Raw genomic sequence first — 230686 nt, 5'->3', positions numbered from 1 at the left:
ATTGCGCAATCCGGCATCGCGGCATCGACGGCGGTCATCGCCCGGGGCGCAGGGGTTGCAGAGGGAACGTTGTTTCGCTATTTCGCGACAAAAGATGACTTAATCAACGCGCTTTATCTCCATCTGAAACAGAATCTCTGCCAGTCCATGATGGCGGAACTGGATCGTTCGATTACCGATGACAAGACCCTGACCCACTTCATCTGGAAGAGCTACATCAACTGGGGTCTGAACAACACTACCGGGCATCGCACCATTCGCCAGCTCGCGGTCAGTGAAAAGATCACCAAAGAGACAGAGCAGCAGGCGGATGACATGTTCCCCGAACTGCGCGATCTCTGCCATCGCTCCGTGCTGCCGGTTTTCATGTCTGAGGAATACCGCGCGTTTGGCGATGCGCTGTTTCTTTCACTGGCGGAAACGACCATCGAGTTCGCCGCCCGCGATCCCGCCCGCGCCGATGCGCTCATCTCGCTGGGTTTTGAAGCGATGTGGCGCGCCCTGACCCGTGAGGAAAAATGATGGATGGGCAAACCCTGCATGAATGCGCGAAACGCATCGCGCTTGAACTGCCCTTTACCGAGCTTTGCTGGCCATTCGGTCCGGAATACGATGTCTTTAAAGTGGGCGGCAAGATTTTCATGATTGCCTTAGCGCATCAAAGCCGCCCACTCATTAATCTGAAGTCCGATCCACAAAAATCACTGCTTAATCAGCAAATTTATCCCAGCATTAAGCCTGGCTATCACATGAACAAAAAACACTGGATCTCCGTGTATCCGGGCGACGATATCAGCGAGTCACTGCTTCACGATCTGCTGAATGATTCCTGGAACCGGGTGGTCGATGGCCTGGCGAAAAAAGATCAGAAACGGCTGCGCCCCACCTGATTTATCGTTGGCGCGGATAAGTGTTTTTGCATTTTTCTCTCTTATCTTTTCTGCGCCAACCCTGTACCCTGCTGGCAGATAACACACCCGCAGAGGGTGCCAAAACACTCAGGAGTATTTATGGATATCGTTTCTGTCGCCTTAAAACGCTACTCCACTAAGGCGTTCGACCCCAGCAAAAAGCTGACCGCAGAGGAAGCTGAAAAGCTGAAAACGCTGCTGCAATTCAGCCCGTCCAGCACCAACTCTCAGCCGTGGCATTTCATCGTGGCCAGCACTGATGAAGGTAAAGCGCGCGTTGCGAAATCTGCCGCCGGGAGTTTTGTGTTTAACGAACGCAAAATGCTCGACGCGTCCCACGTGGTGGTCTTCTGTGCCAAAACGGCTATGGATGACGCCTGGCTTACGCGCGTCGTGGATCAGGAAGAGATCGATGGCCGCTTCGCCACGCCAGAAGCCAAAGCCGCTAACCACAAAGGCCGTACGTTCTTCGCCGATATGCACCGTAAAGAACTCAAAGACGACAACCACTGGATGGCAAAACAGGTTTACCTCAACGTGGGTAACTTCCTGTTGGGCGTGGCGGCAATGGGCCTTGACGCTGTTCCCATCGAAGGTTTTGCTGCCGACATTCTCGACGCAGAGTTTGGTTTGACGGAAAAAGGCTACACCAGCCTGGTCGTCGTTCCTGTCGGACATCACAGTATCGAAGATTTTAACGCTGCCCTACCGAAATCGCGTCTGCCTCAGGAAACTACCCTGACGGAAGTCTAAAACGCACTCTCCGTGCCGGATCACGGCGTTGCCTGAGATCCGGCCGATCAATGATCTGCGCATTGTCTCCCCTGCCCGCATTTGCATATTTTCTCTACAACCTTCATCATAGGTCTCTGTTTATTAAGGAGACATTATGCAGGAATTGATATCTCAGGTAGAGGAGTTAGGCATTGAAATGAATCACACCACCTCGCTGGTGATGATTTTTGGCATTATTTTTCTGACTGCCATTATTGTGCATATTATTTTGCACTGGGGAGTGCTGCGTACCTTTGAGAGACGTGCGAAGGCCAGTTCCCACCTGTGGCTGCAAATTATTACTCAGAACAAGCTGTTCCACCGACTGGCGTTTACCTTGCAAGGTATTATCGTCAACATCCAGGCCGTGCTGTGGTTACACAAAGGCAGCGAAGCGGCAGGCATTCTGACCACCTGTGCGCAGCTGTGGATCATGATGTATTCCCTGCTGTCGATGTTCTCCCTGTTGGATGTGATCCTAAACCTGGCGCAAAAATTCCCCACTGCGTCTCAGCTTCCGCTGAAGGGGATCTTCCAGGGCATTAAGCTTATCGGCGCGATTCTGGTCGGTATTCTGATGATTTCGCTGTTAATTGGTCAATCGCCCGCGATTCTCATCAGCGGTCTTGGTGCAATGGCCGCCGTGTTGATGTTGGTGTTCAAAGACCCCATTCTCGGGCTGGTCGCCGGGATCCAGCTCTCTGCCAACGATATGCTCAAACTGGGCGACTGGCTGGAGATGCCGAAATATGGCGCTGACGGCGCGGTGATCGATATTGGCTTAACCACCGTGAAAGTGAGTAACTGGGATAATACCATCACCACCATCCCGACCTGGTCGCTGGTGTCCGACTCGTTTAAAAACTGGAGTGGCATGTCCGCGTCCGGTGGCCGTCGAATCAAACGCAGTATCAATATTGACGCGACCAGCATTCATTTTCTCAGTGAAGAGGAGCTGCAAAAGCTGAATAAAGCGCACCTGTTAGCGCCTTATCTAACCTCGCGTCATCAGGAAATTAATGAATGGAATCAACAATTATCGGCTCCGGAGTCGGTCCTCAATCACCGTCAGATGACCAATATTGGTACCTTTCGCGCCTATCTGAATGAATACATACGTCATCACCCGCGGATTCGCAAAGATATGACTATGATGGTGCGCCAGCTGGCGCCGGACGATCACGGCTTACCGATCGAAATTTATGCGTTCACCAATACCGTCGTCTGGCTGGAATACGAGAGCATTCAGGCCGATATTTTCGATCACATTTTTGCGGTCATCGAAGAGTTCGGCTTGCGCATCCACCAGTCGCCAACCGGCAATGATATTCGGTCGTTATCGGGCGCGATTCAGCGCTAATTAGACGTCCAGGGATGATGCCGATCTCATCAACAGGATGAGATCGGCGATTCGTTAGCGGGCTTTACGGCGCAGCAATTTGAAGGTCACAAACAGGAACAGAACCCACACGGGCAGTAACATCGCCGACAGACGCATATCGTCGATCGTACACATCAGAACCAGAATCATCGCCAGAAACGCGATGCACAGGTAGTTCCCGGCAGGATAGAGAAGCGCCTTGAACTGCGTGTCACGTCCCTTACGACGCATTGCAGCACGAAAACGCAGGTGCGCAAGGCAAATCATTACCCAGTTCAGCAGCAGGGTCGCCACCACCAACGCCATTAACAGGCCAAACGCCTTTTGCGGCAGCAGGTAGTTGATCAAGACCACCAGCGAGGTGACCGCCCCGGAAAGCAGCAACGAGTTCACCGGCACGCCACGACGGCTGACACGGGTTAAGAATTTCGGTGCATTGCCCTGAACGGACAGCCCAAACAGCATCCGGCTATTGGAATAGACGCCGCTGTTATAGACCGACAGCGAGGCCACCAGAATGACAAAATTCAGCGCTGAGGCCACCGCATTGCTGTCCAGATTGTGGAAAATCATCACAAACGGGCTGCTGTTAGATTTCACCTCGACCCACGGATAAAGCGCTAACAGCACCACCAGAGAACCGATATAAAACAGCAAAATACGGTAAACCACCTGATTCACCGCTTTCGGGATGCTTTTTTGCGGATCGCACGCTTCCGCCGCGGTAATACCAATCAATTCCAGCCCGCCGAAGGAGAACATGATCACCGCCAGCGAGAGAATTAAACCGTTCCAGCCGGTGGCAAAAAAGCCGTTATAACGCCAAAGGTTCTCAATGCTTGCGTGCTCGCCGCCGCTGCCGGAAAAGAGCATCCACAGCCCGAAACCGATCATACCGATGATTGCCAGCACTTTAATTAACGCAAACCAAAACTCCGTCTCGCCATACAGACGCACGTTCACCAGGTTTACCGCATTAATAATAACGAAAAAGACGGCGGCCCAGATCCAGGTCGGGACATCGGGCAACCAGTATTGCATGTAAATACCGGCCGCTGTCAGCTCCGCCATACCCACCAGCACAAACATCACCCAGTAGTTCCAGCCGGAAAGGAAGCCTGCGAACGGTCCCCAATACTTGTACGCAAAATGGGCAAAAGAGCCAGAAACCGGTTCTTCAACGACCATTTCGCCCAACTGACGCATGATTAAAAAGGCAATGATCCCGGCGACACCGTAACCCAGCAAAACGGCCGGACCGGCCATCTGAATGGCAGGGCCAATTCCCAGAAAAAGACCCGTACCAATAGCGCCCCCGAGGGCAATCAATTGAATATGACGGTTTTGTAACCCTCGATGAAGCGTCGGTTCACTGTTCGACGCGGCATCTGACACACTGGTGTCAGATGCAGTTGACGCGTTTTTCACGCCCTACCCCTGTGTCGTTTTTATTGAGGCGCTCCTTTTAACATTTCGACTTCGTTGTCGCAAGGCACAATCCGAGGGAACGGAGAACGCGAAAACCGGCGTTTAAAGCGCCAGAGAAGCCCTAATATTGTGGGAAACAGATAATTTTCATGAATTCCGGTGGACGAAAAGGCGTCGCAGACCACAGAATGCGTTTTAATATTTTTTCTGTATTTTCAAACGGGTGTCTCAGAACTATTCTCTGTCACTCATTTTTAAGCCATGCCAGGCAACAGTTTTCATGAATAAGATCATTAAACGGCTAGAGATCGTCAAAAGCGCCATCGAACTTGAAGATGAAGAGATCATCTGGCAGCAGCTCGTTTACCTGAAAGACGACGCTCTGGATGCCGCCATTGGGTCGATTGCCCACACCCTTGAAGAGAGACGCTTCAGCGACGCCCTGGCTGAGATTACCGCCTGGCTGGACGCTCAGCGCGCGGTATCAACATGGCAGGATCCGGCTATCGCGGCCGCCAAACTGGAACTGAAAGCGCTCGAGTCCCAGTTACACGCGCTGATCGACAAGCGTAATACCCGTCTTCAGATCCTCGATGACTTTAATGATTTGTACCACCTCCGTCTTGGCCCATTAATGAGCCGCATTTTGGAATTACGCCAGCAACTGGCCGCCAGCGCGCAACGCAAACAAGAAGCCGAGCTCAGGCGCAGAGAAAAGGACTACCAATCCTGCCAGCAGTACATTTCACAGGCGATCGATCAACTGGCGACGCTCAAGCGGCACTGGGTGAGCCTCAGTTCAACGTCCCGGGAAGCGGCGGAGGTTCGAAAACGTGTTCAGCAACAGACCGAACTTATCACTGCCCTGCTGGCTGAGATTCGCGAACTGGAAAATGATTTTACCCGTCAGGAGGAGAGCGCCACTCGCCAGGCGCGCGAAAATGCAGATAACGAATATGCACAATACCGCGAACAGCAGCAGGATGCGCTGCATCGCCATGACCGGGACCAACAGCTCTCTGCGGATGAGCGCAACGAGCTTAAGCGCCTGTGGCGTCAGGCAAGCCGACTCTGTCACCCGGATGTCGTCGCCGACGCGTTGAAGGAAAAAGCGCATCAGATGATGGTTCAGCTTAACCAGGCCCGCCAGAATGCGGATCTGGCGACCATTCGCGCGCTACTCACCCAGCTTCATCGTGGTCTGGAACCCATGATGGCAAGCGACAGGCTGAACAATTCCGAACACCTGCATGCCAGGATAGAACAGCTCAGAACACAGATTAACGCCCTGCAAAAAGAGATTACTGAACTGGAGTCTGAAAACGCCTGGCGTCTTGCAACATCCGTCCAGGATAAAGAAGCCTGGTTATCTGAGCAGGAACGCTCCCTGGCGGGCATCCGCGACACGCTGGAAGAACAAATGAAACAGGCTGAGCAGGAGATCCAGGCAGGCTAAACCGCGAAAATCCGCTACCTGCCAAAACGTTTCTTAGCAAGTTACATTTTGTTATTTAGCACCAATTGCAAAATTAAAATCAAAACACTAAATAATTTAGATAATCTAGCACAAAACACCACGTGGATGATAAATCTAAAAATTTAAACCCAATAACATCTTTTCACCCTCCATTTTTCTCTTTTCTCTGCCCTTTCCCCCTCAGCATGCCAGGAATTTTCTTAGCCATCTTCCCCCTCCAGAAAACGTGACGAGCATCACGCTGAAATATAAGAACTCTTAATAAATTTCATCATGACAACTTCGGATTTGGCTGTCTTTCGCCGATGAGTCACCAGACGTTACAGGCCATCCATAAGTGAAATCTATCAATCATACCCAGTGTACTGAAATAAACGATTTATCATACATTTTGGCTAAGAGTAATATTCACCGTAAGAATAGTTACAAATTCAAATAAAGACAGCGAATATCGAATAAATCAGGATGCCTGAACAGCGTTCAGTACGCGCACGAATATACGCCTGTATCTAACCGTATTTATAAAGTGAGACAGACCCTTTTTTAATGGTTGAAAAAAGGGGCGGTACGCTGTACCCAAATTCAAGGAGATCGTGATGTCAAAAGCTATTTTTTTAGGTGAGTCATTTTACACCTGGCTTGGCATGCGAGATATCTTGCGCGGTACGACGTTATTTGTCGATATGGAATTTCATTCTTCCCGGACACTTTTGACGGGAAAAGAAATATCACAGAACGCTGATTATCTCATCATTAACCCGAGTGAAAGTGAGGCTTTGAAATACGCCGGAATTATCCGCGCGATGTCATTGCGCCCTTCTGCGACGATCATCGTTTTAGCCGATGAAAACACGTTCTCACTCTTCCAGACCGTTTGCGGGATGCGCCTGGAATTTCTGGATGATCGTGGTTCTCTCGATGCAATCCTGCAAAAAATGACCAGTATTATCAATGGTAAAAAGCCATGTGCGCCTAAACCATTAGCGAACCCAATGACGGTCAATGAGTTTAACGTGATGATGCTGTTTACCCGCGGCTGGTCGCTGTCCCAAATCGCCGGGGCATCGCACAAAAGCGAGAAAACCATCAGCGCCTATAAAAGCAATATTGCCAAAAAACTGGGACACAATAATACCCGACTGAAATATATGATTTCTCAGTATAGCCAACTGTAGCTCACTGGCTTAAGGAATTAACCACCAGATATTTTAATATCGCGTCTTATCTTCACCATTTTAATTCTGCTTCGTTCGGAAGGGCTTTCTATTTTTCAAAAATCGACACTCAGGCAGCACTCCGCGAGCCAAACACAGCCAACAACTCAACGTATTAACACATGCAAAACAGAAATGCAGATGAGGGTTATATATGAATAAGGTTTACAGCATTATTTGGAACGCGGCGCTCGGTCTCTGGGTCGTCGTTTCCGAATTATCCCGCGGGAAGAAAAAAAGCAGCACGCGTAAATCTGTGAGCATCATCGCGGCGACCGCATTAACCGGCGTATCTATGGTCGCCACCGCAACGCCAATGAACACCTACGGCGATCATGTTATTTCCAAAGACTTCGACAAACCGATCTCCGCAGGCGTACACAGCGGGACTTTTGACTACGGTTTCTTATATGAAAACGAGAACGCGTCCCAACAGCTGAACATCAAAGGTAAACTCCCGACCATTGAGTACGGTCAGAGCGGCGTCGTCGATTCCACCACCATCAAGGAACTGTTGGAAGCGGGCAAAATTACCCTGACGGCCACCAGCGCCGATGGTCAGACCACCTCGAAGATCACCACCGTCGACCAACTGTCTGGCTACCTGTTCCATTATCAATCCTCCACGCCTTCGCAAAATGTTGATTTCGGTATTTCCGATCCTGCCGACCCGGAAAACACAGCGTCGATCAAAGTGTTCGACACCCAAGATCTAGAGAATTTTCTTAGCGTTATGGATCTAGGCTCCGTCGTTTTAAATACCTACGACGCCAATCAGACAAAAATTTATAAGCAGTTTGGCTTTGCCCTTGCCGATAAGGGCGCGACGGCCAACCTGAACATTGGCGATGATACGCAGAATGCCAGCGCGAAGGCCAATACCATTGAGTTAATGGCCAAAGACTCCTCGCTGCTGGAAGCACAAAACGCGGGTAGTAAGGTCAACTGGCAATCGGATAACTACGTCAAGTTTGGCGCAGCGCCGGTCGTTCCGGGTAAAGAATTTCAGAGCGGCACAACAACCGATACCTTCGGCCACGACGTCACCATCATGACCTACGGCTATGACAAAGACGGAAAAGTGGTCGAGACCGGCAACAAGACCTTTTCGATCAGCGATGTCACAGGTTTAGCCCAGTTCAATGACTGGTTGCTGGGCAACAGCAGCGATGCCGCCACCTCTCCTGATGGCAAAAAAGTCAGCCAAATTCAGCTGTGGCTGGATGCGGGCGTGGTCACAAAAGTCTCTGACGCACAGGCCAAATATGCCTCGCTTATCGACGACCTGCTGAAGTCCGACAAGGCCGCCGATAGCGTCAACTGGGATTACGACGTCTGGACCGACGGCCTTGCGCATAACAACAATGCGACTGCGGGTAGCGGCGAGCTACATGCTGTCTACGCCAACGGCCAGGGAACCACCGGGACTATCCAGAAGGGTTCCATTCTGGCGGTTGACGGCAGTATTAATGGCGTCATGAAAGCGACGGACGGTGGCACCCTCAATAACGAGGGTGAACTTAACGCCTTACGTACCTCTGGCGGACTGAGTCTGGCTGTCGGTATGCTGGCCGATAATTCGACCGCCACCAACAACGGCATCATCAACTCCGGGCTGTTTATCGACAAGAACGGCAACCAGAACGTCAACAGCTACGGCGCGTACGGGATGCAGGGACAAGGCTCCAGTACCGTCACCAACAATGGCACCATCAACCAGGCCATTACCACGGATGACTACGGTACCGCCTCTGCCGCCGATCCCTGGAACAACACCAGACCTAACACCTCTCTGACACTGGCTATCGGGATGCAGCTGTCCGGCGAAACGACCGGGGTTAACAAAGGGCAAATCAATGTCGTGGACGGGCGCAAAGATGGCCAGTCCTTTGGCAAAGGCACCGCCTATGGTGTTGAAGTGGATGGCAAATCCACGTTCGTCAACGAAAAAGGCGCCTCCATTTCTCTGGGACGCAATGCCAACGATACGACCCAGGATGTGTTAATGCCTGGCGGCTCCAGCCAGAGCGCCGGGATCCTGACCAAAAGCGCGGGCGATGTCACCAACAACGGTACTATCACCCTCGGCACCGGTGTGCGTAATGCCTCTGGTATTCTGGTAGGCAACGCCACCGGTAATGTGATTAACACCGGCACCATCACGGTGAACGGTGACAAATCAGCCGGCAACAGCCAAAACCACGGGATCTCTGTCCGTGACAGCGGCGCTGAGAACAACCAGGTCATCCGCAATGATGGCCAAATTAACGTCAACGGCACTGATAACGTCGGTATTCACATCAGCGCGAGTAACAAAGCGGCAGAAGCCTCCACCAGCGCCACTGGCACGATTACCGTCGCGGGCACCGGCGGAACCACCGACCGCAACTATGCCGTTTGGGTTGAAGGGAACGATGCGAATCGCGCCACCGCCAATGTGAATTCTCACATTACGCTGCAGCAGGTCGGTAATATCGGCGTGCATGTGCGTGACAACGCCGTAGCCAACGTCGACAGCATCAGTAGCCCTACCTTCAATAATACTGACCAGATTGGCTACTATCTGTTTGGTAAGGGTGCGACGGCCAATATCGGCAAAGCGGTGATGGATGACAACGGCCAGGCGCGGACGACCATTTTCCGTATCGCCAATGGCGCGGAGTTTAATGGGAACACCAAAAACCCGATCACCGGCACCAGCTCCAATCTTGAACTGACCTTAAAGGGTGAGAATTCAACGGGTGTTCTGGCGACCGGCGTAGGCAGTACGGTCGATACCGGCGAGGCCAGGTTCACCGTAGAAGGCACTGGCGCCGCCGCCCTGCTCATCGAAGGCGGAGCCACCGGGAGCATCAGCGATAAAACGACCATTAATTTGACCGGTACCGACACCACCGCCGGGATTGTCGACGGCCAGGCGCATAAGCTAAATGGCAAGCCCGACGGCAATGCTCAGAACACCACACTCACGTCCAGTGCTAATATCACCTCTGCCGCTGGCGGCAATAACGTGATTGCCTACGTGACGAAGAATCTGGGCAACCTGATCCTCGATGGCAAAGCCCTTATCGATCTCGCCAGCAAAAACAGCATCGGGGTGGACGTACAACAGGGCGGGCGCTTTACCAACAATTCCACGTCTGCCCTGCACGTCGCCGATGGCATTGGCGTTCGCGCCTCCGGTAACGATGCGCAGATTAAAAAGCTGGGCACCATTTTGGTGGATGACGGCACGGCCGGTGTTCTGTTAGCCAAAGACGCGCGTCTGAGCATCTCCTCTGCCACGGGCGGTCAACCCGACAAGATCACCACCAACGGCACCGCCGACGGCATCCGTCTGGAAGCGGGTGCAGGTTCGCTGAACGCACAGGGCGTCACCATCAGCGCACTGGGCAGCGGTGCGGGGATCCAGAACAATGCGGAACGGTCAGACATTACGCTTAACGATGTCACCATCAACGCCAACGACGGTCCGGGCATCCGCACCAGCGTTGAGCTGAACGTGAAAGACGGCGACAACAATAAACTGAACGTAACAGGCGCAGGCACCGGTTTTGCTTTTGAAAAACAAGATGGTAGCGACGCCACTGGCAATCTGAACATCGGCACGGGCTACACCGTACGGGTGCATAACGACACCAACAACGCCACGGGTAGCGGTATCCTCGCCAAAACCAACGGCAATCTCACGACTAAGGCCAACATCACCGTTGAGGATACGACCGGGGATTCCGCCATTATTGCTAAAAATGTCTCGGCATTGAGCAACAGCGGAATCATTATCTCCAACAGCACCAGCGGCAAAGCCGTGATTGATGCCAGCGGCGATAACGGTAAATCGATCACCAACAGCGGAACCGTACAGGCAGCCAGCGATCGGGCGATTGCCATCCAGTCTGGTCTCGGAAATGACACCATCAATATCAGCGGCAAAACCGTCGGGATCATCAATACCGGTCGCGGCAGCGATAGCTTTACCTGGAACAACGGCACCTTTGCCGGTGAAGTGAATTTCGATGGCACTAACGGGAACAACAAAGCGAACATCGGCAACGTCTCTCTGAAAGAGACTCGCCATATCACTACCCAGGCGGGAGGCGGTAACGCCCTCACCTTCACCAATACACACGGCGATGCGGCCAAAATTGGCAGCCTGACGGCGGATAACCTCAGCTCCGGCACCAATATTGGCGATGGCTGGGATTCGTTGACCCTCACCGGCGCGCAGGCAGACATGCGTATCGTTGAAGATCTGAAGCTGAAAAGTGAAACCATTGCCGTTAACGATGGCGCGACGCTGCGCACGGGCGATCACCGTGAGGCAAGCAGCAGCGCGGCAACGATCAACAATTACGCGGTGAAAACCAGCGGTACCGGCAGTCGGGTGATCTTTGATACTCAGGGCGACGGCGTCGGCGCACAGCAAGTGTATTCCGGGATTATCAGCGGCGACGGTCGCTTTGAACGCGCGGCTGGCGGCACCACTATTTTTACCGCCAATAACAGCTATACCGGCTCCACCACCATTGATAATACCGGGACGCTTCAGTTAGGCGTTGGCGGCACCAGTGGCGGAATTGCTGAAGTTTCCACTATTCTCGATAACGGCCTGCTGGCGATTAACCGTTCTGACGATGTGCGGTTAAATGGGGTCATTTCCGGGACTGGCGCATTGCAGCAGATTGGCGACGGTACGACGCGTCTGACGGGTGATAACACCTATACAGGGCAGACAACGGTAAAAACCGGGACATTGCTGATCAATGGCAATCAGAGTGCAGCGACCGGCGCGACGGACGTCAACGGGAGTGCCACGCTGGGCGGGGTTGGCGTGATTGGCGGCGACGTTGCCATGAATAACAGCACGACCATTAGCGCAGGCGATGGCGGCGCGGGTACGCTGACCATTAAAGGCGATCTGAAACTGGGCAACCAGACCACCTCCGACTTCCAGCTTGGACAAGCCTTTGTGCCAGGCGGCGCGCGTAACGATTTAATCGATGTTGCAGGCGACCTGAAACTGGACGGTACGCTGAACGTCACCGAAAGCGCTGGCGGGCAGTTCGGCCCTGGCGTCTACCGCATTTATAACTACGGCGGCAACCTGGACAACCAAACGCTGGATCTGGGAAGCGTGCCGAGCGGACAGGATAAGAGCAATATTTTTGTTCAGACTATCCTGAAAAATCAGGTGAACCTGGTCAACGCCAACGGTGTCACCCTGCAATTCTGGGACGGACAAACGTCAGGCAGCAATCACGGTAAATCCGGTATTGAAGGCAATGGTGCGATCGACGGCGGCGACGGCAAATGGATGGCTATCGGCGACAACGGCGACAACAACTGGACGCAGCAAGACGGCAATGGCAACGCACCGTGGGCGCAAAAGGCCTTCGCCATCTTTACCGGCAAAGCAGGCACCGTTGAGGTGGATGACGCCGCAGGAAAAGTTGCGTTCTCCGGCGCGCAGTTTGGCACCGAAGGTTACGTGGTCAAAGGCGATGCGCTGAACGGTTATGCCACTACCGCAGGCGGCAACGAACTGATGCTGCGTGTCGGCGAAGGTGCCGCAGGGGCTGACGTTACCGCAACCATCGAGTCGCGTATTCTCGAAGGCGACAGCGCCGATAAACTGACGCTGGTGAAAACGGATTTGGGTCGTCTGATCTTAACCGGCGAGAACGAATACCGTGGCGGAACGCGCATTGACGGCGGTACGCTGCAAATCTCCAGCGACAAAAACCTGGGTCAGGCCGGAACGGGGCTCGCCATTAACAATGCCTCAACGCTGCAACTGGGCGCCGATCTGAGCACCGACCGGACCATCACCCTGGGCGCGAATAAAGATGCCGAGGTCTTTGATCTGAACTCGCATCACTTCACCCCAACCGGCGATATCACGGGTACGGGTAAACTGAAGATCACCAGCAGCTCCAGCACGGCGGGCAGCACCCTGACGTTTGACCGAGCCAACAGCTACCAGGGCGCAACCGAAATTGCCGGGACAGGTAAAGCCAACAACGTCACGGTAAACGTCAGTAAAACCGGCGCATTCGGCAGCAACGCGAGCAGCACGGTGGATGTGAACAAAGGCGCTACGCTCAACGTCAGCGGCGCAGATACCAGCCTGCAATCGCTCACCATGAACATTGCAGACAGTCTGTTAACGCTGGCCGATACGGTCACCGCTGCCGGTTCAACCCTGAATTTGACCGAGAAAGCGAAAGCCATCTTCTCGCAACAGGCGACTGCGGAAAACGCCAAAATCAACCTGAACAGCGGTTCAACCGCGGTGTTTACCGACAACACCACCGCAGGAAATTCACGCATTGCGGTGTCCAGCGACAGCACCCTGGCGCTGCAGGATGACGCCAGCGGCGGCACCGCGATAGTGACCAACAACGGGCTGATGACCTTTGCCGATAACGCCATGGCGGAAATGGCTCAGGTGAAAAACCAGGCAGGCGGCAACGTCGATATTCGCGGCGTCAATAGCGCGACCTCTATCGGTTCACTTTCCGGTGCCGGTAACGTTGAGCTGGGCGATAAGCGTTTGTCACTGGGCAATCTGAGTCTTGATGACACCATCAGCGGCATCATCAGCGGCACTGACGGCAGCCTGGTGAAAATCGGCGACGGTACACTGACCTTAACCGGCGATAACACCTATACCGGCACCACGGATGTCGACCAGGGCGTCCTGCTGGTGAACGGGAATCAGTCGGCGGCAACGGGTCTGGTGACGGTGAAATCCGGCGCTACGCTCGGCGGCGACGGAATTATCGGCGGTACCGTTAATGTGGACGACAATGGTCACATCACGGCGGGCGCCGCGCTGAATAGCGTCGGTAAACTCACCACCGGTTCCCTGAACCTGAGCGACAATTCACAACTGGATTATCAGTTCGGCCAGGCCAACACGCCGGGGGGCGCATTTAACGATCTGATCAACGTGAATGGCGATCTCACCCTCGACGGTAAGCTGAATATTGAAACCACACCAGGCGGAAGTTTTGACGTTGGGGTTTACCGCGTCATCAATTACACCGGCACATTGACCAACAATGTGATGGATATTGCCGATGCGCCAGAAGCGGCAGACAGTCTGTACGTGCAGACCTCGGTCAAAAACCAGGTCAACCTGGTCAATCACGCCGGACTCACCCTGCGCTTCTGGGACGGTACCGGGGGTGAAAACGGCGAGCTGAAAAACAATGGCGTGATCAACGGCGGCGACGGCATCTGGCAGTCCAGCAAAGGCAACGACAACTGGACCACCGACGAATCCACACCGGAAGGTATTCTCAACGCGCCGTTCACCGACGCCGCATTTGCCGTCTTCGAAGGTGAAGCGGGCAATGTGACCGTCGATAACAGCAAAGGTGATGTCATCATCAGCGGGGCGCAGTTCGCCACTGATGGTTATCACGTAGGCGGCGAAGCGATTACGACCAACACGGCGAATACGCTGATTCGTGTCGGCGACGGCACCGTGGATGGCGCGAAATACACCGCCACCATCGACAGCCAGATTCGCGGCACCGGCGGTCTGAATAAGGGCGATTTGGGGACGCTGATCCTCAATGGCGACAACACCTACAGCGGCGGTACCACCATTACGGCCGGTACGCTGCAGGTTTCCGGTGATAAGAATCTGGGTGCGCCAGAAACAGGCATCACCTTTAACGGCGGTACGCTGAAGTATGGCGAAGCGTTCAACACGGCGCGTCAGATCACGCTGGAATATGGTGGCGGCACCTTCGACACCAACAATCACAATGTGGCACTGCTGACGGACGTTGAAGGTAACGGTCATCTCACCAAAACCGGCAAAGGGTCATTGACGTTAACCCAGGACAACAGCTACACCGGTGGCACCACCATCGCACAGGGCACATTGCAACTGGGCACTGGCGGCAATATCGGCAGCATCCAGGGCGACATCGTTGATAACGGCGCGTTAAATATCAACCGTGCCAATACCTATGCCATCAGCGGCAATATCAGCGGTACAGGCATGTTGCTGCAAACCGGTAGCGGTACGACGGTACTGGAAGGTTCCAACAGCTACAGCGGCGTCACGCTGATCGCCAATGGCGAACTGCATGCCGGTGGCGAAAACACCCTGAGCGCGGCATCACAGCACTATGTTCTGGAAGGTACGACCCTGAACACCCAGGGTTATAACCAGACGGTAGCAGGACTGGATAACAGCGGTGATGTTTCACTCCTCGGTCAACAGGTCGGTTCGACCTTAACCGTTAAAGGTGATTACAACGCGGAAGGCGGCACGCTGAAAATCGCGGCGGCGCAGGATGCGAGCGGTAAAGGTACTGCAGACCGTTTGGTCATCGACGGCGGTAAAGCGAGCGGAAGTACACTGCTGGATGTGGACGGTTCCGGACTGGGTGCGCCGACCGTCGGCGATGGTATCGAAGTTGTTACCGCGCTGAATGGCGCCACCACCACTGCGCAAAGCACGCAGGATGCCTTCCATCTGGCCTCTGACCGTATGGCGGCCGGTGCCTTTGAATATCAACTGCACGCCGGTAACGCACAGGGTCAGGGAGAAAACTGGTATCTCAGAAGTGAATACCGTCCAGAAACGATGCTGATCAACGGCCTCGCGAGTGTAGTACGCCAGGGCGATCTCAGCCTGCTGGGTAACATGCACCAGCGTATGGGGGATGATATCAAGCCAGGCATCGATGAAGACAACCGCGCCTGGGCACGGATGATCGGTTACTCCGGAAAAACCAAACTGGATGATGCAACGGGGACTGAAACCAGCAGCCATACCACCGGGATTCAGGTCGGTGCCGATCTCTACGGCGGCGCGAACTGGAAAGCCGGGGTTTACGCCAGCGTTCTGGATATCGACAGCAGCGTGAATGGCACCAACGTTGGCAGCGCCGGTAAAGGCGGCAATATCGACGACAATGGTTTCTACATTGGCGGTTATGCCACCTGGTTCTCTGAAACCGGCATGTACGTTGATAACGTTCTGCAGTACGGCAACCATGATTCCCGCCTGGCGGCATCGGGTAATAGCGATTCGTTCACCGTGAAAGGCAACACGCTGACGGCGTCAACAGAAGTGGGCAAACCGTTCCGCTTAGGCGCCAGCGCCTGGAGTCTGGAACCGCAAGCTCAGTTGATCTATCAGTACAGTGACTTTGACGACAGCACACTGAATGGCTCAACCAAAACGAAGGTGAAAATGGATACTGCAGATTCGTTCACTGCCCGCCTCGGCGTTCGCCTGGTGGGGGATTACGACACGAATCACGGCAAAATCCAGCCTTACGGTCGTGTAAACCTGTGGCAGGGTCTGGGTTCAAAAGACAAAACGCACTTCAGCAACGCCGTGACGACCACGACACTGGAATCGTCTCAGCAGTATTCCAGTACCGAAGTGGCGGCCGGTATGACCTGGACAATTGACAGAGATTTGCAGGTCTACGGTGAATTGGGCACTCAATTCAGTAATGGTGGAAGTAAATCGCAGGTTGAAGCGCCGATTAATGCCTCAATTGGCTTTAAAAAGATGTTTTAATCAAAAGTAAAAATAACTGTTCACCACCTCAAATAGAGGGGGTGAACAATTAAAATCAAAAGCCTTCTGTTTTAACAGAAGGCTTTTTTATGGTCTGGATTTAGGGGGATGTGGTCGTTGCAGAAGTGAACGATTAAGAGCCTATCCCAGTAGGCGTAATTGGCGTAGTCAGTTTGGACACGGACAGCGCGGAAAAACCGGAGCGTACACGTAGTACGTGAGGATTTGATTCGCTACGCTCACCCTTACGGGCCGCCCAGGGGCGTTCAAAGGTAAACCTTTGTGAGCACTGCCCAGGGCCAAAATGACAAGTAAAATAGCCTAATGGGATAGGCTCTAATAATTGAATTGTGTTAACAGTGCGGGAATGTTTTCTGCCGGGACAGGATGCGAAATATAATAGCCCTGCGCTTTATCGCAACCAATACGCATCAACCGGTCTAACTGTTCCTTACTTTCTACACCCTCAGCCAGAACTTCAATACCAAAATCATGGGCTAATACGATAATACCTTCCACGATCTTTGACGATTTTGTATCAGGCTCAATCTCTGCGACAAACGCTTTGTCGATTTTTAAGGTATCGAACGGATATTTCAGCAGATAATCAAGATTGGCATGTCCGGTACCAAAGTCGTCAAGGGACAATTTTACCCCCATGGCTTTAAGCGCGGACATATTCGCTGAGGCGACCAGGCTGTCACGAATCGGTGCGGTTTCGGTGACTTCAATTTCGCAGCGACTGGCGGCAAGTCCTGAGAATGCCAGATTTCGCCTGACACGTTCAGGTAACTCGGGATCGCTGAGTTCCAGCGCGGAAAAATTGATTGAGAGCGAAATATTTTCTGGCCACCGGACCGCGACATCCCAGGGGGGATTCGAAACCATCTCTTCGACTGACGCAATACTGCCGCTTTTTTCCAGCAGCGTAATAAAGATATCAGGGGAAATCATTCCCATGTCGGGGCTATTCCAGCGCATTAATGCCTCAAACCCACAAATCTTTTGAGTATGTAAATTCAAAATGGGCTGATAGACCATATAAAGTTGACTGGTATTCAACGCTCCCTGTAGAGCTCTGAGAACATCATTGGAATTAAACACCCTCCTCCTCCTTAAAAATACAGCTAAAACGGCGACTCCCGCCAAATAAAAATGACTACACGCTCAGCCCCTGTGAGTATTATATACTCTACATAATTCGAGTTGCAGAAAGGAGGTAAGCCCCAGGAGCTTACTAAAGTAAATGACTGGAGTGAGCGAACGTAACCACAGCACATGCAACTTGAAGTATGAAGAGTATAATTCAAAATTTTCTGACCCAATATGATTCAGGGTAAAAAAGATAAACAATGATTAAATCTGACGATCAATTTATTCAGATCTGAAGTGTTCGTTAATCCAAGCTTGAGGACAATCTTCATCTTATGAGTTTGAATTGTTTTATAATTCAGGTTGACTAACTCGGAGATTTCTTTAGCACTGTAGCCGCCGACCAATAAACTCAGTATTTGTTGTTCCCGGTCGGTAAGTTTTTTTTGTGAGCGGAAGGTGCGGGAATGACCTGGCCCCTGTGACAATGACGCGATTTGATTAAAATCGCGTAAGGGTGACTTTTCAGTCAATACGATTGCTTTATCAACATAGAGTAACTCAACACACAGTTTCGCCACCAGACTGTCGGTGATGATGACAATGTTGTTGTCATAGACCTTGAATCTATTTTTATTTAAAAAATCAACAAAATCAGCACAAGACTGCCCGTTATCAATGATATTGAAGAGCATCGTATGATGCCGATACAATGATGACTGACTGATCATCTCTTCGCGCCTGAAGGTTTTAATCGGCACATCTTTACTTTTCAGGAACTCAGAGACGCCACGCCCTACAAAATTATCATTGCCACACATCAACATCCAGTTCACCTTCCTTATAAACTTCTAATTTTATTGCTCATCAAAAAGTTGATAATGATTTTTTCAACTTCAGACTCCTCACGGTGATTTTTAAACTCAAACTTGCACGAAATTTGATGGCAGGAATACAGGTGGTTGTCATCATCAAACTCATTGATCTCCACAACATCGATAACTTGCATATCGAGTTGCAGGTTGCCGAACTGTTCGAACTCCAGCGATGAGCCTTTGATTACCGTATCTTTATGCAAAAAGCGCGGATTCACCTCTTCGGCAATAAGCGCACAACCGCCACGCGAAATGTTTTTAATTTTAAATAAGTAATTTTCGCCGTTTTTGTAGCGCCCAAAGCAGGTAAAACTAAATCCCTTTAGAAACGAGAAACGCTGATGCTGCCTGCGTTGAACAAAAAAAATCATGTCAGGGATAAAATAAACTAATCCACCCGCGTTATCATCTGAGGACTCGCGATCGAACCGGGCGTTGAATTTAATAATTCCGGCTTCACTGTGCAGAATAAAGCATTGAATCTTTTCAGTGACGATATCTTCATGGTGGGAGATGGCGAAGTGTTCGAAGTCGACCTTTTCCAGTTGCGTTACTATGCTGTTGTTTTTATAAACTATTTCAAGTTTCGTCTTCTTGAGAAGCTCTTCACGAATGATGGCAATAATTTCAAATCTATCATCCTTCGCCATACCAAAACTCATCATTAAATCCTTATTATTGTATTTGAGAAACTTCTCATTCTCGTTTGAGATAAACACGAGACAGGCTTCCACTCCTGGTTTCGGATAACCATAATGGATCTCATGTCGATTATTTTGAGCAAAATTAAGTTTTTAGCTATTTTTACTGTTTTATTGATATGTAAAAACATTCATATGTGATGGGTCCTGGCGTAAGTTGTGCCTTAAACCCGTCAAACTTAACCAAAACTTTATAACAAAATTGAATAAAATGGCCCGTACCATCGCGATTTTGAAATAAAAAAGGGCAGATTGCAATATAAACAGTGTAGCGGGTATCCGTGGTTTCTTTTCGTTTACAATCGTTTTTTTAATGTAGCATTTAGTTTAAATCAAAAAAGACAAACAAACATAAGTGCAACCTGAAATAGAGAATCAAGCTACCTGAATTAAGGGTAACATTTTAGTTAAGGCGAGCATCTGTCAATCAACACGTACTTTATAGGGGTATTTCGCATATTTTCTGTGCTTTGAAATATACCCCTTTTACAAGCATGGTTTAATGCAGGAACACAGGAAAAAAGACCAGCATTACCTATGCTGGTCTTAAATAGTTTTGTGAGATGATTATATAATTATTGAAAAACAATCATCTCAGACATTACGTTTGCTGATTCCGGTGCCTGCGCAGCCACATCAATTTATACGCTGCCGGAATGATAAACAGCGACAGCAGCGGCGCGGTAATCATCCCCCCAATCATTGGCGCAGCAATGCGGCTCATGACTTCTGACCCGGCGCCTGCTCCCCACAAAATGGGCAACAAGCCAGCGATAATAACCGCGACAGTCATGGCCTTCGGTCTGACACGCAGAACCGCCCCGTGGTATAGCGCCTCATCCAGTTTCTCGGGCGTGAAGGTCTGTGGGTTTTCCAGCGAAGGTTCGGCTTCAATGGCATGACGAAGGTACATCAGCATCACCACCCCAAACTCCGCCGCGACGCCCGCCAGCGCAATAAACCCGGTTCCGGTCGCCACCGATAAATGGAATCCCATCCAGTACAGGAACCAGATTCCCCCCACTAGCGCGAACGGCACGCTGGTAATGATCAACAGCGCTTCGCCCACCCGACGGAAAGCCAGATACAGCAGCACAAAAATAATCATCAGCGTCGTCGGCACCATCAGTTTCAGCTTGTGGTTCGCCCGCTCAAGGAGCTCAAACTGGCCGGAGAACGCCACGCTGGTGCCGGGCTTCAGCTTCACTTTCTCCGCTATCGCTTTTTTGAGATCGTTAACCACCGACACCATGTCACGATCGCGGGCATCAATGTAGATCCAACTGGCGGGGCGAGCATTTTCCGTTTTCAGCATCGACGGCCCCGCAACCACCTTCACTTCAGCCACATCCGCCAGCGTAATTTGTTGCTTCATCGGCGTCAGAATCGGTAACTGACGCAGCGTTTCCGGGCTGTCACGATAACTTTGCGGATAACGCAGGTTGATCGGGTATCGTGCGATCCCTTCCACCGTTTCACCGACCATCGCGCCGCCCACCGCCGAGGTGATGAACAGCTGCACATCGCCGACCGTCATACCGTAGCGCGCGGCTTTTTCACGCTGAATATCAATATTGATATAGCGCCCGCCTTCCAGACGTTCCGCCAGCGCAGAGGCAACCCCCGGCACGGTTCGCGCTACTTCTTCGATTTGCTCTGCGGTAGCATCGATATCGGCCAGCACAGTGCCGGACACTTTAATCCCGATAGGGCTTTTTATCCCCGTGGACAACATATCAATTCGGTTACGGATTGGCGGCACCCACAAATTTGCCAGACCCGGCAAACGTACCGTTTTATCCAGTTCCTCGACTATCTTGTCCATCGTCATTCCCGGACGCCACTGGTCTTGCGGTTTGAGCTGAATGGTCGTTTCCACCATCTCCAGCGGCGCAGAATCCGTTGCCGTTTCTGCTTTCCCTGTTTTGCCAAACACCCGCGCCACTTCCGGGACGGTCATGATTAGTTTGTCGGTTTTTTGCAGCATGTCTGCCGCCTGCGCCGCGGAGATCCCCGGTAATGTAGAAGGCATGTACAGCAGATCGCCCTCGTTAATTTGTGGCAAAAACTCGCCGCCGATATTTTTGAGCGGCCACAGCACGGTCAGGATAGAGAACACCGCCACCAACAGTGTGGTCTTTGGCCAGTGTAATACTTTCAACAATAACGGATGGTAAACGCGAATCAAAAAGCGGTTGAGCGGGTTGCTGTTTTCTGCGGGGATCTTCCCGCGGATCCAGAAGCCCATCAGAACCGGCGTCACCACAATCGCCAAAAATGCCGCCCCCGCCATCGCCCAGGTTTTGGTGAACGCCAGCGGTCCGAACAACCGCCCTTCCTGACCTTCGAGGGTAAAAATGGGGATAAAAGAGAGCGTGATAATCAACAGACTGATAAACAACGCCGGTCCCACTTCCACCGCCGCATGGGTGATAACGTTCCAGCGGGTGTCGTTATCCAGTTTTTCGCCAGGGTGCAGGTGCCCCCACTCTTCCAGCCGTTTATGGGCGTTTTCGATCATCACAATGGCGGCATCTACCATCGCCCCGACCGCAATGGCGATGCCCCCTAGCGACATAATGTTGGCGTTAATCCCCTGAAAATGCATCACGATGAAGGCGATACACAGTCCCAGCGGCAACGAAATAATCGCCACCAGCGCCGAGCGGATGTGCCACAAAAAGAGCGCACAGACCAGCGCCACAACAATAAACTCTTCCAGCAATTTATAGCTGAGATTGTCAATCGCCCGGTCAATCAGCTGACTACGATCGTAGGTTGTCACCACTTCGACACCTGCGGGTAAACTGCTTTTCAGCGTCGCCAGTTTTTCTTTTACCGCCGAAATCACCTCTCGCGCATTTTTGCCGGAACGCAGGATAACCACCCCGCCCGCGACTTCGCCTTCACCATTCAACTCGGCAATGCCCCGGCGCATTTCCGGCCCGATTTGCACACGGGCGACATCCCGCAAATAGACCGGGACACCGTTTTCAGCGGATTTCAATACGATGTTGTTGAAGTCATCAAGGGTTTGCAGATAACCGCTGGCGCGAACCATGTACTCCGCTTCAGAGAGTTCAACGGATGAACCTCCCGCTTCCTGATTCGAGGAATCCAGCGCCGATTTCACCTCTGACAGGCTGATACCGTACTGCGTCAGTTTCATCGGATCGATAACGACCTGATACTCTTTCACTACGCCCCCCACCGAGGCGACTTCCGCCACGTTAGGGATCGTTTTCAACTCATACTTCAAAAACCAGTCCTGCAAGGAGCGCAGTTCCGCCAGATCATGTTTGCCGCTCCTGTCCACCAGCGCATATTCAAAGATCCAGCCGACGCCCGTGGCGTCCGGACCCATCTCGGCGCTCACGCCCTGGGGTAATTTCCCCTGCACCTGGTTGAGGTACTCCAGGACGCGCGAACGCGCCCAGTACGGGTCGGTACCGTCTTCAAAAATCACGTACACATAGGAGTCGCCAAACTGCGAGAAACCGCGCACGGTTTTCGCACCGGGCACGGAGAGCATGGTGGTCGTCAGCGGGTAGGTCACCTGGTTTTCAACAATTTGCGGTGCCTGACCGGGATAGCTTGTTTTGACGATGACCTGCACATCCGAGAGATCGGGCAGTGCGTCAACCGGGGTATTGATAATGGTCCAGGTTCCCCAGACGCTGAGGAACAACGCCCCCATCATCACCAAAAAACGGTTCGCCACGGACCGGCGAATAATCCATTCAATCATTTACGATTCCCTCAGTGTGAATGGGTCGCCGGAGCGGAGGTGTCGGCTGGCGTGTGCGCCCGCATGCGATCCAGAGCACCGGAAATATTCGCCTCGGAGTCGATCAGGAACAGACCGCTGGAAACAACCTTTTCACCTTCGGTCAGCCCGGAACGAATGGCCGTCATCCCTTGCGATTCGTGAAATACCGAGACGCGCTTCGGCACAAAACGCCCGTCGCTATCGACGGTGATCACCCGCTGCTCTTTGCCGGTATCAATCAGCGCTTTTGACGGAATCAGCAGCATCGGCTCGCTTTCGGTATTCAGTTTCAGATACGCATTCATGCCCGGTTTCAGCGCTTCATCGGGGTTATCCACCAGCAAGCGCACCTGAAGCGTTCGGGTGGTGGCGTCGAGGCTTGGCAGGATGCTCCACTTGCGAATGGTGAACGGTTTATTCGGCCAGGCCGGGACGGCAAGCGCAAACTGGGAGGCATCTTTTATCAGCCAGGCGACAGATTCCGGAACGGCAGCGGCAACCCACACTGGGTCCATCCCCTGGATTTTCGCCACCACGTTATCTTTGGCAATGTTCATGCCGGTGCGTAAGTCAAAGGCGGTAATCACCCCATCAATCGGCGCTTTGAGCGTAAATCGCGTCTGAATTTTACGGGTCGCTGTTAAACGGCGGATATCCTCTTCCGGCATACCGGCCAGCCGTAGCCGCTCCAGAATCCCCTCTACCTGGGTTGCCGTGCCGCCCGTCTCCCGCAGGAGCAAGTATTCACTTTGCGCTTCCACCCAGTCAGGGATCGTCAGTTCGATCAGCGGCGTGCCTTTCTTGATTTTGTCGCCGACCGTCAGCGGGTAGACCTTGTCAATAAATCCGGCGGAACGCGCCTGCACAATCACAAACTGATATTCGTTAAAACTGACATTCGCCGGAAACGTCTGCGCATAATTCAACGCCCCACGGCGTACGGTTTCGGTTTTCAGTCCCAAATTCTGGGTCTGGACAGGATCGATACGCACGCCCGTCGTTGAGGCATCGCCCGCCTCTTCGTCGGCATATTTTGCGACCAGATCCATATCCATAAACGGAGATTTCCCCGGTTTATCAAAACGGGTATTCGGGTACATCGGGTCATACCAGAACAGAACTTTCCGCGCCTCTTTTTCCGGCGCGGGTGTCATTTCAGCAGTTCCGTGCGTTGCAGAATAATATGCATACCCCCCGACAGAAATAATACCGCCGACAAGCATGCTGGCAAAAATAAGCGCGAGATTATTGAGTTTATAAGACGCCATTGTGTTTTCCATTTCTTCATCTACGCTTACCCGCGTTCGGCTGAACGCAGGCAAGAATATAGGCGGCGAGCCCTATGCATTACTGACTGACGTTAATATCCAGCAGCTGCGACAGGTTTCCCTGCTGCACAAAATTAAACGCCACTTTGTCACCGACCTTAATATCACCGAGCTGCGTTTGCGGCGTCAGCGTAAAGCGCATGGTCATTGCCGGCCAGTTCACGGAAGGAATAGGATCGTGGTTAATCGTGATTTTTTTATTTTCCATATCGATGGCTTTCACGATACCCGTCGCGCTGATGGCTTGCGTCTGTTCAGCGGCTGGGGTCGCGTTCATCATCCCTTCGTGTTGATGTTCATTGGCCTGCGCATTCGCTGCGACGAGTGTAAAAAGACCAAAAACAGCAGCTTTAAACGTTGTGGTCATCATATTGTCTCCTGAGTGTGTATCCTGGTGTTATTCCGCCCAACCGCCGCCCAGTGCAGTGAACAGCCTAATTTCATTCACCTGTCGGGCATAATTGAGATCAAGTAAGGTTTGTTGCGTGGTAAACAGCGAACGTTCTGCATCCAGCACGTTGATGTAACTCACCGCGCCGTTTTGATAGAGCGCTCTGGCACGTTGCAAAGTAATGTTCAGGGAATCCAGATAGCGTTGTTGCGCGGTCATTTGATCCGCCAGGCTTTGGCGTAATGCCAGTGCATCCACCACCTCTTTAAAAGCGTTCTGGATCTTTTGCTCGTAATTCACCACCGACTGCTGCTGGCGAATTTCGGCTAAATCAAGATTGGCCTGGTTACGACCGGCATTAAAAATCGGCAACTCCACTTTAGGGATAAATTTCCACATCCCATTACCGGGATTAAATAAACTGGAAAGATCGCTGCTACTGCCTGAAAGCGAACCGGTCAGCGTAATGGAGGGGAAAAATGCCGCACGCGCTGCGCCAATATTGGCATTGGCCGCCATTAATGCGTGTTCAGCTTCCATAATATCCGGACGCTGTAATAAGATTTGCGAGGAGAGCGAAGGCGGTAATTTGACGCCGTTGATATCTCCGGCGTTCCCCACGTTCTCATTGGGTAACGTTGTGTAGCTCCCCAACAGCAGTTGTAAGGCATGCGTGGCCTGCGCCAGCTCTCCCTGCCGTTTTGCGATGTCAGCCCGCGTACTTTCAATGACGCCCCGCGCCTGCTCCAGCGCCAACACGTTGGTGCTGCCGGTCAGCAGCTGTTTTTCGACAAACGCGTAGGAGCGTTGATAGTTTTGCAATGTTTCCCGCGCGACCTGCAGTTGCGCATAGGCCAGGCGCTGGTTGAAATAACTTTGCGAGACGTTCGAGATTAATAAAATATGCACCGCGCGACGGGCTTCTTCACTGGCGAAAAAGTTCTGTCGGTCAGCTTCGCTCATATTCTTCAACCGGCCAAAGAAGTCCAGATCGAAACTCAAATTTAACCCGGCTTCATATTCGCGGGTCGTACGGGAGTCCCCTTCGACTTTACCACTCCAGCTACCGCTCGAGTCTGCGTTGAGCTGCGGATATCGGTCGGCATCCGTCACCTGATATTGCGCTCGCGCTTCCTGCACCTTCAGCGTTGCCATGCGCAAGTCCCGGTTGTTGCGCAGCGCCTCGCCAATCAGCGTCTTCACCTGCTCGTCCACGAAAAAAGTCCGCCAGCCGGTCTCCTGATACCCCGTTGTCGCGGGGACCATCGCATTTTGCGAGAGGGAAAATTGTTGCGGTACGGGGGATTCCGGGCGCTGGTAGTCCGGCGCCAGTGAACATCCTGTCAGGACAAATAAAGCACTGAGGGTAAGACGCTTAAATGTGTACATAATCCTTTTCGCCCGCCGTGGACCCGTAACCCTAATGTGAAAATGAACTCATACCCCGTACCTTACCGAAATGACTCTGGCTAACCCGTGACAGCAAAATGACAAAACTGTCATTTTCCGAATAACCGATTGCTATCCGATCCGGCTTCTCTAGAATTGAGAGCCCGCACAGTCAATGCGTGAAGGAATAAGTGATGAAGATTTTGATAGTCGAAGATGAAAACAAGACCGGCGAATATCTGACCAAAGGTCTGACAGAAGCCGGATTTGTGGTGGATCTGACCGATAACGGACTGAACGGTTATCACCTCGCGATGACCAGTGATTACGATCTGCTCATCCTCGACATCATGCTGCCAGACGTGAACGGCTGGGATATCGTGCGTATGCTGCGTGCCGCCAACAAAGGGATGCCGATCCTCCTGCTCACGGCGCTGGGCACCATTGAACATCGGGTTAAAGGTCTGGAACTGGGCGCGGATGATTATCTGGTGAAACCGTTCGCCTTCGCCGAATTGCTGGCCCGCGTCAGAACCCTGTTGCGCCGTGGCGCGACGGTGATAGTGGAGAGTCAATTTCAGGTGGCTGACTTAACCGTGGATCTGGTCAGCAGAAAAGTCACCCGCAACGGAACGCGGATCACCTTAACCAGTAAAGAATTCACCTTGCTGGAGTTTTTCCTGCGCCATCAAGGGGAAGTGTTACCACGTTCGCTGATTGCCTCCCAGGTATGGGACATGAATTTTGACAGCGACACCAACGCCATCGATGTGGCGGTCAAACGCCTGCGCGCCAAAATAGACAATGAATTTGAGCCGAAACTCATTCAGACCGTTCGTGGCGTTGGCTATATGCTTGAGGTGCCGGATGGCCACTAAGCGGTTTCGCCGCCCTTTCTCGCTGGCGACCCGACTGACATTTTTTATCAGCCTGGCGACCATCGCCGCCTTTTTCGCCTTTGCCTGGGTCATGATCCACTCGGTAAAAGTCCACTTTGCCGAACAGGATATTAATGACTTAAAAGAGATAAGCACGACGCTGGAGCGAATTCTCAACCAACCCGAAGAGCCGGAATCCCGCCGTCTGGAAACCCTGCGAAATGTGGTTTCGGGCTACTCAAACGTGATGATTTCTCTCGAAGATGCCAATAAAAAGGCCATTTTTCATTCACCTGGCGCTCCTGACCTGCGCGAGTTTATCGGTCGTGCAACGCCGGATAAAAATGCCGGTAACGGCGACGTCTTTTTACTTTCCGGCCCGACCCTGAACATGCAGGGGCACAATCAGGGACACGGCGCTCACTCTACCTGGCGGATGATCCGTCTGCCGGTGGGGCAATTACCTGACGGCAAACCCGCCTGGACGCTGTATATGGCGTTATCGATAGATTTTCATCTGCACTATATTAACGACCTGAAAAACAAGCTGATTATGACAGCCTCGTTGGTCAGCATACTGATTATTTTTATCGTCCTGCTTGCCGTGTATAAAGGCCACGAACCGATCCGCAGCGTGAGCCGACGCATTCAAAATATGACCTCAAAAGATCTTGATGTCCGCTTAGATCCGCAGGCCGTGCCGATCGAGCTGGAACGTCTGGTTATCTCGTTTAATCACATGATTGAGCGTATTGAGGATGTTTTTACTCGCCAGTCCAACTTCTCCGCCGATATCGCCCATGAAATCCGAACCCCGATCACCAATCTGGTGACGCAAACCGAGATTGCGCTCAGCCAACCCCGCAGCCAGAAAGAGCTGGAGGATGTGCTGTATTCCAATCTCGAAGAGTTTGGCCGTATGTCGAAGATGGTGAGCGATATGCTGTTCCTCGCACAGGCAGACAACAATCAGCTCATTCCGGAGAAAAAAGCGCTGAACCTGGCGGATGAAGTAGGCAAAGTCTTCGACTTTTTCGAAGCCTGGGCTGAAGAGCGCGAGGTGAATTTGCGCTTTGAAGGCCGCGCATGCTGGGTATCCGGCGACCCCATTATGTTACGCCGGGCGTTAAGTAATTTACTCTCCAATGCGATGCGTTACACCCCGAAGGGAGAATCCGTCACCGTGCGGCTTTTTGAGACGCAGAATCAGGTGCAGATTATTGTTGAGAACCCTGGAACCCCTATTTCCCCGGAGCATTTACCGCGGCTGTTTGACCGGTTCTACCGTGTAGACCCCTCCCGTCAACGTAAAGGCGAAGGCAGCGGCATTGGGCTGGCGATTGTGAAATCGATCGTCATCGCCCATCAGGGAACCGTCGCCGTCACCTCTGATTTACGCGCCACCCGTTTTATTCTGACGCTGCCAAAACATGCTGCGTTTTAATATCGCGTTGTCATGATGCCGGAGAGTTCAGAGCCATCCCACTCAGATGGCTCTGACCGTAAGCGAAACCTTACCAGAAGCGTTTTCTCAGCGCGGTTTCAATCTCAATATCCACCCGATAGAACTGCAAAATGACCCAAACCGCATCGACCAGTGCTTCGGTCAGTGCCGGATAATCATCCTCAATGAGAGTGTTGATCTGCCCGACGGTTTCATCGATATATTCCTGAACGCCTTCTTCAAATTCCTCTTTGGTGGCCTGATTGCGAAAAAAGCTGAAGTTATCCAGTTGTTCAATTAACAGGTCTACCTGTTCTTCAATACTGTTTAACTGGGCAGCCGTAACATCGGGATCGCTGGCTACCGGTTTAAAAAAACTTTTCACTTTGGCTTTCAGTTCGATAATCGTCGGAATTTGGCTTCTCTGCGAGGCCGCACTGCTGGCCTCTGGGCGGGCTTTTATTACCCGCGGTTGTGGTTCCATTGCCTTAATGACGGGTTTATCTTCGCCTGCAGGCAAGACAGGTTGCTCTGGTTCGCTTTCTGCTTTGGTGGGAATGGGCGCAGTTTCCCCCTTGATCTGCTGCTGTAGACGGCGGTGGAAATAGCTCTCTGGCTCAGGGATGGCGAGCGCGTGTTCAAGCTGCGCGTGGCTATACGGCACCATCTGGAGAAGTGCCTCAAATATCTCTTTATAATTCAACTGGATTACGACCACGAGCGGACTGTTGCCATGGCAATCCTCCACCGTTAAATCAGCACCATACTGCTGTAACAGCTTCAGGATCCGCACAGCCGTGGATTCAAAACGAGGAAACTCATTTGAGCCACCGCCGGTGATGGCACACAGGGCAGGCGTGGTGCCCTCACCATTACGCGCATTAGGGTTGGCCCCCTGCTCCAACAGAACGTCGACGCAGGATTGGGCACCGTAGTAGCAGGCGCACATCAACGGCGTAAATTGTTCATCGACTGAAAACTCTTCGAGTTTCGCGCCATGTTGTAACAGAAGCTGAACGGTCTGACGACGTATGGGTCCGGTTATTTCAGCTAACGAGTAGGTCGAAATGGCTTTATGTAAGATAGGGGAGTTATCGTGACCACAATGGGTATGAATATCGCCCCCCTGGTGAATCAACCATTCAAGCAGTTGAGTACGACAAGAAATAGCGGCGGCTGAGACAAAGTTTGTGTCGTAAATATTGGTGAGGCTTAAATCAAGTCCCAATGGCTGCAAATACTCCATCACCTTAATGATCGTTTCCTGGTCTTCTTTCCATGAACCGCGCTGAGTGATGGTCAGTAAGGTCGGTTCTTCTACGGAGCCAAATTTCTTATTGATATCCAGACCATACTGCAAAAAGAGATCGAGAAACTGGGGTAAGAACGTTCTTTTTTCTACCATTGGGTAAATGAGTAATCGTAGATTTGACCAGTTCAACATCTCATACGGTTTACCGTTGTTGACGAACTCACTGTTGGGATCAGCGCCATATTTGAGTAACAGTTCAAGAGCCTGATAGATGTAATCGCGCTTATTGGGATCGGTAAAATGAGGATTATTCAGATACTGGCTAATCAACGGTGCCTGATAAGCGTCTGGTGGCGTCATCTTATAGATGCGATTGATATCGACAGTGACTTTAAGCAGTTTTTCGACTATTCGCAAATCAAACTCTGAGGTCAGCGCCGTGTAGACCAGACTTTTGGCGCGAGAGTCTGCTTTCAGTTCTGGATAATTGTCGAGCAAATATTCGCAATAGTCCGCTGCTTTTTCGTAAACACACAATTCCAGCAGATTGGCGTCATCCCAAAAGCTGCTATCATTGGCCATAATGTAGCGCTCTTTTTTATAATCCGGATAGCGTTTCACCAACGGTGCAAATGCCTCAAGCCCCCAAAATTGGTTTGATCGAATAATATCTTCAATCAGCGTGGTCTCTTCAATATTGAGAGTGATATTTTTATTTATGATATGTACAAACAGCTCTTTACTTTGTTCTGAATATAATATTTCCAATGGGTGATTTAGCTCGCCATTAGTCCAAAAACTCACCGGTTTATTGATATCCAGGTGAGACTCAAGCAGAAGATCTATCATGTCTTTACGTTGACTTTCCTGATAGACATACTGTGGATCAGGATGAAAAAGGTAGTTGAGCCAACAATTATTAAATTTATTCTGATAATAAAGATCTGCGCCAGCGCTGAGATAAAGCGTCACTAGCTGTGTATTATTGAACTCGATAGCCGAATGAAACGCGCTGAAACCATTACACTCGATGTGTGCCCCTTTATCGAGCAGGTATTGCACCAGAGAGACATCTGACTCTGGGTTACGCGTCAGGGGAACCAGCACGTTACACGGAGAAATTTCGGGGTCAATAAAATTAATATCACCACCATTCGCCAGGTACTTATCGATTTTCTGTATTTTTTTAGCTGTCGATAGTTTGCTGTCTAAGCAAATTTGCCGTAGCGTGAGTTTATTATCATTAAAAATCCAGTTTAGCATAGAATTCCTTATAACCTGTTAATAATAAAGAGTTTTCATACATTCAGGTAAATCGTAACTTTGCTTATTATTGCGGGTCTGAAACATCCGCATAAACCAGCGCCATTAATAACGGTCCCGCCGTTTCCAGTCCTTTTAATCCGTCCTTAATCCAGATCCCTTTCCCGCTCCAGTCTAGCCGTGCTGCATGATCAAACTGGTCATAATCCACCGGATACACCAGCGCCGGAATATTCTTCTCCAGGCAATGCCACATAATCCCGGCACCACCGTGGTGAATGACCGCATCATAGCGCGTCAGCCAGTTGTCATAATTCACCCAGGACAGGCGGTAAACATTGTCCTGTTGCTGCTGTCCCGCAACGGTCTGATGCCCATCGGTGAAATGGAATACCCAGTCCGGCAGGGTGCTCGCCAGCGCAATAACCGCGTTCATCACCGCATCTTTATGCCAGTCCAGATGTGTACCGAGCGTCACCAGTACGTGGCGCTTATTGGCTTCGAATGGCGGTGCCACGCACTGGGTTGGCGGCGTGTAGAGTGCCGGGCCGATAAAACTGACAGCTGCAGGCCAGCTGCGCGGGAATTCGAATGTTTCTTCGCTGAGCGCCAGAATGCGCAGCGGCGAGTAAGCGCTTTCGCTGCCATCCTGCCGATACAGGCTTTCGATACCTGTCTGGCGAATAACGTCGCGAAACAGCCAGAATACGGCGTGTTTAAACAGCCGCACTTTTTTTCGTTGCAAGGCGTGCCACAAACGCTGATACCCGTTCTGCGCAGGCATTAACCCGCCGCAGTACGCAGGCGCGCCATCGGGAGTGTCAAGCACGCAGGGTGACGGCAAACTGCTCCACCACAGAACGTCACGCCGGCGACAAACTTCACCGACAATCGGCAGTGTAAAATCAGCGATCGCCAGATCGGGCGCACCTTCACGCAGCCACAACTGTTCCAGTTCATCGCCGAAGCTTTTCAATAACCCCACAACCCGGCGAAACTGCCGATACAACCGCAGCGGATGGGAGCCTACCGCATATTTCGGATTCACGACCGACAACAGCGGCGTATCGTAATCGCCAGGCAGCGACAGCCCCATCAGCCCCGCCGCCGCGACAGAAGACGCAACACCTCGGGTGCTGATAATGCGTACCTGATAACGTTCCGACAGCACGCGCCCCATCGCCAGCACGGGATGTAGATGGCCGGAAAACGGCGGCGCCAGCAAATCAATACGGGTAACCCCCGCAGGAATCAGATCGAATAAACGCTGCATCTACGCTCCCTGTCTGCCTGGTTCATCAATAAACTGGCGACACAGCGCCGCCAGTTGCGGCTGTTCAAGATAATTCATATGACCGCAGGCAATGCGTCTGTCCGCGTGTCGAAACCAGCAGCGCGAAATCCAGTCCTGCTCTCCTTGTACCAGCAAATGGCGGCAGTCCGGTCGGCGACGGGCAACCGGACCAAAGGCAAAAACACTGATACGCGCCAGCCACTCAGGCGGTAAGCGCAACTGATTAAACAACTCCAGTCCACAACTGCCACAGAGCAGTACCGTATGGTTTGCTGACGCCAGCATCTCCAGCGCCTGTTGCTGGTAGCGCAGGGCAAAGCCAGCTTGTCGCGCACCAAGATATTCCCGTGCATTATTGACGCTGGCGCGCAGCAGGCCGGTTGCCAGCCACGGCTCGGGTTGAGCACTCCACGGAAAATTCACCGCAACCGGCTGATGATGGCCGACAACCCGCTGTATAAATGCCGACTGCAAAGGACTGAGCGACGCGTTATCCGGACGGCTACGGCCGGTAATAAATGCAATCTGCAGATCAGGTTTTTTCATAGCGACGTAAAACAATCGTTGCTGAAAATACGGTAGCGACGCGAACGCCAGTAAATGGTGCGATTAACCAGCGCATGCAGCAGATGGAAAGGCTGGAGTAATTCGGACAACAATGACAACAACGGATGCGCGGGAATTTCCGGTGCGACGGCGCGCTGGACACCACGCAGCGCCAGATGGCGTATCACAACGATTCCCACCAGCAGAGCGCCGTGTGCCGCGCTGCCGAACGCCAGAACCAGCAACGCCCAAAGCAGCAGCGGGTGCAGTCCCTGCAGCAGAAAAATCGACAGATTAACTGCCGCGCTTTTTTCACGCATCAGCAGCGTGGCAAACAGGAACCAGCGATGCATCTGGCGGAAATAGCGTGTACCGTCGGCCACGCTGGTCTGCACACGCACCGCCGCAGTCGACTGCACAATGCGTACACCATGACGCGTTAACAGCGTCGCCATCGCCAGATCGTCCGTCAGGTGACGCAACACTGGCGCAAAGCCGCCAGCGCGCTCCAGCGTTTCACCGCGGATGGCATAACACATCCCATTCAGCGTCAGCGGCGGTGCGAACGTTAACAGCGGCAAATAGGTCAGTGCAGAATTATCGTTTACAAACTGCGCCAGCATACGAGAAGGCAGGTTGTCCGCCGCGCGATACCAGGGAAGCGCAGTCACCAAAGTATTATCCGTCAGCTCGCCCAGCATGCGGCGCAATGACGCCGCGCTCAATACCGCATCATCGTCCAGCACCAGAATAACGTCGCGGGCGACCTGCGCCCTCGCCTGCTCCAGCTTAAACAGCTTGGGATTAACACCTTCCGGCGCCTGAGGAAAGGAGAAAACCGTAATATGCTGCTGTGGATAGCGCTGTTGCAAACGATGCGTCACCCGCGCGGCTTCTGCATCGTCATCATCGATAAGCCAGAAAAATGCCGTGCCGCTTAACTGCTCAACGGTTGACGCCAGGACGCTTTCCAGCGCCGGATCGCCGCTGAGGATCGGTTGTATCACCGTCACCTCTTCCCGTTCGCCATGACAACCACGATCTGCTGTACGTAATATCCTGAGCGCAAAAAAGAGCTTAAAGAGCAGGATAAGCAGCCAGAGGAGAGCAATCAGCAGCATGCGTTCACCGTCCGATAATGTTGTAAAAAATCCTGCACACTTTGCGAAAGAGTGCCGTCTGGCGCGCCAAAGTCTTCGCGCATTGCGGTGATATCCAGCGTAGCGGCATAACTAAACACCCCGACGCCAAAACGGGTGATCGGCGGTTCACCCGCCAGAGGAAGCCAGCGCCATAGCCACTCCAGCGCCCCCGCAACGCGCAACGCGGTGTCAGGACGTACTGTTTTTACCGGCAACGGCAGATCCAGTTGTCGCAACACATCATCCAAAAAGGCAGCCGTCTCAACGGGTTGTCCCGCCGAAATGTTATAGCAGCTTCTCAACTGCGGGTGGCGAGCCGCCCGCAGCAGATAATCACACAGCATCCCCACCGGCATAATATCGGCCTGCGCTGGCGTGACATCGTTTCGCAGCCTGACAAGCTGCCCTTTTTTGGCCGCGCTCAGCAATGGCGGGAACAGCAATCGATCGCCCGCACCGAACACCGCGCAGGGGCGAAAAATTGTTTTCTCACCACGGTAGGCCTTCACTAACGCTTCAGCCTGATACTTACTGCGGCCATACTCACTGGTGAACTGCGGCCCGATTTCCGCGTTTTCACGCACGTTGAATTGATGGGCAAAGCGCGAATAGACCGCTGAACTCGACAGCAGTATCAAGCGGGGAAAACCGCGCTGAATGCAAAAGTCGATCACCTGCCGGGTCGTTTCAACATTATCGCGTTCATAGTCCTGTGGCGTTCCCCAGGGCGAGGTTCTGCCTGCGGCGTGGATAACCACATCCGGCATAACGTTGAGTTCTGCAAGCCTCTCCAACGGCAACGCGTGATAACGCACGGTGGGCGGGAAATCGTTTACCGCTCGCCGTCCAACACCACAGAGTTCAAGATCGGCACGGTCAGCAAAGCGGCGCAGAAACGTGCTGCCAATAAACCCCGATGCGCCGGTCAGCAATATCTTCACCCTCACACTCCTGACGTGCGCAACCGCGCTTCACGACAACCGGGCAAACACCGTGCAGTCAGTCTCATTCCCGTCTCCACTGGCAAATAATTCGTCGACGTTTACTGTCAAATTGCGTCGGGGGTGTTTGCGATATTAACGACCAGCTCAGACGTGAAGTGTCGATGCCCTGACGGACAAACAGTTGCTCCAGCGCACGACGGCACTGTTCCAGACGTGGCAGGTCGCAATCGGCCATCAACCGGAGATGATCGGCTGCGGTTTGCACCAGCCGATAATCCGCCGTCAACGGTAACACCTGCGCCAGCACACGGCTGCACGGGTCGGCAAACACCGTATGCGCGCCGCCACCGTCACCCGGCATTAAGAGTTGGTCATCCTGCCGCCCTTCAATCCGTTCAAGAGTCCGCGTCACGCTGCCGCACGCGCAAGGCGTATCGCTGGCAACCAATACATCATCCAGTCGGTAACGGACAATCGGCTGCGTGGTGCGGGTAAAGTCGGTAATAATCGGTACAAAACGCCGCTCATCAAGCCATTCAGGCTCGATATACATAAACTCTTCATTCAGATGCAGCGTGCCACAGCGACAGGTTGTAGCCAGAAAACCTTCAGTGGCCTGATAGATTTCCCCTACGTCGCCAAACACTTGCTGCAACAGCTCACGATCTTGCGCTTCCAGCACTTCCGCCACGGAAATAACCTTTTTGACGTTCAGCGACAATTCCCCCGCCATCACCGCCAGCGCCAGCGCACGCAACACCTGGGCGGGCGCGACAAGCAACGTCGGCGATTGCTGCTCTAGCTGTGACCACTGCTGGCGAAACGGCGCAAACAGATCGTAGAACATCAGGCTTAACCAACGGTTGTTGACGCTATGATAGAGATGGTTGTCTGCACGCAGAAATAGCGCGACGCGCTCTCCGGCAAACAGGCCGTCTGGCAGCACTTTCGCCAGCATGCCCGCCGCCCAAATTTGTTGCTCCTGCGGGCTGACGACAAACAAGCCGCGCCTGCCGGAACTGCCTGACGATAACCCGACGCTGAATCGGCCCACCTTCGGCGTAAAATCGCGGCTGCGCTCACTGCTCAGCGCACAGTCCATCAACGCCTGCTGGCGCAAACCGGCCGTATTCATCTCGTCAAAGTGCGTCATCATTAGCGCTTTATCCATCAGCGGCCATTGCTCAAACGGCAGCGAGAGCCAGCGCCGGAACCACGGACTGTTTTTCAGCACCCGACGCCGAAATGCACGCAGTTTTTTTTCCTGCCACGCCTCCAGCTGTTCGCGTCGGGTAAAGCGTAGCTGGCGAAAACGAAAATATCGCCACAGCGTCATCAGCGGGATCACAGATCCCCCTCGTGACACAGACGAATGGTTACAGCGCCTGCACGCCACAACTGGTTCATTTTCTCGAGGGTGCGCCCGTAAACGGCAGAATCGGCCAGCACCAGCCTGGCCAGTCGCGACGGGCCGCGAAGTTCCTGATAGTTAGCGGGTGCCCATGCGGCATCGCCTGCCAGCAATGTCCAGCCCTCATCCGTCAACACAAACGCGCCGATGTGGCCCACCGCATGCCCGGGGAGATCGACTAATATGATTTGCCCATCGCTATCGGGCAGCAAGTAACCCCGTTCAAACGGCGCCAACGCTGCGGGGAGCGTCAGGGTGTCGAAGCTTTCGATAAAGCGTAATGACGTTTCAAAGTCAGGGGGGATCAACCCCGGAATAAACGCTTCGCGTAACGCCGCCAGACCCCGTAACGGGCGTACATGGTGCCATCCCTCACCGGAACAGACACAGGCAACATCCGGGAAATCACGCAGCCCGGCAATATGATCGGCATGAAAGTGCGAAAGAATAATGCCGTCGATATCGTTGCCAGCCAGCCCGAGCGCATCCAGTTGATTGACTAACGACAGTTTCTCGTCGAAATAGACCGGGGTAAGGTGGCGGTAGACACGAAAAATACCGGTGCGAGTGTAGCGATCAAACCAGGACGAATAGCCCGTATCCCATAGCCAGCGGCGATCGCCGACTTCCAGCAGCCAGACTCGTGCAGGAAATTTACACACCCGAAATCCGGCGCCTTTCACCGCCATACAACCGATGTGTGTACAGTACCCTATTTCAAATTCGCTGATTTTTGCCATGTGTCCTTAGCCACTCACCGGTTAGGGCTACCCCTTCTTCCATTGAAAATCGGGGCCGGTATCCCAGCTCATTCATTGCGTTTTCCGCGCTCAGCGTCATATCAAAACTAAGGGTTCCCGCACTATAGCGGGTGACCGGCGGTTCCCTGTCGAGACATTTCCCGACCAGTTCCATGCCACGCGCCACCAGCGACAGCAACGGCCAGGGCACGGTTTTGATCTGATAATTCAGCTGCAGTTGCTGATGCAGTAGCGCGTCCAGCATCGCGTTAAGCCGCTGCGGCTGATGATTCGTCACGTTATACACACCGCCGGAACGCAGCGCCGGTTTGCGCGTCGCCAGTTCCATGGCATACACCACGTTTTGAACAAAGGTTAAATCCAGCAACGTCTCACCGCCGCGCGGCAAACGCAGCACCCCGCCATCACGCTGCAGTTGCTGCAATAAGCGCGGGATGATGACGTTATCGTGCGGGCCAAACAGACCACGTGGGCGCAGCCGTACAAAGGTGGTTGCAGGGAAACGCGTTACGGCGGCGCTAATCTCCTGCTCCGCCAGCCATTTGCTGTGGGCATAATGGCTGGAAAAAGATCGCGCGCGGTAGCTTTCCGTAAGATTGTGATGATGCTGAAAATCAAAGTAGACTGCGGGGGTCGAAATATGGATAAAACGCGGTGTCTGAGCGTGCCCGGCGGCCTGTGCCAACATGCGCGAAGCGTGAACGTTCGCCATGAAAAATTCGGACTGTTTCCCCCACGGTGACGATTTAGCAGCACAGTGCCACACCGCGTCGCAGTCCGCCATCAACCGGATGCAGTCATTCTGATGCGCCTGCGTCAGATCCAGCGGAGTAAAATGCGCACCCGCTTGTGCCAGCTGTTTCCCCACCTCCCGGTTACGTCCTGTCGCCACGACATGATGACCGTTTTCCAGCAAATATTGCGCCGCATTGCGCCCGAGGCCGCTGGTTGCGCCAGTCACCAGTATTTTCATGGCAGTATAACCATACCAGCCAGCGTAAGACCCGCGGCAGTGCCAATCAGCATCACTGGATTACCCGGCGTAAACCGACCGCTGTTAACGGCTTCATGCAGCGCTGTTGGGATTGAGGCGGCAACCTGATTGCCATAGTAACGATAAATATCCACCAGCGCTGTAGCGGGCACATGCAGGCGTTTGCGCATATGTTCGAGGGAAAGGTGGCTCGCCTGGTGGGGCACCACGGTGGCTATATCCGCCAGTGTCAGCCCGCTTTTTTGCAGCAGCCGGGCGAAATAGCCCTCAATCAGCGAGGAGGCATAACGAAACAACGGCTTGCCCTGCATTTGAAAGAGAAAATCGCTTTCAGTCATACCGACGCGCGGATTACACCGGGTGCCACCCGCACGGATTTCGCAAAACTCGCTGCCGTCGGGATACATTTCAATCAGGCTGGCGACAATACCGCTGCGCCCGTTGCCGCGTTCGACAATCGCGCATGCCGCGCCATCACCAAAAATGAGTGAGGATTCTTCGTGATTCCAGTCGATACCGCGCGAGGCCAGATCCGCAGAGACAATCGCTACCCGTCGGTAAGCACCGCTGTTCAGTAATCCGGCGGCCACTTCCAGCGCCGAAATAAAGCTGACGCAGCTGCTATTAATATCAAATCCCGCTACACCGGGCGGCATACCCGCCGCTTTCAGAATATGAATAGCACTGCACGGCAGCGCCTGAACAGCCACCGCAGAGGCGCAAATCAACAGATCAATAGAGGAAGGTGCAAGGCTACCTGCTTTTAGCGCCTGATGTAGCGCCTCTGCCGCCAGCCCTGCCTGGCTGTCATGATGCGCGGCGTGATAACGGTGGACAATCCCACAACGTTTTTCCACATAACCCGCCGCTTTGCCGAGTCGGCTATCCAGTTCGGCAGACGTGACGCACGTCGACGGTAAGGCAATCCCTGTCGCAACAATTTTACACATTGTGACCGGCGAGTCTGAGTGTGTTTTTTCCATTAAACCAACCGTCGCCTTATTCTGTTCAATCAGTAAAAAAATCAATTCTGTCAGGCAGTTATTCTCGCCAAGGCAGAATAAGCACTATACCGTCAGAAGGCTTAAAAGCAACTATGAAACATGATGATTGCCGTGCGTAAATATTTTTTATATACCGTGATTATTGAATCAACTACAAACTATCCTGGGCTGACTTTCACCGCTAATCGTGCCCTGCTGCAATACCGTATTTACCGGGATATCCATTGCTCTCTAATTTATTTAGCACGTCATAGATGTGGACAATAGAAAATAGCATCATTGCGCATCACCCTGTAATGGCTCAGAGAGTCTAGCCAGCTCACAACTCTGCTTTCGCCTGATTACGCCCTGCATTGGAGCATGGTAGGCTCCGCGGATGTCTCTTTTTTGTATTCCTGCCGCAGGTCGTATGAAACGCAGACTCCCTTTTCAGGTGAAACTTTTTTTGTCTCTGGTGGCCTTTTCCTGCCTGTTATTAATTCTGCTGGGCGCGATCCTGTTTCATTTTATTGACCGGCAACTGCACCACGATCTCGGGCAGCGAGCGCGCGTTCAGGCCAGCGAAATTGCGCTAATGCCGGGGCTTGCAGAAAAAATCGCCGCCCGGGATATCGCCGGCATTGCCCGCTTAATTCAGCCGCTGCGCGCGCAAAGCGACGCCAGTTATATTGTCATTGGCGACGTCAACGAACAGCATCTCTACCATTCAGAGTCCCCGGAGCGTCTTAATTTACCCATGATCGGTGGGGATAATGCGGAAGTTTTACAGGGGAAAACCATTATTTCGGTGCGTAAAGGTGGGATAGGCGTTTCATTGCGCAGCAAATCCCCGGTCTTCAATGCCGATCATCAGGTCATCGGTATCGTCTCGGTAGGCTATCTCACGTCATATATCGCTAATATTAATGCCCGCATTCTCTGGCAGGCGGGATTATATGGCATCGCCCTTTTGCTTCTGTTGTTTCTCTTTTCCTGGATGTTTACCCGCAATCTCAAAAAACAGATGTTCCGGCTCGAGCCCAAAGACATTGCCCTGTTGGTCCGCCAACAAAAAGCGTTGCTTGAAGCTATGTATGAAGGCGTATTTGCGGTTAACGGCGAACGGCAGCTGATATTAATCAACCGTGCCGCCAGAGAATTACTGGATATTCACCAGTCGGAAAAAGAGCTCATCGGTAAACCGCTGGAGAATGTATTACAGACCTCTCCGGACTTTTTTTCTCAGCCTCCAGCCTCAAAAAGCAGCGACCGCCACGACCACATTGCCGTGCTCAATCAGCGCCAGGTGATCGTCAATCGCGTCGCCATTGAACTGGAACCCGGCATTGAAAGCGGCTGGGTATTTAGTTTCCGCGATAAAAACGACATTAACACCCTCAGCAGTCAGTTAAGCCAGGTAAAACGCTACGCCGACAACTTGCGCATCATGCGCCATGAACAGCTGAACTGGACCGCGACGCTGGTAGGCCTGTTGCAGATGCAACATTATGACGAAGCTATTCGCTATATTCAGGCGCAGTCAGAAGGAGCGCAGAAAGTGCTGGATTTTGTCTCGGCCCATTTCGCGTCTCCGGCGCTGTGCGGACTGCTGTTGGGAAAATACGTCAGCGCGCGGGAGAAAGGCATCGAACTCCAGTTTGACCCCGCCTGCCAGTTGACCCGCCCTCCGGCCATGCTCAGTGAAACAGAACTGATGTCTGTCATTGGCAACCTGCTGGACAATGCCGTCGATGCTACGCTAAAAGCCGCCAATCCCGCCGCACCCGTGGAGCTGTATATTTCGGACAGAAATCAGGAACTGCTGATCGAGGTCGCCGACAGGGGCTGCGGCGTGGATGATGCGGCAAAACCCCATCTCTTCAGGCAGGGGTTCAGCAGTAAACCCGCAAACGACGATGACATCATAGGATCAGAACACGGTATCGGCCTGTATCTGGCGGCAGGCTATATTAATAAGGCGGGCGGCAGCATCGAAATCACCAACAACATACCGCAAGGCACTATTTTTTCGGTGTTTATTCCCTACACACATTCCAGTTCGACAGGGCTAAAGCATGACAAATTCGCGGGCGCTTGATGTCGTCATTGTTGAGGACGAACCCCATCTCGCCGAACTCCATCGCGAGTATATCGAACAGCATTTTCATTTACGCGTTGTGGGTATCGCCACCACTCTCGAAGAGGCCCGCACTTTGATTAGCCGACATCGGCCGCGTCTGGTCCTGTTGGATAACTATTTGCCGGATGGTCAGGGCGTCGAACTCATCGACAGCCCATTGCTGAAAAGTTTTGAGTGTTCAGTGATTTTCATTACCGCGGCAAGCGACATGCAAACCTGCAGTCATGCGATGCGCAGTGGCGCGTTTGATTACCTCATTAAACCGGTATTCTTCCAGCGTCTGCGCGCATCACTGGAACGTTTTATGCTGCTGGTCAACGCCATGCGTCAGGTGAAGGTAGTCGATCAGCATGCCCTGGATCGGTTGTTCAACCTGCCCACTGGCGAGGTATCCCCCACTCCGTCCACCAAAGGGATTGAATCCAATACGCTGGAGCGCATTAAGCGCTTTTTTACCGACAACCCGGAAAACAACTGGTCGGTGGAAGAGGTGGTGGAAAACGTGGGGATCAGCAAAACCACCGGCCGTCGCTACCTGGAATATTGCGTGGAGGTGGGGTTTATCCGCGTCGAAATGCTGTATGGCAACATCGGCCATCCGAGGCGGCTGTATCTTAAAGCGCCTGGCACAGAATAAACGGCGACACAACGCGTCAGTCTGCCGATGATTTTTCGTGGTTTTAATGGTGTTAATTGTCTAAACAATGCCCATAATCACACTTCAGAAACGGAACCCTTGCCCCCCTATTGTCTGACTGACGACATACGCTATGTTGACCATTAGTTCCTCAAATGTAACTAAAAGGTTAATTATAATGTCGAACACATTCCGTATCTCTCTGATCGCTACTGCTGTGCTGATCTCTACTTCTGCAATGTCTGCATTACCGCAAGGCTACCCGGCTGACTATCAAAACGTCGTCGATGCTGCGACCAAAGAAGGCAAATTGGTGGTCTACTCCACTACCGATACCAAATCCGCCGACCCGCTGATTAAGGGTTTCGAAGCCACTTATCCCGGCATTAAAGTTGAATACAACGATATGAACAGTACCGAACTGTACAACCGTTTTATCAGCGAACAGGCTTCCGGTAGCAGTAGCGGTGACGTGGTCTGGAGTTCATCGATGGATACCGCATTGAAGCTCGCCGCCGATTACGCGCAGGAATACACCTCCCCCGAGCAAAGCCAGTTGCCGAAATGGTCCATCTGGAATAATAAGGCGTATGGCACCACCTACGAGCCGGTGGTTTTCATCTATAACAAACGCCTGATCCCGGCAAATGAAGTTCCCGACTCCCACGCTGCGCTGGCGAAACTTGTCGCCAGCCAGGCAGACAAATTCAAAAGCAAAGTGACCACCTACGATGTTGAGAAATCCGGTGTTGGCTTTATGCTCTCTGTTCAGGATTCCAAAGCCGATCCGAACTACTTCAAAACGCTGGCAGAGGTCGCCAAAGGTGGCTTAGCGGTGCAGTCTTCCACCGGTACCATGATGGAAAGGGTCTCCTCGGGCGAAAACCTGATTGGTTACAATATCCTGGGTTCCTACTCTGAAGCGCGTGCTAAGACGGATCCCTCGTTAGGTATCTCGTATCCAAAGGATTACACCCTGGTCCTGTCACGCGTTTCCTTTATCAGTCAGCAGGCGCAAAACAGCAATGCCGCCAAACTGTGGCTGGACTATGTGTTGTCTGAAAAAGGGCAAAGTATTCTGGCGAATCAGGCTGATATCCCGTCAATTCGTAACGATATCGAAGGGGATAATGACATCAACGGGATGACCAAAATGCTCGGCCAGGCCCTGAAACCGATCCCGGTGGATGAAAGCCTGCTGGAATACCTGCAGCCGAAAAAACGTCTGGAATACATCAAATTGTGGCGCGAAGCCGCCGCCAAATAAGACCAACCTTCACAGAAGCGCGGCCCACCCGGCGCGCTTCGCTTCGCTTTCCTGATGTCGTTATTCTGGGTTTCGGAACCAGGGATACACTATGAATGCAATACACAGAAAGTGGCAAAGTCTGCCGCGTGGCGCGGTGGTACTGATAACGGCATTGGTTATCTATATTCCACTGTCGTTCATTATGATACAGAGTTTCTTGTCGGCCCCCTTCTTTTCCCCGACAAAAGCCTGGAGCCTTGAATCCTTTGGCTTCATTTTCACCGATCCTGATTTCTATAAAGCCCTCAAAAGCGGCTTTATTCTCGCCTTCGGCCTGGTGGCCATCGCTATTCCGCTCGGCGGCGTGCTGGCCTTTCTGATGGTACGCACCGATTTGCCCGGTCGACGTCTCATTGAACCGCTGATTCTGGTACCGATTTTTGTTTCTCCTATGGTGCTGGGATTTGGTTATGTGGTGGCGGCCGGACCGGTGGGATTCCTCTCTTTATGGGCGCAGTCGCTGATTGGCTTTGTGCCGTGGAATATCTACGACATGTCGAGCATCGTGGTGATTGCGGGTCTGACGCATGTCCCCCACGCCTATCTTTATATCTCCTCGGCATTGCGCAGCGTGGGTTCCGATGTTGAGGAAGCCGCGCGTATTACAGGCGCATCGCCGCTTCAGGTGATGACGTCAGTCAGTCTGCCGATGGTTCGCCCGTCGATTCTGTACGCGACCGTGCTACTGTTTTTCCTCGGGCTGGAAGTGTTTGGTCTGATGCTGGTGCTGGGCGATCCGGAAGGCAATATGGTGCTGGCGACCTATTTGTATCAATTGACCAATAAACTCGGCACGCCGTCTTATCACCTGATGGCCGCCGTGGCGGTGGTGTTGATTTGCATTACTGTTCCGTTGGTCATGCTACAGCGTCGCCTGATGCGCACCGCCAACCGCTTTGTCACCATGAAAGGCAAAGCCTCCCAGGCGCGCGCGTTACCCCTGGGGAAATGGCGCTGGGTTGCCGGTGGCGTCGTGGCGTTCTGGCTGACCGTGACCATCGGCGTTCCGTTGCTGGGGGTCGTGCTGCGCGCCTTTATCTCCAACTGGGGCGTTGGGGTATCCCTGTGGGATGAACTCTCACTCAGCACCTTCCGCACTATCTGGTCACAGCCCAACCTGCTGCGCGCCATTGTGAACTCCATGTCCATCGGCGTGGTTGGCGGCGCGCTGGCGGTTGCCTGTTATCTGTTTGTCGGCATCGCCATGCACCGTAAACCCGACAGCACCACCCGATTTTTGGATTACAGCGTACTGGTGCCACGCGCAGTACCCGGTCTTCTCGCGGGCCTGGCATTTCTGTGGGTGTTTCTGTTCCTGCCGATGTGGCTCGATAACGCCCTGAAATCCGGCTGGCTTTCCGGTATGCCGTGGTCGCAGTGGCTGCGCGATAACCTGATTGTCTGGCTTCGTGGGATTCGCAGTACCATTTTCAGCGTTTGGCTGGCGTATACCGTGGTGTGGATGGCATACGGGCTTCGACTGATCTCCTCAACCCTACTGCAAGTGGGGCCAGAGCTTGAAGAGGCCGCACGCAGCACCGGCGCCACACGCGGGCAAATTACCCGTCATGTGACGATCCCATTATCGCGCTACGGTCTTATCGGCTCGTGGCTACTGATGTTCCTGATCTTCGAGCGTGAATATTCAACCGGTGTATACCTGCTTTCGCCAGGCACGGAAACCATTGGCTCAATGCTGGTTTCCCTGTGGGCGGCAGGCGCGATTGATATCGTGGCGGCGCTCTCCTTTATTAACATCCTGCTGGTGGTGGTAGGTCTGGGTATTGCCCTTCGTTTTGGAGTCAAATTACATGATTGAATTATCGGTCGAAAACCTGCACTTAACCTACGGCGACAATCCGGTGTTAAAAGGGGTGTCCATGAACCTGAAGCGCGGCGAGGTTGTCTCTTTGCTCGGTCCTTCAGGCAGCGGTAAAACGACGTTGCTGCGGGCGGTCGCCGGGCTGGAAAAACCCACCCAGGGATCCATTGTCATCGGCAAAAGCAAAGTTTACGACGGCACACCTCGCAGCGAGATCCCGGCTGAAGAACGTAATCTTGGGCTGGTATTCCAGTCCTATGCGCTGTGGCCCCATAAGACCGTTTTTGAGAACGTGGCATATCCGTTGAAGCTTCGCAAAGTTGCCGCAAAAGAGATCACCCAACGGGTTCAGGATGTCCTGGATCAACTGGGTCTCGGTCATCTGGGTAAACGTCATCCGCATCAACTTTCCGGTGGTCAACAGCAGCGCGTCGCCATTGGCCGGGCACTGGTCTATAACCCACCCGTCATCCTGCTCGATGAACCGCTGTCGAATCTGGATGCCAAACTACGGGAAGAGGCCCGCGTATTCCTGCGTGAACTGATCATCAATCTGGGCTTATCCGCGCTGATGGTGACGCACGACCAAAACGAAGCGATGTCCATTTCTGACCGGATCCTGCTGCTGAATAACGGCAAGATTGAACAACAGGGTACGCCGCAGGAGATGTACGGTAACCCGAAAACGTTATTTACGGCGGAATTCATGGGCAGCAATAACCGCCTGCACGGCAAAGTCACTGAACTTCGTGATGGCAGAGCGCGTATCGAAGGGTCCGGCTGGACATTATGGGGGCACGCGGGTGAAGGTGTGCAAGTGGGTCAACCAGGTACGGCGGTGATTCGTGTAGAGCGTGTCGCGTTAGTCGACGGTCCTGGCGAAAATCAGCTTGAGCTGCCTCTGCTCACCAGCATGTACCTTGGCGATCGCTGGGAATATCTTTTCCGCACCTCCGGGGATGATTTTGTCATCCGGGCTTATGGTAATGACGTTCGCGATCCTCAGCACTGCCACCTGGCGTTGCCGGAAAAACATGTCTGGATCTTCCCTAAATCCTGATACCGCAAGGGAGCGGTATTTGCCGCTCCCTGACATTGCTGGCGATGGGGCACGTTTTTATTGAACGGGGATGTACCCGCACATAGACCAACAGGTACGACTTGATGCGGGTAGAGGCAGGTATGTAAATTGACCCATTTTAGCGCCATGCACTTTTTGAGATCACGACCACACAGCACACGGGTATTTATCGGCATTAATTTGCCGGAAGACGAGATCAGAGCGGCGTTTGCGCCGCCATCCGGCACGGTAATCCCCTCATCACTCGGTAATCACAAAGCGTGTCGCCGCAAGGCAATTCAAAATCCGGTGCACCAGAAACACCATCGTTAATGTTGCCACTAACGCGACGGTCACCGAGGTGATGCGGTACAGATCGCTGAACACCAGGTCCTGATCCGGGTGCAGGTTCTGACCGAACATAATGCCGATAGTGGTGATGCTGGCAAAGCCAACGCCTGCGCCGACTTTCTCCATCACATGCAGTCGGGCACTGAAGGCCAGCCCAAGACCGATAAGCGGCATCATCAGCACCATATGGTTACTGAAATCATAAATAAGCAACTGCACCAGCAGAATATAAAAGCAGGCCAGCACCACACCGACCACGCGCCAGACTGAGCTTATCACTGCGCCGCGATAGTGCATCGGAAAGAGGATCAAAATTCCCGCCATCAGCGCCGACAGGGAATCGCTCAGATCGCAAATCTGGAAAATCACAAAGATCATGGTTGCCACCGTACCAGAGAGCAGCGACTCATGACGAACCCGGGCGGCATCTTTCTCAATACGCGGCGGTGGCTGTCGCGGCTCTACATCCGGAATCAAATAGTGCAACAGCGCGCTCAGCGCCACCGCCATCACGCAAGCTTCCATATTGGAGAACACCAGCGTATGCCAGTTCGTGGTGGGATAGCTCATAAAATTGAGCATCGTGCTTTGACACACCACGCCCATCGAGCCGAGCAGAAACAGCGGTCCTTTACTCATAAAACGAAAACGCATCACATACAGTCCAAACACCACCAGCGTCATAATCAGCGGCCACTGTGAAAGATAGCCGACGATTAGTACCATTTCGACGCAGTTCACCGCTGCGCTGAAAACAAACTGTCTTGCGACATGGCGGTTGAATACCGGCACCAGCGACAGCAGCATCAGCGGATAAACCACAAAGAACACGCCGTACTGGACGTTGTAGAACGTCGAGATGCTCAGTGCTATCGTCCCGGCAACGGAGATGCGCAGGGTCTGGCGAAAATCATTGGGGGTGTAGACAATGTTCCCATGCGGGGTAAATGCATGGGCCAGCGTATTAATAGACATAGTGAAGCCAGCTTACCAGGTGGATCTGTGCCCCGGCAAAGGTGCGGGCAAACATCCCTTCGCTGTTGTAAAGCTGCACAGTAGCACGCGCGCCGGTCGGGAGCGGTGTATCGAGCGGTTCGTTCAGCGCTACGTGAATACGCATACGCTGAGCATCGCGCACCCAGCGGGTGGACTGTTCCGGCTGCGACAGCTGGCCGTTGACCTGTTCCTGGCCGGCCAGAATACCGGCATCCCTGCTGGCCACCCGCGCGGAGAAAACCTTGCCCGGCATGGCGTCAAAGACCACGTCTGCATCGGTATCTACGCGGGTATGGCGCAAGCTTTTCTCGCGAAAATCAGCCACTATATCCGTCTGGTGGCTGACCAGCGCTAACACCGGCGTAGCGGCGGTGGCGTAAAGTCCGGGGCTAAGCTGGAGGTTACTCACCGTACCGTCGGTCTCCGCATGCACTTTGCTCCAGTTGAGATTCAACTGAGCTTCTTCCAGCGCGTTACGATATTTTTGCAGCGTTACGTTGCGGTTGTTGTCGCGCTCACCACGCTGAATCAGCAGATTCTGGATACTGGCATTGAGTGCCGCAACCGACTGCTCGCTGGTCTGCCAGGTGGTGCGCACCTTGTCGAGATCCGACTGCGACACATTCTGCATGGTGCTTAATCGCTGATAGCGATCAAAGGTCGTCTTATCATTTCGGGCGGTGAATTGCGCAGTGCGCAGGTTGGCACGTGCAGAAGCGAGCTGCGCATCCAGCTGTTGGTTGCTCAGCTTCGCCTGCTCAAAAGCAATCTGCGCAGCCTCAACCTTATTGATAAACGGCGCTGGATCCAGCTCGTACAGCAGGTCACCCTTCTTCACCTGGCTATTGTTGTGCACATAAACCTGTGAGACATAGCCGGAAACGCGCGAGGAGACAGGCGTTACCACTCGCATCACCGTAGAGTCCGGCGTCAGCGGGATCCAGATATCGGCAACGATAAACCAGGCGAATATTACCAGGAAAGCGGCAATACTCACCCTTACCCAACGGGCAAATTTTTGTTCTGGGGTCATCATAGTTGATTGTCTTCTTCGCGGATTGTCCGCAAATTGGAGGCGATTTGATTTAACGTTGCGCTGAACGAAGCGAGCTCTACCTCAGGAATGGTGCAGGTGACACTATGTTGACAGGCCTCAATCACCCGGTTTAGTTCTTCCAGCTTTGAGCGACCTTGCGTGGTAAGCGTCAGCTGACGGATGCGTTTGTCATAAGGCGATGTTGAACGCACCAGATAGCCCTGTTTTTCCAGTTGCGTGAGGGTACGCATCAGCGGCGGCAGTTCAATACCCTGCGCTTCCGCCAGCTCACTGACCGAGACGTTGTCCCCCAACTGATGCAGTTGCATTAGAACCGTCCAGCTTGACTGTGTCAGGCCGGTACCGGTGATAGCACCATCAATAATGGCACGCCACTGGCGCACCACCATTGCCATGCGCATCCCCATCGGGCGGCGGGCAAAAAGTTCATCTTCAGTCATATTTCTTCCCCCTGATAGCAGGTTAGAAAATAATACTTATCAAGATAAGTATCAAGAAACAAAGTATCCCTAAGCATGAATCGATAAATTTAGTGAATACAAAAGAGGCTGGATGCGCTATCGCCCGGCCTCTGTAAATTGACAACGCATCACGCCACCTGAACGCGTCGCAGCCCCGGCAGGGAGCCGGGGTTTATCACGTCATAGCTGTGACGCAGCATCACCCAACTGGCGGAGGCAATCGTCTCTGGCCGATGGGCCACAAATATTTACGAAGAGGGGTTCTTTAGCATTCGTGACTTTCAGAAGGGGACAGCACACTTAACTTTTAAACGTCCGGAACTGATTGAGAAGATGAACGATATGATCGCTAAACACTATCCGGGAATGCTGGCTAATCCACGCTATCGTTGATTGGCGTTGAGAAAATTGACTTACACCAGCCGTTACATAAACTTTTTGGATATGTGGCTTTTAGTGAAGGGATTTACGTAATTCATTGAGTTTAATGGTGCGCCCTGCAGGATTCGAACCTGCGACCCACGGCTTAGAAGGCCGTTGCTCTATCCGACTGAGCTAAGGGCGCATTGTGAAGTTGTGACTTCATGCGGGTGAAACGCGTGAATTATACGGTCAGCACCTGCCGAGTCAATGGCTTTCGTTCTGGTTGCTGATGAAGTGTACGAATGTCTCTACTTTCTTGTCATTTCCAGGGTTCCAGGAAATCACCTGGTAAGATCTCAGCCCCTGTAAAGAGGGATTTAAGGATATAAAGTATTTTAAAATTAATAAATTTAATTAATATTTGGCCTACCCTCTCTGCTGTTTTGGATGTTTTCTATGCTGAGTGTCGCTATCAAGGAACAAAATAGTCACTTCGAACATGGTCTGAAAATCATTATTACCCGTCTGGCTGAACAGTGGCATCAGGAAATTCAGTTTCTCCCTGTCGGCTTTCTGGATACTGCGGAAATCGCCTTCGTATCACTTGATGAAGACTGGTTTAGTGCAGGTTGCTATCAGGTTCCGGTGCATACACGACATCAGCAAAGGATCATTATTTGCAACAAAAATGAAAAAGAAAAATTGATGTTCAGGCCCTGTCTCTACATGCTTCCGCATATTTATCGTGAAGATGATGTGGAGGAGATCACCCGCAAAATGGTCCTTATTCTGCAAAAACGCGCGCTCCGTCATCGTGTTCCCCCGGCAATCTGTCATTACTGTACTACTCGCCACTTTTCTATTTTAGAACGCCAGTTATTAAAACTTCTCGCTCAAGGCTATCCCTTAGCAGAAAGCGCAGAACGCCTCTCGCTGAGCGAACATCAAGCCAAATCTATTCGCCATCGCATTATGAAAAAACTGCATCTTAAAAACGACCAACAATTTCTGCACTACATTAGAGTCAATTTAGATTTTCTGCAGGAGTAGACACCTGGCCGTTTTTCTTAGCATGTTGCGAAATGTCTCATCAATAATTAAGTAGTCTCGCCTACAGATGCGCTTTTGATGCTGCCACACTAACGCACTGGAAATATTTCAATGTACTGAAATATTCAGGAGCCGGAGATATCCAGCGGCGTTGACTCTGTTTACAGGAGCTGCTTTGTGGCAAAGAGCCCGTCAATACAGGACAGTAATTTCGGCTATACTGCTTTTCCCACCAATACAGGTCGTGCCCTTCACTCCGAATTTAGGTTAAAGCTAGAACCGATTGTTAATCTGTCTTCTGCACAAACGTTCGGCTATGAAGTGTTAACACAACTTCACCCCCCCGGGAATGCTGAACATTTTTTTGGCGAACTTCCGCCTGAACGTCTGCTGGCGCATTTTTTCCAGCAACTCACCGCTATTGCGCATTATCCCCAGGACCGTTGGTATTTCCTTAACCTCCCGATGAATGCGCTGCTGCATTGGGATTTGTTTAATTTGGCAATGGCACTCTACCCGCCGAATGTGATTATTGAAATCCAGGACCCGGAGGCATTTTTTGCCCTCAATTTGTCACAACGATCTCTGCTATATGAAAAAGTTCAGCATATTGAAGCAAATGGTATCCCGGTGTGGCTGGATGATGTCGATGAGTCATTAATCGCAACATTTGCTGCCGCAAACTGGCGTCTGAGCGGCATAAAACTGGATAAGAATGCGTTCTGGGCGTTGAGCGCATCCCCTCATAAACTGCATCAGGTTGTCCTTATGGGGTATAACATTGCAACGGCTGTACTGATTGAAGGTATTGAAAATCATCAGCAAAAGGAAATTGCCTATCGCTCTGGCGCAGACCTGGGTCAGGGATATTTATGGCCAGCGCTTTTGCCGGATAGAAAGTAAAAAACGGAAAAAGAAAGGATGCGCAGAGAACGGCATCGTCGTTTAAGGAACGCCAGTTGCACACGCAATCCCTCCCGGACAACACAACAGGTCGTTGACCAGATTGAATATCTGGATCAAAGACTCAATTATGCGTTGCCGGACAGCGCCTTCTCACAAGCGATTGTGACGACCGATCGCTATCTGGGCTATACGCTCAACCGCTATCTCTTTTCCGGTAAACGCACTGCAGTATTCAGCACGCTCGATTCCCCTTCGCTTAGACCTGAAGGATCACACCTTCGCCAACTGGTGATCGATATGGAAGGGCTGGCGATTTCCTGCTATGAAACGCTCGAGCGTTTACGCCTGCTTATTCGCGAGCGAAACGAGATTCACATCTATCTTCTGGTTTCTGGTAAAGACGCCAGCCTGGTTCAGTTTATGCGAATGGCCGGGAATTTCCATATCCTGTCCCGCCGTCAGGATCTCCCCTCTCTGCGCAAGGCATTATTATCCCCGCCAGAAGGTTCTCTCCAGCCAGACATCTTCAGCCACACCGACTGGGCGATAATTTCGGCCTTATCGCAAGGTGTTACATTAAAGACAATCGCCCGTTTGCAAAATACGCCATACCATCGGGTAATCTATCGAATTAATCGCCTGACGGCACGGCTAGAACTTCCCCATCGCCAAAGTTTACTGCATCTGATTCATCGTCTCAGCATTACTTCTCTTCACTTAATTTAACACCCTAAGCCACTATGCCGTAAGAATTTTTAAGAAATTACTTATTTTACATACGGACTAAATGTAAATTTTTCACAAAAAATTAATATTTACAACTATTCCTGGTATTCTCCTACGCCAGCAATATTCGAAAAACGCTTAATTTATAGGGGTTTTTTATTTTACCTTCTGAAAAAACAGCATAATCACACATAACACACGTTAAACAATTGGTTTTTTGTTTTGTTTTTTACATTTAAAAAAACACTTTAACCCACGATAAGGCAAACCTTAAGACAATAATTCCAGCGACTGTTAAGCTGCCTAAATCGTGCAGAATATTGTAACTGACTGGGGCGATGACCGTTCTATAAGCCTTTTCCGAAAAAACAGACCAGGTATAATCATTCCTGTTCTTTGGTTAAAAATTAAATTTCTTTTGTTGGTGCGAAATGGATATTCCACACACTCATTGCTCTTACGCAAAATAGCCAGCTAACAGGGATGTCATTGCATTTGCCATGATCTTATTTCATGGGGAGAGTTTCTGGCTATTTGACAATATCTACGACGTCCCATTTACCTACAAATGCAAGACGCACGAACAGTCTGAGGCATACAACAATGAAACCAGCATCCGTTATTATTATGGACGAGCACCCTATTGTCAGAATGTCGATAGAAGTGCTTCTCGAAAAAAATAACAATATCCAGGTTGTCCTGAAAACCGATGACAATCGCACAGCGATCGATTATCTGCGCACTTACCCCGTGGATCTCGTTATTCTGGACATCGAACTGCCTGGTACGGACGGCTTTACGCTGCTAAAGAGGATCAAATCGATACAGGAAAACACGCGGGTTTTGTTTTTATCGTCAAAATCGGAGTCTTTTTATGCAGGTCGGGCAATCCGGGCTGGCGCGAATGGTTTTGTCAGCAAAAGAAAAGATCTGAACGACATTTATAATGCGGTAAAAATGATCCTCGCGGGATATTCCTTTTTCCCTTCGGATACGCTTAATTTCATCAGCAATATTAACATGCGAAAAGGAGAGCTAAATGATATGCCGCTCTCAAACCGCGAGGTCACGGTTTTACGTTATCTGGCAAACGGATTATCAAATAAAGAAATCGCAGAGCAGCTCTTACTCAGCAACAAAACCATCAGCGCTCACAAAGCCAACATTTTTTCTAAGCTCGGTCTGAACACAATAGTGGAGCTTATTGATTACGCCAAAGTACACGAACTCTTGTAATAACACTCCCGGCGAGACATCGTTCGGGAGTGCTGAGAACGCGTTACCTCAGTTGTAGTTAATCATAAATGTCGCATCTGCCTTTGCACTGCCAGGCTGAACGCCGTCGGCTAATGCGATGTAATTGGCAAAAAAGGTCAGCGTCGCATTGCCGTTTTCATCAATACTGACCGGCGGACTGGCTTGCTCAAGCGGCAACCGGGTTTTACCGCTGTCGCGAATTTCAATCGCCACCTTCTGCGCCATCACCGCATCGTCCAGTGCCAACAGCGACGTTCCCGGCGCGGGCGTTCCAGAAAACGTCATTGAGGCGGAACCGGGCGGACAACCTTCCAGTTTTAAGCTAAAGGGGACCGGCTGTGTCGTGTCCCCCGTTGTGCGCAGCTGTTTCGTCGGCCAGCTGCCGAGCTCAACCGTTTTATTGCTGTCACCGGCAATGACCGCGCAGGTAAAATCCACCACATTCCCGCGCAGTTCAATGTTGATCTCCCCCAGCGATGACTCTGCCAGGCAAAACGGACTGATCAGCGCGCTACACACCATGACACAAAAGAGCCGGATCATCATGCGTTCTCCTTAGTCATAATCCACGCGCAGATACCCTCGCGCGGTGAAGGGACCTTCCGTGGGCTTACTTCCGGTCACGCTCACTGGCCACGCGCGGATCCCGACATTCGCCTGAGCATTATCATCAAGGCGAAACGGAATTTTGCTCGCCAGATCGTTGGGGGTCAGCGGTACGCCGCTGCCATCCGACACGATAAACCCTAAGTCAGGATTATCAGAGACCATCGCTTTCCCCGACACTTTCTCCGCTTCCAGGCGCATGGATAAATAGGCTTGCGCCGCCACATTGGTGCATTTAATGGCGATCGTTTTCGTTTGCGGCGTGATCCCCTCCGGACGATTCCCCGCACCCGCTTTGCTAAACAACGCCGCGCCAATATCGCCGAAATCAAACTCCACCACTTCTCCGGCATTCACTTTGCAGCTTTGCGGCACTTCCACTTTGCCGCTGTAGCTGATGGTGTAAACCGGCGTACTCAGCGCATCGCCGTTGCTGGTCGTCACATAGACCGTGAACATGGTCTGACGGGGAATCGGCACCATATTGATAAAGGGACGAATCACCTTCAGTTTGAAGATAAGCTTTGAATCCATCACCCCAAAAGGTTTCTGTTTTGAAACGTTGGGATGCGTCCCCATACGGATATAGCTGCGGGGCGGATAAAACAGCCCCGCATAGCTGTCCGTAATACTCATGGCCCCCAGCAGATAGTCATTGAGTTTCAGATACTGAAACCCGCCTTCCGTGCTTTGTACGGGGAGTTCGCTCACATAGCTGCGGTAGGTATAGTTCACCGTGGTCCCGGCAGGACAGGTGGCATTCACGCCAACCCAACCTGACTTTTCCGGTAGCGTCACGACTTGCCCCACCTGGTTATTACTGCTGGTAAAGACATTCGACAGATCGTAAAAAACATCTGTCGGCGTACCGTTTGAGTTATAACAAACCGTCGCCAATGCCGGGTGTGCCAGCAACAACGCAGCGCCACCCAGCAATAATCCTGTATGTCGTTTCATCTTCTTTTTCCTTTCATGGCGACGGGCGTTCACAGGTCGCATTGCTCAGCGTGACCGCTTGTTTCAGGCTCTCTTCCGGTAAGGCGTAGTGCGCCACGCAGCGTGAGTTCGCCCCCTCCCCCCATTGAATAAGCAGGTCACCGCTCAGCGGTAATCCACTCAGGTAGATTTGCCCGTCGTCGCCGACCATGCTGGTAACGCCACTGGCGGTCTCACGGACAACGGAGCCAAACGGAACAGGCCGGTCCCCCTGTTTCACCGTGATCATCGCGCGTACGCCAATGCGCGTTTCAAACGCCGCACGGACCAGCGCCCCTTGCGTCGGCACCACGCTGCTGACGTTGTTTTCCACGTCGGTGTGGTTATTCATGGAGTTGGTATCCAGCGCCACACGGTTATAGCGGTACACCGTGGCATAGGGCATCACCGCGTAGCCACGCCAGTCGGTCTGTATCCCGGTCTGGTTTTCGATGTGCACCCCTTCAGCCCCTGGCGCTTTAATCAATACGTTGGTGTCGCCCAGTGGCTGGCTGAGGGTAATGCCGTCGGCATGCCCGACCATGCCGCCAGAAAGCTGCCAGTTGTAATCATGCTGGTCGCGATCGTAGTTGTAGCCCACCCCGAGCGTGCCATAAGCGGCTTGCCAGTTCGCACTGGCGCTACCGCTGTAACCGTTGGTGCTGCTGCGTCCCTGGTTCACGCTGTAGCTCAGGTTGCGTCCCTCCAGCAACGTACCGCCGACACCGGTTTGCCAGCTGTTCTGCCCATCGCTGTTGCGACTGCCGTTGAAGGTGGCGTAGGTACGATCCAGCGCGTTATCACGCGAGTAACGCCGTCCGGTCAGGACGCTAAACGGAACAGACATATTGAACGCCAGAATACGGTCGGTGCCGGAAATGCCGACGGATTCGTTCCACGACCACGAGAGGGAATAGCTAATGCCCTGCCAGCCGCTGGCATAGCCAAGCTGATACCAGCTGTTGGCTTCCGACGTATTCCAGTAAGTTTGCTGGCTGCCAGAAACATACAGCGAGCCGTAATCCCCCAGATTCTGTGAAATATTGACCTGGAAACGCCCTTTTTTGCTGTAGCTCAGATTGTGATAGCTCTGCACCACCGGCACTTCATGGCGATTGCCTTCACTGTCATATTCATATTCGTAACCTTCCATGCTGCGGTACGCCACATCATCAAGGGTGTAAAACCCCCGGGTGGAATAGCGATAGCCCAGAAGCTGGAAGTTCGTGCCGAAATTATTGAGCGATTTGGCGTACAGAAAACGCAGCGACTGCCCTTCGTGCGTACTGTCATCCGCCAGTTGGCTGCGCGCATGGGTGACGTCGACAGACACTGCCCCCCAGTCGCCCAGATTTCGTCCGGCGCCCAGCACCATAGCGCTATAACGCGACGCCAGCTGCGTCCCGCCATAGGCGGTGTAGCCTTGTGGCAGCCCGGCGATGACGGTGCCCTGAAAAAAGAACGGCGACGATTGCTGGCTATTGCCACTACGGTAATCCCCGGCCACCAAATCATATTTGATTCGCCCTTCACGCTGCAGAAGCGGCACGGTGGAATACGGCACGGTGTAGCGCTGCTGACTGCCGTCTTTTTCATCTACCGTCACCTCAAGGTCGCCGCTTGAAGAGGTCGGGTTAAGGTCGGTAATGGCAAACGCGCCTGGCGAAACATAACTCTGATAAATCACGTACCCATTCTGGCGAATGGTCAGTTTTGCGGGCGTGCGGGCGATCCCTCTGACAGTCGGGGCGTAACCTTGCAGGCTATCGGGATACATATTGTCGGAAGAGTAGAGCCGCGCCCCGCGAAAGCCCACGCTGTCGAACACGTCGTTGCCCGTATTGCTGTCGCCCATCACCAGTTCTCCCTTGAGGGGAATGATGGCGCGTTGCAGCCAGGTGCCGATGTTTTTCCAGCTCTGTGAGTGGTATCCGTCGCCTTTGTTGTAACTCCATGCGCCGTTATTGCGCAGCCGCCAGGGACCGTAATTGAGACCGCTCATCAGGCTTAAAAAATAGCTGTCGCTGTCGTTTCCGCGGCTGCCGGTAAAGCTGTAGTTGATCAACGCCGCGGGGATACCCTCATCCCACTCTTCCGGTGGGATGTATCCGCGCGCGCTATTGAGCATTGATGCCTGTGGCAGGCTCACGTTGAGCCGCAGGGTAGCAAAATCGAAGGCGATTTCCGTGCCCGGTATCGCCTCCGGTAAATTGATGCAGGTGTTGTCCTTTTCCTGACTCAAAGCAGGAAAGGCAGCGGTGTTAATCCCCAGCCGCTTAACCCACTCCAGGTTAAAGCAGGGCATTAACCCTCCCGACTTTTCACCGGTCTTCACCGTTGTCGTTTCAAAGCGAATATCCTGGGTGGCGACAAATTCATCGTTGCGCCAGATATCGACACGGTAAACGCCGGGAGGCTGATGATTGCCTTTCTCAAAGCGTGACAAATCCGCCACGGATGCCGCATCTGATGATAAAAAAGCCGGGTTAAAGTAACTTTCCCCCTGACTTAAGGAGGGATAGAGTGCCGCCAGCGTCGACAGCGCCACCCCCGTCAGATGTGGCGTAAACCCCGGAAGCAGGCCGGGAAAATACGTTGTCTTCTTCATCATTTTCTCACGGTTCAGCGCAGGCTAACCGTTTTGGCCGGGGTCACTGCGCCATAATCATTGACCGTCTGGAACGTCACGTTTCCCTGCGCGCCGCCAGGCAACAGGATCTGGGTGTCACTTTTCGGCGCCACCATGACGTTATCCACTTTTTGGCTTCCCACTTTCAGGTTGACCAGCGTGAGGTAATAGGCAGATGGGTTGGCGATTTTCAGGTGGTTGCCGCTACGGGAGAATTGCAGCAGACCTGGCGCTTCTTCTGAGATCTGCGGCAGATTGCCCGGGCGAACAAACAGCTTAATGCGCGACAAAATCGCCAGTTGCAGGACGTTCTTCCCTTCGAGGTTGTTTTTATCCACCGACGGTATCGCTTTCACATTCATCCAGAACAGCGATTCGCGGTCCGTCGGCAGCGGTTGTCCGGCGTAAATGATACGCAGCGTGTTTTCGCTTTTGGGTTCGCTGACAAAAAGGGGCGGCGTGACGATAAACGCTTTTTCTTTGACACCCGCGCTGTTCTCAACCCAGGAATTGACCAGATAACGTTCTTTGCTGTCGCTATTGCTAATGGCTAACGACGTTTGTTTCGCATCCGCCGGATAAATAACGCGAGTCGCACCTAATGCGATGCCTCCCGCTGCCTGTGCGCTAAACGAAGAAATTAAGGCAATAAAAATAATAAGGCCTGATTTAATGAATGTAAGCATGGCAAAAAATACCTTTTGCGTTTTATTAGCGTCGCGGAAATAAATCAGGGGTAAACCAGCGTAAACCACACATCTGAATGAATACTTCCCGGCGTCATATTTTCCGAGATTGCCCGATAGCGAGCAGTGAAATGGAAAGTCATCTCTTGCGTTAAAATAGGGGCGTAATGGAGCGGCAATGCGTTCGGTATAATTTGCCGTTGTTGCTCATCAAATAAGGCAAGGCCGATTCCGGATGCAGAACCGGCGTCGCTGCTGGCAAGGAATACCTGCGGGTCTTCCACTGGCGTTACGCCTGAAAACGCAATGCCGACGTGGTCATAAACATCTGAACTGCATGACGTTAAGCGTAACGAGAAAGGCACACTGACAGGGGCGAAACTGCCGGGGCCCGCAAACGCATTCGTACGGTATTGCCCCATTTGCACGCGTAAATCCTCACTTTCTGAGGCTACCGTGCAGGCACCGTTCACCAGTTTTCCGCGCAAATGGAGACGTCCGCTCTCCAGTATTACCGTATGCGCACTGACAGACATCGCGCAGAGCACTCCCGCCAACGCCATGCCTTTCCTCATCATCAACCACATCCCTTATCATCCCCGGTGTTGCCTCATCCATTGAGGCACGCGTCATCCTTGCTCAAACCTGAACGCTTACTCGTACTTCATGATGAAGGTGGCATCAGCATTAGCCTGACCCGGCGTTGCGCTTGCTGCGGTGGCTTTATAGCGTGCAGAGAAACGCAGGGTGTTCGTGCCTTCTACCAGCGCCTGAGCCGTTGAGAACGTCGCGCCATCCGGCTTCAATGCAGACGATTTGCTGTCCAGAATTTCGATACCCACACCGCCTGCCGTTGTGCTGTTATCGGAGGAAGAGACCGCCAGCAGGGCATCGTTGCTCAGGTCGCTTTGACCGGAGAACGCAACCGCAGCGGTCGCCGCTACGCTGGGATCACAGTCATTCAGGACAATGCTGAACGGGATCTGTGCCGTGGTGTCACCCACTGCGGCAAAGCTGGCTGTACGGTACTGGCCCAGCGTCACTACCTGATCCGCAGACTGGGTGCTAACGGCACATGCCGCATTGACCAGTTCACCTTCAAAGTGAACGGTGCCGCCGCTGACACTCACCGGATCTGCCGCAACAGCGGAGCCCGCAACGAGCATCAGGCCAGCAATAACAGAAGAGGTCATTAATTTAAGTTTCATGGGTTTCCCTTGCATTACACACATTCGGTTCCGGCTTCCTGCGGGATCCGTTTGAATCAATATCGACATAAAATGTCAGGCAAATTATCTCTGCATCCTGTAAAGATATATTCCGAAAGAGAATTAGCTAATCTTTCCTCCAACTCTCCTGAGTAGCAGATTCACTAATTAATCTTTACGAATATGACAATTCGTCACAGCGATAAATTAAACATTTCAATAAATGAAAAATACCCGTAAACCCTTTTATTGACCTAAGCCAATTCTTATTGGGATATAGGACGGTTCCAGGATGTTTTTATATAAAAAAGGGTTCTGGTGAAGATAACAGTCTGGTTTTTGGGGGATTCATTCGCAAAATGCCAGGGTGATGAATTGTTTCGACCAGGTTAAATTTAATTAGCCTGCGTACAAAAATGCACCGCCATTTACCCTGAAACTGGGCCACAACGTGAAGGTCACACCGCCACGATCGCATCTAAATACGCAAACGAAAACTGACAGCGCGCCCCGCTTCTGACAAAATAGTCACATCCCCTTTGACTTAACGTAACAGATGGAATCTTCTCTCTGATGGTAGCAAAGATTATTGACGGTAAAACGATTGCGCAGCAGGTGCGCTCTGAGGTTGCTCAAAAAGTTCAGGCACGTTTAGCGGCCGGACTTCGCGCCCCAGGACTGGCTGTTGTGCTGGTAGGTAGCAACCCGGCTTCGCAAATTTATGTCGCAAGCAAGCGTAAAGCCTGTGATGAGGTGGGGTTCGTCTCCCGCTCTTATGACCTGCCTGAAACCACCAGCGAGGCGGAACTGCTTGAGCTTATCGATACGCTTAATGCAGACAACACCATCGACGGTATTCTGGTGCAACTGCCGTTACCGGCGGGCATCGACAACGTCAAAGTGCTCGAGCGCATCGCGCCAGACAAAGACGTGGATGGCTTTCATCCATACAACGTAGGTCGTTTGTGCCAGCGCGCGCCACGTCTGCGTCCGTGTACTCCGCGCGGTATTGTTACCCTGCTTGAGCGTTACAATATCGATACCTACGGGCTGAATGCCGTGGTGATTGGCGCCTCCAACATCGTCGGTCGCCCGATGAGCATGGAACTGCTGCTGGCAGGCTGCACCACCACCGTCACTCACCGCTTTACCAAAAACCTGCGTCATCACGTCGAAAATGCCGACCTGTTGATCGTGGCCGTCGGCAAACCCGGATTTATTCCCGGCGAGTGGATAAAAGAAGGCGCCATCGTAATCGATGTCGGCATTAACCGTCTGGAAAATGGTAAAGTTGTCGGCGACGTCGTCTTTGACGATGCGGCGGCACGTGCGTCATACATCACGCCAGTGCCGGGCGGAGTCGGTCCGATGACCGTCGCAACACTTATCGAAAACACGCTGCAGGCGTGTGTTGAATATCACGATCCACAAGGTAATTAATATGGCGAATTTTTCTTTAGGCAAGCATCCGCACGTGGAGCTGTGCGATTTGCTCAAACTGGAAGGCTGGTGTGAAAGCGGCGCCCAGGCGAAAATAGCCATTGCTGAAGGTTTAGTTAAGGTCGATGGCGCGGTGGAAACCCGTAAACGCTGCAAAATCGTCGCGGGACACACCGTGAGCTATGAAGGTCACAACATTAACGTCGTCGCGTGATCTCAGCTGCCGGATAACGGTTAACCCCTTATCCGGCCAGTTCCCCCATATTTCAGATAATTAACTTCATCGTCCCTTCACAGTAAACAGTAAACTGTTAGCATGTTGTTTTTCATACGAAGCGAACCTCATGCCAACCATTGTTACCCACGCCGCCGTTCCTCTTTGTCTTGGATTAGGCCTCGGCCTCAAGGTTATTCCCCCTCGCCTGCTGTTTGCCGGGATCGTGCTGGCGATGCTGCCCGATGCCGACGTACTGGCGTTTAAGTTTGGGATTGCCTACGGCAACGTATTTGGCCATCGTGGTTTTACCCACTCACTGTTATTTGCCTTTGTCATACCCTTTTTATGTGTACTGATCGGGCGACGATGGTTTAGGGCGGGGCTGGTTCGCTGTTGGCTGTTCCTGACGGTTTCACTGCTGTCGCACAGTTTGCTGGATTCAGTCACCTCCGGTGGAAAAGGCGTCGGCTGGTTGTGGCCGTGGTCTGACGAACGCTTCTTTGCCCCCTGGCAGGTGATCAAAGTCGCACCGTTTGCACTCTCACGCTATGCCACGCCGTACGGGCATCAGGTGATGCTGTCTGAGTTGATGTGGGTGTGGTTGCCGGGTGTGGTGGTGATGGGAATGTTGTGGTGGCGTAGACGTTAAAAAGCCGGGTGGCGGCTTCGCCTTACCCGGCCTACGAGCGGATCATACTTTGTAGGCCGGGCACGCATCAGCGCATCCGGCAATAGACGATTATTTACGACGCCAGGTGGTCCCTTGCGGGCCATCTTCCAGCACGATCCCCATCTCGTTCAGACGGTCACGCGCCGCATCTGCCGCCGCCCAGTCTTTCGCTTTACGGGCATCGAGACGCTGTTGAATCAACGCTTCAATCTCAGCAACTTCGCCATCGTCCGCCTGCGCGCCGCTTTGCAAGAACGCTTCTGGATCTTGTTCCAGCAGACCCAGCACGCCAGAGAGCTTACGCAGATGCGAGGCCATCGCGTTCGCCGCCGCCATATCTTCACCCTTCAGGCGATTCACTTCACGCGCCATATCAAACAATACCGAGTAGGCTTCCGGCGTGTTGAAATCGTCGTTCATCGCCTCAACAAAACGCGCTTCAAACGCTTCGCCACCCGCAGGAGCAACGGATTTGTCCGTTCCGCGCAGCGCAGTGTAAAGACGTTCCAGCGCCGAACGCGCCTGTTTCAGGTTCTCTTCGCTGTAGTTCAGCTGGCTACGATAGTGGCCGGACATCAGGAAGTAGCGAATGGTTTCGGCGTCGTAGTATTTCAGGACGTCGCGCACGGTGAAGAAATTGCCCAGGGATTTAGACATTTTCTCGCGGTCAATCATCACCATGCCGGAGTGCATCCAGTAGTTCACGTACTCGCCGTCATGCGCGCAGGTGGACTGGGCGATTTCGTTTTCATGGTGCGGGAACATCAGGTCAGAACCGCCGCCGTGAATATCAAAATGGTTGCCTAACTGTTTGCAGTTCATCGCCGAACATTCGATATGCCAGCCCGGACGCCCTGCGCCCCACGGTGACGGCCAGCTCGGCTCGCCCTCTTTGGACATCTTCCACAACACGAAATCCATCGGGTTGCGTTTCACGTCAACGACGTCCACACGAGCCCCGGCCTGGAGCTGGTCGAGATCCTGGCGTGACAGCAGGCCATAGTTCGGGTCCGTCGGGACATCAAACATCACATCGCCGTTATCTGCCACGTAGGCGTGACCTTTGGCAATCAACTGTTCAGTAATTTCAATGATTTCGTGGATATGGTGCGTTGCGCGCGGTTCGAGGTCCGGGCGCAAAATGTTCAACGCATCGAAATCGTTGTGCATCTCGGCAATCATGCGATCGACCAGCGCCACAAAGTTTTCGCCGTTTTCGTTGGCGCGTTTGATGATTTTGTCATCGATATCGGTAATGTTACGCACGTATTTCAGTTTGTAGCCGAGGAAACGCAGGTAGCGCGCCACCACATCGAAGGCAACAAATGTACGTCCGTGACCAATATGACAGAGATCGTAAACGGTAATACCACACACGTACATGCCGACTTCCCCGGCATGAATAGGCTTAAATTCCTCTTTCTGGCGCGTCAGTGTATTAAAGATTTTTAACATCGAAGATTCCGTATAGACGTGTGTGGATAATAAAGTCTGTATAATACCCATAATTCAGACTGGAATCAGCACACATTGCAAGATGATCCCGTCTTACGGTTATGCTATAACACCCCACTATCTGTGACCCAGCGTTGGGTCGAAGCACCACTATATCGGAACAGGATGCAAAAATGGTTACTTTCCACACTAATCACGGCGATATCGTAATCAAAACCTTTGATGACAAAGCGCCTGAAACAGTTAAAAACTTCCTGGACTACTGCCGCGAAGGTTTTTACAACAACACCATTTTCCACCGTGTCATTAACGGTTTTATGATTCAGGGCGGCGGTTTTGAACCGGGCATGAAGCAAAAAGACACCAAAGAGGCGATCAAAAACGAAGCCAACAACGGTCTGAAAAACACCCGTGGTACGCTGGCAATGGCGCGTACTCAGGCTCCGCACTCCGCAACTGCCCAGTTCTTTATTAACGTTGTCGACAACGACTTCCTGAACTTCTCTGCTGAAAGCATGCAGGGCTGGGGCTACTGCGTATTTGCTGAAGTCGTTGAAGGCATGGACGTTGTAGACAAAATTAAAGCGGTGTCCACCGGTCGCAGCGGCATGCATCAGGACGTACCAAAAGAAGACGTCATCGTCGAAAACGTGACCGTCAGCGAGTAATCGTGGCGACACTGTTTATTGCAGATCTTCACCTCTGCACAGAAGAACCGGCGATCACCGCCGGTTTTCTGCGTTTTTTAGCCGGTGAAGCGCGTCAGGCAGACGCACTGTACATTTTGGGCGATCTTTTCGAAGCCTGGATAGGCGACGACGATCCCAATCCCCTGCACCACGAAATAGCCGCGGCGATTAAAGCGGTGGTCGATTCCGGCGTGCCCTGTTTTTTCATTCACGGTAACCGCGACTTTCTGCTCGGAAAACGTTTTGCCCGTGAAAGCGGCATGACCCTGCTACCGCAGGAAAAGGTGCCTGACCTGTATGGCCGACGCGTGTTGATCATGCATGGCGATACCTTGTGTACCGACGATGTCGGTTACCAGGCGTTTCGCGCCAAAGTGCACAAACCCTGGCTGCAAACGCTGTTTCTTGCCCTGCCGCTGTTTATTCGTAGCCGCATTGCCGCCAAAATGCGGGCTGGCAGCAAATCCGCCAACAGCAGTAAATCACTGGAAATTATGGATGTTAATCAGCAGGCCGTGGTGGCTGAGATGGAAAAACATCAGGTTCAGTGGTTGGTTCACGGTCATACCCATCGCCCGGCGGTGCATGAACTCACTATTAACGGAAAACCTGCTTTTCGTGTCGTTTTAGGTGCCTGGCACCACGAAGGCTCGATGGTAAAAGTCACGCCAGACAACGTTGAACTGATCGCCTTCCCGTTTTAAATTCTCACAGCTATTCGCCGCAACTTTAACCGCGCAACCGTTTTCCTTGCCGGATTATCATGCTATTCTCTGTGGCCTCAAAAGCAGTGTGTCCCGCACCACAGGAGTTTTCAGACGCATGTCTTCCCGCAATAATCCGGCGCGTGTCGCCATCGTGATGGGGTCCAAAAGCGACTGGGCTACCATGCAGTTTGCCGCCGAAATCTTTGAAATCCTGAACGTTCCACACCACGTTGAAGTTATTTCCGCTCACCGCACCCCCGACAAATTGTTCAGCTTCGCCGAAAGCGCCGAAGAGAACGGTTATCAGGTGATTATTGCCGGTGCTGGCGGTGCCGCACATTTGCCGGGCATGATTGCGGCGAAGACGCTGGTGCCCGTGCTGGGCGTTCCGGTACAGAGCGCGGCGCTGAGCGGCGTTGACAGCCTCTACTCTATTGTTCAGATGCCACGCGGTATTCCGGTCGGTACACTGGCGATTGGCAAAGCGGGCGCGGCGAACGCAGCACTGCTGGCAGCACAAATTCTGGCGACCCATGACAGCGCGCTGCATCAGCGCTTGAATGACTGGCGTAAAGCGCAAACGGATGAGGTGCTGGAGAATCCAGATCCGCGGGGTGCGGCATGAAGCAGGTCTGCGTGCTGGGTAACGGACAGTTAGGGCGGATGCTGCGCCAGGCCGGTGAACCGTTAGGGATAGCCGTCTGGCCAGTGGGACTGGACGCCGAACCTGCCGCTGTTCCTTTTCAGCAAAGCGTAATTACCGCAGAAATTGAGCGCTGGCCAGAAACCGCGTTGACCCGCGAACTGGCGCGCCACCCGGCCTTTGTCAACCGCGATGTATTCCCAATTATCGCTGACCGACTCACGCAAAAGCAGCTTTTTGACAAACTCTCCCTTGCCACCGCACCGTGGCAACTGCTGGCCGGGAGCGACGAATGGCCGCACATTTTCGAACGCTTAGGCGAACTGGCGATTGTCAAACGCCGCGTCGGGGGTTATGACGGTCGCGGGCAGTGGCGCTTGCGCAATGATGAAACTGACCAACTCCCGAATGACTGCTACGGCGAGTGTATTGTCGAGCAGGGGATCAACTTCTCCGGGGAAGTGTCATTAGTTGGCGCACGCGGTCACGACGGCAGCACCGTATTTTATCCGCTGACGCACAACCTGCATCAGGACGGAATTCTGCGCACCAGCGTGGCGTTTCCGCAGGCTAACACCCGATTGCAGGAACAGGCGGAAGCCATGCTTTCCGCCATCATGCAGGAGTTGGGTTACGTTGGCGTGATGGCGATGGAGTGCTTTATCACCTCAGAAGGGCTGTTGATCAACGAACTGGCCCCGCGCGTGCATAACAGCGGGCACTGGACGCAAAACGGCGCCAGCATCAGTCAGTTTGAGCTGCACCTGCGCGCCATCACGGGACTGCCATTACCGACGCCGGTGGTGAACAGCCCATCGGTGATGGTGAATTTGATTGGCAGTCCTTTGAATTATGACTGGCTGAAACTGCCGTTAGTGCATCTGCACTGGTACGACAAAGAGGTTCGCCCGGGGCGTAAGGTGGGTCACCTGAACCTGACCGACAGCGACACCGCGCGCCTTAACGCCACGCTGGAGGCACTGGCGCCATTACTGCCGCCAGACTACGCCAGCGGCATCATTTGGGCGCAAAGTAAGCTCATATAACCCAGAAAAATGCCGGGAAATAGAACTTATCCTTTCCCGGCCCCTCTCTCAGCGCGTAAAATCCTGCCCATTGCTGTTTTGTTTTATCAGGATCTCCCATGAACGATGGAACGGATTATCGCGCGATCCTCACCGCCGACACGCCTTTAATCGATGTACGCGCCCCAGGCGAATTCACCCAGGGCGCCATGCCCGCAGCCATTAACCTGCCCTTGATGAATGATGAAGAGCGCGCCGCCGTCGGCACCTGCTACAAGCGCCAGGGACCAGAGGCCGCACTCAAGCTTGGTCATCAACTGGTTTCCGGCGAACTTCGCCAACAGCGGCTGGATGGCTGGCGAGAAGCGTGTCAACAACGGCCCACCGGCTATCTTTGCTGCGCGCGCGGCGGCCAACGCTCGCACATTGTTCAGCAATGGCTGCGTGAGTCAGGTATTGACTACCCGCTGATCAAGGGCGGCTATAAAGCGTTACGCCAGTCTGCCATCCGCCTCACCGAAGAACTGGTGCAAAAGCCCATCGTCTTAATTGGCGGCTGTACCGGCAGCGGCAAGACGCAACTGGTACAACAGCAGCCCAACGGTATCGATCTCGAAGGGCTGGCGCACCATCGCGGCTCCTCATTTGGCCGTACGCTGTTGCCGCAACTCAGTCAGGCCAGTTTTGAAAACCTGCTGGCAAGTGAGTTGCTCAAGGTCGATGCGCGCCAGACGCCGCGTTTATGGGTGCTGGAGGACGAAGGCCGGATGATTGGCTCGAACCATCTGCCGGAATGCTTGCGCGAGCGTATGGCACAGGCGGTCATTGCGGTGGTTAACGATCCCTTTGAATTGCGTCTGGAACGGCTGCGTGAAGAGTATTTCGTGCGTATGCATCATGACTTTACTCACGCGTACGGCGAAGAGCACGGTTGGCAGGAATACAGCGAATATTTGCACCACGGGCTGTCAGCCATTCAGCGTCGGCTGGGTCTGCAACGATTTAAAGAATTGACCACCGCGCTCGATATTGCCCTGGCTGAACAGCAGAGCACCGGCAGCACCGAGGCGCATTTCAGTTGGCTGGTTCCGCTGCTGGAAGAGTATTACGACCCGATGTATCGCTATCAGCTCGAAAAGAAAGCAGAGAAAATTGTTTTTCGCGGCACGTTTGATGACGTCGGAGAGTGGCTAAGCCACTAAAAAAATGCCGGATGGCAGCAATTGCCTCATCCGGCATATATTTTGTAGGCCCGGTAAGCGTAGCGCCACCGGGCACAGTGTCAGACTTAGAAGTCGTAACGCAGACGCACCAGGTTCATATCACCCAGATCGTCGGTGCTGGAGGTAAAGACGTGTTCGTAATCAACACGGAAACCATAATCCAGCTGGAAGCTGATCCCCACACCGTTGTCGGTGCGCAGATAATCACGACCATTCACGTATTCAATACGATCGCCCATAAAGTAAGGCTGGATGGATTTCACCGCATACTGGCCAATCGGGAATGTATAGCCCGCAAAGTATTCCAGACCCCACGCATCACCGGCAAAGTAATCATTAACAGACACTTTTTTGGTGGTCATGAAGTTCTGATACCAGCCGCCACCCATGGAGAAGGTCCAGTTGTCAGGCGTCCAGCTAAATGCTGTACCGACGATGTTCTGGTCGTAGGTTTTGCTGTCGTTGCCACGCATCTCCGCACGGGTGTAGTTCCACGCCGTACCCCAGGTCAGATCGTCTGTGATGTGATAATCCACACCCAGAGAGCCGCCGCCTTTACGTTTGTATTTCAGGCCATTGTTCGGGTTGTAGTCGTCGCTGAACAGATAAGACGCGTAGAGATCAACATCCCCCACCGCTTTCTTATATTTCAGAGATTTACGGGTGCGGTACGAACCATCGTAGTCGCCGTTAATCCCGTTACCCGGTGCCTGACCGATCATGTCATAGTCCCAGATATCGGTTTTCGCCCCGACCACATCATAGTAAATGCTGTTCTGTTGACCGAAGGTCAGCGTACCCCAGGTATCACTTTTCAGACCGGTGTATAACATACGACGGGTCGTGTCGTTGGCACCATCCGCGTAGTGGTTGTCCCAGTTGAACATCGCCGGGAAGTTCACGCCCAGCTCGTAGTAGCTGACCCAGCTAATGTCATCAAACAGGTAGTAATCGGCGGCGAAACGGAAACGTGTACCGCCGTCAAACCCATTACGCTTATACCCATTTGCACCATCATCGCCAGCCATATTCTGGAACTGCGGACGAATACTCCCGCCGACGGTGAAGTTGAGACGGCTCAGAGGATTACCCGCCTGAGGATCCTGTTTCAGAACCGTGATTTCCGCCTGAGAGGCGAAAGACGTCAATGCCACTGCTGCGCCGATCGATGCCGCCAGCGCTGTTGTTTTTATATTCATCATTGTTCCTTGATAGATTTACCCTGAAAAATTCACGCGATTGGCTGACGCACACGCGTCACCAGGCGACATGAGTTCTGACGGGGATAGCCTGCTAATTATTCATCAAGTGAATATTAACTTTTATTGATACTGCTGTGTTGGCGGGTTTTTAATGATTTGTGCTACTAAATATCAAGGAGTTATCAATTTGTGCCACATAATGGGTACGCGCCAGTATAAAAACCGGCGCGCAACCATCACACATATGAATTAATTACTGAATTGACGGAACAGCGCTTTACCTTTCAAAAGACGAACGCCTAGCCATCCGCCGCAAACGGAGAGTAACAGCGCGCCACAAAAGGGCAGCACGATCCACAGTCGCCAGTCAGGCTCCCACGGGAAGTCAAAAACGCGGGTTTGCAACACGGCCAGCGCCGTTTCAGCGCCAATGGCCGCCACCAGCCCGGAAACCAGTCCCAGCATGGCAAACTCGCACCACAGCGTGGTTCGCAGCAGTTTTTTACCCGCCCCCAGCGTTCGCCAGACCACCAGCTCCTGATGACGCTGGCGCATACCAACCTGCACCTGCGCCAGTAACAGCAGCATGCCGCAGGCGGTCACCAGAACCACCATCACCTCCAGCGCCCGACTCACCTGATCCAGTACCTGGGCCACCTGTTTGAGGATCGCGCCAATATCCAGCAGACTGACAGTGGGAAACTCCCGGTTCAACTGTGTCAGCATGCCGTTGCCGTTCTCCCAGCGAAAACTGGTGAGCCAGCTTTGCGGCTGCCCATCCAGCGCGCCAGAGGGGAAAATAAAGAAGAAATTGGGGCGCAGACTTTCCCAGTCCACCCGGCGCAAACTGGTGACTTTCGCGCTGAACTCCTGGGTATCGCCCATAAAGGTCACGGAATCCCCGAGGCCTATCTTCAGGCGTTTCGCCAGCCCCTCTTCGATCGAGACTTCCCCAACCTTTGGTGGCCAGTTTCCGGCCGTGATCGGATTATGGTTTGGGCGAATATCCTGCCAGGTCAGATTCAGTTCGCGGTTAAGCGCTTCATCCTGATTCCCCTCCGTGGGTTTCCCGTTAATGGCCGTCAGTCGCGCCCGCACAATCGGGTAGAACGCTTCGGGGATCACCTGATGCTCCGAGAGGAACGCTTTCAGCGGCGTCACTTGTTCAGTCGCAATGTTTAACAGAAAGTAATTTGGGCTTTCCGGCGGCATTTGTTGCTGCCAGCGATCCAGTAAATCGCCGCGCAGCACCAGCAGTAGCGCCAGTAGCATGAAGGAGAGCGAAAACGCGGAGAGCTGGCTCAGCGTGGACCAGGGCTGGCGCAGCAGTCGACTCACTGCTAACCGTAACGGCAGCGAGGTTAATGTCAGGCCACGCAGGACATTCAGCAACATCCAGCCTAATACCCCGCACAGGAGCGCTAGCACCACCGCACCCGCCAGAACCGCCCACAGCAGCATGCTGCCGCCCATTAACCCGGCAAGCAGAGCGACGACCACCATGCTCACGACCGGAAGATAGATTTTCAGCGGCCAGACGTTCGCCACCACATCACGGCGTAACACCCGCAGCGGCTGTGTCGCTAACAGCAGTCGGTAGGGACGTAGCCCGACCAACAGAGAGATGACGGTCATCGTCCCAAGTGCCCAAAGCCATGGCCAGGGACTGGCTGGGGGCAACTCAGCAGGCAAAACGGGCCTGAGCAATACCATCAGCACCTTTTCGAACAGCAGCCCAACGCCACCGCCCGTGACCGCAGAAAGCGCCAGCACCATTAACCACTGACCGATGATCAGCTTACGTAATTGCGCGCGACCAGCCCCCAGCGTTTTGAGAATGGCGACCAGATCGTAGCGGCTACGACAGTAATGGCTCATCGCAACGGCAACGGCAGCCACCGCCAGCAACAGCGTTAACAGCGCCGAAAGCAGCAGGAATTGTTGCGAGCGTTCCAGCGATTTACCCAGCGCCCCGTCGTCCTGCTCCAGTCCGTACCAGCGATGCTCTGGCTTAAGCTGCGGCAGCAGCCATTTTTCATAACCGTCGAGCTGCTGCGCCGTTCCACCAAATTTATAGCGCCACGTGACGCGACTCCCCGGCTGCACCGCCCCCGTTTTTTCAACATCGGCGATATTCATCATCAGCCGCGGCGCCATCTGGAAAGGGTTAAAACCAGAATCCGGCTCCTGAACCACCTCCCCGGCAATGCGCAGCGTTGCGTCACCGACATCAAGGGTGTCGCCGATTTTCAGATTGAGAAGCACCATCAGGCGCGGTGCCAGCAGTACAAAACCGGGTTGTGGTTTTAGCCCTGGCGGGTCGGTTTGTAGTTCGCCGTACATCGGATAGACACTGTCTACCGCTTTGACATTCGCCAGTTGCGGCGTATCGCCTGCGAAGGTCATGGTGGCGAACGTCAGTTGTTCTCCCACCTTCAGCCCGCATTTGCGCGCTTGCTCAATCCACGCCTGCGGCACCTCGCGAGAACTGCGCAGCGCCCTGTCTCCCGCCATAAACTCGCGACTTTGCTGACTGAGCCCCTTTTCCATGCGATCGCTGACCTTGCCAAGCGCCAGCACACACGCCACCGCCAGACTCAGCGCCAGCCAGACAATCAGTAATGACGGGGAGCGCCATTCGCGCCAGAACCAGCGTGCAATCATGCCTCCTCCTGCAACTGCCCATTGACCAGCCGCAGACGCCTGTCGCAGCGTGCCGCCAGTTGCGGATCGTGCGTCACCAGAATCAGCGTCGTGCCATGTTCGCGATTGAGTGAGAACAACAAATCGGCAATCTTATCGCCGGTTTGTCTGTCGAGATTGCCTGTTGGCTCGTCGGCAAACAGCACGTCCGGACGACCATTGAAGGCCCGCGCCAGCGCCACGCGCTGTTGTTCTCCGCCGGAAAGCTGCGCCGGGAGGTGGTCCAGCCGTTTTCCCAATCCTAGCTGTTCGAGTAGCGCTTTCGCGCCTGCGCGGCTTTGACCGCTGTTCTCACCGCGCAACAACGCGGGCAGCTCGACGTTTTCCAGCGCGTTCAGCGTGGGGATCAGCATAAAGGACTGAAAAACAAACCCAACATGCTGTGCGCGTAGCTGCGCCCGCGCTTCTTCGTCCATCGCGTGCAACGGTTTGCCTACAAGGCTCACCTCGCCGCTACTGCCGTCATCGAGGCCTGCCAGAATCGCCAGTAAGGTGGATTTCCCCGACCCCGACTCACCAATCAGCGCAAGGGTATCGCCGCGTTTGACAACCAGTTCAACTCCGGTAAGGATGGAAAGCTCATGCTCCCCCTGACCGACGGACTTCTTAAGATGATGAACTTCAACAATGTTTTCCGCTGGCATCTGCCCTTCCTGTTCCTGATTCTGTTAACCTTCCGCGCCGCCGCAGCGGATACGTTACTGATTCTGGGCGACAGCCTGAGCGCCGGATACCGCATGTCGGCCAATGCCGCCTGGCCGGCGCTCCTGCATGATAAATGGCAGACCAAAACAACGGTGGTCAACGCCAGTATCAGTGGTGATACCTCGCAACAAGCGCTGGCGCGCCTGCCCGGGTTACTACAACAACATCAACCCCGTTGGGTGCTGGTAGAACTGGGCGGCAATGACGGTTTACGCGGGTTCCAGCCTCAGCAAACGGAGCAAACGCTGCGTAAATTATTGCAAGACGTCAAAGCCGCAAACGCCAAACCGCTGCTGATGCAAATACGTCTGCCCGCAAACTACGGTCGTCGGTATAATGAAACCTTTAGCGCCATCTATCCCAGACTTGCCAAAGAGTTCGATATTCCACTCCTGCCCTTTTTTATGGAAGAGGTTTATCTGAAACCCCAATGGATGCAGGACGACGGCATTCACCCTAATCGCGACGCTCAACCGTTTATCGCCGACTGGATGGCGAAACAATTGACGCCATTAGTTAACCACGACTCGTAAGTCAACGGAGATCCTGACAGGTAAAGTTATGCAAAAATCGGTCTTAATAACAGGATGTTCCAGCGGAATCGGTCTGGAAAGCGCCCTGGAACTCAAGCGCCAGGGTTTCCAAATCCTGGCGGGCTGCCGCAAACCCGAAGACGTCGCTCGCATGAACAGTATGGGCTTCACCGGTATTCTGCTGGATCTGGATTCCCCCGAAAGCGTGGATTGCGCCGCCCAGGAAGTGCTCGCCCTGACCGATAATTGTTTGTATGGGATCTTTAATAATGCCGGTTATGGCGTTTATGGCCCGCTCTCAACCATCAGCCGCGAGCAGATGGAACAACAGTTTTCCACCAATTTCTTCGGCGCACATCAGCTCACCATGCGTCTGCTGCCCGCCATGTTGCCCCACCGCGAAGGGCGCATTGTCATGACCTCCTCGGTGATGGGACTGATTTCCACGCCAGGTCGCGGCGCTTACGCGGCCAGCAAATACGCGCTGGAGGCCTGGTCAGACGCGCTGCGTATGGAACTGCGCCACACCGGGATCAAAGTCAGTCTGATCGAACCCGGCCCCATTCGCACCCGCTTCACAGAAAATGTTAACCAGACGCAAAATGACCAACCGGTAGAAAACCCCGGTATCGCCGCACGTTTTACGCTGGGGCCGGAGGCCGTTGTCGCCAAAGTGCGCCGCGCGTTTGAAAGCGATAAACCGAAATTACGCTACCCCGTTACGATGGTGACGTGGGCCGTCATGCTACTTAAACGCCTGCTGCCAGGGCGCATAATGGACAAAATTTTACAGGGGTGAGTTGAAGCACGCGTCTCAGCCCCCATGTAAAAGGAAATATAGACAAAAGAGAGCGACTCCATGTCCGTACAGAATATTGTTAACATTAACGAATCCAATTTGCAGCAGACCCTTGAACAGTCAATGACCACCCCGGTCCTGTTCTATTTCTGGTCTGAGCGTAGTCAGCACTGCCTGCAACTGACGCCCGTGCTGGAAAGCCTGGTTGCGCAATACAACGGTCAGTTTATTCTGGCGAAACTGGACTGCGACGCGGAGCAGATGATCGCCTCCCAGTTTGGTCTGCGCGCCATCCCAACTGTGTATCTGTTCCAGAACGGTCAACCGGTAGATGGTTTCCAGGGGCCGCAGCCGGAAGAAGTCATCCGCGCGCTGCTCGACAAAGTGCTGCCGCGTGAAGAAGAGCTGAAAGCGCAGCAGGCGATACAGCTGATGCAGGAAGGCAACTACGCAGAGGCGCTGCCGCTGCTGAAAGACGCCTGGCAGCTCTCCAGCCAGAACAGTGAAATCGGTCTGCTGCTGGCGGAAACGCAAATTGCCCTCAACCGCTCTGAAGATGCCGAAGCGGTATTGAAGACCGTGCCATTGCAGGATCAGGACACCCGTTATCAGGGGCTGGTCGCACAAATTGAACTGCTGAAACAGGCAGCGGACACCCCGGAAATTCAGCATTTGCAGCAACAAGTTGCAGAACACCCGCAGGATGCCGCGCTGGCCGCGCAACTGGCGCTACAGCTGCATCAGGTGGGGCGTAATGAAGAAGCGCTGGAACTGTTGTTCAGCCATCTGAAAAAAGATCTCTCTGCCGCTGAGGGTCAGGCCCGTAAAACGTTCCAGGAAATTCTCGCGGCGCTGGGGACTGGCGACGCGCTGGCCTCAAAATACCGCCGCCAGCTGTACGCCCTGCTCTATTGATTGATGCCGGATGGCGCTATCGCTTATCCGGCCTACAGGATTATGCCTGTCTGCAGGCCGCCATCCGCTAAACCATCACGACTTCTTCAGTTGCGCCACCACCAGCTGGTGGCGCGAATTGTAAAACTTCCGGTAGGTTAAATAGCAGGCGATAATGGTCGACAGGCTGGCGGTTGAGAGCAGCATAAAGGTCACCATTATCTGATATTTAATCGCTTTCACCGGGTCGATACCGGCAAAAATAAGCCCCGACATCATCCCCGGTAAACTCACCAGGCCCACCGTTTTCGCCGAATCTATGGTCGGAATAAGCGACGCGCGAATGCTGTCGCGGATAAGTCCGGCAGACGCCATTTTCGGCGTTGCGCCCAGGCTGAGTTTTTCCTGAATCTGCTGTTGTTCGCCAGTGAATCGCTGACCGAGATTGTTGTAACACAGACCGACGGCCACCATCGCGTTCCCCGCAATCATGCCGGAAATGGGGATCACCTGCATGGGAACAAATTCAATGGAGCCAGAAAGCACTAATACTGCCAGCGTTAAACCTGCGCCGGACGTAATAGCGATAAACGATGAGATAAAGGCTTTGCCGATATATTTACTGCGTTTTTGCGCGTTATACGCCGCGTTAAAACAGATGAATAACACCATCAAAATGGTCAAAACGGCATGATTAACGCCGAATATGTATTTTAAGACATACCCCACAATAACAAGCTGAACCACCGCCCGGCAGATGCTCCAGAGAATCTCTTTCTCCAGCGCCAGTTTTTCTTTGTGGCTAATCATTATCGCCACCACTACCAGCATCATCGCGAATGCCAGAGATTCATTCGTAATATTATGCTCGTTCATAGGTTGCCTCCTGCATTTCTCCAGCATGAGGCTGGAGTGTGATCACTTTATCCGCATGGTTTATTTCATCTTTATCGTGAGTGACCCATAACACGCCGATATTTTTATCGCGGACATAATGATGGATAAGATCGTTCACATTGCGTTTATTACTCTCATCCAACGCGCTGGTAATTTCATCCAGCAGCAGTATTTTAGGCAGAAACTGTAAGTTGCGGATTAAGGCGATCCGTTGTTTCTCACCACCCGAAAGTTCAGTAATACTCTTGGTCAGGATCGCTTGCGGTAATTCAACGCGCGCCAGATCGGCGGCAAATGCGTCAGGATCCGGCCGTTGATGGCGGATCTGCCACGGGAAGATCAGATTATCGTAAACCGTGTCGCCAAACAGCGCGGGCGTCTGGGCGCAATAAGAGACTTGCTGGCGATAGTGCTCGGGATTCAGGGTTGTTATCTCATCCCCGGCAAAATAGATCTCGCCATGGCTTGGGCTTATCAGCGATGCTACAATTTTTAGCAGCGTGCTCTTACCACATCCTGAAGGGCCGGTAATCAGCTTAAACTCCCCCGCCCTAAGATTAAAACTGATGTTATTCAGAATGTTGGTAGCTCCGGCCTGGTATCCCACCCTTTTTAGCTGGAGCAAAATGCTTTCTTCTTTCATTACACATCCGTTTTTCATGTTTCTGGCAAAAATGTAGTGTATCCCTCTAATGACCAGGAGGTAACTCACTATGATTAATCAGGTATAATTGATTAACAGAGACAATAAAAATCGTTTTTGACATGGACAACACTACAGGAGGTTTATCGATGCTTATCTTTATCCCGATTCTTATTTTCGTCGCACTGGTGATTGTCGGTGCTGGCGTCAAAATCGTTCCGCAAGGATACCAGTGGACCGTAGAGCGGTTTGGTCGCTATACCAATACACTGCAGCCGGGTCTGAGTCTCGTGGTCCCGTTTATGGATCGCATTGGCCGAAAAATCAATATGATGGAACAGGTGCTCGATATTCCATCTCAGGAAGTCATCTCGAAAGATAACGCCAACGTTTCGATTGATGCGGTCTGTTTTATCCAGGTGATTGATGCGCCGAAAGCCGCATATGAAGTCAGTAATCTGGAGCTGGCCATCATCAATCTAACCATGACGAACATCCGTACCGTGCTGGGCTCAATGGAGCTTGATGAAATGCTCTCCCAGCGCGACAACATCAATACGCGCCTGTTACACATTGTTGATGAAGCCACCAACCCGTGGGGTATCAAAATTACCCGCATTGAGATCCGCGATGTTCGTCCTCCGGCGGAGTTGATCGACGCCATGAACGCGCAGATGAAAGCGGAACGTACCAAACGTGCCTATATCCTGGAAGCCGAGGGGATCCGCCAGGCGGAGATCGTCAAAGCCGAGGGTGAGAAACAGTCAAAAATTTTGATCGCCGAAGGTGACCGTCAGTCGGCATTTTTACAGGCAGAAGCCCGCGAACGCTCCGCCGAAGCGGAAGCCCGCGCCACGCAAATGGTTTCTGAGGCTATCGCCTCCGGAAACATTCAGGCCGTTAACTATTTCGTGGCGCAGAAATACACCGAAGCGCTGCAAAAAATTGGTTCGGCTAACAACAGTAAAGTGGTGATGATGCCGCTCGATGCCAGCAGTCTGATGGGCTCCATTGCCGGGATCACCGAACTGATTAAGGACAGCGCCAGCGAACGGAAAAACCCATGATTGAAATGATTCTGGTACATCCGCATCTTTTCTGGCTCAGCCTCGGCGGTCTGTTACTGGCCGCTGAGATGCTCGGCGGTAACGGCTATCTGCTCTGGAGCGGCGTGGCGGCGGTGATCACCGGATTAACGGTCTGGCTCCTACCTCTCGGCTGGGAGTGGCAGGGAACGCTGTTTTCTGTGTTAACCCTGCTGGCAGCGTGGTTCTGGTGGAAGTGGCTGACGCGGCGCGTCGGTGAGAAAAAACCGTCAGACAACCATCTCAATCAACGCGGACAACAATTGGTTGGGCGTCGGTTTATTCTGGACACTACGCTGGTCAACGGGCATGGGCACATGCGGGTCGGCGACAGCTCCTGGCCCGTCAGCGCCGATCAGGATCTCACTGCCGGTACACATGTCGAAGTGATCGCTGTAGAAGGCATTACGTTGAAAATCAAATCGGTATTATCAGAACAATAATCATCAGGGAATAAATACTATTATGGCCAGGAAGACTCCTCTTACACTCGCCCTCTGCGCGCTGCTGGCGGGTGCGCCACAGGCATTCGCCTCTTTCGATATCGAAGACTGCACGTGGAGCAGCAAAAATTGCCTGCTGAAAGGCGTCCCCGTACTCACTCCCGGAAATGATACCCGCGACAACCTGCTGCGGTTATTCAGCGAAGCAAAATCATTCGAACTCCCCGTGCAGTCGATGCCTGCGGATATCACTCGTTCCCGCGATTACTATTTTGCCTATCATCCGCAATGGGATGCCGTGAGCGCCCCCTCTTCGCCAACCGTGGTATCCAGCGAGAACCCAACGCTGACTCAGCAAGCAACGGCGTTGCAAATCGATCCGGCGGAGATCGCGCGTCTGAGCGAAAACGACAGCGGCCTGGAAAACCGCTACGTCTCGAATAGCAGCGACGGCGTGAGTCAGTTTTTCACGGCGCTTATCAATGACGCTACGCTTACGCCGGAACAACGTCATGCGCTGGCGCAGGCGCGCATGGCAATCTGGGGTGGCGCCACAACAGGGCAGGTCTCTGAAGCGCTTGCAACGCTTCCGGCAGATTCCTCCGCCCTGCTGTACAAAACGTATCTGACCGGTGCCACCTATTTCTACACTGAAGACTACAAATCCGCAGAGCAGGATTTCACCGCCCTGGTGAACAGCAAAAATCCGTGGCTGGAAGAGACGGCGCAATACATGCTGATGCGCACGGCGCTGAACAAGAGTACCCAGCACAGTACCGGCGAATATGGCGATTTTGATATCAGCAAGATAGACCAGCAGTTCGCAAACCAGGCGCAAGAAGCCGCACAGCGCTATCTGCAACGCTGGCCGCAAGGCCTGTATGCCGATTCGGCTCGCGGCATGCTGCGCCGTATCAACTGGTATCAGCAAGCGTGGCCACAACTGGCGGCATTGTATGAGCAGACATTCCAGCAGGCAAAAGATCCTGACGCACTGCGTCGTCTGGTGACTGAATACGATAATGTGTACGGCATGCGCTTCTACAACGCCCCGTTCACGGAAGCATTCCCTGATGCGCTCCAGATAAGCTACATCGAATTATTACGCGCGCTGCGCCCGAACAGCGACAATAAACCAACGCTGACGCAAGCCTTCCTCGACAGCAGCAAACCGGCATTTGAGAAAGGCGGAAAAGCGCCGCTGTGGCACAACCTGCAGCTCAATCTGTGGATGACGACGGGCAACCACGCCGCGATCGTTCAGGCCATCACCCCGGCAAAACAGCTCCCGGCCCATGATATTCTCGCCTTCAGTGAGCAGGTGCTGTACGGCGAAGCGATGATGGGACAACAACAGTGGCAGGCGGCGCGTGATTTCTGGCAACAGCTGCTGAAACTCAGCCAGGATAACGAGCAGCAGCAGTATCTCCAGGCAAAACTGGCGGCAACGCTGGTTTATAACAACGAGATTAACGCGATTTTTGCCCCGCAAAGTCCGGTGACCAACCTGCGATTCCGCTCCCGGGTTCTGAAAACGCAGGCTCCACTTGAGCTGTTGCGCCAGCAGGCGACCCAGGGAACGAATAATGAAGAACGCACCATCGCCCTGCACACCCTGCTGGTTCGCGATCTTACCGAAAACCGTTTTAGCGACTGGTTAACCGACATCAAACTTGTGAAGGCGATTACACCGCCGGTCATCGGCGAGGCGTTCGACGATGTGAATCTGAGCGTCTTTGACTGGAATGGCAGCGCGGCGGATGCCGGATACGTCTGTCGTGGCCTGAGCGAAACGGTAGGCGTCCTGAGCAAAAAAGCCAACGACGCGCATGCCCTCAATTGCCTCGGCGAATTTTTCCGCACCACGCAAACCCATGTCGATTTATGGAAAGACGGTGAGGGAAACGCGGCGCTGGAGGCAGCCATCGACCGCAAACATCCGTATGGCCAGTTTGATCGCCAGAGCTACTACCAGCAGGTTATCGCCTCACCGAAAGCGGAACCCGAGGATAAAAGCTACGCCCTCTACCGGGCCATCATGTGCTATTCGCCGTCCGGGATGAATGAGTGCGGCGGCGAAGAGGTCGATAAAGTACAGCGCAAAGGCTGGTTCACGCAGTTGAAAACAGAATATCCGGGTAGCCCGTGGGCACAAAAGCTCAAGTACTACTGGTAATCGCACTGCTGACAGGTCAGTCGCAGGCGGCAGAGACGGTCAATGCCCACCAACATCAGGCGTTCTGGCTGTGGTCTGGCGTCAAAGCCAGCGCTGACCTGAAAAATGCGCAAACGGTCTACCTGCATCAGGGCGAGGTACTGACGCGCTCAGGCGAGGTGGTCTTTCAGCGTCTGGGGTTGCCGGTGAGTCGCCTGACGTTTCCGACTCTCTGGCTCACCGTGCGTTTTACAACGCTTGACGTGCCGGAAGCGATCCCGGCGCGGATTATCCACCTGATGCAGCGCTGGCAAAAAATGGGCAACCAGGTCATTGGCTTGCAGGTCGATTTTGACGCCGCCACTCATCAACTGGCGGACTATGCGGTTTTTTTGCGTCAGTTGCGCCAGCAGTTACCGCCCGAGTTTGCCCTTGGCGTGACCGGGCTGCTGGACTGGGCGAAAACGGGTGATATCGACACCCTCAACGCGCTGCCGGTGGATGAACTGGTGGTGCAAAGCTATCAGGGGCGTCATACGGTCGACAACTATGCGCACTATTTGCCCGCGCTGCAGCGGCTGCGCATTCCCTTTAAGCTCGGGCTGGTGCAAAACGGAAGTTGGGACGCGCAGGACGACGCGCAACTCAGAACCTCTCCCTGGTATCGCGGCACCGTGGTGTTTATGCTCAAACAGCTGGCAACTAAGCCTGAGTTTTGTGATGACAGCAGCCAGAAAGATTATCGATAATCGGGCACTCTGCGCTGTCGTCGCCAGGACAGGAATCCGCCAGCGCCAGCAGTTGCCCGCGCATCGCCTGTAGCTCGCTGATGTGCCGTTCAATTTCGGCGACTTTCTCCAGCGTACGCTTTTTTACATCTGCGCTGTGCCGTCCCGGGTCGTTAAATAAATTCACCAGTTCGCCGCACTCTTCCAGGTTAAATCCCACCTGACGCGCCTGACGCAATAACGTCAGTTCATTCAGATGTTGCTGGGTGTACGTGCGATATCCATTTTCGCTACGCAGCGGCGGCGTCACCAGCCCTTTCTCTTCATAAAATCGAATCGCTTTGCTGGTTAACCCGGTTTTTTTCGCCACATCGCTAATATTCACATTTCCCCCATCAGATCATTGAAGAGCCGAGTCTCATTATAACGCACATCCTTCTCCCTTATAGTTCTGATACGATCCGAGTCAACCTCGCAGCAGGAAAGCCACTAAAGGACGGGTCGATAAATAAAGAAATTCTCCAACCTGACGTCCCATTTTTTTGAACACAAACAATTTATAATTTCTTCTCCAGCAGATGGGTGCGCATTAGTTCTGAAGCCATCTGCGCATCACCTTTTCTAATGTATGACAATATTTCCCTCTGTTTTGTCGCGCTATCCAGGAAATATTGACGATCGTTAGCCGGTAATGACTCTCTCGTTTTCTCAAAGTAAGTAATTAATACATCAGAGAAAACCTGCAGAACGCGATTGCCGCTTGCCTGTAGCAAGAGCAGATGAAAATCCCGATCGTGTTGATCGGCTTCTTGCGGATTGTCTGCATTTTCCTCTATCAGCCTCAGTTCATTTTCAAGTTTCGAGAGCATGGCCGGAAATATTCGGCGGGTTGCCAGTGGAATGATCGCACACTCAATCAGGATCCTCGCCTCTGTAAATTCTGTGATGTCAAAACCAGACAGATCGAACTGCATCAGCAGCTGATTGTTAATGCTGCTTTGTCCCACATTTTTCAACACGCTGCCTCGGCGAGGGGCACGCTCAAGCATACCCATCTGCGCAAGGGTACTGAGCGCCTGACGGATTTTATATCGTGATGTATTAAAACGAGTTGCGAGTTCAGTTTCTGTTTCAATACGGCCATCAGCTTTACGGTTAGCATCATCAAGTAGATAATCTTTAATACTTTCAAACAGTTCGTTTTTCTTATCCATAAACACTCTCTGATTACAGTGTTACTACATTCATAAGTATAAATAATATAATAAATTAGGTTACTTTATACACTATCATGATAAAATTATAACCAATCATTATTAGAATAATATTAAAATATTTGTTAACAAAAAGGAATTAATTATGGTTTTATTCGTAATTCAGTTTGCGATAGTTCTTACATGTATTGGTATAGGCGGGCGCTTTGGGGGGATTGGGTTAGGCGCTGCTGGCGGATTAGGGCTCGCTATTCTGACCTTTGGATTTGGCCTCCCTCCCGACTCCCCTCCTATTACTGTCATTTCTATTATTCTTGCAGTTATTACTTGTATCACTATCCTTCAGGCGGCTGGTGGCCTTGATCTCTTCGTTACGATGGCTGAAAGAATTCTGAGAAAATGGCCTGGTGCAATCACTTTTCTGGGGCCAGCGGTCGCTTATCTTTTTACGGCTATATGTGGAACAGGATACGTCGCCTTTTCCGTTTACCCGGTCATTGCAGAAATCGCAGCAGATGCCCGAGTGCGGCCGGAGCGAGCAATGTCGATGTCAGTTATTGCCGCCAATTTTGGACTCATTGCCAGCCCGGTCAGTGCAGTCGTAACGGGAACAATTGCAGTCCTTGCCGGATTGCACATATCTGCTTTGGATATTTTGTTAGTCACCGTACCCGGAACCTTTCTTGGCTGCCTTGTTGGCTGTCTTTTTGTCTTTAAAAGAGGTCATGAGCTTGAAAATGATCCGGAATTTCAACGCAGGGTTGCTGAAGGTGAATTTGAGTCAGTAAAGGCTGAAGAACGTACGGCAAACATAGTGACAAAAGAAGCGAAGAGAGGATTGCTGATTTTTCTTACCGGCATCATTTTGGTTGTTATTATGGGATCTATTCCTCAATTACGACCGGTATGGAACACCGGTTCCGGCATAGAGCGCATGAGCATCCCAACCGCATTGCAAATAATCATGCTGACAACAGCGTGTATCATTATGATGGTGTGTCGAATTTCTCCTTCGAAACTTGATTCAGGTTCTGTTTTTAAGGCAGGCCTGGTCGGTGTCGTTGCTATATTTGGCCTTTCATGGATGATGAACTCTTTCTTTGAAGCATGGCATGAATTATTTAATACAGCTTTCCACGGTTTTCATAACCCCGTGCTATTCGGTGTGATTGTGTTTGGTCTTTCCGCTGTGATTTACAGCCCTGCAGCAACTGCAGTGGCATTATTACCTGCTGGCGTATTAATGGGATACCCGGCTGAAACGTTGATAGCATTACTTCCGGTAACGTGTGGATCGTTTATTATTCCAGGTGGAGCACAAATTGGATGCGTGGCGTTTGACAGGACTGGAACAACTCGCATTGGTAAGTATGTGGTAAATCACAGTTACATGTTACCTGGTCTGGTCACCGTTCTGGCGTCTACCCTTTTCTGCTTCCTCTTTGCCAAAATCATATAGTGCCGAAATATTATCCCTGCGACATCCCCTTCTGAATAAAACAGAGGGGATGCCAGTCATTCACGTCAACGTACAATCACTGTATCTCTCTTCGCCCAGAACTAAAGGACAACCTGCGCAATTAAATAAGCAAAGATTACCTGTGAGAGAACCATGACGAAACCAGGACGAATATAACTATGATTAACAACAAAGCGTCCAATTTTGGTCGTGCCCGTTCTGTCAAACGCCACGCAACCAATCTGATTTGCCCCTGGTATAATAAAATCACCGCAAGTACAGGCAAAAATAGCGATAAGATACGGAGCCGGAATACCCAAAGTGACGCCTAATGGCATAATTGCCGCTACCGTCGCAGCCGGACTCATGATCACCAGAGAAAACAAGAATACGACTACGCCAAACAGCATTGGCGCACCATTCACAAGACCGCCAAAAACATTGATCAGTTCTGCCTGGTAAGCATCAAAAAAGGTTGCAGTCATCCACGAAACACCAAGTATTGCTACAACCCCCATCAAACCAGCACGGAATACAGAACCGCTATTCAGCGTACTGCTCGGAACTTTACCCACAATCATGATAAATAAAGCGGCGGTCAGCATGATCATCTGAATGACCATTGGGGTTGATAGTCTTTTTCCATCCCATGAAGGAAGAAGTTCAGTAAAAGATCCGAGAATAAGGACTAGCACCACAGCAATGGCAAAGATAGCGACCCCTTTTCTTGCGCCTGGTGTAGCGACATACTCTTTTTTCTGCTCGTCGTGCATGAACTCATACTCACCTGCCGCAACACGCCGTTGAAATTCAGGATCGTCTTCCAGCTCTTTACCGCGCTTGTAGACTGAAAAGCTGGTAACAATTGCAGCCATAAAAAATGAAGGGAGAGCAATCGATAGTATTTGTCCAAGCGTGATCCCAGCATATTCATGCAGAATAGCCAGCATACCGGCCGTCGCCGCGCTCATAGGACTGGCAGCAACTGCCACACTGGCTGCAATTACCGTTGCGGATAACGCACGCTCCGGACGTACTTTTGCTTCAGCGGCAACTTCAGCAATCACAGGATACAAGGAGAACGCGACATAAGTCGTTCCACAAAATAGCGTAAATACGGAAGTTAATATTGGTGCAACAAAAGTTATCGCCTGTGGTTTCTTGCGAAGTAACTTTTCGGCGACTCTTACCAAATAATCTAATCCTCCGGCGGCCTGCAATATACTAACAGCACCAATAACACAAATAATAATTAACATTGCAGTTATGGATGGTGAAGAAGGTTTTAGTCCAAAGCCCAAAACTAATATTACAACCCCTAACCCCCCACCAGCGCCAAGCCCCATTCCGCCGTATCTTCCACCGATACCAATACAGGCTAGTACAATAAACAATTGTATAAAAAATAAAGCGTCCATTTCTTCACCTCAAAGAGACTCCCGGACATTGCATCCGGGAGGCATTGATTATTATATTCTGAATTATTTTAAATATGATTTGGCAATCTCAATCTGCTTTTTAACAGCATCAGGCCCGGTTCCACCATAAGACATTCTGGCTTTAATGCAGGCTTCCAGAGAAATACTCTCATAAATATCACTTTCGATTTTATTATCAAATGCGGAGAACTCTTCCATAGTGAGCTCTTCTAACATTTTCTTATGTTTAATACAATAATTCACCGCACTGCCAACGACATGGTGAGCCTCCCTGAAAGGAATACCTTTACGGACCAGGTAATCGGCCATATCTGTTGCATTCGAGAACCCCCGGGCTGCTGCAGCACGAGTATTTTCGGCAAGAATAACCATTTTATCGAGCATAGGAGCCATAATTTTTAGGCTAGTCTGTAGTGTATCCATAGAATCATAGACCTGCTCTTTATCCTCGCTCATGTCCGTATTATACGCGAGCGGTATCCCTTTCATAATGGTCAGCATGGCCATCAGATTTCCGTACATACGGCCACCTTTCCCGCGCATTTTTTCAGCCACATCAGGGTTCTTTTTCTGCGGCATGATGCTGGAACCAGTACAGAAATCATCAGAAAGTTCAATAAACTTAAAGTCCTGGCTAGAGAATAAAACCAGCTCCTCTGAAAGGCGAGTAAGATGCATAAAGCACATCGCTGCTGCAGCGGTGAATTCGACCATATGGTCGCGATCGCTGACGGAATCAATGCTGTTCTCAGTCGGTTTATCAAAACCAAGCTCATGGGCCGTAAAGTCACGATCAATAGGGAAAGTCGTACCGGCAAGAGCCGCTGCGCCTAAGGGACACTCACCCATACGCTGATAGAGATCTTCAAATCGATTCCAGTCACGACGTAGCATCCAGTAATATGCCATAATCCAGTGAGATAAAAGAATGGGCTGACCAGTTTGTAAATGGGTATAGCCCGGCATTATCGCATTAATATTATTTTCGGCTTTGTTAATTATTATTTTTTGTAGGTTAGTAATATCCTGTTGAATTTCACGAATGGTTGCTCGCATATGCATTTTAGAATCAACGGTAGTCTGGTCATTACGACTCCGCCCCGTATGGAGTTTTCCACCAACGGGTCCGATAATTTCAGTCATCCGCCTTTCAATAGCCATATGAATATCTTCATCAACAGTATCGAAAATGAATTGACCGTCGTCAATCTCCTTATTTACCTGTTTTAATCCGCCAATAATTGCATTGGCTTCATCCTGCGTGATTATTCCCTGACGCCCCAACATCGTGGCATGAGCTATGCTCCCCTGAATATCAAAGGGACACAAGCGTTGTTCCAACATAATAGTTGCATTATAGGATTCAACTAATTTATTTGTTGGCATATCAAAACGCCCGCCCCATAACTTTGTAGACATAAAGCCTCCTGCTTAATTGTTACAGAATAGTCAAATTGCTAGATAATCGGTTTTAATTCAGTTTCAGATTACAAAATTTGGCCTTTAATTGTCAACAAATAGACTTATTAAATCGACTTATAATGAAATTAATTGCATTTATTAAATCATTCTGTTTGCTAATCTTTTAAGCTAAATAAAGAGATCTTCATCACATTTAAAACACCATTTTAAGAGAAATACATTCAGCATATTTAGATGTGTAAAAATACAATCTGCTAAACAGAAGAAAACAGCGACAATTACTTGATAAAAATCAAGAAATATCCATCAGTACAGTGAATGATTTGATATCCCATATACAAATGCAAACTCCGGGCTTGACCTTCCCCTTGATGGAAGGTTTAACCTTTATAACAGTTAGTCAATACGATTACTCAGGTCAATAACTATCTGACCATTTTAAAGGAGTTTTGTTATGTCTCACACCATCGACCTGACCCTGGACGGCCTGTCCTGTGGTCACTGCGTCAAACGCGTAAAAGAGAGTCTTGAGCAGCGCCCGGACGTGGAACAGGCGGACGTCACCGTGACTGAAGCGCACGTCACCGGTAGCGCCAGCGCCGAAGCGTTGATCGACACCATCAAACAAGCCGGTTATGGTGCGGAGTTAAGCCACCCAAAGGCTAAACCGCTGGCGGAGTCATCAACCCCGTCGGAAGCGCTGGCAGCGGTCCCTCCTGAGCTTCCGGCAGCAACGGCCGATGATGACAGCCAACAACTGCTGTTAAGCGGCATGAGCTGCGCCAGCTGTGTTTCCCGGGTACAAAATGCGTTGCAAAACGTACCGGGCGTCACGCAGGCACGGGTAAACCTGGCGGAACGCACTGCGCTGGTCATGGGCAGCGCGTCCGCCGCAGATTTAGTGCAGGCGGTGGAAAAAGCTGGCTACAGCGCAGAAGCCATTGAAGATGATGCGAAACGCCGTGAACGTCAGCAGGAGACCGCCGTCGCCACCATGAAGCGCTTTCGCTGGCAGGCGATTGTCGCGCTGCTGGTCGGCGTACCGGTGATGGTCTGGGGGATGATCGGCGACAACATGATGGTCACCGCCGATAACCGCAGCCTGTGGCTCGCAATTGGTCTCGCCACCCTCGCCGTGATGGTCTTTGCAGGCGGCCATTTCTATCGCAGCGCGTGGAAGAGCCTGATGAACGGCGCCGCCACGATGGATACGCTGGTCGCCCTCGGTACCGGGGTGGCCTGGCTCTACTCAATGAGCGTCAACCTGTGGCCGCAGTGGTTCCCGATGGAAGCGCGCCATCTCTATTATGAAGCGAGCGCGATGATCATCGGTCTGATTAACCTCGGACACATGCTGGAAGCGCGCGCCCGTCAGCGCTCTTCTAAGGCGCTGGAAAAACTCCTCGATTTAACGCCGCCGACAGCGCGCGTCGTCACCGAAGAGGGTGAAAAAAGCGTACCACTGGCCGACGTTCAGGCCGGTATGTTACTGCGACTGACCACCGGCGATCGGGTGCCGGTAGACGGTGAAATCACCCAGGGCGAAGCCTGGCTGGATGAAGCCATGCTCACCGGTGAACCGATCCCGCAACAAAAAGGCGAAGGCGACAACGTGCATGCCGGGACGGTCGTTCAGGACGGTAGCGTGCTGTTTCGCGCCAGCGCGGTCGGCAGCCACACCACCCTGTCGCGGATTATCCGCATGGTACGCCAGGCGCAGAGCAGCAAGCCGGAAATCGGTCAGTTGGCCGATAAAATTTCTGCCGTCTTTGTGCCCGTCGTGGTGGTGATTGCGCTGTTCAGCGCCGCTATCTGGTATTTCTTTGGCCCGGCGCCGCAAATTGTCTACACGCTGGTGATTGCCACGACGGTGCTGATCATCGCCTGTCCGTGTGCGCTGGGGCTGGCAACGCCGATGTCGATTATTTCCGGCGTGGGCCGCGCCGCCGAATTTGGCGTGCTGGTCCGGGATGCCGATGCCTTACAACGCGCCAGTACGCTGGATACGGTGGTCTTTGATAAAACCGGCACGCTGACCGAAGGGAAACCGCAGGTGGTGGCAATCAAAACCTTTGGCACAACAGATGAAGCCCAGGCGCTGCGCCTGGCGGCAGCCCTTGAACAAGGCTCAAGCCACCCGCTGGCCCGCGCCATTCTGGAAAAAGCAGCAGAATCAACGCTGCCGCAGGTGAAGGGTTTCCGGACGCTGCGCGGTTTAGGCGTGAGTGGTGAAGCGGAGGGGCATACCCTGCTGCTGGGCAACCAGGCGCTGTTAAATGAACAGCAGGTGGATACCACTGAAATGGACGCGGAGATTTCAGCCCGTGCGTCACAGGGTTCAACCCCGGTACTGCTGGCTATCGACGGCAAAGCGGCGGCCTTACTGGCGGTACGTGACCCCCTGCGCAGCGACAGCGTGGCGGCGCTCCAGCGTCTGCATCGTGCGGGCTACCGTCTGGTGATGTTAACCGGTGATAACCCCACAACCGCCAACGCGATTGCCAAAGAGGCGGGCATTGATGAGGTGATTGCGGGCGTCTTACCGGACGGCAAAGCCGATGCAATCAAGCGCCTGCAAAGTCAGGGGCGTCAGGTCGCCATGGTGGGCGATGGTATCAACGATGCACCGGCGCTGGCGCAGGCCGATGTGGGTATTGCGATGGGCGGCGGCAGCGATGTGGCCATTGAAACCGCAGCCATCACGTTGATGCGCCATAGTCTGATGGGGGTGGCGGATGCGCTTGCCATCTCACGCGCCACGCTGCGTAACATGAAGCAGAACCTGCTGGGGGCATTTATCTATAACAGTATCGGTATCCCGGTGGCCGCCGGTATTCTGTGGCCCCTCACCGGTACATTGCTCAACCCGGTCGTCGCCGGTGCGGCAATGGCGCTCTCTTCGATTACCGTAGTGAGCAATGCCAACCGTCTGTTACGGTTTAAACCGAAAGAGTAAATCTTTGCCGGATGGCGACGCCAAAGCATCGCCATCCGGCAATTCACGCATTGCACCTTCCCGGACCACGCGCTAGCATGGAGTTCTACTAAGGGAGGTCGTATGGATCTGATGTACTGGGTAAAATCGTTCTGGCGCGCATTGCGCGGTAACCATTATACCTGGCCTGCCATCGACGTTGTCTTGCCCGGTAATCGTCATTTTCATCTGGTCGGCAGTATCCATATGGGCAGTCGCGATATGGCTCCCCTCCCCGCTAAATTACTGAAAAAGCTCAGACAGGCCGATGCGTTGATCGTCGAAGCCGATGTCTCCGGCGACGATACCCCGTTTGTGAATCTCCCCACGTTTGCCGCGCTGGAAGAACGTATCAGCGAAGAGCAGTTGCGTCATCTGCATAAAGTCACCGATGAACTGGGGATCTCTGCGTCTCTTTTCTCAACCCAGCCGCTGTGGCAAATCGCCATGGTCTTACAGGCCACTCAGGCGCAACAGCTGGGATTGCGCGCTGAATATGGTATTGATTACCAATTGCTGCAGGCGGCGAAGCAGGCACAAAAATCCATTATTGAGCTGGAAGGGGCGTCCAGCCAGATAGCGCTTCTGTGCCAGCTGCCCGATAACGGTCTGGCGTTGCTGAACGATACGCTGGCGCACTGGCATACCAACGCCAGGTTGCTGCAGCAGATGATGAGCTGGTGGCTGAAAACACCGCCGCAAAATAACGATCTCACACTGCCGAATACCTTCAGTCAGTCGTTATATGATGTGCTTATGCATCAGCGTAATATCGCCTGGCGGGATCAACTCTACGCCATGCCACCCGGCCAGTATGTCGTCGCGGTGGGGGCGCTGCATCTTTATGGAGAAGGAAATTTACCGGAACTGATGCGCTAAAAAAATGGCCAATATCTCTATTGGCCCGTCAAAGAGGAATTTCATCTTTATTATTATGCCGGACTCAGGTCCGGATCTTCCGATTGTCGCTCAAAGTTGCTGCAACTGCCAATACCTATTGCGCAAGATTGTACTATTTTTTCGTCCACCTTCGGACGTATTCTGATGGCATATCACGTTTGTAGTAAGAAGGAACGTTATGACTCCCGCAGTTAAGTTACTCGAAAAGAACAAGATCCCGTTTAACATCCATACCTACGATCACGATCCGCATGAAACAAATTTTGGTGACGAGGTGGTACGGAAATTAGGATTAAATGCCGATCAGGTTTACAAAACACTGTTGGTTGCCGTGAATGGCGACATGAAACAGCTGGCCGTTGCCGTCACACCGGTGGCCGGGCAGTTAGATCTGAAAAAGGTCGCCAAAGCGCTGGGCGCCAAAAAGGTCGATATGGCTGACCCGATGGTGGCGCAACGTACGACAGGATATCTGGTGGGCGGCATCAGCCCGCTGGGGCAAAAAAAACGGCTGCCGACGCTGATTGACGCCCCCGCCCAGACGTTTGCCACTATTTATGTTTCAGGCGGCAAACGCGGGCTGGATATTGAACTCGCGGCAGGCGATCTGGCGAAGATCCTCAATGCGAAATTTGCGGATATCGCCCGCCGGGATTAAATGTTTTGCCGGATGGCGACGCAAGCGTCTTATCCAGCCTACAGATTCATACCCGCTGCGTGGTTGTTTTTTGCTGAATGGCAGCTTACACGCAGTGCCCCCCGTAGGCCGGATAAGCTCAAGCGCCATCCGGCACAACGGCCATTATTGCCAGCTCACTTCCCCTGTCGGTTCGTAAGTACTCGCATCCAGCGGTGAGTTCTGCTCAATGTACTGTTTGAGCACTTCCGCATCGATAAATCCGGTATTCACATAACCCGGTTTATTATCAATTCGCGGATAACCGTCACCGCCCGTGGCGTTAAAACTCAGCGTCGCCATTCGGTAGGTTTTCGCCGGATCAACAGGTTCATCCTTGATTTTTAAATCGTTGAGCTTGCCGTCCTTCGCCACAAAACTGACGTTGGCGAACTGCGGATAAGCGCCAGAGTCCGGCTTCATTTGCGCCACGGCGGTCAGATAATCAATCACCTCTTTCCCGCTCATGTCGGCATACACCACGATGTTGCCGAACGGTTGTACCTTCAGCACGCTTTTATAGGTGATATTGCCGCCTTCAATGGAATCACGAATACCGCCACCGCTCATCACGCCAAAGTCAGCGCTGGTGCGCGCCATCTGCGCCGCGAGCAGAAGATGTCCCATGTTGGTCTGTACAAAACGGACTTTACTGCGATCGCCTTCAAGACGGCTATTCACACTGCCAATTTTCACATCCAGCTGCGCTTTGCCTTTATTCTGGAACGGCGTCAGCAAAGAGAGCATCTGTTGGTTCTCGACGATTTCCGGTGTGTAAAGTACGTGCTCACTTTTCCCGTTATCCCAGGTCACTTTCTTCTTCAGGTTTACGGGAATGAGCTGATAGCCCACCATTTTCATCTCGCCATTACGGAACTCAAAATCGGCCCGCCCGACGTATTTCCCCCACTCATGCGCCTGCACAATCCAGATGCCATTCTGTTTGTCCGGCGCGCAGGGCGTACCCGGCACATAATCAACCTGCTTTTTATTTTCCGCTGCCATACACACCGGATCTTGTGAGTGACCACCCACAATCATCGCCAGCGCCCCTGCCGGTAGGCTTCGCGCCATTTCGACATCGCCCGGCGCGTTCGACCCGTGATTCCCGTTGTCATAGTGCCCCATGTGTGTGGTGGCGATAATGACATCCGGCTTTTCGTTGATCTGCAATTCCTGAATCACCACGTTGGCTTCTTCAGCGGGTTTGCGGAACTCAATGTCGGTGAAAAACTCCGGGTTGCCAATTTTTGCCGTATCATCCGTGGTTAAACCGATAACGGCGATTTTCAGATCCTGTCGCTTAAAAATAGCCCAGGGTTTGAACAGGCGTTCACCGGTACTTTTCTGATAGATATTGGCAGAGAGAAAAGGAAACTTAGCCCACTTTTCCTGCTGGCGGAGGACGGTAAGCGGGTTATCAAATTCGTGGTTACCGACGGCCATCGCATCATAGCCAATCAGATTCATCCCCCGGAAATCAGGCTCCGCATCCTGCAGGTCAGACTCCGGAACGCCAGTGTTAATATCACCACCAGAGAGCAGCAACACGCTGCCGCCTTCCTCCGCCACCTCTTTACGAATGCCGTCCACCAGCGTTTTTTGTGCTGAAAGACCGTATTCGCCGTATTCGCTACGCCAGAAGTGACCATGATGATCGTTGGTGTGCAGAACCGTTATTTTATAGGTTTTATCTTTCTCATAAGCCTGCGCAGGCTGGCTCGCCAGTGCGAACGCGGCGAACACGGCCAGCGCCACACCCCGCTTCAAAAATTTCATGCTTCTCTCCCTGACCCAAAATCAACCGCTGAAATTACAATGATATGAAATAATAGCCGAAAATGTTTTCAGAATTGAGACTTCCTTCAAACACCATCCACAGGTATGTTAGTCAGGTAATAATTACAACGCAGACTATCTCCAACATCGCAACCAAAACAACAGAAGTGACGTTCTATGGCAATGAGTGAACCAACCCAGCCGTTAACGAGCGCGTCTGCGCCCGTTGCTCAGGCACGCACATCGTTTGGCATTTTAGGCGCCATCAGCCTTTCCCACTTACTGAACGATATGATCCAGTCGCTGATCCTGGCGATTTACCCGCTATTGCAGTCCGAATTCTCGCTGACCTTTATGCAGATTGGGATGATCACCCTCACCTTCCAGCTAACCTCATCGCTCTTCCAGCCGGTGGTCGGTTACTGGACGGATAAACATCCCATGCCGTGGTCGCTGCCAATTGGAATGTGTTTCACGTTGAGCGGTCTGGTATTACTGGCGATGGCCGGCAGTTTTGGCGCGGTACTGTTAGCAGCGGCGCTGGTCGGCACGGGTTCATCGGTGTTTCATCCGGAATCCTCCCGTGTGGCGCGTATGGCGTCTGGCGGGCGTCACGGCCTCGCGCAGTCGATCTTCCAGGTGGGCGGCAACTTTGGCAGTTCGCTTGGCCCCTTGCTGGCTGCGATTATCATAGCCCCCTATGGCAAAGGAAATGTGGCCTGGTTTGTGCTGGCCGCACTGCTGGCGATTGTGGTGCTGGCGCAGATAAGCCGCTGGTACGCCGCGCAGCATCGGATGAGTAAAGGCAAACCTAAAGCGGCGATTATCAATCCACTCCCACGCAACAAAGTGGTGCTCGCCGTTTGCATCCTGTTAATCCTGATATTCTCCAAATACTTCTATATGGCGAGCATCAGCAGCTATTACACCTTTTATCTGATGCAAAAATTCGGATTATCGGTACAAAATGCGCAAATACATCTGTTTGCCTTCCTGTTTGCCGTTGCCGCAGGCACAGTGATTGGCGGGCCTTTGGGTGACAAGATTGGCAGAAAATATGTTATTTGGGGCTCTATTCTTGGCGTTGCGCCTTTTACCCTCTTTTTACCCTATGCAACCCTCTACTGGACGGGCATTTTAACCGTGATCATTGGTTTTATCCTCGCCTCTGCGTTTTCTGCCATCCTGGTCTATGCTCAGGAGCTGCTTCCGGGGCGTATCGGCATGGTTTCTGGTCTGTTTTTCGGTTTTGCCTTTGGCATGGGCGGCCTTGGCGCGGCGGTGTTAGGGCTGGTTGCCGACCATACCAGTATCGATTTGGTCTACAAAATCTGTGCTTTCCTGCCACTTCTGGGGATACTGACCATATTCTTACCTGATAACCGACATAAAGCCTGATTTTCCTGCGGCCAAAGCTAAACTTTGGCCGCCCTCACTTCCAGTCACTGTAAGCCTTTGCTGCTCATAAGCTCCCTTCGTTTTCCGATCCGTGCGTTTTTCTGCTTAAATTCCATTTTTCATCAAATTTCAACAATTATTCATAAACATAAACATCGAAATTGTCATAAACTATTACCTGGAATTTTGGTTTCCAGACCAAAAATGGATCAACACAACCCAGAAAGGAGACGGAATGCATCACGCCACACCGCTTATCACCACCATTGTAGGTGGCCTTGTGCTCGCTTTTATATTCGGCATGCTTGCCAATAAACTGCGTATTTCTCCTCTGGTGGGATATCTGTTAGCGGGCGTTCTGGCCGGTCCTTTTACTCCTGGTTTTGTGGCTGATACTAAACTTGCGCCTGAACTGGCGGAACTTGGCGTTATCCTGCTGATGTTCGGCGTGGGGTTGCACTTCTCTCTGAAGGATTTGATGGCGGTAAAGGCCATCGCCATTCCCGGTGCGATCGCCCAGATAGCCGTGGCGACGTTACTGGGTATGGCGCTTTCCGCTGTGCTGGGCTGGTCGCCGATGACCGGTATCGTCTTTGGGTTATGTCTTTCCACCGCCAGTACCGTGGTACTGTTGCGGGCGCTTGAAGAGCGACAGCTTATCGACAGTCAGCGTGGGCAAATCGCCATTGGCTGGCTGATTGTTGAAGATCTGGTGATGGTGCTGACGCTGGTTCTGCTGCCCGCCGTTGCCGGTATGATGGAAAAGGACAACGTCGGTTTTGCGTCACTGGCAATCGACATGGGCATTACCATCGGTAAAGTGGTCGCGTTTATCGCGATTATGATGCTGGTCGGGCGTCGTCTGGTGCCGTGGATCATGGCGCGTAGCGCAGCAACCGGCTCAAGGGAGTTGTTTACCCTCTCCGTGCTGGCTCTGGCGCTGGGGATCGCGTTTGGCGCGGTCGAGCTGTTTGACGTCTCCTTTGCGCTGGGGGCTTTCTTCGCCGGGATGGTACTGAACGAGTCAGAACTGAGCCACCGTGCGGCGCATGACACGTTGCCGCTGCGTGATGCGTTTGCCGTACTGTTCTTTGTTTCCGTCGGCATGCTGTTTGATCCACTGATCCTGATTCAGCAACCACTGGCTGTTCTGGCGACGCTGGCGATCATTATTTTCGGAAAATCCGTCGCCGCCTTTTTCCTCGTACGCCTGTTTGGCCACTCGCAGCGTACCGCATTAACTATCGCCACCAGCCTGGCGCAAATCGGTGAGTTTGCGTTTATTCTGGCAGGGCTGGGGATGGCGCTGAATCTGCTGCCGCAAGCCGGGCAGAATCTTGTTCTGGCAGGGGCGATCCTCTCCATTATGCTCAATCCGGTGCTGTTTGCGCTGCTGGAAAAATATCTCGCGAAAACCGAAACCCTCGAAGAGCAAACGCTGGAAGAAGCCATCGAAGAAGAGAAGCAGATCCCGGTGGATATCTGTAACCACGCGCTGCTGGTCGGCTTTGGCCGCGTCGGTAGCCTGCTGGGCGAGAAGTTAATGGCGGCCGGTATTCCGCTGGTGGTCATCGAAACCTCGCGTACCCGTGTTGATGAGCTGCGTGAACGCGGGATCCGCGCGGTGTTAGGTAACGCCGCCAATGAAGAGATCATGAATCTGGCGCATCTGGACTGCGCCCGCTGGCTGCTTCTGACCATTCCAAACGGTTATGAAGCCGGTGAGGTTGTCGCGTCCGCGCGCGAAAAATGCCCGGATATCGAAATTATCGCCCGCGCGCATTATGACGATGAAGTGGAATACATTACCGAACGGGGTGCGAATCAGGTGGTCATGGGCGAGCGTGAAATCGCACGCACCATGCTGGAACTGCTGGAAACGCCACCGGCGGGCGAAGTCGTGACGGGTTAATCCCGTGCCTGGCGCGGTTTGTAGGCCCGGTAAGCGTTAGCGCCACCGGGCAATATTGCCGGATGGCGGCGAAAACGCCTTATCCGGCCTACGTGACAGCATGTGGGTCAGATCTTAACGATCCCAGTACGACTCTTCGAGACTATCCTCACGCTCCGGCAGACCGCGCGTTAAGCGTGGCGAATGCTGGTTCAGTACCTGATAGCTCACGCGGTTGGCATATTTACACACCTGCGCCAACGACGAATAGGTCAGCCAGCTGAATTGGTGTTTGCTGGAGTTCGGCACGCTGGCGCGGTGATAACTGTTGGCAGTGATATCGTGCAACAACGCCGCCAGCGCGCCATCGCCTGCCCCGTTGGTGTTCATGATTTTTTCCGGTCCCCCCATGTACGGCGCAATATGCGAATAAATACGCAGTGGGGTAATGCAATCTTTGTGGCGCATCGCACGGCTAAACTCGTACTGGTTAAACTCGGCAATCGCGCCCGGCAGCAGCGGATGCTGCGTTTTGCGCTTGACGGAATCTTCCGTAAAACCGGCCATATACAGACCGACCGGACCGGCAGTGCAGAGCACCAAATCCACCCAATCCAACGCTTTATCGGATGCCAGCAGCGGATCGTTTTCCCCGGTCAGCGCCTGCGCTTCTTCTTCGTTCATCGCGAGGATAGAGACATTCTCTTTCAGGAACGCCTGCCACCACTGTGGATTGTCGGCAATGACAAACTTCGTCCCCAGGGTCAGCACCACCGGGACATTGTATTTTTTGGCGTATTCAATCGCCTTCATGGTGGCTTCCGGCATCGGCTCACCCGGTTTGCAGCGCACCAGATAAGAGGTCAGCACCAGCGCAGAGGCTCCGGCAATCACCGACTCCGGAATACTGTCCGCATGCAGTTGGTTCATGTATCCAGGGCTTATCGCAAAGGTGCGTTCGCCAGACTCGCCAATCAACGTAAAGCAACGGCCAATCGGCCCATCAACGCCCTGCAGATAGTTCAGGTCGGTACGGCTGGAGGTGTTGCACAAATAGCGATAGGCATAGCCGCCAATCTCGATATTACTGCACATCACGCCAAGCAGAACGGAACGGTCATCGGCCAGCACCGAGTAGTTGTGCATGGTATTGCCGATGGTGCCGCCGGCAAATTGATGGGTGATCAAATTCTCGCGGACCAGTTCCTGATACAGCGCTTCCGCAACTTCATCTTCAATAACCAGCGAATGTCCGGCACTCAATCCATAACGTTGTACAAAGTCGTCATCGACTTTGGCTTCAATGTCCACCAGGGTCTGATCGATGCCCACGACCCATGACGCGCTGGTCTCGTTTTCGGGTTGAATTTGCTGCAGCAGCGGATCGCGCGCATTAACGGGGAAATAGTGTTTGGATTTGCGTTTACCGGGAAATTTCATGGTCGTTTTTTAAGGGTGGCTAACGGAGCGAAGAATGGTAGCACATTCCCTCCTTATCGCGCGACGTGAGGCAGAGTTTCAATATCGGGCGACGGGATCGCAGTTTATCGGGCGACAGTTTCTACAATGGGTTCCTTTCACAAGGAGCGTTTTATGAAACCGGAAAACAAAATCCCCGTCCTCGAGCGCATTTCAGCGGAAATGAACGTCGTGGCGAACTTTCAGCAAGAAAACCTGCCGCCCTGGCCCGTCAACGGCGATATCAACGCTCAACGCCAGCACTACACCCGCGAACGGCAGTTCTGGAACGCCGATGCGCCAGAAATGAACACCCAAGAGTGCACCGTTCCGACCCCGTTTGGGGCGATCGCCACGCGCCTTTACTTTCCACAGCCCGAGAGCAAAGCCACTCTGTTTTACCTGCACGGCGGTGGATTTATTCTTGGCAATCTGGACACCCACGACCGGATTATGCGGCTCCTGGCGCGTTACACCCAGTGTACGGTCATTGGCATTGATTACACCCTGTCGCCGGAAGCCCGGTTCCCGCAGGCGATCGAAGAGACCACAGCCGTCTGTCAGTTCTTCCATCAACACGCGGACACGTTCTCACTCAACATGCAGAAAATCGGTTTTGCCGGAGATTCGGCAGGCGCCATGCTGTCGCTCGCCAGTGCGCTTTGGTTGCGCGACAGGCAAATTGTCTGCGGTGATGTAGTCGGAATTCTGCTCTGGTACGGACTGTATGGATTGCAGGATTCGGTCAGCCGCCGTTTGTTTGGCGGCCACTGGGATGGGTTAACCCGTCAGGATCTACAGAGCTATGAACAGGCGTATCTGCGTGACGCAGACGATCGCGAGTCGTCGTACTACTGCCTGTTTAACAACGACCTGACGCGTGATGTGCCGCCCTGCTTTATTGCCGGAGCGGAGTTTGATCCTTTAATTGATGACAGCCGTCTGCTGCACCAGACGTTACAGGCGCATCAGCAGCCCTGCGAATACAAAATGTACCCCGGTACGCTCCACGCCTTCCTGCACTACTCGCGGATGATGAAAGCCGCTGATGATGCTCTGCGCGATGGTGCACAGTACTTCATGCAGCAACTGGATGATGCTCAGCGATAAGCCGCCGTCAGTTTCACCATCATTTCGATATGTTCTGGCGCATCGTTAAGCGCCGGAATATATTCATATTTTTTACCTCCCGCCTCGAGGAAAATCTCTTTATTCTGCACCGCAATTTCTTCCAGCGTCTCCAGACAGTCCGCTGAAAATCCTGGGCACATGACCTGAATATGCCCGACACCCTTTTCAGCCAACATTTTCAGCGTCTCGTCGGTGTACGGCGTTAACCACGGTTCACGTCCAAAGCGAGACTGGAAAGTCATCATCACTTTTTCAGGCGCGACGCCGAGCGCAGAAACCAGTTCGCGGGTGGTGTCACGACAACGCTGGGGGTAATCGTCACCTTCATCGGCGTAACGCTGGGGGATACCGTGATAAGAGAGCAGCAGTAAATCCGGCTCGCCATGCTGTGCAAAAGAGGCGCGCGCACTGTTTGCCAGAGCCTCGATATACGCGCTGTCGTCGGCATAATCGCGAATCAAAGAGATCGCCGGTATACGCCGTTTCCCCGCCAGAATACGCGCCAGTTCATCCCAGACTGCGGCGACCGTCGAGCAAGAGTATTGCGGGTAAAGCGGCAGGACCACAATGTTTTCCACATGATTGGCCAGCAGTTCGTCAACCGCGCTTTCCAGCGAGGGCGAACCGTAGCTCATCCCCAATGCGACAGGCGTGTCAGGAAGCCGTTCGGCCAGCGCCTGCTGTTGCCTGCGGCTGTAAACCATCAGCGGAGAGCCCTCTTCCAGCCAGACAGACTGGTAGAGTTTCGCCACGCGCGGTGCACGCAGCGGCAAAATCACACCACGCAGCAGCGGCCACCATAACAGCCGGGGGGTATCGACTACGCGTTTGTCGCTTAAAAATTGCTTGAGATAGCGTTTGACCGCTTCAGGCGTTGGGGCATCGGGAGTGCCAAGGTTAGCCAGTAGAATACCGGTTTTCGTCTGACGCATTACCGCCTCTTGTCCATTCATATTGCGGAGAATTGTAGCGGAAAAGTGAGGAAGAAGAACTAATTGCTGTGAGAGGTATAAAAATTCACCCGGCGGGTGCCGGGTGAAGATATGGCGATTAACCGAGGATTTTTTCCAGGTCGGCACGCACAGAAGCCACGGCCTGAGTACCGTCAACTTTCGCGTATTGGGTGTTACCCGCTTCGGCTTCTTTCTGGTAGTAACCGATCAGCGGCGCGGTCATCTGATGGTATTCGACCAGACGCTTACGTACGGTTTCTTCCTGGTCGTCTTTACGCGTGGTCAGCTCGTCGCCGGTCACATCGTCTTTACCTTCCACTTTTGGCGGATTGAATTTGACGTGGTATACACGGCCAGATGCCGCGTGAACACGACGACCCACGATGCGATCAACAATCAGCTCGTCCGGTACGGCAAATTCGAGAACGTAATCGACCACGATGCCCGCGTCTTTCATGGCGTCAGCCTGCGGAATCGTGCGAGGGAAACCGTCGAGCAGAAAACCGTTGCGGCAGTCTTCCTGAGCGATGCGTTCTTTCACCAGTGCAATAACCAGCTCATCGGTCACCAGTTTACCGGCGTCCATGATGTCTTTTGCTTGTTTGCCCAGCTCGGAACCCGACTTCACTGCGGCACGCAGCATATCACCGGTGGAGATTTGCGGAATACCATACTTCTCCATGATGAACTGAGCCTGAGTGCCTTTACCCGCGCCCGGAGCGCCAAGCAGAATGATACGCATTACGAAAATCCCCTTAAAGGTTGTCGATATTTTTTAAAAAGCGCTAAACGATACCACCATCACGCAATTGGCTCAAGAAAGGCGCCTTCCGCTGAAACGGTTAACAGTAGGATATCGTGAAATATTTTGAATCACGCTTTTATATACTCTAAATAATTCGAGTTGCAGGAAGTTGGCAAGTGCGCGAATCCCCAGGAGCTTACCTAAGTAAGTGACTGGGGTGAGCAAACGTAGCCAACGCACATGCAGCTTGAAGTATGACGAGTAATATTCTGCTTGCGGAATCTGCCCCTACCCCCGACGCACCGCTTTTCCTCCCCCCTGATTCAGAACGTCCAGAGCCTTCGCCACGGTCGCGTCGTCCGGTACGGCAATCGTGCAAACCGGGATCTGCCCCAGCTCACGATGTTTCGCCATCCCTAAATTATGGTATGGCAATATTTCGGCATGCTGGATCGCGTCGTAACGGGCGGTGATCGCGCGGATCGCCGCAAGATGCTCGTCATTGAAGTTATACCCCGGAATGAGCGGGCAGCGCAGGACAACCTTTGCGCCAATCTCATTGAGCGTTTCCAGCGTCGTCTCCACCACGCGTTTGGCGATACCAGTATACGATTTATGCGCACGCACATCGGTCATTTTATAATCGAGCAGAAAAAGATCCACCCAGGGGGCTATCTCGCGATAGCGCTCAGGGCGCGATGCGCCGTTGGTTTCAATACAGACGTGCAAACCCGCGGCTTTCGCCGCTTTTGCAAGGGCTAACGCAAAGGGGAACTGGAACATCGCCTCTCCCCCGGATAACGTTATTCCGCCCCCCGTTTTCTCAAAGTAGGGCTTATCCTTGATGACCTCGGCGATGATATCGTCAACATCCCGGGTCTGACCGTAGATTTTAAGCGCTTGCGCCGGGCACGCCTCAACGCAGCGTCCGCACGCCTGACAGGCAGAGTAGTCAATCTCATGCCGCCCTTGTGCAAACTGGTGGCAACCGTGCGGGCAAACCTCAGCACATCGCTGACATTGCAGGCACTTATGCTCCATAAACGCCAGTTGCTTTTCCGCTCTCAGCGATTCTGGGTTGTGGCACCAGACGCAGCGCATCTGGCAGCCTTTCAGAAATACCGTGGTGCGGATCCCTGGCCCATCGTGGAGAGAAAATTTCTGAATATCAAAAATCGTGCCCGTCTCGCTCATCGCGCACCTCAGTCGTTCAGCGTACGGTTGAGGATTTCCTGCTGAACATCTCTGTCCAGATTGACGAAGCGCGCGCTGAACCCGCCGACTCGCACAATCAGATTGGGGTATTTTTCCGGGTGCTGATACGCCGCCTCCAGTTCGCCCTTGCCCACCACACTGACCATCAGTTGCGGCCCGCCCCGCTCAAAATACGAGTGCATTAACGCCTCAACCAGCGGGCGACGGGTGTTGAACAACCCTTTACTGAATTTGATGTTTTGTACCGAACCGGCGTGATATTTCGCGTCCAGTTTCAACAACGAGTTAAGCATCGCCGTCGGGCCATTTTTATCCGCGCCGCTTTGTGGGTTGTTGGCATTGCTCATATAAATGCCTTTGTGTCGCCCATCCGCTGACGCGCTGGTGGCACGTCCCCATTCGGTATTCACCTGGTTGTTGATGATCACCACCAGATAGCTGTCCAGCCCAACCCGCTTCGCCGCGTCACGCACGCCGTTGCAGACATAGCGATGCTGCATAACCGCAAGGTCATCGGCAGCGTCGTCGTCATTGCCGAACTTCGTTGCGGCAATCAGCGCGCGCTTCAGGTCATCGTACCCCTGGAAATCCGCTTGCAGCGCCGCAATCAGCGTCATGTAGCTGTAGCGTTGCTCGGTAAAAATGACCTGTTTGATCGCGGTCAGGGAATCCGCTGCATTGGTGTTTCCGTAGGTTTCGTTAGTCCCGCCCAGGTAACGCGCGCCGCCATCAAGAAGGGCTTTACCGCGCGCCACGCAGTCTGCCGTCAGCAGTGAGGTGAATAAAAATCCGACTTGCTCATTCATCACCTGATAAGACAACGCCTGGGCGCGCGCCGTGGTGTCAATGTAGTAATCCAGTAAGCGCTGGTAGTTACTGAGCACATCATCAAAGCAGGTAATCTGTTCTGGCTGAATTAATGCCACACCACCGCTTTTCTCTTTGCCATCCCAAAAATCAATGCCGCCGCTGAGCGAAATATTGAGAATTTTAAGTAAGTTCATGCAGGTATTCGGCGTGCCGACGCTTCTTCCGGCCAGCACGAACTCGCCGCAGCCAAAGGGGACGTACTGCTCAGCTTCCACTTCCGGCACCTGCATAGCATTCATCACTGCCGGAATATTCACGTCATCGTTATACAGAATGGGATAGGTCAAACCGGTGCCAATTACCGCCAGCGCCTGTTGCCAGATAGCACTATCCATCCCCTCATAGATACGCAATGTAAATTGCGGTTCCGTATCGCCATTTTCTTCGACGGCCTGAATCGCCAGGCGGCAATAGACATCGGCATTTTTCGGGTTGCGTCGCCCTTTCCCGCCGACAACAACGCGGCCGTTCACCGTGGTTTTACGCGCTTCAATCAGACGATAGTGGGAGCGAATACAGTCAATGGCCTGCCGTTCGGTCAGTCTTCCGGCCTGAAGATCCGCCACCAGCAGATCCCCAAGATAGTCATCCATGCGCCCATAGTTCACCACGCCCGCACACAGGCTATACAGCCAGCTCAACTCAACCCCCTGAATAAAGGTGGCCGGTTTATCATTGCGGATGGCAGCCAGTTCACTCATTAACAGCACCAGATGCTGACAGCGATCGGTATCCGTGCAATTCATCATTTCGTCTGCGGCAAGCTGAATGTGTCGGTCAATCACCTGCTGCAAAATGCCCAGCACATCGCGGAAGGCGTGATACAACTGAACCGCCGTCTCATCCTTCACGCTTTCAGCCAGTTTCTGCTGTTGGTCAATGCGCAAAAGCAGCCCGCCGATCCCCAGATCCATCAGCTGCGGATAATCCAGATACATCCCGCTTAAGCGCGCGGTGGCGATCGCCGGAAAGTTAACATCGACAAACTTGCCCAACGTGTCGTCGGTGAGCGCCTGGCGGAAATAGACCGTACGGGTGTCATGCTCGCGCCAGAAGTGCTCAAGCGCATCGACTCTCTCCCGCTGGGCTTCTGTTTCCAGCGTTTCACGCAGCTGGCTTAACTTCGCAAAATGGCAGTAGTGGCCAACGCCGCCCACCGAGGTGACGCAACCAAAGCCAATCGGTAGCGCATCGACACGTCCGAGAATAAGATCGTCGGCAAAAGGACGGCGGAACAGCGTGGGATAGAGTTCCTGCAGGCAGCGAACTTCGCGTGCAAAGCGCTCCGGCGTTGACTGAAATGCCCGGGTGTAGGCTTCCATGATCGCGAGTTGCTCTTCCGGGCTTTTTTCACACGGGATCTTTTTATTCACGTCGACTTGTTCGGCGATAATCGGTTGTTTGCTCACTGTCCTGCCTCCATAAAAATCGTCCCTCTATTAACTTGTAATTACAAATAACCGTCTTTGACCTAAATCAAGAATCCTGAAATGAACAAATCATCACCAGGTGTATTGTGTGAAATCGCCAGCAAATCCAAATAAACGGCGTCATACGTGGCTCAAGTCATGATCAATATCAAGATCCCCTACAGGGTAAACTTTTAGCCTCTGCGAAAGTTGTAAATACAAATAATCGTGAGAGTCTACTGTGAAGATAAACGACCTTATTCATCCGGCGTTGATTTGTCTGGATCTCAAATCAAGCCAAAAAGAGGCAGCGCTGACTGAACTCGCAGACCTTTTATTCAGCGAGAATAAAATTCGCCACACAGGGGAATTTATCCAGGAGATATGGGCAAGAGAAGAGACGGGAAATACCGGATTTGAAGGCGGTGTTGCACTTCCGCACGCCCGTAGCAGCTGTGTTTTATCGCCTGCCGTCGCGATTGGCATCAGTCGCCAGGGTATTGATTATGGCGCTGAAGATGGGCAACCCACCCACCTGATCCTGATGATCGCCTCGGCGGAACAGGCCAGTGAAGCCCACATAGAGGTTCTGGCGCAGATCTCTTCCCGACTGGTGGAAGATGACAGCGTCAGCCAGATCCTCGCCTGTCAGGATGCTCAGGCGGTCACGGATTATTTCTGCCAGTCCAGTGAAGCGTCTACCGAAACGATAAGCACCGCCGCCTCACGCGGACTGATCATCGGCGTGACGGGTTGCCCGGTGGGGATTGCACACACCTACCTGGCCGCAGAGATGCTGGAAAAAGCGGCCGCAGAGATGGGCTATGAGGCGATTGTCGAAACCAACGGCTCCATTGGCGTAAAAAATGCGCCGACCGGGGACGATATCGCCCGGGCTGACGCCATAATTGTCGCCTGTGATAAGCAGGTCGATCTGGATCGCTTTAACGGTAAGAAAGTGGTCATCACGGGCGTCAAAGCCGCCATCAAAGATGCGCAAGGGTTAATCAACCAGGCGCTGGCGGCGCAACCTTACCAGGCAAAAGGCACAACCAAAACGCAGGCATCGACCACATCGGTACGTAGCCAGTTATACAAATCGCTGATGAACGGTGTCTCGTACATGATCCCGTTTGTCGTGACCGGCGGGCTGATGATCGCCCTGGCGCTGGCGCTGGGCGGTGTGCCGACGCCGTCAGGACTGGCTATCCCGGAGGGCAGTTTATGGAACCAGGTGCTGAACGTCGGCGTCGTCGGGTTCACTCTAATGATCCCAGTCCTCGCCGGGTATATCGCTTACGCGATTGGTGAACGGCCAGCGCTCGCGCCAGGACTTATCGGCGGCTGGATTGCCAATACCGGTTCGTTTTACGGCGCCAGCGCAGGATGTGGGTTTATCGGTGCGATCATTGCCGGGCTGCTGGTGGGCTATTTCATCCGCTGGTTGACCCATCTTTCCTGGCACAAAATGTTGCTACCGCTGGTGCCGATCATGATCGCTCCTATTGCGGGCACCGCGTTTATCGCCGCGTTATTTATCTTTGTCATCGGCGCGCCGGTCGCCGACTTGATGGCCTTCCTTAACCATATGCTGACCAACCTTTCCACCGGCAATATCATTCTGATTGGCCTGGTGATGGGACTGATGCAGGGCTTTGACATGGGCGGTCCCTTTGGCAAAGTGGTCTTTATGTTCAGCGTGGGTCTTATCGCCCAGGGGCAAACGCAGTTTATGGGCGCACAGGCGGCAGCCATCCCGGTTGCTCCGCTGGGCATGGCGTTGGCGGCCTTTATCGGCAGGCGTTTCAGTTTGTTTGACGAGGAAGAGTACGAAAACGGTAAGGCCGCAGCAGCGATGGGGCTGGTCGGGATTTCGGAAGGCGCGATTCCCTTTGCCGCCCGCGATCCGCTGTCGGTGATCCCGGCTAACATGATTGGCTCTGCGGTGGCATGCATACTGGGCTTTGTTTTCAGCCTGCACTGCAATGTCGCGCATGGCGGCCCGATCATTGTGCTGCTGGGCGGTTTTGATCAGCCGTTAATGGCGCTCATCGCAATGGGCAGCGGCATTATCACCACTGCTGCAATTGCTATTGCGCTCAAACGACTTAGAATGACGAAAAAGCAGCAATTTCTCGTTCAACCGCAAGCCTAACAAAGGGCGCGTCGTAAGACGCGCCACAACGGACGCCATGAAGTATCTTGATATCTATCTGTTGTTAAGAGAGAAAATCCTTAAAGGTGAATACGCTGCCGGTGAGCCGGTAGAAGGTGAACATGCCCTTGCAGAGCGCTACGGCGTCAGCCGCCCCACCATTCAGAAAGCCGTTGCGCGCCTGAAAAGGGAATCGTTCGTCCATACCCGACAAGGTTCAGGGATCTTCGTTAATCCACCCGAGTTTTACCAGGACAACAATGTCATTACGCTGTCGGAACGTATTCACCGGGATCAAACGCTGGATAACGTGGTGCTCAGTTATGATATTCAGTCGACCTTTACTGAGGTCGCGGCGCAGTTCGACTTACCGCCAGAGACCGCGTTGATTCACTATCGTCGAATGCGGATCATCAACCAACAGCCCGCTATCATTGAAGAAACCTGGATGCCGCAGGCGTTATTCCCGGCGTTTACTCAGGAAAACTGCCGCCAGTCAGTGCTTCACTACATTGAGCAAACCTGTGGTTACGCCATCAGTCACGACGTCAAAATATGGTCGGGAAAAATACTCAATGCGGATGAAGCCTGGCTTTTGCGGTTACCGGAAGGGCAAGTGAGTCTCTGCATCACCCACAAGGTCTATTTACAAAGCGGTGAACTGGCGCAGTACACGCAGGAAACGTTGGCGACAAATAGCGTGACGACGGTGTCGATGCGCTAAAACGAAAAAAGGGCAACCTGCGTTGCCCTTTTGTGGTGATGCTCAGTGTCTTGTAAAAATTACGACACCAGCAGCTGATTCATACGGCGGATGAACTGGTTAGGATCTTCCAGCGTGCCACGTTCGGCGAACAGCGCCTGATCCAGCAACAATTCAACCCACTCTTTGAACTGTGCTTCATCCTGGGTATCCGCAGTGCGTTTCACCAGCACGTGATCCGGGTTGAGTTCAAAGATGTATTTCACCTCTGGTACCGCCTGGCCCGCAGCAGCGAACAGTTTCGCCATCTGGGTGCTCATTTCGTCCGCATCGGTGGTCACGATGGCCGGCGTATCCGTCAGACGGTGCGTCAGACGCACTTCTTTCACACGGTCACCCAGCAGGGTCTTCACTCGCTCAACGAACGGGGTCAGCGCTTTTTCCGCTTCTTTCGCGCTTTCATCCACTTCATCCGCCAGCTTATCGATAGACTCGTCAGCTTTGGCAACGGACTGGAACGACTTGCCGTCGAACTCGGTCAGGTAGTTCATCATCCACTCATCGATGCGGTCAGAAAGCAGCAGCACTTCGATGCCTTTCTTACGCAGCAGTTCCAGATGCGGGCTGCTCTTCGCCGCCGCATAGCTGTCTGCGGTGATGTAGTAGATCTTCTCCTGCCCTTCTTTCATCCGGGAGATGTACTCTTCCAGTGAAACAGTCTGCGCGGAGGAGTCGGTGTGCGTAGAGGCGAAACGCATCAGTTTGGCGATCGTTTCCTGGTTTGCGTTGTCTTCCGCCGGGCCTTCTTTCAGCACCAGACCGAACTGCTTCCAGAATGTCTGGTATTTTTCCGCGTCGTCTTTCGCCAGTTTTTCCAGCATCTGCAATACGCGTTTGGTCAGCGCGCTGCGCAGATTGCGGGTCACCGTGCTGTCCTGCAGAATTTCACGGGAAACGTTCAGCGGCAGATCGTTGGAGTCTATCAGGCCACGGACGAAGCGCAGGTAGTTCGGCATGAACTGCTCAGCGTCATCCATAATAAACACGCGCTGAACGTACAGTTTCAGGCCGTGCTTGTGATCGCGGTTCCACATGTCCCACGGCGCCTGAGACGGGATGTACAGCAGGCTGGTGTACTCCTGCTTCCCTTCCACACGGTTGTGGCTCCAGGTCAGCGGGTCAGTGAAGTCGTGAGCAATGTGCTTATAGAATTCGTTGTATTCGTCGTCTTTAATGTCAGATTTGTTACGCGTCCACAACGCCTGCGCTTTGTTGATTTTTTCCCAGGAAACCACGGTTTCACCGTCTTTCTCTTCCTGTTTTTCAATCTCTACCGGCAGTGCGATATGGTCGGAATATTTGCTGATGATGGAACGTACGCGCCAGTCATCGAGGAACTCGTCTTCCCCTTCACGCAGGTGCAGGGTGATTTCCGTTCCGCGATCCGCTTTCGTGATATCGGCAACCGTGTATTCGCCTTCACCGGCAGATTCCCAGAACACGCCATTTTCCGGCTTGTCGCCCGCCGCACGGGTGCGTACGGTCACTTTATCGGCAACGATAAACGCGGAGTAGAAACCGACCCCGAACTGACCGATAAGCTGGCTGTCTTTCGCCTGATCGGAGCCCATGGATTCGAGGAAGGACTTGGTGCCGGACTTCGCGATGGTCCCCAGATGATCGATAACATCGTCACGGTTCATCCCCACGCCGTTATCGGCAATGGTCAACGTACGCTTATCTTTATCGAAGGAGACACGCACACGCAGCTCACCGTCGCCTTCGTACAGGTCCGGGTTAGACAGCGCGCGAAAACGCAGCTTGTCTGCCGCATCCGAGGCGTTAGAGATAAGCTCACGCAGGAAGATTTCTTTATTGGAATACAGAGAATGGATCATCAGGTGCAGAAGCTGTTTTACTTCTGACTGAAAACCGCGGGTTTCTTGTCCTTTCATGTAGATCTACCTCAACAATGCCATTTTTAATGGTAAAAAACACGTTGAGAGGGAAATGGGGACGAGCGTGAGGGATTTCAAGCGGAGGCCGCGGGCACGACCTCCGTTTGTTTAGAATTTAATCTTATGACGCCCGGCAAGAGAGTGCGAAAGCGTAGTGCCATCAACCATCTCCAGCTCGCCGCCGACCGGTACGCCATGGGCGATACGGCTGGCTTCAACGTCATATTGCGCGCAAAGCTCGGCAATATAGTTTGCCGTGGCTTCCCCTTCGACCGTTGGGTTGGTCGCGAGGATCACTTCACTGAGTTGCTCGGCTGCCAGTCGCTGCTCCAGACGGTCAAGACCGATATCATCCGGCCCAATACCGTCCAGCGGCGACAAATGCCCCATCAGCACGAAGTAACGCCCGGAAAATTGCCCGGTCTGCTCAATGGCGTAGATGTCCGCAGGACTCTCTACGACACAAATTTGACCGTTCTCCTGACGACGCGGATTCGAACAGATGTTACACACGTCCTGCTCGGTGAAGGTGCGGCAATCGGCGCAGTGGCCGATCTCCGACATCGCCTTCGTCAGCGCCTGCGCCAGACGCATCCCGCCGCTGCGATCGCGTTGCAGTAACGTGAACGCCATACGCTGCGCTGACTTGGGGCCAACGCCCGGCAGGCAACGCAGCGCTTCCATCAGCTGTGTTAACAGCGGGCTGGTTTGCATCAGAACGGCATCTTAAAGCCTGGCGGCAGTTGCATGCCGGAGGAGACGGATGCCATTTTCTCTTTCTGGGTCTCTTCAATGCGACGAGCCGCATCGTTGAATGCCGCAGCAACCAAATCTTCCAGCATCTCTTTGTCGTCTTCCAGCAGGCTTGGATCGATCTCCACGCGACGGCAGTTATGCGCGCCGTTAATGGTCACTTTCACAAGGCCAGCACCAGATTCGCCAGTCACTTCCAGCTTGGCGACTTCTTCCTGCATCTGCTGCATTTTTTCTTGCATCTGCTGGGCCTGTTTCATCAGGTTACCCAGACCGCCTTTACCAAACATAGGCTTCTCTCTCAATCACGTTAAGGGATGACGACCATAAGCACAGCTTACGATCAAATGGGGCGGATACTCTCTTCGTCCAGATCTGCGTCGAAGAAACGGCGCAACGTCTGAATGTTATTATCCGCAATAATCGACTCACGCGCCTGCGCGAGTTTCTCTTCATAAATCGCCTGACGCCACTCCAGCGGCGTTCGCACCGCAGGATTATCGTCTTCAACGATGGTCAGTTCAACCGGTGAGCCCGTTAAGGCGCTTAACGCCTCAGCTAACTTTTGCTGCGCACCGCTGGAATTGAGGTGCCGCTGCGTAGAACGCAGGTGCAAACACACGACATTGCCGTTTTCCTCTTTCCACGCGTTTAACGCGACCTGCTCCACCAGTTTTGGCAGTGAAAGCTGGCTCACCTGCGCAGCCCACGGGTCGCGCTCAATCGCTTCCGCCGCCAGTTTGGCCGCCAGCTCTGGCGTTTTTTCATGCTCCAGCGCTTTTTTCAGCGCTTTCGGCGTGGCGACCGCCTCTTTCACTTCAACAACGGGATTGGTTGTCTTCCAGCGATAGGCTTCTTTCTTCGCGGGCGTCTTTTCCAGCGCAGAGACTGCCGGGCGCGCCTGAACACGTTCAGAAACGGAGGCCAGTCTTTCCAGCGCAGCATTATTCACCGGCCGCGCGCGGGTAGCGGCTGCCGGTTCACTCTTTTTTGCTTTGGTTGCTCCCTGAGCACGCTGCAGCTGACTACGCGCCGCCAGCACCTGACTGGTAGATTCCGGTAGCGGAGCCGCAGGTGCCTGATACGCAGGCGCTGCGTGTTGTGACACCGGAGTCGGGGTCACGACCGCTGTCGGGGCGACCGGTGCAAAAGCGGGTTGCGAAACCTCTGGCTCCGGGAGCGGCATACGCGGGTGGAATGCCAGCGCACGCAGTAGCGTCATTTCAACGCCCATCCGCCGGTCCGGCGCATAAGGCAGCTCTTTACGACCGATTAAGAGCGTCTGATAGTAGAGCTGAATGTCGGTTGGCGGCACTACCCGCGCCAGTTCACGCATGCGCTGTTCAATGGCTGCCATGTCGCTACCGAGCGCCGCAGGCGAAAGCTGCACCATCGCAATGCGGTGCAGCAGACCCAGCATCTCAACCAACAATGCTTCCCATTCGATACCCCGCGCGGCCGCCTCATTCACCAGCGACATCACACGCTCGCCGTTGGCTTCCACCACGGCTTCAACAAGAGAAAGCGCCTGGTCATCGTCCAGCGTACCGAGCATCGCGCTCACCGCCTGAGTGGAGACCAGACCGTCGCCGCTGGCGATCGCCTGGTCCGTCAGACTCAGCGCATCGCGCAAACTGCCGTCCGCCGCGCGGGACAACAATTGCAGTGCGCGCGGTTCATGGCTGATGTGCTCTTCGTTGAGAATATGCTCAAGCTGATGGCGGATTTGATCGACATCCAGCGCTTTGAGATGAAATTGCAGACAGCGCGAGAGGATCGTCACCGGCAGTTTCTGCGGATCGGTGGTCGCCAGCAGAAACTTCACATGGGCTGGCGGTTCCTCAAGGGTTTTGAGCAGCGCGTTAAAGCTGTGGCGCGACAGCATGTGCACTTCATCGATCAGGTAGACCTTGAAACGACCACGCGCAGGCGCGTACTGGACGTTATCCAGCAGGTCACGGGTGTCTTCAACTTTGGTGCGCGACGCGGCATCGATCTCAATCAGATCGACAAAACGCCCCTGCTCGATTTCACGACAGTTATCACACACGCCGCATGGGGTGGCGGTAATGCCGGTTTCACAATTCAGCCCTTTCGCCAGCAAACGGGCGATAGAGGTTTTCCCGACGCCACGGGTGCCGGAAAAAAGATAAGCATGATGAATACGCCCTAACGACAAGCCGTTCGCCAGTGCGGTCAGCACATGTTCCTGGCCGACGACGTCAGCAAAGGTTTGTGGGCGCCATTTTCGGGCTAAGACCTGATAACTCATTGGCAGGCTCTGAAACGCTGGAAGGTGGATTCACGAAGGGGTAATGCTAACACAACCTCGCAGATACAGCGAGGTTGTGTCTCTTGCTAATGCATCAGGCGCAGATAGCCTGAATCAATGTCCCGGGAAAGGCACCAGGCTATAGCACGTCAGACCCTGTTTTTCCAGGCGCTGCTCGCCGCCGAGATCAAACAGATTGATGATGAAGGCCGCATCCGTCACTTCACCACCCAGACGACGGATCAGTTTTACGGTCGCTTCAATGGTTCCACCTGTTGCCAGCAGATCATCGACGACCAGAACTTTGTCGCCCGGTTTGATGGCATCTACGTGAATTTCCAGCTGATCGGTGCCGTACTCCAGTTCATAGCTTTCAGCGATCGTTTCACGTGGCAATTTACGTGGTTTACGTACGGGAACAAACCCAACGTCCAGGCCCAGTGCTACCGGCGCGCCAAACAGGAAGCCACGCGCTTCGGTGCCGACGACTTTGGTGATGCCCGCATCTTTGTATCGCTCAACCAGCAATTCAATGCTAAGCGCGTACGCTTTCGGGTCTTCCAGTAAGCTGGTGACATCGCGGAAAAGAATGCCCGGTTTTGGGTAGTCGTGAATGCTTTTGATGCTATTTTTAAGAAACTCAAGCTGCTGTGCAGTCGCGGTCATGGATGTATGCCTGCTAAGAACGGTGTTACTCACGGCGCAATCATATCGGGTCAAGGTAACGATTGTTTAACCTTTGACCGCCTGCGCCTGTGCTCGAAAACGGTCGAATTTACTGGCTGTTGGCAACAATTGCAACAGCGATTATGGTGCTTCAGTGCTTTTGTTGCTTTTCATCAATCACCGGGATCCGCCACAGAAAAATCAGCAGACAGCTTAAAATTGCCAGTAACAGGATCCGGACCCACATCATATTGACCAGCCAAAGAGAAACGCCGAAGGTAATCAAAATAAGGATGATCGCCCGAGGCTTGGCACCAGGAGGCATCGCATGATGCTGTTGCCAATAGCGAAGGTATCCGCCAAACCACGAACGATAGAGTAACCAGTCGTGAAAGCGTGGCGAGGAACGGGCGAAGCACCAGGCCGCCAGCAAGATAAAAGGCGTGGTGGGCAACAGCGGCAGTACAACACCCAATGTTCCCAGCACTACCGCCAGCCAGCCAATAATGATTAAAATAATACGTTGCATAATAAGAGTATCTGGAACACCTGAATGCTACTTTAGCATAACGGTTATCATTTTCATCGGAGTGTTAAATTGAAAACCGACATGCTGTTACAGAAGCTGGAAGAGCAACTCATTGACCTGCGCCAGCGTTGCGCTCCGCAGGCGTTGCATGCAACCCTCAGCCCTCGCTTTGACCGCCATCTTTTTCATACACGCAGCACATTGCTACAGGCCTATCTCGAGGAAGCCGGGGAAAACCTGACCGCCCTGCGCCATGCCGTTGATCAGCAGCAGTTGCCCCAAATCGCCTGGCTCGCTGAGCATCTTGCCTCCCAGATGGAAGCGATCTCTCGTGAAACCGCCTCGTGGTCCCTCCGGGAATGGGACAGTGGCTCTCCGGCTCTCACCCGTTGGCAACGCAAACGGGTTCAGCACCAGCAATTTGAACGCCGTTTGCTGGAAATGACCCAAGAGCGTAAAGCCCTGCTCGCCAGGGCAACTCGCCTGGATGAACAACAGAGATTGCATCGTGAAGTTGAAGCCTATGAGGCCCGTCTGGCGCGCTGTCGCCACGCGCTGGAAAAAATAGAAAACGTTCTGGCACGTTTAACCCGCTAACCCCCGGAGACGCTATGTCGCTTGAAAACGCCCCTGATGAGGTCAAACTGGCCGTTGATTTGATTATGTTATTAGAAGAGCACAACGTCGCGCCCGACACGGTGCTGAAAGCGCTGGAGATTATAAAGCGGGACTATGAAAGGAAAACTCAGCAGCTCGCCTCCTCATAGGAAGAGAGCTGCTGGAAGAAGAGAACGTGTTTACCCTATCGCTGGCGTCGGATCGTCGCCTTTGATCTCGCGTTTCACTTCTGTCACCTCATCCCCTTTCTCGTTGCGCAGATGCACTTCAAGCTGGTTAAAGGCGATGTCGATATTGTTTTCACGGCACAGACGATCGATAGCACGGTTCAGTTCATCTACCGTATGGCTACGATCGCGCAGTTCACGCACATATAAACGCAGCTCGTGATCCAGCGTGCTGGGGCCAAAGGTGGTAAAGAATACCGCCGGTTCTGGATCGTGCATCACTTTCGGGTGTTCCGCCGCTGCCTGCAACAGCACTTTTTTCACTTTGTCCAGATCCGAACCGTAGGCCACACCAAGACGGATCACCAGACGTGTGGTGGTATCCGAGAGCGACCAGTTGATGAGACGCTCGGTCACAAACGCTTTGTTCGGAATGATCACCTCTTTACGATCAAAGTCGGTAATGGTAGTGGCGCGAATGCGGATCTTGCTTACCGTTCCCGAGAAGGTACCAATTGTGACCGTATCACCAATACGTACCGGGCGTTCGAACAGAATAATCAGACCCGAAACAAAGTTACCGAAGATCTCCTGCAAACCAAAACCAAGACCGACCGACAGGGCCGCTGCCAGCCACTGCAGTTTGTCCCACGACACACCAAGCGATCCAAACACCGTCATTGCGCCAATGGCAATGATCGCATAATTGAGGATCGTGGTGATGGCGTAAGACGCACCCTGGCGCATTTTCAGGCGCGAGAGCACCAGCACTTCCAGTAACCCCGGTAAGTTGCGGATCAGCGCCCAGGCCACCATGGAGGCGATAATGGCAAACAGCAGACTGCCCATGGTGACGTTTTTCACCACGGCTGCGCCCGCTTCCGTACCGTTGTAATGCCAGAGCGTGATGCTATCGAGATAGCTGAACACGGTGATCAAATCAGACCAAATTGCCCAGAACAGCACGCCGAACAGCGCGATCATCAGCAACATGGTGATACGCAGCGTTTGCTGGTTAACCTGTTCGAGCGCAATGGTCGGCTCTTCCTGCGGCTCGGCACCTTCCGCGCCTTCTTTGACCAGATTCTGACGACGCGCCAGTGCGCGACGCCAGGCAATACGGCGGGCGGCAACGCTCAATCCACGCAGTACCGTCTGATACAGCAGGTTCCAGATAATCACCAGATAGACAGTTTCAATCCAGCGACCTGACAGACGCAGTGTCGTATAGAAATAACCGGTCGCCGTTAAGACCATCAGCGCAATAGGCACGATTGATAACACCGTGATGGTGACCAGTCGCAGGCCATGCGATTCTTTGTCGCGCCAGCTTTCGCGGCACATCGGCCACACCAGGAAAGCAATCAGCAGCAGGTTCAGGAAAATGACTACCTGACCCAGCACATCGTCCATCAGATGCAGGGGCGAAAGCTCCGCCACCACAGACCAAAAATTCAGGGGCAGTAACGCGAGGCTGATACGCACGATCTGGCGGCGCCAGTGGCTGGTCAGCTGTGCTGGCATACCAAAGTGGCGTACTGCGACGCCCTCTTTCTCCAGCACTTTCCAGCACAAACCAAACACCAGCCAGAAAAGCGCCATTTTTTTACTGAACGCCCACAGGAGATCGCTGATGTTAAGCTGCATGGTGAGCAGGATCAGACCGGCGGCAAGGATGACCAGACACACCGGTAAGGCGCGAATCAGATCAATGAGAATCGCTTTTGGCGTGTTGAGCTGGCTGTCATTACGCAATGACCCCACCGCTGCGGCTAATTTTTGCTGGTAAGCTTTGAGCCAACCCAGCCGCCAGCGTATGAGACCGGCGATCAGTAATAAGGGTAATCCCGCCAGAAAAGCAATAAACACCGCAGGCCAGGCCTTTTCCCAGTTTACGGTGATTTTCATCGACTTAAACTGATCTTTCAGCGTCTGCGGGAAGGCTTTAATCCAGTCCCAGTCCATCGGGCGGTTACTGTTAACCCAGAAAATCTGCTGAGTGAGGATCTCTTTCAGGTTTTTGGAGACGCTCATTAACTGCTGCTGATTGATCTGCAGGTTAATGGCCATCATCAATTGATTGCCCAGCTGTTTGTTCAGTTGATCAAGCAGTTCGCGGCGCATTTCGACCACCTGTAGCAGCGCGTCGTGAACCTCATCATTAACCTCTTTGGCGTGCCCTTCTTCCAGTTTGGCGACAAAGGCATCGCTCTGAAACAGCGCGTCACGCTGCTGGTTGACTTCAAATTGCTCAAGACGCAAATCCGCAATGCGGTTGGTCATGTCTTTCAATTCGTCGGCTGACGGCAGGGTTTGCTGTTGCTGATAAAGGATACGAGACAGCAGCAGGCTGCCTTTGAGAACCGCGATTTGTTCCTTAATATTGCGTTCCGATTGCAGCGCGCGGTCAAGCCAGTTTTTGACCTTAATATTTTGCTGCATCAGCGAGTTGCCGTTTTCCGTGGCCGAGATCAGCCGCTGGCTCAGTTGGTGGTTGATCTCCAGCTCCTGATTCACCAGCGGGTTCGCCTGAATACGCGTTGTCTCATCCGGATTGACCGCTTCCTGCGCCGTTTTTTCCGTCAACGTAAGGCGTTTACTGTTTACCGCTTCCTGTAACAGCTGAAGCTGGTGTTCCAGTCGGTTGCTGTTTGCCGTCACATAATCACGCTGCTTTTGCAGGGTATCCTGCAAGACCGTATTGCCTTCCAGACTCTTACGCTGTTGATCTATCTGCGCATTGAGCAACACTTGCTGCGTCAGGAGCAGCACCTGCTGGCTTGGGCGGAGCGCCGCTTCGCCCACATTGGTGCCATCCAGTCGATTACGAATTTGTTGCAGCTGCTGTGAGGCGGTGTACATGGCGTTTTGTACCCGCTCTGGCTGCGTCTGGAGGGAAACGAGTTGGCTGTTATAGGCCGCCAGATCGTTTTGCGCGCTTTGCAAATCATCCAGTAATTGCGCAACGCGCAATTCAAGCTGACGCAATGAGAGTGTGCTAAGTGTTTTTCGCGTTTCATCATCGTTGTCGACGTCGCTCAACGCATTGAGCGCATCTGACGCCTGGCGCATTTTTTCCGGAGCCTGCGCCACTTTCTGACGCAACTGAACGGTCTCATCTTTCACCCGCTCAATTTTATCGAGCGTCTCCAGTGTCTCAAGAAGATCCTGCTGTACCAGCTTGTCCTGCGCAGAGAGGTCTTTTTGTTTGCTCAGCGCGTCCAGTTGGCTTTGCACATCGGCTTTCGTCGGCAGGTCACCATTCGATTGCGCGCGCGCAAATGCAGATGACTGGCAGGACAGCAGCAGGATGAAGAAAAAAAAGGTTATAAAAACAAGATGCTGTAAACGTTTATTAAGCTGCAACATAGTCATGAGAATGAAGGTTTCTGAACCGAAAGAACGACCGAAAATAGTCAGGCCGCAAGAATATCACGGCTCAGACAGACAAAATAGCAGGATGAAAAGCGTCCAGGAAAATTCCTGGAAAGGGTTTCAGGGCGTTTCGCCAGATAACTGAACCCGCAGCGTTGGACAAAATTGATACATCTCCAACAGAATAGCGACATAATCGCGCGCCTCCTTTTTAAGGTCAAAAGACTGCGGGGCGAATAACCAGTTTTCCATTATGCCGGAGATATAACTGCGCATTAATATCGCCGCCCGGCGGGTGTTAAGATTTTCGGGTAGCATTTGCGAATTAATACAATGCATTAGCGTTTGTTCAATGCGATCATAACTTTCCAGACAGATGCTTCGCTGGGCCTGCTGAACGACAACCATCTCCCCAACAAACTCGCATTTATGGAATATAATCTCCATCAGCAGCCGTCGGCGCTCTTCTGTCACAGTGGCTTCAAGAAGATAGACTAGAATCTCTCTTAATACTGATAGTGGATCGTCGGGGAATTTTGCCTGATACTCAATCTCAAGCTCACCAATATTGGATTCTGATAGTTCCCAGATTTCGCTAAATAAATCCGACTTGTTTTTGAAATGCCAATAGATTGCACCGCGCGTGACGCCAGCAGCTTTTGCAATCTCCACGAGCGAGGTGGATGATACACCTTGTTGCGAGAACAGACGCAGAGCTACATCCAGTATGTGTTGTCGTGTTACCAGCGCTTGTTGTTTGGTTTTTCGTGCCATATGTTGGTGAATTTACAGGCGTTAGATTTACATACATTTGTGAATGTATGTACCATAGCACGACGATAATATAAACGCAGTAATGGGTTTATGGGCTAGACCATTGATCAATTTGAAATCGGACACTCGAGGTTTACATATGAACAAAAACAGAGGGTTAACGCCTCTGGCGGTCGTTCTGATGCTCTCAGGCAGCTTAGCGCTAACAGGATGTGACGACAAAGAGGCCCAAAAAGGGGGCCAGCAGAAGCCAGAAGTTGGAGTTGTGACGCTCAAAACTGAACCTCTGCAGATAACGACTGAACTCCCGGGTCGCACCAGCGCTTTCCGTATTGCGGAAGTTCGCCCTCAGGTAAGCGGTATTATCCTGAAGCGTAATTTCACGGAAGGCGGTGACGTCGAAGCAGGTGTGTCTCTCTATCAGATTGATCCTGCGACTTATCAGGCAGCTTACGAAAGTGCAAAAGGTGATTTAGCCAAAGCGCAGGCGGCGGCGAACATCGCACAGCTGACCGTTAAGCGTTACCAGAAACTGTTGGGCACGAAGTACATCAGTCAACAGGATTACGATACCGCGCAGGCGGATGCACAACAGGCGAATGCCGCTGTTGTGGCCGCAAAAGCCGCCGTCGAATCCGCACGTATCAATCTGGCCTACACCAAAGTGACTTCGCCTATCAGCGGTCGCATTGGTAAATCGTCTGTCACTGAAGGTGCACTGGTACAGAATGGCCAGGCCACTGCGCTTGCCACCGTCCAGCAACTCGATCCTATCTATGTCGATGTGACACAGTCGAGCAATGATTTCCTGCGTCTCAAGCAAGAGTTGGCGAATGGCACGCTGAAGCAGGAGAACGGGAAAGCCAAGGTCGATCTGGTTACCAACGACGGTATTAAATTCCCGCAATCCGGTACGCTGGAGTTCTCTGACGTGACCGTTGACCAAACCACTGGGTCGATTACGTTACGCGCTATCTTCCCGAACCCGGATCACACCTTGCTGCCAGGCATGTTCGTTCGTGCGCGTCTGGAAGAAGGGACGAATCCAACCGCACTTCTGGTTCCGCAGCAGGGTGTGACGCGTACCCCGCGTGGTGAAGCCAGTGCGTTGGTTGTTGGTGCGGATGACAAAGTGGAAACCCGTCAGATCGTCGCTACTCAGGCGATCGGCGACAAGTGGTTGGTGACTGAAGGTCTTAAGTCGGGCGACCGCGTGATTGTAAGTGGGCTGCAAAAAGTGCGTCCTGGCGCGCAGGTAAAAGCACAAGAAGTGGCTGCTGATAACGAACAGCAAGCCGCGAGCGGAAGCCAGCCTGAACAGTCTAAGTCTTAACTTAAACAGGAGCCGTTAAGACATGCCTAATTTCTTTATCGATCGCCCTATATTTGCGTGGGTGATCGCCATCATCATCATGTTGGCAGGGGGACTCGCGATCCTCAAGCTGCCAGTAGCGCAATATCCTACGATTGCGCCGCCAGCAGTATCGATATCCGCGACCTACCCTGGCGCGGATGCCAAAACAGTGCAGGACACTGTGACACAGGTTATCGAACAGAATATGAACGGTATCGATAACCTGATGTACATGTCCTCAAACAGTGACTCCACGGGTACCGTGCAGATCATCTTAACCTTCCAGTCTGGTACCGATGCGGATATCGCACAGGTTCAGGTGCAGAACAAACTGCAACTGGCAATGCCGTTACTTCCTCAGGAAGTTCAGCAACAGGGTGTTAGCGTTGAGAAATCATCCAGTAGCTTCCTGATGGTCGTGGGCGTCATTAACACTGACGGCACCATGACTCAGGAAGATATCTCGGATTACGTCGGTGCCAACATGAAAGACGCCATCAGCCGTACGTCCGGTGTGGGTGACGTTCAGCTGTTCGGTTCTCAGTACGCAATGCGTATCTGGATGGACCCGAACAAACTGAACGACTTCCAGCTGACGCCGGTTGATGTGATTACCGCAATCAAAGCGCAAAACGCCCAGGTTGCTGCCGGTCAGTTGGGTGGTACGCCGCCGGTGAAAGGCCAGCAACTTAACGCATCAATTATCGCGCAAACGCGTCTGACCTCCGCCGATGAGTTCAGCAAAATTCTGCTGAAAGTGAATCAGGATGGTTCTCAGGTTCGCCTGCGTGACGTCGCGAAAGTGGAGCTGGGTGGCGAGAACTACGACATTATTGCTAAGTTCAACGGTAAACCAGCCTCCGGTCTGGGGATCAAACTGGCGACCGGCGCAAACGCGCTGGATACCGCTGCGGCGATCCGTGCCGAACTGAAAAAGATGGAGCCGTTCTTCCCATCGGGTCTGAAGATTGTTTACCCGTATGACACCACCCCCTTCGTGAAGATCTCTATTCACGAAGTGGTGAAAACGCTTGCGGAAGCTATCATCCTCGTGTTCCTGGTAATGTATCTGTTCCTGCAGAACTTCCGCGCGACGCTGATTCCGACCATTGCTGTTCCGGTGGTCCTGTTGGGTACCTTCGCCATCCTCGCGATATTCGGCTTCTCGATAAACACCCTAACGATGTTCGGGATGGTGCTCGCCATCGGCCTGTTGGTGGATGACGCCATCGTGGTGGTCGAGAACGTTGAACGTGTTATGGCGGAAGAAGGCCTGCCGCCAAAAGAAGCCACGCGTAAATCCATGAGCCAGATTCAAGGCGCACTGGTCGGTATCGCGATGGTACTGTCTGCGGTATTTATTCCGATGGCCTTCTTTGGCGGCTCCACCGGTGCAATTTATCGTCAGTTCTCTATCACCATCGTTTCGGCAATGGCCTTGTCGGTACTGGTGGCCTTGATCCTGACGCCAGCCCTGTGCGCCACCATGCTCAAACCTATCGCCAAAGGCGATCACGGCGAAGGCAAGAAAGGCTTCTTCGGCTGGTTTAACCGCATGTTTGATAAGAGTACGAACCATTACACCGACAGCGTAGGCAACATTCTGCGCAGCACCGGTCGTTATCTGCTGCTCTATCTGATCATTGTGGTTGGTATGGCATACCTGTTCGTTCGCCTGCCAAGCTCCTTCTTACCTGATGAAGACCAGGGCGTATTCATGACGATGGCCCAGCTACCAGCGGGTGCGACTCAGGAGCGTACGCAGAAGGTGCTGGACGAAGTCTCGGACTACTATCTGACCAAAGAAAAAGACAACGTTGAATCGGTCTTTGCCGTTAACGGCTTTGGTTTTGCGGGTCGTGGTCAGAACACCGGTATCGCGTTCGTCTCTCTGAAAGACTGGAGTCAACGTCCGGGTAAAGAGAACAAGGTAGAGGCGATTACAGGTCGTGCCATGGGGGCGTTTTCGAAGATTAAAGACGCCATGGTATTTGCCTTTAACCTGCCTGCGATTGTTGAACTGGGTACAGCGACCGGCTTCGACTTCCAGCTGATTGACCAGGCGGGGTTAGGTCACGAGAAACTGACCCAGGCGCGTAACCAGCTGTTTGGCGAAGTGGCTAAGCATCCTGATTTGTTGGTTGGCGTACGTCCTAACGGTCTGGAAGATACGCCGCAATTCAAGATCGACATCGATCAGGAAAAAGCGCAGGCACTTGGCGTTTCTATCAGTGACATTAATACAACGCTTGGCGCAGCTTGGGGCGGAAGCTACGTAAACGACTTTATCGACCGCGGTCGTGTGAAGAAAGTTTACGTCATGTCTGAAGCCAAATACCGTATGTTGCCGGAAGATATTGGTAACTGGTATGTGCGTGGTAGCAATGGACAGATGGTACCGTTCTCCGCCTTCTCCACTTCTCGCTGGGAATACGGTTCACCGCGTCTGGAACGCTATAACGGCCTGCCTTCAATGGAAATTCTCGGCCAGGCTGCAGAAGGTAAGAGTACCGGTGAAGCCATGGCGATGATGGAACAGCTGGCCAGTAAACTGCCATCCGGTATCGGTTATGACTGGACAGGTATGTCTTATCAGGAACGCTTGTCAGGCAACCAGGCCCCTGCCCTGTATGCAATTTCACTGATTGTCGTGTTCTTGTGTCTGGCAGCGCTGTACGAGAGCTGGTCAATTCCGTTCTCCGTCATGCTGGTGGTTCCGCTGGGTGTTATCGGTGCATTGCTTGCCGCCACCTTCCGCGGCCTGACCAACGACGTTTACTTCCAGGTAGGCCTGTTGACAACCATTGGGTTGTCGGCGAAGAACGCGATATTGATCGTCGAATTCGCCAAAGACTTAATGGATAAAGAAGGTAAAGGTCTGATTGAGGCAACGCTGGACGCCGTTCGTATGCGTTTACGCCCCATTCTGATGACGTCTCTGGCGTTTATCCTGGGGGTTATGCCGCTGGTAATCAGCTCCGGCGCAGGCTCCGGCGCGCAGAACGCCGTCGGTACAGGCGTAATGGGCGGGATGGTTACCGCAACCGTTCTGGCAATCTTCTTCGTGCCGGTCTTCTTTGTGGTGGTTCGCCGCCGCTTTAGCCGCAAGAATGAAGACATTGAACATAGCCATTCGGTAGAGAATCACTAATTCATCCTCTTAACAAAGGCCGCGCAAGCGGCCTTTTTATTGGATAAAATTCATAAAAAACGCTTATTGTCAGTTCATTTATTTTATCCAGGATAAATAAGGCATATAATCCATAGATTGCCAAAGGCTATTCCTGAACTGTTTGGTAATTTTTTATATTCTTATTAATTAAGAAATATTAAGACTATTCCTGGTACTTTCTACGTTGCGACAAGCAGTTAGCACAAGTTGTGACGTCCAAAGGGGGTAACTTGATGAATTGCAAACGTAATAAAGATTTTTCCTCATTCCGCGCCAGCGCATATGTCTGCTAAAATGGGTAAAATTGGCTGCTGTGACCTAATTCGCCCTAATTGTAATTTTTCGTAATATGACGATGAAATCTTTTTTAGAGTGGATTATAGTTAAATCATCAAGAGAGAGGGTAAGTTCCAGGTCAGTAAGTTGTATCCATCCCGAAGGTGTTCGGTTAGTTCAAGCCACTAAGAAGGGGATGCGTTATGGATGAATACTCACCCAAAAGACATGATATCGCACAGCTTAAGTTTCTCTGTGAAACCCTGTATCATGACTGCCTTGCAAACCTTGAAGAAAGTAACCATGGCTGGGTTAACGACCCAACATCGGCGATCAATCTCCAGCTTAATGAGCTGATAGAGCATATTGCAACCTTCGCACTTAATTATAAAATTAAGTACAATGAGGACAATAAGCTGATTGCGCAGATAGATGAATATCTGGACGACACGTTTATGTTGTTCAGCAGTTATGGCATTAATGCGCAGGATCTTCAGAAATGGCGAAAATCGGGAAACCGCCTGTTTCGCTGTTTTGTCAACGCCACCAGGGCTAATCCTGTTAGTTTGTCTTGTTAAAAACTATTACAATCATAGGTAAGATTTATGTCCGATAAACCATTAACTAAAACTGATTATTTGATGCGCTTGCGACGCTGTCAGACTATTGACACGCTTGAACGTGTTATTGAGAAAAATAAATATGAATTATCTGACAATGAACTGGCTGTATTTTACTCAGCAGCAGACCACCGCCTCGCAGAATTGACGATGAATAAGCTTTACGACAAGATCCCCACCTCGGTCTGGAAATTTATTCGTTAATTGGTTATGCATTTCTCAGGGAAGACATGCGTGCAGCCAGACAGGCTAATTTTCCGTATTTACTGTTAATTCTTACGTTTATTCACGTGAACTGGATCACACCGGCCTAATGGGAACGTTCCCTTTCGACGTGCTGCGTTTTACTGTATTGCGACATTCAGGCAAACCACAGGAGAGCGCGTGATGAGTGAAGAAAAACAAAAGATGATTGCTGGCGAGATGTATCGCCCGGCAGACGAGACCTTACGCAGAGACAGTCTGCGGGCACGTCAGTTAACCCATCGATACAATCACACCTCGCCTGATGAAAAGCATGAACGTCAGGCAATCCTGAATGAATTACTGGGGCGCGCAAATGGCGCCTGTATCGAACCCTCGTTTCGCTGCGACTACGGCTATAACATTTATCTCGGGAAAGAATTCTACGCTAACTTCGACTGCGTGATGCTTGATGTCTGCCCCATTCATATCGGCGATAACTGCATGCTTGCCCCCGGTGTGCATATCTATACAGCCACACATCCGCTGGACGCCACTGAACGCAACAGCGGCAGGGAATTGGGAAAACCCGTCACTATCGGAAACAACGTCTGGATCGGCGGACGCGCCGTGATTAATCCTGGCGTGACCATCGGTGATAATGTGGTTGTTGCGTCAGGCGCGGTGGTGACTAAAGACGTTCCGGCAAATGTGGTGGTTGGCGGGAATCCGGCTCGCGTCATCAAAACGCTGTAAAGTGAAATGTAACTGTTATGCTAAATTGAGGTTAATCTGTTACTTTTTTCATCCGGTACACCCTTTTAAAATGGGCTGTTCCCCTGAATGTTGCTGAAATCACGAAGGCAAAAGATGACAGAAATACAACGCCTGCTTACCGAAACCATTGACGATCTCAACACGCGTGAAAAGCGCGATAACAGACCGCGTTTTAGCATTAGCTTCATTCGCAAACATCCTGGACTGTTTGTCGGCATGTATATCGCCTGGTTTGCCACGCTGGCCGTGATGCTCCAGTCCGAAACTCTGGTGGATTCCGTCTGGTTGCTGGTGGTCTTGTTTGTATTGTTAAATGGCTTTTTCTTTTTTGACGTCGCGCCACGCTACCGTTACGAAGATATCGACGTGCTGGATTTTAGAGTTTGTTATAACGGTGAGTGGTATAACACACGCTTTGTTCCCCCCACGCTTATCACCGCCATTCTCCATTCCCCGCGTGTAGACAGCGACCATAAAGCGCAACTGCAAAAAATGATATCGCGTAAAGGTGAACTCTCTTTCTACGATATTTTTACGCTTACACGCGCTCAGGCAACCCCTTAGCCCTCATGTTGCCAGAAAAAGTGCGCCCCTTCCCTGGTGCGCACCGGGTTCCCTGAAATGTTGGCAATACCGTTAACGTCTTTTTTTACGCCCCTGTACCGCTTTAAAACGCGGATTCGTTTTACAAATCACATACACGCGTCCTTTGCGTCTGACGACCTGGCAATCCGGATGCCGTTGCTTTGCACTGCGAAGTGAATTCACTACTTTCATCTTATCCCCGCTTTGTTCCAATAAAATGCCCAAAACGTTTCTGGAAACGCGCTGCGCTGCCCTCATTGTCGAACGTTTTCTGTTTTCCGGTGTAGTACGGATGTGATTTGGAAGAAACATCAATAGTGACATACGGGTATGTCACGCCCTCCAGTTCGATTTCCCGTTCAGTTCGGATGGTCGAACCGACTTTAAAATATGCATTCACGCTGGTGTCATGGAATACCACAGTGCGATAAACAGGATGAATATCAGGTTTCATAGCAGCCCCATATATAATGTTATAACATCACATTACTTTATCGACAGCGACAATTCAACCTTGCTAACACAGGGGGAATTAAACCAAAATGACGCTTTTTCTGACGATGGAAGACACGTTATCCCAAAAAATCATAGAATAACGACATCAACGAAAGGAGATCTTTCGCGATCAGATATACTTTGCCTACGCTTCGTTAATAGAGGTAGCAACGTGACGACACGACATCTGGCCGGCCTGGTGACGGGTGTGCTTATTTTATCTGTCCTTGTTCCTGTTGGATTAAGCCTTTGGCTGGCACATCGTCAGGTTGAACAGAAATTTATTGAAGAGCTGAATACCTATTCATCAGGTGTCGCTTTACGTGCAAATAAAGTCGCCTCTCAGGGAAAACTCGCGCTAAAGCAGATGGAGCGCTTCGAGGGCGAGCCTTGCAGCAATGCGCATTTACTGGCGATGCGCCGGGTATCCTATAGCAACCGCTACATTCAGGAAGTCCTATATCTGGAGAATAATGTTCCTGCCTGTTCATCGCTGGAGCAAAAAAGCCACGCCGCCGCACTGCCTGAACCTGGCAAAATCTTCCGGGGTGGCTACCGTGCATGGCTAACGGCACAGAATGATTTAGGGATAAAGCGCTATATGGTTGCGTTGGGCACAGATCGCTACATCGTGATGATTGACCCTGCATCATTCATTGACGTGATCCCTTTTGGTTCCTCGCAAATTGATGCGGCCATTATTGGGGAAGCACACAACATCGTGATCGCCAGCAGCGATCGCCTCAAACCCGAGATTATTCAGCAATTGCAGCAAGCCGCGAACCAGCATATGGAGAATAATGGGACGCTCTATAATATCCAGCCTTTCCCGGAAATGCGCATTTCTATTGTGACCTGGTCTTCCGCGCTTTCGCTGCAAAAAAACTGGTATCGTCAGGCCCTTATTTGGCTCCCGGTAGGTCTTGTAATAGGTCTACTGAGCGCCGCGTTTATTCTGCGCATTCTGCGCCGTATTCAGTCGCCCCATCATCGCCTGCAGGATGCCATTCAAAATCGTGATATAAAAGTCCACTACCAGCCTATTGTTTCATTAAGAACCGGTAAAGTTGTCGGCGCAGAAGCGCTGGCGCGTTGGCCGCAAACCGATGGCAGCTACCTGTCGCCAGACATTTTTATCGCGCTGGCAGAAGAGACAGGACTGTCAGAATCGCTCAGCCATCTGATTATCGACACCGTCTTTGAGGAGATGGGGAAATGGTTGCAACAGCATCCCGGACTGCATATTTCGATCAACCTTGAGTCCAGCGATCTGACCTCACAGACGCTGCCGTCGCATTTAAGCAAGCTGCTGAATCGGTATCACGTTGCCCCCTCACAAATCGCGCTGGAACTGACAGAACGCGAGTTTGCCGACCCGAAAACCTGCGCACCGATCATTACCCAATACCGTAAAGCAGGACACGCAATCTATATCGACGATTTTGGTACGGGCTATTCCAGCCTTAGCTACTTACAGAATCTGGAAGTGGATATCCTCAAAATCGACAAGTCGTTTGTCGATGCGCTGGAATATAAAAATGTCACGACGCACATCATTGAGATGGCAAAAACCCTCAAGCTGGAGATGGTAGCCGAAGGTATTGAGACTCCCCGTCAGGAGAGCTGGTTGCGTGAGCACGGTGTGCAATACGGTCAGGGTTGGCTCTACAGTAAAGCCCTCCCAAAATCAGAGTTTATCCTGTGGGTTGAACAACATCGGTGATGTCGGGGTGGCTGGCGGCACGCCGCACAGCCAGTCACATCAGTCATCCAGAATGGGAGAGAATCCGCCATAAATCATGCGTTTGCCGTCAAACGGCATCGACTCGCCAAACTCTTTCATTCGTGGATCCGACATCATCTTTTGATTCGCCGCGTCGCGAACCTCTTTCGAGGGGTATTCAATCCAGCTAAAGACCACTTCTTCGTGCTCTTCTGCTTTCACCGCCATCCGGAAATCGGTCAGTTTGCCGTCCGGAACATCATCGGCCCAGCACTCAACGACGCGTAATGCCCCAAACTCCTTAAAGAGCGGGACAGCTTTTGCCGCCATTGCTACGTAGGCCTCCTTGTTTTCGGCAGGCACGGCAACCACAAAACCATCAACATACTTCATGAGATAAACCTCCGAAGTGTTACTGCACGGCAAGACAATTCTGGCCGCGTCAGTCGCAGTTAAGTTTAGTCGCCATTGCGATACTGTGCCGTAGAAGCATTGCGCAGCGGAATGCGCGCCGCTGGAGAATAACGAAACCAAGGCAGGCAAATCTGGATCAACGGTCCAATCGCCAGCGCATACAGCACGGTTCCGACACCCAATGCGCCCCCAAGGAGCCAGCCGCTCAACAAGACGGAAACTTCAATCGCCGTACGAATAGTGCGCACGGGCCAACCGGTGCGCGCATGAATCCCTGTCATCAGGCCGTCACGCGGACCGGCGCCAAAGCCTGCGCCAATATACATACTGGTTGCCAGCGCATTGACGATCACCGCAGAAACTAACAAAACCGTGCGCACGAGCAGAGATTCAAATCCCGGCAGGATCGCCAGGGCGGCATCTGCCGCCAGGCCGATGACAATAACGTTGCTCAATGTTCCAAGCCCTGGACGTTGTCGCAGGGGTATCCATAACAGCAAGACCAGAACGCCAACACCAATCATCACAATACCGATGTTCATCGACAGCAGATTCGCCACCCCGAGATGAAAGACATTCCAGGGGTCGGCACCTAAATCCGCGCGCACAAACATGGCGGTTGAAACACCGTAAAGCGCCAGCCCCAGATACAATTGAACCAATCGACGCAGCATAATTCCCCCTCCTCGCCAGATATCGTTCATCTTCTCTGTAATTGGCACTATGATTAATGTCCAGTTTTCAAAAAGTGGACTGTTATGTCATCTCGCCGTCATGGAAGCCAATCTCTGCAGCGCTTGCTCGGACACTGGCAGGAAACCGCTTCACGTATCCCTCTCTGGCGCCAGCTTGCGAGTGCGCTGCGTCTGCTCATTCTGGATGGTCGTCTGGCACTTGATAGCCGTCTTCCCGGCGAGCGCGAACTGGCCGCCGTGCTGGACGTGAGCCGAACCACCATTGCCAGCGCGCTGGCGCAACTGCGTGAAGAAGGCTATCTGGAAAGCCGTCAGGGGAGTGGCTCGCGTGTCATCCTGCCAGAACATATCCACCGGGTGCCTACCCGCACCAGTACCAGCATGGCGCTGGATCTGTCCACCGCCGCACTGAGTGCCGGTCCGGAGATTCACCAGGCCTACCACCAGGCGCTGTGTGCAATGCCCCAGCATCTGCTGAGTTCGGGCTATTTGCCGCAGGGATTATTGTCGTTACGTGAAACCATTGCCGGGCACTACTGCGAACGAGGGTTGCCCACCCACCCGGATGAGATAATGGTCGTCAATGGCGCGGTGAGTGGCCTGGCGTTAATCCTGCGTCTGCTGACAGGACCTGGTGACCGCGTCGTTGTGGATCACCCCACCTACCCGCTCGCCATCGCGGCTATTCAGGGCGCGTCGTGTCGTCCAGTAGGTGTCTCTTTACCTGAGCATGGATGGGACACCGCCGGTCTGGTCGCCACTATTGCGCAAACGTCGCCCAGAATGGCCTATCTGATGCCGGATTTTCATAACCCAACCGGGCGCTGTATGGATGACGCGACACGCCAGATAGTGGCGGATATTGCCGCCAGAACACGCACAACCCTGGTGGTGGATGAAACGATGGTGAATCTTTGGTTTGATGCCCCTCCACCACCGCCGCTCCCCTGCTACAACGCCGATGCGCCCATTATTATGCTGGGGTCAGCAGGTAAGAGTTTCTGGGGAGGACTGCGTCTGGGCTGGGTTCGCGCATCGTCACGCACCATTGCCGCGCTGGTGCAAACCCGTGATACGTTCGACCTGGGTTCACCCGTGCTGGAACAACTGGCGACCGCCTGGCTGATTGAAAACGCCGGAACCTTTCTTCCTGAACGACGGCAACAACTGGCCAGACGGCGCGCGTTATGCGGTGAACTGATGCGTACACACTTTCCGGAATGGACGTTTTCCCAGCCTGCGGGAGGACTCTCTTTTTGGGTGGAATTGCCTGATACTTTAGCCACCCAGTTCGCTACGCATGCCGAAAGCGCAGGTATTCAGCTCGGCACGGGCACCCGCTTTGGTCTGGCAGGCGCCTTCGATCGCTTCTTGCGGATGCCATTTACCCACCCGGACGACACATTACGCGCAGCATTCAGCACGTTACAGCCCCTGTGGGACGGGTTGCGTTTTCAAACCGGTGTGGGAAAAATACGTAAGATTATTTGATGTGCCGGACGGCAGAATTGGGTGGGGGCCCTGCCAGCTACATCCCGGCACACACGTCGTCTGCTCTGGCTGCTTCCTTCCGGATCTGACCTGGTAAACAGAGTAGCGTTGCGGGAGAACCAACAGAGCCCCCATTGAGAGCGTTGTTAACCAACGCGCAGGCGCATTATCACTGCTGTCCCCGGTAAATGCAACCGATCCTGCATCGGATGCTGCTTTCTTGCGCAATGAGGCTTCACTCCGCCTCTATTGAGGATTATGCTGAAAGATTAGCGCAGGAATACACCATGGATATACAAGACTCTTTCCCCCAACGCGTCTGGCAAATTGTCGCCTCTATTCCCGAAGGATTTGTGACCACTTACGGTGATGTCGCACGGCTCGCGGGTTCACCCCGTGCCGCTCGCCAGGTCGGCGGCGTGTTAAAACGGTTGCCGGAAGGCAGCACTCTCCCCTGGCACAGGGTCGTTAACCGCCACGGCGCGATCTCGCTGACCGGTCCAGATCTTCAGCGTCAACGCCAGGCTTTATTGTCGGAAGGGGTGATGGTTTCAGGGAGCGGGCAGATCGATTTACAACGATACCGCTGGGTGTATTAACCCTCTCCGTGTCGAAGAGGGTTTATTTCAGATCAGTAATCTGTAGGTGGCGTTGCTATCGCCCCACTGCCAGCCTGCACCGGCACTGCCGTTTGCTGGACCGGAACCAGCGTCAGATCGGCCTTGGTCCCACCCCGATTAATCACTTCCTGCACGGTATCAGTAATGAATACCAGTTTGTCATTAACGGTGATCGCTGCACTCAGCAGGATCCGGGCGTTTGGCTGTACATCTGCCGGGTTGAATGGGAGAACGAAGCTAAACGGCGCCTGTTTGCCTTCAGTACGGACCGCCTGCTGCGACAACACTTTCGACGGCGCATCAGCCAGTGAGGCATCCGACAGTGTCACGGTTAATACAGCATCCGGTGGCAGAGCCACTTTCTGACGGATCCAGACGGTACCTGAAACCGAGGGTTGCTGAATAGCAGGCTTCGCAGCCACACCAGAAGTGCTTGGGTTTGGCGCGGGTGTCTGGACATCTGCGCTTTTGTCTGCGCAGGCCGCCAGAGCAACCGCCATCGCTAAACCACTGACCATGTGCACAAGTTTCATTAAATTCTCCTTCTCACCCGTGCTCCGGCGCGGTTTTTTCCTCGACAGAGCACGGTTAACAAAAACATAACGTGATTAAGTTTGGCACAAATTACCTATTTTTTCCTGAAATAAGTCAGTTATTCAGACTATTGCACCCATCGGACCACTTTTAAAATTGCGTTATACTGTGGCTATCTCGCTGCGGCGCCGTCATTACCTGGAGAGTAAGTATGAGTCTGGCACTGAAAAATCTGCTGACATTGTTAAATCTTGAAAAAATTGAAGAAGGACTCTTTCGGGGACAAAGTGAAGACCTGGGGTTACGTCAGGTTTTTGGTGGACAGGTTGTCGGCCAGGCGCTGTGTGCCGCCAAGGAAACCGTCGCCGAAGAGCGCCATGTACACTCTTTCCACAGCTATTTCTTACGCCCGGGTGATAGTCAGAAACCGATTATTTACGATGTTGAAGTGCTGCGTGATGGCAACAGTTTTAGCGCCCGCCGGGTGGCCGCAATCCAGAACGGAAAGCCCATCTTTTACATGACCGCCTCTTTCCAGGGCCAGGAAGAGGGATTTGAGCACCAGAAAAAAATGCCTGCCGCACCAGGGCCGGAATCTCTGAAATCGGAAACCGAAATTGCCCGCTCAGTGGCGCATTTGCTGCCGCCGATGTTAAAAGAGAAATTTCTCTGCGATCGTCCCTTAGAGATTCGTCCGGTCGAATTTCATAATCCGCTAAAAGGCCATGTTTCGGAGCCAACGCGTCAGGTCTGGATCCGCGCAAACGGCACGATGCCTGACAGCCTCCGCGCGCATCAGTATTTGCTGGGCTATGCCTCCGATCTTAATTTCCTGCCCGTGGCGTTGCAGCCTTACGGTATTGGTTTTCTCGAAAAAAGCATCCAGATTGCCACCATCGATCATTCCATGTGGTTCCATCGTCCGTTCAATATGAATGAATGGCTGCTGTACAGCGTAGAGAGCACCTCTGCTTCCAGCGCCCGCGGCTTTGTGCGCGGTGAGTTTTACACGCAGGACGGCGTGCTGGTCGCGTCTACCGTGCAGGAAGGGGTCATGCGTAATCACAATTGAAAAAAGCCGGATGCCGTTGACGCTTATCCGGCTTTTTGTCGGCCCGGTAAGCGACAGCGCCACCGGGCAATCTGCGTTACGCGTTATAGGCATTCTCGCCGTGACTGTTCACATCCAGCCCCTCGCGCTCTTGTTCTTCCGGTACGCGCAGCCCCACGGTTAAATCCGCCAGTTTGTAACCGATAAACGCGACCACGCCGGACCAGAGGATTGTAATGCCAATACTTTCTAACTGGACCAGCACCTGATGCCCCATCGTGACGCCTTCGGCAAAGCCCACGCCGCCGAGCGAGTCAGACGCGAAGACCCCAGTCAGGATACACCCGACGATACCGCATACGCCGTGAACGCCGAACACATCGCAAGGATCGTCAACGCGCAGCAGGCGTTTAAGCATGGTCACGCCCCATAATCCCGCCAGACCCGCCACAACGCCAATAATTAACGCGCCGCCGACACCGATGTAGCCACAGGCAGGCGTGACGCCAACCAGACCGGCAATCGCGCCAGAACAGGCCCCCAGCAGAGACGGTTTACCGCGCAGCGCCCATTCGCCAAATATCCATCCGAGGATCGCCGCCGCCGTTGCCACCACGGTGTTGACGAAAGCCAGCGCCGCAATCTCATTCGCCGCACTGGCGGAACCGGCGTTAAAACCGAACCAGCCAACATACAGGATCGCCGTGCCGGTAAAGACCATCGGCAGGTTATGCGGTTTAAACGCCTCTTTGCCAAAACCGACGCGTTTGCCAATCAGATAGGCGCCAACCAGACCGGCAATCGCCGCGTTAATATGCACCACGGTGCCGCCCGCGAAATCCAGCGCGCCATGCGATGCCAGCAAACCGCCGCCCCACACCATGTGCGCAATAGGAATGTAGGAAAGCGTCAGCCAGACTACTACGAAAATCAGCACCGCGGAAAAACGAATACGCTCAGCCAATGCCCCCACGATAAGCCCAACAGTGATACAGGCGAACGACCCCTGGAACGCAACGTGAATATACTGATAGAAACTGCCCATCACCGCCGTGAGTTCAATATTCTTCAGCATCGTCCAGTGGAAGTTACCGAAGAAATTATTGCCTTCGCCAAAGGCCAGCGAATAGCCGTAAACAACCCATAAAATACAGACCAGCGCAAACGTCACGGTGACCTGGGTGAGCATTGACAGCACGTTCTTTCCACGAATCAAACCACCGTAGAACAGGGCAATGCCGGGGATCGTCATGAACAGCACCAGCGCGGTACAAATCATCATAAAGGCATTATCGGCTTTGTCGGCGACCGCAGGAGCCGCCATCGCCAGACCTGGCAGCAGCGCCAGTGAAGCCAGGCCCGTTTTCATCGTTGCTATCTTCATTTTTTCGTTCCTATCACTGTGTAGCCTGAAAGTTACAGTGCCGCTTCGTCGGCTTCACCGGTACGAATACGAATAACGCGTTGCAGTTCAGCAACGAAAATTTTGCCGTCGCCAATTTTTCCGGTCCACGCAGACTTGCTGATGATATCGATCACCTCCTCAAGCTGATCGTCCGCGATGGCCACATCAATTTTTACCTTTGGTAGAAAGTTGACGCTGTATTCCGCGCCGCGGTACAGCTCGGCATGCCCTTTCTGACGCCCAAAACCTTTCACTTCAGTGACCGTTAACCCCTGAATGCCTATGGAAGACAGCGCTTCACGAACGTCTTCCAGTTTGAACGGTTTGATTACCACGGTAACCAGCTTCATAGATCCCCTCCTGTCTGAAATGGGTAATAGCTGCAGCGACACGAAGGAACTGTTGCAAGGGGTGTGCCACATTGAGAAATGCGCCATTCCGGCACGAGACTGCACAAAAAACAGGCAACAAACCAGAGAGGGAGAAATGTAAAGTGCGTCATAAGCGAAGCGGGAAACAAAAAACGCACCATGCCAGTGCATGATGCGTTTCATTTTTGCACCGCCCGCGGGAGTGGCGGGCAACGCTGGTGCATCAGGCGGTAAGCGATTCCTCACGCGCGCTGGCGGCCAGCTCTTCCCCGGCTAACTGTAATTGATACATTTGCCAGTAACGCCCCTGCGCTGCCAGCAATTGTTGATGGGTGCCACATTCAACCGCCTGACCGCGATGCAGCACCAGAATGGTGTCAGCCTCGACGATCGTCGACAACCGGTGCGCAATCACCACCAGCGTTGTGTGCTCACGAACAGCCGCCAGCGCCTGCTGAATCGCTTGTTCGGTCCCCGAGTCAATACTGGCCGTCGCTTCATCCAGGATCAGCACTTGAGGCGTCTCAACCAGCACGCGCGCCAGCGCCAGGAGTTGCTTTTGCCCCACCGACAAGGTGTTTCCCTGCTCGCCCAGACGCGTATGGATACCGTCACTCAGGCCGCGCGCCAGTTCCGCCAGCTGGACGGTTTCCAGCGCCTGCCAGACGCGCGCTTCCGAGATATCGCGGCCCAGCGTGACGTTTGCCAGGAACGTATCGGCCATCACCACCGGATCCTGCTGCACCATTGCCACGCCCTGACGCAGAACGCTGTGACCCAGCGTAGAGAGTGGCCGCCCGTCCAGACGAATCTCGCCCTGAGTCAGCGGATAGTAGCCCATCAACAGGCTGGCGAGCGTACTCTTACCGCTCCCGGTATGCCCGACCAGTGCCACAAAACCACGGGAAGGCACTGACAGGCTGACGTCCTGCAGCACCAGATTATTGTCACGGTAGGAGAACGAAACATGATCAACGTCGATTCTCCCGCTCCGCAGCGGTCTGTTATCGTCACCATAACGCTGACGGGGGCCATCCATCAGTTCAAAAACGCGCTCCCCCGCCACAACCGCCTGCTGCAACATGGATTGTTGCGTCGTCAGTTCAATTAACGGCTCGTTCAGCCGCCCGAGGTAGCTAATAAACGCATATAACACCCCGACTTCGATGGTGCCCGCCGACGTAAAACTGAACAACATCAGCAGTCCACACAAAATCAGCGCCGAGAAAAGACTCAGCAACGGGCGCAGTAAAAAGCCATCCAGCCTCAGAGTCTGCATCCGCGCCATGTAGTGCGAACGGCTGGCCTCTCCCATGCGTTCCCCAAAGCGCGCCTGTTGGCGAAACTGCTGAATAACGCTCATGCCGTTGATGACTTCATTGAAACCGTCATTGATATCCGCCAGATACGCTCGCACACGGCGAACGATCGGCGTGCTGTAACGCTGGTAAATCACCATCACCACCAGCACGGCGGGGAAAATCGCCATCGCCACCAGCGCCATGCGCCAGTCCAGGCTGAACATCGCCACTAACATCGCGCCAATCAACGCGGCGCTGCGCAACACCGTCGCCACCACCGTAACGTAAAGGTCGCGGATCACTTCGGTGTCATTGGTGACGCGAGAGATCAACTGCCCGACAGGTTGGGTATCAAACTCGCTCAACGGCTGGCGGAGCGCCGCGTCCATCACGTCGGTACGCAGTTGTTGCACGACGCCAACGGCTGCCTGATTAAACAACAGCGACTGCGCATAATGCAGACCGGCCGCCAGCAGCTGTAAGCCAATGTAGGCCGCTACCAACCCCGCCACCATTGCCAACGGCAGATTGTTTTTCGCCACCAGATGGTCAATGAAATAGCTGATAAGCAGCGGTGCACTCACTTCCGCCACCGCGGCGACCCAGAGCATGACCACCGCAATGGAAAGCGGTTTTCGCCACGGAGAACCGTACGCCAGCAGCCTTTTCAGCGTTGGCCATAACTGTCCAAAACTACGCATTCGCCGCCTCCTCTGGCATTTCAGGGGCGTCCGTCAGCGCGGCTTCTAACTGCTGATAACGGTACATGTCGCGATACCAGCCGGGTTGCTGGATTAAATCGTCATGCTCGCCCCGCTGAGCAATGTGCCCATGCTGCATCACGATAATTTCGCTGGCTTCCGTCAGGGCGGACAAGCGGTGCGCGCTAATGATCACCGTACGCCCCTCTCCCCACTGGCGCAGGTTATGCAAAATCTGATGCTCCGTACGACCATCCACGGCCGACAGAGCATCATCCAGAATCAGGATCTCCGCATTGAGCAACAGCGCACGGGCAATGGAAATACGCTGTTTTTGCCCGCCGGAAAGCATGACCCCACGTTCGCCGACTTCGGTGTCGTAACCCTGTGGCAAACGTAAAATGTCCTCATGAACACAGGCTAAACGTGCAACATGTTCAATTTCGTCCTGCGTCGCGTTTGGGCATCCCAGCGCAATGTTGTTGGCGACCGTATCTGAAAACAGAAACGGTGTCTGGCTGACCACGGCCAGTCGGCTACGCCAGCTATCCAGTTGCAACTGTGTCAGCGGAATGCCGTGAAAACGGATATCACCTTGCGTGACGTCAAAATGACGCTGGATCAACGAAAGTACCGTGCTTTTCCCGGCGCCTGTCGGTCCACAAATCCCCAGCATTTGGCCGGGCTTGAGGTGAAAATGGACCTCTCCCAACGCGGGATGCGCCGCCTGCGGATAACGGAACTCGCCAATCGCCGCTGTCAGCTCACCACGCCCTTCCGGTACGGGCTCTGCACCATCATTCACCACCGGTGCTTCCGCCAGCATGGCGCGAATTCGGCTATAAGCGGCGCTGCCTCGCTCAACGATATTAAACATCCACGCCAGCGCCAGCATCGGCCAGATCATCAGACCGAGATACATCATGAAGCTGGTCAGTTGCCCGAGCGTCAACGCGCCATGGACCACCATCCAACTGCCGCCGCCAATCGCCAGCAGGTTTGCCATACCAATGGCAATATAAATCGTCGGATCAAATCGGGCGTCGATACGGGCGACTCGCAGGTTTTTCTTGCCGGTATCCGCCGCGTCGGCCGCAAAAAGCGCCGACTGCCGGTCCTCCAGACCAAACGCTTTGATCATCCGAATGCTGGTCAGGCTCTCCTGAGTCCGATTGTTAAGGCTGGAAAATGCCGCCTGCGCAAGCTTGAAACGCTCGTGTAGCCGGTCGCCGTAGCGCTTAATCATCAGCGCCATAATCGGCATCGGTAACAAGGCAAACAGCGTCAGCTGCCAGCTGATTTGCGTGGACATCACAATCAATACGGCACAGCCCATGACCAGTGAGTCCACCAGCGTTAACACCCCTTCCCCGGCGGCAAATACCACGCGGTCCACGTCATTGGTGGCGCGCGCCATTAAATCCCCGGTGCGATGTCGTAGATAAAATTCAGGATGCTGACGACTGAGCTGACGGTAATAATCTTCACGCAACTCCACGGCCAGTTGATAGGACGCCCCAAACAGCAGAACGCGCCAGACGTAGCGTAATAAATAGACCACGACAGCAATCAGCGCGATGGTTCCCACCCACATCAACACCTGTTCGGTGGTAAAGCGTTGTGCGCTTACGCCATCCACGACAATGCCGACCACCTTAGGCGGGATCAGTTGCAGGATAGCAATGATGATAAGCAGGGCAACAGCACCGAGATAGCGACGCCACTCCCGGCGAAAGTACCAGCTTAATTGAACAAATAATCGCACGTATTCTTTCCTGACATGATTTCCGGCAATCAACGCCGGGAGAATTATTCAATGGGTAGAGCGGTAGTATATTTAATCTGTTCCATCGCAAAGCTTGATGTGACATCTGACAGTCCGGGAACACTGTTCACCAGGCGTTTGTAGAAATCGTCATAGCGTTTCATGTCCGCCACCTGGACCCGCATCAGATAGTCGTATTCACCTGCCATGCGCCAAAAGCCCAGAACTTCCGGCATCTCGGTGACCACGGTCACGAATCGACAGTACCATTCGCTGCTGTGATGCTGCGTTTTTATCAGCACGAAGGCCGTTAAGCCCAACCCCAGCTTTTCAGGGTCCAGCAACGCAACTTTGCCCACCAGAACACCGTCATCTTCCAGACGTTTTAGTCGTTTCCAGCAGGGTGTGGTGGTCAGATTAACGGCATCGGCTAACGCCTGCAAAGAGAGGGTACAGTCCTGCTGCAGCAAGGCGAGCAGCTTACGGTCAATTTTATCTAACATGCCCACCTCACAGAGAAGAATTTTCTCCTTACATTCTATTTTAAAGGTTAAATGGCAACAATTTTTTCTGTGCTTTCCGCTAATCTGGGCACAAAATGACAAATGGAAAACACCGATGAATAACGCCTGGGTTAAAAACGCCATTAATGAAATTAACGCTGACTACCAGCGTTCAGCAGATACGCATCTCATCCGGCTGTCGCTGCCTGCGTTCCCGGGGATTCAGCTCTATCTGAAAGATGAAAGTACGCACCCCACCGGCAGTCTGAAGCATCGACTGGCGCGTTCACTGTTCCTGTACGGACTGTGTAACGGCTGGATCAAAGAAGGTACGCCAATCATTGAATCATCATCGGGTTCAACCGCAGTTTCCGAGGCCTATTTCGCTCGCCTTCTGGGTCTGCCCTTTATCGCCGTCATGCCTTCCTGTACGGCAAAACGCAAAGTTGAACAAATAGAGTTTTACGGCGGTCGCTGCCATTTTGTAGAAAGCGCCTGCGAGATTTACGCCGCCTCAGAACAGCTGGCGCGTGAACTGAAGGGTCACTATATGGATCAGTTCACCTATGCTGAACGCGCGACTGACTGGCGCGGGAATAACAACATTGCCGACAGTATTTTTCGTCAGATGCAGTGCGAGCCAAACCCGGTGCCCAGACACATTGTCATGAGCGCAGGCACGGGCGGGACCTCGGCCACCATTGGCCGCTATATTCGCTGCCAGGGCTACGACACGCGTCTGATGGTCGTTGACCCGGAAAACTCGGTCTTTTTACCCTACTGGCAGGAACGTGATGCCACATTGCGCAGTGCGGTCGGCAGCAAAATCGAAGGTATCGGCCGTCCACGTGTGGAGCCGTCTTTCATTCCGGATGTGGTGGATGAGATGTTGCGCGTGCCGGATGCTGCCAGCATCGCGACCGCGCACTGGCTGGAAACGCAGTTGGGTCGTAAAGTGGGGGCCTCAACCGGCACCAATATGTGGGGAACGCTGCAACTCGCAGCCCGTATGCGCGATGCCGGAGAAACAGGTTCTCTCGTTACGTTGCTGTGTGACAGCGGCGAACGTTATCTCGACACTTACTACAATCAGGCCTGGGTCAGCGCGCAGATCGGCGATTTAGCGCCGTGGCAGGCTGAACTTGCCGGGATGCTGAACGTCCGCTAAACCCGCATAAAAAAAGCCAGACAATGACTGTTCATGTCTGGCTTGCTGGAAGGGATCTCTCATTCGGGGGAATAAGGTAGATGTGGATTATCCAGCCAATGCGTTAAATAGTGAGAGACAGCCTGATTACGGCAATGCCCAATCACCGATAAATGCGGAAGCTCGGCAATCAGTTGCGGCATGGCGTTACCCATGATCAAACCGCGTCCGACGCTCCCCAGCATTTCACGATCGTTCATGGCATCGCCAAACGCCATACACTCCGCCATTGTAAAACCCAGATGATTGCTCAGTACCTTCAGGGCGGCACCTTTATTGCAGCCTAACGGTAACACTTCCAGGCAATCGACTGCGGAAAAACAGAGGTTTGCCCGCTCGCCCAGCGCGTCGTTCAATTGAATACCAAGCCGGATCAGATCATCGTGATCGCCACAGAAACAGATCTTCGTCACCTCGTGGGCCGGGATCCGTTTGACATCCACTATCTGATACCGAAATCCGCTGTAGACGTGCGCATGCAATATCGACGGGATTTCCTGTCCGGTGAACCAGCCATTGTCATTGAAAATATGCATGCTGGCCTGCGTGTCCCACGCCTGATGCAGCACAATATCCGCGATGGCCGGGTCAAGATCCTGGCGATGCAACACTTCGCCCTCCAGCGAATGAACGCGCGTACCGTTACCGGTGATCAGGAAGGCTTCCAGCGAAAACGAGCCCAAAATATGCTGCATCTCCAGTACATGTCGACCCGTCGCAAAGGTCAGGGTAATGTCGCGTTCGCGCAACCGCGCCAGTGTTGAAAGGGTTTCATCGCCCAAATGGTGGTTTGGCATCAGTAGCGTGCCATCCATATCAAATGCTGCCAGACGAGCCATCTCTTTCTCCACTCTGTGACACAGTTAACTTGTGGTTCAGTATCACCTGATATATACGGAAGTAATAGTGAATAGATAAAAGGAATTGTTCCGGGTTTATGCGACTTCTCAATCGACTCAAACAATACCAGCGCCTCTGGCAACCTTCCGCTGGCGAACCTCAGCTTGTGACCGTGAGCGAACTGGCTGAACGCTGTTTTTGTAGCGAACGTCATGTGCGGACGCTGCTGCGCCAGTCGCAGGACGCAGGATGGCTGACGTGGGAGTCGCAGTCCGGGCGGGGTAAACGCGGGCAACTCCGTTTTTTGGTCACGCCAGAATCATTGCGCAATACCATGATGGAGCAAGCGCTGGAGAAAGGGCAGCAACTCAATGTGCTGGAGCTGGCGCAACTGGCGCCAGGCGAACTGCGCACAATGTTGCAACCGTTTATGGGCGGGCAATGGCAAAACGATACGCCGACGCTACGTATTCCCTATTATCGTCCGCTTGATCCGCTCCATCCTGGATTCCTCCCCGGGCGCGCGGAACAACATCTTGCCGGGCAGATTTTCTCCGGATTAACCCGCTTCGACAGTCATAATCAGCGTCCTTGCGGAGACCTGGCACATCACTGGGATGTCTCCCCCGATGGGTTACGCTGGGATTTTTATATTCGCTCGACACTTTACTGGCACAATGGCGATGTGGTGGCAACCTCGCAGCTACATGAACGGCTACTGATGCTGCTCAACCTCCCGGCGCTCAATAAATTATTCATTAGCGTGAAGCGTATTGAGATTAGCCACCCGCAATGTCTGACGTTCATTCTGCATCGACCTGATTACTGGCTGGCGCACCGCCTGGCGAGCTACTGCAGCCATCTGGCGCATCCACAGCAACCGCTGGTCGGTACCGGTCCTTTCCGGCTGGCATTATTTACGCCGGAGCTGGTCCGCCTTGAAAGTCACGATCATTATCATCGGAGCCACCCGCTGCTAAAGGCGGTTGAATACTGGATAACACCGCAACTTTTCGCACAAGACCTGGGGACCAGTTGCCGTCACCCAGTGCAGATCGCGATCGGGAAACGAGAAGAGCTGACCACGCTCACTCAGGTGAGTAGCGGCATCAGCCTCGGATTTTGCTATTTAACACTCAAGAAAGGGGCGAGGCTGAGCGTGCAACAGGCGAGAAGATTGGTGGATATCATTCATCACACATCGCTCCTGCAAACACTGCCTGTTGATGAAAATTTGATTACGCCGAGCCAGGCGTTACTGCCCGACTGGACCATGCCCCAGTGGGAAAGCCTGGATGAGGTAGAACTGCCGGAAAGGCTCACGCTGGTCTACCATCTGCCCGTTGAGCTGCATACCATGGCAGAACAGCTCAAACACTATCTGGCCACGCTCGGCTGTGAATTAACGCTTATTTTTCATAATGCTAAGAACTGGGACAACAGCGCTGTTCTGGCGGATGCCGATTTGATGATGGGCGACAGACTTATTGGCGAAGCGCCAGAGTACACGCTTGAGCAATGGCTACGCTGCGATCAGCTCTGGCCGCATGTCTTAGACGCTCCCGCCTTTTCCCATCTGCAGGCAACGCTGGATGCGCTACAGATTCAACCCGACGAAAGAGATCGTTATGCTGCACTTGCGCAGGTGTTCGCAAACCTGATGAATGATGCCACGCTCACACCGCTCTTCAATTACCACTATCGCATTAGCGCGCCACCGGGCGTCAATGGGGTCCGACTCAACGCACGAGGCTGGTTTGACTTCACCGAAGCATGGCTGCCGCCCCCTCATCATGAAGAAGCTGGTCGGCATCCTCCTCAGACGCTACCATAGCGTTTTATCATTTTTCAGGATAAGCCATGAAACGTGCCGTCGTAGTATTCAGTGGGGGTCAGGACTCCACAACCTGCCTGGCGCAAGCACTACATCAATATGATGAAGTCCATTGCGTCACCTTTGATTATGGTCAGCGCCATCGCGCTGAGATTGATGTCGCACGTGACCTGGCCTTAAAACTCGGCGCCCGTTCGCACAAAGTGCTCGATGTCACGCTACTGAACGAACTGGCGATCAGCAGCCTGACTCGCGACAACATTCCGGTGCCGGACTACGAACCGGACGCGGATGGCATTCCCAACACATTCGTGCCTGGTCGCAATATCCTGTTTTTGACGCTGGCGGCCATCTACGCCTACCAGCTAAAGGCTGAGGCGGTGATCACCGGTGTTTGTGAAACGGATTTCTCCGGTTATCCCGATTGCCGCGATGAATTTGTCAAAGCGCTAAATCACGCTGTCAGCCTGGGTATGGCAAAGGATATCCGCTTTGAAACGCCATTAATGTGGATTGATAAAGCCGAAACCTGGGCGCTGGCCGATTACTGGGGCAAACTGGATCTTGTACGTCAGGAGACGTTGACCTGCTATAACGGGATCAAAGGCGACGGCTGTGGGCACTGTGCCGCCTGTACCCTGCGAGCTAACGGACTGACCCATTATCTGGCAGATAAACCTGCAGTAATGGCGGCGATGAAGCAGAAAACCGGACTGAAGTAATTTCTGTCGGTTTTGCCAGGTGACAGCGTAAACACCTTATCCGGCCTACGAATAATGATCCCGTAGGCCTGGTAAGCAAAGCCCTCTCAGGCAATAAGACGTTACTTCACCATCTGCTCCAGCTTTTCGCGTAACTCCCCCTCCAAAGGCAGCGCTTTCTGCGTTTTCAAATCAATACACACAAACGTAATCTGCGCATCCACCACGACTTGTCCTTCTGGCTCCAACGTGATGACCTGACTTAACACACCGCTCTTACCGTTGATTTGCTGCACCTGACTGGTCACGGTCAGCAGGTCACTCAGCACCGCCGGGCGACGGTAGTTAATATTGATGTTTACCACCACAAAAGCGATGTTATGGGCCGTCATCCACTGAAAGCTGTCGCTGTTTTCCAGGCCGTCCCAGCGCGCCTCTTCCAGAAACTCAAGATAGCGGGCATTGTTGACATGCTGATAGACATCGAGATGATAACCACGGACTTTAATCTGTGTTTGCATAGCGCAGAAACCTTAGTTTGTTTTTATGGGTAAGATGACTGTATAGAGGCCACAACTGGTATGACCTCTATAGCATGGCAAATTTTTGCCACTACGCAAGTGATTAAAGTGTTAAAACTGCCAGGTTACGTTCCACCAGAGAATTCCCCATCCCAGGCACCTGTTTTAAATCATCAACGGTTTTAAACGGGCCGTACTCTTCCCGGTAGCTGACGATAGCCTGCGCCTTTTTCAGCCCAACGCCATTCATTGCCCGCGCTAATTCCTCTGCTGAAGCAGTATTGATACTCACCCGGGTGCCTTCTTCATCACTGGCTTTCGCAGGGACTGACGCTTTAGTTTGCGCCGTAGCAGGTGCCTCAGCCTTAGTTTGTACTGCCGGATTTTTTACCGCTGACTCAGCGGCCAGCGCACTGCCTGTCACGCCAGTACAGGTCAGAGACAGCGCTACCAGCAAAGTTTTGATTCCACGTTTCATACTGTTTCTCCTTGTTTATTAACAGCGAAGCCACGATAACGGGGCGAAGAAACAGGAACAAATGGCAAATATCAGAAATGGAAAAGGCCGCGAAAGCGGCCTTTGGGGATTACAACTTTTTGCAAATTTTTGCGAAGCGTCTCGATTACTGCTGCTGTTCCAGCGCATCACCCACTTTAATTTTCGCCGCTTTACGCAGGTTACTCATCAGTGCTTCAAAGACAATTTGCGCGTTGTTCTGGGTGATCCCCTGAACCATCGCTTTTTTCTGTTCTTCCGGCATTGAACCCGCTTTCACAGCATCCAGCGCCAGCAGAACCACGTTACCTTGCATGTCATTGGCAACACCGTAGACGGGCTTGTCTTTCGCAGGCAGGCTCAGACCAAATGCAGCCTGACTCACCGGATCCTGACCCGTACGGCTCAGCGTTTTAGACTCACCAAAGCTCAGACCAGCCGCTTTCATCGCCTCATCACCTTTACCGGCTTTCAGGTCAACCAGCAGTTTGTCCGCATCCAGTTTCGCCTGTTGCACCGCTTTGTTGTGCTTAACCAGCGCAGTCACCTGGTCCTTCACTTCAGCCAGCGGTTTAACCGCTTCTGCTTTGTGCTCGGCAACACGCAGTACGAAGGCACGATCGCCATCAACGGTGATAATGTCGGAGTTGTTACCCGGCGTACCGTTCTGCCCTACCAGACCACCATTAAAGATCGCATCAGAAACCGGTTTGAAATTCAGTTCTTCCGGTAAGCTGTCGCGGTTGAACCAGCCTGTCTCAACGGCTTTCATGCCAGCGGCTTGTTCTGCGCCCGCCAGAGATTCATTGTCATTGCTCGCCGCATCGCTCACTTTCTGCTGCAACGCATAGTACGCATCCAGCGCTTTTTCTTGCTTCACTTTCGCGGCAATGTCGTCACGCGCTTCGCTCAGCGGCTTGACTTTCGCAGGCTGGACGTCATCCAGACGCGCTACCAGAAAACCGACAGACGATTTGATGACGCCAGACAACTGGCCTTTTTCTTTCAGGCCGGCATTTTTCAGCTCATCCGGGGTCGTGGCGTCTTCCAGCCACCCCATATCCCCGCCGTTACGGGCCGAAATGATGTCAGCGGATTTCTCTTTCGCCAGGGCGGCAAAATCACCGCCTTTGTTCAGTGCATCCAGTACTGCTTTCGCGTCATCTTCCGTTTTGGTCTGAATGATGCTGTAACGGTTACGCTGCGGCTGAGTGAACTGATCCTGGTGCTGGTCATAATACGCCTGGATATCGGCATCGCTGGCCGTCTCCTGCATCGCCGCGGCATCCAGCTTGATGTAGCTCACGCGGAACTGCTCCGGCATCATAAAGCTATTTTTATTCTGCTCGTAGTAGCTGGAAACTTCTTGATCGGTAACCTGCTGCTTCGCCGCCAGGGCATTCACATCGATCGTCGCTTCACGAACGACACGCTGCTGGGCAACCAGCTCCGCCAGTTCGTCAGTTTCGCCCTTAAGCATAAACTCGGTGCCTGCAACGCCGTTGATCACCTGTTGCGTCGTCAGTTGGTTACGCAGCGCCTGCGCGTACTGATCGGCCGTCATTCCCATCTTGTTAACAATCGCGTTGTAGCGGTTGTTATCAAATTTACCGTCGACCTGGAAAGCTGGCGTTGCGAAGATAGCCTGCTTGACCTGCTCATCGCTGATGTTCAGTTTGAGTTCGCGGGAATACTGGTCCAGCAGCGCTTCGTCGATAAGACGGTTCAGCGTCTGCTGACGCAGCGTTTTCATGTAGCTTTCGTTCGCCGCCAGTTCAGAGAACTGATCGCCTAACTGTTGCTGCATGCGGTTGCGTTCATTGTTAAACGCATTCTCAAACTGCCCGCGGCTGATTTCCTGGCCATTCACTTTTGCGGCGTAGTTATCGCTTCCGCCAATCAGGTAACCACTCACGCCGGTCAAAATGAACGACACGATAATGATACCGAAAATAATCTTGAGCACGAGACTGTTAGCAGCCGTGCGTAAGCTGTCCATCATGGTGTAACCACACTCCGCTGTAGGTGATGTAAAACCTCACGCAGCATAGCGTTTCCAGAACGCTGCGCGGAAAGACCTATTGTGACAAGAAACGGGGGCAATTGTCAGCCCACAACGTGTAGAAAGTCCCGGATCACAAATAAAAAAGGCACATCTGATGATGCGCCCTTGTACTTTGTCACATCCCCTGGGGGGATCACTCTTAGTTTACCGCGTCTTTCAGCGCTTTACCTGCACGGAAACCCGGCACTTTAGCAGCAGCGATGGTGATCTCTTTACCTGTTTGCGGGTTGCGACCAGTACGGGCAGCACGCTCTTTAACAGCAAAAGTACCAAAACCTACCAGTGCAACATCATCCCCTTCTTTCAGAGATTCAGTAACAGAAGCAATAATTGCATCTAACGCACGTCCAGCCGCAGCCTTAGAGATATCAGCCCCTGCAGCAATTTTGTCGATCAGTTGAGATTTATTCACTCTTCTCTTCCTCTTTATAATTTATATCGCACCTGAATCCTTCAAAGTGCGACCGCGCAGCAGTTATATCAGGCCTGCCATGCCCTTACAACACCCGTTAATGATGGCAAGCCTAATTCAGCATCTAAGTTAGCGATACAAAAAAAGGCTGGCAAGCCCGAAATGGCCTGCCAGCCCTGTTTTTATTAGCGCTCTTTGCGCGAGGTCACTATTTTGCGGTTACAACTTGTATTCCAGAGGGTTCATTTTGCAGCGCAAGCGCCAGAACTTCCTCAATACGTTTCACCGGGTGAATATCAAGATCGGCAATAACGTTGTCCGGAATCTCTTCCAGGTCACGTTTATTTTCGTCAGGAATTAACACGGTTTTGATCCCGCCACGGTGTGCAGCCAGCAGTTTTTCTTTCAAACCACCGATAGGCAGCACCTGACCACGCAGGGTGATCTCACCGGTCATTGCCACATCAGCGCGAACCGGGTTACCGGTCAGACAGGACACCAGGGCTGTACACATCGCAATACCAGCACTCGGACCGTCTTTCGGCGTCGCGCCTTCTGGTACGTGAACGTGGATATCGCGTTTCTCGTAAAAGTCCGGATTAATACCCAGTTTTTCCGCACGCGCACGCACCACAGTCAACGCAGCCTGAATGGACTCCTGCATGACTTCGCCCAGAGAACCCGTATAGGTGAGTTTCCCTTTACCCGGTACACAGGCCGTTTCGATGGTCAGCAGATCACCGCCCACTTCAGTCCACGCCAGACCCGTCACCTGACCCACGCGATTTTCGCTGTCCGCGCGACCATAGTCGAAGCGCTGTACGCCGAGGTAATCGTGCAGATTATCGCCATTGATCTCAATATGTTTCAGTGACTTATCCAGCAGTAACTGCTTAACGGCTTTACGGCACAATTTGGAGATTTCACGCTCCAGGCTACGCACGCCTGCTTCACGGGTGTAATAACGAATAATGCCAATAATGGCGCTATCGTCGACCGTCAGCTCGCCTTTTTTCAGTGCGTTACGTTCAATTTGCTTCGGCAGCAGGTGACGCTTCGCAATGTTCAGCTTCTCGTCTTCGGTATAACCGGACAGACGGATCACTTCCATACGATCCAGCAGAGGTGCCGGAATGTTCATGGAGTTAGAGGTCGCGACAAACATCACGTCACTGAGATCGTAGTCCACTTCCAGGTAGTGATCGCTGAACGCCACGTTCTGCTCAGGATCCAGCACCTCAAGCAGTGCGGAAGCAGGATCGCCACGCATGTCAGACGACATTTTGTCGATCTCATCAAGCAGGAACAGCGGGTTTTTAACCCCCACTTTCGCCATTTTCTGGATCAGTTTACCCGGCATAGAACCGATGTACGTACGACGGTGACCACGAATTTCAGCTTCATCACGCACGCCGCCCAGCGCCATACGGATGTATTTGCGACCGGTCGCTTTCGCAATAGACTGACCCAGAGAGGTTTTACCTACCCCCGGCGGTCCAACCAGACACAGGATTGGCCCCTTGATTTTGTTCACACGGCTCTGTACCGCGAGGTATTCAAGGATGCGGTCTTTCACTCGCTCCAGACCGTAATGATCGGTGTCGAGGATTTCTTGCGCCTGACGCAGATCTTTTTTGACCTTGCTACGCGCATTCCACGGTACCTGCACCATCCAGTCGATGTAACCGCGCACCACGGTCGCTTCTGCCGACATCGGAGACATCATTTTCAGCTTCTGCAATTCTGCTTCCGCTTTCTCTTTTGCCTCTTTCGGCATTTTCGCCGCGTCGATTTTGCGTTTCAGCGCTTCGTTTTCATCCGGCGCGTCGTCCATTTCGCCGAGTTCTTTCTGAATGGCTTTCATTTGCTCGTTCAGATAGTACTCGCGCTGGGATTTCTCCATCTGCTTTTTCACACGGTTGCGAATACGCTTCTCAACCTGCAGCAGATCGATTTCGGACTCCATCATCGCCATCAGATATTCCAGACGTTCGTTGACGTCGGACATTTCCAGCACAGATTGCTTGTCTGCCAGTTTAAGCGGCATGTGCGCAGCGATGGTGTCGGCCAGGCGGGCAGGATCGTCAATGCTATTGAGCGATGTCAGCACTTCTGGCGGAATTTTTTTGTTCAGCTTGATGTAGCCTTCGAACTGGCTAATCGCGGTGCGTACCAGCACTTCCTGCTCGCGCTCGTCAATGGCTGGCGACTCGAGGTACTCTGCCTTCGCAGAGAAATGCTCGCCATTGTCCGACAGGGCAGAAATACGCGCACGCTGTAACCCCTCGACCAGAACCTTTACGGTACCGTCAGGGAGTTTCAACATTTGCAAAATAGAGGCCACGGTCCCGACGGTGAAAAGATCGTTTACACCCGGCTCATCCGTTGATGCTTCTTTCTGGGCGACCAGCATGATTTTTTTATCATGGTCCATGGCCGCTTCCAGACAACGGATAGATTTTTCCCGCCCTACAAATAAGGGTATGACCATGTGCGGATAAACCACCACATCGCGCAACGGCAATACGGGGATTTCAATGCGTTCAGAACGCTCAGGATTCATAGAGCTCTCTCTTAGTTTAGTGTCCGCCAGGTAATCTGGTTATGTGACTGTGTTTCACACGACCATTAACATGTAAGCAGTATATGGGGATGTTTCCCACACATTCAACGGCGTGTTTACAGGAAAAATAAAAGGGGGGATAAAATCCCCCCTTTTTGATTAACTGATTGTATGAAATGGCTAATTATTCGCCAGATGCTTGCTGCGCTTCTGGCTTACCATAAATCAGCAACGGCTTGCTCTGGCCGCCGATGACGGACTCATCGATCACCACTTTTTCAACATCTTCCATTGAAGGCAGATCGTACATTGTGTCGAGCAGAGCGGCTTCTACGATAGAACGCAGACCACGCGCCCCCGTTTTACGCGCCATCGCTTTACGGGCAATAGCGTCCAGCGCTTCATCACGGAACTCTAAATCCACGCCTTCGAGATTAAACAGCGCCTGATACTGCTTGGTCAGCGCGTTTTTCGGCTCTTTCAGAATTTGGATCAGCGCTTCTTCGCTCAGTTCGTTCAGCGTTGCGACCACCGGCAAACGACCAATGAACTCAGGGATCAGACCGAATTTGATCAGATCTTCTGGCTCAACCTGCGACAGCAGTTCACCTTCGCTGGCTTTATCAGACTTCGCTTTCACCGTCGCGCCAAAACCAATGCCCGACCCGGTTTCTACGCGATGGGAGATAACTTTATCCAGCCCCGCAAACGCACCACCGCAGATAAACAGAATCTTAGAGGTATCAACCTGCAAGAATTCCTGCTGCGGATGTTTACGACCGCCCTGCGGCGGAACTGCGGCAACCGTCCCTTCGATCAGTTTCAACAGTGCCTGCTGTACGCCTTCACCGGAAACATCACGGGTAATAGACGGGTTGTCTGATTTACGGGAAATCTTGTCGATTTCATCGATGTAGACAATACCGCGCTGTGCTTTCTGCACGTCGTAGTCGCATTTCTGCAACAGCTTCTGAATGATGTTCTCAACATCCTCACCCACATAACCCGCTTCGGTCAGGGTGGTGGCGTCGGCCATGGTGAACGGTACGTCCAACAGGCGCGCCAGCGTTTCGGCCAGCAACGTTTTCCCGGAACCCGTTGGACCAATCAGCAGAATGTTACTTTTGCCCAACTCGATGCCATTGCTGGTATCGCCGTTGCGCAGACGTTTGTAATGGTTGTATACCGCGACCGCCAACACTTTTTTCGCCTGCTCCTGGCCGATAACATAATCGTCCAGGTGATTGCGAATTTCATGCGGCGTCGGCAGCGCACTACGCTCACGGTGCGGTGCCACTTCCTTAATCTCTTCGCGAATGATGTCATTACATAAATCAACACATTCGTCGCAGATATACACGGATGGACCGGCGATCAGCTTACGCACTTCATGCTGGCTTTTGCCGCAAAAAGAGCAGTACAACAATTTGCCCGAGCCATCTTTGCGTTTATCTGTCATGAGTCAAAACCTCTTCTTTGTTCTTTGTGCCGCACACGACGACGCAAATGCCATTCTCAGGCGCAAGTCGCTTGTCTGCGTTGTGCCGCCCTTAGATATTATAGCGGCACACTTGCGCCCTGGGCATCAATTACGATGGGTCAAAATCGAGTCGACTAATCCATACTCCACCGCTTCAGAAGCGGAGAGGAAGCGATCACGCTCAGTATCACGTTCAATCTGCTCAAGAGATTGACCCGTATGGTGCGCCATAAGTTCATTCATGCGCCCTTTCACTTTCAGAATTTCACGGGCATGAATTTCAATATCCGTCGCCTGGCCCTGGTAACCGCCCAGAGGCTGGTGGATCATGACGCGAGAATTCGGCAGGCAGAAACGTTTACCTTTTGCGCCTGCAGTCAGCAAGAATGCCCCCATTGAGGCCGCCTGGCCCATACAAATGGTGCTGACGTCCGGCTTGATGAACTGCATGGTGTCATAGATAGACATCCCTGCGGTAATCACCCCGCCAGGGGAGTTGATGTACAGATAGATATCTTTTTCCGGGTTTTCTGCTTCCAGGAACAGCATCTGCGCCACAATCAGGTTAGCCATGTGGTCTTCAACCTGGCCGGTCAGAAAAATGACACGTTCCTTGAGTAGACGAGAATAGATATCAAAAGAGCGCTCACCACGTGAAGTCTGTTCAATGACCATCGGCACCAGCGCCATATGGGGTGCAAAGTTATCTCGTTCGCCGCTGTATGACATTTCCGTCTCCTGGATAAAAAATGAAAAAACCTGCTGTACCGATTGTAACCTTATGGACGGATTATCAGCTAGTCCCTCTGTTATGGGTACGGCATCGCCATAATTCAAGCATAACAATCTTTTGTTGTAACGCTAACACTGAAACGCTGTTTTCGCACTCTTCCCATGCAAAATGCGTGACAAAAAAAAACCCGCCACCGGGCGGTGACGGGCTTTTGTGCGAATTTCGTGCTACTTAAGCAACGAATTACGCCTGCTGGTTCATCAGCTCGTTGAAGGAAGTGGCTTTTTCAGTCACTTTCGCTTTCGCCAGAACGGCTTCAACAGCTTGTTCTTCCAGAGCGACGTTACGCATGTTGTCCATCAGCTCTTTGTTTTTGCTGTAGAACTCAACAACTTCTGTCGGATCTTCGTAAGCGGAAGCCATCTCTTCGATCAGGCCTTTAACACGCTCTTCGTCAGCTTTCAGCTCGTTGGTACGAATCACTTCGCCCAGCAGCAGGCCAACAACAACGCGGCGCTTAGCCTGTTCTTCGAACAGTTCACGCGGCAGTTCCAGAGCTTGTTTCTCGTTGCCACCGAAACGCTGAGCAGCCTGACGACGCAGAACGTCGATTTCGCTGTCGATCAGTGCAGCAGGAACGTCGATGTCATTCGCTTTTACCAGACCTTCGATAGCCTGAGATTTAACACGGTTACGTACCGCTCCTTTCAGCTCGCGATCCATGTTTTTACGAACTTCAGCACGCAGACCTTCTACGGAACCATCTTCAACGCCGAAACGTTTGATGAATTCTGCAGTCAGTTCCGGCAGCTCACGCTCTTCAACTTTTTTCAGGTTGATAACGAATTTAGCCGCTTTACCTTTCAGGTTTTCAGCGTGGTATTCTTCCGGGAAGGTCACGTCGATGGTGAACTCTTCGCCCGCTTTGTGACCTTTGATACCGTCTTCGAAGCCCGGGATCATACGACCCTGGCCCATTGCCAGTACGAAGTCAGTCGCTTTGCCGCCTTCGAATTCTTCACCGTCTACAGAACCGGTGAAATCGACAGTAACACGGTCTTCTGCATCAACAGCGCCGTCTTTATCTTTCCAGGTCGCTTGCTGCTTACGCAGAGTATCCAGCATCACGTCAACGTCAGCGTCAGTCACTTCAACAACCGGTTTTTCAACTTCGATTGCGTCCAGACCTGTCAGCTCAACTTCCGGATAGACTTCAAATTCTACCGCGTAGGTGAAGTCTTCACCCAGCTTGTATTCGCCCGGAACATAGTTCGGAGCACCAGCCGGGTTGATTTTTTCTTTGATGATCGCGTCAACGAAGTGACGGCTCATCAGATCACCCAGAACGTCCTGGCGAACAGAAGCGCCATAACGCTGAGCAACAACATTCATCGGTACTTTGCCCTTACGGAAGCCGTCAATACGTACTTTCTTCGCAACGTTGACCAGCTCGCTTTTCACAGCGGTCTCGATGCTGTCAGCAGCGATTGTAATCGTTACACGGCGGCCAAGGCCTTGAGTGGTTTCAACTGAAACTTGCATCTTGTTACCTCAAAAAATCACAGTGCTCGGTCAACTCTACTCCGCAAGCACAGGTTGTTAGCTTAGCGGAACTGGGATGTTCTCTTAATCAATCACATTCCCTGTCGTCAGAATCATCCCGAAGACATTCCGAAAAATAAGACGCCGCATTATAGCGGCATCACTTTTATGAGTCGAGAACGGTTATCGCGCGTTGCTGCGGCTTTTTTCACAATTCCCGGCTAATTTTTGTCTGAATACTGTACTGCCCGTTCAAAATTCAGACAAAACAAAACGGCCCGCAGGCCGTTTTCACATAATCTGTAGCAACATACTGGAAAAGCGTCAGTTGTTGCAAATGCGTTTTTCTACGCGATGCTTCCCGCTCCACGACAAGGAGGCGACGCGAATATCGTATCCTGCAATCCTTCCCACTCCTTAATGGTGTAGGTATGCAGAGCCAGCGCATGTACGGTTGTGGAGAGTTCCGCCGTTAACGTACCGTAAATCATCCGATGACGATTAAGAAAACGTTCGCCAATGAAGCGATCGCTGACCAGCACAACTTTAAAATGGCTTTCAGAGCCTGCCGGAACATTGTGACGATAGCTTTCATCCACAACTTCAAGGAACACGGGTTGGAACGTTGTCCTTAATTTTTCTTCTATTTGCTCACGTATCATCATGAAATATCTCCTCCGACAACGCTGAGATGTCACCCATCCCTTTAAATACTAGCCGCTTTTACCGCTTCCATTACACTCTTACAACAAAAATTTAGCGTTCGTCTGATTTTCTCATTCAAACGTATGAAGTTTACTGACTTATCTGCCCAATCGAGGGCCAAAAACCGGGGTATTGTGCCCCGAGGGTCAGAAAACCGACAACGCAATGAATTTACATGCGTTGAGCTCTTCCCCTCGCCGTTGGCGATGTTATGATGGCGTGAATTTTTTCTATCACGCTTAATTTCTATTACGCTTAAGAGTCACTGAGAGTTCGAACATGTTAAAAAAAATCCTCTTTCCGTTAGTTGCTCTGGTTATGCTGGCAGGATGCGCAACACCGCCAACAACGATTGATGTCTCTCCCAAAATTTCCCTGCCACAGCAGGACCCGAGTCTGATGGGAGTTACCGTCAGCATTAACGGTGCCGATCAGCGTCCGGATCAGGCGCTGGCAAAAGTGACCCGCGACAACCAAATGGTTACCCTGACCGCGTCTCGCGATCTGCGTTTCTTGCTGCAAGAAGTTCTGGAAAAACAGATGACTGCGCGTGGCTACATGGTGGGACCGAACGGTCCGGTTAACCTGCAAATCATTGTTAGCCAACTGTACGCCGATGTGTCTCAGGGCAGCGTCCGCTACAACATCGCGACCAAAGCTGACATCGCTATCATCGCGACCGCAGCAAACGGGAACAAGATGACCAAAAACTACCGTGCCAGCTACTCTGTCGAAGGCGCACTGCAGGCCTCTAACAAAAATATCGCTGACGCGGTTAACAGCGTGCTGACCGACACCATCGCTGATATGTCTCAGGACACCAGCGTTCACGATTTCATTAAGCAGAACGCACGTTAATTTCTGCCCTCAGGCCCGGCATACGCCGGGCCCGTAGAAGCCCATGTCCAGTCACTATTTACGTATATTTCAGCAACCGCGTTCCGCTATCCTGTTGATTCTGGGGTTCGCTTCCGGTTTACCTCTCGCGCTGACGTCAGGCACACTTCAGGCCTGGATGACCGTTGAGAACATCGATCTTAAAACCATTGGTTTCTTTTCCTTAGTGGGACAGGCCTACGTTTTTAAGTTTCTCTGGTCGCCCATCATGGACCGCTACACACCGCCTTTTTTAGGTCGTCGTCGCGGCTGGCTGCTCACCACACAGTTTCTGTTGCTGATTTCAATTGCGGCAATGGGTTTTCTGGAACCCGGAACGCAATTGCGCTGGATGGCCGCGCTGGCGGTCGTTATCGCCTTCTGCTCGGCGTCGCAGGATATTGTTTTTGATGCCTGGAAGACCGATGTGTTACCCGCCGAGGAGCGTGGGACTGGCGCAGCGATCAGCGTGTTAGGTTATCGCCTGGGAATGTTGGTTTCCGGTGGACTGGCCCTCTGGATGGCAGACCGCTGGCTCGGCTGGCAAGGCATGTACTGGCTGATGGCGGCCTTACTGCTCCCCTGCATTATTGCCACACTGCTCGCCCCTGAACCCGCCGATAGCATCCCGGTACCCAAAACGCTGGAACAGGCGGTCGCGGCGCCATTGCGCGACTTTTTTGGTCGCAACAATGCCTGGCTGATTTTGCTGCTCATCGTGCTGTATAAACTGGGCGACGCCTTCGCCATGAGCCTGACCACCACCTTTTTGATTCGCGGCGTCGGTTTTGACGCTGGTGAAGTTGGCGTGGTAAATAAAACGCTGGGATTGCTGGCTACCATTGTCGGTGCGCTTTACGGCGGAGTATTGATGCAGCGTCTTTCGCTGTTCCGCGCGTTATTGATCTTCGGCATGCTTCAGGGCGCTTCAAACGCCGGGTATTGGTTACTGTCTGTCACCGATAAGCACATGTTCAGCATGGGCGCGGCCGTGTTTTTCGAAAACCTGTGCGGCGGTATGGGGACGGCGGCATTTGTCGCGCTGCTCATGACCCTGTGCAACAAATCATTTTCCGCTACTCAATTTGCCCTTCTCTCCGCGCTCTCTGCGGTAGGCCGCGTCTATGTCGGCCCCGTCGCGGGCTGGTTTGTAGAGGCCCACGGCTGGCCAACGTTCTATCTCTTTTCCGTCGTCGCCGCCGTTCCGGGGCTTCTGCTGCTTCTGGTTTGTCGTCAAACGCTGGAACACAGTTGGGAAAGCGAAAACTTTATTCCACGAACGGAATTTCGCAGAGCCTATAGTCTGGCCTTGCTCACGCTGACAACAGGCTGTTGCTTGCTGGTTGTGTGGCTGCTGTTGCTGACAATGAATGCTGCAGATTACACCAATTTCTCGTTCCTGCCTGCGATGCTGGAAACAGGCGTTGTGATCGCCGTGTGCGGCATTGTGTTCGGCGGATTGCTCGATTATCTGGCGCTACGGAAAACACGCTTGTTGTAAAGAATATGTTATTTGCCGTTGTAATAACATGCCGTAATTATAACGGTCAAATAACCACCAGTTGATAAAAATTATATTTGTTCTTTTGTGCTCAATAGAATTTGGAAATTATTGACAATTTCACCGCCCCCTATTTTCCTTACACGATTCAGCCGATGAGTATTTAATTTTCCGTTTTTTAATTGTCCAGTTATTGATAATGAATTGTTAATTAATTGTTTTATTTTCACATTGGTTATACCAATTGCCCTCCCTGACTCATCGGATCACCCACTTTCGTTATAACGTCATGTTGCAACAGGTTCTTAAAGTCAATTCAACACCCCGTGCAACATATGTGACACGTGCGGCAGAACCCGGTAACACAGATCCATTGATGTTTACAGTAATGTAACCTTCCCGTAAAATGCCCACACACTTTAAACGCCACCCGGTCCCGTGGAATTGAGGTCGTTAAATGAGACTCAGGAAATACAATAAAAGTTTGGGATGGTTGTCATTAATTGCAGGCACTGCATTACTCAGTGGCTGTAATTCTGCGCTGCTTGACCCTAAAGGACAGATTGGACTGGAACAACGTTCATTGATACTGACGGCATTTGGCCTGATGTTGATTGTCGTTATTCCCGCCATCTTGATGGCTGTTGGTTTCGCCTGGAAGTACCGTGCGAGCAATAAAGATGCGAAGTACAGCCCGAACTGGTCACACTCCAATAAAGTGGAAGCTGTGGTCTGGACGGTGCCTATCTTAATCATCATCTTCCTTGCCGTACTGACCTGGAAAACCACTCACGCTCTTGAGCCAAGCAAACCGCTGGCGCATGACGAGAAGCCGATTACCATTGAAGTGGTTTCCATGGACTGGAAATGGTTCTTCATCTACCCGGAACAAGGCATTGCAACCGTAAATGAAATCGCCTTCCCGGCGAACACTCCGGTTGAGTTCAAAGTGACCTCCAACTCCGTGATGAACTCCTTCTTTATCCCGCGTCTGGGTAGCCAGATCTATGCCATGGCCGGTATGCAAACGCGTTTGCATCTGATCGCCAACGAAGTCGGTACTTATGATGGTATCTCCGCAAGCTACAGCGGACCAGGCTTCTCCGGCATGAAGTTCAAGGCTATCGCAACAAAGGACCGCGCCGAATTCGATCAATGGGTTGCTAAAGCGAAACAGTCTTCGAACACCATGAATGACATGGCAGCGTTCGATAAAGTGGCTGCACCAAGCGAATACAACCAGGTGGAATATTTCTCCACTGTGAAACCGGATTTGTTTAAAGACGTTATTAACAAATTCATGGCTCACGGTAAGAGTATGGACATGACCCACCCTTCAGCCGAGCACAGCTCACATGAAGGAATGGAAGGCATGGACATGAGCCACGCGGAATCCGCCCATTCAGGGGGGTGAGGAAGATACGATGTTAGGAAAATTAACACTGGATGCAGTCCCGTTCCATGAACCTATCGTCATGGTTACGATCGCTGCCATTATCATCGGTGGGGCGGCCTTACTGGGCCTCATTACTTACTTCGGTAAGTGGACCTATCTGTGGAAAGAGTGGCTAACTTCGGTTGACCACAAACGCCTTGGCATCATGTATGTCATCGTCGCAATCGTCATGCTGCTGCGTGGCTTTGCGGATGCGGTCATGATGCGTAGTCAGCAGGCGCTGGCCTCGGCCGGGGAAGCAGGCTTCCTGCCACCTCACCACTACGACCAGATCTTCACGGCGCACGGCGTGATTATGATCTTCTTCGTGGCAATGCCATTTGTTATCGGTCTGATGAACCTGGTGGTTCCGCTGCAGATCGGCGCACGTGACGTTGCCTTCCCGTTCCTGAACAACCTGAGCTTCTGGTTCACCGTTGTCGGTGTCATTCTGGTTAACCTGTCTCTGGGCGTCGGTGAGTTCGCACAGACCGGTTGGCTGGCGTATCCGCCGCTTTCGGGAATAGAGTACAGTCCAAGTGTCGGGGTAGATTACTGGATCTGGAGTCTCCAGCTCTCCGGTATCGGTACGACGCTGACCGGTATCAACTTCTTCGTGACGATTCTGAAGATGCGTGCGCCGGGCATGACCATGTTCAAGATGCCGGTATTTACTTGGGCATCGCTGTGTGCGAACGTACTGATCATCGCCTCGTTCCCTATTCTGACAGTCACCATCGCGCTGCTGACCCTGGATCGCTATCTGGGCACCCATTTCTTTACCAACGATATGGGCGGCAACATGATGATGTACATCAACCTGATTTGGGCCTGGGGCCATCCGGAAGTGTACATTCTGATTCTGCCAGTGTTTGGGGTGTTCTCTGAAGTCGCAGCAACCTTCTCGCGTAAGCGCCTGTTTGGTTACACCTCACTGGTGTGGGCAACCGTGTGTATTACCGTGCTGTCGTTCATCGTCTGGCTGCACCACTTCTTCACCATGGGTGCGGGTGCGAACGTAAACGCCTTCTTCGGTATCACCACGATGATTATCGCCATCCCGACCGGGGTGAAGATTTTCAACTGGCTGTTCACCATGTACCAGGGACGTATCGTATTCCACTCCGCGATGCTGTGGACCATTGGTTTTATCGTCACCTTCTCTGTGGGTGGTATGACCGGTGTTCTGCTGGCGGTTCCGGGTGCCGACTTCGTTCTGCATAACAGCCTGTTCCTGATTGCCCACTTCCACAACGTTATCATCGGTGGTGTGGTCTTCGGTTGCTTCGCAGGTATGACTTACTGGTGGCCAAAAGCGTTTGGCTACACGTTGAACGAAACCTGGGGTAAACGCGCATTCTGGTGTTGGATCATCGGCTTCTTCGTCGCATTTATGCCGCTGTACGTGCTGGGCTTCATGGGGATGACCCGTCGCCTCAGCCAGCAGATTGATCCACAGTTCCACACCATGCTGATGATTGCCGCCTGCGGCGCCGCGCTGATTGCGCTGGGTATTCTGTGTCTGGTCATCCAGATCTACGTTTCTATTCGCGACCGCGACCAGAACCGTGACCTGACAGGCGATCCATGGGGTGGCCGTACGCTGGAGTGGGCAACCTCTTCCCCGCCTCCGTTCTATAACTTTGCCGTTGTGCCGCACGTTCACGAGCGTGATGCATTCTGGGAAATGAAAGAAAAAGGCGAAGCGTACAAACAGCCTACGCACTATGAAGAAATTCATATGCCGAAAAACAGCGGTGCGGGCATTGTCATTGCCGCCTTCGCGACCCTCTTCGGTTTCGCCATGATCTGGCATATCTGGTGGCTGGCGATTGCAAGCTTCGCAGGCATGATCATCAGCTGGATTGTGAAAAGCTTTGATGAGGACGTGGACTACTACGTACCAGTCCCGGAAGTCGAAAAACTGGAAAATCAGCATTTCGATGAGATTTCTAAGGCAGGGCTGAAAAATGGCAACTGATACTTTAGCGCACGCGACTGCCCACGCGCACGAACACGGGCACCACGACGCAGGCCAGACCAAAATCTTCGGATTTTGGATCTACCTGATGAGCGACTGCATTCTGTTCTCTATTCTGTTTGCAACCTATGCCGTTCTGGTGAACGGCACTGCAGGTGGCCCAACAGGTAAGGACATTTTTGAACTGCCGTTCGTTCTGGTAGAAACGTTCCTGCTGTTATTCAGCTCCATCACCTACGGCATGGCGGCGATCGCCATGTACAAAAACAACAAGAGCCAGGTCATCTCCTGGCTGATGCTGACCTGGTTGTTTGGCGCAGGCTTCATCGGGATGGAAATCTATGAATTCCATCACCTGGTTGTTGAAGGTATGGGTCCGGATCGCAGCGGCTTCCTGTCTGCGTTCTTCGCGCTGGTCGGTACGCACGGTCTGCACGTCACTTCCGGTCTTATCTGGATGGCGGTGCTGATGGTGCAAATCGCCCGTCGCGGCCTGACCAGCACTAACCGTACCCGCATCATGTGCCTGAGCCTGTTCTGGCACTTCCTGGATGTGGTGTGGATCTGTGTGTTCACTGTTGTTTATCTGATGGGGGCGATGTAATGAGTCATTCTACCGAACACAGCGGCGCGTCCCATGGCAGCGTAAAAACCTACATGACAGGGTTTATCCTGTCGATCATCCTGACGGTCATTCCGTTCTGGATGGTGATGACGGGTTCTGCCTCTCCAGCCGTAATTCTGGGGACGATTCTTGCGATGGCAGTGGTACAGATTCTGGTGCATCTGGTGTGCTTCCTGCACATGAACACCAAATCTGATGAAGGCTGGAACATGACGGCTTTCGTCTTTACCGTGTTGATCATCGCCATCCTGGTTGTGGGCTCCATCTGGATTATGTGGAACCTCAACTACAACATGATGATGCACTAAGAGCGGCGAGTATGATGTTTAAGCAATACCTGCAAGTAACGAAACCAGGCATCATCTTTGGCAACCTGATCTCGGTGATTGGGGGGTTCCTGCTGGCCTCAAAAGGCAGCATCGATTACCCCCTGTTTATCTACACGCTGATCGGTGTGTCACTGGTTGTGGCGTCGGGTTGTGTATTTAACAACTACATCGACAGGGATATCGACAGGAAGATGGAAAGGACCAAGAATCGGGTGCTGGTAAAAGGCCTGATCTCTCCTAACGTCTCGCTGGTGTACGCCACCCTGCTGGGTATTGCTGGCTTCATGCTGCTGTGGTTTGGCGCTAACCCTCTGGCCTGCTGGCTGGGGGTGATGGGCTTCGTGGTGTATGTTGGCGTCTATAGCCTGTACATGAAACGCCACTCCGTTTACGGCACGCTGATTGGCTCTCTCTCCGGCGCTGCGCCGCCGGTGATTGGCTACTGCGCCGTAACGGGTGAGTTCGACAGCGGCGCATTGATTCTGCTGGCGATCTTTAGCCTGTGGCAAATGCCGCACTCCTATGCCATCGCGATTTTCCGCTTTAAGGATTATCAGGCAGCCAATATCCCGGTTCTGCCGGTGGTCAAAGGTATTTCGGTCGCGAAAAACCACATCACGCTGTACATCGTGGCGTTTGCTATCGCCACCCTGATGCTGACCCTTGGCGGCTACGCAGGTTACAAATACCTGATCGTCGCAGCGGCAGTAAGCGTCTGGTGGCTCGGCATGGCGTTGCGCGGTTACAAAGTGGAAGATGATAAAGTCTGGGCGCGTAAGCTCTTCGGCTTCTCCATCATCGCCATTACCGCGCTCTCCGTGATGATGTCCGTTGACTTTATGGTGCCGAATTCGCAAAGCCTGCTGACCTACGTCTGGTAAGTCAAACATCGCTTAAAAAGGGCGCTCCGGCGCCCTTTTTTATTCACATCACAAATTAATTAGGCACGTAATATTTTCTCATTAACCGCGTATTTACCCCGCCGGCGTACCGCTTTACACTAGTCGCGAATTGTATACAGAGGTGGGAATGAACGATTACAAAATGACGCCAGGCGAGTTGCGCGCCACCTGGGGTTTAGGGACCGTATTTTCATTGCGCATGCTCGGCATGTTTATGGTTCTGCCTGTTCTGACCACTTACGGTATGGCGCTACAAGGTGCCAGCGAAGCCTTGATTGGACTTGCCATCGGCATTTACGGGCTGGCGCAAGCCGTTTTCCAGATCCCCTTCGGATTGCTCTCCGACCGTATTGGTCGCAAGCCGCTTATTGTCGGCGGCCTGGCGGTGTTTGTCGCTGGTAGCGTGATCGCCGCCCTCTCCCACTCTATTTGGGGGATCATTCTGGGGCGTGCGCTGCAGGGGTCTGGCGCCATCGCCGCCGCCGTCATGGCGCTGTTATCGGATTTGACCCGCGAGCAAAATCGCACCAAAGCGATGGCGTTTATCGGCGTCAGTTTTGGTATTACCTTCGCCATTGCGATGGTGCTCGGGCCGGTGATCACCCACGCCCTCGGGCTGAATGCCCTGTTCTGGATGATCGCGATACTGGCCACCCTCGGTATTATCTTGACTATCTGGGTGGTACCTAACAGCACTAACCATGTGCTGAACCGCGAATCCGGGATGGTAAAAGGCAGTTTCAGCAAGGTACTGGCCGAACCCAAACTGCTAAAGCTCAACTTCGGCATTATGTGCCTGCACATCCTGTTGATGTCTACCTTCGTTGCCCTCCCTGGTCAGCTCACCGCCGCAGGTTTTCCTGCTGCCGAGCACTGGAAGATTTACCTGGTCACCATGTTGATCTCTTTTGGTTCCGTGGTGCCCTTCATTATTTATGCCGAAGTAAAACGCAAGATGAAGCGGGTATTTCTGTGGTGCGTGGCGCTGATCCTGATAGCGGAAATTGTGCTGTGGGGAGCGGATGTCCATTTCTGGGGACTGATTGCCGGGGTTCAGCTTTTCTTCCTCGCCTTCAACCTGATGGAAGCCCTCCTTCCTTCGCTTATCAGCAAAGAGTCCCCCGCCGGTTATAAAGGAACCGCAATGGGCGTCTACTCCACCAGCCAGTTCCTGGGCGTGGCGATTGGTGGTTCGTTGGGCGGCTGGGTCGATGGGATGTTTGACGGTCAGGCAGTGTTTCTGGCAGGGGTCGTGCTGACGGCCGTGTGGCTGGCGGTTGCCAGTACCATGAAAGAACCGCCGTATGTCAGCAGCTTACGTGTCGAAATTCCAGCGGATGTTGCCGCTGATGACGCCCTCAAACAGCGCCTGATGGCAAAAGATGGGGTGAGTGAAGTGCTGATTGTGGCGAGCGAACATTCCGCCTACGTGAAGATCGACAGCAAAATCACCAATCGGTTTGAGGTTGAGCAAACCATCAAACCCGCGTAATTCTTCATTACGCCGGATGGCGGCTATCAGCCTAACCGGGCCTACACATTACGTTGATATTGTAGGCCTTAACGCTGTGCGCCATCCAGCATGACCACTTAGTCGCGGAAGTTTTTAAACTGGAACGGCTGCCCCAGATCGCCGCCGCGCACCAGCGCCATCACGGACTGCAGATCGTCACGCGCCTTACCGGTCACACGAATTTCCTCGCCCTGAATCTGCGCCTGCACTTTCAGCTTGCTGTCTTTAATCAGCTTGACGATTTTCTTCTGCACGGCGCTTTCAATGCCCTGTTTCAGCTTCGCTTCAACAAACCAGGTTTTACCGCTGTGGATGAACGTTTCCGGCACGTCCAGAGACGTCCCTTCAATGCCGCGTTTCAGCAGCTTGGCACGCAGAATATCCAGCAACTGATTGACCTGAAAATCAGATTCGCTCAGAACTTTGATTGTCTTATTCGCCTCATTCAGCTCAAAAGTGGCCTCAACGCCCCGAAAATCAAAGCGTGACTCAACTTCGCGGCTCGCATTATCGACTGCGTTACGCGCTTCCTGAAGATCAACTTCAGACACAATATCGAAAGATGGCATCTTTTCCTCTCCCTCTGTTTTTGATGCGAAGCATAATACCTGCAAAGTTCCTCGACAGACAGCGCTATACTATGTGGAAGAACGCCCGGTGCTGTTGCGGGTGAGGAGGATGAATGAAAATAACCGTATTGGGATGCGGAGCCTTAGGGCAACTTTGGCTTACAGCGCTGTGCAAACATGGACATGAAGTACAAGGCTGGCTGCGGGTACCGCAACCTTATTGCAGCGTGAACCTTATCGAGACCGATGGTTCGATTTTTAATGAATCCCTGACGGCGAACGACCCCGATTTTCTCGCGAATAGCGATCTGTTGCTGGTGACACTCAAAGCCTGGCAAGTCTCGGACGCCGTGAAAGGGCTTGCGGCAATTCTGCCGGTGACCACACCGATTCTGTTGATTCACAATGGAATGGGTACGATTGAAGAACTGCAAAGCATTTCTCAACCGCTGCTGATGGGCACCACCACCCACGCAGCAAGGCGCGATGGCAACATTATTATCCACGTAGCCAATGGGACAACGCGCATTGGTCCAGCGCGTGAACAGGATGGTGATTACAGTTACCTCGCCGATCTGCTGCAGAACGTGCTGCCCGATGTTGCCTGGCACAACAATATTCGTACCGAAATGTGGCGCAAACTGGCCGTGAACTGCGTGATAAATCCGCTCACCGCCCTGTGGAACTGCCCAAATGGCGAGCTACGGCAACATCCTGAACAAATCATGCTGATCTGTCAGGAGGTGGCGGCGGTTATCGAGCGTGAAGGGCACCATACCTCGGTGGATGATTTACGCTATTATGTTGAGCAAGTGATTGACAGTACGGCACAAAACATCTCATCCATGCTGCAGGATATTCGTGCTCTGCGCCATACCGAGATCGATTACATTACCGGCTACTTATTAAAACGCGCCCGCGCGCATGGTATTGCCGTTACGGAAAACGCCCGTCTGTTTGAAATGATAAAGCGAAAGGAAAGTGAGTATGAGCGCTCAAGCACTGGTATGTCTCGCCCCTGGTAGTGAAGAGACCGAAGCGGTTACCACTATCGATCTCCTGGTTCGTGGCGGTATTCAGGTCACTACGGCGAGCGTGGCCAGCGACGGCTCCCTGACCATCGTCTGTTCGCGTGGTGTGAAGCTGCTCGCGGACGCGCCTCTGGTGGAAGTGGCTGACGGCGATTTCGACATTATTGTGTTACCGGGCGGTATAAAAGGCGCCGAATGTTTTCGCGACAGCCCGTTGCTGGTTGAAACGGTCAAACAGTTCCATCGCTCCGGACGTATCGTCGCGGCAATCTGCGCGGCGGCGGCAACGGTACTGGTTCCGCACAATATCTTCCCGCTCGGTAATATGACCGGATTCCCCGCGCTGAAAGATAAAATCCCGGCTGAACAGTGGCAGGACAAACGTGTAGTTTGGGACCCGCGCGTTAACCTGTTGACCAGTCAGGGGCCAGGGACATCCATCGACTTTGGCCTGAAAATCATTGACCTGCTGGTCGGGCGCGAAAAGGCCCATCAGGTCGCGTCACAGTTAGTTATGGCGGCAGGCATTTATAACTACTACGAGTAATTTCAAGGCCACTCCAGCGGCCTGCTTAATCTTAATAAAGGAATAACAGATGAAGGGATGTCTGACCGGAGTGGCTTTATGGTTGTTTTCTGGCTGCGTGATGGCGACGCAGTTAGACATTAAGAACCTCAGCTTCAACTATCCTGAGAGCACGGAAATTCAGTATCGTCTCCCCTGGTTCACCTCAGCGGATAACCCACAAGCTGCAAAGCGCATCAACGATTTTATCTTCTCCCGTTTTCTGAACCAGTTGCCGGGTAACGATCCGCAGGCCACGTTGAATAAACTGGCAAAAAGCGGCATTGATGCCACCGCCAATCTGGACTACACCGTCGAATATCGTGACAACAAAATACTGACATTAAACCTTTTTGTGGAAGGCTGCGGCGCCTATTGCGAATCTTATAATGTTCCACTGAGCTTCGATTTAGCGAGTGGCGCGAATATCACCCTCGACGATCTGTTTTCCCCGGCCACCATTGCCCAGTTAAACACCCGCGTCAGAAAAGATATTCGCTCCCAGATAACCACCTTTGTTGATAAGCATAAGTCCGAGTCGGCAGAGCAAATCAAAGCGGAAAAAGGAGAGGATTTTAATTACGAAGAGTTCTATGCCTCATGCGCGACGTATGAGGGCGGGCTGTACTATGTTGATAATTTCTCGCTTCAGAAAGGCGATCTCGTCTTCATTAATGGACGTTGCAGCAACCATGCAAGCCGCGCGATGGATGAGCTCGGTGATTTCACGACGAAAATCGCCGCCGCAACGTTACACGACCAACTGACCCCCTACGGGAAGTCACTGACTTCCGGTAACAGTGAAAAACCCCTCTCCCCTGCCCCCTCGCTTAACGGCAAGTTAGTCTACGGCACGTTGGGAAAAAGTATGCGCATCGTGATGAATATCACCTGTAATGAAGCATCGGCCAGCGGAGCCTATTTTTATGAAAAATACGGCTCACCTATCGAACTTACCGGTAAATGCGGTACGGAGAATGCTCAGCACTATGAGCTGAGAACGAGTATTTCTGCTGAAACCGAAGAGAAGATCACTCTGGATTTAAACAATGGCGTCTATCTGGGCGTCTGGGAATCGAACGGGAAAACGCTCCCCATTCGCTTTGAATAACAGTGTCAGATTGCCGGATGACGGCGTAGTACTTCGTCATCCGGCCTGCAAAAATACTGGGTTCGAAGAGGGAGAAACATACCCGCTTAGAACCATGGCGCTCCGCTCATGACATTACTGTAAAACAGCATTCTTCCCGCCAGTTCGCCCGTCACAATAACGGCCCCCCACGCGTAAGCGCTTACCCCAACATTCACGCGAGAAATGCCCCATACGGCAACACCGATACTGGCGAATAGCTGCCACCAGAACAGAGGACTTGCAGCATCAGCGCCCGGAACCTGAAAACGGATCCACAGCGCGCCTGCGCTTAACAGAATTCCGATGAAGATTCCCGCTCTGCATAAGATCGGCGTTGGGTTATGCCAATAGCCAAACGCCACCGCCACACTCATAAACCCAAGCAGAATAGCCGTTGCCAAAAAACTGACAGGTGTAGCAACCGAAGACCAAAGCGGATGCAGCCCCATCTGATGGTAAACCTGCGACGTCACCAGAATAGATATCAGCCCCACAAGCGCAGTGATTCCCCCCAGAAGGACAACGGCATGATGTTCAGGCTTAAGCCAGCACAGCACTAGCCAGCAGAACATCACGCCATTCAACGCAATAAACATCACCACTTCCCGACTGAGCCAGGAATTCCCTAACCCGAAAAGCGAGCGATAAGCGCCTTCAGGCGATCCCAGGTGCACCAGCGAGGCAAACGATCCCAGCACCGTAATAACCCAGAACCATGATGCCAGCGTGCGGTATTGCATCGCGCTGAATTTTTTTGTGCCGAAATGCTGACACAGCGTTAACGCCAGTACGCCGCCAATTCCCCACTGTGCAAAGACGGTGAAGAAAACCAATGGCAATTCATAATGTTCCATTTCGCTCTCCTCAATCCCTGGGGGGAATAATGACAATGTTGGGCTGACTGATCGTGTGATCGGGGAGGTTGTAGCGTTTTTCCAGTATCGCCCACTGCGTCGTATGTTCCTTACGCAATTCCGTTATCTCACCAAAACGTAATACACCTGCCGGACAGGACTCCACGCAACGTGGCTGTAACCCCTCATCAAGGCGTTCGGCGCACAGGTTGCATTTACTGGTTTTGCCTTCTTCAGGATCGTAAACCGGCGCGCTCCACGGGCAGGCCATAATGCACATCCGACAGCCAATGCAGCGCTCGTGATCCTGTATCACGATGCCATCAGCCCGCTTCGTATACGTTCCCGCTGGGCACACTTTCATACACTGCGGGTCATCGCAGTGGTTACACGACATGCTAATAAACGCCTGGGTGTTGGGTTCATCCGTATGACGTTCGCGAACCCGACGCCATAACACCCCAAGAGGGGTCATATTTTCCGATTTGCAGGCCATGCTACAGGTTTTGCAGCCATAGCAATTCTGCATATCAATAAGAAATCCATATTGTTTCATCGCGATTATGCCTCCCTTCTCACATCCACCAGCGTACTGTTGCAACAGTGTCCATTCCCCAACACTTCCACCTGATCGTTAGTGACATGACTGCTGCTTCCGCCCTGTTGCTCCCACCAACCGTTATCCAGACTCACCACCCCGCGTTTGATATGTGTGGTCACGTCGGCAATCGCCCGATGTTGTCCGCGATGATTGAACACCACGACCCACTCTCCTGCCTGGATCTGACGCTGGCGGGCGTCTTCAGGGTGAATCATCACGTTCGGTCGGTTACGCTGAACTTCGAGGATCCATTCGTTCATGCCGTGACTGGAGTGCACGCTACGTGCCAGTTTGCGCTGCACCGCCATTAACGGATACTGACTTGCCAGTTCAGGCGAACCTTTTACCGACTCTTTCACCTGCTTCCAGGTCACCACCGGAAGAAAATCCTTTTTGGCCCACTCCTCTATGTAGAGGTGCGCTTTGCCGGTCGACGTGCGGAACTGCCCGTCTTTAAACGGGATCCACTCTTCCTCAACAGGACATACCGGCCCTTTTTTCAGCATGTCACGGGTAATGCCCGAGCCTTTAAGGCAGGTATCGATGTAGTGTTCAATGGGCTGGTTAAAGACCTCACCAAAGCCAAAGCGCTCGGCCAGGCGAGCAAAAATCCAGTAATCAGGTTTTGCTTCTCCCGGTGGTTCCACCGCTTTTTCCATCAGTTGCACATAGTGGCTGCGTACCCCCGCCATTAAGCTGACATCTTCAAAAATGGTAGTGACGGGAAGCACCAGATCGGCATACAGCGCAGACGAACTCATGAGATTGTCTGCTACCACCACAAACGGCACTTTTTTAAAGGCTTCTCTGACCTGATTGGTATTCGGCAGTTGTGTCATGGCCCCCAGCGTCATGTTCCACCAGAACTTAATCGCGTGCGGTTTTTCGTTAACGACCCAGTCACCGATTTTGGGAATAGGAATGGAGGGGATTTTGGCGGCATTGGGTGCCGGAGGGACGATGGGCGAAAATTTTGCCATCTGTCTGACGCCACCGGCATCGCAAACCCCCGCCCCGGCTTTGCCGATATTGCCGGTGATCAGCGCGAGGTAAAACTGGCTGGCCGCAACGTAAGTGCCAAACTCGGTTCTTTGCGCGCCGGACATGTTCTGGACAATCATCGCCGGTTGCGTTGACGCGTAATCCCGCGCCAGGCGTAATACCGTCTGCGCGGGTACATCAGTTTCTTCCTCTACCTTCTGCGCCGTCCAGGGCTTCGCCTGTGCCCATACGTTATCAAGCACAGTAGTAAAATCACTGCTGGCGGGCAATTCATCAGTCAGCAATGCAGGCATGACGCCGGGCGCATCGTGGCGTTTCAGGGTCTGGGTCAGCGTATCAAACACCAGATAGCTGTCTGCGTCCTTAGGGTCGGCACGCATCAATTGCTGCTGTTTATCGACCAGGTAAACCGCTCCGGTATGCGCACGCAGGAAGCCAGCGTCATAGCGTTTCTCCTGCATGATGATGTTGATCATCCCTAATGCCAGCGCGATATCTGTACCAGGCACAATCGGCACCCACTCGTCAGCTTTCGCCGCCGTTTCGTTAAATCGCGGATCGATCACCACCAGTCGCGCACCGTTGCGTTGCGCCTGTGAGTAATGTTTAAAATAGGCGTGCATGGTGACTGCCGGATTGTTTCCCCAGCACAAGATGTAACGGCTGTCCGCTATCGTGTCGCGGGTATCGGCATAACGCAGACCCACCATCGGCATCATCGCGGCGGTGACCGCTGCGCAACATAACGAGCCGGCCGTTTTTGTACTGCCGCCGAGATAATCGAAGAAGGCTTTGCCCATATCATTCTTGATAGAGTCCATGTTCCCGGAGGCGGCTGTGAGCAGTAAACCTTTATTACCATCGGTGGCAATTGTCTCCCTGATTTTCTTTTCAATCAGATCCAGCGCGGCGTCCCAGCTGATCGGCTTAAATTTACCCTCGCCTTTTTCCCCCGTACGCAGCAGCGGTTGCGTTAAGCGTAACGGGTGGTAGACCCATTTCGTCCGGCTAATTCCCCGCAAACAGCACTTCACATTGAAGCCTTTCGTCGCTTCAATTTTCATTAAGCGGTCTTTCCAGACATACGCCGTCAGGTTGCAGTGCAAACATTCCATCGCACAGGTCGACTGAAACGTCTGGTAATCCGTTTGCTTAAGGCGAACCCGGGCCAACGGTGAACCGTTGGCCTGGCGCAGCGTCAGAAACGTTGGCACCAGTGACGATAACCCCACTACGCCAAACCCTTTTAGCAGGGTTCTTCTTTTTAATCGGGTATTGCTCAATGCATCCATGTCCTTGCCTCCACAAAAGTTCACCATTAGTTAATCCAGGTACACCATTGATTAACTTGATACAGGTCAACGTCTCACCATTTAGGCGTAGCGCGCTTTTTAAATTGCGAAGGCAGTAAGGATTTCAGCCGCGATGGTATACTCGCGGAGGATCAAAAAAGAGAACGCATATGGCTGAAACATCGCAAGGGGTAAATTCGGTTGATATCGCCGTCAACATTCTGACGTTTGTTGCCAGTCAAAACGGCCAGGCGCGGGCAATCGATATCGCCACCGGATGCAGTCTGTCCAAGAGTCGTTTACATAAGTATCTGGTTTCGCTCTGTCGAACGGGTATGCTGGGGCAAAACGAAAAAGGACTCTATTGCCTGGGGTCAACCCTTCTTCAGATGGCGGGAGAACCGGCAGCAACACGCGATCCGGTGAGTGAGCTTAATACGCTGCTGATCGCTTTTCGCGATACCTTCAACCATTCAACCGGTGTCGTCATCGCGACCGACGTCGGATTAGTGCTTAAGCACTACAATCGCAGTTTCCGTAACGTGGATATCGATTTTCTGCCCAATACGCCCGTTCCGCTTGATGCCAGTTCAGCAGGGCAAGTGTTCATGAGTTACTCCCACTATCAACCGCAGAATCAGGCGCAAGCGCAACTCATTGAACAGATACAGTCTCAGGGCTATGCGGTGCGCCACAATCCAACGCAAGGGATCCCTGGCGCACAGTCGATTGCCTGTCCGCTACGGAATAAAAATGGAGAGCTGGTTGCGATTGCGGTGACGATGGGATTTTTCAGTACAGAAACCATCCCGCAGATTGCCGACCAGTTGGTGAGAAGCGTCGCGGCGCTTCATTTGCAGGATTAAACTTACCCCGGCGCAGATGGCCGGGGTAAACAACGATTACGGGCGATAGACCTTCACGTTCTCGAAGCCTTGCTCGCGCAGATACAGCGCCTGCAAACGACTCATCACACCGCGTTCACACCACAGCAGCCAGGTTTTACTCTGGTCGAGATCGCCGAATTTAGTGCTCAGTTTGTAGAATGGCAGAGACACCACATCCACACCTTCAACTTTCAGCGGCTTGTCATCCTGCTCATCAATGGAGCGAATATCCAGAATCACATCGTTAGGGCTAAAACCGCTGACGGTCTCAACTTCCACAACGTCTTGCTGGGTCTGCTGCGCAATGTCGCGAATATCGACATTGTTCGCTTCTTCGACCACTTTATCGAGGATGCTAAAGTCGAAATTCTCTTCTTCCGCTTCAATCTTCGCTTTGATCGCTTTCACCGTCGGGCTTTTCGAGATCACACCGCAGTATTCCGGCATGGTCCGCGCAAAGTCTTCCGTACCAATCTGGCGCGCCAGGTTGATGATGTGCTCTTTATCGTAAGAGATCAGCGGGCGCAGGATCAGCGTGTCGGAGACGTTATCAATCAAACGCAGGTTGGTCAGCGTCTGGCTGGACACCTGGCCCAGCGCTTCGCCGGTTACCAGCGCCTGTACGCCATAACGTTCCGCCACTTTCGACGCCGCACGCACCATCATGCGTTTGAGTACCACGCCCATCTGGCCATCATCCACTTTTTCGAGGATTTCGCCGACCACCGGTTCAAAGTTGATTGCGACAAAACGCACGCGGTGCGAACTGCCGAAGCGGTTCCACAGATAGTGCGCAACCTGACGCACGCCGATTTCATGTGCCGCGCCGCCGAGGTTAAAGAAGCAGTAATGCACGCGGCAGCCGCGACGCATCAGCATGTAGCTGGAAACGCCGGAGTCAAACCCGCCAGAAATCAGCGACAGAACATCTTCCTGGGTACCGATCGGGTAGCCGCCGATACCCTCGTAACGCCCTTTGATCAACAGCAGGCGATCGTCTTCCACCTCCAGATGTACGGTCACATCCGGGTGGGTCAGCTTCACACGCGCGGACTCAATGTGCTGATTCAAACCGCCGCCGACATAACGTTCGACTTCAATAGAGCTGAAGGGGTGCTTACCACGACGCTTGACGCGGACGCAGAAGGTTTTACCTTCCAGTTGGTCGCGATACTGGACCAGCGCCTTCTCGAAGATATCGTGCATGTCGGTGAACGGCACGTCTTCTACTTCAAGAATATGGTGGATACCCGGAATGCGGGTCAGCGCGTCGCGAATCGCCAGACGCTGGTTTTCATCTTTGGCGCGAACCTCAATATTGTCCCAGTGGCGGACAACGGCGAGCGTCTCGTCATAGTGCTTTAAAACGTTACGGATGTTTCCGGTCAAAATTTTTATAAAGCGCAAACGCACAGATTGGCTTTTGATGGTGATTTCCGGGAACAATTTAATGATAAACTTCATGGCGGCAATGGTTCGTTGGCAAGTCTAAAGGACTTGTTATGGGAAAAATACAGCAGCCCACACCTGCGGCTGCATCCAGGGGCGCAAGTATACCACCATCGCGCGCCTCCTGTGCACATTGCACGTTATTTGATAATTGCCCTGAGTCCGTTACCATGGTGGGGCTGAAAATATTGAGAGTCAGACATTCATTATGCCGAAGAAAAACGAGGCGCCCGCCAGCTTTGAAACAGCGCTGAGCGAGCTGGAACAGATTGTTACCCGTCTGGAAAGTGGCGACCTGCCGCTGGAAGAGGCGCTGAACGAATTCGAACGTGGCGTGCAACTGGCACGTCAGGGGCAGGCCAAGCTGCAACAAGCTGAACAGCGTGTGCAGATCCTGCTGACTGATAATGAAGACGCCTCACCCACGCCTTTTACACCGGACAATGAGTAAGTAAATGGATTTTACGCAGCAGTTACAGGCTTGCGTTGAGCAAGCAAACCAGGCGTTGAGTCGTTTTATCGCACCACTGCCCTTTCAGAACACTCCCGTGGTTGAAACCATGCAGTATGGCGCACTATTAGGTGGTAAGCGCCTGCGCCCGTTCCTGGTTTACGCCACCGGTCAGATGTTTGGCGTCAGCATCACTACGCTTGATGCCCCGGCAGCCGCCGTTGAGTGCATACATGCATATTCATTGATCCATGATGATTTACCGGCGATGGACGACGATGATCTGCGTCGCGGTCTGCCGACCTGTCATGTAAAATTTGGTGAAGCCAACGCGATCCTCGCGGGAGATGCCCTGCAAACCCTGGCGTTCTCCATTATCAGCGACGCGCCGATGCCGGAAGTCGCCGATCGCGACCGTATCGCCATGATCTCAGAACTGGCGAACGCGAGCGGTATCGCGGGCATGTGCGGCGGCCAGGCATTGGATCTTGATGCCGAAGGAAAACAGGTCCCGCTGGAAGCGCTGGAACGAATCCATCGCCATAAAACTGGCGCTCTCATTCGCGCCGCGGTTCGTCTCGGCGCTCTAAGTGCCGGAGAAAACGGACGAAATGCCCTGCCGATACTCGATAAATACGCAGAAAGTATCGGCTTAGCCTTCCAGGTTCAGGATGACATTCTGGATGTGGTGGGCGATACTGCAACGTTGGGTAAACGTCAGGGGGCTGATCAGCAACTTGGCAAAAGTACCTATCCTGCACTTTTGGGCCTTGAGCAAGCCCGGAATAAAGCCCAGGATCTGATTGATGACGCGCGCCAGTCTTTACGTCAGCTGGCCGCATTATCACTCGATACTTCGGCACTGGAAGCGCTAGCGGACTACATAATCCAGCGTGATAAATAATTGACTACCCTGAGCAATGAATTGCCGTGGACACACGGCAATTTGGGTAAACAAACGATGAGTCTCTGATGAGTTTTGATATAGCCAAATACCCTACCCTGGCACTGGTCGATTCCACCCAGGAGTTACGTCTGCTCCCGAAAGAGAGCCTGTCGAAACTCTGCGACGAGCTGCGCCGCTATTTACTCGACAGCGTAAGCCGTTCGAGTGGACACTTCGCCTCCGGGCTGGGCACGGTGGAACTGACCGTGGCATTGCACTATGTCTACCATACCCCGTTTGACCAGTTGATCTGGGACGTGGGGCATCAGGCTTATCCGCACAAAATTCTCACCGGCCGCCGCGATAAAATCGGCACCATTCGCCAGAAAGGCGGTTTACACCCCTTCCCGTGGCGTGAAGAGAGCGAGTACGACGTATTGAGCGTCGGCCACTCTTCTACCTCCATCAGCGCCGGAATTGGTATTGCCGTTGCCGCTGAAAAAGAAGGTAAAGACCGCCGTACCGTCTGTGTGATTGGCGACGGTGCCATCACCGCAGGGATGGCGTTTGAAGCAATGAACCATGCGGGCGATATCAAGCCGGACATGCTGGTCATTTTGAACGACAACGAAATGTCGATCTCCGAGAATGTCGGCGCGCTGAACAATCATCTGGCGCAGCTGCTTTCCGGCAAGTTGTACTCTTCTCTGCGTGAAGGCGGGAAGAAAGTCTTCTCCGGCGTACCGCCGATTAAAGAGTTGCTCAAGCGCACCGAAGAACATATCAAAGGCATGGTCGTCCCCGGCACGCTGTTTGAGGAGCTGGGCTTTAACTACATCGGGCCGGTCGATGGTCACGACGTCGTCGGACTCATCACCACGCTGAAGAACATGCGCGACCTGAAAGGACCGCAGTTCCTGCACATCATGACCAAGAAAGGTCGTGGTTACGAACCCGCAGAAAAAGACCCGATTACCTTCCACGCCGTTCCTAAATTTGATCCCTCCAGCGGTTGTCTGCCCAAAAGCAGCGGCGGCCTGCCGAGTTACTCGAAAATCTTCGGTGACTGGTTATGTGAAACGGCGGCCAAAGACAACAAACTGATGGCCATCACGCCGGCGATGCGTGAAGGTTCCGGGATGGTGGAGTTCTCGCGTAAATTCCCTGATCGCTATTTCGACGTGGCGATTGCTGAACAACACGCGGTGACCTTTGCAGCCGGTCTGGCGATTGGCGGTTATAAGCCGGTGGTGGCGATTTACTCTACCTTCCTGCAACGCGCCTACGATCAGGTGCTGCACGATGTCGCGATTCAAAAACTGCCGGTCCTGTTTGCTATCGACCGGGCGGGGATTGTGGGTGCTGACGGACAAACACATCAGGGGGCGTTCGATCTCTCCTTCCTGCGCTGCATTCCGGAAATGGTCATCATGACGCCAAGCGACGAAAACGAATGTCGCCAGATGCTCTTCACCGGCTATCACTACAGCGAGGGTCCAGCCGCCGTACGCTACCCACGCGGTAATGCGGTAGGCGTTGAACTGACGCCGCTGGAAAAATTGCCGATAGGCAAAGGGATCGTCAGACGCCACGGTGAAAAACTGGCGATTCTGAATTTCGGTACGCTGATGCCTGAAGCGGCCAAAGTGGCACAGTCACTCAATGCGACCTTAGTCGATATGCGTTTTGTAAAACCGTTAGATGAAACGTTGATTCTGGAAATGGCGGCTCGCCACGAGGCGATGGTCACCCTTGAAGAGAACGCCATCATGGGCGGCGCAGGCAGCGGTGTCAACGAAGTGCTGATGGCGCATCGTAAACCCGTGCCGGTGCTTAACCTCGGTTTACCAGACCATTTCATCCCACAAGGGACCCAGGACGAAGCCCGCGCAGAACTGGGACTCAACGCTGAAGGTATTGAAGCCAGAATCAAGGCCTGGCTGGCGTAACTCCCCTCCTCACTCCTGCTATGCTTGAACGATGAACAGCAAAGCAGGAGTGGTATCATGCAATACAATACGTTAGGAAAAACGGACCTCCGGGTCTCTCGCCTCTGCCTGGGCTGCATGACGTTCGGTGAACCGGATCGCGGCAATCACGCCTGGACGCTGCCGGAAGAAAGCAGTCGCCCCATCATTCAACGCGCACTGGCTGGCGGCATTAATTTCTTCGATACCGCCAACAGTTATTCCGACGGGAGCAGCGAAGAAATTGTCGGGCGCGCCCTGCGGGATTTTGCCCGTCGCGAAGACTTTGTGGTCGCGACCAAAGTCTTTTATCCCGTCGGCGACCTGCCGGAAGGATTATCCCGGGCGCAAATCCTGCGTTCAATTGATGACAGCCTCACCCGCCTTGGCATGGACTATGTCGATATTCTGCAAATTCACCGCTGGGACTACAACACGCCCATTGAAGAGACGCTGGAAGCCCTGAACGACGTGGTAAAGTCCGGCAAGGCACGCTACATCGGCGCCTCTTCCATGTACGCGGCGCAATTTGCTCAGGCACTGGCGCTGCAAAAACAGCACGGCTGGGCGCAGTTCGTCAGCATGCAGGATCACTACAACCTTATCTATCGTGAAGAAGAGCGCGAAATGCTGCCGCTGTGTTACCAGGAAGGCGTGGCGGTGATCCCCTGGAGTCCGTTGGCGCGCGGACGCCTGACGCGGCCCTGGGGTGAAACCACCGCCCGTCTGGTCTCCGATGAAGTGGGGAAAAATCTGTATAGCGAAAGTGACGAAAACGATGCGCAGATTGCCGCACGACTGGCAGGCGTCAGTGAAGAGCTTGGCGCGACGCGTGCCCAGGTCGCACTGGCCTGGCTGCTGAGTAAACGCGGCGTCGCTGCGCCGATTATTGGCACATCGCGCGAAGAACAGCTCGATGAACTGCTAAATGCCGTGGACTTAACGCTGCAACCAGAACAGATTGCCGAACTGGAAACACCGTACAAACCGCATCCGGTGGTGGAGTTTAAGTAATGTGATAATGCCCGGTGGCGCTACGCTTACCGGGCCTACACTGGCGTCGTGCAAATCCGTAGGCCGGGCCATCCGGCAATATGCGCGTTTAAATCAACCCAATCGGCCAGTGATGTCCGATGAAATACAGTATCCCGGCGGAAATCACGCCCGCGACGATATCATCGACCATAATCCCCATTCCGCCATGAACGTTGCGGTCAAACCAGCGGATCGGCCAGGGCTTCCACATATCAAGAATACGGAAAATCACAAACCCGGCGGCCACCCACTGCCAGGCCGTGGTGGGTAATGCCATCAGGGTTATCCACATCCCGATAAACTCGTCCCACACAATGCTACCGTGATCGTGCACGCCCATATCTTTCGCCGTCTGATGGCAAAGATATACACCGATGCAGATCCCCAGCATCACCACCAGAGAATAGAGTTGCCAGGGTAAAAATGTCATCAGATACCAAAACGGGATCGCCGCCAGCGACCCCATGGTACCTGGCACGACAGGGCTAAGCCCGCTGCCAAATCCTGTCGCCAATAAATGCCACGGATTACATAGCGTTAACCGACTTTTCGCGACATCTTTATGGCGTGGCAAAATGGTCATATCCTTTCCAGTCAAAGGTGACAGGATTCCCGTCACGCACAAAATTCATGCCTTCCACATCTGCGCTCATTTGCCCAATGCAGGTAAACGGAACGCCAAGCTGACCAATAGCCACATCCAGCGCGCCGCGGTTAATTTCCGGGACGGTAAAGCATAACTCATAGTCTTCACCGCCGGAGAGCGCCCAACGCAGAGCCTGATCTGGCGCCACATGGCGGGAGAGCGCATCGGAGTACGGTAACGCGTCCACTTCAATGCGAGCGCCACAACCACTGGCCGTGACGATATGCCCTAAATCCGAGATCAGTCCATCGGAGAGATCAATAGCCGCGCTCGCCAGATCGCGCAGCGCCTGGCCAATCAAAATACGCGGCGTGGGGCGTAAATGGCGCTTCAACAGATACTCTGCATCTTTCGCCTCTGCGACCTGTATTCGATTCTGTAAAATCGCCAGCCCTGCGGCGCTGTCGCCTGGCGTTCCGGTAACGTAGATCCAGTCGCCCGGCTTCGCACCAGAGCGTTTTAAGGCACGCCCGACGGGGACATAGCCATGGATACCCAGCGTCATCGACAACGGTCCACGTGTGGTGTCGCCGCCGATCAACTGCATACCGTAATAATTGAGTTGTTCAAACAGACTGTCACTGAACGCGGCAAGCCAGGCTTCATTCACTTCGGGGAGCGTCAATGCCAGCGTCAACCAGGCGGGGTCGGCCCCCATCGCAGCCAGATCGCTTAGGTTTACCGCCAGCGCCTTATAGGCCAGATCGGCAGGATCAATATCAGGAAGGAAGTGGTTACCCGCCACCAGCGTATCGGTGCTGATCGCCAGGGTCTGTTTTTCAGGGATATTCAGGAGAGCGCAATCGTCACCAATGCCGGTCTCGACATCGAGGCGAGAGCTTCTTACACGATCAAAATAACGGGCAATCAGGGAGAACTCGCCGCATGCCATACGTTATGCCTCAGCAGGAAAAAAGAAAAGGCCGCCAGGCAAGCGGAAACATCCCGCTCTTCTGACGGCCTGCAGATTACTTTTTGTTGGGGCGAATCACAGGTGCTGCTTTATCCAGTACGCCGTTGACGAACTTGTGGCTATCTTCGGCACCGAAGGTTTTCGCCAGTTCGATAGCTTCGTTAATGGCCACTTTGTATGGCACATCCTGACGTTTGGACAGTTCAAACAGCGCAATACGCAGCACCGCTTTTTCTACCTGACCCAGCTCTTCCAGCAGACGGGACAGGTACGGCTTCATCAGACCGTCGAGATACGCGCTATTAGTCGCCACTCCCGACAGCAGTTCACGGAAGTACAGGACGTCAACGTCTTTGACGTCTTGTTCCGCCAGGAACTGGTATTCAACATCAGCGATGTCGTTCTGGGACAACTGCCAGGAGTAGAGCGCCTGGACGGCACACTCACGGGCGCGGCGACGAGCAGCAGGTTTCACGGATTTCCCCTTACAAAAATCAGGCCTTAATGGCTTTCAATACATTAATCATTTCAAGCGCGGTCAGTGCAGCTTCAGCGCCCTTATTACCGGCTTTAGTGCCAGCACGTTCAATAGCTTGTTCAATACTTTCAGTGGTGAGAACACCAAAGGCTACCGGGATTCCGCTTTCCTGAGCGACATGCGCCAGGCCATTGCTTGCCCCGCCAGCGACATATTCGAAGTGTGCAGTACCGCCACGGATAACCGTACCCAGCGCAATCACCGCGTCATATTTACCGGTTTTTGCCAGTGCGCCAGCCGCCAGCGGCAGCTCATACGCGCCCGGAACCCAAACGACAGTAATGTTTTCATCTTTTACCTGGCCAATACGCTTCAGGGCGTCAATCGCACCTTCGAGCAGGCTGTCATTGATAAAGTTGTTGAAACGCGCAATGGTGATGGCGACGCGAGCGTCCGGGGTAGCAACGTTAGCTTCAATAATGTTCATACTCTTCCTTCGGGTTCATTTGTGGCCCCGCAGGGGGGCGGATTTTATCATAATATTTTGTGCGCTGCTTCCCTTTCGAACCGGGAGATCATGCGCCCACTAAATGCAGGCAAATATCCGGACCTACATGGCGTATCTCATTGAATTTAAAATGGGGGGCCTGACTTAATTTCTCAAGCCCCGGCAGTACACATAATCCCCGGGCGTCGCTTCCTAACAGTTTAGGCGCAACATAGACGATAAGCTCATCCACTAATCCGGCTTGTAACAATGCCCCCGCCAGCGTCGGTCCCGCTTCAACCCAGAGACTGTTAATCTGCTGTTTGCCAAGCTGCATCATCAGCAGGACAAGGTCAAGATGGCCGTTGTGCTCCGGGGTAATGATTGACTTCACGCCTTCCGGCCAGTGGCGATCGTCGCTGTGCGTACGGGCAAACCAGGTTTCACCCGGCTGCTGCACAATGCGATGTTCGGGTGTGACACGGTTTTGACTGTCGATAACAATGCGCACCGGCTGGCGCAGATTTTCCTGCGGATAAAGCGCCTGCGTATCCGCGTCCAGTTCATCCCAGCGCACCGTTAATGCCGGATCGTCAGCCAGTACCGTCGCACTGCTGGTCAGAATGGCATGGCTTTGCGCGCGCAGACGCTGCACGTCACGCCGCGCCTGTGGCGAGGTGATCCACTGGCTTTCGCCGCTGGCCATCGCCGTGCGGCCATCGAGCGAGGCGCCAAGCTTCAGCTGAATATACGGAAATCCCGTACGCATCCGCTTGAGAAAGCCTTTATTCAACGCTTCCACGTCGCTCATCATCAGCCCGTGGCTTACGTCAATGCCTGCCTGTTGCAGACGATACAGTCCGCGCCCGGCCACCTGCGGGTTGGGGTCCTGCATAGCTGCGACGACGCGGGTGACACCTGCCGCCACTAACGCATCACAGCACGGCGGCGTACGGCCATGATGGCTGCACGGTTCCAGCGTGACATACGCGGTGGCACCTTTGGCTTTATCACCCGCCATGCGCAGCGCATGGACTTCAGCATGAGGTTCACCGGCGCGATGATGATAGCCTTCACCGACTATCTCGCCCTCTTTGACAATCACGCAACCGACGTTCGGGTTGGGGTGCGTGGTGAACCGCCCGCGCGCAGCAAGTTTCAGCGCTCGCGCCATGTAAAACTCATCCAGCATGGCTTAGTCCTGTAGGCGAGCGATCTCTTCGCCGAATTCTTTGATATCTTCAAAACTGCGGTACACGGAGGCAAAACGGATATAGGCAACTTTATCGAGTTTTTTCAGTTGCTCCATCACCAGATTGCCGATCATCTTACTGGGAACTTCACGCTCCCCGGTGGCGCGCAGTTGCGATTTAATGTGATTTAACGCCATTTCTACATCGTCGGCGCTGACCGGGCGTTTTTCCAACGCTCTGAGCATACCGCTACGCAGCTTCTCTTCGTTGAAAGGTTCACGCACATCGTTACTTTTTATCACGCGCGGCATCACAAGCTCCGCGACTTCAAACGTCGTGAAACGTTCATTACAGACCAGACACTGCCGACGGCGGCGTACTGAAGAGCCCTCGCCGACCAGACGAGAGTCAATAACCTTAGTGTCTACGGCGAAACAGAATGGGCAATGCATACGGCGTCCTGTACCTCAGTGGTTAACGAAATCTATTTTACCCTGAACTGACGTGACAACAAAGGCAGAGCGCTTTTGAGACAAAGGATCTATGCCTTTGCTCACGTAGAGACCTACCATTAGGTTATCCCGACAATGAAGGAAATAATCTACATGACAAGACGTTACCTAAGAATTCTCCTGGTGGGAAGCCTCTTTAGTCTCAGCGCCTGTGTGCAACAGAGCGAAGTACGCCAGATGCATCACAGCGTCAGTACGTTGAGTGCAGAAATGACCCAGTTGAACCAGGAAACCATAAAAATAACGCAGCAAAACACGTTGAATGCGAAATCGTCCAGCGGCGTTTACCTGTTACCGGGCTCCAAAACGCCAGCCCGTCTGAACAGCCAGATTGGGACACTGCGCATGTCGCTTATCAATATTGCCCCTAATGCCGACGGTACGCGTCTGACGCTGCGTATTCAGGGTGAGTCCAACGATCCATTACCGGCATTCAGCGGTACGGTGGAATACGGACAACTCCAGGGAACGACGGAAAATTATCAGGAGGTGAATGTGCATAATCAATTGATTAACGCCCCTGCCAGTCTTCTGGCACCCAGCGACATTGATATTCCGTTACAGTTAAAGGGATTGACTCCGGACCAGCCAGGGTTCATTCGCATCCACGACATCCAGCCTGTGACGCAATAAACGCCCACGCGGAACGTTTTGTTCGTTCCGCAACATATCTCCGCTCAGTTTTGTTATTCCCCTTACATCCCCCTCACTTTTAGTGAAAATTGACTACATTCATTAGAGTCAGTACATTCTCATCGCTTAAAGTACGCAAACGTGAACGCAATCGATTACGTGAATGATAGAACTGTGAAACAAGACAGATTTTTGTGAGCAAGGGTTTTTATAATAGGTTCCGCAGAAACACGAAATATTTAGAAACGCAATTTGCGCCTTTTTCACTCCCGCAAGGGATTTTTAAACAGTGGCATACATATGAAAAAAACATTACTCGCAGCCGGTGCAGTGCTGGCGCTCTCGTCGTCTTTCACCGTTAATGCAGCTGAAAACGACAAACCGGAATATCTTTCTGACTGGTGGCACCAGAGCGTAAACGTGGTCGGTAGCTACCATACGCGTTTCGGACCGCAGATCCGTAACGATACCTATCTGGAATATGAAGCTTTCGCGAAAAAAGACTGGTTTGACTTCTACGGCTACGCGGATGCCCCGGTATTCTTCGGTGGTAACACCGATGCGAAAGGTATCTGGAACCACGGTTCCCCGCTGTTTATGGAAATCGAACCGCGTTTTTCTATCGACAAACTGACCAATACCGACCTGAGCTTTGGTCCGTTTAAAGAGTGGTACTTCGCGAACAACTACATCTACGACATGGGTCGTAACAAAGATGGCCGCCAGAGCACCTGGTACATGGGTCTGGGTACCGACATCGACACTGGTCTGCCAATGAGCCTGTCCATGAACGTCTATGCGAAATACCAGTGGCAGAACTACGGCGCAGCGAACGAAAACGAGTGGGATGGCTACCGCTTCAAAGTGAAATATTTCGTGCCTATTACCGATCTGTGGGGCGGCAACCTGAGCTATATCGGCTTCACTAACTTCGACTGGGGTTCAGATCTGGGCGACGACGATTTCTCCGATCTTAACGGCAACAAAGCGCGTACCAACAACTCTATCGCCTCCAGCCACATTCTGGCGCTGAACTACGATCACTGGCACTACTCAGTCGTAGCCCGTTACTGGCATAACGGTGGTCAGTGGAGCGATGACGCAGAGCTGAACTTCGGTAAAGGCGACTTTAACGTACGCTCTACCGGTTGGGGTGGATACCTGGTCGTAGGTTATAACTTCTAATCATGTAGGCCCGGTAAGCAAAGCGCCACCGGGCATAAAAGCACCGAACGAAAATAGCGTCGGTGCTTTTTTTATTTCTTCTTATCCATCATCGCTTTTAGATCAGCGAACGGATTGTATTTTGCTTCCCCGACATCCTTCTGCGCATCTTCCCCGGCAATGACCGTGGAACCATACAGATCGGCCTCAGTGTATTTTGAATGCTCGTGATCGTGGCAGTAGAGGCAAAGCAGTTCCCAGTTACTGCCATCTTCCGGATTATTGGTGTGATCGTGATCCATATGATGCACCGTCAATTCACGCAGGTTCGAGTAGACAAACTCGCGTGAGCAACGCCCACAGACCCAGGGGAAGAGTTTCAGCGCTTTTTCACGATAGCCGCTTTCCAGCCGCGCATAATTTTTAGGGATTATCGCCATGATGATGAAGTACCAGGGTTAACTATAAGGTCATGTGCAGTTTCCCGCGAAGCTGACTTTTTATCAATCCCGGAGAGAGGACTATTTACGGCCTTTCTTCACATTGCACTTTACGCAAGAAATCACTCAACGAGCGGTTAGCGTCTTCACGGAAACGTCGGTCAAGCGGGGTAATCTGCAGGCAACGGTCAACGCGAAAACAGCGGTAATCTTCACGCCGCTCACACCAGGCAATCAACAGCCAGTGTTCTGCCCAGAAGAACATCCCGAGCGGCTGCACGTCCCGCCAGCTGAGATGTCCGGCTTCATCGCGATAATGCAACGCCAGTACCTGCTGCGCCGAAACCGCCTGGTGAATGAGATCAAAGGCACTGCGGGAATGCGGCTGCGTACCAAAGTCTGGCGCAAATATCCTCGTCTGTTCTGCCCGACGGCGGCTCTCTTCCGGCAATATCGCCAGCACTTTCTCCTGCGCGGACTCCAGTTCCCGCGAAAGGGAATCCCCTCCCCATGTTTTCAGCAAACGAATGGCCACCATCAAGGCTTCTGATTCGCGGTGCGTTAACATAAGCGGAGGCAGATCAAAGCCCGCAATTAAGCGATACCCGATCCCCGCTTCGCCTTCCACTGGTACACCGGATAATGAAAGGTCGCGGATATCGCGATAGATTGTCCGCTCGGAAACCTCGAGCCGTTCGGCCAACAGCGCCGCCGTTGTCAGCCGCCTGCCACGCAGGATTTGCACAATCTGAAACAAGCGGTCGGCGCGTCGGGTCATTTTCACTCTCTGTGTTAGCGATGATTACACGGGTTGGTGCAGGCCAACACGATTGCCTTCACTGTCGGTAAACAGCGCAATAGTGCCGATATTCTGCCCCAGGTCGAGCGGCCCAAAGACGCACTCGCCGCCAGCGGTAGTGACGCGTTCAAGTGATGCCGCCAGATCTGCCGTATGCAGATAAATAATAGCGCCCTGCGTCGATGGCGTAATCCCATCAAATTTTGCCAGTGCGCCCCCGGTTGCCGGTTCGTCATAGGGGAAAACGGCCAGATCGGCACTGTCCATTTTTTCACGGCGTAGCGACATCTGCATCACCGGCTCATAGAACGCAATGGCGCGCTCCATATCCGCAACCGGAATTTCAAACCAATTAATAATGCTTTTCATGGTTCCTCCTGCCTGTTTGGGTGAGTTCAGGAGAGATCATAAAGCAGGGCTACTGACAGCATACTGTCAGTAGTGATCACCGTTTTTACATTCCGTCGTTCCCCTCAGCGACACCGCCGCCCCTGTCACATCACATCGTTGATTAAAGTTTTGTAAATGTGAATCAGTTGCATTTCCACATAATTGTCACTGCTACTGATTATCATTTATTGTATGCGCGCCTGAAGAACAGGCTCCTGTTCGGATCACGATTAGTTCCAATTACTCCGGGATAAAAACGATGAATGCTCTGCCCAGCATCAGACTGCACCGAATCACTCTTGCATCCGCTCTGGCTCTCTGTTTCAGCGCACCCGCGCTGGCCGAGGAGACGTTAACCCTCTACACCACGCGTGAGCCTGGCCTGATTCAGCCATTACTCGATAGCTGGACACAATCCAGCGGCGTCAAAGTGAGCACGGTTTATATTAAAGACGGCATGCTCGAGCGCGTGAAAGCGGAAGGTAAAAATTCCCCTGCTGACCTGCTGATGACCGTCGATGCCGGTAATCTCATCGATTTAGTCGAAGCGGGCGTGACGCAGCCGGTACAGTCAGACGCGCTGAAGGCGGCTATTCCAGCCAATTTACGCGGTGAAGATAATCAGTGGTTCGCGCTGTCTATGCGCGCCCGTGTGCTCTATGCGGATAAATCCCTGCCCATTGATAACTGGCATTACGAACAGCTTTCCAGCCCGGAATACAAAGGCAAAGTGTGTATCCGTTCCGGGCAGCATCCTTATAACACGGCGCTGATTGCCGCCATGATTGCCCACCACGGTGAAGCGAAAACCGAAGAGTGGCTGCGTGGCGTGAAGGCGAACCTGGCGCGTAAAGCCACCGGCGGCGACCGTGACGTCGCCCGGGATATTCTCGGCGGCATTTGTGATATCGGCCTGGCGAACTCCTATTACGTTGGCCACATGAAAAATGCGAAAGAAGGCAGTGATGCCCGCCGTTGGGGTGACGCTATTAAAGTCGTTAAGCCGACCTTTGAGCAAGGCGGCACGCATGTGAATATCAGTGGCGCCGCAGTGGCCCGCTACGCGCCGAATAAAGCAGAAGCCATAAAACTGATGGAATACCTGGTGTCTGCGCCAGCCCAGCAGCTTTACGCCAAAGCAAACTTTGAATATCCGGTGTTGAAAGGCGTCACGCTTGATCCTGTTATCAGCGCGACCATTGGTGAGATTGACGTCGACAAAGTTCCGTTAACTGAAATTGTGAAATACCGTAAACAAGCAAGCCTCCTGGTTGATAAAGTTGGATTCGATCAATAAGTCACTTCATCTGACGACGTTACGCGGCCTGGTTTCCGGGCCGCAGTCGTTATTAACGCCGCTGCATCTTGGCGCGCTGTGTATTGCGCTGGGCGTACTCACCCCTATCGTGGCGCTCATCTGGCAGGCAACACAGGCTGACTTCTCCCATTGGGATAATCTCATTACCTTTGTGCTGCCCTCCGTTCTGAAAAATACCGTGCTGTTACTGGCGGGGGTAGCGGTGATGGTGGGCGTCATTGGCGTCGGCAGCGCATGGGCGGTCACGGCATGGGACTTCCCCGGGCGAAAAATCCTCAGTTGGGCGCTGCTGCTGCCGCTGGCAATGCCGACCTATATTGTGGCATTTGCCTGGCTCGATTTAATGCATCCCATCGGCCCGCTGCAAACATTCATCCGTTTTCTATTGGGGTTTGACAGCCCGAGACAGTTCCGTCTGCCTGATTTGCGCTCACTACCAGGCGCCATTATTCTGCTCGGTTTAGTGCTGTACCCTTACGTCTACCTGACGACGCGGGCAATGTTTATTAGCCAGCCTGCGCACCTGCTGGAGGCTGCCCGCACGTTGGGCTGCGGCGCTGCCGGTACCTTCTTCCGCGTTGCGCTGCCGCTGGCACGCCCGGCGTTGGCGGTCGGTATCAGTCTGGCGCTGCTGGAAACGCTGAACGACATTGGCGCGTCGGAATTTCTCGGCGTGCAAACCTTGACCGTCACCGTGTACACCACCTGGATTTCTCGCTCTGATTTGGCATCCGCTGCGCAAATCGCCTGCATGATGCTGATGTTTATTTTCTGCATTCTGACGCTGGAATTTTATGGCCGCAGGAAACAGGGGTTTAGCAGCCGCAGCCTGCGGGAAATTCAACCCACACGCGTACACGGCTGGCGCGGATGGCTTCTCGGCGCGATCATTGCGCTGCCGGTGATTCTCGGGTTTCTGGCTCCGGTCCTGTTTTTGGTCTGGGAAAGCCTAAAACGATTAGGTGAAGAGAATCCGCTTTCCGCCTCGTTACTTTCGGCATTGCAAAACACGCTGACGCTGGCGGCGGGAACCACCCTGGTGGTCGTGTGCGTCAGTTTGCTGGTGGCGTGGAGTGCGCGCCATAGTGCTGCTGACAACGCGATGCCGGGATTTCGTCGCGGCGTCATGCGCCTGGCCTCCCTGGGCTACGCGGTTCCGGGCACGATTCTGGCGATTGGTTTTCTGACGCCAGCGATGGCGGTCGACAAATGGCTGGCGGATTTACTGGAAATTCGCGGATTGCCGTTGATGTCTGCGGGCATATTACTGGTTATCTGCTGTGCCATGCGCTTTCAGGCGATTGCCATTGGCGCACTGGATTCCGGGCTCGGTCGGATCCCCCCTTCCCTTGAGCAAGCCTCGCGTTTGTTAGGGGAGAATGGCGCAGGAACGTTTGCCCGGGTTCACTTCCCGTTATTGCGCCCGGCGTTGGTGAGTAGCGCATTGTTAGTCTTTGCCGATGCGATGAAAGAGCTGCCAACGACGCTGCTTTTACGTCCGGTCAACTTCGAGACGCTGGCAACGTTGCTTTATGCAGAAGCCGCTCGCGGAACCTATGAGGAAGGGGCTATTGCCGCCTTAATGATTGTTCTTGCAGGCACACTGCCGGTTATTTTGCTGGTGCGTCATCAACTGACTCGCCGCCACTAAAGGAACGACAATGTCAGAAATTGCATTACGCCTGGAGGATGTGCATGTTGCCTACGGCAACAGCCAGCAATCGGTGCTGAACGGGTTTTCAATGTCCTTGCGTAAAGGTGAACTTGCCTGTTTGCTGGGAGCCTCCGGCTGCGGAAAAACCACCGTGCTACGCGCTGTTGCCGGGTTTGAACGGCTGCGAAGCGGAGAGATTTATGTTTCACAACGACGTGTCGCCGGACCGGGCATACATCTGCCACCAGAGAAACGTCATGTCGGCATGGTATTTCAGGAATATGCGTTATTCCCCCATCTGACGGCACAACAAAACGTGGCGTTTGGTTTACGCCGGATGCCGCGTGAGGCGCAACAGGACAGAGTGACGGAACTGCTAAGAATGGTGGAATTGCACAGCCATGCCGGTCGCTATCCTCATGAGCTTTCCGGCGGACAACAGCAACGTATCGCATTAGCCCGTGCGCTGGCGCCGCATCCGGACATCCTGCTGCTGGATGAACCCTTTTCCAGCCTGGATAAAAAAACACGCGAGCGCCTCGGCACAGAGGTTCGGGATATTTTGCGGGACGCGGGGCAAACTGCACTCCTGGTGACGCACAGTGAGCACGAAGCGCAGTTAATGGCTGACCATATTGGCTATGTCCAGATGGGTCAATATCAAAAGAACAGAGACGCACAGTTCAACTGACAGAAAATAGCCCTTTCCTCCTGATGGCATAAAAACGCCATCACGCGCATGCAGTAACATCGCCCCCGAGAGCAATGGGTTTTACTTCCGCAAACTCAAACAGATAAGCAAAAAATCCCGGTCATTTGACCGGGATTTCTATGACAGACATGAATGTCTGCTTAAGGCAGAATTGACGGCTGATCCGCCCCTTCTTTCTCGACTTTCTGCTGCAGCATGTGCTCGCGTTTCATCCCCAGCTTCAGCGCCAGCGCTGATGCAACATAGATGGATGAAGCCGTACCGATGGACACACCAATCAGCATGGTCAGTGAGAAGCCTTCCAGTACCGGACCACCGAACAGGAACAGCATCAGGATAACCATCAAGGTTGTCCCGGAGGTGATCAACGTACGGTGCAGCGTTTGGGTCAACGACACGTTAAAGATTTCGTACGGCGTACCGCGACGGATCTTACGGAAGTTTTCACGAATACGGTCCGAGACCACGATGCTGTCGTTCAGCGAGTAGCCGATAACCGACATCAGCGACGCCACGATGGTCAAATCAATCTCAATATGGAAGAGAGAGAGAATGCCCATAGTGATCACCACGTCGTGCGCAAGAGCGATAACCACCCCCGCCGCCAGACGCCACTCGAAGCGGAAACCAACGTAGACCAGGATGGAGATCAGAGCCGCCAGCAGCGCCATCGCCCCGCTCTGCGCCAGGTCTGCCCCGACGCTCGGCCCAACAAACTCAATGCGCTTGATTGCCGCGCTCTGATCGGTGGACTGGTTAATGACCTCCAGCACTTTGCTGCCCAACACCTGGCTGCCGCTCTCGGTTTTCACCGGAGGCATGCGCACCATGATGTCGTGGCTGCTACCAAAGTTCTGCACCTGTGGTTCGACGAAGCCCGCTTTTTCAAGCGACGCTCGCATCTGATCCATATCCACTGGTTTTTCCAGCGTGATCTCAATAACCGTACCACCGGTGAAATCCAGCCCCCAGTTAAAGCCGCGCACGCCCATAATCACAATGGCCGCGATCAGCAAAATACCAGAGATGCCGAAAGCCCAGTAGTCCCAGCGCATAAAGTCCCAGACTTTACGGCCATGGTTCAATTGTTCAACAGTATATTCCTGTGCCACAACGCACTCCTCAGATTGACAGCTTGTTGATGCGTTTGCCGCCATACAACAGGTTTACGATGGCACGCGTACCGACAATTGCGGTAAACATCGACGTTGCTACACCAATACCGGTGGTGATAGCGAAGCCTTTGATTGCGCCAGTGCCGACTGCATACAGGATCAGGACTTTAATCAACGTAGTGATGTTCGCATCAAAGATGGAACTGAATGCACCCGCATAACCTTCGTTGATCGCCTGTTGCACTGAACGCCCGTTGCTCAACTCTTCTTTGATACGTTCGTTGATCAGTACGTTGGCGTCGACCGCCACCGCAAGGGTTAGCACGATACCTGCAATACCCGGCATACTCAGCGTGGCCCCTGGCAGCAGCGACATGACGCCGACGATCAGTACCAGGTTAGCAATCAGCGCGCTGGTCGCGATCAGACCAAATTTCTTGTAGAAGAAGATCATGAACAGAATAGAAACCGCCAGACCTGCCAGACACGCTTCCAGACCCTGTTCGATGTTCTGCATACCCAGCGTTGGGCCGATGGTACGTTCTTCAACAATCTGAATCGGCGCAATCAGCGCACCGGCACGCAGCAACAGAGAGAGCTGACGCGCTTCGTTCGGGTTGTCGATGCCGGTAATACGGAAGCTGTTGCCCAGGCGAGACTGGATGTTGGCGATGTTGATCACCTCTTCCTGCTTCACCAGTACTGAACGACCGTTAGCATCTTTCTTACCGCTGTCTTTGTACTCCACAAACAGGGTCGCCATCGGTTTACCGATATTGTCCTTGGTGAAGTTAGACATGATGTTGCCACCCGCGCTGTCCAGCGAGATGTTAACCTGCGGCTGGTTGTATTCGTCCTGGCTGGAAGTGGAGTCAGTGATATGGTCACCGGTCAGGATCACACGTTTGTACAGCACAATGGGCTGACCTTCGCGGGTCTGTTTCACTTCGGAATCGCCCGGTACACGCCCAGAAGCGGCAGCAGATTGATCCACATTAGAGTTGACCAGACGGAACTCCAGGGTCGCGGTGGCGCCCAGAATTTCTTTCGCACGCGCAGTATCCTGAATACCCGGCAGCTCAACGACGATGCGGTCTGCACCCTGACGTTGTACGACAGGCTCAGCAACACCCAGTTGGTTAACACGGTTACGCAGGATATTGATGTTCTGCTGCACCGCATATTCGCGGGCTTCGCTCAGGCGAGCATCGGTCATTACCGCACGCAGTACATTGCTACCCTGGCTTGTGATCACCAGATCGCGATGGCGGGGCGTCAGATAAGCGATCGCCTCATCGCGGGCCTTGTCATCACGGAACGTGATGCTCAGACCGTATTTGTCTTCTTTGCGTACAGTCGTATAAGGAATGCCTTTATCGCGCAGTTCGCTGCGCAGGCTATCGATATTTTGCTCCTGCAGCTTACCCAGTGCGGTGTCCATATCCACTTCCATCAGGAAGTGAACGCCGCCACGCAGGTCAAGACCGAGTTTCATCGGTTCTGCGTGAATAGCGGCCAGCCAACGCGGGGTCGCTGGAGCAAGGTTTAGCGCCACGACATATTTATCACCCAGCACGCCCACCAGCGCTTCACGTGCGCGCAGTTGGATGTCGGTGGAGTCGAAGCGCGCAAGAATAGCGCCCTCTTCCAGTGCCACAGACTTAGCAGTAATTTTTTCTTCTTGTAACGTTTTCTGGACCTGGATCAGCGTTTGCTCACTGGCGGCGACACCGCGCGCGCCAGTGATTTGAACAGCCGGATCCTCACCATACAGGTTGGGAAGTGCGTAAAGCAGGCCGACGACAATCACGACGACCAGCATAATGTACTTCCACAAAGGATAACGGTTTAACACGGCAGTTCCCTTTGGGAAAACAATAAATTACAGCGCCTTCATGGTGCCTTTCGGCAGAACGGCAGCTACGAAGTCACGTTTGATAACCACTTCAGTGGTGTCGTTCAGCGCGATAACAATGTAGCCAGACTCAGCTACTTTGGTCACACGACCCACCAGGCCACCATTAGTCAGTACTTCATCGCCTTTCGCAATGGAGCTCATCAGATTTTTGTGTTCTTTGGTACGCTTCTGCTGTGGGCGAAGGATCATGAAGTAGAAAATCAGACCAAACACCACCAGCATCAGAATCAGAGACATCGGGCTGCTCTGCGCCGGAGCACCTGTTGCCGCTACCGCATCAGAAATAAAAAAGCTCATTCAAATTCCCTCATTATTAAAATTAATCAACGTTCAAAGGTGGAACAGGTCGACCCTGGCGTTGGTAAAAATCGGTCACGAAGCTCTCTAATTTACCCTCTTCAATAGCCTTACGTAAACCCGCCATCAAACGCTGGTAGTAACGAAGGTTATGAATGGTATTGAGTCGCGCGCCCAATATTTCGTTGCAACGGTCAAGATGATGCAAGTAAGCGCGCGAATAATGGCGACAGGTATAGCAATCACACTCGGCATCGAGTGGGCTGGTGTCGCTTTTATGCTTCGCATTACGAATTTTCACCACGCCGTCAGTCACGAACAAGTGACCGTTACGGGCGTTTCGCGTTGGCATCACGCAGTCAAACATATCGATACCACGACGCACGCCTTCAACCAGATCTTCTGGTTTGCCGACGCCCATCAGGTAACGCGGTTTATCCGTAGGGATTTGCGGGCAAACATGCTCCAGAATACGGTGCATATCTTCCTTTGGCTCACCCACAGCCAGACCGCCGACAGCGTAGCCATCAAAGCCGATATCTACCAGACCTTTGACGGAGATATCACGTAAATCTTCGTAAACGCTACCCTGAATGATGCCAAAAAGCGCATTTTTATTTCCAAGGCCGTCAAAACGGTCACGGCTGCGCTTCGCCCAACGCAAAGACATCTCCATGGAGCGTTTAGCATAGTCCCAGTCCGCCGGATAGGGAGTACATTCGTCGAAAATCATCACGATATCGGAACCGAGATCGTATTGAATCTCCATGGACTTTTCAGGATCAAGGAAAATCGGATCGCCGTTGATCGGATTGCGGAAGTGAACGCCTTGTTCGGTTATCTTGCGAATATCCCCCAGACTGAACACCTGGAAACCGCCGGAATCGGTGAGAATCGGGCCTTTCCACTGCATGAAATCGTGCAGGTCGCCATGCAGTTTCATGATCTCCTGACCCGGGCGCAGCCACAGGTGGAAGGTGTTGCCGAGAATAATCTGCGCGCCAGTGGCTTCAACTTCTTCCGGCGTCATCCCTTTGACGGTGCCGTAAGTGCCAACAGGCATAAAAGCAGGCGTTTCCACTACGCCACGATCAAACACCAGGCGGCCACGGCGAGCGCGTCCGTCGGTGGTATCAAGTTCAAATTTCATTTTTTCTCCAGCGTCAGAAAAACAGTCCGACGTTTTCATACGGTGTCGTGGAGTCAGTCCCCGACACGCTCATTCAAAGCCTGCGGATTGTACGTGATAAACATGGCATCACCGTAACTAAAAAAACGATATTTTTGTTCTACTGCGGACTTGTATGCATTCATGGTGTGCTGATAACCGGCAAACGCCGACACCAGCATAATCAGTGTCGATTCAGGCAGATGGAAGTTAGTCACCAGCGCATCAATCACTTTATATTGATAACCTGGGTAAATAAAAATCTGCGTATCGCCGAAGAACGGTTCGATCAGGCCGTTTTTTGCGGCCTGCGCCGCGCTTTCCAGCGAACGCACGGAAGTCGTACCTACCGCAATCACCCGGTTGCCGCGCGCTTTCGCGGCCAGCACCGCATCCACAACGTCTTGCGGCACTTCGGCGTATTCGGAGTGCATGATGTGGTCTTCAATGGTGTCCACACGCACAGGCTGGAACGTCCCGGCGCCGACATGCAGCGTGACGAACGCCATCTCGATGCCTTTGTCACGCAGTTTGGCGAGCAAAGGATCGTCAAAATGCAGACCTGCGGTTGGCGCCGCAACGGCGCCAGGTTTTTCACCGTAAACCGTCTGATACAGCTCACGGTCGGCGTCTTCATCCGGACGGTCGATGTACGGCGGCAACGGCATATGGCCGATGGCATTGAGGATATCCAGAACCGGACGTTCGTCGTTAAATTCGACTTCAAACAGCGCGTCATGACGCGCGGTCATGGTGGCCTTGATGCTCTCATCATCGCCCAGCAGCAATTCAGCGCCTGGCTTCGGCGCTTTAGACGCGCGAATATGCGCCAGAATACGTTTGTCATCCAGCATACGCTCAACCAGCACTTCAATCTTGCCGCCGCTGGCCTTACGGCCGAACAGACGCGCCGGGATCACGCGAGTGTTGTTAAAGACCAGCAGATCGCCAGGGTTGAGCTTATCGAGTAAATCGGTGAAAGTACCGTGCGTCAGCGCGCCCGTCGGCCCGTCTAATGACAGTAAGCGGCAACTACTGCGCTCAGGCATCGGATAGTGGGCAATCAGGGACTCGGGTAATTCAAAGGAAAAATCGGCAACGCGCATGACACTGACTCTGACTAAAATAAGAGGCGGGTAGTCTAGTGCCGGGGCGTTCTCCCTGCAACCTTTACCCCTCTGGATAAACATTAAACCATGAATTTTCTTGCTCACTTACACCTGGCGTACCTCGCCGAAAGCTCACTTTCCGGCAATCTGCTGGCCGATTTTGTGCGGGGGAATCCGCAAGCGAACTATGCGCCCGATGTGGTGGACGGTATTTTTATGCATCGTCGCATCGACGTGCTCACCGATAATCTGACGGAAGTGAAAGAGGCAAAAGAGTGGTTTCGCCCCGAAACCCGTCGCGTCGCGCCCATTACGCTCGATGTGATGTGGGATCACTTCCTGTCGCGTCACTGGGCGCAACTCTCCCCGGACTTCCCATTACAGGCCTTTGTGCGTTACGCCCATGCTCAGGTTGAGATTATTCTGCCGGAATCGCCGCCACGCTTTGTGAATCTGAATAACTACCTGTGGTCAGAAAAGTGGCTGGAGCGCTACAGTGATATGGATTTCATACAGGATGTCCTGAACGGCATGGCCAGTCGTCGCCCTCGTCTTGATGCCCTTCGCGACTCCTGGTACGACCTGGATACCCACTACGATGCCCTGGAAGCGCGTTTCTGGCAGTTTTATCCGCGCATGATGGTGCTGGCGAAAAATAAACAACTTTAATTTACACGTCATCCTTCAAACTGCCTCTGCGTTGGCTGCGTCTGCTCACCCCAGTCACTTACTGGTGTAAGCTCCTGGGGGTTCTCAGACTTGCCACCTTGATTCAACTTGAATGATTTTGTGTATAGAAGCCAGATTGATAGGTAAAAGCTCACTGAACGATTGTCAGCGCCTCTTTGTCTTATTGCCGAACACTCTCTATACTGGCCCGCGTTGCGTTCCAAAAAAACCTTAACTTTGCAGGAGAATTATATGGTACTGGTTACTCGTCAGGCTCCGGATTTCACAGCAGCTGCGGTACTGGGTAGCGGTGAGATTGTTGAAAACTTCAACTTCAAACAGCACACCAACGGTAAAACGACCGTTCTGTTCTTCTGGCCGATGGATTTCACCTTCGTTTGCCCGTCAGAACTGATCGCGTTCGACAAACGTTATGAAGAATTCCAGAAGCGCGGCGTTGAAGTGGTTGGCGTTTCTTTTGACTCTGAATTTGTCCACAACGCATGGCGTAACACCCCTGTCGACAAAGGCGGCATCGGTGCAGTGAAATACGCAATGGTTGCTGACATCAAACGCGAAATCCAGAAAGCCTACGGCATCGAGCACCCGGAAGCGGGCGTGGCGCTGCGTGGTTCTTTCCTGATCGACGCGAACGGCGTTGTTCGCCACCAGGTTGTTAACGACCTGCCGCTGGGTCGTAACATCGACGAAATGCTGCGTATGGTTGACGCGCTGCAGTTCCACGAAGAGCACGGTGATGTTTGCCCGGCTCAGTGGGAAAAAGGGAAAGAAGGTATGAACGCCTCTCCGGATGGCGTTGCAAAATACCTGACCGAAAACGTCTCCAGCCTGTAATTGGCATGAATTAAGAAAAGGCTCGCCACGGCGAGCCTTTTTTATTGTGTTACGCCGCGCCGCCCTTCTTCACCTCACGCCAGATTCGCCACGCCATTGTCAGCAGTACCGCCACGCCAAGAATTAACGCTCCCCAGACCAGCAATGTTTTCCACAAACGCTGTTGTTCAGCCGCTGAGGTGGCCGTTAACCGTGCTTCTCCCCCCAGAACCACGCGGGTATGCGGGAAAACCCTCGGCAGAGCGTCAATCTTCTGCCTTTCACGCAATGCTTTCGGGATCAGCATATCCATGCTGACATCCGCCTTGACTGCCGCCCCGTTTCCCCACGCCAGCATGTAAGGACTCGTCCCCTGGGCATTGAAAATCACCTGATAACTGTCGCGAACGCCTCTCACCACCGGGAGTGTCTCCGGCAATTTGGCATTCAGGGTGGTCATGCGAACCGCCTCTACCAACGCACCAGAGAGGGGAATACTGTCAGAAAACTGCCCATCCAGCCAAAAGAGCACCGTCTTGCTCAACGGTCGCCATGCCTCTTTTTCGCTGCTGCGCCACTCCAGCTCGACAGGTAAGATCCCTTTATTGTCCAGAATGATGTCCAGCGCCGTCAGCGATTGGGGATGATCCCATCGCCAGATAGCCTCGGTAGGCGAAACTTTACTGCCACGGGCATTCAGCAAGACGCGCTCGGCGGCAGGCGGGTTTGTGTCGGTGAGTGCGCTCACGCCATTCAGAATCAACGTCGGGCTTTGCGGATCCAGGATAACCAGCAGATAAGCGATGCTATCCGTTGACAGCGTGATGTCTGCACGGAGGGTGTCGATTTTCAGTCGATCATCGCCACGTTTCAAATCCATAAGCTGCGAGGCATCCTGAATCTCATCCCAACGATGTAAGTCACGGCTGTAATACACCGAGGCTTTTCCCTGCCAGTTTTCTGCGGGATCGCGCCAGTCCAGGCGCAACCGGGAAACCTGCAGGGATTCCACCCCATTTTCCGGCAGCGTCAGCAGAAAACTTTGCCCAATCTCTTTGGCATCTTCGCTCTCAAAATGGATTTCCAGCCCGCTTTTCGAACGCAGCAGCACCGTCTGCGTACCGCTATCGTCATTCGGTTTCATCGGGACAGGTGAGGCATCAAACGCAAAGAGTCGAAGCGGAACGGCTTTTGGCTCCGTGGCCTGCGATTTCTGCACCTCAAGCACGAAAGGCACCACGTCGCCCTGGCGGTTAAACACGCGCACATCACGTAAATCCGGCCAGACGCTGGTGGCATAGACCTCCATTGGGAGCGAGACGCGATACCAGGGCGATTCCCCGTGTGTCTCCAGCGTCATCCCCACCGCGTAATCCTGCGGCGTCTCCGGTGCCTCGTCACGGCTGAACACCGGAAACGTCATCCCCAACAGGACACTCCATAACACACCTTTCATCCCGTTCATTTTTCGTCTCCTGCCCTGGGCGGTAACGGTGAGAAGTACCCCACGATTAAAACCAGAATCGCCACGCCAATAAAGGCGACGGCGCGCGCTAACCCGCCGCCGTTCGCACTGTCCACCAGCATCAGTTTAATGATAACGATGCCCAGAAAGGCCGCGCCACAAAACCATTCCCGTCGCGAACCACGTCGCGTAGCGCGGATCATGACAATTAACGCCGTGAGCATCCAAAACAGGGCAAAACAGGTCTGGATCAAGCGCGAATGCCATAACGCATCACTGCTCCACGCAACATCGCCATACCACGACAGCGCGCGCATCAGCGCCCCATTCAGCCACCAAAATGCCAGCGCTGCCAGCGCAACCCGCCCCCATGAACGGTGCGCCGCTAACGGCGCAGGTAATACGCGAAGAGAGAAACGAACAAGAATATACAGCCCCAACAACGCGAAGGCCGCCCCCTCTTCAAGCGGGTTAATCCCAGGAATGTAACGCTGATGGAGAACCACGCCATCTTCCAGATTCGCCAACAGCAGATACAACAGCAAAATAACGGCCAGCGGTGCTAGTGCGATAGCGCCATACAGAACAGGCCAGGTCGCGAACGGCCACAGTTTGCGGCGAAGCGCCGTATGTACCAGCAGAATGACGATCCCGCCTGCCGCCATCATCAGACCGCTGCGCCAGGCGTCCATTCCCCACGGCAATGCCTGCGTAAACCAGAATAACTCCATAGCGAACGCCAGTAAGATCATCCAGAACAGAGAAAGATGCAGCGCCTGCGAGAGGCGTGACAACAAACGTGGGCCATCGCGATACAGCATGAACACCGCGCAAGGCAATGCCACGCACCACACCAGATTTTGCCAGCCAGCGGCAAAAATCTGCTTTAAATCTATTTGATACATCAGCAGCAACAGCATGGCGGGCCACTGCAGCCACTGGCTGTACCCCAGCTCTCGCCATGCGAATCGCCCGCTCAGATAACGCCACAGCATGCCAGAAACAGTCATCAGCGCCAGCGCGCCAAACCATTCAGAACCTGAGTCTTCAAGCGCCAGTTGTGATGCGCCCACAATGGCGACGATCCAGAATGCCACGCCCCCCGCCAGCAGCGCCCAACTGATCTGCACCTTTTCACTGCGCCACAGCCACGCCCCTGCCAGCCAACACAGACTCAGCACAGAAAAGATCATCATCACCGACAGCGGCGCGGCATTTTCTGCCAGTGCCCAGCCCCCGCTGACCACCGCCAGCAGCATCAGTGCGGTACCGCTGTAGCTCATCCGTCGCTGCTGTTGCTGAATGCCCAGCCACAGCACGCCCAGTCCTTCAAGCGCCCATGCCATCGCCGTCCAGCGTGCGGAAAGCGCCAGCGGGATGGCCAGCGTGGCAAATGCCCCGCCAAGCGCCAGCGCCGCCAGGGCCAGTGGCCGTCCCATCGACGGAAAACGGCGTAATGCCAGCCACGCCAGCACCATGTAGAAACCGCCAAATCCCAGCGCACTGAGAGCCGGGCCATATTCCAGATGCTCAGTCATGGCGTACTGCATACCAAATCCAATCACCGGAGGCGCAAACACCAGCACGCCGTCAATAATACGCTTGCTCTTCTCCTGCGCCCGCAGCGAAAGCGCCACGCTCAACACGCCAAAAATGAGGATGTTGGCGATCAGGAAAAGCTGGCAATTGAGCCAGTACTCAGGCCGGTAATCACTCAGCCCCCACAGCCCACCGACTCCGAAGGTAAACAGCAGCCCCAACAGATTGAGCTCACGCCAGTGCTGCCAGATGCTGATGGCGAGAATGCCGAGCGAAAGCAGGAGGTAAAACGAGAACAACGCGACATAGTTGCCGCTCCCGGTGGAAAGCAGCAGCGGGGCAAGATAGCCGCCGATACTTGCCAGCATCGCCAGGCTCAGCGCTTTTTGCAAAATCGCGAGCCCCACGCTTGCCGCGCAGATGAGCACCAGCAGTGCAAACGCCAGCGTGAGCGGCAACATTTGCCACAGCCGGAATGCGCCAAAGACGGTCAAATAAAGCGCGCCGGTTGCCCCCCCTTGCAGAATTAAGGCATAGACGGGCTGTTTGTGCCGCAAGCGCCAGCCCACTGCGAGCAACACCACGGCAAACAGCGCCGCCGCCACAAGGCGCAGCTCAAGGGGAAATAGGGAATGTTCAACCGTATAGCGCAGCAGGAATGATAAACCGAAGAAGAGCAGCAAGATCCCCAGTTTGGCCAGCGGATTTCCCTGCATAAACCAGCGCGCCAGTGAAGAGAAAACGCCGCCAAACGCAGAGGGTTTCGCCGGTTTCACAGGCGGCGCGTCGACGTTTTCAGGCATGACGATGGAGAGTTGAGGACGTTCAACCCCTGACGCGGCGGCGGTCACCACGTCCTCCGATATCGGTTCTTCGGGGATAACAGGCTCAGGTGTCGCCTGTTGAACGGGCGCAGTGCCCGCGCCACGCTGTTCAAGTTCTTCAACCCGTCGGCGCAGAATGGAAAGTTCATATCGGAGCACGGACGTCCGATTCAGCGCGACAATCGCCAGTATCGGCACCACCAGTCCAAAAAAAAGAGCAATGCAGCCAAGGATTACAAAATCATCCATGTTTCCACCTTCACTGTGCAAGGAGCGCGTAGATTGGCACACAATGTTGCATTTGTGCCATCCCTGTAAGCTAAATGAAAACAATTCTAGAAAAGATCGGCGGGTTTTGCCGGATGAACGTGAGCGTCATCCGGCATGTCGAACATTAAAATGCGAAGCAGGAACAGCCGAGCGCACCCCAGAAGGCCTGGTCATCCGACACCGGGATCCCCGACCGACCGGGTCTGGCGTCGCTTTGGTATAGCCAACCGCTTTCAAGGCCGCCCGGTTGAGCAGCGCGCGATCGTAAAGATGCAGCACAAACACCGGTGTATCCGGTGCCGCGTCGTTCAGCTCTTCCAGCGTCGGCATGCGGCGTTCCGCGAACTGAAACTCACTCCAGCCCCCCACCACGCGGACCCATTGCGGTGATGGCGTTCGATCCGCCTGATCTTTTAACATACGCAGCGCGTCCGCCAATGACGGCACGCCTTCCCAGCGTAATTCCAGATTGTAATTGAGGCCGCCGCGAATTAAATGCAGGTGGGAGTCGTTTAAACCGGGGATCACCGTGTGACCTTTTAGATCAACAATTTGTGTCCCGTCAGCGGCAAAGCTCATGATCCTGTCATGAGTACCGGTCGCCAGAATTTTTCCATCTTTGATCGCCACGGCTTCCGCCTTCGGGCATTGTCGGTCAAGGGTATGGATTTTTCCGTGCGTCAGAATAAGTGTGGCAGTTTGAGACATAACAATCTCCTGAAAAACCGATCAGGCTTTTTTCAGCCATCCGGCAAACAGACGGGTTACGATGGGCATCCAGAGCCAGACCACCAGCGCAACCACACAGGCATCATTAATCAGATGCAATAGCATTGACCCCTTCAGTGCGGGAAGGATCATGCCGGTTATCCACGGCACCAGATTGGTGCTGGGAAAAATAACCAGCAGGGTTATCAGAAACTGTTTCCAGCGCAGCGGCTGACGGACGTGGGGCGCTGGCGGCGTAAACCAGAACGCCGCTTCGGTGCGGACTTCCGTTTTATCACCTTCCGCCAGCAGCGGGACTATTTCTTCCACCAGTACCCGACGCGTATCCGACTGGGTCCAGTTGTAGAGATGCTCCAGGGTGTCGAAACGAATAATGATGTTCCACAGAGTTTGTCCGTCAGCGGGACGAATAACGTTCGCCCCCAGATGCCCGGGAAACTCCGCCGCCACCGGCATAATTTTCCCCAGCCATTGCTCATAGCGCTCCGCCTGGTTGGGCTGCAATGTATGCGTAATGACCAGCGTCACGTGTTTATTTTGTTGCGCCATGGAAGGTTCCTTGCACAAGGAGAATGGCGGGATTGCCCCGCCATTGGCATCACGCTTTGCGTTCAGGCGCGCCATGCACCAGGGTGTAGGCGTAATCCACCCCCATACCGTAGGCGCCGCTGTGTTCGCGCACCAGATCCATGACGGCGTCATAGGTTTCTTTACGGGACCAGTCGCGCTGGTATTCCAGTAACACCTGCTGCCAGGTTACGGGAACCGCGCCTGCCTGCACCATGCGGTCAATCGAACGTTCATGCGCGTCAACAGAAGTACCGCCGGAGGTGTCAGTGACCACATACACTTCGTAACCCGCTTCCAGCGCCATCAACGCCGGGAATGTCAGACACACTTCGGTCCACAACGCAGAGATAATCAATTTTTTACGACCGGTCGCTTCTACCGCTTTTACAAACGCCGCATCTTCCCATGAATTCATTGAGGTACGTTCAATGGGTTTCACATCAGGATGCACCGCCAGTAATTCCGGCCAGATATAACCACTAAAACTTTTCGTTTCAACAGAAGTATAAATGACCGGAACTTTAAATATTTTCCCGGCTTTCGCTAACGCAACGGTATTATTTTTCAGGGTTTGACGATCAATATTTGCCACGCCAAATGACATTTGCGGCTGATGGTCAATAAAAATAAGCGTAGAATTGTCAGGATTAATGAGTTCCCGAATAGACATATCACACCTTCTTAATCAATGAGTTAAAAGGTGACGGTCTGTATCTTCCGTCAGTAGTAAGATCCTGAATCAGAAAGCTTGTTGAGTATAGCGGGAAATTTCTAATGAGTTATTAAAGAAAACTTACCATTCGGTGACGATAATAATTTTGTATTAAGTAAAGTCGCAGTCATCATCAAAAAATTTACAGATTCCACTCTAAAATATTCACTGGCTTTGTTTTTCTCTATTCGGTACAACTGAGTTGTTTAATTTTCAGGATATTTTCAGCCCATGCGAATCAATCTGGATGTTTTGCTTATCCTCGACGCTCTCGACAAGCACGGCTCATTTGCCGCCGCAGCCGAATCACTCTTTAAAACCCCGGCGGCACTCAGCTACATGATTCAGAAGCTGGAAAACGATCTGAATATTGAGCTACTCGACCGCTCCGGTCACCGGGCGAAATTTACCGACACCGGACGGATGATGCTGGAAAAGGGACGGTTACTGCTCAGTGCGGCAAAAGATCTGGAAAAGCAGGCTGTTCAGTTAAGTTCTGGCTGGGAAAAAGAGCTGGCTATCGCACTCGACGATTCGTTTCCTTTTGAGGCGTTGCTCCCGCTCATCGAGGCGTTCGACGCGCTCAACAAGCAAACGCGCCTCAATTTTACCCATCATACGCTGGCGGGCTCCTGGGAGGAGCTGACGCATAATGGCGCGGATATTATTCTCGGCGCCATCAATGAGCCGCCCACCTCTGCCGCATGGTCGTACAAAATGCTTGGCACGCTGGATAATGTGTTTGTCGTCGCCCCTTCGCACCCACTGGCAAGCGCGTCGGATGCGTTGACCAATGAGCAACTTTGCCTGCATCGGGCGGCGGTGATCAGCGACAGCGCCCGCTATTGTCAGCCGCTACAATCTAATTTGATGGATGAACAGGCGCAAATTCGTGTCGACAGTTTTAGCAGTAAAGTCACGCTGTTACGTGCGGGCATCGGCTGCGGATTCCTTCCCCGGCATATCGCCAGACCGTGGCTGGCCTGTGGTGAGCTGGTGGAAAAATCCGTGATTTCATTTCGCGAAAAAGACGTGGCCTACATGGCATGGCGCAATCACAGCGACGGTCTTGCACAGCGCTGGTGGCGTGAAGCGTTACTCACCAGCACTGAAATCGCAAATCTGTATCAGTGACTGACCCACACAGAAGCAGAAATGGCCGGCAGAGTGAGAATATCCTCCGCAAGCTGACCTTTCCCTTCATGGCATTGCCATGAAGTCACATTGAGCAGCGGCGAATCGGCTAACACCACTTCGCAGGCCTCGCCCCGGTTAATCGCCACCAGCACCCGCTGCTGATGTAATACCCGGACAAAGACCACCACATTCTCTTCGGCATAAATGACCTGACAGCCGCCATGACGTAGCGCCTGGCTGCGATGGCGCAGTTTCGCCAGCCGTTGATACAATGCCAGTAATTCACCATCCTGTTTTTCTGCCTGCCACGGGAAGGGTTTACGGCAGAACGGATCGTTATTGCCATCCAGCCCCACTTCATCACCGTAATAGATACAGGGGACGCCAGGCCAGGTAAATAACCAGACCACCGCCAACGGTAAGCGCGCCACGTCTTTACCTAACAGGGACTTAAAGCGGGCGGTATCGTGGCTGTCCAGCTGATTAAACATACGCAGCTGCTGTTGGTGTGACAGACTGGCGCGATAGTTGTCCATCCAGGCCATACAGGTCTGGGCATCAATATGCTGCGGATCGTAAGAGATATCGGTATTGGCGAGGAATCCCCAGAGCGGAAAGGTAAAACCGCGATAGTTCATCGCCGCATCTTCGGCATCGACCTGTAACCACTGGCGCGCATCGCCAAAGTGCTCGCCAACGATATAGGCCTCTGGCTGCGTCTCTTTTGCCGCCTGCGTAATACCGGCAACATGCTGAAGATTATTACGTGCGCCGCCGCCTTCACCCAGCATATGCACCACATCCAGACGCCAGCCGTCCATATTCCACGGCGCTTTGAGCCAGTGCCGAACGATGCTGTCCTCGCCCCGGTAAATTTCATTCACCAGCGTTTCGGACTGGAAATCCAGCTTTGGCAAGCTCGGATACCCCAGCCAGCCCTGCGCCACGCCGTCATCAGAGAAGTGATACCAGTCGCGCCACGGCGACTCCGGATTGTGACAGGCACCGCCGGTTCCCCGATTATGCCTGTCAAACCAGGCATGCGAGTCGCCGCTGTGGTTAAACACGCCATCCAGTACCAGCCGCATGCCGTGGCGCTGCGTATTATGCCGCAGGCGCAGCAACGCCTGATCGCCGCCAAACTGCGGATCAACATGACGATAATCTTCGGTGTCGTATTTATGCACGCTCGGTGCGGTAAAGACAGGATTCAGGTACAGCGCCGTCACGCCCAGCTTTTTCAGGTACGGCAGCTTTTCACTAATGCCGTCCAGATCGCCGCCATAGAACGTGGATCCCCCCGCCTGCGCGGTGATCGGCGCGTCCCAGTCACGCAGCACGATATCCTGCCCGGCAGCATGATGATAATAGACATTGTCCTGATCCGCGCTGCGCGGCTGACTGCGGGCGAAGCGATCGGGGAATATCTGATAAAAAATCTGATCGGCGACCCACTGAGGGCCGTTATCGGGAGCGTCTATCGCGAACTGTTCCAGCCGTGCGGGCGGGAAGCGGCTAAAGCCTTGCGGGGTAAACCAGCACTGGCGATCGTGCCAGAGCAGTTTGAAACTGTAGCGTCGACGGGGTTGTCCGCCAGAGAGATCAATCGCCGCGCGCCAGGCCGTGACGCCGGGCTGTGGCTGTGTGCGAAGCGGGTGCATGACCAGCGAAATTTCTTCGTTATCATTCTCTGCGCGTAGCGTCACACGTTGAGGAGGATTTTCCCCGCGCAACCATAACGTAATGGCCAGCTTATCTTTGTTTTGCTTAACAAATGGGGCAACCGGAAGGTGCCAGGCGTTCAACATCACGTATCCCCTTTGATGAAAATGAGGTCACCTTGCCATAGCGCAATGCAGGATAACTCATCATCTTACTGTTTATTGGGGGAGGAGCCAGGGGGAGGAGATTTCGCCGGACGGCGCTACGCGTATCCGGCCTACCTGCTCACAAGTAGACCGGATACGGCAAAGCCGCCACCGGGCAAAAATTACTGCGCTTGTGCCAACTGACGGTCGTAACGACGTTTAAACATCCAGCCAACCAGCAGCAGCGCAATCCACGCGAAACCGACGTACAGCGAGATACGCGTCTCCGGATGATAGCCGATAAGCGCGATGATAAAGACCAGGAAGATCAGTCCCACAACGGTCGTTGCCACGCCGCCAGGCACTTTAAACTTCAGCGCTTTGATCTCTTCCGGCGACAGACGACGACGGAAAGCAATCTGCGACAGCAGGATCATAATCCACACCCACACCGTGGCAAAGGTCGCCAGCGACGCAATCACCAGGAAGACGTTCTCCGGCATAATGTAGTTCAGCCAGGCCGCAAACAGCAACGCAATCGTCATCACCAGGACGGTGACCCAGGGAATACCGCGACGCGAGGTTTTCGCGAACACTTTCGGCGCACTCCCCTGCTCCGCCATACCGTGCAGCATACGCCCCACGCCAAACACGTCAGAGTTGATGGCGGAAAGCGACGCCGTCAACACCACGAAATTGAGGATACTGGCCGCAAAAGCGATGCCCAGATGCTGGAACGTCAGCACAAACGGACTACCGTTGGTACCCACCTGATTCCACGGATAAATAGACATAATGACGAACAGCGTACCGACATAGAACACCAGAATACGCATCGGCACAGAGTTGATAGCACGCGGAATCGACTTCTCCGGGTCTTTCGCTTCCCCGGCGGTGATACCAATAATCTCAATCCCGCCGTAGGCAAACATCACCATTTGCAGTGACATCACCATGCCCAGCCAACCGTTGCTAAAGAAGCCGCCATTACTCCACAGGTTATGGATCCCGGTCGGTTGCCCCCCGTTGCCAATACCCCAGATAATGATGCCGAAACCGGCAGCAATCATGACAATGATGGTGGCAACTTTAAAGAACGAGAACCAGAACTCCAGTTCGCCGAACACCTTCACGCTCATCAGGTTGACGGCGCAGATAATCAGCACCACGCTGAGAACCCAAATCCAGTGCGGGACGGCAGGGAACCAGACGCCCATATAGATGCCAAATGCCGTCACATCCGCGATGGCCACAATCAGAATTTCAAAACAGTAGGTCCAGCCGGTAATGTAGCCGGCGAGAGGACCAAGGTTCTCTTGCGCATAGCGTGAAAACGAGCTGGCGGAAGGGTTATGCACGGACATCTCGCCCAGCGCGCGCATAATAATATATGCGGCGACCCCGCCAATAATGTAGGCCAGCAGCACACTGGGACCGGCCATCTTGATGGCATCTGCCGAGCCATAAAATAATCCGGTGCCAATTGCTGAACCCAATGCCATAAAGCGAATATGCCGGGTGCTTAGCCCACGCTTTAGCTTGTTATTACTTTCCATTGATTCCTAACCCATCAACACAATAAAAAAACCACGGGGCCATCAAAAATAGCCCCGTGGTTAAAACATACTGTCAGTGAATTTAGTGAGCGCTTGAAGTCACTTGTCGACCCGAAACGCGATCCCAGATAATCGCCAGGACCACCATCACGACTGTTGGCATCAACCACGCCAGCCCTTGTTCCGCCATTGGTAAACGCTGGGTCCAGGCCGGTAATACGTCGCCAATTGCCGATGCTTTAATGCCGTCAAGGATACCAAAAATCAGGCTGATAAACATCGCAGGTGCAATGACGCGGGAAGAATTATGCCACCATGAGCGGGTAAAACTTAATACAACCAGTGCGATACATGGCGGATAAATCGCCGTCAGCACCGGAATAGAGACCTGAATCAAGTGGCTGAGGCCCAGATTCGATACCACCATCGAGAAGCCGCCGAGGATGAACACCAGCGTACGATAAGACAGTGGAACGTATTGTGCGAAGAACTCAGCGCACGCACAGGTCAGGCCAACCGCCGTCACCAGACAGGCGAGGAAAATCAGCCCCGCCAGCATCAGGCTACCCGCACCACCGAAGGTGTGCTGCACGTAAGCATGCAGGATTGCCGCGCCATTTGCAGACTGGTCAACCAGAATCGCACTGTCTGACCCCAGGCGGAACAACGCGAGATACAGCAGGGTTAACCCTACGCCCGCCATCAGACCCGCCCACACGGTGTAACGCGTCAGTAAACGCGCTTCCGTCACGCCACGAGAACGCGCTGCGTTGACAATGACGATACCAAAGACTATCGCGCCCATCGTATCCATGGTCAGGTAGCCGTTCACAAAACCATTCGAGAACGCGGATTTTTGGTAGGCCTCCATCGCATCGCTGATCGGACCCGCTGGCCAGACAATCGCGGCAACAGAAAGCACCGTCAGTGCAATGATCTTCAACGGCGCCAGGAAGTTACCTACGGTATCCAGCAATTTACCCGGATAGAGCGACACCAGAATCACAATGGCAAAGTAGACCACGCTGTAGATAAACAGCGGCAGAGGGGAGTTACCGGTCAGCGGCGCAATCCCTACTTCAAAGGAGACGGTTGCCGTACGCGGCGTAGCGAACAGCGGACCTACGGCCAGATAACAGACGGTGGCCAGCAGAAGTCCTGCTACTTTACCAATTGGCGCACTCAGGCTGTCTACGCCACCACCGACTTTTGCCAGCGCCACAACCGTAAGAACCGGCAGTCCAACCGCGGTGATAAGAAAGCCGAGCGCTGCAGTCCAGACGTGTTCGCCTGCCTGCAGACCTACCATAGGAGGAAAAATAATGTTGCCTGCGCCAACGAACAGCGCAAATGTCATAAAGCCCAAGGCGATAATATCGCGCGATTTTAACTGATGGGTCATAAAATTTTACTGCCTGTGGATGTGGTGTTGAAAACGTTAAATTTTCTGCTTTTCCCTGGGGGACAATACAGCGGAATTTTTAATCAATTCCAGCGGGATATGCTCCCGACCTGGCGCGGCGAAGAATAGTTTTTCGATTTACCGCATTAATGCAGTCTGTATGACAGCATCTGAGGCGCAATTTAAACGCTTATAACGTTTTAAAGCAAGATGGGATCCCAAAACCAGAACAATATATCAAGATGAATATACGGCTTAGAACAAAACACCATCCATAAGAAAAAGTCATGGCTAATCATGCGAACAAAAAAGCATCAGACGTTGAAAAATTCAGCAGGTGAATCTTTACCGCAAAGAAAAAAAGCCAGCATTCGCTGGCTTATGGAAAGATAATCTTACATTGCAACATTAAGCATTATTTTTGGCAATTAAACGTTCCGGCAGAACAAAACTAAACCGCGTGCCTTTCCCCACGGTGCTGTCGATAATCAATCGACTGTCGTGATGATTTAATGCGTGCTTAACAATCGCCAGCCCCAAACCGCTGCCGCCAGTTTGCCTGGATCGCGCCTTATCGACCCGGTAAAAACGTTCGGTCAGGCGCGGAATATGCTCAGGCGCAATGCCTGGACCATCATCCTCCACGCTGAACTCCACGCCCTGCGCGGCGAGCTGCCAGCGCACGGTGATATGCGTCCCCGCCGGGGTGTGATTCACCGCGTTATAAACCAGATTCGAGATCGCACTACGCAACTGATCATCATTGCCCAGCACGCAAAGCTGACTGTCAACCTCAAACGTGAAGCTGTGCTGCTGCTGACTTAACGTTTGCGCCTCGCGTTCAACAACACGCAGCATCATCGGTACGTCCACGCGTTCGTTGAGCAGCAGTACAGGCGCGGCCTCAATTTTCGACAGCGTCAGTAACTGTTTCACCAGCCCTTCCATGCGGTGTGTTTGCTCACGCATCGTATGCAGCGCTTTTTCCCGCGTGGCCCCCTCCAGAGATTGCTCCTGCATCATCTCCAGATAGCCCTGCAACACGGTGAGCGGTGTACGCAGCTCATGACTGACGTTGGCGAAAAAGTTTCGCCGCGCCCCTTCGAGCTGGTGCATTTGCGTCACATCACGCGCCACCATCAACAACTGCTTGTCGGTGTAGGGCATCACCCGAATCTCCAGATGCCGTCCGGTGTTTAACACCAAATTGATCGGTCGGGTGAAATCGCGGTTTTTCAGATACTGCGTAAATTCCGGATAACGCAGCAGGTTGAGAATGTTTTGCCCATTATCATCAGGCCAGCGTAATCCCAGTACCTGTTGCGCCAGACCGTTACACCAAAAGATGCCCCCGTCTTCTGTGGTCAACACCACCGCATCAGGGAGCGATTCCGCCCCGCTGCGAAAACGTTTAATGAGATTCCCCAGTTCACGGCGGCGTTTCTTGTTACGTAACTGCATTTGATGCAGGCCGTAAAGCAGCGGTTCCCAGCTTCCGCTTCCTGGCGGCGGGGTCATACTTCTGTCGACCCACAACCACCAGGAGAGACGTAATAAATTCCAGAAATGCCAGATGAGCAGTCCCGTTACCGACGCCAGTAAAAACCAGGGCAGATAACCAAAAAATACACTAAGGATGAAGGCCGGGAGGCAGCAAAGTATCAGCTCCAGCACCAGCCTTTTCCATGACAGCCGTTCCAGCACGCGTCACACTCCATTCACGATTTGAAAGCCTTGCCAGCCTGATAGGCGGCAAGGCGTCAGAAGCGGGTCGAAAAGCGATACCCTGTCCCACGTACGGTTTGTACCATGCGGTCATGACCGCTCTGTTCCAGCGCTTTACGCAGGCGGCGAATATGGACGTCGACCGTACGGTCCTCCACATACACGTTGGTGCCCCAGACGTGGTTTAGCAGTTGCTCTCGACTGTAGACGCGCTCAGGATGCGTCATAAAAAAGTGCAGCAATTTGAATTCGGTAGGTCCCATATCAAGCGGGCTTTCCCCGGTCATCACCCGGTGCGATGTCGGGTCGAGGCTCAGTCCTTGCATCTCAATCACCTCTTCGACCGCCATCGGTGAAATGCGGCGCATGACCGCTTTGATCCGCGCGACCAGCTCCTTGGGCGAGAACGGTTTTGTGACATAGTCGTCCGCCCCCGTTTCCAGTCCACGCACGCGGTCTTCCTCTTCCCCTCTGGCCGTTAGCATAACGACGGGGATTTCGCGGGTCATCGCCTCACGTTTGAGATGTTTAATGAACTGAAGGCCGGAGCCGCCCGGCAACATCCAGTCCAGCAGGATCAGATCCGGCCAGGGTTCATTCAGTTGGTTCACTGCACTGTCATAATCTTCGGCCTCGACTGGCTGAAAGCCATTTTGCTCGAGCACGAAGCAGACCATTTCGCGAATTGGAGCTTCATCTTCTACGACCAGAATACGTCTCGCCATGATTTGCCCTGTTATAGAGTTGCTAGTCATCATTATCAATGCGGCGCCATTATGCGTCAGATTTATGACAGTTTTATGAAAAAAAGCGTCAATCCCCACGCCAGATTGTTGATTTATGACACCCCATAAACAAGATATTAACCTCTCTGAAAGGTTATAATCCCGTTCACGCTTTTTCGCCATGGAACTGTTATGCGCATCCTACACACCTCTGACTGGCATCTCGGCCAAAACTTCTACAGTAAAAGCCGCGCCGACGAGCACCAGGCCTTTCTTGACTGGCTGCTGGAAACGGCGCAATCCCGGCAGGTGGATGCGATCATTGTTGCAGGTGATATTTTTGATACGGGCTCGCCGCCAAGCTATGCCCGCGAGCTGTACAACCGTTTTGTCGTCAATTTGCAGCAAACAGGCTGTCATCTGGTGGTATTGGCCGGAAACCATGATTCTGTCGCCACGCTCAACGAGTCACGCGAGATTCTGGCGTTTCTGAACACCACAGTGGTCGCCAGCGCCGGGCACGCGCCGCACTATCTTCCCCGTCGCGACGGTACGCCAGGCGCGGTGCTGTGTCCGATTCCGTTTTTACGTCCGCGTGACATCATCACCAGTCAGGCCGGTCTCAGCGGTCGCGAAAAACAGCAGCATCTGCTCACCGCCATCACCGACTATTATCAGCAGCACTATCAGCAGGCCTGCGAACTGCGCGGCGAACAACCGCTGCCGATTATCGCCACCGGACATTTGACGACCGTCGGCGCCAGTAAAAGTGACGCGGTTCGTGACATCTACATTGGCACCCTGGATGCGTTTCCGGCGCAAAATTTCCCCCCCGCCGATTACATCGCGCTGGGGCACATTCACCGGGCGCAGGTGATTGGCGGGACGGAGCATATTCGCTACTGCGGTTCTCCCATTGCGCTGAGCTTTGATGAGTGCGGAAAAAGCAAATGCGTTCATCTGGTGAGCTTCGAAGACGGAAAACTGCATTCTATAGAGAGCCTCACCGTTCCGGTCACCCAGCCGCTGGCGGTGCTGAAAGGCGATTTAGCGGCCATTACCGAACAACTGGCGTCGTTTAAGAACGCGGCGCAGCACCCGCCCACGTGGCTGGATATCGAAATCACCACCGACGAATACCTGCACGATATGCAGCGAAAAATTCAGGCGTTAACTGACGACCTCCCAGTAGAGGTTTTGCTGGTGCGGCGCAGTCGGGAACAACGTGAGCGAAGCATGGCGAATGAGCGGCGCGAAACCCTGAGCGAACTGAGCGTGGAAGAGGTTTTTGAGCGTCGTCTGGCGCTGGAAGAGCTGGAGGTTCCCCAGCGTGAACGCCTTAACCAACTGTTCAGCACCACCTTACACTCTCTCGCCGGGGAACATGACGCATGAAAATCATCAGCCTGCGCCTGAAAAACCTGAACTCCCTGAAAGGGGAATGGAAAATCGATTTTACGGCGGAGCCGTTCGCCAGCAACGGACTGTTCGCCATTACCGGCCCGACCGGTGCCGGGAAAACCACGCTGCTGGATGCCATTTGCCTCGCGCTGTATCACGAAACGCCGCGCCTGAGCACCCTCTCGCAGTCACAAAACGATCTGATGACCCGCGACACCGCAGAATGTCTGGCGGAAGTCGAATTTGAGGTCAAAGGCGAAGCCTACCGCGCGTTCTGGAGCCAAAACCGCGCCCGCAATCAGCCAGACGGTAATTTGCAGACGCCTCGCGTGGAGCTGGCGCGCTGCGCAGACGGAAAAATTCTCGCCGATAAGGTCAAAGACAAGCTGGAGATGACCGCCGCGCTGACCGGGCTGGATTACGGTCGCTTTACCCGCTCTATGCTGTTGTCGCAGGGGCAGTTTGCCGCGTTTCTCAACGCCAAACCCAAAGAGCGCGCTGAACTGCTGGAAGAGCTGACCGGCACCGAAATTTATGGCCAGATTTCGGCAATGGTCTTTGAGAAACACAAAACGGCCCGCACCGAGCTGGAAAAACTGCAGGCGCAGGCCAGCGGCGTCGCCCTGCTCGCCCCGGAGCAACTGCAGGCGCTCACGGAATGTTTGCAGGTACTTACTGACGAAGAAAAACAGTCCCTCACGCGCCAACAAACGCAGCAGCACCACCTGCAATGGCTGACACGCCAGAGTGAGTTGCAGACGGAAGTCACTCGTCGCCAGCAGGCGCTACGCTCGGCGCAAGAGGCGCAGGCAAACGCGCAGCCGCAGTTAGCCGCGCTGAACCTGGCGCAACCGGCGCGACAACTACGCCCCTTGTGGGAGCGTATTGAAGAACAAGCCGCTACCGTTACCCGCACACGTAAGCAGATTCAAGAAGTGAACACTCGCTTACAGAGTTCATTATCCTTGCGCAATCGCCTTCGCTCCCATGCCCAGCGCCAGTCTTCTGAACTGCACGCCACACAGCAGACGCTAACGGCATGGCTCACCGAACACGATCGTTTTCGTTTATGGGGCAGTGAACTGGCCGGGTGGCGCGCGCTGTTTGCACAGCAGTCCGGCGACAGAACGCAGTTGCTCAAATGGCAACAGCAGCAGGAAAGCGACACCCGTAAGCTTGACGCGCTCCCGGCGCAAACGCTGGATTTGTCCGCCGATGACGTGACGCAAGCACTCGCACAGCATGCTGAGCTTCGCCCGTTGCGCCAGCGCCTCGCCTCGCTCCACGGACAGATCGCGCCAAAACAGAAACGGCTGGCACAGCTACAGGCCGCGATTCAACACAGCCAGCAGGAACAGGCTCAGCGTACTACCACGCTTGAGGAAAAGCGGCAGCGTTATAAAGAGAAAAATCAGCAATTCCTTGATGTAAAAACGATTTGCGAGCAGGAAGCGCGAATTAAAGACCTCGAGAGCCAGCGCGCGTTATTGCAATCCGGTCAGCCGTGCCCGCTGTGTGGCTCCACCGAACACCCTGCCGTAGAGGTCTATCAGGCTCTCGAACCCGGGGTGAATCAGGCACGGCGCGACTCGCTGGAAAAAGAGGTCAAAACGCTGGCAGAAGAAGGCGCCACGCTGCGCGGGCAACTCGACACCCTCACGCAGCAATTACAGCGTGACGAAAGCGAAGCGCAGGCACTGTTAAAGGAAGAGCAAGCACTTACTCAGGAATGGCAAACGCTGTGCGCCGGGCTGCAAATTTCGTTGCAGCCGCAGGACGATATTTCGCCCTGGCTGACCGCGCAGGATGACTACGAGCACCAGTTGCATCAACTGAGTCAACGTCACGTTCTGATGGCGCAAATCGCGGCAGACACGCAGCAGGTGATGCAGTTTGAACAGCAGATCTCGCAACGCCACGCGTCGCTGTTAGCCGAAGTGACACGCTACGCGCTGTCACTGCCTGGCGAAGGTGAGGAAGAGTCCTGGCTCAGCGCAAGAACGCAGGAAGCGCAAACGTGGCAACGCCATCAGACGGAACTGACCGAGCTGCAAACGCGAATTGCCCAATTAACTCCGCTGCTGGATACGCTGCCGGCGACCGATATCGCCGTTGACGATAACGCCCCTCTGCCTCTGGAAAACTGGCGACAGGTCCATGACGAGTGCGTTTCGTTACAGAGTCAATGGCAAACGCTGCAGCAGCAGGAAGCGCAGGAAACACAGCGAGCCGCAGACGCTCAGGCCCATTTCAACACCGCGTTGCAGGCCAGTGTCTTCGATGACCAGGCCGCGTTCCTCGCCGCCTTGTTGGATGATGAAACCGTTAACCGTCTTGAGCAACTCCGGCAGTCACTGGAAAACCAGTTACAGCAGGCGCAGACATTAGCTGCACAGGCCGCCCAGACGTTCGCGGATCACCAGCAGCAACCTCCCGACGCGCTGGATCTCACCCTCACAGTGGAACAGATCCAACAGGCACTGGCGCAGGTCAACGCCCAGTTGCGGGAAAACGCCACCCGCCAGGGCGAAATCCGCCAGCAGCTTAAGCAGGATGCCGACAATCGTCAGCAGCAGCAGTCACTGATGCTGGAGATAGAAAAAGCCGCGCAGCAGGTGGAAGACTGGGGCTATCTCAATTCGCTCATCGGCTCTAAAGAGGGCGATAAATTCCGTAAATTTGCCCAGGGACTCACGCTGGATAATCTGGTCTGGCTGGCGAACAATCAGCTGACGCGCCTGCACGGGCGCTATTTACTGCAACGTAAAGCCAGTGAAGCGCTGGAGCTGGAAGTGGTCGATACCTGGCAAGCCGATGCCGTGCGCGACACCCGCACGCTTTCCGGCGGCGAGAGTTTCCTCGTGAGCCTGGCGCTGGCGTTGGCGTTGTCGGATCTGGTCAGCCACAAAACGCGAATCGACTCCCTGTTCCTGGATGAAGGATTTGGCACCCTGGACAGCGAAACGCTGGACACTGCGCTGGATGCGCTGGATGCGCTGAACGCAACAGGTAAAACCATCGGGGTGATAAGCCATGTCGAAGCAATGAAAGAACGGATCCCCGTGCAGATCAAAGTGAAGAAGATCAATGGACTGGGCTATAGCAAGCTGGACAGGATGTTTGCGGTGGAATAACCCGTATGTTGCCGGAGGCGTATCAGCGCCATCCGGCAACGCGTTAAACTATCACGTTTGCGGCCACAGCCAGGCCGCCCCGCGCACGCCGCTGGAATCACCATGTAGCGCTTTACGAATCGGCGTCTCGCACTCGCCGCCAAAAACAAACGGTTTGATTAACGACGGCACCGTTTGGTACAGCCTGTCGACATTACTCATCCCGCCGCCCAGAACAATAACGTCCGGGTCCAGGATGTTCACCACATGCGCTAACGATTTCGCCAGCCGCAACTCATAGCGACTCAGCGCCAGTTCCGCGGTTGCGTTCTGTTCTTCCGCCAGGCGAATAATTTCGCTGCCTTTCAGCGGGTTGCCGCTCAAACGATGGTAATCCGTGGCAAAACCGGTTCCGGAGATGAACGTTTCAATGCAACCTTGTTTACCGCAATAACAGGGGACTTCCGCGCGATAGCGAAGCTCGTCTTCATCCATCCACGGCAGCGGATTATGCCCCCACTCGCCCGCCGTGCCATTTCCGCCAATGTGCGCACGGCCGTTCAGCGCCACGCCAGAACCACATCCGGTGCCGATAATCACGGCAAAAACCGCGTGTGCGCCCGCCGCCGCGCCGTCCACGGCTTCAGACACCGCCAGGCAGTTGGCGTCATTCGCCAGCCGGACTTCACGGTTAAGGCGCGTACTCAGATCTTTATCGAACGGTTGACCGTTAAGCCAGGTAGAGTTGGCGTTTTTCACCACCCCAGTGTAGGGAGATATGGACCCCGGAATCCCCATTCCCACCGTTCCCGTTTGGCCGGTCGCCTGTTCAGCCATTTCCACTAAGCTGGCAATGGTCTCAATGGTTTGTCGATAATCGTCGCGCGGCGTGGGCAGACGATGGCGAAACAACTGTTCCCCCGCGTCGCCGAGCGCAATCACCTCTGTTTTGGTCCCACCCAAATCAATACCTATACGCACACGACGTTCCTCATTTTATGAAATATCAACAGAGTAGAAGCGAGCTTCCTGATTGGCAATGCAAGCCCGTCGACAATTCGTTATTATACCCGCTGCATTTAACGACAAGGCCGTGGAAATTATCATGCTGTGGTTCAAAAATTTAATGGTTTACCGTCTTAGCCGCGACGTTTCTTTGCGTGCTGAGGAGATGGAAAAACAGCTATCCTCGATGACGTTTACCCCTTGCGGTAGCCAGGATATGGCAAAAATGGGCTGGGTACCGCCGATGGGATCGCACAGCGATGCATTAACGCATACCGCCAATGGCCAAATTATTATTTGCGCGCGCAAAGAAGAGAAGATCCTGCCTGCGCCGGTTATCAAACAGGCGCTGGAAGCGAAAATCGCCAAACTGGAAGCCGAACAGGGTCGCAAGCTGAAGAAGACCGAAAAAGATTCGCTGAAAGATGAAGTGCTGCACTCCCTTCTGCCGCGCGCCTTTAGCCGTTTTAACCAGACAATGATGTGGATAGACACGGTGAATGACCTGATCATGGTCGACTGCGCAAGCGCCAAAAAAGCGGAAGATACGCTGGCGCTGCTGCGTAAGTGCCTGGGCTCCTTGCCGGTGGTCCCGCTGACGCTGGAAAACCCTATCGAATTAACACTCACCGAGTGGGTGCGTTCCGGTACGGTTGCTCAGGGATTCCAGTTGCTGGATGAAGCCGAACTGAAAGCCATGCTCGAAGATGGCGGCGTGATCCGCGCGAAGAAGCAGGATCTGGTCAGCACCGAAATCGCCAATCATATTGAAGCGGGTAAAGTGGTCACCAAACTGGCGCTTGACTGGCAGCAACGGATCCAGTTTTTGATGTGCGACGACGGCTCGATCAAACGCCTGAAATTCTGCGATGAGCTGCGCGATCAAAACGAAGATATCGACAGGGAAGATTTTGCCCAACGTTTTGATGCTGACTTTATCCTGATGACCGGCGAACTGGCCGCTCTGATTAAGAGTCTGGTAGAAGGGCTGGGTGGTGAAGCGCAACGCTAGTTGCGCGGTATTCCCTCTCCCGATGGAGAGGGAATCGCATTACAGATAGCGGCAAAGATAAGAGGTCGGCTCTGCCACTTGCAGATGGAATTCGCTATTGCCGGGAACGTTAAACACCTCGCCTGCAGCAAACACATTCCACTGGGTCTCACCCGGTAGCAAAACATTCAACGCCCCGCTGACCACGGTCATTTCTTCCGGTGCTGCGGTACTGAAGGTATATTCACCTTCCGCCATGACGCCAACACTGGCGCGGCCAGTACTGCTGCTGGTAAAACCGATTGATTTCACTTTACCGGAAAAGTACTCATTGCTTTGTAGCATAAACGGGCCCTGTTTCATGATTAAGTTAATTCTCAATATAGGGGCCTGACCTTCAGCCTGTCACGCAAAATTAAACAAGTAATTCCGACGCCAATCGCGCAATCAAGACATTAGAAAGTAAAACCGGAACATCCAGCGCCTTTTGCAGTAAATCACGATGACGCTGGTTAAACCCCAGGCAATCGAGCATGACAACATCAGCGCCCTGTTCCAGCAACGCCTTCCCCGCATCAATCAATTGCTGTTCAGAACCGTGGATAGGGTTCGCCAGCGAAAAGACCGGTGGCGTCTGTAATACCTGCCATTTTTGGGTCTGGGCGTCCAGTAACGCCTCAACCGGAACAATCACCCCTACCTGATGCCCTTCGACGATCGAGGCCACCAGCGGCGGGATAATACGCGAGGGTTCCAGCAAAATTGTATTACGGGTCGACATGTTGTTGATCGACGAGGTGCTCATTAACAGGATCACGTCGTAGCCCTGGTTATCCAGCACTTCAACCACACTTTGTAGATCCCGTTCCACTTTCTGGCGGGATACATGAGCAAGTTGATTATCACTGAGTAGCGTCAGCAGGGGGTCATCACCGGGTGCTACGGCATAATCCGCCATCACCTCCTCACGCGACATTTTTCCCAGCAGACTATGATGAGCGATATGCTGCTCATCGATATACTCGGTTAGGAGAGGTAAGACTTCACTCATTGGCACGACGCCAATAGTGAGAATAGCCAACGACGCACTCATTTTTATGCTCCGCCTTCTTATACTTCGTCGTTAATTCCCGGTAAATATACGAACACTTACCTGCGCTACAAATGCCCAAAAGCGTAGCAGCAGTTACGCGACGTATTGTGTAAAGATTCCAATTAATTCCAGTACTGTATTGTTATCGTTTAATTTTCAGTTTTAGCTGAACGCTACAGAGTGTGATAAATGTGATCCAGGCACACTCAGAGTCCTTTCTGAGTCGTGATGGCATCAGGTTTTATCAGGGTCTTCATAGCGTTTTTTGGCATCCAGTGCGTCTTCTTCGCTGGCGTGTTCGCTTATCAAAGAGTCTGGTTTGGGATAATCGGCCCGAAGCTGGTAGCGGAGCGCCGTCTGGCCTGGCATCCCTTTTTCAAGGGTGACAATCCAAGCTTTTCGCGGATAGAGGGGACTGTTCGGCATGGTTCCTCCTTTTTAACAACGGGATGAACTTTAAGTATAGACGCCACCCTGTCGACGGAGTTGCGCTTGCGACAGTGCCGCGAGAATTTCGCCCACCACCTGGTCCGGATTTTTCGTCGCATCAACAATGTAATGCGCCGCTTCACGGTATAGCGCGTCGCGTTGTTCAAGCACTTCCCGCACCTCTTCGCCCAACGGTTTACCCGTTAAGGTGGGGCGCAGCCCCTCTTCCGGCGCCGCTTCCAGGCGATCAACCAATACCGACACCGGAGCGCATAAATAGAAAACAATGCCGTTATTACGCATGTAATGACGGTTGTATTCGGTAAGAATAATCCCGCCACCGGTCGCCACAACCGTTGACGGTGCGGTAACCGCCTCAAGCGCCGTCGTTTCCCTGGCACGAAAACCGTCCCACCCTTCTCTCTCGACCATCTCCGCTACGGTCATTTGCACATGCGACTGCAACCACTGGTCGGTATCAACAAACTGGTAATCGGTCGCCTGAGCAAGCGTCATACCGGTAGTTGTCTTACCACAGCCTCGTGGGCCAACAAGAAAAAGAGGTTGCGTCATAGCGGGCGTTCCCAGGAGAGCCGCAAACATGCGGGATCGGATATCGTTAAAGTAATAATCATACCACCAAACTAGTACATCGTTAAGTGTAAATAAATCATTCCAAAAAGAATGTGGTATACCGTACGTCCTTACTATAACAAGAAATCGCAGGTAGTTAAGTGTAAAGATAAAATTGCAGTTAACGCGCCCTGCGCTGAACTTCCAGCCACCACTTATCCAGTTCAGCAGCGAAATGTTGGCGATCGCGTGGAGAAAGACTATCCGGACCGCCGGTCTGGATCCCACTGGCACGTAACGTGTCCATAAAATCACGCATCGTCAGACGTTCACGGATGGTTGATTCACTATACCGCTCTCCGCGCGGGTTTAACGCCGCAGCCCCTTTTTCCAGGACTTCGGAAGCCAACGGAATGTCTGCTGTGATAACCAGATCGCCGGGTTCACACTGGCGTACGATCTCATTATCCGCCACATCAAAACCGGCAGGTACGCGCATCGTGCGGACAAATCGTGATGGCGGAACACGCAAATTCTGGTTGGCGACCAGGATCAACGGCATCTGCATCCGCTCAGAGGCTCGGTATAAAATTTCTTTGATTACATTCGGACACGCATCGGCATCCACCCATATTGTCATAACCGCTCCTTACTGATGTGCATTTCCACATTGTCTCGTGCTTTTGCCTTCCGTCAAAGTGCTGTTTCTCCTTCTGCACATTCTCATTCCGCGTTAAGCTACGCTTTACTCATCAAAACAATGAATATCACCCAGGGGGAGTGACACGATGGAGAAGAAAATCGGTTTTATCGGTTGTGGCAACATGGGAAAAGCGATTCTTGGCGGCCTGATTGCGAGCGGTCAGGTTCTCCCGGGGCAAATCTGGGTCTATACCCCCTCCCCCGACAAGGTTGCCGCCCTGCATGAGCAGTACGGCATTAACGCGGCGCAGACCGCACAAGAAGTGGCGCAGGTTGCTGATATCGTCTTTGGCGCCGTAAAGCCCGCCATTATGATTAAAGTGCTGAGTGAAATCACCTCCAGCCTGAGCAAAGACTCGCTGGTCGTCTCGATTGCCGCGGGGGTCACCCTTGACCAGCTCGCACGGGCGCTGGGACACGATCGTAAAATTATTCGCGCGATGCCAAACACGCCATCGCTGGTCAATGCCGGTATGACCTCCGTGACGCCGAATGCCCTGGTCACCCCGGAAGACACCGCCGATGTGCTGAATATTTTCCGTTGCTTCGGCGAAGCAGAGATCATCGCAGAACCGATGATCCATCCGGTTGTTGGCGTCAGCGGCTCTTCGCCAGCCTATGTTTTTATGTTTATTGAAGCGATGGCGGATGCCGCTGTACTGGGAGGGATGCCGCGCACTCAGGCATATAAATTCGCGGCGCAGGCCGTTATGGGATCGGCGAAAATGGTTCTGGAAACCGGTAAACATCCTGGAGAGTTAAAAGACATGGTGTGTTCACCGGGAGGCACCACCATCGAAGCGGTTCGGATCCTTGAAGAACGAGGCTTTCGCGCGGCCGTAATCGAAGCTATGGCGAAGTGTATGGAAAAGTCGGAGAGTCTCAGTAAATCCTGAGGATATCGCTGGACGTCAGGCCGCCACTTCGGTGCGGTTACGTCCGGCGTTCTTTGCTTTGTAAAGCGCGATATCTGCGGATTTCAACCATTCACGATAGTGTCCGAGTTGTGAGGTCAATGGCGCAATCCCCACGCTAATACGTAACGTTACCTGCGGTGCGCAAGGTAAACGCAATGCGCTTAGCCTTTCGTGTACCCGCGTCATCGCGGCAATGGCGTTTTCCGCAGGGGTTCCGCACATGATGACCGCAAACTCATCGCCACCAAAGCGACCAATAACATCGCTGCCGCGCAGGGTCATCTGCAGTTGTCGCGTCAGAGCAACAATCGCTTCATCGCCGACATCGTGACCCCAGGTGTCATTGATGCTCTTAAAGTGGTCGATATCGATGATCAGCAGCGTGGCATCACGGTTATAGCGGCGACAATTATCGAATTCGTTGCGTAATAAAATTTCCCAATGACGCCGATTATAGACGCCCGTCATGCCATCCCGTGTACTCATCACCTGCAACCGGCGCTTATGCTCCGCCAGTTTCGTCGCCGTCTGGTAACTGACCCAGGCAAACAATAACGGGTACATCACAATCACAGGCAGGCAGAGCCACCATTCCAGCTGCGCGCTGGCAAAAGCCACAGTGATACCGGTTAGCTGCAATGTCACCAGGCTAGAAACAATCATTAGTACGATCCCGGCGACAAACAGCCGCACACCGCCAGCCCCCATCAGATTCATACACATCATCATCAGTAATGCCGTCGAGGGGAGGATATTGACGCCCATCACGCCGACCCAAACCCCCGCAAGAATCGCGTCAGCTTTTAAGTTGTATATTTCACGGCTTAAAGGATCGATGGCTTTGCTTGCCAGTTGCCATGCCAGATGCGGCCAGACAAAAGCCCAACCCACCAAAAATAGCCACCACCCGCCCGCGACAGACTGATCAACCAGTGCGGCAGATATGGGGAAGAACATCCATCCCAGTCCTACTGCTCGCGGCAGCCGGACTCGCCGGGCGAAGCGTAACCCGGAACGCTGGTGGTCATTGGGAGGCGGTATGGCGGGCTCTCCACCCGGTGCTACCGTTTTTTTGTAAAAGCTTTCATCATTCATAATTTTTGGGAACATTCTGAAACAATTTTCCCAAATTATAGAGACGAAGCTAGCGGAGAAAGTATGATATTTCGGGTGAGCGATTTTCTCCTCTCACCCGTTAGCACTACAGCTTAGCGTAGGGCACTAGGCCGCTTTTTTCAGGCAGGCACTCATAAACTTGTTGCGATCGTCCCCTTTCAGAGATTGTTCTGTCGCCTGGACATTACACTCACGCATTTTCTGCTGCTGGGGAGTCAGACTTTTCTCACCTGGCGCAGACGTGCTGTTCTTCAGGCAATCACTCATATAGGTTTTACGGGCATCCCCTTTCAGTGCTTCTGCTGTCGCCTGCTGGTTGCAGGTCGTCATACGCTGTTGTTGCGGCGTTAAGGTTTTCTCGGCAGCGCCGACGGTCGTTAAAAACACCAAACCAAAAAGCAGGGCAACCAGTAATGTTATTTTCATAGCACCATCCTTTTGTGGGTATTCACACACCTAATCCTTCAGGAAACTCGAATTATTTAACCTCTATAATCTGAAGGATTTCGTGCCATTAAGTCTGGCTGCTTACGACGAAATTACCACCCGACGGTAAAAAAATTACCGTCGGGTGCCGTTTACTTCAGGCCCAGGGCTGCTTTCATGGTGTAAAACAGATCGGTTTGGTCCGTCAGCCCCACCACATTGGCGGCATGTGGTCCGTAGGCGGCAATACGCAACTGGCTGCCGGTATGTTCCTGAGATTCTTCTTCTGAGTTTCCGTAACTTATCACCATCACCGCGCCGTCTTTGGTGTTCAGCGCCTGCGTCAGGCCTGGCGCTTTCGTATCCGGTGCAACAATCTGGCTGGCGTGAGCATGGTCGGCGGTCACCACCACCAGCGTGTTGCCATCCTTCTTCGCAAATTCCAGCGCACGCTGCACGGCTTCATCGAGATCGACCGTCTCGCCAATCTGTCCACACGGGTTAGCCGCATGATCCTGTTTGTCGATAGAGGCCCCTTCAACTTGCAGGAAGAACCCCTTCTCATTTTTGCTCAGCAGTTCGATCGCTTTGTCGGTCATCTGCGCCAGCGTTGGCACGCTGCCGTTACGCTTCACATTTGGCGTACAGGTCACTGCCGGTTTATCAATATTGCCATGGTATGACGCTTTCGGACCTTCCCAGCGCACGGGCATGTTGCCATCGGAGAATAAGCCCAGTAGCGGTTTATCCTGATTGGCTTCGCGAACATCGGCCAGCGTCGCGGCATCACTGACGAGCTGGTAACCGCGTGCCTGCGCCTGTTCACGCAGCGTTTTTCCCTGCCATTCGCCTGCCTTCGCCGTTTCAGTAAAGGTTTTTGCGCCGCCGCCAAGCGTGACATCCGCGCGTGCATTCAGTAATTGTTCAGTGATGGAGCCTTTGCCGCCCTTTTCCAGGGCATTTGTCGGGCATTTTTCGCTGGTGATGTCAGGGCCGTAGCATTTTCGGGAGGTCACATGTGCCACCAGCGCCGCCGGTGTCGCATCCTGTAATTCCGCCGTTGAGACATTCCCGGTTGCCAGTCCCGCCGCTTTTGCCATTTCCAGAAGGGTCGTGTGATCTTTTTCGTGGATATCGACGCCCAGCGCGCCGTTATAGGTTTTTACGCCCGTCGTCCAGGCCGTAGCGGAGGCCGCAGAGTCCGTCACATAATCGGGTTTGCCGGTTTTTTTATCCAGCGCATAGTGGGTGTACTGCCCTGTCAGAGGTAACGCATCAATGCCTTTAAAAAAACCACCCGCCCCTTCGGCATAATTTCGCGCGGCGGTTATTTCCGAGTCCCCCATACCATCGCCAATCAGCAATATGATATTTTTAGCGGGTTTATTACTGAGTGAATCCCGCAGAGCAGCGGTTTGATCGGCCGCTAAACGGCGCGCACCGCCTGGGGTCGTAATATCCCCCTGGGCCGCACGATTCTCCAGCACGGCCACGGATGAAGACCCGGCATACGTGACGGGGATAAAAAACAGAGAGACCAGGGCAATAGCAATAGCGCTTTGTTTCACTTTATTTTCTCCATGTATAAATACATAAAATATGCTCTTAATAATTCAAATTGCAGTAGATGAAATTTGATGTATGACAAGCATAAAAACAAAGCGACTATAGGTATCTGATATGACAGCAATATGACAGTTATTGACCCTGAATACAATCAGCTACGAGGATGCCTCAATAACTTCTTTACGTACTGGCGCAGCAATTCCGTATCGTTATCCGGAACGCTGGCATCCGGCTTTACGCCGTCAAGTGCGCCCTCTATCTGGTGAATCAGCCTTTGCTGCTCAACCTGCGCCATATTACGTAGCATTGCGGTGACAATAATCTCTAACGCCTCTACCTGAGCCACCAGTTCTTTCGACTCTTCTTCTTTTTGGGCGAGTTTAAGCAACAACTCTGAAATGAGGTTTTTCATAAACGTATTTCCTTATCCGAAGTAGGCAGACGGTATCATTATGATTCATCACTGCCTAGAGGATGAAAGTAGTATTTTTATGATTAAGGAAAGACTTTGTGTTAATAATCACATTGAATTAATCATCGAAACGTTTCTCAGGCCAGAATAATTTCATAATAAGAAAGCCTGAAACTCAATAGTCACGCAGCACCATAATATAAAGTTATGATAAACCCGCCTGATTTCACTTAAGTTGAAGAACAATAATAAGTGTTGATGTTGACAGGCATTATTGTCGAGGCTGTTAAGGCACGAACAGCGCGGAACAATCTGTGCGTCTAAAGATGAACTGTGACGTCCTCTTTGGGTCGACCTGAAGAGAGCAAAAGTGGAATCCAGCGCGCTGATGCCTACCACTGACATTTTATCTCCCCGTTCATCAGATTTGTGAAGCACATCACGCAAAGCCATGTAATTAGCAGGGAATTGTGCTTTGACCCGTGTTTGGCAGCGTTTGTGTCTCTGGCCTGTTCGAAACAATATGGCAGAAGCACGCGAAACCCTCGTTTTGTCGTGGTAATGTATACGCTTTGCGTTTCATGGAATGGGTTTTTAAGATGGCGAAATTGCGGGTAGGGATCGTATTTGGTGGTAAATCAGCGGAACATGAAGTGTCTTTGCAATCGGCAAAAAATATTGTCGATGCCATCGACAAGACCCGCTTTGATGTTGTGCTGTTAGGTATTGATAAACAAGGACAATGGCACGTTAGCGATGCCAGTGACTATCTGCTGAACGTAGACGACCCCGCTCATATTGCGCTGCGTCCTTCAGCCACAAGCGTGGCGCAGGTGCCCGGCAAACAGGAGCACCAGCTCATCGACGCGCAGAACGGCCAACCGCTGCAAACGGTTGATGTGATTTTCCCTATCGTTCATGGAACGCTGGGAGAAGACGGCTCGCTACAGGGCATGCTTCGTGTGGCAAATTTACCGTTCGTCGGTTCTGATGTGCTCGGCTCTGCGGCCTGTATGGACAAAGAAGTCACTAAGCGCCTGCTGCGCGATGCCGGGTTGAATATTGCCCCCTTTATGACGCTCACTCGCACCAACCGCAATACGGTTAGTTTTGCAGAGGTAGAAGCGCGTCTCGGCCTGCCGCTATTTGTTAAACCGGCGAACCAGGGCTCCTCGGTTGGCGTCAGCAAAGTCACCAACGAAGCGCAGTATCACCAGGCCGTGGCACTGGCGTTTGAATTTGATCATAAAGTGGTGGTTGAGCAAGGCATCAATGGTCGCGAGATCGAATGTGCCGTTCTCGGTAACGATCATCCGCAAGCCAGTACCTGCGGCGAGATTGTCCTGAACAGCGATTTTTACGCCTACGACACCAAGTACATTGACGATAACGGCGCTAAAGTGGTGATCCCTGCGGCGATCACCTCAGAAGTGAACGAAAAGATCCGTGAGATCGCCGTTCAGGCGTATCAAACACTGGGCTGTGCAGGTATGGCGCGCGTCGATGTTTTCTTAACACCAGACAATGAAGTGGTGATCAACGAGATCAACACGCTGCCTGGGTTTACCAATATCAGCATGTATCCGAAACTGTGGCAGGCAAGCGGTTTGGGTTATACCGATTTGATCAGCCGTTTGATCGAGCTGGCGCTGGAACGCCACGCGGCTAACAATGCGCTGAAAACCAGTATGTAAACGAAGAGTCGTCATGCGTCGAACAGCATCTCTGCCACCCGACGTTTTGACGCAAATAAAGCCCGATAACTGCACGTTATCGGGTATCTTCCGCTTCATCTTCCACGCGGCGGCGAATAATCAGCCCAGCGAGCCAAAAACTAATCACCCATGTGACCAGCCCTACCGCATAGGTTTGCCACCCTTTGGCTTCAAAACCCAATAACCCCACCACCCCATTCAGAATGAAGATAAGCCCAATGGCAAAAGCATAGTAGTGCCAGTCACGGCGAATTTTTACAGGCAAGTTCATGACAGCTCCGGGGACAGGGCGTAAAAGAACATCCTCGCACATTTACGCCTGACGGTCTGTGGCAGACGCGGAATTTCTGAAATGTTACACAACTTAACGCAAAGATCGTATTTTGTGACAACGAACAGAAATCTGCAATCCAGGAGTAATCCCTGGGCGAAATTACCATCATTCTGATATTGACAAATCTGATGACCTGCCAGAATTACTGCGAGCCACTGGTATGACGCCAGAGTAGCAGAATTCCCCCGGAGGTCTTTATGGCTGATTTCACTCTCTCAAAATCCTTGTTTGGCGGGAAGAAGCGGGATACTACCTCCACTTCCGGTAACATCGCTTACGCCGTATTTGTGCTGTTTTGCTTTTGGGCAGGGGCGCAGATTTTAAATCTGCTGGTTCACGCGCCGGGCGTCTATGAACATTTAATGCAGGTTCAGGAAACCGGACGACCTCGTGTTGAGATCGGCTTAGGCGTCGGCACCCTTTTTGGTCTGGTGCCGTTCCTCGCGGGATGCTTGATTTTCGGTGTGATTGCCGCGTTCCTACGCTGGCGCCAGCGTCATCAATAACCCCGGAATCAACAGACTCCGGGACTTATCCGGCCGGAGAATTCATACAGCGAGCCCGACGTTCGTCTACCCGTTTTGCAAACCATGCGGTGGTCAGATTACGCGTGATCTTCGGGCTTTCCAGTTGAATCCCCGGCAACATCTCTCTCGGTAGCGCTTTGCCTGCTTTGGTTTCTGCCAGCGTATACACCTTCTCGTACAGCGCCGTCTTTTCGAATGCCAGACTGTCACCTTTCTCCAGTTGACGACGAATTTCGCTCTCACTCATTCCCAGTGTGTTTGCCAGTTTGCGTATCGCCAGCTCCGTTTTGCCCGGTTCTTTGCTGTCATAACGGATCAGATCGCCATCAAGGGCCAGTTTCACACCGCTGGCTTTGGCCACCGCATTCTGGAAAGCCGCATTACGACTGGCGTACCAACCGGCATTAAAATCGGCGAAACGGAAAATGGGCGCAGTGTAATTCGCGGGATAATTCAGCAGATGGTACGTACCAAACCACAATCCGCCCCGACGGGAGAAGACCTCCTGGCGCACCGTGCCTTCCATTTTCCACGGATAGCCTTTGGTATGCTGCTCGGCAAACGCGATGCTAACCTGCATTGGGCCGCCCGTGTGAACCGGATTAAGCGAACCGAACAGCGTCTGCCCCATGGGCACCATATTAATAAAATCATCAAAAATGGCGCTGAGCTGTTTCTCCGTTTTCACCGAATCCAGACGTTCGCTGTAGCTCTTCCCTGTCGGGGAGTTGATTTTCAACGCCGTATGGACCAGGAAAACAGGGATGTGCATACGCTCGGCACGTTTGTCGATCTCCTGCCAGGCAATCTTACTCAGGCCTGGCACGGCGGGGTCAGCCTGATAATTTGACTCTTGCTGCGCCACCGCCAGCACCGAACAGACATTTTCGACCGTCGGCGCCAGCCCCTGACTCTCAAAAGTCTTTGCCAGATCCTTCGCCCAGGCATCCCGGTCTTTCACACTTGCCGGCATTTTCTGGCGCACCACGCTTGCCACATCCACGGGCTTTTCACCCTTTTTTAAGGGCTGCGGGGGTTGGGTACTACAACCTGCCAACACCAGCACAGCCAGTAATGATAAGGGGTAAAGACGGGATACCGCCGGCATAACGTTTCCTTTTGTTAGCTAAATGTGTTGGTCACTTCCTGAATTTCTTGTCCATCCAGTTCACGTTCAAAGCTGCGTAAACGTTTATAGATAGACATCAGCTCAACCAGCGTGGTCCAGGAATTGATCAGATACTGGAAGGAGCCGCGCACCTGACCAAAAACGTTGGTGATTTGCGTCATCAGACCCAACGTAATGGTACCCGCAACAATCGACGGAAACAGCAGGAACAGACCGAAAACATTATCCACTTGCAAATAGAGAATGCGGGCAATGTTGAAGTACATATAGTGGAAATAGAGACGGAAATAGTTCTGGCGCACCGCACTGAACAATTCCCGTATGGTAGGCGGCGTAGCGCGACTGCCGTCATCTTCGCCGTAAACCAGTTCTTTACGGTAAGCTGCTTCAACGCGCTGGTTTTTAAATTCCAGCCCCGGCAGTTTGATCCCCACCACGGCCAGTAATCCTGTACCCATCAGCGACCAGACGATCGCGGCAATCACCAGACCGTAAGGAATGTGCCCGACCACCGGCAGTTCCGGCACATGCGCGGAAAGCGTGACCAGCACCGGCAAAAAGGCGATCAACGTCATGATCGCATTAATGAAACTCACGCCCATATCTTCGAGGGTTGACGCAAAACGCATGGTGTCTTCCTGCACACGCTGTGCGGCGCCTTCAATGTGACGCAGGTGCTGCCAGTGCGCCATGTAATGTTCGTTCATGGCAGTACGCCAGCGGAACACATAGTGGCTCACAAAGAAATTATTCATCACGCCAATGACCACAGCGATCAGCGCAATACCAAGAAATACGCCCACTTCATGATAGAACTGCCCGATGGTCACTTTATGCGGCGAACTTAATGCCGTCTGGATCAAGTCATAGAATGGGGCATACCAGGCGTTGACGGCGACCCCCACTTCAACCAGAAACCAGGTGACGAAGATAATCAACGACGTGCCAAGAATTGACCAGTACTGCCAGCGGTGCGGGCTATAGATAAACCAGAACAGTGCAAACAGCCCCACGCAAATAATGTAGTAAGCGTAAAAAACCAGGTAGTCCAGCGACCAGAATCGTGCGGCGCTGATGGGAATATTACCGGACGCGCCTGTGATATGCGCAACCCAGGCTCCCCCACCCGCTTGCCAGAAGATGACAGCAACCAACGCCCAAATAAATGCCGAGATAAAAAACGGCCCTGGCTTGGGGAAAAAAGACTTAAACATGATGCTCTCCTGCTAACTTCTTATCGTTATGACGACTGCTGTTTATTTTTGCGCCACACACGGCGGTAATGCAGATCTTCGCCCACGAAAAACGAGACGGAACCGACCATTGTGACCAGGATCATGGCGCTTAGTTCGCTTTCCAGACTTCAGGAATTGTTTCGACGGGTTTCACAAAAACGAAATTCTTCGGCGTCCCGAGGTTACCACAAGCGTGGGATCACAAAAGCGAACTTTCACTCTCAAGAAAAAAAGCCCCATTTACTCGCCGTTACGTTTTTCCCACTATCATTGCTCTATTTAGCGCTTTGCAGGCGCCGCTGAGTAGTATATACAACAAATCGTTCAGGTCGCGTCGAGGCGGTCTGAAAGAAGAAGTGTGTAAACTCGCATTGTTCTCTTCAATTAACTTATGGACACCACCGTTGAAACGTAGTCTGCTTTTTTCTGCCGCGCTGTGTGCGGCGTCATTGACACCTGTCCACGCGGCCCAACCTGGCCTCGATCCGGTTTTTGCTTCCGATATCGTCGATCGTTACGCCGAACATATTTATTACGGCAGCGGCGCCACGGGAATGGCGCTGGTTGTGATAGATGGAAATCAACGTGTGTTCCGTAGTTTTGGTGAAACACGACCAGGAAATAACGTCCATCCGCAGTTAGATTCGGTCATTCGTATTGCGTCACTCACCAAATTGATGACCAGTGAAATGCTGGTGAAATTGCTCGATCAGGGTACGGTGAATCTGCACGATCCGTTGAGTAAGTATGCGCCCCCTGGCGCACGCGTTCCGACATATCAGGGAGCGCCGATTACGCTGGTGAATCTGGCGACCCATACCAGTGCATTGCCGCGTGAACAACCCGGCGGTGCGGCGCATCGTCCGGTGTTTGTCTGGCCAACCCGTGAACAGCGCTGGAGCTATCTCTCTACCGCAACATTAAAAGCAGCGCCGGGTTCACAGGCCTCATATTCTAATCTGGCGTTCGACCTGCTGGCCGACGCGCTGGCAACGGCCTCAGGCAAGCCTTATACCCAGATTTTTGAAGAGCAGATCACCCGTCCGCTCGGGATGAAAGATACGACGTTTACCCCCTCGCCCGATCAGTGCAAACGCCTGATGGTCGCAGAGAAAGGCGCCAGCCCCTGTAATAACACGTTAGCGGCCGTTGGCAGCGGCGGCGTGTACTCAACGCCAGGGGATATGATGCGCTGGATGCAGCAGTATCTCTCCTCTGATTTTTATCACCGCAGCAACCAGGCTGACCGCATGCAGACACTCATCTATCAGCGTGCGCAGTTGAGGAAAGTGATTGGCATGGACGTCCCTGGCAGAGCTGATGCTCTGGGGCTGGGTTGGGTTTACATGGCACCGAAGAATGGGCGTCCGGGGATCATTCAGAAAACAGGCGGCGGTGGCGGTTTTATTACCTATATGGCCATGATCCCACAACAGAACGTTGGTGCGTTTGTCGTGGTGACACGTTCTCCGCTGACCCGGTTTACCAGTATGAGCGACGGTCTCAACGATCTGGTCACGGAATTGAGCGGCAATAAACCCCGGGTGGTTCCTGCATCCTGAGTTAGTACTCTGAAGGCAAACGGGTGATACCAACCAGTTTGCCTTTATTCATTACGATGTAACCGCCCTTACGCAAAGCAGCAAGCACTTCGGCAACAACAGAGCGTGAAATTCGCGTTCTCTGGTGAATATAATTCATAACACCAATACGAAAACGCAGCTCATCATCCCACTCATTCATTGAGATCAATGTGGCCCGGATTTGTTCGTAGGAGTTATGACCAATCAACTGTAAATCACGCAATTCCATAATGCGGTTTTTCCATGCCAGCCAGCAAAATGCCTCACGCCACAGATTATTTTTTTCAATTATTTTTATCGTTTGAGACGAAGGAAGATGATACCCAGCGCAGCTACCTTCCGTTATTAATTTATACTGCATATCATTTTTCATAACACCATCAGATAACCCAATGATAAAGGGGGCCTGAGCAATACCTACAAGTATATGTTCTCCTCTCCATAAAGAAATGGCGCCACTTAAGATAACAAACGTATTGTCCTTATGATTATCATTAGAAAAAACAGTCTGTTTTTCGTTACACAACTCGAAGCGAGTGCCATATTTAGACAAACATTGATCGAGTTTACCAAATTCATTAACTGGTTTACTCAACGATAGCATTTTTCGTCCTATGCAATAATGCCCGTCAAATCCTTGACGGGCATTTCTTAGATTAAATAATTTTTAGTAACTTTCTCAGAGAGAAATAATTACCAGGTATATTTAACACCCACGTTTGCCGCCCAATCTTGATCTACGTCGCCGCCACCGAGATAGTTAGCATCGGTATAGGCGCTGAAGTTCTTGGTAAAGCTAAATTGTGTACCCAGGCCAACACGTACCGCTGAACCTTCGGTGCCGTTGTCGATAGAGTCACCGTTTACGTCAGCATCGTTGTTGGCGTCGTCGTAAACGTAAGCCAGTTTGAAGTACGGAGTCAGAGCCTGATCCTGGCTGTAAGTGAAGGTATAACCGGTATCAATACCCAGTTCATAACGCATGCTGTCGTATGACTGACCGTCAACTTTCATGTCGTTGCTCAGCTGGTAGTCATCACCAGACTGGAACAAGCCGGATACGCTACCGTACGGAGTGACATAACCTGCATCACCCACTTTCCAGTCGTAACCCAGTTTCAGACCGAAGCCCCAGGCATCAGAGTTGGTGCTGCCGTCAACGTAAGTACCGTCGCTCATGGATGCAGACAGATCGTTGTTGAAGTGAGAATAACTCAGGTTGCCATCAACAAAAATGTCGTTCGCGAAGTGGGCAGAAGAGTAGATGTAGGCAGTCTGGCTGTCTTGATCCACCTGACCCGTACGGTCACTCATGTCACCTTTCGCAAAGCCTGCTGCCGCACCCACAATCCACTTAGCGTTGTTACCGTCAACTTTGGTATCAACACCCACCATGATGCCGTTGACATCCTGATCGTAGCTAATGGTGTCGTTGTCGCCGTTGAAGTTACCACCGAAGTAACTTACCCAAGCACCACCATTATCTGTCAGTCCATGACGAGAGTTGCTCAGACGCGTACCTACGGTATCCTGCTCCAGATTCCAGATATTGCTGTTAGCAGACGGAATGCTCAGCGCCATGTTCGCGTAGTCGGTCAACTCCATCTGTTGCATCACAACAGTATTGCCTTTCTGCTCAGCCTGGTAAGTGTAAGCACCCAGATCGGCTTTGTTTGCCGCAGAGAAGGTCGCAGTGCTGTTCTTGTCATTCACATAGATCAGCTCTTTGCCGTTGTAGTCAGCAATGGAGCCAGCACCTGTTGCGTTGTCGATACGGACTTTGTAGTTACCGGTTGCAGCTGCTACATGATCGCCTGCGTTATCCACTTCAGACTGATCAGCAGAACTGTCTGCATCGCCGTTGCCATTAATGGTCAGATGACCATCAGAGTTCATCGCAACAACACCGTAACCGTAGTTAGACTTCGTGGTGTCATTGGTGCGGTCGTTGGTCAGGTCGGCATCCAGCACATAATCACTGCTATGAATGTCGAAAACACCGGCATGGATATTACCGCCAGTATCAGTCGTGCTGGTCAGATTCAATACATCTGTACTGAACGGATTGGCATCATACTGATCAACATTGACATCCAGCAGACCGCCATTGGTCACGGTGATGGTGTTAGCATACAGCGCCGCATCAGCTTCATTCCAACCAGCAGAGACATCGTCAGCCAAAGATACGGTACTGTTGTCGATAGTCAGAGTGTCAGTTGAAGTGGTTTACTGAATTTGGCCACCTGAACAGAGGTGATATGCTCACCTCAGAACAACACAGGTGCACCAATGAA

Annotated in this window: 200 protein-coding genes, 1 tRNA gene, 1 other RNA gene, 3 pseudogenes and 1 other annotated feature (1 of these 206 cut by a window edge); of the genes and pseudogenes, 89 read left to right on the top strand and 116 right to left on the bottom strand. The window is 53.0% G+C overall.

What is annotated here, in order from left to right; genetic code table 11:
* From AC07NP_RS01025 to AC07NP_RS01010, 4 genes are all read left to right on the top strand, one after another.
* Positions 1-522, top strand: partial view of a TetR/AcrR family transcriptional regulator gene (locus AC07NP_RS01025; RefSeq protein ID WP_203358554.1) — the 3' portion only. It extends 60 nt beyond the left edge of the window; the window shows 522 of its 582 coding nt (coding positions 61-582); the start codon falls outside the window, past its left edge; it ends in the stop codon at positions 520-522.
* Entirely contained in the window at positions 522-890 is a 369-nt protein-coding gene (locus AC07NP_RS01020) for an MmcQ/YjbR family DNA-binding protein (RefSeq protein ID WP_203361301.1), read from the top strand. Before AC07NP_RS01025 ends, AC07NP_RS01020 begins: the two co-directional genes overlap by 1 nt.
* 120 nt (positions 891-1010) lie before the next feature.
* A complete protein-coding gene (gene nfsB, locus AC07NP_RS01015) occupies positions 1011-1664 on the top strand; it encodes an oxygen-insensitive NAD(P)H nitroreductase (RefSeq protein ID WP_203358555.1) in 654 nt (217 codons plus the stop codon).
* 136 nt (positions 1665-1800) lie between these two features.
* Entirely contained in the window at positions 1801-3045 is a 1245-nt protein-coding gene (locus tag AC07NP_RS01010) for a mechanosensitive ion channel family protein (protein ID WP_494659311.1), read from the top strand.
* A 54-nt stretch (positions 3046-3099) separates the two neighbouring features.
* On the opposite strand, the gene pheP is transcribed toward AC07NP_RS01010, so the two are convergent.
* Positions 3100-4494 (bottom strand): phenylalanine transporter, encoded by a 1395-nt coding sequence (gene pheP, locus AC07NP_RS01005; protein ID WP_494659310.1) that lies wholly within the window; start codon positions 4492-4494, stop codon positions 3100-3102.
* 280 nt (positions 4495-4774) lie between these two features.
* On the opposite strand from pheP, the gene AC07NP_RS01000 reads away from it, so the two are divergent.
* From AC07NP_RS01000 to AC07NP_RS00990, 3 genes are all read left to right on the top strand, one after another.
* Positions 4775-5950 (top strand): DNA repair protein, encoded by a 1176-nt coding sequence (locus AC07NP_RS01000; RefSeq protein ID WP_494659309.1) that lies wholly within the window; start codon positions 4775-4777, stop codon positions 5948-5950.
* Between the two features lie 617 nt (positions 5951-6567).
* Positions 6568-7146, top strand: a complete 579-nt coding sequence (locus AC07NP_RS00995; protein WP_494659308.1) for a helix-turn-helix transcriptional regulator — start codon at positions 6568-6570, stop codon at positions 7144-7146.
* 193 nt (positions 7147-7339) lie between these two features.
* Positions 7340-16741: an autotransporter outer membrane beta-barrel domain-containing protein gene (locus AC07NP_RS00990; RefSeq protein ID WP_494659307.1), complete on the top strand. Its 9402-nt coding sequence runs from the start codon at positions 7340-7342 to the stop codon at positions 16739-16741.
* Between the two features lie 336 nt (positions 16742-17077).
* Here the strand turns inward: AC07NP_RS00990 and AC07NP_RS00985 are convergent, their stop codons facing one another.
* The 7 genes from AC07NP_RS00985 to AC07NP_RS00955 all read right to left on the bottom strand — a co-directional run bounded on the left by AC07NP_RS00985 (position 17078) and on the right by AC07NP_RS00955 (position 26286).
* Positions 17078-17845 carry a putative bifunctional diguanylate cyclase/phosphodiesterase gene (locus tag AC07NP_RS00985; RefSeq protein ID WP_494659306.1) on the bottom strand — a complete coding sequence of 256 codons (768 nt, stop codon included), beginning with the start codon at positions 17843-17845 and terminating at the stop codon, positions 17078-17080.
* A gap of 227 nt (positions 17846-18072) precedes the next feature.
* Positions 18073-18660, bottom strand: a complete 588-nt coding sequence (locus AC07NP_RS00980; protein ID WP_494659550.1) for a helix-turn-helix transcriptional regulator — start codon at positions 18658-18660, stop codon at positions 18073-18075.
* Positions 18661-18674: 14 nt separating this feature from the next.
* A complete protein-coding gene (locus AC07NP_RS00975; protein WP_494659305.1) occupies positions 18675-19370 on the bottom strand; it encodes a flagellar brake protein in 696 nt (231 codons plus the stop codon).
* Positions 19371-20010: 640 nt separating this feature from the next.
* Positions 20011-23157 carry a CusA/CzcA family heavy metal efflux RND transporter gene (locus AC07NP_RS00970; protein WP_494659304.1) on the bottom strand — a complete coding sequence of 1049 codons (3147 nt, stop codon included), beginning with the start codon at positions 23155-23157 and terminating at the stop codon, positions 20011-20013.
* 11 nt (positions 23158-23168) lie between these two features.
* On the bottom strand, positions 23169-24446 hold the full coding sequence (locus AC07NP_RS00965) for an efflux RND transporter periplasmic adaptor subunit (RefSeq protein WP_494659303.1): 1278 nt from the start codon (positions 24444-24446) through the stop codon (positions 23169-23171).
* A 79-nt stretch (positions 24447-24525) separates the two neighbouring features.
* Positions 24526-24873 carry a cation efflux system protein CusF gene (gene cusF / locus AC07NP_RS00960; protein WP_494659549.1) on the bottom strand — a complete coding sequence of 116 codons (348 nt, stop codon included), beginning with the start codon at positions 24871-24873 and terminating at the stop codon, positions 24526-24528.
* A 30-nt stretch (positions 24874-24903) separates the two neighbouring features.
* Positions 24904-26286, bottom strand: coding sequence for an efflux transporter outer membrane subunit (locus AC07NP_RS00955; RefSeq protein WP_494659302.1), 1383 nt, complete (start codon positions 26284-26286; stop codon positions 24904-24906).
* Positions 26287-26480: 194 nt separating this feature from the next.
* Between AC07NP_RS00955 and cusR the strand changes: the two genes are divergently transcribed.
* Both cusR and AC07NP_RS00945 read left to right on the top strand, forming a co-directional pair.
* A complete protein-coding gene (gene cusR, locus AC07NP_RS00950) occupies positions 26481-27164 on the top strand; it encodes a copper response regulator transcription factor CusR (RefSeq protein WP_203358566.1) in 684 nt (227 codons plus the stop codon).
* The gene (locus AC07NP_RS00945; RefSeq protein ID WP_494659301.1) at positions 27154-28608 is read left to right on the top strand and encodes a Cu(+)/Ag(+) sensor histidine kinase; all 1455 of its coding nucleotides are present in this window, start codon (positions 27154-27156) and stop codon (positions 28606-28608) included. The genes cusR and AC07NP_RS00945 overlap by 11 nt, the downstream gene beginning before the upstream one ends.
* Before the next feature lie 70 nt (positions 28609-28678).
* On the opposite strand, the gene AC07NP_RS00940 is transcribed toward AC07NP_RS00945, so the two are convergent.
* From AC07NP_RS00940 to AC07NP_RS00900, 9 genes are all read right to left on the bottom strand, one after another.
* On the bottom strand, positions 28679-31123 hold the full coding sequence (locus tag AC07NP_RS00940; RefSeq protein WP_494659300.1) for an ankyrin repeat domain-containing protein: 2445 nt from the start codon (positions 31121-31123) through the stop codon (positions 28679-28681).
* Between the two features lie 67 nt (positions 31124-31190).
* Complete coding sequence (locus AC07NP_RS00935) at positions 31191-32396, bottom strand: glycosyltransferase family protein (protein ID WP_494659299.1); 1206 nt, start codon at positions 32394-32396, stop codon at positions 31191-31193.
* Positions 32397-32963 carry a hypothetical protein gene (locus tag AC07NP_RS00930; RefSeq protein WP_494659298.1) on the bottom strand — a complete coding sequence of 189 codons (567 nt, stop codon included), beginning with the start codon at positions 32961-32963 and terminating at the stop codon, positions 32397-32399. It lies immediately after the preceding gene.
* Positions 32960-34084 (bottom strand): glycosyltransferase, encoded by a 1125-nt coding sequence (locus AC07NP_RS00925; protein ID WP_494659297.1) that lies wholly within the window; start codon positions 34082-34084, stop codon positions 32960-32962. Before AC07NP_RS00925 ends, AC07NP_RS00930 begins: the two co-directional genes overlap by 4 nt.
* On the bottom strand, positions 34075-35046 hold the full coding sequence (locus tag AC07NP_RS00920) for an NAD-dependent epimerase/dehydratase family protein (protein WP_494659296.1): 972 nt from the start codon (positions 35044-35046) through the stop codon (positions 34075-34077). Before AC07NP_RS00920 ends, AC07NP_RS00925 begins: the two co-directional genes overlap by 10 nt.
* Positions 35047-35110: 64 nt before the next feature.
* Positions 35111-36397: a F390 synthetase-related protein gene (locus tag AC07NP_RS00915; protein ID WP_494659295.1), complete on the bottom strand. Its 1287-nt coding sequence runs from the start codon at positions 36395-36397 to the stop codon at positions 35111-35113.
* Positions 36394-37200, bottom strand: coding sequence for an MBL fold metallo-hydrolase (locus AC07NP_RS00910; protein WP_494659294.1), 807 nt, complete (start codon positions 37198-37200; stop codon positions 36394-36396). The genes AC07NP_RS00915 and AC07NP_RS00910 overlap by 4 nt, the downstream gene beginning before the upstream one ends.
* Complete coding sequence (locus tag AC07NP_RS00905; protein WP_494659293.1) at positions 37178-38194, bottom strand: NAD-dependent epimerase/dehydratase family protein; 1017 nt, start codon at positions 38192-38194, stop codon at positions 37178-37180. The genes AC07NP_RS00910 and AC07NP_RS00905 overlap by 23 nt, the downstream gene beginning before the upstream one ends.
* Entirely contained in the window at positions 38191-39198 is a 1008-nt protein-coding gene (locus AC07NP_RS00900) for a 3-oxoacyl-[acyl-carrier-protein] synthase III C-terminal domain-containing protein (RefSeq protein ID WP_494659292.1), read from the bottom strand. Before AC07NP_RS00900 ends, AC07NP_RS00905 begins: the two co-directional genes overlap by 4 nt.
* A gap of 430 nt (positions 39199-39628) precedes the next feature.
* Here AC07NP_RS00900 and AC07NP_RS00895 point away from each other — a divergent pair, with 430 nt between their 5' ends.
* The 5 genes from AC07NP_RS00895 (at position 39629) to AC07NP_RS00875 (ending at position 46166) form a co-directional block, all read left to right on the top strand.
* Entirely contained in the window at positions 39629-41296 is a 1668-nt protein-coding gene (locus AC07NP_RS00895) for an ATP-binding protein (RefSeq protein ID WP_494659291.1), read from the top strand.
* Complete coding sequence (locus AC07NP_RS00890; RefSeq protein WP_494659290.1) at positions 41274-41975, top strand: response regulator; 702 nt, start codon at positions 41274-41276, stop codon at positions 41973-41975. Before AC07NP_RS00895 ends, AC07NP_RS00890 begins: the two co-directional genes overlap by 23 nt.
* A 178-nt stretch (positions 41976-42153) precedes the next feature.
* Positions 42154-43242, top strand: coding sequence for an ABC transporter substrate-binding protein (locus tag AC07NP_RS00885; RefSeq protein ID WP_494659289.1), 1089 nt, complete (start codon positions 42154-42156; stop codon positions 43240-43242).
* Between the two features lie 91 nt (positions 43243-43333).
* Complete coding sequence (locus AC07NP_RS00880; RefSeq protein WP_494659288.1) at positions 43334-45103, top strand: ABC transporter permease; 1770 nt, start codon at positions 43334-43336, stop codon at positions 45101-45103.
* The gene (locus AC07NP_RS00875; RefSeq protein ID WP_301696588.1) at positions 45096-46166 is read left to right on the top strand and encodes an ABC transporter ATP-binding protein; all 1071 of its coding nucleotides are present in this window, start codon (positions 45096-45098) and stop codon (positions 46164-46166) included. The genes AC07NP_RS00880 and AC07NP_RS00875 overlap by 8 nt, the downstream gene beginning before the upstream one ends.
* Before the next feature lie 261 nt (positions 46167-46427).
* On the opposite strand, the gene AC07NP_RS00870 is transcribed toward AC07NP_RS00875, so the two are convergent.
* Genes AC07NP_RS00870 through AC07NP_RS00860 form a run of 3 tightly spaced genes read right to left on the bottom strand, consistent with a single transcriptional unit; the run spans position 46428 to position 49010 of the window.
* Positions 46428-47492, bottom strand: a complete 1065-nt coding sequence (locus AC07NP_RS00870; RefSeq protein WP_276292507.1) for a DUF2955 domain-containing protein — start codon at positions 47490-47492, stop codon at positions 46428-46430.
* Positions 47482-48549 carry an HlyD family secretion protein gene (locus tag AC07NP_RS00865; protein WP_276292508.1) on the bottom strand — a complete coding sequence of 356 codons (1068 nt, stop codon included), beginning with the start codon at positions 48547-48549 and terminating at the stop codon, positions 47482-47484. The genes AC07NP_RS00870 and AC07NP_RS00865 overlap by 11 nt, the downstream gene beginning before the upstream one ends.
* Complete coding sequence (locus tag AC07NP_RS00860) at positions 48546-49010, bottom strand: MarR family transcriptional regulator (RefSeq protein WP_494659287.1); 465 nt, start codon at positions 49008-49010, stop codon at positions 48546-48548. The genes AC07NP_RS00865 and AC07NP_RS00860 overlap by 4 nt, the downstream gene beginning before the upstream one ends.
* A 264-nt stretch (positions 49011-49274) precedes the next feature.
* On the opposite strand from AC07NP_RS00860, the pseudogene AC07NP_RS00855 reads away from it, so the two are divergent.
* Positions 49275-49424, top strand: a pseudogene (locus tag AC07NP_RS00855) (DUF4942 domain-containing protein); the annotation flags it as partial.
* Between the two features lie 95 nt (positions 49425-49519).
* On the opposite strand, the gene AC07NP_RS00850 reads toward AC07NP_RS00855, so the two are convergent.
* A tRNA-Arg gene (locus tag AC07NP_RS00850) sits at positions 49520-49596 on the bottom strand.
* A gap of 254 nt (positions 49597-49850) precedes the next feature.
* Here AC07NP_RS00850 and fimW point away from each other — a divergent pair.
* The 4 genes from fimW (at position 49851) to fimZ (ending at position 53312) form a co-directional block, all read left to right on the top strand.
* Positions 49851-50444 carry a fimbria biosynthesis transcriptional regulator FimW gene (gene fimW, locus AC07NP_RS00845; protein ID WP_494659548.1) on the top strand — a complete coding sequence of 198 codons (594 nt, stop codon included), beginning with the start codon at positions 49851-49853 and terminating at the stop codon, positions 50442-50444.
* Positions 50445-50621: 177 nt separating this feature from the next.
* The gene (locus AC07NP_RS00840; RefSeq protein WP_494659286.1) at positions 50622-51347 is read left to right on the top strand and encodes an EAL domain-containing protein; all 726 of its coding nucleotides are present in this window, start codon (positions 50622-50624) and stop codon (positions 51345-51347) included.
* An 18-nt stretch (positions 51348-51365) separates the two neighbouring features.
* Positions 51366-52076 carry a fimbria biosynthesis regulator FimY gene (gene fimY / locus AC07NP_RS00835; protein ID WP_494659285.1) on the top strand — a complete coding sequence of 237 codons (711 nt, stop codon included), beginning with the start codon at positions 51366-51368 and terminating at the stop codon, positions 52074-52076.
* Positions 52077-52679: 603 nt separating this feature from the next.
* Positions 52680-53312 carry a fimbria biosynthesis transcriptional regulator FimZ gene (gene fimZ, locus AC07NP_RS00830; RefSeq protein ID WP_203358593.1) on the top strand — a complete coding sequence of 211 codons (633 nt, stop codon included), beginning with the start codon at positions 52680-52682 and terminating at the stop codon, positions 53310-53312.
* 48 nt (positions 53313-53360) lie between these two features.
* Here fimZ and sfmF read toward each other — a convergent pair whose 3' ends face one another.
* From sfmF to fimA, 6 genes are all read right to left on the bottom strand, one after another.
* Positions 53361-53879 (bottom strand): fimbria assembly protein, encoded by a 519-nt coding sequence (gene sfmF / locus AC07NP_RS00825; protein WP_494659284.1) that lies wholly within the window; start codon positions 53877-53879, stop codon positions 53361-53363.
* Between the two features lie 9 nt (positions 53880-53888).
* A complete protein-coding gene (gene fimH, locus AC07NP_RS00820) occupies positions 53889-54896 on the bottom strand; it encodes a type 1 fimbria D-mannose specific adhesin FimH (RefSeq protein WP_494659283.1) in 1008 nt (335 codons plus the stop codon).
* Positions 54897-54909: 13 nt separating this feature from the next.
* The gene (locus tag AC07NP_RS00815) at positions 54910-57522 is read right to left on the bottom strand and encodes a fimbrial biogenesis usher protein (protein WP_494659282.1); all 2613 of its coding nucleotides are present in this window, start codon (positions 57520-57522) and stop codon (positions 54910-54912) included.
* A gap of 14 nt (positions 57523-57536) precedes the next feature.
* Entirely contained in the window at positions 57537-58229 is a 693-nt protein-coding gene (fimC, locus tag AC07NP_RS00810; RefSeq protein ID WP_494659281.1) for a type 1 fimbria chaperone FimC, read from the bottom strand.
* Between the two features lie 44 nt (positions 58230-58273).
* On the bottom strand, positions 58274-58807 hold the full coding sequence (fimI, locus tag AC07NP_RS00805) for a type 1 fimbrial protein subunit FimI (protein ID WP_494659280.1): 534 nt from the start codon (positions 58805-58807) through the stop codon (positions 58274-58276).
* A 75-nt stretch (positions 58808-58882) separates the two neighbouring features.
* A complete protein-coding gene (fimA, locus tag AC07NP_RS00800) occupies positions 58883-59437 on the bottom strand; it encodes a type 1 fimbrial major subunit FimA (protein WP_203358598.1) in 555 nt (184 codons plus the stop codon).
* A gap of 573 nt (positions 59438-60010) precedes the next feature.
* Between fimA and folD the strand changes: the two genes are divergently transcribed.
* From folD to AC07NP_RS00785, 3 genes are all read left to right on the top strand, one after another.
* Positions 60011-60877 (top strand): bifunctional methylenetetrahydrofolate dehydrogenase/methenyltetrahydrofolate cyclohydrolase FolD, encoded by an 867-nt coding sequence (gene folD, locus AC07NP_RS00795; protein ID WP_203358599.1) that lies wholly within the window; start codon positions 60011-60013, stop codon positions 60875-60877.
* A gap of 1 nt (position 60878) precedes the next feature.
* Positions 60879-61091 (top strand): ribosome-associated protein YbcJ, encoded by a 213-nt coding sequence (gene ybcJ / locus AC07NP_RS00790; RefSeq protein WP_494659279.1) that lies wholly within the window; start codon positions 60879-60881, stop codon positions 61089-61091.
* Between the two features lie 130 nt (positions 61092-61221).
* Entirely contained in the window at positions 61222-61743 is a 522-nt protein-coding gene (locus AC07NP_RS00785; protein ID WP_494659278.1) for a metal-dependent hydrolase, read from the top strand.
* Positions 61744-61833: 90 nt separating this feature from the next.
* On the opposite strand, the gene cysS is transcribed toward AC07NP_RS00785, so the two are convergent.
* Entirely contained in the window at positions 61834-63219 is a 1386-nt protein-coding gene (gene cysS / locus AC07NP_RS00780; protein WP_494659277.1) for a cysteine--tRNA ligase, read from the bottom strand.
* Positions 63220-63392: 173 nt separating this feature from the next.
* Here cysS and ppiB point away from each other — a divergent pair, with 173 nt between their 5' ends.
* The 5 genes from ppiB (at position 63393) to mnmH (ending at position 67485) form a co-directional block, all read left to right on the top strand.
* Entirely contained in the window at positions 63393-63887 is a 495-nt protein-coding gene (gene ppiB / locus AC07NP_RS00775; RefSeq protein WP_203358602.1) for a peptidylprolyl isomerase B, read from the top strand.
* A 2-nt stretch (positions 63888-63889) separates the two neighbouring features.
* Complete coding sequence (gene lpxH / locus AC07NP_RS00770) at positions 63890-64612, top strand: UDP-2,3-diacylglucosamine diphosphatase (RefSeq protein WP_494659276.1); 723 nt, start codon at positions 63890-63892, stop codon at positions 64610-64612.
* A 118-nt stretch (positions 64613-64730) separates the two neighbouring features.
* On the top strand, positions 64731-65240 hold the full coding sequence (purE, locus tag AC07NP_RS00765) for a 5-(carboxyamino)imidazole ribonucleotide mutase (protein WP_203358604.1): 510 nt from the start codon (positions 64731-64733) through the stop codon (positions 65238-65240).
* Complete coding sequence (gene purK, locus AC07NP_RS00760) at positions 65237-66304, top strand: 5-(carboxyamino)imidazole ribonucleotide synthase (RefSeq protein WP_301696598.1); 1068 nt, start codon at positions 65237-65239, stop codon at positions 66302-66304. The genes purE and purK overlap by 4 nt, the downstream gene beginning before the upstream one ends.
* 98 nt (positions 66305-66402) lie before the next feature.
* Positions 66403-67485, top strand: a complete 1083-nt coding sequence (gene mnmH / locus AC07NP_RS00755; RefSeq protein ID WP_494659275.1) for a tRNA 2-selenouridine(34) synthase MnmH — start codon at positions 66403-66405, stop codon at positions 67483-67485.
* An 86-nt stretch (positions 67486-67571) separates the two neighbouring features.
* Here mnmH and AC07NP_RS00750 read toward each other — a convergent pair whose 3' ends face one another.
* The 3 genes from AC07NP_RS00750 to ybbA form a co-directional block, all read right to left on the bottom strand.
* A complete protein-coding gene (locus tag AC07NP_RS00750; protein ID WP_494659547.1) occupies positions 67572-68705 on the bottom strand; it encodes a porin in 1134 nt (377 codons plus the stop codon).
* A gap of 252 nt (positions 68706-68957) precedes the next feature.
* Positions 68958-71372: a putative ABC transporter permease subunit YbbP gene (gene ybbP / locus AC07NP_RS00745; RefSeq protein WP_494659274.1), complete on the bottom strand. Its 2415-nt coding sequence runs from the start codon at positions 71370-71372 to the stop codon at positions 68958-68960.
* A complete protein-coding gene (gene ybbA, locus AC07NP_RS00740) occupies positions 71369-72055 on the bottom strand; it encodes a putative ABC transporter ATP-binding protein YbbA (RefSeq protein ID WP_203358608.1) in 687 nt (228 codons plus the stop codon). Before ybbA ends, ybbP begins: the two co-directional genes overlap by 4 nt.
* Here ybbA and tesA point away from each other — a divergent pair.
* Genes tesA through AC07NP_RS00725 form a run of 3 tightly spaced genes read left to right on the top strand, consistent with a single transcriptional unit; the run spans position 72023 to position 74363 of the window.
* Positions 72023-72649, top strand: coding sequence for a multifunctional acyl-CoA thioesterase I/protease I/lysophospholipase L1 (tesA, locus tag AC07NP_RS00735; protein ID WP_494659273.1), 627 nt, complete (start codon positions 72023-72025; stop codon positions 72647-72649). The two genes, ybbA and tesA, sit on opposite strands and share 33 nt — an antisense overlap.
* A 28-nt stretch (positions 72650-72677) precedes the next feature.
* Positions 72678-73448 carry an SDR family oxidoreductase gene (locus AC07NP_RS00730; RefSeq protein WP_494659272.1) on the top strand — a complete coding sequence of 257 codons (771 nt, stop codon included), beginning with the start codon at positions 72678-72680 and terminating at the stop codon, positions 73446-73448.
* A gap of 60 nt (positions 73449-73508) precedes the next feature.
* The gene (locus AC07NP_RS00725) at positions 73509-74363 is read left to right on the top strand and encodes a co-chaperone YbbN (RefSeq protein WP_203358611.1); all 855 of its coding nucleotides are present in this window, start codon (positions 73509-73511) and stop codon (positions 74361-74363) included.
* Between the two features lie 75 nt (positions 74364-74438).
* Here AC07NP_RS00725 and fetB read toward each other — a convergent pair whose 3' ends face one another.
* Both fetB and fetA read right to left on the bottom strand, forming a co-directional pair.
* Positions 74439-75218, bottom strand: a complete 780-nt coding sequence (gene fetB, locus AC07NP_RS00720) for an iron efflux ABC transporter permease subunit FetB (RefSeq protein WP_494659271.1) — start codon at positions 75216-75218, stop codon at positions 74439-74441.
* Positions 75205-75882, bottom strand: coding sequence for an iron efflux ABC transporter ATP-binding subunit FetA (fetA, locus tag AC07NP_RS00715; protein WP_494659270.1), 678 nt, complete (start codon positions 75880-75882; stop codon positions 75205-75207). The genes fetB and fetA overlap by 14 nt, the downstream gene beginning before the upstream one ends.
* A 149-nt stretch (positions 75883-76031) precedes the next feature.
* Here fetA and AC07NP_RS00710 point away from each other — a divergent pair, with 149 nt between their 5' ends.
* The 4 genes from AC07NP_RS00710 to AC07NP_RS00695 are packed head-to-tail and all read left to right on the top strand — an operon-like array spanning position 76032 to position 80314.
* On the top strand, positions 76032-76949 hold the full coding sequence (locus AC07NP_RS00710; protein WP_203358614.1) for an SPFH domain-containing protein: 918 nt from the start codon (positions 76032-76034) through the stop codon (positions 76947-76949).
* Positions 76946-77410: an NfeD family protein gene (locus AC07NP_RS00705; protein ID WP_494659269.1), complete on the top strand. Its 465-nt coding sequence runs from the start codon at positions 76946-76948 to the stop codon at positions 77408-77410. The genes AC07NP_RS00710 and AC07NP_RS00705 overlap by 4 nt, the downstream gene beginning before the upstream one ends.
* Positions 77411-77432: 22 nt before the next feature.
* Positions 77433-79586: a PA5441 family protein gene (locus tag AC07NP_RS00700; RefSeq protein ID WP_494659268.1), complete on the top strand. Its 2154-nt coding sequence runs from the start codon at positions 77433-77435 to the stop codon at positions 79584-79586.
* The gene (locus AC07NP_RS00695) at positions 79556-80314 is read left to right on the top strand and encodes a DUF3142 domain-containing protein (protein ID WP_494659267.1); all 759 of its coding nucleotides are present in this window, start codon (positions 79556-79558) and stop codon (positions 80312-80314) included. Before AC07NP_RS00700 ends, AC07NP_RS00695 begins: the two co-directional genes overlap by 31 nt.
* On the opposite strand, the gene cueR is transcribed toward AC07NP_RS00695, so the two are convergent.
* Positions 80268-80678, bottom strand: coding sequence for a Cu(I)-responsive transcriptional regulator (cueR, locus tag AC07NP_RS00690; protein WP_494659266.1), 411 nt, complete (start codon positions 80676-80678; stop codon positions 80268-80270). The genes AC07NP_RS00695 and cueR overlap by 47 nt on opposite strands.
* Positions 80679-80850: 172 nt before the next feature.
* Positions 80851-81507, bottom strand: a complete 657-nt coding sequence (locus AC07NP_RS00685) for a FadR/GntR family transcriptional regulator (RefSeq protein WP_494659265.1) — start codon at positions 81505-81507, stop codon at positions 80851-80853.
* 145 nt (positions 81508-81652) lie between these two features.
* Here AC07NP_RS00685 and AC07NP_RS00680 point away from each other — a divergent pair, with 145 nt between their 5' ends.
* A complete protein-coding gene (locus AC07NP_RS00680) occupies positions 81653-82966 on the top strand; it encodes an anaerobic C4-dicarboxylate transporter family protein (protein ID WP_494659264.1) in 1314 nt (437 codons plus the stop codon).
* Between the two features lie 101 nt (positions 82967-83067).
* Here AC07NP_RS00680 and AC07NP_RS00675 read toward each other — a convergent pair whose 3' ends face one another.
* Together AC07NP_RS00675 and argH are read right to left on the bottom strand one after the other, a co-directional pair.
* The gene (locus tag AC07NP_RS00675; protein ID WP_494659263.1) at positions 83068-84384 is read right to left on the bottom strand and encodes an anaerobic C4-dicarboxylate transporter family protein; all 1317 of its coding nucleotides are present in this window, start codon (positions 84382-84384) and stop codon (positions 83068-83070) included.
* A 63-nt stretch (positions 84385-84447) separates the two neighbouring features.
* Positions 84448-85824 carry an argininosuccinate lyase gene (gene argH / locus AC07NP_RS00670; protein WP_494659262.1) on the bottom strand — a complete coding sequence of 459 codons (1377 nt, stop codon included), beginning with the start codon at positions 85822-85824 and terminating at the stop codon, positions 84448-84450.
* Positions 85825-86281: 457 nt separating this feature from the next.
* On the opposite strand from argH, the gene copA reads away from it, so the two are divergent.
* The 3 genes from copA to ybaK all read left to right on the top strand — a co-directional run bounded on the left by copA (position 86282) and on the right by ybaK (position 90359).
* On the top strand, positions 86282-88783 hold the full coding sequence (gene copA / locus AC07NP_RS00665) for a copper-exporting P-type ATPase CopA (RefSeq protein ID WP_494659261.1): 2502 nt from the start codon (positions 86282-86284) through the stop codon (positions 88781-88783).
* 102 nt (positions 88784-88885) lie between these two features.
* Positions 88886-89680, top strand: coding sequence for a TraB/GumN family protein (locus tag AC07NP_RS00660; RefSeq protein WP_494659260.1), 795 nt, complete (start codon positions 88886-88888; stop codon positions 89678-89680).
* A gap of 199 nt (positions 89681-89879) precedes the next feature.
* Entirely contained in the window at positions 89880-90359 is a 480-nt protein-coding gene (gene ybaK / locus AC07NP_RS00655; protein WP_494659259.1) for a Cys-tRNA(Pro)/Cys-tRNA(Cys) deacylase YbaK, read from the top strand.
* Between the two features lie 144 nt (positions 90360-90503).
* Here ybaK and ushA read toward each other — a convergent pair whose 3' ends face one another.
* A complete protein-coding gene (gene ushA / locus AC07NP_RS00650) occupies positions 90504-92156 on the bottom strand; it encodes a bifunctional UDP-sugar hydrolase/5'-nucleotidase UshA (protein WP_494659258.1) in 1653 nt (550 codons plus the stop codon).
* Positions 92157-92333: 177 nt separating this feature from the next.
* Between ushA and AC07NP_RS00645 the strand changes: the two genes are divergently transcribed.
* Together AC07NP_RS00645 and ybaL are read left to right on the top strand one after the other, a co-directional pair.
* Positions 92334-93554, top strand: coding sequence for an MFS transporter (locus tag AC07NP_RS00645; protein ID WP_494659257.1), 1221 nt, complete (start codon positions 92334-92336; stop codon positions 93552-93554).
* Between the two features lie 235 nt (positions 93555-93789).
* Complete coding sequence (ybaL, locus tag AC07NP_RS00640) at positions 93790-95466, top strand: YbaL family putative K(+) efflux transporter (RefSeq protein WP_494659256.1); 1677 nt, start codon at positions 93790-93792, stop codon at positions 95464-95466.
* 114 nt (positions 95467-95580) lie between these two features.
* Here ybaL and AC07NP_RS00635 read toward each other — a convergent pair whose 3' ends face one another.
* A complete protein-coding gene (locus AC07NP_RS00635) occupies positions 95581-96885 on the bottom strand; it encodes an inosine/guanosine kinase (RefSeq protein WP_494659255.1) in 1305 nt (434 codons plus the stop codon).
* A 153-nt stretch (positions 96886-97038) separates the two neighbouring features.
* On the opposite strand from AC07NP_RS00635, the gene aes reads away from it, so the two are divergent.
* A complete protein-coding gene (aes, locus tag AC07NP_RS00630; protein ID WP_494659254.1) occupies positions 97039-98013 on the top strand; it encodes an acetyl esterase in 975 nt (324 codons plus the stop codon).
* On the opposite strand, the gene hemH is transcribed toward aes, so the two are convergent.
* The 4 genes from hemH to AC07NP_RS00610 all read right to left on the bottom strand — a co-directional run bounded on the left by hemH (position 98004) and on the right by AC07NP_RS00610 (position 103226).
* Positions 98004-98966 carry a ferrochelatase gene (gene hemH, locus AC07NP_RS00625; protein ID WP_203358628.1) on the bottom strand — a complete coding sequence of 321 codons (963 nt, stop codon included), beginning with the start codon at positions 98964-98966 and terminating at the stop codon, positions 98004-98006. The two genes, aes and hemH, sit on opposite strands and share 10 nt — an antisense overlap.
* A 118-nt stretch (positions 98967-99084) precedes the next feature.
* Positions 99085-99729 carry an adenylate kinase gene (gene adk, locus AC07NP_RS00620; RefSeq protein WP_276292543.1) on the bottom strand — a complete coding sequence of 215 codons (645 nt, stop codon included), beginning with the start codon at positions 99727-99729 and terminating at the stop codon, positions 99085-99087.
* A gap of 291 nt (positions 99730-100020) precedes the next feature.
* Positions 100021-100926, bottom strand: coding sequence for a glycyl-radical enzyme activating protein (locus AC07NP_RS00615; protein ID WP_494659253.1), 906 nt, complete (start codon positions 100924-100926; stop codon positions 100021-100023).
* An 8-nt stretch (positions 100927-100934) separates the two neighbouring features.
* Positions 100935-103226, bottom strand: a complete 2292-nt coding sequence (locus tag AC07NP_RS00610; protein ID WP_494659252.1) for a pyruvate formate lyase family protein — start codon at positions 103224-103226, stop codon at positions 100935-100937.
* Between the two features lie 241 nt (positions 103227-103467).
* Here AC07NP_RS00610 and AC07NP_RS00605 point away from each other — a divergent pair, with 241 nt between their 5' ends.
* Positions 103468-105381 carry a PTS fructose transporter subunit IIABC gene (locus AC07NP_RS00605; protein WP_494659251.1) on the top strand — a complete coding sequence of 638 codons (1914 nt, stop codon included), beginning with the start codon at positions 103468-103470 and terminating at the stop codon, positions 105379-105381.
* Between the two features lie 37 nt (positions 105382-105418).
* Positions 105419-106105, top strand: coding sequence for a GntR family transcriptional regulator (locus AC07NP_RS00600; protein WP_203358633.1), 687 nt, complete (start codon positions 105419-105421; stop codon positions 106103-106105).
* Between the two features lie 59 nt (positions 106106-106164).
* Here the strand turns inward: AC07NP_RS00600 and htpG are convergent, their stop codons facing one another.
* The 6 genes from htpG to AC07NP_RS00570 form a co-directional block, all read right to left on the bottom strand.
* The gene (gene htpG / locus AC07NP_RS00595) at positions 106165-108039 is read right to left on the bottom strand and encodes a molecular chaperone HtpG (protein ID WP_494659250.1); all 1875 of its coding nucleotides are present in this window, start codon (positions 108037-108039) and stop codon (positions 106165-106167) included.
* A 111-nt stretch (positions 108040-108150) separates the two neighbouring features.
* Positions 108151-108756 carry a recombination mediator RecR gene (gene recR / locus AC07NP_RS00590; RefSeq protein WP_192611416.1) on the bottom strand — a complete coding sequence of 202 codons (606 nt, stop codon included), beginning with the start codon at positions 108754-108756 and terminating at the stop codon, positions 108151-108153.
* Positions 108756-109085: a YbaB/EbfC family nucleoid-associated protein gene (locus AC07NP_RS00585; protein ID WP_003021764.1), complete on the bottom strand. Its 330-nt coding sequence runs from the start codon at positions 109083-109085 to the stop codon at positions 108756-108758. The genes recR and AC07NP_RS00585 overlap by 1 nt, the downstream gene beginning before the upstream one ends.
* Positions 109086-109138: 53 nt before the next feature.
* The gene (gene dnaX / locus AC07NP_RS00580; protein WP_494659249.1) at positions 109139-111067 is read right to left on the bottom strand and encodes a DNA polymerase III subunit gamma/tau; all 1929 of its coding nucleotides are present in this window, start codon (positions 111065-111067) and stop codon (positions 109139-109141) included.
* Positions 109742-109806: a sequence feature (DnaX frameshifting element), on the bottom strand. Its footprint overlaps the gene before it by 65 nt.
* 114 nt (positions 111068-111181) lie before the next feature.
* Positions 111182-111733 carry an adenine phosphoribosyltransferase gene (gene apt / locus AC07NP_RS00575; protein WP_203358637.1) on the bottom strand — a complete coding sequence of 184 codons (552 nt, stop codon included), beginning with the start codon at positions 111731-111733 and terminating at the stop codon, positions 111182-111184.
* Positions 111734-111884: 151 nt separating this feature from the next.
* A complete protein-coding gene (locus AC07NP_RS00570) occupies positions 111885-112262 on the bottom strand; it encodes a DUF454 family protein (RefSeq protein WP_203358638.1) in 378 nt (125 codons plus the stop codon).
* A gap of 69 nt (positions 112263-112331) precedes the next feature.
* On the opposite strand from AC07NP_RS00570, the gene priC reads away from it, so the two are divergent.
* The gene (priC, locus tag AC07NP_RS00565; RefSeq protein WP_494659248.1) at positions 112332-112859 is read left to right on the top strand and encodes a primosomal replication protein N''; all 528 of its coding nucleotides are present in this window, start codon (positions 112332-112334) and stop codon (positions 112857-112859) included.
* Positions 112860-112873: 14 nt separating this feature from the next.
* Complete coding sequence (rsmS, locus tag AC07NP_RS00560; RefSeq protein WP_276292553.1) at positions 112874-113029, top strand: pleiotropic regulatory protein RsmS; 156 nt, start codon at positions 112874-112876, stop codon at positions 113027-113029.
* A gap of 30 nt (positions 113030-113059) precedes the next feature.
* On the opposite strand, the gene mscK is transcribed toward rsmS, so the two are convergent.
* Both mscK and acrR read right to left on the bottom strand, forming a co-directional pair.
* Complete coding sequence (gene mscK, locus AC07NP_RS00555) at positions 113060-116422, bottom strand: mechanosensitive channel MscK (RefSeq protein WP_203358641.1); 3363 nt, start codon at positions 116420-116422, stop codon at positions 113060-113062.
* A gap of 120 nt (positions 116423-116542) precedes the next feature.
* Positions 116543-117196 (bottom strand): multidrug efflux transporter transcriptional repressor AcrR, encoded by a 654-nt coding sequence (acrR, locus tag AC07NP_RS00550; protein ID WP_494659247.1) that lies wholly within the window; start codon positions 117194-117196, stop codon positions 116543-116545.
* Positions 117197-117335: 139 nt separating this feature from the next.
* Between acrR and acrA the strand changes: the two genes are divergently transcribed.
* From acrA to AC07NP_RS00520, 6 genes are all read left to right on the top strand, one after another.
* A complete protein-coding gene (gene acrA, locus AC07NP_RS00545) occupies positions 117336-118529 on the top strand; it encodes a multidrug efflux RND transporter periplasmic adaptor subunit AcrA (RefSeq protein WP_203358643.1) in 1194 nt (397 codons plus the stop codon).
* A 22-nt stretch (positions 118530-118551) separates the two neighbouring features.
* Positions 118552-121701 (top strand): efflux RND transporter permease AcrB, encoded by a 3150-nt coding sequence (acrB, locus tag AC07NP_RS00540; RefSeq protein WP_203358644.1) that lies wholly within the window; start codon positions 118552-118554, stop codon positions 121699-121701.
* A gap of 500 nt (positions 121702-122201) precedes the next feature.
* Positions 122202-122576: an Hha toxicity modulator TomB gene (tomB, locus tag AC07NP_RS00535; protein WP_012133514.1), complete on the top strand. Its 375-nt coding sequence runs from the start codon at positions 122202-122204 to the stop codon at positions 122574-122576.
* Positions 122577-122603: 27 nt separating this feature from the next.
* Positions 122604-122822 carry a hemolysin expression-modulating protein Hha gene (gene hha / locus AC07NP_RS00530; protein ID WP_002892050.1) on the top strand — a complete coding sequence of 73 codons (219 nt, stop codon included), beginning with the start codon at positions 122604-122606 and terminating at the stop codon, positions 122820-122822.
* A 183-nt stretch (positions 122823-123005) separates the two neighbouring features.
* A complete protein-coding gene (gene maa / locus AC07NP_RS00525; protein ID WP_494659246.1) occupies positions 123006-123557 on the top strand; it encodes a maltose O-acetyltransferase in 552 nt (183 codons plus the stop codon).
* A gap of 114 nt (positions 123558-123671) precedes the next feature.
* Positions 123672-124142 carry a YlaC family protein gene (locus AC07NP_RS00520; protein WP_301696623.1) on the top strand — a complete coding sequence of 157 codons (471 nt, stop codon included), beginning with the start codon at positions 123672-123674 and terminating at the stop codon, positions 124140-124142.
* 72 nt (positions 124143-124214) lie between these two features.
* Here AC07NP_RS00520 and ykgO read toward each other — a convergent pair whose 3' ends face one another.
* A complete protein-coding gene (ykgO, locus tag AC07NP_RS00515; RefSeq protein ID WP_192611404.1) occupies positions 124215-124355 on the bottom strand; it encodes a type B 50S ribosomal protein L36 in 141 nt (46 codons plus the stop codon).
* A 1-nt stretch (position 124356) separates the two neighbouring features.
* Positions 124357-124617: a type B 50S ribosomal protein L31 gene (locus AC07NP_RS00510; protein ID WP_494659245.1), complete on the bottom strand. Its 261-nt coding sequence runs from the start codon at positions 124615-124617 to the stop codon at positions 124357-124359.
* A gap of 213 nt (positions 124618-124830) precedes the next feature.
* Between AC07NP_RS00510 and AC07NP_RS00505 the strand changes: the two genes are divergently transcribed.
* Entirely contained in the window at positions 124831-126381 is a 1551-nt protein-coding gene (locus tag AC07NP_RS00505; RefSeq protein ID WP_494659244.1) for an EAL domain-containing protein, read from the top strand.
* Positions 126382-126420: 39 nt separating this feature from the next.
* Here AC07NP_RS00505 and AC07NP_RS00500 read toward each other — a convergent pair whose 3' ends face one another.
* Positions 126421-126774, bottom strand: coding sequence for a DUF1428 domain-containing protein (locus AC07NP_RS00500; RefSeq protein WP_192611401.1), 354 nt, complete (start codon positions 126772-126774; stop codon positions 126421-126423).
* A gap of 65 nt (positions 126775-126839) precedes the next feature.
* On the bottom strand, positions 126840-127469 hold the full coding sequence (gene yczE, locus AC07NP_RS00495; RefSeq protein ID WP_494659243.1) for a membrane protein YczE: 630 nt from the start codon (positions 127467-127469) through the stop codon (positions 126840-126842).
* 84 nt (positions 127470-127553) lie between these two features.
* Here yczE and yczR point away from each other — a divergent pair, with 84 nt between their 5' ends.
* On the top strand, positions 127554-128981 hold the full coding sequence (gene yczR, locus AC07NP_RS00490) for a MocR-like transcription factor YczR (protein ID WP_494659242.1): 1428 nt from the start codon (positions 127554-127556) through the stop codon (positions 128979-128981).
* A gap of 28 nt (positions 128982-129009) precedes the next feature.
* On the opposite strand, the gene ffs is transcribed toward yczR, so the two are convergent.
* Positions 129010-129106, bottom strand: an RNA gene (ffs, locus tag AC07NP_RS00485) — signal recognition particle sRNA small type.
* An 84-nt stretch (positions 129107-129190) separates the two neighbouring features.
* Between ffs and AC07NP_RS00480 the strand changes: the two genes are divergently transcribed.
* The gene (locus AC07NP_RS00480) at positions 129191-129580 is read left to right on the top strand and encodes an MGMT family protein (protein WP_301696783.1); all 390 of its coding nucleotides are present in this window, start codon (positions 129191-129193) and stop codon (positions 129578-129580) included.
* Positions 129581-129612: 32 nt separating this feature from the next.
* On the opposite strand, the gene AC07NP_RS00475 is transcribed toward AC07NP_RS00480, so the two are convergent.
* Entirely contained in the window at positions 129613-130134 is a 522-nt protein-coding gene (locus AC07NP_RS00475; RefSeq protein WP_203358651.1) for a YbaY family lipoprotein, read from the bottom strand.
* A gap of 212 nt (positions 130135-130346) precedes the next feature.
* Here AC07NP_RS00475 and tesB point away from each other — a divergent pair, with 212 nt between their 5' ends.
* Positions 130347-131207: an acyl-CoA thioesterase II gene (gene tesB, locus AC07NP_RS00470; protein ID WP_494659241.1), complete on the top strand. Its 861-nt coding sequence runs from the start codon at positions 130347-130349 to the stop codon at positions 131205-131207.
* A gap of 76 nt (positions 131208-131283) precedes the next feature.
* On the opposite strand, the gene amtB is transcribed toward tesB, so the two are convergent.
* From amtB to decR, 5 genes are all read right to left on the bottom strand, one after another.
* Entirely contained in the window at positions 131284-132570 is a 1287-nt protein-coding gene (amtB, locus tag AC07NP_RS00465; protein ID WP_494659240.1) for an ammonium transporter AmtB, read from the bottom strand.
* 32 nt (positions 132571-132602) lie between these two features.
* The gene (gene glnK / locus AC07NP_RS00460) at positions 132603-132941 is read right to left on the bottom strand and encodes a P-II family nitrogen regulator (protein WP_192611395.1); all 339 of its coding nucleotides are present in this window, start codon (positions 132939-132941) and stop codon (positions 132603-132605) included.
* A gap of 244 nt (positions 132942-133185) precedes the next feature.
* Positions 133186-134964 carry a SmdB family multidrug efflux ABC transporter permease/ATP-binding protein gene (locus tag AC07NP_RS00455; RefSeq protein ID WP_494659239.1) on the bottom strand — a complete coding sequence of 593 codons (1779 nt, stop codon included), beginning with the start codon at positions 134962-134964 and terminating at the stop codon, positions 133186-133188.
* Positions 134957-136729 (bottom strand): SmdA family multidrug ABC transporter permease/ATP-binding protein, encoded by a 1773-nt coding sequence (locus AC07NP_RS00450; RefSeq protein WP_494659238.1) that lies wholly within the window; start codon positions 136727-136729, stop codon positions 134957-134959. Before AC07NP_RS00450 ends, AC07NP_RS00455 begins: the two co-directional genes overlap by 8 nt.
* A 44-nt stretch (positions 136730-136773) precedes the next feature.
* Entirely contained in the window at positions 136774-137232 is a 459-nt protein-coding gene (decR, locus tag AC07NP_RS00445) for a DNA-binding transcriptional regulator DecR (RefSeq protein WP_192611392.1), read from the bottom strand.
* Between the two features lie 115 nt (positions 137233-137347).
* Here decR and AC07NP_RS00440 point away from each other — a divergent pair, with 115 nt between their 5' ends.
* Positions 137348-138400 carry a PLP-dependent cysteine synthase family protein gene (locus AC07NP_RS00440; RefSeq protein WP_494659237.1) on the top strand — a complete coding sequence of 351 codons (1053 nt, stop codon included), beginning with the start codon at positions 137348-137350 and terminating at the stop codon, positions 138398-138400.
* Positions 138401-138459: 59 nt separating this feature from the next.
* Here the strand turns inward: AC07NP_RS00440 and cof are convergent, their stop codons facing one another.
* Entirely contained in the window at positions 138460-139278 is an 819-nt protein-coding gene (gene cof / locus AC07NP_RS00435) for an HMP-PP phosphatase (RefSeq protein ID WP_494659236.1), read from the bottom strand.
* Between the two features lie 98 nt (positions 139279-139376).
* Here cof and AC07NP_RS00430 point away from each other — a divergent pair, with 98 nt between their 5' ends.
* Both AC07NP_RS00430 and queC read left to right on the top strand, forming a co-directional pair.
* Positions 139377-141113: an SgrR family transcriptional regulator gene (locus AC07NP_RS00430; protein ID WP_494659235.1), complete on the top strand. Its 1737-nt coding sequence runs from the start codon at positions 139377-139379 to the stop codon at positions 141111-141113.
* 26 nt (positions 141114-141139) lie between these two features.
* Positions 141140-141835, top strand: a complete 696-nt coding sequence (gene queC, locus AC07NP_RS00425; RefSeq protein ID WP_494659234.1) for a 7-cyano-7-deazaguanine synthase QueC — start codon at positions 141140-141142, stop codon at positions 141833-141835.
* Between the two features lie 101 nt (positions 141836-141936).
* Here the strand turns inward: queC and fadM are convergent, their stop codons facing one another.
* From fadM to bolA, 9 genes are all read right to left on the bottom strand, one after another.
* Positions 141937-142335: a long-chain acyl-CoA thioesterase FadM gene (gene fadM, locus AC07NP_RS00420; protein WP_203358661.1), complete on the bottom strand. Its 399-nt coding sequence runs from the start codon at positions 142333-142335 to the stop codon at positions 141937-141939.
* Positions 142336-142438: 103 nt separating this feature from the next.
* A complete protein-coding gene (locus AC07NP_RS00415) occupies positions 142439-142813 on the bottom strand; it encodes a helix-hairpin-helix domain-containing protein (protein WP_494659233.1) in 375 nt (124 codons plus the stop codon).
* Positions 142814-142958: 145 nt separating this feature from the next.
* Positions 142959-144833: a peptidylprolyl isomerase gene (ppiD, locus tag AC07NP_RS00410; protein WP_494659232.1), complete on the bottom strand. Its 1875-nt coding sequence runs from the start codon at positions 144831-144833 to the stop codon at positions 142959-142961.
* A 202-nt stretch (positions 144834-145035) separates the two neighbouring features.
* Complete coding sequence (gene hupB, locus AC07NP_RS00405) at positions 145036-145326, bottom strand: nucleoid-associated protein HU-beta (RefSeq protein ID WP_219352570.1); 291 nt, start codon at positions 145324-145326, stop codon at positions 145036-145038.
* 190 nt (positions 145327-145516) lie between these two features.
* Complete coding sequence (lon, locus tag AC07NP_RS00400) at positions 145517-147871, bottom strand: endopeptidase La (RefSeq protein ID WP_203358664.1); 2355 nt, start codon at positions 147869-147871, stop codon at positions 145517-145519.
* Between the two features lie 184 nt (positions 147872-148055).
* The gene (gene clpX / locus AC07NP_RS00395) at positions 148056-149330 is read right to left on the bottom strand and encodes an ATP-dependent protease ATP-binding subunit ClpX (protein WP_203358665.1); all 1275 of its coding nucleotides are present in this window, start codon (positions 149328-149330) and stop codon (positions 148056-148058) included.
* Between the two features lie 126 nt (positions 149331-149456).
* Positions 149457-150080 carry an ATP-dependent Clp endopeptidase proteolytic subunit ClpP gene (gene clpP, locus AC07NP_RS00390; protein ID WP_003021624.1) on the bottom strand — a complete coding sequence of 208 codons (624 nt, stop codon included), beginning with the start codon at positions 150078-150080 and terminating at the stop codon, positions 149457-149459.
* Between the two features lie 247 nt (positions 150081-150327).
* Positions 150328-151626, bottom strand: a complete 1299-nt coding sequence (tig, locus tag AC07NP_RS00385; protein WP_192611382.1) for a trigger factor — start codon at positions 151624-151626, stop codon at positions 150328-150330.
* Positions 151627-151973: 347 nt separating this feature from the next.
* Positions 151974-152291: a transcriptional regulator BolA gene (bolA, locus tag AC07NP_RS00380; protein ID WP_192611381.1), complete on the bottom strand. Its 318-nt coding sequence runs from the start codon at positions 152289-152291 to the stop codon at positions 151974-151976.
* A gap of 319 nt (positions 152292-152610) precedes the next feature.
* Between bolA and AC07NP_RS00375 the strand changes: the two genes are divergently transcribed.
* The 8 genes from AC07NP_RS00375 (at position 152611) to AC07NP_RS00340 (ending at position 161472) form a co-directional block, all read left to right on the top strand.
* On the top strand, positions 152611-153189 hold the full coding sequence (locus AC07NP_RS00375) for a lipoprotein (RefSeq protein WP_162378947.1): 579 nt from the start codon (positions 152611-152613) through the stop codon (positions 153187-153189).
* Between the two features lie 43 nt (positions 153190-153232).
* A complete protein-coding gene (gene ampG, locus AC07NP_RS00370) occupies positions 153233-154708 on the top strand; it encodes a muropeptide MFS transporter AmpG (RefSeq protein WP_494659231.1) in 1476 nt (491 codons plus the stop codon).
* A gap of 457 nt (positions 154709-155165) precedes the next feature.
* Positions 155166-156122 carry a cytochrome o ubiquinol oxidase subunit II gene (gene cyoA / locus AC07NP_RS00365; protein WP_203358667.1) on the top strand — a complete coding sequence of 319 codons (957 nt, stop codon included), beginning with the start codon at positions 155166-155168 and terminating at the stop codon, positions 156120-156122.
* A 10-nt stretch (positions 156123-156132) separates the two neighbouring features.
* Positions 156133-158124 carry a cytochrome o ubiquinol oxidase subunit I gene (gene cyoB, locus AC07NP_RS00360; RefSeq protein ID WP_203358668.1) on the top strand — a complete coding sequence of 664 codons (1992 nt, stop codon included), beginning with the start codon at positions 156133-156135 and terminating at the stop codon, positions 158122-158124.
* On the top strand, positions 158114-158728 hold the full coding sequence (locus tag AC07NP_RS00355; protein ID WP_203358669.1) for a cytochrome o ubiquinol oxidase subunit III: 615 nt from the start codon (positions 158114-158116) through the stop codon (positions 158726-158728). The genes cyoB and AC07NP_RS00355 overlap by 11 nt, the downstream gene beginning before the upstream one ends.
* The gene (locus AC07NP_RS00350) at positions 158728-159057 is read left to right on the top strand and encodes a cytochrome o ubiquinol oxidase subunit IV (protein WP_162378952.1); all 330 of its coding nucleotides are present in this window, start codon (positions 158728-158730) and stop codon (positions 159055-159057) included. Before AC07NP_RS00355 ends, AC07NP_RS00350 begins: the two co-directional genes overlap by 1 nt.
* 11 nt (positions 159058-159068) lie before the next feature.
* Positions 159069-159959, top strand: a complete 891-nt coding sequence (gene cyoE, locus AC07NP_RS00345) for a heme o synthase (RefSeq protein ID WP_494659230.1) — start codon at positions 159069-159071, stop codon at positions 159957-159959.
* A gap of 148 nt (positions 159960-160107) precedes the next feature.
* Complete coding sequence (locus AC07NP_RS00340; protein ID WP_494659229.1) at positions 160108-161472, top strand: MFS transporter; 1365 nt, start codon at positions 160108-160110, stop codon at positions 161470-161472.
* A gap of 98 nt (positions 161473-161570) precedes the next feature.
* On the opposite strand, the gene AC07NP_RS00335 is transcribed toward AC07NP_RS00340, so the two are convergent.
* Positions 161571-162062, bottom strand: a complete 492-nt coding sequence (locus AC07NP_RS00335) for a YajQ family cyclic di-GMP-binding protein (RefSeq protein ID WP_182270309.1) — start codon at positions 162060-162062, stop codon at positions 161571-161573.
* 113 nt (positions 162063-162175) lie between these two features.
* On the opposite strand from AC07NP_RS00335, the gene panE reads away from it, so the two are divergent.
* Genes panE through AC07NP_RS00320 form a run of 3 tightly spaced genes read left to right on the top strand, consistent with a single transcriptional unit; the run spans position 162176 to position 164769 of the window.
* Positions 162176-163087 (top strand): 2-dehydropantoate 2-reductase, encoded by a 912-nt coding sequence (panE, locus tag AC07NP_RS00330; protein ID WP_301696640.1) that lies wholly within the window; start codon positions 162176-162178, stop codon positions 163085-163087.
* Positions 163050-163640: a protein deglycase YajL gene (gene yajL / locus AC07NP_RS00325; protein ID WP_203358673.1), complete on the top strand. Its 591-nt coding sequence runs from the start codon at positions 163050-163052 to the stop codon at positions 163638-163640. Before panE ends, yajL begins: the two co-directional genes overlap by 38 nt.
* Before the next feature lie 49 nt (positions 163641-163689).
* Positions 163690-164769, top strand: coding sequence for a hypothetical protein (locus AC07NP_RS00320; RefSeq protein WP_494659228.1), 1080 nt, complete (start codon positions 163690-163692; stop codon positions 164767-164769).
* Between the two features lie 86 nt (positions 164770-164855).
* Here AC07NP_RS00320 and AC07NP_RS00315 read toward each other — a convergent pair whose 3' ends face one another.
* From AC07NP_RS00315 to AC07NP_RS00305, 3 genes are read right to left on the bottom strand one after another with little or no spacing between them, the layout of a single operon-like run.
* Positions 164856-165644: a dimethyl sulfoxide reductase anchor subunit family protein gene (locus tag AC07NP_RS00315; RefSeq protein ID WP_494659227.1), complete on the bottom strand. Its 789-nt coding sequence runs from the start codon at positions 165642-165644 to the stop codon at positions 164856-164858.
* Positions 165645-165654: 10 nt separating this feature from the next.
* Entirely contained in the window at positions 165655-166200 is a 546-nt protein-coding gene (locus tag AC07NP_RS00310) for a 4Fe-4S dicluster domain-containing protein (protein WP_494659226.1), read from the bottom strand.
* Positions 166201-166205: 5 nt separating this feature from the next.
* Complete coding sequence (locus AC07NP_RS00305) at positions 166206-168539, bottom strand: molybdopterin-containing oxidoreductase family protein (protein ID WP_494659225.1); 2334 nt, start codon at positions 168537-168539, stop codon at positions 166206-166208.
* Positions 168540-168709: 170 nt separating this feature from the next.
* Here AC07NP_RS00305 and AC07NP_RS00300 point away from each other — a divergent pair, with 170 nt between their 5' ends.
* A complete protein-coding gene (locus AC07NP_RS00300) occupies positions 168710-169405 on the top strand; it encodes a helix-turn-helix domain-containing protein (protein ID WP_494659224.1) in 696 nt (231 codons plus the stop codon).
* Between the two features lie 36 nt (positions 169406-169441).
* Here the strand turns inward: AC07NP_RS00300 and thiI are convergent, their stop codons facing one another.
* The gene (thiI, locus tag AC07NP_RS00295) at positions 169442-170890 is read right to left on the bottom strand and encodes a tRNA uracil 4-sulfurtransferase ThiI (RefSeq protein ID WP_276292591.1); all 1449 of its coding nucleotides are present in this window, start codon (positions 170888-170890) and stop codon (positions 169442-169444) included.
* 193 nt (positions 170891-171083) lie between these two features.
* On the opposite strand from thiI, the gene xseB reads away from it, so the two are divergent.
* From xseB to yajO, 4 genes are all read left to right on the top strand, one after another.
* Entirely contained in the window at positions 171084-171326 is a 243-nt protein-coding gene (xseB, locus tag AC07NP_RS00290) for an exodeoxyribonuclease VII small subunit (protein WP_192611365.1), read from the top strand.
* Positions 171327-171330: 4 nt separating this feature from the next.
* Positions 171331-172230, top strand: a complete 900-nt coding sequence (gene ispA / locus AC07NP_RS00285) for a (2E,6E)-farnesyl diphosphate synthase (protein ID WP_162378961.1) — start codon at positions 171331-171333, stop codon at positions 172228-172230.
* 68 nt (positions 172231-172298) lie between these two features.
* Positions 172299-174161 (top strand): 1-deoxy-D-xylulose-5-phosphate synthase, encoded by a 1863-nt coding sequence (gene dxs / locus AC07NP_RS00280; RefSeq protein ID WP_494659223.1) that lies wholly within the window; start codon positions 172299-172301, stop codon positions 174159-174161.
* 57 nt (positions 174162-174218) lie between these two features.
* Entirely contained in the window at positions 174219-175193 is a 975-nt protein-coding gene (gene yajO, locus AC07NP_RS00275) for a 1-deoxyxylulose-5-phosphate synthase YajO (protein WP_494659222.1), read from the top strand.
* Between the two features lie 88 nt (positions 175194-175281).
* Here the strand turns inward: yajO and pgpA are convergent, their stop codons facing one another.
* The 6 genes from pgpA to nrdR form a co-directional block, all read right to left on the bottom strand.
* Positions 175282-175797: a phosphatidylglycerophosphatase A gene (gene pgpA, locus AC07NP_RS00270; RefSeq protein ID WP_192611362.1), complete on the bottom strand. Its 516-nt coding sequence runs from the start codon at positions 175795-175797 to the stop codon at positions 175282-175284.
* Positions 175775-176752 carry a thiamine-phosphate kinase gene (gene thiL / locus AC07NP_RS00265; protein WP_494659221.1) on the bottom strand — a complete coding sequence of 326 codons (978 nt, stop codon included), beginning with the start codon at positions 176750-176752 and terminating at the stop codon, positions 175775-175777. Before thiL ends, pgpA begins: the two co-directional genes overlap by 23 nt.
* Before the next feature lie 76 nt (positions 176753-176828).
* Positions 176829-177248 (bottom strand): transcription antitermination factor NusB, encoded by a 420-nt coding sequence (gene nusB, locus AC07NP_RS00260; RefSeq protein WP_192611360.1) that lies wholly within the window; start codon positions 177246-177248, stop codon positions 176829-176831.
* Positions 177249-177267: 19 nt separating this feature from the next.
* On the bottom strand, positions 177268-177738 hold the full coding sequence (gene ribH, locus AC07NP_RS00255) for a 6,7-dimethyl-8-ribityllumazine synthase (RefSeq protein ID WP_203358681.1): 471 nt from the start codon (positions 177736-177738) through the stop codon (positions 177268-177270).
* Positions 177739-177826: 88 nt separating this feature from the next.
* A complete protein-coding gene (ribD, locus tag AC07NP_RS00250) occupies positions 177827-178930 on the bottom strand; it encodes a bifunctional diaminohydroxyphosphoribosylaminopyrimidine deaminase/5-amino-6-(5-phosphoribosylamino)uracil reductase RibD (RefSeq protein WP_494659220.1) in 1104 nt (367 codons plus the stop codon).
* Positions 178931-178933: 3 nt separating this feature from the next.
* A complete protein-coding gene (gene nrdR, locus AC07NP_RS00245; RefSeq protein WP_162378968.1) occupies positions 178934-179383 on the bottom strand; it encodes a transcriptional regulator NrdR in 450 nt (149 codons plus the stop codon).
* 153 nt (positions 179384-179536) lie between these two features.
* Between nrdR and AC07NP_RS00240 the strand changes: the two genes are divergently transcribed.
* The gene (locus AC07NP_RS00240) at positions 179537-180076 is read left to right on the top strand and encodes a SadB/YajI family lipoprotein (RefSeq protein ID WP_192611358.1); all 540 of its coding nucleotides are present in this window, start codon (positions 179537-179539) and stop codon (positions 180074-180076) included.
* 300 nt (positions 180077-180376) lie between these two features.
* Positions 180377-181261: a nucleoside-specific channel-forming protein Tsx gene (gene tsx / locus AC07NP_RS00235; RefSeq protein ID WP_301696652.1), complete on the top strand. Its 885-nt coding sequence runs from the start codon at positions 180377-180379 to the stop codon at positions 181259-181261.
* Positions 181262-181332: 71 nt separating this feature from the next.
* Here the strand turns inward: tsx and yajD are convergent, their stop codons facing one another.
* From yajD to AC07NP_RS00220, 3 genes are all read right to left on the bottom strand, one after another.
* Positions 181333-181680, bottom strand: a complete 348-nt coding sequence (gene yajD, locus AC07NP_RS00230; protein WP_192611356.1) for an HNH nuclease YajD — start codon at positions 181678-181680, stop codon at positions 181333-181335.
* Positions 181681-181765: 85 nt separating this feature from the next.
* Positions 181766-182458, bottom strand: coding sequence for a helix-turn-helix transcriptional regulator (locus AC07NP_RS00225; RefSeq protein WP_494659219.1), 693 nt, complete (start codon positions 182456-182458; stop codon positions 181766-181768).
* Between the two features lie 24 nt (positions 182459-182482).
* The gene (locus AC07NP_RS00220) at positions 182483-182848 is read right to left on the bottom strand and encodes a VOC family protein (RefSeq protein WP_494659218.1); all 366 of its coding nucleotides are present in this window, start codon (positions 182846-182848) and stop codon (positions 182483-182485) included.
* 280 nt (positions 182849-183128) lie between these two features.
* Between AC07NP_RS00220 and AC07NP_RS00215 the strand changes: the two genes are divergently transcribed.
* The 3 genes from AC07NP_RS00215 to AC07NP_RS00205 are packed head-to-tail and all read left to right on the top strand — an operon-like array spanning position 183129 to position 186532.
* A complete protein-coding gene (locus AC07NP_RS00215) occupies positions 183129-184166 on the top strand; it encodes an extracellular solute-binding protein (RefSeq protein ID WP_192611353.1) in 1038 nt (345 codons plus the stop codon).
* Positions 184150-185838, top strand: a complete 1689-nt coding sequence (locus AC07NP_RS00210) for an ABC transporter permease (RefSeq protein ID WP_203358686.1) — start codon at positions 184150-184152, stop codon at positions 185836-185838. The genes AC07NP_RS00215 and AC07NP_RS00210 overlap by 17 nt, the downstream gene beginning before the upstream one ends.
* Positions 185839-185848: 10 nt before the next feature.
* Entirely contained in the window at positions 185849-186532 is a 684-nt protein-coding gene (locus AC07NP_RS00205; RefSeq protein WP_494659217.1) for an ABC transporter ATP-binding protein, read from the top strand.
* A gap of 161 nt (positions 186533-186693) precedes the next feature.
* Here AC07NP_RS00205 and secF read toward each other — a convergent pair whose 3' ends face one another.
* The 5 genes from secF to queA are packed head-to-tail and all read right to left on the bottom strand — an operon-like array spanning position 186694 to position 192157.
* Positions 186694-187665, bottom strand: a complete 972-nt coding sequence (gene secF / locus AC07NP_RS00200; RefSeq protein WP_494659216.1) for a protein translocase subunit SecF — start codon at positions 187663-187665, stop codon at positions 186694-186696.
* Positions 187666-187675: 10 nt separating this feature from the next.
* Positions 187676-189523 (bottom strand): protein translocase subunit SecD, encoded by a 1848-nt coding sequence (gene secD / locus AC07NP_RS00195; protein ID WP_494659215.1) that lies wholly within the window; start codon positions 189521-189523, stop codon positions 187676-187678.
* A 27-nt stretch (positions 189524-189550) separates the two neighbouring features.
* Positions 189551-189883, bottom strand: a complete 333-nt coding sequence (yajC, locus tag AC07NP_RS00190; RefSeq protein ID WP_203358689.1) for a preprotein translocase subunit YajC — start codon at positions 189881-189883, stop codon at positions 189551-189553.
* Between the two features lie 22 nt (positions 189884-189905).
* Positions 189906-191033, bottom strand: a complete 1128-nt coding sequence (gene tgt / locus AC07NP_RS00185; protein ID WP_192611348.1) for a tRNA guanosine(34) transglycosylase Tgt — start codon at positions 191031-191033, stop codon at positions 189906-189908.
* 53 nt (positions 191034-191086) lie between these two features.
* On the bottom strand, positions 191087-192157 hold the full coding sequence (gene queA / locus AC07NP_RS00180) for a tRNA preQ1(34) S-adenosylmethionine ribosyltransferase-isomerase QueA (protein WP_494659214.1): 1071 nt from the start codon (positions 192155-192157) through the stop codon (positions 191087-191089).
* A 90-nt stretch (positions 192158-192247) separates the two neighbouring features.
* On the opposite strand from queA, the gene acpH reads away from it, so the two are divergent.
* Positions 192248-192829 carry an ACP phosphodiesterase gene (gene acpH, locus AC07NP_RS00175; protein WP_494659213.1) on the top strand — a complete coding sequence of 194 codons (582 nt, stop codon included), beginning with the start codon at positions 192248-192250 and terminating at the stop codon, positions 192827-192829.
* A gap of 252 nt (positions 192830-193081) precedes the next feature.
* Entirely contained in the window at positions 193082-193684 is a 603-nt protein-coding gene (locus tag AC07NP_RS00170) for a peroxiredoxin (protein WP_003021524.1), read from the top strand.
* Positions 193685-193733: 49 nt separating this feature from the next.
* Here AC07NP_RS00170 and AC07NP_RS00165 read toward each other — a convergent pair whose 3' ends face one another.
* From AC07NP_RS00165 to AC07NP_RS00145, 5 genes and pseudogenes are all read right to left on the bottom strand, one after another.
* The gene (locus AC07NP_RS00165) at positions 193734-195128 is read right to left on the bottom strand and encodes a DUF3999 domain-containing protein (protein WP_494659212.1); all 1395 of its coding nucleotides are present in this window, start codon (positions 195126-195128) and stop codon (positions 193734-193736) included.
* Complete coding sequence (locus AC07NP_RS00160; protein WP_494659211.1) at positions 195125-197740, bottom strand: DUF2339 domain-containing protein; 2616 nt, start codon at positions 197738-197740, stop codon at positions 195125-195127. The genes AC07NP_RS00165 and AC07NP_RS00160 overlap by 4 nt, the downstream gene beginning before the upstream one ends.
* Positions 197741-197953: 213 nt before the next feature.
* Positions 197954-198469, bottom strand: a pseudogene (locus AC07NP_RS00155) (amidohydrolase family protein); the annotation flags it as partial.
* A 21-nt stretch (positions 198470-198490) separates the two neighbouring features.
* Positions 198491-199039: an antibiotic biosynthesis monooxygenase gene (locus tag AC07NP_RS00150; protein ID WP_494659210.1), complete on the bottom strand. Its 549-nt coding sequence runs from the start codon at positions 199037-199039 to the stop codon at positions 198491-198493.
* 49 nt (positions 199040-199088) lie between these two features.
* Positions 199089-199730, bottom strand: coding sequence for a hydrolase (locus AC07NP_RS00145; RefSeq protein ID WP_203358697.1), 642 nt, complete (start codon positions 199728-199730; stop codon positions 199089-199091).
* A 273-nt stretch (positions 199731-200003) separates the two neighbouring features.
* Here AC07NP_RS00145 and AC07NP_RS00140 point away from each other — a divergent pair, with 273 nt between their 5' ends.
* Complete coding sequence (locus tag AC07NP_RS00140) at positions 200004-200906, top strand: LysR family transcriptional regulator (RefSeq protein ID WP_494659209.1); 903 nt, start codon at positions 200004-200006, stop codon at positions 200904-200906.
* On the opposite strand, the gene malZ is transcribed toward AC07NP_RS00140, so the two are convergent.
* From malZ to phoB, 5 genes are all read right to left on the bottom strand, one after another.
* On the bottom strand, positions 200900-202717 hold the full coding sequence (gene malZ / locus AC07NP_RS00135; RefSeq protein WP_494659208.1) for a maltodextrin glucosidase: 1818 nt from the start codon (positions 202715-202717) through the stop codon (positions 200900-200902). The two genes, AC07NP_RS00140 and malZ, sit on opposite strands and share 7 nt — an antisense overlap.
* Before the next feature lie 182 nt (positions 202718-202899).
* Positions 202900-204273 (bottom strand): proline-specific permease ProY, encoded by a 1374-nt coding sequence (gene proY, locus AC07NP_RS00130; protein WP_203358700.1) that lies wholly within the window; start codon positions 204271-204273, stop codon positions 202900-202902.
* Positions 204274-204355: 82 nt separating this feature from the next.
* The gene (gene brnQ / locus AC07NP_RS00125; protein WP_494659207.1) at positions 204356-205675 is read right to left on the bottom strand and encodes a branched-chain amino acid transporter carrier protein BrnQ; all 1320 of its coding nucleotides are present in this window, start codon (positions 205673-205675) and stop codon (positions 204356-204358) included.
* 408 nt (positions 205676-206083) lie between these two features.
* Positions 206084-207379, bottom strand: a complete 1296-nt coding sequence (gene phoR / locus AC07NP_RS00120; RefSeq protein WP_494659206.1) for a phosphate regulon sensor histidine kinase PhoR — start codon at positions 207377-207379, stop codon at positions 206084-206086.
* A gap of 56 nt (positions 207380-207435) precedes the next feature.
* Positions 207436-208125, bottom strand: a complete 690-nt coding sequence (phoB, locus tag AC07NP_RS00115; RefSeq protein WP_494659205.1) for a phosphate response regulator transcription factor PhoB — start codon at positions 208123-208125, stop codon at positions 207436-207438.
* A gap of 192 nt (positions 208126-208317) precedes the next feature.
* Here phoB and sbcD point away from each other — a divergent pair, with 192 nt between their 5' ends.
* Both sbcD and sbcC read left to right on the top strand, forming a co-directional pair.
* Positions 208318-209520: an exonuclease subunit SbcD gene (gene sbcD / locus AC07NP_RS00110; RefSeq protein ID WP_494659204.1), complete on the top strand. Its 1203-nt coding sequence runs from the start codon at positions 208318-208320 to the stop codon at positions 209518-209520.
* Positions 209517-212660: an exonuclease subunit SbcC gene (gene sbcC, locus AC07NP_RS00105; RefSeq protein ID WP_494659203.1), complete on the top strand. Its 3144-nt coding sequence runs from the start codon at positions 209517-209519 to the stop codon at positions 212658-212660. The genes sbcD and sbcC overlap by 4 nt, the downstream gene beginning before the upstream one ends.
* Positions 212661-212711: 51 nt before the next feature.
* Here sbcC and mak read toward each other — a convergent pair whose 3' ends face one another.
* Positions 212712-213620: a fructokinase gene (gene mak / locus AC07NP_RS00100; RefSeq protein ID WP_203358706.1), complete on the bottom strand. Its 909-nt coding sequence runs from the start codon at positions 213618-213620 to the stop codon at positions 212712-212714.
* 124 nt (positions 213621-213744) lie between these two features.
* Between mak and rdgC the strand changes: the two genes are divergently transcribed.
* Entirely contained in the window at positions 213745-214656 is a 912-nt protein-coding gene (gene rdgC / locus AC07NP_RS00095) for a recombination-associated protein RdgC (RefSeq protein ID WP_192611332.1), read from the top strand.
* A 39-nt stretch (positions 214657-214695) separates the two neighbouring features.
* Here rdgC and ppnP read toward each other — a convergent pair whose 3' ends face one another.
* From ppnP to AC07NP_RS00070, 5 genes are all read right to left on the bottom strand, one after another.
* Positions 214696-214980 (bottom strand): pyrimidine/purine nucleoside phosphorylase, encoded by a 285-nt coding sequence (ppnP, locus tag AC07NP_RS00090; protein ID WP_494659202.1) that lies wholly within the window; start codon positions 214978-214980, stop codon positions 214696-214698.
* Between the two features lie 70 nt (positions 214981-215050).
* Positions 215051-215728, bottom strand: coding sequence for an AroM family protein (locus tag AC07NP_RS00085; protein ID WP_494659201.1), 678 nt, complete (start codon positions 215726-215728; stop codon positions 215051-215053).
* Positions 215729-215962: 234 nt separating this feature from the next.
* Entirely contained in the window at positions 215963-216154 is a 192-nt protein-coding gene (locus AC07NP_RS00080) for a YaiA family protein (protein WP_192611329.1), read from the bottom strand.
* Between the two features lie 30 nt (positions 216155-216184).
* Entirely contained in the window at positions 216185-216730 is a 546-nt protein-coding gene (gene aroL, locus AC07NP_RS00075) for a shikimate kinase AroL (RefSeq protein ID WP_203358709.1), read from the bottom strand.
* A gap of 181 nt (positions 216731-216911) precedes the next feature.
* Positions 216912-217370, bottom strand: coding sequence for a YaiI/YqxD family protein (locus tag AC07NP_RS00070; RefSeq protein WP_494659200.1), 459 nt, complete (start codon positions 217368-217370; stop codon positions 216912-216914).
* 148 nt (positions 217371-217518) lie between these two features.
* Here AC07NP_RS00070 and proC point away from each other — a divergent pair, with 148 nt between their 5' ends.
* Entirely contained in the window at positions 217519-218328 is an 810-nt protein-coding gene (gene proC, locus AC07NP_RS00065; protein ID WP_203358711.1) for a pyrroline-5-carboxylate reductase, read from the top strand.
* A 15-nt stretch (positions 218329-218343) separates the two neighbouring features.
* Here proC and adrA read toward each other — a convergent pair whose 3' ends face one another.
* The 4 genes from adrA to iraP form a co-directional block, all read right to left on the bottom strand.
* Positions 218344-219459 carry a diguanylate cyclase AdrA gene (adrA, locus tag AC07NP_RS00060; protein ID WP_203358712.1) on the bottom strand — a complete coding sequence of 372 codons (1116 nt, stop codon included), beginning with the start codon at positions 219457-219459 and terminating at the stop codon, positions 218344-218346.
* A gap of 111 nt (positions 219460-219570) precedes the next feature.
* Positions 219571-219891 (bottom strand): phosphate starvation-inducible protein PsiF, encoded by a 321-nt coding sequence (psiF, locus tag AC07NP_RS00055; protein WP_192611324.1) that lies wholly within the window; start codon positions 219889-219891, stop codon positions 219571-219573.
* 152 nt (positions 219892-220043) lie between these two features.
* The gene (phoA, locus tag AC07NP_RS00050; protein WP_494659199.1) at positions 220044-221459 is read right to left on the bottom strand and encodes an alkaline phosphatase; all 1416 of its coding nucleotides are present in this window, start codon (positions 221457-221459) and stop codon (positions 220044-220046) included.
* Positions 221460-221608: 149 nt separating this feature from the next.
* Positions 221609-221869 (bottom strand): anti-adapter protein IraP, encoded by a 261-nt coding sequence (iraP, locus tag AC07NP_RS00045; protein WP_494659198.1) that lies wholly within the window; start codon positions 221867-221869, stop codon positions 221609-221611.
* A 599-nt stretch (positions 221870-222468) separates the two neighbouring features.
* Between iraP and ddlA the strand changes: the two genes are divergently transcribed.
* Positions 222469-223563 carry a D-alanine--D-alanine ligase gene (gene ddlA / locus AC07NP_RS00040; RefSeq protein WP_494659197.1) on the top strand — a complete coding sequence of 365 codons (1095 nt, stop codon included), beginning with the start codon at positions 222469-222471 and terminating at the stop codon, positions 223561-223563.
* Between the two features lie 76 nt (positions 223564-223639).
* On the opposite strand, the gene AC07NP_RS00035 is transcribed toward ddlA, so the two are convergent.
* Positions 223640-223855, bottom strand: a complete 216-nt coding sequence (locus AC07NP_RS00035) for a DUF2754 family protein (RefSeq protein WP_494659196.1) — start codon at positions 223853-223855, stop codon at positions 223640-223642.
* Between the two features lie 260 nt (positions 223856-224115).
* Between AC07NP_RS00035 and AC07NP_RS00030 the strand changes: the two genes are divergently transcribed.
* Positions 224116-224424 (top strand): YaiY family protein, encoded by a 309-nt coding sequence (locus AC07NP_RS00030; RefSeq protein WP_276292630.1) that lies wholly within the window; start codon positions 224116-224118, stop codon positions 224422-224424.
* 25 nt (positions 224425-224449) lie between these two features.
* On the opposite strand, the gene AC07NP_RS00025 is transcribed toward AC07NP_RS00030, so the two are convergent.
* On the bottom strand, positions 224450-225553 hold the full coding sequence (locus tag AC07NP_RS00025; protein ID WP_494659195.1) for a DUF1615 domain-containing protein: 1104 nt from the start codon (positions 225551-225553) through the stop codon (positions 224450-224452).
* Between the two features lie 14 nt (positions 225554-225567).
* Positions 225568-226788: a peptide antibiotic transporter SbmA gene (gene sbmA / locus AC07NP_RS00020; protein ID WP_162380116.1), complete on the bottom strand. Its 1221-nt coding sequence runs from the start codon at positions 226786-226788 to the stop codon at positions 225568-225570.
* A gap of 425 nt (positions 226789-227213) precedes the next feature.
* Here sbmA and ampH point away from each other — a divergent pair, with 425 nt between their 5' ends.
* Positions 227214-228371 carry a D-alanyl-D-alanine-carboxypeptidase/endopeptidase AmpH gene (gene ampH, locus AC07NP_RS00015; protein ID WP_203358719.1) on the top strand — a complete coding sequence of 386 codons (1158 nt, stop codon included), beginning with the start codon at positions 227214-227216 and terminating at the stop codon, positions 228369-228371.
* Between the two features lies 1 nt (position 228372).
* On the opposite strand, the gene iprA is transcribed toward ampH, so the two are convergent.
* Positions 228373-228996 carry a hydrogen peroxide resistance inhibitor IprA gene (gene iprA / locus AC07NP_RS00010; RefSeq protein ID WP_494659194.1) on the bottom strand — a complete coding sequence of 208 codons (624 nt, stop codon included), beginning with the start codon at positions 228994-228996 and terminating at the stop codon, positions 228373-228375.
* 89 nt (positions 228997-229085) lie between these two features.
* A pseudogene (locus AC07NP_RS00005) lies at positions 229086-230612 on the bottom strand (autotransporter outer membrane beta-barrel domain-containing protein); the annotation flags it as partial.
* Between the last annotated feature and the right edge of the window lie 74 nt (positions 230613-230686).

It is taken from the genome of Citrobacter sp. GW821-FHT07H02 (assembly GCF_059418505.1).
Note: the sequence above shows the minus strand (reverse complement) of the source record. Positions and strands in the feature narration are given on the sequence as shown.

Excerpts from the sequence above, each read along its gene's own strand:
- ppiB (WP_203358602.1), top strand. The coding sequence starts at position 63,393 with ATGGTTACTTTCCACACTAATCACGGCGATATCGTAATCAAAACCTTT.
- cusR (WP_203358566.1), top strand. The coding sequence starts at position 26,481 with ATGAAGATTTTGATAGTCGAAGATGAAAACAAGACCGGCGAATATCTG.
- AC07NP_RS00700 (WP_494659268.1), top strand. The coding sequence starts at position 77,433 with ATGGCCAGGAAGACTCCTCTTACACTCGCCCTCTGCGCGCTGCTGGCG.
- proC (WP_203358711.1), top strand. The coding sequence starts at position 217,519 with ATGGAGAAGAAAATCGGTTTTATCGGTTGTGGCAACATGGGAAAAGCG.
- cof (WP_494659236.1), bottom strand. The coding sequence starts at position 139,278 with ATGGCTCGTCTGGCAGCATTTGATATGGATGGCACGCTACTGATGCCA.
- thiL (WP_494659221.1), bottom strand. The coding sequence starts at position 176,752 with ATGGCATGCGGCGAGTTCTCCCTGATTGCCCGTTATTTTGATCGTGTA.
- purE (WP_203358604.1), top strand. The coding sequence starts at position 64,731 with ATGTCTTCCCGCAATAATCCGGCGCGTGTCGCCATCGTGATGGGGTCC.
- lon (WP_203358664.1), bottom strand. The coding sequence starts at position 147,871 with ATGAATCCTGAGCGTTCTGAACGCATTGAAATCCCCGTATTGCCGTTG.
- AC07NP_RS00645 (WP_494659257.1), top strand. The coding sequence starts at position 92,334 with ATGGCAATGAGTGAACCAACCCAGCCGTTAACGAGCGCGTCTGCGCCC.
- panE (WP_301696640.1), top strand. The coding sequence starts at position 162,176 with ATGAAAATAACCGTATTGGGATGCGGAGCCTTAGGGCAACTTTGGCTT.
- fetB (WP_494659271.1), bottom strand. The coding sequence starts at position 75,218 with ATGAACGAGCATAATATTACGAATGAATCTCTGGCATTCGCGATGATG.
- AC07NP_RS00635 (WP_494659255.1), bottom strand. The coding sequence starts at position 96,885 with ATGAAATTTCCCGGTAAACGCAAATCCAAACACTATTTCCCCGTTAAT.
- AC07NP_RS00375 (WP_162378947.1), top strand. The coding sequence starts at position 152,611 with ATGTTAAAAAAAATCCTCTTTCCGTTAGTTGCTCTGGTTATGCTGGCA.
- AC07NP_RS00980 (WP_494659550.1), bottom strand. The coding sequence starts at position 18,660 with ATGTTGATGTGTGGCAATGATAATTTTGTAGGGCGTGGCGTCTCTGAG.
- tsx (WP_301696652.1), top strand. The coding sequence starts at position 180,377 with ATGAAAAAAACATTACTCGCAGCCGGTGCAGTGCTGGCGCTCTCGTCG.
- AC07NP_RS00215 (WP_192611353.1), top strand. The coding sequence starts at position 183,129 with ATGAATGCTCTGCCCAGCATCAGACTGCACCGAATCACTCTTGCATCC.
- AC07NP_RS00475 (WP_203358651.1), bottom strand. The coding sequence starts at position 130,134 with ATGAAACTTGTGCACATGGTCAGTGGTTTAGCGATGGCGGTTGCTCTG.
- aroL (WP_203358709.1), bottom strand. The coding sequence starts at position 216,730 with ATGACGCAACCTCTTTTTCTTGTTGGCCCACGAGGCTGTGGTAAGACA.
- AC07NP_RS00160 (WP_494659211.1), bottom strand. The coding sequence starts at position 197,740 with ATGGATGATTTTGTAATCCTTGGCTGCATTGCTCTTTTTTTTGGACTG.
- adrA (WP_203358712.1), bottom strand. The coding sequence starts at position 219,459 with ATGTTCCCAAAAATTATGAATGATGAAAGCTTTTACAAAAAAACGGTA.
- malZ (WP_494659208.1), bottom strand. The coding sequence starts at position 202,717 with ATGTTGAACGCCTGGCACCTTCCGGTTGCCCCATTTGTTAAGCAAAAC.
- rdgC (WP_192611332.1), top strand. The coding sequence starts at position 213,745 with ATGCTGTGGTTCAAAAATTTAATGGTTTACCGTCTTAGCCGCGACGTT.
- AC07NP_RS00165 (WP_494659212.1), bottom strand. The coding sequence starts at position 195,128 with ATGAACGGGATGAAAGGTGTGTTATGGAGTGTCCTGTTGGGGATGACG.
- AC07NP_RS00415 (WP_494659233.1), bottom strand. The coding sequence starts at position 142,813 with ATGAAACGTGGAATCAAAACTTTGCTGGTAGCGCTGTCTCTGACCTGT.
- xseB (WP_192611365.1), top strand. The coding sequence starts at position 171,084 with ATGCCGAAGAAAAACGAGGCGCCCGCCAGCTTTGAAACAGCGCTGAGC.
- AC07NP_RS00205 (WP_494659217.1), top strand. The coding sequence starts at position 185,849 with ATGTCAGAAATTGCATTACGCCTGGAGGATGTGCATGTTGCCTACGGC.
- AC07NP_RS00885 (WP_494659289.1), top strand. The coding sequence starts at position 42,154 with ATGTCGAACACATTCCGTATCTCTCTGATCGCTACTGCTGTGCTGATC.
- fimZ (WP_203358593.1), top strand. The coding sequence starts at position 52,680 with ATGAAACCAGCATCCGTTATTATTATGGACGAGCACCCTATTGTCAGA.
- iprA (WP_494659194.1), bottom strand. The coding sequence starts at position 228,996 with ATGCTATCGTTGAGTAAACCAGTTAATGAATTTGGTAAACTCGATCAA.
- yczE (WP_494659243.1), bottom strand. The coding sequence starts at position 127,469 with ATGCTGCGTCGATTGGTTCAATTGTATCTGGGGCTGGCGCTTTACGGT.
- AC07NP_RS00890 (WP_494659290.1), top strand. The coding sequence starts at position 41,274 with ATGACAAATTCGCGGGCGCTTGATGTCGTCATTGTTGAGGACGAACCC.
- AC07NP_RS01020 (WP_203361301.1), top strand. The coding sequence starts at position 522 with ATGGATGGGCAAACCCTGCATGAATGCGCGAAACGCATCGCGCTTGAA.
- fetA (WP_494659270.1), bottom strand. The coding sequence starts at position 75,882 with ATGAAAGAAGAAAGCATTTTGCTCCAGCTAAAAAGGGTGGGATACCAG.
- tgt (WP_192611348.1), bottom strand. The coding sequence starts at position 191,033 with ATGAAATTTGAACTTGATACCACCGACGGACGCGCTCGCCGTGGCCGC.
- AC07NP_RS00970 (WP_494659304.1), bottom strand. The coding sequence starts at position 23,157 with ATGATTGAATGGATTATTCGCCGGTCCGTGGCGAACCGTTTTTTGGTG.
- sbcD (WP_494659204.1), top strand. The coding sequence starts at position 208,318 with ATGCGCATCCTACACACCTCTGACTGGCATCTCGGCCAAAACTTCTAC.
- ribH (WP_203358681.1), bottom strand. The coding sequence starts at position 177,738 with ATGAACATTATTGAAGCTAACGTTGCTACCCCGGACGCTCGCGTCGCC.
- AC07NP_RS00455 (WP_494659239.1), bottom strand. The coding sequence starts at position 134,964 with ATGCGTAGTTTTGGACAGTTATGGCCAACGCTGAAAAGGCTGCTGGCG.
- brnQ (WP_494659207.1), bottom strand. The coding sequence starts at position 205,675 with ATGACCCATCAGTTAAAATCGCGCGATATTATCGCCTTGGGCTTTATG.
- argH (WP_494659262.1), bottom strand. The coding sequence starts at position 85,824 with ATGTCTACAAAGTTATGGGGCGGGCGTTTTGATATGCCAACAAATAAA.
- AC07NP_RS00500 (WP_192611401.1), bottom strand. The coding sequence starts at position 126,774 with ATGAAGTATGTTGATGGTTTTGTGGTTGCCGTGCCTGCCGAAAACAAG.
- AC07NP_RS00675 (WP_494659263.1), bottom strand. The coding sequence starts at position 84,384 with ATGGACGCTTTATTTTTTATACAATTGTTTATTGTACTAGCCTGTATT.
- acrA (WP_203358643.1), top strand. The coding sequence starts at position 117,336 with ATGAACAAAAACAGAGGGTTAACGCCTCTGGCGGTCGTTCTGATGCTC.
- AC07NP_RS00035 (WP_494659196.1), bottom strand. The coding sequence starts at position 223,855 with ATGAACTTGCCTGTAAAAATTCGCCGTGACTGGCACTACTATGCTTTT.
- ybbA (WP_203358608.1), bottom strand. The coding sequence starts at position 72,055 with ATGCCAGCGGAAAACATTGTTGAAGTTCATCATCTTAAGAAGTCCGTC.
- sbmA (WP_162380116.1), bottom strand. The coding sequence starts at position 226,788 with ATGTTTAAGTCTTTTTTCCCCAAGCCAGGGCCGTTTTTTATCTCGGCA.
- AC07NP_RS00350 (WP_162378952.1), top strand. The coding sequence starts at position 158,728 with ATGAGTCATTCTACCGAACACAGCGGCGCGTCCCATGGCAGCGTAAAA.
- yajL (WP_203358673.1), top strand. The coding sequence starts at position 163,050 with ATGAGCGCTCAAGCACTGGTATGTCTCGCCCCTGGTAGTGAAGAGACC.
- mnmH (WP_494659275.1), top strand. The coding sequence starts at position 66,403 with ATGAACGATGGAACGGATTATCGCGCGATCCTCACCGCCGACACGCCT.
- ribD (WP_494659220.1), bottom strand. The coding sequence starts at position 178,930 with ATGCTGGATGAGTTTTACATGGCGCGAGCGCTGAAACTTGCTGCGCGC.
- AC07NP_RS00150 (WP_494659210.1), bottom strand. The coding sequence starts at position 199,039 with ATGGCGCAACAAAATAAACACGTGACGCTGGTCATTACGCATACATTG.
- ybaL (WP_494659256.1), top strand. The coding sequence starts at position 93,790 with ATGCATCACGCCACACCGCTTATCACCACCATTGTAGGTGGCCTTGTG.
- copA (WP_494659261.1), top strand. The coding sequence starts at position 86,282 with ATGTCTCACACCATCGACCTGACCCTGGACGGCCTGTCCTGTGGTCAC.
- ppnP (WP_494659202.1), bottom strand. The coding sequence starts at position 214,980 with ATGCTACAAAGCAATGAGTACTTTTCCGGTAAAGTGAAATCAATCGGT.
- fimI (WP_494659280.1), bottom strand. The coding sequence starts at position 58,807 with ATGATGAGGAAAGGCATGGCGTTGGCGGGAGTGCTCTGCGCGATGTCT.
- acpH (WP_494659213.1), top strand. The coding sequence starts at position 192,248 with ATGAATTTTCTTGCTCACTTACACCTGGCGTACCTCGCCGAAAGCTCA.
- AC07NP_RS00730 (WP_494659272.1), top strand. The coding sequence starts at position 72,678 with ATGCAAAAATCGGTCTTAATAACAGGATGTTCCAGCGGAATCGGTCTG.
- ppiD (WP_494659232.1), bottom strand. The coding sequence starts at position 144,833 with ATGATGGACAGCTTACGCACGGCTGCTAACAGTCTCGTGCTCAAGATT.
- ispA (WP_162378961.1), top strand. The coding sequence starts at position 171,331 with ATGGATTTTACGCAGCAGTTACAGGCTTGCGTTGAGCAAGCAAACCAG.
- AC07NP_RS00680 (WP_494659264.1), top strand. The coding sequence starts at position 81,653 with ATGGTTTTATTCGTAATTCAGTTTGCGATAGTTCTTACATGTATTGGT.
- AC07NP_RS00585 (WP_003021764.1), bottom strand. The coding sequence starts at position 109,085 with ATGTTTGGTAAAGGCGGTCTGGGTAACCTGATGAAACAGGCCCAGCAG.
- iraP (WP_494659198.1), bottom strand. The coding sequence starts at position 221,869 with ATGAAAAACCTCATTTCAGAGTTGTTGCTTAAACTCGCCCAAAAAGAA.
- yajD (WP_192611356.1), bottom strand. The coding sequence starts at position 181,680 with ATGGCGATAATCCCTAAAAATTATGCGCGGCTGGAAAGCGGCTATCGT.
- AC07NP_RS00240 (WP_192611358.1), top strand. The coding sequence starts at position 179,537 with ATGACAAGACGTTACCTAAGAATTCTCCTGGTGGGAAGCCTCTTTAGT.
- sfmF (WP_494659284.1), bottom strand. The coding sequence starts at position 53,879 with ATGATGATCCGGCTCTTTTGTGTCATGGTGTGTAGCGCGCTGATCAGT.
- yajC (WP_203358689.1), bottom strand. The coding sequence starts at position 189,883 with ATGAGCTTTTTTATTTCTGATGCGGTAGCGGCAACAGGTGCTCCGGCG.
- AC07NP_RS00480 (WP_301696783.1), top strand. The coding sequence starts at position 129,191 with ATGCTGCTTTCTTGCGCAATGAGGCTTCACTCCGCCTCTATTGAGGAT.
- AC07NP_RS00875 (WP_301696588.1), top strand. The coding sequence starts at position 45,096 with ATGATTGAATTATCGGTCGAAAACCTGCACTTAACCTACGGCGACAAT.
- ddlA (WP_494659197.1), top strand. The coding sequence starts at position 222,469 with ATGGCGAAATTGCGGGTAGGGATCGTATTTGGTGGTAAATCAGCGGAA.
- queC (WP_494659234.1), top strand. The coding sequence starts at position 141,140 with ATGAAACGTGCCGTCGTAGTATTCAGTGGGGGTCAGGACTCCACAACC.
- recR (WP_192611416.1), bottom strand. The coding sequence starts at position 108,756 with ATGCAAACCAGCCCGCTGTTAACACAGCTGATGGAAGCGCTGCGTTGC.
- hha (WP_002892050.1), top strand. The coding sequence starts at position 122,604 with ATGTCCGATAAACCATTAACTAAAACTGATTATTTGATGCGCTTGCGA.
- nrdR (WP_162378968.1), bottom strand. The coding sequence starts at position 179,383 with ATGCATTGCCCATTCTGTTTCGCCGTAGACACTAAGGTTATTGACTCT.
- glnK (WP_192611395.1), bottom strand. The coding sequence starts at position 132,941 with ATGAAGCTGGTTACCGTGGTAATCAAACCGTTCAAACTGGAAGACGTT.
- cyoB (WP_203358668.1), top strand. The coding sequence starts at position 156,133 with ATGTTAGGAAAATTAACACTGGATGCAGTCCCGTTCCATGAACCTATC.
- pgpA (WP_192611362.1), bottom strand. The coding sequence starts at position 175,797 with ATGACCATTTTGCCACGCCATAAAGATGTCGCGAAAAGTCGGTTAACG.
- ybbP (WP_494659274.1), bottom strand. The coding sequence starts at position 71,372 with ATGATTGCACGCTGGTTCTGGCGCGAATGGCGCTCCCCGTCATTACTG.
- fimA (WP_203358598.1), bottom strand. The coding sequence starts at position 59,437 with ATGAAACTTAAATTAATGACCTCTTCTGTTATTGCTGGCCTGATGCTC.
- AC07NP_RS00705 (WP_494659269.1), top strand. The coding sequence starts at position 76,946 with ATGATTGAAATGATTCTGGTACATCCGCATCTTTTCTGGCTCAGCCTC.
- dxs (WP_494659223.1), top strand. The coding sequence starts at position 172,299 with ATGAGTTTTGATATAGCCAAATACCCTACCCTGGCACTGGTCGATTCC.
- AC07NP_RS00865 (WP_276292508.1), bottom strand. The coding sequence starts at position 48,549 with ATGATGACCCCAGAACAAAAATTTGCCCGTTGGGTAAGGGTGAGTATT.
- amtB (WP_494659240.1), bottom strand. The coding sequence starts at position 132,570 with ATGAAGATAGCAACGATGAAAACGGGCCTGGCTTCACTGGCGCTGCTG.
- rsmS (WP_276292553.1), top strand. The coding sequence starts at position 112,874 with ATGTCGCTTGAAAACGCCCCTGATGAGGTCAAACTGGCCGTTGATTTG.
- clpP (WP_003021624.1), bottom strand. The coding sequence starts at position 150,080 with ATGTCATACAGCGGCGAACGAGATAACTTTGCACCCCATATGGCGCTG.
- AC07NP_RS00510 (WP_494659245.1), bottom strand. The coding sequence starts at position 124,617 with ATGAAACCTGATATTCATCCTGTTTATCGCACTGTGGTATTCCATGAC.
- AC07NP_RS01010 (WP_494659311.1), top strand. The coding sequence starts at position 1,801 with ATGCAGGAATTGATATCTCAGGTAGAGGAGTTAGGCATTGAAATGAAT.
- AC07NP_RS00925 (WP_494659297.1), bottom strand. The coding sequence starts at position 34,084 with ATGCTGCTGATTGCTCTCCTCTGGCTGCTTATCCTGCTCTTTAAGCTC.
- AC07NP_RS00520 (WP_301696623.1), top strand. The coding sequence starts at position 123,672 with ATGACAGAAATACAACGCCTGCTTACCGAAACCATTGACGATCTCAAC.
- AC07NP_RS00310 (WP_494659226.1), bottom strand. The coding sequence starts at position 166,200 with ATGAAACAATATGGATTTCTTATTGATATGCAGAATTGCTATGGCTGC.
- AC07NP_RS00900 (WP_494659292.1), bottom strand. The coding sequence starts at position 39,198 with ATGGAAAAAACACACTCAGACTCGCCGGTCACAATGTGTAAAATTGTT.
- thiI (WP_276292591.1), bottom strand. The coding sequence starts at position 170,890 with ATGAAGTTTATCATTAAATTGTTCCCGGAAATCACCATCAAAAGCCAA.
- sbcC (WP_494659203.1), top strand. The coding sequence starts at position 209,517 with ATGAAAATCATCAGCCTGCGCCTGAAAAACCTGAACTCCCTGAAAGGG.
- fadM (WP_203358661.1), bottom strand. The coding sequence starts at position 142,335 with ATGCAAACACAGATTAAAGTCCGTGGTTATCATCTCGATGTCTATCAG.
- fimC (WP_494659281.1), bottom strand. The coding sequence starts at position 58,229 with ATGCTTACATTCATTAAATCAGGCCTTATTATTTTTATTGCCTTAATT.
- AC07NP_RS00660 (WP_494659260.1), top strand. The coding sequence starts at position 88,886 with ATGGATCTGATGTACTGGGTAAAATCGTTCTGGCGCGCATTGCGCGGT.
- bolA (WP_192611381.1), bottom strand. The coding sequence starts at position 152,291 with ATGATGATACGTGAGCAAATAGAAGAAAAATTAAGGACAACGTTCCAA.
- tesB (WP_494659241.1), top strand. The coding sequence starts at position 130,347 with ATGAGTCTGGCACTGAAAAATCTGCTGACATTGTTAAATCTTGAAAAA.
- AC07NP_RS00335 (WP_182270309.1), bottom strand. The coding sequence starts at position 162,062 with ATGCCATCTTTCGATATTGTGTCTGAAGTTGATCTTCAGGAAGCGCGT.
- AC07NP_RS00910 (WP_494659294.1), bottom strand. The coding sequence starts at position 37,200 with ATGGCAAAAATCAGCGAATTTGAAATAGGGTACTGTACACACATCGGT.
- AC07NP_RS00710 (WP_203358614.1), top strand. The coding sequence starts at position 76,032 with ATGCTTATCTTTATCCCGATTCTTATTTTCGTCGCACTGGTGATTGTC.
- AC07NP_RS00070 (WP_494659200.1), bottom strand. The coding sequence starts at position 217,370 with ATGACAATATGGGTGGATGCCGATGCGTGTCCGAATGTAATCAAAGAA.
- fimY (WP_494659285.1), top strand. The coding sequence starts at position 51,366 with ATGCGCAGAGAACGGCATCGTCGTTTAAGGAACGCCAGTTGCACACGC.
- queA (WP_494659214.1), bottom strand. The coding sequence starts at position 192,157 with ATGCGCGTTGCCGATTTTTCCTTTGAATTACCCGAGTCCCTGATTGCC.
- AC07NP_RS00600 (WP_203358633.1), top strand. The coding sequence starts at position 105,419 with ATGAAGTATCTTGATATCTATCTGTTGTTAAGAGAGAAAATCCTTAAA.
- AC07NP_RS00140 (WP_494659209.1), top strand. The coding sequence starts at position 200,004 with ATGCGAATCAATCTGGATGTTTTGCTTATCCTCGACGCTCTCGACAAG.
- ampG (WP_494659231.1), top strand. The coding sequence starts at position 153,233 with ATGTCCAGTCACTATTTACGTATATTTCAGCAACCGCGTTCCGCTATC.
- tig (WP_192611382.1), bottom strand. The coding sequence starts at position 151,626 with ATGCAAGTTTCAGTTGAAACCACTCAAGGCCTTGGCCGCCGTGTAACG.
- AC07NP_RS00025 (WP_494659195.1), bottom strand. The coding sequence starts at position 225,553 with ATGCCGGCGGTATCCCGTCTTTACCCCTTATCATTACTGGCTGTGCTG.
- AC07NP_RS00615 (WP_494659253.1), bottom strand. The coding sequence starts at position 100,926 with ATGAGCGAGACGGGCACGATTTTTGATATTCAGAAATTTTCTCTCCAC.
- fimW (WP_494659548.1), top strand. The coding sequence starts at position 49,851 with ATGCTGAGTGTCGCTATCAAGGAACAAAATAGTCACTTCGAACATGGT.
- AC07NP_RS00080 (WP_192611329.1), bottom strand. The coding sequence starts at position 216,154 with ATGCCGAACAGTCCCCTCTATCCGCGAAAAGCTTGGATTGTCACCCTT.
- AC07NP_RS00965 (WP_494659303.1), bottom strand. The coding sequence starts at position 24,446 with ATGGCGTCTTATAAACTCAATAATCTCGCGCTTATTTTTGCCAGCATG.
- AC07NP_RS00955 (WP_494659302.1), bottom strand. The coding sequence starts at position 26,286 with ATGTACACATTTAAGCGTCTTACCCTCAGTGCTTTATTTGTCCTGACA.
- AC07NP_RS00895 (WP_494659291.1), top strand. The coding sequence starts at position 39,629 with ATGAAACGCAGACTCCCTTTTCAGGTGAAACTTTTTTTGTCTCTGGTG.
- AC07NP_RS00430 (WP_494659235.1), top strand. The coding sequence starts at position 139,377 with ATGCGACTTCTCAATCGACTCAAACAATACCAGCGCCTCTGGCAACCT.
- AC07NP_RS00930 (WP_494659298.1), bottom strand. The coding sequence starts at position 32,963 with ATGAAAAAACCTGATCTGCAGATTGCATTTATTACCGGCCGTAGCCGT.
- ybcJ (WP_494659279.1), top strand. The coding sequence starts at position 60,879 with ATGGCGAATTTTTCTTTAGGCAAGCATCCGCACGTGGAGCTGTGCGAT.
- AC07NP_RS00085 (WP_494659201.1), bottom strand. The coding sequence starts at position 215,728 with ATGAGTGCGTCGTTGGCTATTCTCACTATTGGCGTCGTGCCAATGAGT.
- acrR (WP_494659247.1), bottom strand. The coding sequence starts at position 117,196 with ATGGCACGAAAAACCAAACAACAAGCGCTGGTAACACGACAACACATA.
- AC07NP_RS00750 (WP_494659547.1), bottom strand. The coding sequence starts at position 68,705 with ATGAATATAAAAACAACAGCGCTGGCGGCATCGATCGGCGCAGCAGTG.
- psiF (WP_192611324.1), bottom strand. The coding sequence starts at position 219,891 with ATGAAAATAACATTACTGGTTGCCCTGCTTTTTGGTTTGGTGTTTTTA.
- yczR (WP_494659242.1), top strand. The coding sequence starts at position 127,554 with ATGTCATCTCGCCGTCATGGAAGCCAATCTCTGCAGCGCTTGCTCGGA.
- dnaX (WP_494659249.1), bottom strand. The coding sequence starts at position 111,067 with ATGAGTTATCAGGTCTTAGCCCGAAAATGGCGCCCACAAACCTTTGCT.
- AC07NP_RS00570 (WP_203358638.1), bottom strand. The coding sequence starts at position 112,262 with ATGCAACGTATTATTTTAATCATTATTGGCTGGCTGGCGGTAGTGCTG.
- decR (WP_192611392.1), bottom strand. The coding sequence starts at position 137,232 with ATGTTAGATAAAATTGACCGTAAGCTGCTCGCCTTGCTGCAGCAGGAC.
- ushA (WP_494659258.1), bottom strand. The coding sequence starts at position 92,156 with ATGAAATTTTTGAAGCGGGGTGTGGCGCTGGCCGTGTTCGCCGCGTTC.
- AC07NP_RS00355 (WP_203358669.1), top strand. The coding sequence starts at position 158,114 with ATGGCAACTGATACTTTAGCGCACGCGACTGCCCACGCGCACGAACAC.
- AC07NP_RS00815 (WP_494659282.1), bottom strand. The coding sequence starts at position 57,522 with ATGAAGAAGACAACGTATTTTCCCGGCCTGCTTCCGGGGTTTACGCCA.
- AC07NP_RS00725 (WP_203358611.1), top strand. The coding sequence starts at position 73,509 with ATGTCCGTACAGAATATTGTTAACATTAACGAATCCAATTTGCAGCAG.
- AC07NP_RS00440 (WP_494659237.1), top strand. The coding sequence starts at position 137,348 with ATGAATAACGCCTGGGTTAAAAACGCCATTAATGAAATTAACGCTGAC.
- AC07NP_RS00220 (WP_494659218.1), bottom strand. The coding sequence starts at position 182,848 with ATGAAAAGCATTATTAATTGGTTTGAAATTCCGGTTGCGGATATGGAG.
- AC07NP_RS00860 (WP_494659287.1), bottom strand. The coding sequence starts at position 49,010 with ATGACTGAAGATGAACTTTTTGCCCGCCGCCCGATGGGGATGCGCATG.
- phoB (WP_494659205.1), bottom strand. The coding sequence starts at position 208,125 with ATGGCGAGACGTATTCTGGTCGTAGAAGATGAAGCTCCAATTCGCGAA.
- AC07NP_RS00990 (WP_494659307.1), top strand. The coding sequence starts at position 7,340 with ATGAATAAGGTTTACAGCATTATTTGGAACGCGGCGCTCGGTCTCTGG.
- fimH (WP_494659283.1), bottom strand. The coding sequence starts at position 54,896 with ATGAAACGACATACAGGATTATTGCTGGGTGGCGCTGCGTTGTTGCTG.
- maa (WP_494659246.1), top strand. The coding sequence starts at position 123,006 with ATGAGTGAAGAAAAACAAAAGATGATTGCTGGCGAGATGTATCGCCCG.
- tomB (WP_012133514.1), top strand. The coding sequence starts at position 122,202 with ATGGATGAATACTCACCCAAAAGACATGATATCGCACAGCTTAAGTTT.
- ykgO (WP_192611404.1), bottom strand. The coding sequence starts at position 124,355 with ATGAAAGTAGTGAATTCACTTCGCAGTGCAAAGCAACGGCATCCGGAT.
- adk (WP_276292543.1), bottom strand. The coding sequence starts at position 99,729 with ATGCGTATCATTCTGCTTGGCGCTCCGGGCGCGGGTAAAGGCACTCAG.
- AC07NP_RS00305 (WP_494659225.1), bottom strand. The coding sequence starts at position 168,539 with ATGGATGCATTGAGCAATACCCGATTAAAAAGAAGAACCCTGCTAAAA.
- folD (WP_203358599.1), top strand. The coding sequence starts at position 60,011 with ATGGTAGCAAAGATTATTGACGGTAAAACGATTGCGCAGCAGGTGCGC.
- cysS (WP_494659277.1), bottom strand. The coding sequence starts at position 63,219 with ATGTTAAAAATCTTTAATACACTGACGCGCCAGAAAGAGGAATTTAAG.
- AC07NP_RS00935 (WP_494659299.1), bottom strand. The coding sequence starts at position 32,396 with ATGCAGCGTTTATTCGATCTGATTCCTGCGGGGGTTACCCGTATTGAT.
- cusF (WP_494659549.1), bottom strand. The coding sequence starts at position 24,873 with ATGACCACAACGTTTAAAGCTGCTGTTTTTGGTCTTTTTACACTCGTC.
- tesA (WP_494659273.1), top strand. The coding sequence starts at position 72,023 with ATGATGAACTTCAACAATGTTTTCCGCTGGCATCTGCCCTTCCTGTTC.
- nfsB (WP_203358555.1), top strand. The coding sequence starts at position 1,011 with ATGGATATCGTTTCTGTCGCCTTAAAACGCTACTCCACTAAGGCGTTC.
- AC07NP_RS00030 (WP_276292630.1), top strand. The coding sequence starts at position 224,116 with ATGGCTGATTTCACTCTCTCAAAATCCTTGTTTGGCGGGAAGAAGCGG.
- cyoA (WP_203358667.1), top strand. The coding sequence starts at position 155,166 with ATGAGACTCAGGAAATACAATAAAAGTTTGGGATGGTTGTCATTAATT.
- clpX (WP_203358665.1), bottom strand. The coding sequence starts at position 149,330 with ATGACAGATAAACGCAAAGATGGCTCGGGCAAATTGTTGTACTGCTCT.
- AC07NP_RS00785 (WP_494659278.1), top strand. The coding sequence starts at position 61,222 with ATGCCAACCATTGTTACCCACGCCGCCGTTCCTCTTTGTCTTGGATTA.
- aes (WP_494659254.1), top strand. The coding sequence starts at position 97,039 with ATGAAACCGGAAAACAAAATCCCCGTCCTCGAGCGCATTTCAGCGGAA.
- AC07NP_RS00315 (WP_494659227.1), bottom strand. The coding sequence starts at position 165,644 with ATGGAACATTATGAATTGCCATTGGTTTTCTTCACCGTCTTTGCACAG.
- AC07NP_RS00170 (WP_003021524.1), top strand. The coding sequence starts at position 193,082 with ATGGTACTGGTTACTCGTCAGGCTCCGGATTTCACAGCAGCTGCGGTA.
- AC07NP_RS00940 (WP_494659300.1), bottom strand. The coding sequence starts at position 31,123 with ATGCTAAACTGGATTTTTAATGATAATAAACTCACGCTACGGCAAATT.
- purK (WP_301696598.1), top strand. The coding sequence starts at position 65,237 with ATGAAGCAGGTCTGCGTGCTGGGTAACGGACAGTTAGGGCGGATGCTG.
- AC07NP_RS00905 (WP_494659293.1), bottom strand. The coding sequence starts at position 38,194 with ATGAAAATACTGGTGACTGGCGCAACCAGCGGCCTCGGGCGCAATGCG.
- mscK (WP_203358641.1), bottom strand. The coding sequence starts at position 116,422 with ATGACTATGTTGCAGCTTAATAAACGTTTACAGCATCTTGTTTTTATA.
- acrB (WP_203358644.1), top strand. The coding sequence starts at position 118,552 with ATGCCTAATTTCTTTATCGATCGCCCTATATTTGCGTGGGTGATCGCC.
- AC07NP_RS00995 (WP_494659308.1), top strand. The coding sequence starts at position 6,568 with ATGTCAAAAGCTATTTTTTTAGGTGAGTCATTTTACACCTGGCTTGGC.
- htpG (WP_494659250.1), bottom strand. The coding sequence starts at position 108,039 with ATGAAAGGACAAGAAACCCGCGGTTTTCAGTCAGAAGTAAAACAGCTT.
- AC07NP_RS00880 (WP_494659288.1), top strand. The coding sequence starts at position 43,334 with ATGAATGCAATACACAGAAAGTGGCAAAGTCTGCCGCGTGGCGCGGTG.
- AC07NP_RS00300 (WP_494659224.1), top strand. The coding sequence starts at position 168,710 with ATGGCTGAAACATCGCAAGGGGTAAATTCGGTTGATATCGCCGTCAAC.
- AC07NP_RS00320 (WP_494659228.1), top strand. The coding sequence starts at position 163,690 with ATGAAGGGATGTCTGACCGGAGTGGCTTTATGGTTGTTTTCTGGCTGC.
- cyoE (WP_494659230.1), top strand. The coding sequence starts at position 159,069 with ATGATGTTTAAGCAATACCTGCAAGTAACGAAACCAGGCATCATCTTT.
- AC07NP_RS00145 (WP_203358697.1), bottom strand. The coding sequence starts at position 199,730 with ATGTCTATTCGGGAACTCATTAATCCTGACAATTCTACGCTTATTTTT.
- AC07NP_RS01000 (WP_494659309.1), top strand. The coding sequence starts at position 4,775 with ATGAATAAGATCATTAAACGGCTAGAGATCGTCAAAAGCGCCATCGAA.
- AC07NP_RS00225 (WP_494659219.1), bottom strand. The coding sequence starts at position 182,458 with ATGACCCGACGCGCCGACCGCTTGTTTCAGATTGTGCAAATCCTGCGT.
- AC07NP_RS00945 (WP_494659301.1), top strand. The coding sequence starts at position 27,154 with ATGGCCACTAAGCGGTTTCGCCGCCCTTTCTCGCTGGCGACCCGACTG.
- AC07NP_RS00870 (WP_276292507.1), bottom strand. The coding sequence starts at position 47,492 with ATGTCTATTAATACGCTGGCCCATGCATTTACCCCGCATGGGAACATT.
- AC07NP_RS00975 (WP_494659305.1), bottom strand. The coding sequence starts at position 19,370 with ATGAGTTTTGGTATGGCGAAGGATGATAGATTTGAAATTATTGCCATC.
- hemH (WP_203358628.1), bottom strand. The coding sequence starts at position 98,966 with ATGCGTCAGACGAAAACCGGTATTCTACTGGCTAACCTTGGCACTCCC.
- AC07NP_RS00340 (WP_494659229.1), top strand. The coding sequence starts at position 160,108 with ATGAACGATTACAAAATGACGCCAGGCGAGTTGCGCGCCACCTGGGGT.
- apt (WP_203358637.1), bottom strand. The coding sequence starts at position 111,733 with ATGACCGCGACTGCACAGCAGCTTGAGTTTCTTAAAAATAGCATCAAA.
- yajO (WP_494659222.1), top strand. The coding sequence starts at position 174,219 with ATGCAATACAATACGTTAGGAAAAACGGACCTCCGGGTCTCTCGCCTC.
- ybaK (WP_494659259.1), top strand. The coding sequence starts at position 89,880 with ATGACTCCCGCAGTTAAGTTACTCGAAAAGAACAAGATCCCGTTTAAC.
- AC07NP_RS00685 (WP_494659265.1), bottom strand. The coding sequence starts at position 81,507 with ATGGATAAGAAAAACGAACTGTTTGAAAGTATTAAAGATTATCTACTT.
- proY (WP_203358700.1), bottom strand. The coding sequence starts at position 204,273 with ATGGAAAGTAATAACAAGCTAAAGCGTGGGCTAAGCACCCGGCATATT.